Origin of the sequence: Bacillus cereus group sp. N24, from assembly GCF_016483345.1 — a bacterium.
In the GTDB taxonomy this organism is placed as follows: Bacteria; Bacillota; Bacilli; order Bacillales; family Bacillaceae_G; genus Bacillus_A; species Bacillus_A toyonensis.
The window spans coordinates 1-227,849 of the sequence record NZ_JAEHCA010000008.1 but is presented as its reverse complement, the minus strand read 5'-3'; the positions used below and the strand labels follow the sequence as shown (position 1 = coordinate 227,849).

The window sequence follows — 227,849 nt, the reverse complement described above, 5'->3', positions numbered from 1 at the left end:
AGATCCAAAAGGAGAAGTATCAGATCCAATAGGAGAAGTAACAGATCCAAATGGAGATGTTACAGATCCAAAAGGAGAAGTGACAGATCCAAAAGGAGAAGTGACAGATCCAAAAGGAGAAGTGACAGATCCAAAAAGTGAAGTGACAGATCCGAAAAGTGAAGTAACAGATCCAAAAGGAGAAGTGACAGATCCAAAAGGTGAAGGAACAGATCGAGTGAATTCGCAAATTACTAAAAATAACGCATTGAATAAACAAATTGTTAAGAAGGAACAGATATTACCTGCTACAGGACATGATACGAATTGGTTATCCGTTTTTGGTGGGGGATTAATGTTGATAGGAGCTTATTTATATAGAAGGTTAAAGAGAGTTAACTAAAATAAAAATCTTTTTGCTAACTAATGAATTGAAAAATCGAAGTAATCTGTGCGATACAGTTATTTGAAGGGATTAGCCTAAATATAGGATTCTTTCTTTGAGCAAAATTAGATGTGTTATCCTGAATTTTTAATAATGGTAACAAAAATAAGAACAGCCATTCAACGAAGAAGGCTGTTCTTATTTTTATTTAAATAGCTATTTTTACATTATCAATCTGTCTGGATTGTTTTTTTTCTTTTAGTAACTTTATATTTTAATAAGAAGCTTCTTAAATCAATAATAGTAAGTCAGCTTAGGTGAATCCATTTTTATTTTCTATATCTCTTCCTAACTTAATTATATCATGTAATTAACGTTCGAAATAGACTGTTTATTCTTATTTACTACTGCTACAATCAAGAACACATGACTAGTAAGGAGAGATGTTAAATGAGTTCTTTCGTTCTCGATTTTCAGGAAATAGAAAAAACGCAGCTTTTTCTCGTTGGTGGAAAAGGATTGAATTTAGGGGAGTTATCAAACATTCAAGGTATACAAGTGCCAGAAGGATTTTGTGTTACAACAGTAGGGTATGAAAAGGCTATCGAACAAACTGAAGTGTTTCATAATTTGTTGAATCAACTAGCCGTAATAAAAATTGAGGACCGAGATCAAATTAGTGAAATTAGTAAGAAAATTAGAGAAGCCATTATGGCAGTGGAAATTCCAGTTGATGTAGTGGAATCAGTAGCTCATTATCTCTCGCGTTTTGGAAATGAACATGCATATGCAGTGCGTTCTAGTGCTACTGCTGAAGATTTACCGTATGCCTCGTTTGCTGGTCAGCAAGATACGTATTTAAATATCATCGGAAAAGAAGCGGTTTTGCAGCATGTAAGAAAGTGTTGGGCTTCTTTATTTACAGATCGAGCGGTTATATACCGAATGCAAAACGGCTTTGATCATAATCAAGTTTCTATATGTGTTGTCGTTCAAAAAATGGTTTTCCCTGTGGCTTCAGGGATTTTATTTACTGCGGATCCGATTACTTCTAATAGGAAGGTGTTATCAATCGATGCCAGCTTTGGACTTGGCGAGGCGCTAGTATCTGGATTGGTTTCTGCCGATAATTATAAGGTAAAAGAAGACGAAATCGTCGAAAAGGTCATCGCAACGAAAAAATTAGCCATCTATGGACGAAAAGAAGGCGGAACAGAGACAAAGAAAATTGCTCCTAATCAGCAAAAAGTTCAAACACTTATTGAACAACAAATTTTACAACTAGCACGCATCGGAAGACAGGTTGAAGCTTATTTTGATAGTCCGCAAGATATTGAATGGTGTTTAGTTGATGATACATTTTATATTGTTCAAAGTAGGCCGATAACGACTTTGTATCCAATTCCAGAAGCGAATGATCAGGGAAATCATGTGTATGTATCGGTCGGTCACCAGCAAATGATGACGGATCCTTTGAAGCCATTAGGAATGTCTTTATTCCAGTTAACATCCTTTGGACCGAGGTTTCAAGCTGGGGGAAGGCTGTTTGTTGATGTTGCACAAAGATTAGCCTCACCTGCTAGTAGAGAATTTTTATTAAATACAATAGGAGAATCAGAGCCGCTTATTAAAGATGCATTAATGACTGTAATAGAGCGAGATAATTTTATTAAATTGTTACCGGATGAAGAAGAAAAAAGTCTTGGTAAAAGTATGCCACCTGCAAGCTCGCAACCACAAATCGAAAACGACCCAGCAATCGTTACGGATTTAATCAAGAACAGTCAAGCGTCGATAGAAGAGTTAAAACAAAGCATTCAAACGAAATCAGGATCAGATGTACTCGATTTTATTTTAGAAGATATTCAGCAATTAAAGAAAATATTATTTCACCCGCAAAGTATGGCTGTCATTATGGCAGGTATGAATGCTTTATCATGGATCAATGAAAAGATGGAGCAATGGCTAGGAGAAAAAAATGCAGCAGACACACTTTCTCAATCTGTACAAAATAATATTACTTCAGAAATGGGTTTAGCATTATTGGATGTCGCAGATGTGATTCGTCCGTATCCAGAAGTCATTGCGTATTTACAGCATATAGAAGATGACAGCTTTTTAGATGAACTAGTTCAGTTTAAAGACGGGGAAAAAGTTCGAGATGCAATCGGGGCGTTTCTAAATAAATACGGAATGAGATGCAGCGGCGAAATCGATATTACGAAAACGCGCTGGAGTGAAAAACCAACTACAATTATCCCGATGATTTTAAATAATATAAGAGATTTTGAAGCTGGTGCTAGTAAGCGGAAGTTTGAAGAAGGGCTGCAGGAGGCTTTAAAAAGAGAAGAAGAGTTATTAGACAAATTGCAGTATTTAGCAGATGGCAAACAAAAAGTAGAAGAGACGAAGCGAATGATCAGTATAATTCGGAATTTCGCTGGCTATCGTGAATACCCAAAATACGGAATGATTAATCGCTATTTCATATATAAGCAGGCATTACTAAAAGAAGCCGAGCAACTCGTGCGAAATAACGTTATTACTGAAATAGAAGATATATACTATCTTACTTTTGAAGAACTTCACGAAGTCGTCCGCACGAATAAACTGGATTACAAAGTTATTCATAAACGAAAAAATGAGTACAAATTATATGAAAAACTAACGCCTCCACGTGTTATTACTTCTGATGGTGAAATTATTATCGGTAAATATAAACGAGAAAATCTCCCTACCGAAGCAATAGTAGGTTTGCCTGTTTCTTCTGGAGTGATAGAAGGGAGAGCTCGTGTTATTTTAAATATGGAAGATGCAAGTTTAGAAGATGGAGATATATTAGTTACGGCATTTACTGATCCTGGCTGGACGCCATTGTTTGTGTCTATAAAAGGGTTAGTTACGGAAGTTGGCGGACTCATGACACACGGGGCAGTGATTGCGCGTGAATATGGATTACCAGCAGTCGTCGGGGTAGAGAATGCTACGAAACGAATAAAAGACGGGCAACGAATTCGGGTACATGGAACAGAAGGATATATTGAGATAATGTAGTTATATTTTAAATAAAAAGATCGTCCACTAAATATAGCGGACGATCTTTTTATGATTGTAAGCTTGCTGCTATCACCCACCTGAAACTGAAAATTAAAATAAAAATAAGCATATGAATTGGATTTCTTTGAATGCCCCTGTCGTAGAAGGAGACATACATGCCACGATACTCATTCACATGCAAGAAGCAACCATGAACATTGATGAATTAGTATGTACATCAATCTAAAACAAAGAATATTTTCAAAAATATTACAAATTCAGACAACATATTGTAAATTATCTGAATTTTCATTATTATATAAGCGTTATAACGTATTTAATATTGGGGAGGAATAGGGATGAAGAAAAAGCCTTTTAAAGTGCTGTCTACGCTTGCGGCGGCAGCAGTGCTTAGTTGCACATTTGGGGTAGGTAGTCAATCTGTTTATGCGGCAACGCCGTCTAATGTAGGATCTTTAAGTCCGATTGATGAAAATTTAATTCAAGAGGACCGTCTAGCAGATGCGCTCAAAAAACGCGGTGTAATTAATAATTCTGCGTCGAAAGAAGACACATTAAAAGCTGTTGAAAAATACGTAGAGAAGAAAAAAGGCGAAAATGCTGGGAAAGAACCAGCAACAGGGGATAGTGTCTCGAGAGAAGCGTTTGACTTTTTGAAAAAAGTGAAAGATGCAAAAGCAGATGCGAAAGAAAAAGCTGATCAACCTGCTAGTGGCCCGGTAGTTGGACAAGAGCCGGTTAAAGGGGGATTAAACGGCAAAGTACCAACTACTTCAGCGAAGCAAAAACAATATAATGGTGATGTCCGTAAAGATAAAGTGCTTGTATTGTTGGTGGAGTTTGCTGACTTTAAGCATAACAATATTGATCAAGTACCAGGTTATATGTATTCAAATGATTTTAATCCAGAACATTATCAAAAAATGTTATTTGGTAATGAGCCATTTACACTCTTTGATGGTTCAAAAGTACCAACATTTAAACAATATTATGAAGAGCAATCTGGTGGTAGTTATACAGTAGATGGCACAGTAACAAAGTGGTTGACAGTTCCTGGTAATGCGGCAGATTATGGGGCAGATGCAGGAGATGGTGGTCATGATAATAAAGGACCAAAAGGACCGCGTGATTTTGTAAAAGAGGCATTAAATGCAGCTGTCGAAAGTGGTATTGATTTATCTGAATTTGACCAATACGATCAATATGACAATAATGGTGATGGCAATAAAAACGAACCAGATGGTCTGATTGATCATTTAATGGTCATTCACGCTGGAGTTGGACAGGATGGAGGCGGTGGTAGACTAGGTGATGATGCAATTTGGTCTCATCGTTGGAACCTTGGAACACCATATCCAATTGAAGGAACAAAAGCAAAAGTTGATAACTGGGGCGGTAAAATGGCAGCGTACGATTACACAATTGAGCCAGAAGACGGAGCAGTTGGTGTATTCGCACATGAATTTGGTCATGATTTAGGCCTTCCGGATGAGTATGATACGAAGTATTCAGGAGCTGGGGAGCCAATTAACTCTTGGTCTGTTATGAGCGGCGGCAGCTGGGCTGGTAAAATTGCAGGTACAACGCCACCGAGTTTCTCTCCACAAAACAAAGAGTTCTTTCAAAAGAACATGGGTGGAAACTGGGCGAATATTGTAGAGGTAGACTATGATAAATTAAATCGTGGTATCGGTTTTGCAACGTACTTAGACCAAAGTGTAACGAAATCAGCTCGTCCTGGTCTAATTCGTGTTAACTTACCAGATAAAGAAGTGAAAGGTATTCAGCCTGCATTCGGTAAGAAATATTACTATAGTACAAAAGGCGATAATCTTCATACAACATTAGAAACACCAGTGTTTGATTTAACAAATGCAGCATTGGCGAAGTTTGATTACAAGTCATTGTATGAAATTGAAACAGATTATGACTTCCTTGAAGTATATGCAGTGACAGAGGATAATAAGAAAACGCTAGTCGATCGAATTGGCGAAAAGAATGTGAAAAATGGTCTAGATACAACGGATGGTAAATGGGTAGATAAGTCATATGACTTAAGCAAATTTAAAGGCCAAAAAGTAAAACTAGTATTTGAATACATTACAGATGGTGGCTTAGCACCGAACGGTTTTACTTTTGATAACGCTACATTAACTGTAGATGGAAATGTTGTCTTCTCTGATGATGCAGAAGGCGAATCGAAATTAAAATTAAATGGTTTCGTTGTAGCAAACGGTTTTGATAAGAAGAAACATAACTACTATTTAGAGTGGAGAAACTACGCTGGTGCTGACCAAGCATTAAAATATAGCAGCGGTGTACCGTATAATACAGGTCTTGTTGTATGGTATGCAGACTCTAGCTTTACAGATAATTGGGTTGGTATTCATCCAGGCGAAGGTTTCTTAGGGGTTGTTGACTCTCACCCAGAGGCAATTGTTGGAACGCTAAACGGCAAACCAACTGTTCAAGGTAGTACACGATATCAAATCGCAGATGCTGCATTCTCCTTTAACCAGACGCCAGCATGGAAAGTTGTATCTCCAACACGCGGAACATATGATTACAAAGGATTACCAGGTGTAACGAAGTTTGATGATTCTAAATTGTATATAAATGATTTAATCCCAGATGCAGGACGTAAATTACCGAAGTTTGGATTGAAATTTGAAGTAGTTGGACAAGCTGATGATAATTCTGCAGGTGCAGTTCGTTTATATCGTTAATAATGGAGAAGCTGTTGAAGGGGATTCCTTTCAACAGCTTTTTTCATAGAAACATAAATTTCATTAAGCAATTAGTTAATGTCCAGATTGATTAAAATATATTTCTATGCAGGTTGGCTCACTTCTTTAAACCAGCCGCATAAAAAGGGCCGTGAACTGCGATAGTTGATAAAATACGAGCAATTTCCTCAGGTGTTTCTTTTTGGCCATTATTTAACCATTGCTGAATGACACCTATATGAGCAGATGCCATATAAGAAGTTAGGTATTCGCTTGGAACAAGCAAATTCTCTTTATCAATAAGAGCCCCATTTGTATCTTCAAATAGTGTTTTCCACATAAAGTCTTTCAGTTTTGTTTGGAAAGATAAATCTCCTTTTGGACTTAGCGCAGCTTTCATAAAATCACTATTTTCATTTAGAAATTCAAGAATAGAAGCGATAAGTACAAATGGCGTCGTTGGGGAAGGGTTTGAGCCAAGATCGGCAATCACTTCAGGGAATTTTTGTTTGGCAATGCTAGAAAACTCGTGCATAATTTCTTCTTGGCATTTCGTCATTAAATCAAATTTATCTTGATAGTGCGCATAAAATGTACCGCGATTTATGTTCGCTTTCGTTGTAATATCTTTTACTGTAATGGCGTCAAAACCTTTTTCTTCAATAAGCTCCACTAGTGCATTTCGTATGGCCGTTTTCGTACGAATAACACGTAAATCTAAATTACTATCACGCAAAGCATGTCCCTCCTTAATTTTACTCAACACATTTAGAAAAAGTGTCTTATAACCGACACATTCACGATTTTTGATTATTGAATAAGATTTAGCTCAAACATATAATTCAAAATATAAATAAACAACACGTTGTTCGTTTATTGTAACGAAAATTAAAGGAGGAGAAAAGAAAATGTTTAAAAACAAACTTTTATTGTTAGCACCAGTTATTGCACTACTTGTTGTTTTTATTTTTTCATTAACATTATTCCCAACTGTTCAACCAAAGCCAAAAAACTTGCCAATTGCAATTGTAAATGAGGATCAAGGTGTAGAAGTTCCAAATCAACCGAAAATGAATATGGGGCAAACAATTGTTGATAATATCAAAAAAACAGCGAAATCAGATGAAGAACCTGCGGTGAAGTGGGTAGAAGTGAAAAATAAGGAAGCAGTTCAAAAAGGTTTAAATAATCAAGAGTATTATGCGGCATTCGTCATTCCGAAAGAATTTAGTATGAAACAGGCTTCATTACGAACACCGCAGCCATCTTCACCAGAAGTAGAAATATTAATTAATCAAGGAATGAATATGGCTGCATCAACTATGGCAGGGCAAATGTTAAATGGTGTAGTGGATAATATGAGCAACAATGTTCGCACACAAATATTAGATGGATTGAAAGCAAGGGGAGCTACTTTAACAACAGATCAAGCTTCGAAATTAGTAACACCTATTGTAAAGCACGTGAAAAATGTGAATGAGGTCGGAAAAAACAGTGCGAACGGTAACTCACCAATGTCATTATTCCAGCCGTTATGGATTGCAAGTTTAGCTAGCGCAGCAATTATTTTTATTGCGATTAGTAAAATGCCGGTACGTACAAGAAAAGAAAACTTTGGATTAAAACTAAAACAAATAGTAGCTGGAGCAGTTGCGACACTTGTAATTGGTTTTGGCCTTACGTGGATTGCAGATGGGATGGTAGGGTTAAATATTTCGAATTTCACGGATACTGCGTTGTTCTTATCCATCACGTCTTTTAGCTTCTTCTTAATGATATCGGCGGTACTTTCATTAGTTGGGCTAAAAGGTATCGGTTTATTCGCACTCTTACTATTCTTCGGGGCACCGTTATTATCATTAGCGCCTGAAATGTTGTCGCCATTTTATCAAGATTGGGTTTATTCTTGGTTACCAATGAAATTTATGATCGAAGGACTAAGGGAGATCTTCTTCTTCGGAAAAGGGGTAAGCTGGAATACACCTGTTACTGTGCTCGTTTGGATTGGTGTGGTAAGTATAGTTATTATTTTAGTGACTGCTTTCAAACGTAGTGCAATAAAGGAACATAAAACAGAATTAAACGCTTAGAAAAAAGAACGTTTCACTCGTAGTGAAGCGTTTTTTTTGTGGTGAAATGATTATTAGTCTATAGGGAAATGAAAAGTTCGTATTTGTGGTTCTTTTTGTATACATGCTCCTACTATTTCAAAGTGCATAAAATGTTATGCGAAATTATGGAGGGGATACGATGTATAATTCGAATTATCATGATTGGTATAGGCAAAATGATAAGTTGATAAGTGATATTGAAAAAGCTATAAACGGAGAGTATAGCGCTATAAGCTGCTACGCAAAATTAGCCAACATGGCTCCAAATGCGGCGGAACGAAATCAAATTCTTGAAATTCGTAGCGATGAAATAAAGCATTTTCATCAGTTTGTACAGATCTATACAAATTTAACTGGTCAACAGCCGAAACCACAGATTACAGAAGAATGCCCGAATACGTACTTACAAGGATTAGAATTCGCTATACAAGATGAACAGAAGACAGTAGATTTTTACTTAGAAATTTCAGATGAAACATCGGATGCATCTGTGAAAGATTTGTTACGGAGAATAGCTGCAGATGAACAAAATCATGCGGTTTGGTTTTTATATTATTTTGTGAAGTCGAAGTGAGTATAAAGAATGAGTGGCTGATGTGATGAATATATTAGAAATTATTTTAAAGCGCAGTGCAACAATTGAATGAAAAACTTAAATATAAGCAGAAAGAAACCGTTTCATAAGTAGTGGGACGGTTTTTCGCGGTGAAATACAAGTTACATAGGTATCGACAAAATATAGTAGTTGAATTTGGTATATAATGTATGAAATGAAAACGAAAATAAATAAGCTAGGAGCAAATAAATGAAAAGAGGAATTACAGTAGATATTCCAAATGAATATGATAATTTACTTTGGAAAGTGTTAAAGTCAATTGATATTTCTTCATTTGATTGGTGGGTGGGGAGTGAGGAGTCATACTTAGTAGCACGTGGTGGATTGGATGAGGCATTATTTCCAGAAGAACCAAGTATAGTAGTGGAAGGATCAGATTTGAAAAGATTAGTTAAAGACAATATATATTATGTTATTTTTGCAGATTTAAAAGCGTATCCAAAAGGAGAGGAAGTAGTAGATATTGAAACATATGAAGAATTTAAAGAGAGTAAGTGTGAATTAGTTTTACTAGTTGCGGATTGTACATACGTCACAGTTTACGCTAAAGATCAAAAAGCGATTGAATTGATGTATGAAAACGCACTGAATCAAGGTTTTTATGTTGAATACGTTACAGACGAAAATGACGGTAGAACGCGTTTGTCAGTATAGTAGTAATTTGAAAGGGGAACGGCAATATGGAGAGAAATACAGTTAAAGAATATACAATTCGAACTGCTACTGAAGAGGAAAGCGATAGCATTATTACTCTATTAAGAGAAGTAGCAGAGTGGTTACAACATAAAGAAGTAAATCAATGGCAGTATCTGTTAGGAGGAGAGGCTACAGCTGAAATATTAGAATGTATAAGAAATAAATATACGTATATTGTTATGAAAGAAGATGAAATTGTTGGTACGATTACAGCATCTCCTAAACAAAATGAATGGGATGAACATATTTTTGGTAAAGAGGAAGTTTCGGATTCAGTATATATTCATAGATTTGCGGTGAGACGGAAGTATAAGGGGAATGGAATAGGAGAATCGATTTTGCAGTGGGTAGAAGAAAATGTACAGTGTGATAAAGAGTACTTGAAGTTAGATTGTGTGGGACATAATCGTACGTTGAATGATTTTTATAAGAAAAATGATTTTGAGTATGTGGGCAGTACGGATGGGCTTAGTAAGTTTCAAAAGAAAAGGAGAAAATAAATGAATCCAATTAACGTAAGTTTAGTTAAGAAGTTAATACACAAACAGTTTCCTGAATGGGCACATTTAGAAGTGAAACCTGTAAAGTTTAGTGGGCATGATAATAGAACGTTTCACTTAGGAGATCAGATGAGTGTTAGATTACCAAGTGATGCAGCATATGCACCGCAAGTAGAGAAAGAAAACAAGTGGCTTCCTATATTAAATAAGGAACTTTCTTTACCAATTTCTGCACCAATTGCAAAAGGGCATCCGTCTGAAGAGTATCCGTGGCCATGGTCTATTAATAAGTGGATAAAGGGAGAGACAGTTACGAAAGAAAATGTTCGTGACTTACATGAATTCGCAGCGGACTTAGGATCATTTCTACTAGAATTGCAATCCATTGATTCTAGTAACGGACCAATAGCTGGAGCGCATAACTTTTACCGAGGCGGGTTTATATCTGTATACGATGAAGAAGCGAGAGTAGCTATTGAAAACAATAAGGACGTTTTTGATGAGGCATTGTTAAAGCACCTTTGGGATTTAGCGCTCCGATCAAAATGGGAACGCACACCAGTTTGGATTCATGGAGATGTTGCGCCAGGGAATTTACTCGTTAAAGATGGAAAGCTTTGTGCCGTAATTGATTTTGGTATACTAGGAGTAGGTGATCCTTCGTGTGACGCGGCGATGGCATGGACATTTTTTGATGAAAATAGTAGAAACGTATTTAAAGAAGTGTTGAGGATGGATGAGGAAACGTGGGATAGAGCGAGAGGATGGACGCTTTGGAAGGCGTTAATTACATATGATGCGAATAGAGATAGTAATGAAAAAGTAGCTGAGGAAGCATATCGTGTAATCCAAGTGATTGTGGATGATTATAAAATGAGATGAAAATAGTAATGTGTAGCACAAGTTTTGATTGAAGTTATTTGACGTTTACTATGCAATAAAAAGGAGGGAACATAATTGAAAGTCAGGCAAGGGAAATATGAAGAGATAAAATTGCGTGATAGAATTCCAGGTATGGTTGAATATATAGATAGCACAAGACTTCGGGCTGATTTTCACTACTATATCCCTCCACACTGGCATAGAAGTATTGAAATTAGTTTAGTAATATATGGAGACGTTTTTTTGTATGTAAATGGGCAAAAAAAGAAAGTATCAGCTGGCGAGTTTATTTTTGTAAACAGTGGAGATGTGCACGAATTTGAAAAAGTTGAGAATGCAAGTTGTGCAGTAATGATGTTAATAGTTTCGTATGAATTTCTTAAAGAGCTAAATGCTGATTTTGATAAATATAGATTTACTCTACAAGCATCATTTGTGCAGAAAGAAAAGCTCCAACAAATATTTTATGAATTAAAGGAGTTAGTCACAAATTTTGATGAGTTAAGTTATATAAAAATGAATAGTTTAATTTATGAGATTGTTTATATTCTATTGCGCCACTGTAAAGATAGAAAAAAAGAAGATAATGATTTTCAATTTGGAAATAAACAAAAAGAGATAATTACATATATGTATGAACATTATGATGAAAAGCTTAAAATGAAAGATGTAGCGAAACACTTTTTTGTAAGTGAGGAACATTTTTCTCGGATGTTCAAAAAATCTTTCGGATCAAATTTCACCTCTTTTTTAACGAGATACAGGCTTCATAAAGCGTATGAAGATATTATTAGCAGTACGAATTCTATACAAGATATAGCAGTGAAACATGGATTTCCCAATGTGAAGTCATTCATTTCGCGGTTTAAAGAGAAATATGGGGATACACCATTACAGTATAGAAAAAATATCATATCAAAAAATGACAATAACTGAATCAAATATGAACAACAATAAAAATACGTTCCATGTTACATTTTGTACATGGAACGTATTTTTATTTAGTAAATGGAAATGTATACGGTTATATAATTTTTCGGAAAATGAAAGCGTTAAAAAAGAGATGGGGGAATAGTGAATGTCTAGAAAATATAGCTTAGATTTATTAGAAAAGATTCAAGAAAAACAAGAAACCATCAATGTACAAGGCGCAGAAGTAATGGTGAAAAACATACCAGATTGCGATGAAAAGGGAGCAATGGATCCACGTCTTTATAAAGATATGAAGGTTCAAATGAATATAATGAGGTTTATGCCTAAAAATATGATGAAAATGGACGCTTCTGAAAAATCGGTAAAGAATATGAGAAAGCAGTTTAATGGTATTAAAAGCGTTCCAATCGTAACGAAAGATATAAATATTACGAATGAAACAGTTAAAGTGGAAGATGGATATGACATTCCGATAAGGATTTATAATAGTATTTCAAAACGAGAAAACGCGCCAATTTTATATTTTATTCATGGTGGCGGATTCATGGCAGGATCACCAGATGTGGTAGAAGAACTTGTGAAATTAATAGTAGAAAAAACAGATATACTAGCCTTTTCTGTAGATTATCGATTAGCTCCAGAACATCCTTTTCCAACTGGACATACAGATTGTTACACTACTTTAAAATGGATTTATGAGAATGCTGAAGCATTCGGCGGTGATAAGAATAATATTTTTGTTGCGGGTGATAGTGCTGGAGGGAACTTAACACAGTATTGTACAACGAGAGATATGGAAGATGGTAGAAACTTCGTTAAAGGGCAATTACTTCTGTATCCTACACTTAACATGTGTGACTATGAAGACGAGTTTTATTCTTGGAGTATAGATAAATATGAGATTGCTCCGAAATATAAAAAAGGATTAGAAAAAATGCTTAATATGATGCATGCAATGGTCGGAGGGATGGCAGAAATACTTGGTACGGAAGACATTCATTCGAAGTATTTAAGTCCATACGTTGATGTATCTTCAGATTATCCAAGTACATTTATTACGGTAGGAGAACATGATTTTTTAATGATTGAATGTTTAGCGTATGCAGCTAAATTGACGAAACAAGGAGTGGATACTGAAACGATTCTCTATCGTGGTTTAGGGCACGCGTATGGAGATAATGTAGGTGTCTATCCTCAAAGTGAAGATTTAGCGATTGAAATGGGGAGTTTTATATTGAAGAATAGTAAGAAAGACTCCTACTTCGAGCAATGATTTTAAACTCTACTTTGTGCTTTAAGTGAGAATATCTAAAAAGTATATAAAAAGCCTAATTTGATCTAAATGTTTCAAATTAGGCTTTTTTATATGATTAAATATTCAAGATCAAAAGAAGGAATAAAACTATATTATACAGAATATTTAGATAATGGGAGGTGTCGAATTTTGAGTGAAATTGAATTAAAAAGTAATGTAATTAAGACAGGACGAGAGAGGAGTATTATTCTTCGGTTTATACTTGCTAGTCTCGTAGGGATGTTTATGTTTTTCGTACCTGTTACGATAAATGGAGCTTCTTCTATTATGATTGATCATATCGTATCGTGGATCCGTACTTCAGTTCCTGGCGTAGTACCTTATTATGCATTGTTTGTTATGGTGATTGGTGCGATTTATCCATTTTATACGAAGAAATGGAATGCATCTATCGTAGACATTTGCTTTTCTATTTTAAAAGTAGTTGGTGTTGTTTTTGGCGTATTATATTGTTTTAAAGTGGGACCAGCTTGGTTTTTTGCACCAGATGTTGGGCCGTTTTTGTATGAGAAACTAGTTATATCGGTAAGTTTACTCGTTCCAATTGGTTCGGCGTTTTTAGCGTTATTAGTCGGATATGGGCTGCTTGAATTTATCGGTACATTTTGCCGTCCGATTATGAGACCTTTATGGAATACGCCGGGACGATCGGCAATTGATGCGGTTGCCTCCTTCGTTGGAAGTTATTCACTAGCCTTATTAATTACGAACCGTGTATATAAAGAAGGAAAGTATACGACAAAAGAAGCAGCCATTATCGCTACAGGATTTTCTACAGTATCCGCAACATTTATGATCATCATCGCAAAAACATTAGACATTATGCATTTATGGAATGTTTATTTTTGGACTACACTTGTAGTAACATTCATCGTGACTGCTATCACCGTAAGAATCCCACCTCTTAGTAGAAAACCCGATACATATATTACGAAAGAAGGGTTCCCAGAGCCCGTTTATAAGGAAAAAATGTTAGAACGTGCTTGGGAAGATGCATTAGAAGTATCAAAATCTGCACCGAGCATTATGAAAAATATTGCAGTGAACTTAAAAGACGGTTTTATTATGACGATGGGAATTTTACCATCTATTATGTCAGTAGGGTTAATTGGTATCGTCTTAGCGAAGTTCACGCCAATATTTGATTGGATCAGTTATATTTTTTATCCATTTACATGGGTTTTACAATTACCAGAAGCAGACTTAGCTGCTAAAGCGGTATCAGTTGGTATTGCAGAAATGTTTTTACCATCATTATTAGTTGTAAGTGCGCCGCTCGTGACAAAGTTTGTCATTGCGGTTGTTTCGGTATCATCTATTTTGTTTTTCTCCGCTTCAATCCCTTGTATATTATCGACAGATATTCCGTTAAAAGTATCTGAACTTATTATTTTGTACGTGCAGAGAACGATATTAACGTTGCTTATTATTACGCCGATTGCTTATTTGGTGCTTTAATAGGAAACCCTCGCTTTCTATGTGAGCGAGGATTTTTGTTGTTAAAATCATTATATATATTAATTTTGCGATTTTAATTCGTATGTTATAGTAACAAAAGAAGGGGGCTTACAAATGGAAATCATTCACGAAAGAGCAAAATTACGGTTAATGGATAGTGGTGATGTCGAAACTTTGTTTTCGATTGTAGAAGGAAATAGGCAAATTTGGGCGTATTTAATCTCTAAAATGGAAACTGTTCAAGATATGCAGCAATATGTTCAAAAAGCGATAAAGAGTTATGGAAAGGGTACACAAATCCCTTTCGCTGTAGTGGATCAACAGACGAACAAGATTGTAGGGAGTACACGTTTATATAATATTTCAGTAGAAGATAAAACAGTGGAGTTAGGGCAGACGTGGTACCATCCAAGTGTGCAACGTACGAGTATAAATACAGAATGTAAGTATATGCTTCTCCAGTATGCTTTTGAAAAACTGCATATGCTACGAGTGCAAATTAAGACGGATGTAAGAAATGAAAAAGCACAACGAGCAATTGAAAGGTTAGGCGCGGTAAAAGAAGGTGTGCTAAGAAATGAAAGAAGATTGCCGAGCGGTCATGTGAGAGATGCAGTTGTGTACAGTATTATTGCGAGTGAATGGTCAGGCGTGAAAGGAGAATTGTTAGAAAAATTAGAGTTATACAAAGAAAAGCTATAATTCGTATTTTGTAAGGTATATGATCGTAATTTGCGAATAATATACCTTTTTTTCTTACAAAACACTAACTTATTTAATTTACTTTTGTTTCATCATTCCCTTCTGAGAAAAAATTCGTTACAATGTAGTTGTATGGTAATAAACTAATGAATTAAAATTGTAATGAAAACCGCAAATGAAAAATGAATTGATAATCCTCAATTTTAAATGAAAACCCTTTTATATATAATAAGTAAAATACCTTCTTTTAAACAAACTCAAACAAAACGATTTGATATAAATGTTTTTTTATAGAAGTATGGATGATGTACGGAGGCAATTACAAATGAAAGAAAATAAGAAGAGTAAAAAAAGACGAATCTTTCAAGTGTTTTTATTAATGATTTGTTCTGCTATTTTGTATGTGAGCTATGCAGCTTACGATATTTGGAGTTATCGCTTTAAAACGGATGATGATGTGAAGACAGATGCTGGTATCGTGCTAGGAGCAGCTTCATGGAACGGAAAACCATCTCCTGTATTTAAGGAAAGAATTAATCACGCGATTTCTCTATATAAAAACGGAAACATTAAGAAAATTATTTTTACAGGTGGTACAAAGTTTGAAGCGGAGCTTGAGGAAGCTCGCACTGCTAGAGTATATGCATTGAAACAAGGTGTAAAAGAGGAGGATATTTTAATTGAAACAAAATCCCTTTTCACTGAAGAAAATTTAAAGAATGCGAAAGAAGTTGGAATAGAGAACGGAATACACTCATACACGATTGTAAGTGATCCACTTCATATGAAACGCGCAATGAGAATCGCAAAACATATTAACATTGAGGCATATGCTTCACCGACTCCAACATCAGCATATAAAACGTTAGATACAGAAATTCCATTCTTTTTTAAAGAATTATTCTCGTATATCGGATATGTAACCTCTTTGCCGCTAAAGGCATTGAAGGGGGATTAATATAAGAAAAGGACCTGTTTTTCTATAGGGATTTTTCTTATAATCCAAAAACATTGTATTTTTATCGGAATAGTGAAACAATAGAGAGGTAGCTTCATATAATCATAATGACAAAATGAACGGTTTATGAATCGAGCATTTACGGGCAGCCCGACTCCCACTGAACTTCTTTGCTCCACCTGAATTTTGAGGTGGGAGTTTTACTGCCCGCAAATAGCGGGATAAAGGAGATTATAGTATGGCACTCTCATTTGTTGAAACAGAAGAACAATCTTTCATTATTGAACAAATAAATAAATTGATTCCGAAGTTCATGGAAAGGGAGCATCAATTAAGTGAATTAGGATCATTTCCGTATGAAAATATTAATAATTTAAAAGATATCGGATATACGAAATTAACGTTACCGAAGGAATTTGGTGGTAGTGCGATTTCTTTATATGACTTCGTTTTATTTCAAGAGAAAATTGCAGAAGGCTGTGGAGCTACTGCATTATCGATTGGATGGCATATCGGTATTGTAAAAGAGCTAGCTGAAAATCGCTCTTGGAATGATGGAATGTTCAAATGGTTTTGCGAAGAAGTGCGTAATGGTGCACTCTTTAATCGGGCAGCAACAGAACCGAAAACAGGAAGTCCGACGCGTGGTGGTAAACCAGAAACAATCGCGGTGCAACAAGGCGAGAAGTGGATTATAAATGGAAGGAAAACTTTTACAACGATGGCACCAGTACTTGATTATTTTATTATTTCAGCAAGTATGGAAGGCCGAGAAGAAGTTGGTGAGTTTGTCATTCCAAGAAATACGCTCGGTGTATCAATTGAAGAAACATGGGATAGCGTTGCGATGCGAGGAACTGCTAGCCACGACCTTGTCTTAAAAAATGTGGAAATAGAAAACCGCTTCTTTACGAATGTATTGGGCGGGAAAGTGAAACAAAAGGGTATTGGCTGGTTGCTACATATACCAGCATGTTATTTAGGAATCGCACAATCAGCAAGAAATTATGCAGTTCAGTTTGCGGAATCATACAAGCCAAATAGTTTAAACCATTCTATTAGTTTATTACCGAGTGTTAGAAGATTAGTTGGAGAAATAGAGCTTGAGCTTATGCAAGCTCGCGTCTTTTTATATCAAATTGCGAAAAAGTACGATGAGGCAGAAGATAAACTATCACTACAAGCAGAACTAGCGGCAGTGAAATACGCAGTAACAAATGCGGCGATATCTATAGTAGATAAAGCAATGCGTATCGTAGGAGCGAAAAGTTTATCAGAAAAAAATCCACTTCATCGTTATTACTTAAATGTCAGAGCGGGTTTACACAATCCGCCGATGGATGATGCAACATTGTCTATACTGGCGGATGCAGCACTTCGGTCGTGATGTTTTAGGAATAGAGCTTATGAATTTAAATGTTATTGTTTATGGACAATATAGTTGTTTTGAAAGCACGTATTTGATTAGTAATCGAACACGTGCTTTTTATTTGTTTGCCATCCTAGTTTGAAATGTAGTGTTTTCATATAAATGATTATCATGATTTGATGAATGTTCCTGGATGAAAAATATTTATTGTAATGCCAGTTTGGAAATCTTGTAAATACTTACTAGATTTAATCCCAAATTAAGGGTCTTTCCAAATTTATTATTCGCAAATATTGTAAAAATTGACCTGCATGGACTGCATCATGATAGGCAATTCGTAAAAGCATATCTCCTAAATATCGTTGATAGCCAACATCGCTTCTATCAATAAGTGTTGAATTTAACTCTGTTACGTTTATTGATTGAACATATTCTATGAAGTCAGTGAAGTATGATTGTGCTAGTGCAATCTCTTTTTTAACACAAATAATTGGTTCGTTATCATACGGAATTTGTATGTCGTTTATCGATCCGTTGTTTTTTAAAATCATATGATAGTAAAAAGTCGAGCTCCATACATGACGAATCATCTCACCAAAGGACATAGCCTCATTATCAGGTTTCCAAGTAAGAAAGTTATTGGGAAGAGAACTCCATAATTTTTCTGAGCGTCTTCTCGTTTCTTTTAAATTTAAAATACTAAGATCAATTGCATTCATTTTAAAATCCCCTTTACAATTAAATTTAAAATAATTGTATCAATTTAACAGTTAGGGTATCATCGAAATATGAATGTATATCCGAATATCTCATATGTAGCTAAATTAATTGCTGAACCTACAAGAACAATCATCTTAGATTGTCTAATGAATAATCAGGCGCTGCCTGCTAGTGAATTAGCTTATATGGCAAAAGTGTCGCATCCAACAATTAGTTCTCATCTTTCTAAATTAGTAGAGGGGAATCTACTTACAGTTGAACAACATGGTAGACATCGTTACTATCGACTTGCTAATCAAGAGGTAGCGGAAGTTCTTGAAAAGTTAGGAACAATCGCACCAACAGTTCAAGTTCGCTCCTTAAAACAATCGGGTCAATTAAAACAAGTTCGTTATGCTCGAACTTGTTACGATCATCTTGCAGGCAAACTTGGTGTAGAGATAGCTGAAAAATTACTGGTTAGGGAATTTATAACTTTAAAAGATGGAGAATATATTGTAACGGAACAAGGGAAAGGATGGTTTCTGAATTTTGGAATAAATATTGAAAAGGCAGAGACAAAAAGGAGAGTATTTGCAAAACCTTGTCTTGATTGGAGTGAAAGACGCTATCATATTTCTGGTTGGTTAGGGTCTGAAATAGCAAAACTGTTTTTTGAACAGGGATGGATTACAAAAACGGATAAGAGTCGAGCGGTTCATCTTACAAAGAAGGGCGTAAAATTATTGGAAAATCAATTAGATATTGATATGAAAACTGAAGAAAGAAATGTTTGAAATTATATTGGTACTGCTATTGCACCTATCATTTCGATTATAATTTTTACAGTTCTTCATACGAACCAGCTTTCGGATCTTGCTATTTATTTACCTGGCGTGGTGATACTTACTATTGCTTATCTTATTTCTAAAAGATCCATTGCATATGTCATGGCGATACATATATTAAACAATTGCCTTGGTTTCATTCTGTAAGAAACTAAACATAGTTCTGTTGCAACGTTAAAAAAACAGGAACAGAAATGATAAACGAGGATTACAAATTAGACAGTGACTAATAATGTAGGTAATCCCTTGTACGTCGAAAAACGGCAGTTTGGATGTAAACGGTGATAAGGTGTTTTTTGTTGGGAAGGAATTTGTAACTTTTAATAGAATAATTTATGAAGATGATTAGATAGTAAATGTTTACACATAAGGAGATAAAACTATGGAAAAGAACAAATTACTAAGAATGGACAATGTCAGTATCGTTGTAGAATCTCTTGATGACGCAATCTCTTTCTTCGAGGAGATTGGCTTGAAACTCGAAGGTCGAGCTACTGTCGAAGGTGAATGGGCTGGTCGCGTAACCGGACTGGGCTCCCAGTGCGTAGAGATTGCTATGATGGTTACGCCAGATGGCCACAGCCGAATTGAACTTTCGCGATTTCTCACCCCACCTACTATATCAGATCACCGGACTGCTCCTGTAAACGCCCTCGGTTATTTACGCGTCATGTTCACTGTTGAAGACATTGACGAAATGGTATACAGACTCACGACTAAGTGTGGTGCTCAGCTCGTTGGCGAAGTGGTTCAGTACGAGGACTCGTATCGACTCTGTTACATTCGTGGAACCGAAGGGCTTCTAATCGGTTTGGCGGAACAACTCGGTAACAAATAAGAAAGTGAAGTTTTATAAAAAAACTTTACTGAAATATATTACTGAAGTGAAAATTGAAACAGAATAGTAGTGTGAAAGTAACTTTAAGAAGTATGGTACGTCATGACAGGACTCTCCGAACCACTTGGTCGCCGGGGAAGAAGCAGGGAAGAGATTCAGGCAACATGTCTGTGAAAACGTTATATGCTAATTCTTCTCAATTTGAAGAAATTTATTATTCAATAAAAGGGCTCTTCTCCAGAGCGACAAAAAAGCTAATTTCCTTAATTTTAATATTGAGTAATTTGGCTTTTAATTTTGGGATTTTTTAACATTGTAAATTCGTATTTTCCTGAGCTACCCTATGCTCATCAAACTAAGAAGAGCAACTACTCCAAAGCGAGAAAATTGACATCTCCAGATGAGGATGTACAATTTTTTGTTTTGAGGATGCTCCAAAATATTAGCTTGATAGCAATGGGCAGCATCCCTTGAATAGCTTTGAAGAACTCAATTCTAAAAAATACATCTGAACGAGAGATAATGGAATGTTCTTTTGTAAGATGTATATCTTTTTCTCTTTTTAGTAGTATTGTTCATGAAAAATAGCACATTACAAATAAGTGTTATCAATTGAAAAAATCTTTCTTTTCATTCTTCTTTTTATAGTTTTATAGGAGAAAGCTAGGCTTCTTATTTTTACTAATGTATAATAAGAAAAAAGCACGAAAAGAGGTTATCTCATGCTAGAGGTTATTGCAACATGTTTAGAAGATGTGAAACGAATTGAAAGCGCGGGTGGGAAGCGGATTGAATTAATTTCATCTTATACAGAAGGTGGATTAACACCGAGTTATGCATTTATTAAAAAAGCGGTAGAAGCAGTAAATATACCGATTCACGTTATGATTCGTCCGCATGCGAAGTCTTTTACATATACGGAAGAAGAAATTGAAATGATGAAAGAAGACATTATCGTTGCGCAAAAGTTAGGTGCAGCAGGCGTTGTATTAGGCGTATTAAACGAACAAAAAGAAGTTGATAAAGAGAAGCTAGCAGATTTGTTATCTGTTGTAGATGGAATAAATATAACGTATCACCGTGCGATAGATGATATAGAAAATCCAGTAGAAGCGATAAGAATTTTAAAGGAATTCCATAAAGTGACTCACGTGTTAACTTCAGGTGGACAAGGAAATATAGTAGATAATATTCCAGTGCTTAAAGATATGCAAAAGGTAAGCGATGGTCAAATTCAACTTGTAGCTGGAAGTGGTGTAACGAAAGAAAATATAAAGCAGTTATTAGATGAAACTGGAATTTCGCAAGCTCATGTCGGTACAGCGGTAAGAGAAGGTAAATCATGTTTTTCTGAAATTGATCGAAATTTAGTGCGAGAATTAGTGGAAATAATAAAATAAGTGCATAAGAAAGAGGAGAAACGATGAAGGAAAATACGAAGAAAGAATTATTCTCTTGGGTTAAAACAATCGGATTTACTCTTGTACTAATTGTAATTATTCGCGGTGTTTTATTTACACCTTCTTTAGTGCAAGGTGAATCAATGATGCCTACTTTAGAAAATAATGAGCGCGTTCTCGTGAATAAGATTGGTTATAGTATAAGTGGATTAGATCGCTTCGATGTTATTGTCTTCCACGGAAAAGAAGGATACGACTTAGTAAAACGAGTAATTGGTTTACCAGGTGATACAGTTGAGTATAAAAACGATGTTTTATACGTAAACGGAAAAGCGATGGAAGAACCATATTTAAAAGAGTTTAAAGACAAAGCAGCTGGCCGTGTATTAACTCCAGACTTTACATTAGAACAAATCACAGGGAAAACGAAAGTGCCAGAAGGCCAAGTGTTTGTTTTAGGAGATAACCGTGAAGTTTCTAAAGACGGTCGTATGTTCGGGTTTATTTCAGAAGATGAAATTGTCGGAAAAGGACAAGCTGTTTTTTGGCCGTTGAAACAAGTAAGAGCATTATAAAGCAAGTATGGGAGAAATATTCTTCCTGTGGATTTAAATCACATTTTTTGTAAAACTGAATGTTCATTTAAGAAAGACAGAGGTCATTTTGATTATTATTTTTCAAAATGGCCTCTGTTTATTTTAAGATAGTATTGCAAGGAGGGAATTTAAATGATGACGAAAGAAGCAGAAGTTATCTTGAACAGGAAAGGAGCCAGAAAAGTAAACGAAATTCCTAAAGAGGTCTTACAATTACTACAGCAAGGGAAAATAGAAAGTGTTAATTTAACAGAATGGCTAGCTATAAATCATATTGAACTACTCAAAAACGTCTTGCCTTCAATAGGTCTCAAGAATAGTTTGGAATGTATAGTAGTTGAATTAGAAAAACAGAACGTGGAAACAGGAATGAAAGTCATACGAATAACAGGAACTTTATTGGATGAAATTATACTCAAAGAGAATGAAGGAAACAAGGAAGACGTACTGTTAAAATTATCTAGTCATATTTCAGATAGTGTACGATGTTGGGCAGCGTTTATGAATAAAAAATCAAATAACACATTAAAAGATACATTAACGTACATTCGACCTTTTGCAGCGGATCATCATTTTGGTGTTCGAGAAATTGCTTGGATGTCTATTAGAGAAGATCTTTCACAGAATATAGAAAAAAGTGTGGAGTTGTTAGTAGAATGGGCAAAAAGTGAAGATGAGAATATTCGCAGGTTCTCTGTAGAATCTATTCGTCCTCGAGGTGTATGGAGTAAACATATTGAAACATTAAAACAAGAACCTGAAAAAGCACTGCCCATTCTTAATTTACTTAAATCAGATCCATCAAAATATGTCCAAGACTCGGTTGGAAACTGGTTAAATGATGCAAGTAAAACGAAACCAGATTGGGTAATGAACCTGTGTGAAGAATGGGAAAAGGATACTGACATAAAATCAACTAGTAGAATTATTAAAAAAGCTAAAAGAACGATTTTGAAAAATAAGTAATATGTAACTAATAGACTTGTTAGTTGAACGAAGGAACAATCAATCATGTTAAAAAAAAGAATACTTTGAATAACTATGAGAAGAGCATGTTTTGATCAAAAATTGATTCAAACATGCTCTTTATATTTTCTTTTATAGCAGTGTTATTAATGAAAAGTGATCAAATTTTATTTTAAATCTAAACTTCCGTACTTTTTATTGTAACTTTTATTCTAATAGTTCGTTCTTCACGTGTTAAAGTTTTGTCAATCATTCAAGAGCCTTTCATTTTATATAAATCACTTATTATTTGTTTTTTTTTTATAGCGGATTATGTACGTGAAAAAAATATTGATAGAATTGAAAGAATATTTTATAATTTTAAATTATATCTTTGTTTCGAAAAATGGAATTAAAGTTCCGAAATTCGGAATAAAAAGGAGATAGGATGAGTATAAATAAAACGGCAGTGAAGACAATGGATATTTTAGAGTTATTTTATGAGCATGAAGAGTTAAGTTTAACAGAGATGGTTCAGCTTACAAATATGCCGAAAACATCTGTTTATCGTTTAATCGGTTCGCTAGAAGAAATGGAGCTTTTACAAAAAAATGAGAAGGGGAAATATCGCCTTGGAGTCGTTTTTTTACGGTTTGGGCAACTTGTTTCACAAAGATTATCAGTAAGAAATATTGCGATTCCATATATGAAAGAGCTTAGAGATAGTTTAGGGCAGGCAGTTAATTTAATTATTCAAGATGGTAATGATGCAATTTACGTTGAAAAGATGGAAGGAGTTCAGCCGGTACGTGTTTATACAGCGGTTGGAAGAAGAGCACCTCTTTATGCGGGGGCATGTCCGAGAATTTTACTATCTTATTTTTCTGAGGAAGAGAAAAGGAAGTACGTAGAGAAAACCGATTTAAAACAGTTTGCGGATGGAACAATCGTGAATAAGGAACATTTGCTAGAAGTATTACAACTAGCGAAAAAGGAAGGTTACACAATTAGTTATTCTGAATTAGAAAATCATACAGCGGCTATAGCAGCTCCGATTTTTGCGAATGATGGAACGGTTGTAGCAGGTATTAGTATTTCAGGTTTAGCAATTGAGTATAGCGAAAGTAAAATTTCATATTTTACTGCGAAGGTGAAAGAAACAGCATACCGCATTTCGAAAGAACTCGGCTTTTTGGCATAGAAAGAGGGAATGGGATGAAATTTTCTGCGTTAGGGGATCAAGCAATTATTGTTACGTTTGGTGAAGAAATTAGGATGGATATATACGGAAAAGTGCAGCGATTATTTCAAGCGTTGAAACAACATCCATTTACAGGAATGGTTGAATGTGTGCCATCGTTTACTTCATTAGCAATTTACTATAATTTGTACGAAGTATGGATGCAAAATGAGAGAAGTGAAAGGTCATATGATTACGTTTGCCAATATATACAGGAGCTGTGTGATTCATATAAAGAAGAAGTGAACCAGAATGTGAAACATATTTCTATACCAGTTTGCTACGGAGGCGAATATGGGCCGGATTTAGAAGAGGTCGCACATTATCAAGGTTTGCAAGTAGAGGATGTTATTCGTATACATAGCGAAACAACATATTTTGTGTATATGTTAGGTTTCACACCAGGATTCCCATATTTAGGGGGATTATCAAAACAATTAGAAACACCTAGAAAAGAAACACCACGGTTACAAATTGCTCCTGGTTCGGTAGGGATTGGTGGAAAGCAAACAGGTATTTATCCGCTTGAAACACCGGGTGGATGGAATATTATCGGCCGAACACCGATTTCATTATTTAATCCAAGAGAAGAATCACCTACCTATATTCAAAGTGGTATGTATTTACGTTTTATCCCGGTAACAAAGGAAGAATACGTATCGCTAGAGGGGGCCAAAGAATGGATGTAGAGGTTTTACATGCGGGGATGCTTACAACAGTCCAAGATTTAGGACGATTTCATTATCAACAGTATGGTGTACCAGTTGGCGGTGCGATGGATAAAAATGCACTTAGGCTAATCAATATGTTAGTCGGTAATGAAGAAAATGAAGCAGGTTTAGAAATGACGATAATGGGACCTAAATTGTTACTAAAGAAAACGACTTTGCTCGCGATTGGCGGAGCGGATTTGGAACCGTTATTGAATGGAGAACGAATTCCGTTATGGCGTCCTATTTTAGCAGAAGAAGGCAGCATGCTTTGTTTTGGAAAAGCGAAACGTGGGTGCAGAGCATATGTAACATTTGCTGGTGGTATTCATATTGATCATACAATGGGAAGTAAAAGTACATATATGCGAGCTGCTATTGGCGGGATTGAAGGAAGGATGCTCAAAAAGGGTGACTATTTTCAAATTGGTACGCACGCAGAAATGGCGAGTGGTTTCATTCAAAACTTACAAAAGGAAGAGCGAATAAAAACAAAATGGGCAATTCGTAATAACGTCTTACCAAAATATAAGAAGCATCCTACGCTTCGCGTCATAACAGATTTTGAATATAATCAGTTTACAGAAAAAAGTAAAGAGTCATTTTTTATGAAAGAGTATAAAGTGTCCAATTATGCTGATCGCATGGGATATAGGTTTGATGGGGAAGTTTTAAATAGAGAAATAGAACAAGAAATTCTATCAAGTCCTGTTACATTTGGAACCATTCAAGTTCCAAATGGTGGGCAGCCTATTATATTAATGGCAGATAGGCAAACGACAGGTGGCTATCCGAGAATCGGAAATGTCATTTCAGTAGATTTACCTTTGCTTGCCCAGCTGAAACCAGGGGACTATGTAACTTTTGAAAAAGTTTCTATAGAAGAAGCGGAGCAATTGTACATAGAGCAGGAAGAAAATATGAAACTATTAAAGAAGTTCATCGCTTTACGAAGCTGAGAGTAGGAGGGAAATATCGTGACGACAATCGATTTGAATTGTGATTTAGGAGAAAGTTTTGGAGCTTATAAAATGGGGAATGATGATGAGATTCTTCCGTTCGTTACCTCTATAAATGTTGCTTGTGGTTTTCATGCGGGTGATCCGATCGTTATGCGTCAAACAGTTGAAAAAGCTTTGAAACATAACGTAGCAATAGGGGCGCATCCTGGATTTCCTGATTTAATTGGATTTGGAAGAAGAAACATGAATGTTTCAGCAAGTGAAGTATATGATTACGTTTTATATCAAATTGGTGCATTAGACGGGTTTGTGAAAGCGGCAGGCGCGAAGATGCATCATGTGAAACCGCACGGTGCCCTATATAATATGGCGGCAACTGACCCAGCAATCGCAGATGCAATCGTAAAGGCAATTTCTCATATGAACCCGGATTTATTACTTTACGGATTAGCAAATAGCGAGGCGTTTATACGGGCTGCAGAAAAATATAACATAACACTCATGCAAGAAGTTTTTGCTGATCGTACGTATAAGCAAGATGGGACATTAACAAGTCGTACAGAAAAAAATGCACTTATAACAGATGAAGACGAAGCGATAAAACAAGTGCTTCAAATGGTAAAAGAAGGATATGTAGAAGCGGTGAATGGAGAGAAAGTAACAGTTCAGGCGCAAACAATTTGTTTGCATGGAGATGGAGAGAAAGCGGTACAATTTGCGGAGAGAATATACAGAACATTCGAACTTAATGGTGTTTCTATATGTGCACCGAAATAAAAAATGAGGGGAAGTGCTGGAAATGATTAAATTAATTGGGATACTACTTGTTGCAGTTGGCTTTCTATTTAGGTTAAATACACTATTAGTAGTAATGGTTGCAGGAATTGTTACTGGTATGGTTTCAGGATTAAGTTTTTATGACGTCATCAGCATGTTCGGTAAATTTTTTATAGAAAATAGATATATGTCTATGCCTATTATACTAACTTTACCTGTAATCGGAATTTTAGAGCGTTATGGTTTAAAAGAAAGAGCAGAAGCACTTATAACGAAATCAAAAGGGGCAACAACTGGAAGAGTATTAATGTCATATTTTACAATAAGAGAATCATCAGCGGCACTAGGGCTGAATATTGGTGGTCATGCGCAAACAGTAAGACCGCTCGTTGCACCAATGGCAGAAGGAGCAGCACAAGGTAAATACGGTAAACTTCCGGAAAAATTAAGAGAAAAGATTAAAGCGAACGCAGCTGCTGCGGAAAATACAGCTTGGTTTTTCGGGGAAGATATTTTTATCGCAACTGGTGCGATTTTATTAATGAAAGGATTCTTCGATTCAGTAGGTATGCATGTCGGAGTATGGGATATGGCGCTTTGGGGTATTCCAACAGCAATATCCGCACTAATCGTAAGCTGGATTAGATTCAGAAGGTTTGATAAATATATAGCGAAAACAATGAAGGCAGAAGGAAAACAAGAGAAGGAGGCTATATAAGATGAACATCATAACTATGGATACAATTTATTATGTATTAGGTATAATCGTTGCCTTTATCGCTGTGCGTATCGCATTCGATCGTGAACATCCAAACCGATTCGGTTCTAGCTTATTTTGGGCATTATTCGCAGTTACGTTTTTATTCGGAAATGTAATACCTTCGTTTTACGTTGGGTGTATCGTGCTCGCTATGGTCGTGTTAGCTTCATTGAATAAAGTAACAAAATCCGAGGAGAAAGAAGTACCTGTACAAGAACGTGTGAAACATGCTGAGAAATTAAAAAATAAAATTTTCATGCCTGCACTTTTAATTCCTATTTTTACAATTATCGGTACGTTAACGTTAGGGAAAATCAAATGGGGAAATGTATCCCTTGTAGATCCAGATAAAGTAACGTTAGTTGCATTAGCGTTAGGAGCATTACTCGCATTCGTTGCGGCGATGCGTATTACAAAATCGAAAATAACGACGCCTGTTCAAGAAGGAAGTAGATTATTACAAGCTGTTGGTTGGGCAGTTATTTTACCACAAATGTTAGCAGCACTTGGCGGTATTTTTGCGAAGTCTGGTGTTGGACAAGTCGTTTCTGATTTAGTTGGAAAAGTGTTACCGACAGAGTATCCATTCGTTGCTGTTATGGCGTACTGTTTAGGAATGATGCTTTTCACAGTTGTAATGGGGAATGCATTCGCAGCGTTTGCAGTAATCACTGGCGGAATCGGATTACCTTTAATTGTTCAAATGCACGGCGGGAATCCAGCGATTATGGCCGCACTCGGCATGTTTGCTGGATATTGCGGAACACTGCTTACGCCAATGGCAGCAAACTTTAATATCGTTCCAGCAATGCTTTTAGAGTTAAAAGATAAAAATGCTGTTATTAAAGCGCAAGTACCCATCGCTCTTTCAATCTTTATCATAAATATGTTTATTATGTACGGCTTAGTATATCGTTTCTAATTAGGAGGGAAAACGATGAAAACAGTATTATTAACAGGGTTCGATCCGTTCGGCGGAGAAAGTATCAATCCAGCCTGGGAAGTCGCAAAAAGTTTGCATGAAAAAACAATTGGAGAATACAAGATTATAAGTAAACAAGTTCCAACTGTATTTCATAAATCAATAAAAGTTTTAAAAGAATATATAGAAGAACTGTCGCCGGAAATGATTATATGTATCGGACAAGCTGGGGGTAGACCAGATATTACGATAGAGCGTGTCGCAATTAATATTGATGATGCAAGAATTGCTGACAATGAAGGGAATCAGCCGGTAGATGTACCAGTTGTAGAAGAAGGACCAGCAGCCTATTGGTCCACGCTCCCAATGAAAGCAATCGTAAAAAAACTTCGCGAAGAAGGCATACCGTCATCTGTTTCACAAACGGCAGGTACATTCGTTTGTAATCACTTATTCTATGGACTTATGTATGAACTAGAAAAACATGATATGAAAATAAAAGGCGGATTCATTCACATTCCGTTCTTACCAGAACAAGCGAGTAGCTACCCAGGGCAACCGAGTATGTCACTTTCTACTATTAGTAAAGGGATAGAGTTGGCAATCGAAGTAACGACGGAAGTAGAGGTAGATATTGTAGAAATTGGGGGCGCGACGCATTAAGTAAAGTGAAATGTACAACACCTCCTGTAAACAACTGGTATAATAAGTATAGGAATATACATAGAGGTGATTTTTGTGCAATTTGAAGAAGTTCATTCAATTTTAGAAAAAGCGAAGAAAATTACTGTATTAACAGGCGCAGGAGCCAGTACAGAAAGTGGCATCCCAGATTTCCGTTCAGCAAATGGGTTGTATGCTGATGCGAATGTGGAGATGTACTTATCGAGAGGGTACTATAACAGAAGTCCGAAAGAGTTTTGGAAGCATTATAAAGAAATATTTCAAATTAATACGTTTCATCAATATAAAGCTAATCGTGGACATCGCTTTTTAGCTGAGCTAGAAGAACAAGGAAAAGATATAACAATTTTAACGCAAAATATCGACGGTTTACATCAATTAGGTGGTAGTAAACATGTCATTGATTTACACGGAACACTTCAAACAGCACATTGTCCGAAGTGTAAAACGGGTTATGATTTACAATATATGATTGATCATGAAGTACCGCGCTGCGAGAAGTGTAATTTCATTTTAAATCCAGATGTTGTTTTATACGGAGATACACTGCCGCAATATCAAAATGCGATTACACGTTTATATGAAACAGATGTGTTTCTCGTTATGGGAACGTCATTAAAAGTACAGCCTGTCGCATCTTTCCCGGAAATTGCAAAGAGGGAAATTGGAGCAACAACCATTTTAGTAAATGAAGAGTTAACAGGGCAGGAATATAACTTTGATTTTGTTTTTCGACAAAAGATTGGTGAATTTGTTGAAGGGTTATCTTCAAATAAATAAGTTATCGTAAAAAAACTGAGGTGCAATGTATCTACCTCAGTTTTTTGTATTCATGATATTGTATTGTAAGGGGAATGGTAATAAATAGGATGTAAAATCCGAAAACTGAAAATTAAATCTTTTCTTTCTTTTGTAACTAATATAAAATTCTATATATATCATATAAATAAATTTGATACATAATGAGTTATCCCGTTATTTGCGAGCAGTAAGACTCCCATCTGAAAAATTCGGCACAGGCGAAGAAGTTAGGTGGAAGGGAAGATTACCTGCTTGTAAAAGCCCGATTGCTGTGGGCTAATAAACAGAGAACCACTCTGTTTAAAGTTTCAATTTATGCGTAGAAGTTAATAGAATGAAGCGAGGGAGCGAAATGAGACAGAACAAGGAAAAAAAGAAACAGCCGAAAAAGAAAAAGACTCATATTCCATTTCGGTTAAATGTACTATTTTTTATCGTCTTTCTTTTATTTTCAGCTATTATTATTCAACTAGGTAAAGTGCAAATCATTGATGGAGAAACGTATCGAAATGAAGTGAATAAAAAGGAAGATGTGACGGTGAGCACGTCTGTTCCTAGAGGGAAAATGTTTGATCGAGAAGGCAAAGTGATTGTAAATAACAAACCGCTACGAACCGTTACATATACGAAAATGAAAGGAGTAGACTCGAAAGAAGTTTTAAAAGTAGCGAGAGAGTTAGCAGGGCTAATTGAAATGTCGCAAGAGGATATGGATAAGTTAACAGAGACAGATAAAAAAGATTTTTGGATGCAGTTAAATGAAAAAAGGGCTGCAGAAAAAGTAACGAAAGCAGATGAGAGTAAATTTAGGAAGCAGGAAATAGAAGGGAAAGAATTAGATAAAAAAGTAGAAGAGTTGCGTCGGGAGAGAATTACACAAGAAGAATTAAAGGAGCTTTCAAAAGATGATTTAGAAGTATTAGCAATTAAAAGTAAAATGAATACGGGATATAAAATGACGCCGCAAATCGTTAAAAAAGATGTAAGTCAAAATGAATATGCAATCGTTAGTGAAAGATTAGCAAGCTTGCCGGGGGTAGATACGACAGTAGATTGGGAACGTGAATATCCAAATGATAAAATCCTTCGTTCTATACTTGGTAGCGTTTCTAATGAAAATGAGGGATTGCCAAGAGAACAATTAGAGTATTATTTAGTTCGTGATTACAACCGAAATGATCGTATTGGTAAGAGTTACATCGAAAAGCAATACGAAGATGCATTACATGGAACGAAAGAACAATCTAGAAATATTACAGATAAAGCAGGGAATATTATTCGGACTGAAAAAGTGACTGAAGGAAAAAGTGGAAATAACTTAATGTTAACGGTTGATATGGATTTGCAAAAAAAGGTAGAGGAAAGTCTTGAAAAAAATTTACGAGCGTTTCATTCTTCAGAACCGATGATGGATCGTGCTTTCGTTGTAATGATGAATCCGAAAAACGGTCAAATTTTATCAATGGCAGGAAAGAAAATTGTAAATAAAGATGGCGTGATGCAAATAGAAGACTACGCATTAGGGACGATGACAAGTTCCTATGAGTTAGGATCAACTGTGAAAGGGGCTACTTTATTATCTGGATACCAAGCAGAAGCGATTAAACCGTTTACGCATTTCTTTGATGCGCCAATGTACTTTAAAGGAAGTACTAAGCCGAAAAAATCATGGAAAGATTTTGGTGATATTGATGATTTAAGAGCTTTACAAGTTTCGTCGAACGTTTATATGTTTAATACAGCATTAAAAATGGCGGGGATTAATTATGTGCCAAACAATCCGTTAGATATTAAACAAGAGACATTTAATAAAATGCGTTACTATTTTAGACAATTTGGTTTAGGTGTATCGACTGGTATTGACTTGCCAAATGAATCAATTGGTCAAATGGGTAGAACTGATAATATACCAGGCTTTTTACTTGATTATGCAATTGGACAATATGATACATATACACCGCTACAGCTTGCTCAATATATTTCAACAATTGCAAATGGCGGTTACCGAATGAAACCACAAATTGTGCAAGAAATTAGAGAGCAGCCAAACCGCCCAGAGGATGTCGGAAAAGTTATTCGATCAATTGAACCGGTTGTTTTAAATCGAGTGGATATGGACACGTCATACATTAATCATGTAAAAGAAGGGTTTAGAAGAGTTTTTCAAGAAGCTGACGGAACAGGTACAGGAACGTTTAAAGGCTTACCGTATAAACCAGCTGGAAAAACAGGAACAGCTGAGACGGTATATGGTGGAGAAAGTGATATTGGAAGAGATGAGAACTATAACCGAAAAAAATGTTATAATTTAACTCTTGCCGGCTATGCGCCATATGATGCTGATCCGGAAGTAGCTTTTTCAGTTGTTGTACCATGGGTGAATAATGATAAATCAGGGGTTAATTCCGCGATTGGTAAAGAAATTTTGGATGCGTATTTTGACTTGGAAGCGAAAAGATCAAATGCAAATTCAGTCCCGGTAGAACAGCCGAACAAGGTCCAGTAAAAATAATATCACTGCACAGGAATATATTGTGCAGTGATATATTTTTTGAGTTATTTTATAAGGTGGGAATGGATATGAAAGAGGAGATTAAGAGAGGTTGGGGGAAATACATACTATTTATACTTGTTATGGTAATAGCCTATCATTCTTTTGCGTTATGTAAGGTAGAAGGGAAATCCATGCAGCCGACTTTAAATGAAGAAGACCACGTATTTGTAAATAAGGCAGCAGTACATTTTTCTAACATACAGCACGGGGAAATTGTCATTATTAAAGAAGAGGACGAATCGAAATATTATGTGAAAAGGGTAATAGGGCTACCTGGTGACGTAATTAACATAACGAATGGAACTGTATATGTAAATGATAAAAAACAAGTAGAGCCGTATACAAATAAAGATTTATTCAACAATACACAAGTATTTTACAATTTCCAAAAGACAAAGATTCCACCAAATAAGCTATTTGTCATGGGAGATAACCGTGAACTTAGTAGGGATAGTCGCAATGGCTTAGGATATATTGAAGAAGATAACGTGATAGGAAAAGTAGAATTTGTGTATTATCCTTTTTCAAAAATGAAAATTATAGAATAAGTGGGGAATTCATAAAGCCCCACTTATTAAAGTTTCACTTTATTTTCTTTAAAAAACCTTTTGGATTAAAAGATATGAAAAATTTATGTTTAGATTCATCGATTATGAAATTGTTATTTTTAGCTAAAAACTCTTCCACGGCTTCCATCGGGCCAGGGCCCCAATCTGGAAGGAGAGGATTTCCGTTAATACATGTATCCTCTACAATAATGTAACTACCAGTGGTTACAATAGATTTATAAAGTAAGAGTTCTTTTGATACATGTTCTTTACTATGATCAGAATCTAAAATAACTAAAATCACATCATCAGGTTTGCGCATACTTACTATTGTTTGGACGGCCTGCACAGAAACAGAAGATGCTGTTAAATACGTAATCCGATTATGTGATGGCCGATTTGGCTGCGGAGTTATATCGATAGTAAGTACGTGACCTTTTCCGATTAAATCTAACATAGAAGCTAAATACAGTGCACTACCACCATGAAAAGTCCCGCATTCAATAATTAAATCGGGCTTTAATTCATAAATGATTTCTTGATACAAAAAGAGATCAGAGGGAAGTTTGCAGATGGGAACACCGAACCAGTAGGTATCTTTTAACCAAACGTGGCTGTCGTAATACTGTTTTAAAAATTCACTGCTTGTAGTATCGATTTTAAATGCTCCTTTCTAAAAAGGATTCTTTCGTTTGACGTAAAGTATTTACGTATGAAAGTTGTACTATATATTATGTGATAAGGAATTGTAAGGCGAGTGTTTTCACTTGAAAATAAGCCAAATAACTCATGTGGAAAATCAATTGCTTACAAAAGAAGGTGTAATTGAAAGGAAATGATAGTATGTATACATACACAATTTGCTTCATTAGAAAAGGAAATAAAATACTCTTACTAAATAGAAATAAAAAGCCGAATATGGGAATGTGGAATGGTGTTGGGGGAAAAATTGAAGATAATGAAACGCCATATGAAGGAATAATTAGAGAAACGTTTGAGGAAACAGGCATAGGTCTTCCAAGTGTAACGTATAAAGGGAATGTGATTTTTAAAAGTAAGGACGAGCCTCGAGGTAGTGAAGGGATGTACGTATTCCTTGCTGATTTGCCAGAGGGAGTACAAATGGATACACCGTTAAGTACTGATGAAGGTATATTAGAGTGGAAGGAAATTGGATGGATATTAGATGAGAATAATAGAGGTGTAGTTAGTAATTTACCAAAATACTTACCGCTAATATTAACAGAAGAAAATATGTTAGAGCATATATTCACGTACGATAACCGGAATATTATTAATTACACAACTGCATTTTTGACAGAAGATGATGCGAACAAACGATATGAAAAACAACTCGTTTCTCAATAGAAGATAGGATGAAAAACTACACTTATACTTTAGTTGAAAAAATATATATGTTAGGTGATTACATGCTGAAAAAATATACTTTATTAGCCAAAGTTGTAACACAAACTTTCGTTACTTAAATTAAAACAAAAAAGAGATGGCATATCCATCTCTTTTTTGTTTTCGTATGCTCCATGATTAGTTGCGAATCGCTTTAATGATAAAGCGATGTTGCTTCACATCAAAATAGCCTTTTTGCAACATAATCTCATGAATGCGATATAATTCCTCATAATACCTTTCGACAGTAAAATCAGGAATTTGCCACGGAATCGCTTTTAAATAATAGACGATAGCGCCAATATCATAAAAGCGTTGAAGAGGGAATTCTTCCTTTGCATCTAAAATAGTAAATCCATTTTCCTTTAGCTCATTACAGGCAGTTTCGAGTGACCAACTTGCAAATTCGCTATTTAGTGGTGTGCCAAACTGCTTATTAAGTTCTGCGCAATCAAGACCACCAGCTTGTTGTGTAAGAAATATTCCATTAGGAGAAAGGATTCGGTTTACCTCAGAAGCAGCATAGGATTCATGTTGGTTCACAATTAAATCAAATTGAGCATCTTGAAGCGGTAGGGCATCATCATCCTTTACTTCTACAACAATAACCCCTAAAGGCTCTAATTTCTTTCGGGAAATTGGCACGTTTGGAGCGTAGCCCTCAGTAGCATAAATAGTTGGCGGGAACGGTTGTAACATAGATAAAAGCTCTCCACCGCCAGTGCCCATATCTAGCATTGATTTTGCGTGTTGTATAAGCTGGAAAGCAGTGCTACCGTACGACCACGATAAAGGCTCACTTTTCATTCGACCCGTTTCTGAAATGAAAGAAAAATCCCAGCCGCTAAAATTTGTATTTGCACTGTTTAATAAAGTTAAAAATAATGGATCACGTTTCATAATTGTACCCTCCTATTTTGTAAATGAATGATATGATGAGAAAAGTAAAAAGGAGGACCTCTTATAAAAGTGAAACGGATTTACGTTTCGTGTTCGAATAGATGCATATAAATTCGCTCCTTGCGAGAATGATTATTTATATATTCGGGATTTTTGAGTGGAATTCCTTTGAAATATAAAGAGAAGGTAGATATTTAATGAAAAATTAGATTGAGTTTACAGATAAAGAGTACGATCGAATTTGGGATAAAGTATATAGTGACTATGAATTTTCACCAAGTGTTTCAATATTTCCATCGTTTAAAGTACCAGGACCGTTTATCACATATGACATCTCTCATTATTTTGGAGAATCGGTAGATTTAAATGTATATGATGAACTTGAAGAAAAAGCATTAAAAGTTTTCAAAGAGAATACAGCATTGAATGAATATATGATGGCACTAGATTGGCAACATGAGTGTTATTGGGTAAATCCACACTTAGAGTTTGAAAGAAATGAATTTTATGAGTGGCGTATACCAATATTTCCGAATGGTGATTACTATTTCTTTATTCAGAAAGACTTTAAGTGGGGGTATTTAGGCCACCCTTGGGAGAAGAGTATAACGATATTTGGAAAAGAAATAATAGAGAGTTTTAAACAAAATAAACCGGAAATGTTTCAAAATATTTTAAGGCAGGGATAATGTTTTAAAGAGAAAAAACGCTTATACTTCATTCTTGAAGCATAAGCGTTTTTGTTTTGGCCGTTTTCATTTAAAAATACTTAAAAATAAAAATCTTTTGGTAAAGTACCATTTTTTATCACCGTTCTTAACCCATGTTTTATAATCCAAGGGTTAACAGGATGCTGTTTATCACGTAATTGCTGCAACCATTGAAAAACGAGTTCTTTATCTTCCTTCGTAATATCGTTAATATGATTGGCTACAGATTTTTGAACATACTTAGAAGGGTCATTCATTAATGGTTCAAGAAGCTGTAAATTGTTCTTAAAGTTACCTTTTAGAGCTCCTGTTTTTTTTGCCCAAGGAAGTCTTGGTCTTGTACCTTCAGAAATTAGTCTCCTAATGTGGCTGTTTTCGTCATGAATCCACTGTTGTAAAATATTTAGTGTGTCTTCATGGTACGTTTCAAGAAAAGGCCGAATGGCATATTCAGCAGTATTCCTTTTTGTTATTTCATACATTGCGTGGAATGAGGAGTCAAAATCGTTAAGCCCATATTTTTCAACGTATTTTGCGATAGGCATGTACATATAGCCGTTTGTAAATGTACCTACTTCTGTTGTATTTTCTGGTCCCAATGTTTTCAGTAATATATGTATTGCTTCATTAAAATCTTTTTGTAAAGCATTGTGTAATTCATCTGCTATTACTTCAATCCGTTGCTTTAACTCTAAACCTTCAACTTTACATGTTACGGAGGCTATAAAGTTTTTTTTAGAGAAAGTAGAATCGTGTTTACAAATAGAATCAGCCATTTTTTCTGCTAATTCATCATTAAATAAAAATTTTAATGGAACGTATTTACCCATTTTTCCACCTCATTGGTCAGCTAAAAACAATTTTTATTTTTTAATCGACAATCCATAAACTAACGTCTCACTAGGAGTCGTAATACTAAAACCAGTCGTCTTATAATCAAGTTTCACTGTATTGCCAGTGTAATCTTTCGTGAATGAATCCATTTGTACAATAAGCATTTCATCCTCATATACAACATCATCTGCATTGTATGTATCCCAAACTAAATCAACATCAACGAAAATGCTACAAGAGTTTGTCATTGTTCCTCTAATACGAATGATTTTTTTGTCTTCACGTTCTAATCTATGTATAGCTGCTTTTGCTTCATCAGTAATACGAATGTTCATTGTATCCCAACCTTTATTTATATTTCCTTTATTATTGCAAAAACAAGAGTAATAGGGAAGCAAAGAGGTTTGCAACAAAAAACGAGCAAACAAATTTGTTTGCTCGCTCTACTTTATTTTAGTTCACATTTATCAAGTGGAATCACTTTTGTTTTCTTTGTAAATTTATATCCTAACCATAGTACTAAGAAGAGCGGTAAACCGATGTAAGAAACGAGTACGCCGTTCCAATCGATTGATTCACCCATAAATGCGCCGTAGTTTTGTCCTAAAATTACGATGACGCAAAGTGTAAATGCGAAGATTGGACCGAATGGGAACCATTTTGCTCTATATGGTAAGTCTTTTAAATCTTTTCCTTGTGCGATATATGCTTTACGGAAGCGGTAATGACTAATTGCAATACCAACCCATGCGATAAAGCCAGACATACCAGAAGCGTTTAATAACCAAATATATACAACACCGTCACCGAATAAAGAAGCGATGAAAGCGACGCTACCAACTACTGATGTTGCGATTAGAGCGTTAACAGGTACACCACGGCTATCTAATTTACCTAAAAACTTCGGTGCTTTTCCTTGACGAGCTAAATCCCAAAGCATACGAGTTGATGCGTACATGCCAGAGTTACCAGCAGATAAAACTGCCGTTAAAATAACAGCGTTCATAACAGAAGCAGCAAAGGCAACGCCCGCTTTTTCAAATACAAGTGTAAATGGACTTACTGTAACATCACTTGCTGCAAGACTTTCAGTTGTATAAGGAATTAATAAACCGATAACGAGAATTGCAAGGATATAGAATAAAAGAATGCGCCAAAAGATCGAACGAATTGCTTTTGGGATATTGCGTTCTGGATCAGACGTTTCACCAGCAGCTACACCTAATAATTCAGTTCCTTGGAAGGAGAAACCAGCAGCCATAAATACACCGATAATTGCCATGATACCGCCGTTAAATGGAGCATCTGCAACAGTGAAGTTTTTAAAGCCGACAGATTCGCCGCCCATAATTCCAAAAATCATCATGAAGCCGACAACTAAGAAGATAATAATAGTAACTACTTTAATAAGTGCGAACCAATATTCAGATTCACCAAAACCTTTAACAGATAAATAATTTAAGAGAAAAATAATAGCTAAGCATAATCCACTCCAAATGAGGGAAGGGGTATCAGGGAACCAAAATTTCATAATTAATGTTACGGCCGCTAGTTCTGCCGCAATTGTAATCGCCCAGTTATACCAATAGTTCCATCCAAGTGCAAAGCCAAGTGATGGATCAACAAATTTTGTTGCATACGTGCTAAAAGATCCAGTAACAGGCATGTAAGCTGCAAGTTCAGCTAAGCTTGTCATTAAGAAATACACCATAATTCCAATTGCGGCGTATGCGATTAGTGCACCGCCAGGACCAGCTGAATGGATTACACCACCGCTGGCAAGAAATAGTCCGGTACCGATTGTACCACCGAGAGAAATCATCGTAAGGTGACGAGATTTTAATCCGCGTTTTAATTCACCTTGTCCTTGTGTAGTTTGCGTTTTAGAGGTAGATTGATTTGTTGCGCTATTCATGTTCAACACTCCTTTTCTTGTAGGTTAGGAAGGAGCGGGGGAGAAAAATACAAAAAACCGCCAAAGGAATTAGGCGGAACGTTTCACAAATAACCACCCCATCATACCCTTCCGTTAAGATAGCACCCCACGTTTACACGGTAATTTTGTAAACGTGACAGTTCTGTTCCTTTCGGAGACAGCCCCAGCTCATACTTCCAGAGAAGAAATACAAACTTCGGCAACTTTTCCTTTCAAACGGAGTCAGTGACATTCTCTGTGTCTCGTCCGTTTTACTTTTAAAAGTCGCAACCTCTACCTCATCGGATTGATGAGGATTTATATATTGCTAAGATATTTAATATATGGCAATTGTAATGAGTTTCTGAATATATTGCAAGGAATTTTGTTAGGAAAAGTCAAAAAATATCGGTTATTGTATAGGAAACGCTTGCATAACTCCACCCGAACCTACTATTATGTAGCAATAAACAAAGAAAAAATTGTTATACAAATGTTTCGCAAAAAATAATGAAAAACCCTTTAAAATTAAAAGAAAATTCAGAAAATATAATTCGACATAACGATTGAAGGGTATCACTTCTTTTATTTTGTTCTAAAGAAAAAACATATGTGCAAATAAAAAGAGTGAATATTCTTTCTTTTTGTAGTAAAATTGAAGTACTGTTTAATTAAAAAGGGGACATCGTTATGAAATTAGAAACAGAAAGATTACATATTATCCCGTGTACGGAAGAATGGGTTCAGATTGCGAAGAATCAAGGATACAATAGCGGCCCGCATATTGCAGGGCATGTAGAAAATATAAAACAAGATAAGGATTTATTACCGTGGGGTGCGTGGTATGTCATTCGAAAAGAAGATAACATCGTACTAGGGGATATAGGATTTAAAGGGAAACCGAACGAGAAACGTACAGTAGAAATTGGTTACGGTTTTATTGAGAAATATTGGAATAAAGGGTATGCTACAGAATCTGTAGATGAATTAATAAAGTGGGCTTTCCAGACAGGAAAGGTAGATACAATTATTGCGGAGACACTCTTTGAAAATGGTAGTTCGATTCGTGTATTAGAGAAATTACATATGAAGAGAGTAGATACAACAGATACGATGATTAATTGGAAAATAGAAAAATAAAAAATACCGCTCGATATAGTTCGAGCGGTATTTTTTATCATTATGGTAGCATTTGTTTTTGATCTTTCGGATAGCCGCCTGTTGATGCGTTAGAACGATTGGAATGATTACGGATAGCAATGAAAATAGAAATAATAACGACAAGACCAACTGCCACGTAAGAAAGTGAAATAATAGTTGGATTCACTTTAAATGTTGTAAGTAGTGTACGAATATTCGTAAAGATAATAAGGCCACCAACTAATACCCCAAGTAAATGAGGTGGAACGATACGTACTAACCATGCGGCAATTGGAGCTGCGACAATACCGCCAAGCATTAAGGCGAATACCCAAACCCAGCTTACTTGTTCCCAGCCAAGTGAGATGAAGAAACCAATTGTTGCAGCGAGTGAAACAGGAAACTCACTCGTATCTACAGATCCAATAACTTTTCTAGCTTCATTTCCTCTTGCTAGCAGTACAGGTGTCGTAATTGGACCCCAGCCACCGCCACCAGTTGAATCGACGAATCCAGCGAATAAGCCGAGTGGCACAAGTTGTTTGGCAGACATGCGCTTTTTGGAAGTAACAATTTGTTTTTGAATAATGAATCGTAATAAAATATAAACGCCTAAAGTGAATAAAAATATTGAAATGTACGGTTTAATCACATCGCCAGGTAAATTACTTAAAAAACATGCCCCAACAAATGCCCCAATTGCTCCGGGTAATGTTAATCTGGAAACTGTATATTTATCAACGTTTCCAAATTTGATGTGCGATGCACCAGAAGCTGCGGTTGTAACGACTTCAGCTAAGTGAACAGATGCGGATGCTACAGCTGGTGCAATACCAAACATTAATAATAGTGAGGTAGATGTTACCCCATACGCCATTCCAAGTGCCCCATCAATCAATTGAGCGAAAAATCCAATAATAGCAAAGACAATTAATTTCTGCATAAATAATCCCCCTGTAATAATAAATGAAAAAAGCACTTTTCCCGTATGAGAAAAGTGCCTTTGGTTTTTCCAATCAGCAATAATTAAATTTGTTTCATTATAATACACATTAATCATATAAATCAACTAGGTTTTGAAGTTTTTTGAATTGAATGAAAGAAAAATAAAATATACAATAAAAGGATGGAGAGAAAGGGGAGAAAGACTATGTTAATGTTTGATCATCTCGTTCACGCAGTGCCTTGTACACCGGAGGAAGCAGCAAAACAAATGCAAGAGCGTGGATTTCATACTGTATTAGGCGGAGAGCATACTACTTGGGGAACTTGGAATAGTTTATGTTATTTTGATTTATCATACATAGAATTTTTAGCTGTGCAGCATGAAGAAAAAGCGAAAGAAGCAGAAAATCCATTAGTACAAGAAACGGTGGTGAAATTACAAAATGGAGAAGGAATGCTACAAATTGCAATTCGAACAGATGCAATTGAAGAACTAGCAGTTAAGTTTAGTAAGCATGGCTTACATACGATAGGGCCATTTGAAGGGAAACGTATGAGAAAAGATGGCCGGCTTTTAGAATGGAAAATGTTATTTGTAAAGCAAGAAGAAAGCGGGCCGAGATTACCTTTTTTTATACAGTGGAATGAAACCGATGAAGAAAGAAGAAACGACTTACGCAACATAGGGACGATCACGGAACATAAAAACAAAGTGCAACACATTGAAGTGATCCATTATGCAGTGAAAAATGTTCGAGACACAGTGCGAAAGTGGAAAGAAGTAATGGGGCTAACTGCAAGTTCAGTCACAAAAAATGAAAAATGGAATGCTGAGTGCCAAAGTGTAGCGTTTGGTGACATTCATGTACAGTTTTGTGAACCGATTGGGGAAGGGCTAGTGAAAGAACACTTGATTAGGAATGGTGAATATCCTTTTGCAGTGGAGTTTAAAGGGGAGAATAAACGAGAGTATGAAGTGTTAGGTAGTTTGTACATATATGAATAGAGGGGATGTTTTGGAAGAAATAGTAAGAGAGATAGAAAGAAAACTAGAGTGGCCCTGTATTGTAAAATGTATAGCCATTACAAAAGGTTTTTCGCATGAGGAGAAATATAAAATTGAACTAGAGAATCGTGAAACGTATTTTGTAAAAGTGTGTGATTCTGCTAATTATGAACGAAAACTAGAAGAATATACGTATATGAAACAAATAGAGTTATTACATATTCCAACGCCCAAGTTAATTCATTTTATAAAACTTGAAGAATTAAATAAATGTGTTCAAGTATTTGAATGGATTGACGGAGTAAATGGTGAAGAGAGCTTACGGAAGTTATCGGTGGAAGAACAGTATGATGTAGGAAGAAAAGCAGGAGAAGTATTAAGGAGAATTCACTCAATTGAAAGAGAAAGTGCAAGTAATAAATGGGAAACATTTAGATGGAATAAATACGAAAGATACATAGAGGCACTAGCAGACTACGAGGTGAATTTTCTGGATTTGAAGCCAGTATTAACCTTTGTAGAAAACCATAAAGACTTATTAAAAAATCGTCCAATCACACTTTTACACGATGATTTCCATCCAGCAAATAGTATGATTCATAACAAGGAGTTTATCGTTATCGATTTTGGTGGATATGATTTTGGCGATCCAATACACGATTTTTATAATGTAGCGATTTTTACTACAAGAATAAGCAAACCATTTGCGGTTGGACAAGTTCACGGTTATTGCGGAGGCGAACCGTCACTTCATTTTTGGCAACTGTATTCCTTATATGCAGCAATGACATTCCCAGCTGATATCGTTTGGACAAACCGAAGCACACCGCACCTAGTAGATGATATGAAGGAAAGACTAAATGGAATTTTAGAAGAACATAATCATTTTTCGTCCTATGTTCCAAGATGGTATCAATCCTATCATATGGATATAATGAAAAATAAATAACGGAGGGATTCATTTGGATAAAATAGCGGTAATTTCAGATATTCATGGTAATATTCCGGCATTAGAATCTGTGCTGAAAGATATTAAATTAAGAGGAATCGAGCGCATTATTTGTCTTGGAGATTTAGTAGGAAAAGGCCCTCATTCAAGTGAAGTAATTCAAATCATTCGTAAAGAATGCGAAGGCGTTGTAATGGGGAATTGGGATGATTTCATTACAAAACCGACTGAATTTGAAGCATTAAAATGGCATCAAAAACAATTATCAGAAGAACAAAATGACTATTTAAGAAGCTTACCATTTTCGATCGAATTTTTTATGAGCGGAAAACTCATTCGTATGTTTCACGCTTCACCGAGAAGTTTATATGAAAGAATTCAACCACACGCTTCAAGAGAAGAACGTATTAGTATGTTCGAAAATAGTGATCTGACGGAAAATATAGAAGGGGAAAGAAAACCAGATGTCGTTTGCTATGGTGACGTTCACCAAGCGTTCGTTCAAAATTTCAGAGGGAAAACGTTATGTAACGCTGGTAGTGTAGGAAATCCTCTTGAAATTACACAAGCATCCTATTTAATCTTTGAAGGAACTTACAACGAAAAAGAAGCAGCGAGTTTTTCCATTCAGCTTGTAAGAGTACCATATGATATTGAATTAGCCATCAGGCTAGCGGAAGAGCTTGATATGCCAGAAATTGAGGAATATAAGCAAGAGTTACGGACTGCTTTGTATCGAGGGTTTAAGGGGAAGTAAGGAATATGTAAAGCAATAAAACTATATCAACGTTTTGACAAATAGTAATCAAACGTGTTTATTGTAATTGTATTATGTAAACTGAATTAGGGAGGGAAGATAATGAGTCGCCAAAAACGAATGAAAGAAATCGCAAATCATATTTTAAAGTTAAACTTAACGCATCCAATCAGAGTGGGAGTAAGTGGCATTACAGCATCAGGAAAAACAACATTTGCAAACGAACTAGCAGAGGAAATGAAAAAACGGGGAGTACCAGTAACACGCGCAAGCATTGATGATTTTCATAACCTAAGAGCGATTCGTTATGCACAAGGTAAAGAATCGGCAAGAGGATATTATGAAGATGCACACAATTATTCGGCTTTTAAAGAAAGGTTATTAGTGCCTTTAGGGCCTAATGGGAATTTACAGTATGAAACGATTTCTCATAATTTAAAAACGGACCTACCTGTACAAAATGCGCCGTTAGTGGCTCCGCCAAATATGGTGTTAATAGTAGACGGAACGTTTTTATTGAAAAAAGACGTGGAGCATTTATTTGATTACAAAATTTTTGTAGATACAGATTTTGAGATTGCGAGAAAACGTGGTGCGAAGCGAGAAACAGAAGCTTTTGGAAGTTATGAAGAAGCAGAGAAGATGTTTTTGAATAGGTATCATGCGGCCTGTAAGATGTATATAGATGAGCATAATCCGAAAGAGTGTGCGGATGTTGTATTTCGGAATAGTGATTTAGAAAATCCAGAAGTTATATTTCATGAAAGAACGTAATACATAACAACAAATATATGTATAGCCTTATATTTGTTGTTATAATTCTTGTATAATTAAATTAATTTTATGAAGTGAACAATAGGGGATAAGGCAATTAAAAAACGTAAAAAGGGGACAGGAAATATAATGAATGAAATACTAGAATTAAAAGAAGAACTACAACAAATTAAAAATAATAATTATGCTGTACCAGAGGATGTGGACGCATATCCATATGCACAGTGGATGCTAGATTATATCGGATCACCAGATGCTGAATTACGCGATGATTTGATTTATAGTACGCTTCACACATGGATTACAAATGATGTATTTAGACAAAAAGAGTTACGAGGATTAATGCTACAAGCAATTAGTCCTGATTATTTATTTTATAAAATTGGAGAAAAAGGAACAGACTCTGTGTTTAAACGCGCGTTCTCCGTTTTAATTCCACCACTTATTTTATCTGTTCATGAAAGAGAACCGCTGTTATCTGAAGAACAACTGTACAGTGTGGCAGAACAAGTACTGGAATATGTATATTTAGAAGAAGATGTAAGAGGCTACATAGAAGGAAAAGGCTGGGCACATTCTACAGCGCATGCGGCTGATGCGCTAGATGCTTTAGCACGTACAATACGAAATCGTGAGTTTTCATATGCAATACTAGCTGCCGTTCGTCAGAAGGTACGATTGAATGATTACGTATATGTACACTTTGAGGATGAGAGATTAGTAAAGCCAATTATGTCTTTACGTAGCCAAAATCTATTAACTGAAGAAGAGTGGAGCAATTGGCTACATAGTATAGCAACTGTTGAAGACATCCGACATCCTCAGCATGCTATTTTAGTACAAAATATTAGATCTTTCCTAAGAAGTTTATATTTCATAGCTTTAGAGAAAGAGGGAAGCACTGCCTTTACAGATGATATATTGGAGACTTTGAAGGAAGCACGTAGGTATTAAAAAGGTCCATACTTAGAAAAAATAAGTAGATATTAATATTGAAAAATTTATTAGAACTTTATTTTTACATTGTACCCTTTCAGTATAGGCTGAAAGGGGTGTCAAATGAAAAAAATATTGAAGATAGGAAAGATAATATTTTTTGTTTGTATTAGTATGATTTTTCTTGGAACTGGCGCTGTATTCATATATCATAACTATCAATTAAAAATGGAATCGAAATTAATGAACAATAAAGGTGAACTTATTAATTTCAATAATAAAAAAGTGAATGTTTATAATGAGGGGAGCGGGGAGGAGACGTTTGTATTTATGGCCGGATCTGGAATTGCCGCTCCTGTGTATGAATTGAAAGGCTTATATAGTGAATTTTCAAAAGAAAACAAGATTTCTGTAATTGAGAGAGCTGGTTATGGATACAGTGATGTTTTTCAAGATGATAGAGATATTGATATGATACTAGAACAAACGAGAGAAGCGCTTATTCGAAGTGGAAATAAACCACCATACATTTTAGTACCACACTCTCTATCGGGAATAGAGGCTATTTATTGGGCACAAAAATATCCAAATGAAGTAAAAGGGATTATTGCGTTAGATATTGGTTTACCTAAACAGTACGTAACTCATAAAATAGGCATGGTTGATTCATTAAAAATAAAAGGAATAAATATTTTAACGAAAATTGGTTTTCAGAGATTAGTTCCTTCTATCACTTATAATCCTGAAGTCATTAGGCAATCCTTTTTAAACGAACAGGAAAAAGATATTTATAAAGCGCTTACATACAAGAGGGCTTTTAATGATGATATGAAGCAAGAGCTTTTACAAAGCTACAATAACGGTAAAAAATCAAATTCCTTATCAATCCCAAAAGAAACACCTATTTTATTTATAGATGCGATTGCTAGGCAATATAAAGATTCGAAGTATACAAAGCAAAAAAACGAAGATTATAAGGAGTTTGCTAGCAAGTTATTAATAGCTGATGTAAAAATAATTGAAGGTACGCATAGTATTTATTTATACGCTCCTGATGAAATATACAAATTTGCTATGGATTTTATTAATAATAAAGTAGTGAAGAACTAAGCTATTGTTATTTTAGCGACGAAAGGTCTATACATAATGAAAGTATATAACATATTAATTGTTGAAGACGATTTGATTATAGGAGATTTATTACAAAAAATTTTGCAACGCGAGAAGTATAATGTGTATTGGGAGAAAGAGGGAAGGAAAGTTCTTGATGTAATTCATGACATAGATTTAGTCATAATGGATGTTATGTTACCAGGCGAAGATGGTTATCAAATTACAAAGAAAATAAAAAATCTAGGACTAAATATTCCAATTATATTTCTATCAGCTAGGAATGATATGGATAGTAAACTAAAAGGTTTGACTATTGGAGAAGAATACATGATAAAACCTTTTGATCCTAGAGAGTTGCTGTTAAGGATTCAGAAAATGTTAGATAATAAATATGGTACTTTCGCGCAAATTAACCATTTATTTATAGATGCAGAATATAAAAGAGTTTTCATAAATGGTTTGCGTGATGAAGTTGCTTTTACTGCAATTGAGCGTAAAATATTCTTCTATTTATATGAAAATAGAGATAGAATTCTAACAAAAGAACATTTCTTTGATTACTTATGGCAACTTGAAGATAGAAATCAAAATATCATGAACGTACATATAAAAAAAATTAGGGCCAAAATAGATGATAAAACAGGTGATATTATTCAAAATATTTATGGAGAAGGGTATAGACTAAATACCTATATGAAGAAATGAACTTAAAGAAAAAATATCAGTTACTACTATTCTCCGCTATTGTTAGCGTACCTCTGTTATTGTTGTCGATTAGTATTTTTGTATCAGTTATTTATAATGTTGCCTTTAAAACTAAAAATAAGAACATTCCTTTTCACGAATCCTTTGCATATCCTACTATGTTAATCATATTTTTATTATCACTATTAGTATTAGCTTTTGTATTTTCAAAATCGATAAACTCATTATTAAATAAAATTAATGTATTAAATCAAACGATTCGAGATTTAGCTAGTGATAAAAAAATCCCTAATATAATAGATGTCAAAAGTGATGATGAGATGGGAGAACTGATTAGGTCAGTAAACCTGCTTATAGAAAGAACAACTTATCGAGAATTAGAACTACAACAACAGGAACAAATAAAAAAAGAGCTATTAAATAAATTACGGCATGATATTAATACACCCTTAACTGCAGTTAGATTACAATTATATTATTTAGAAGGCGAATACGAAGCACAAGCGCCAGTACTTGAATCACTGTATGAGCAGATACAATATATAAGTGATTTAACTAACGAATTTAATATTCAATCTACAGAGACCGTAGAGAATACTTATATTGTGAATGATGAAGTTAATATACATAATTTAATAGAAAATATGATTAAAAAATGGAGCTATTTGTATAGCATTCATAAAATTGAATTAGTATATAATCCACAAGATAAAGAGTTGATATGGAATAGTAATGAGTTATGGATTCAAAGGTTATTTGATAACATTTTTCAAAATGTCCTTAAACATTCAAAAGCTAAAAAACTCAAAATTATTATAGATGAAGATATTGTTTCCTTTAGAGATGATGGGATTGGGTTTGATATAAATAGTAAAGGTACAGGACTTGGTTTGAAAAATATTGAAGATATATCAAAGATGTTCGATATAAAATACACTTTACAATCAAATAGTGAGGGTACTATGTTTTCATTTGAAAATACAAAAGTTTAGAGCAAATTACATAAAACCAACACCTCCCAACCATACTAAAAAATGTGTTGGAGGTGAATGTTATGGACAATAAAGACTTTGAAAAAGTTTATAATGATTACTTACATCAAGGAGAAGAGCAAGCTCAATTTGAAGTAGACAATGAAGTCAATTCAGGAGCAGAACAAATTGTTGCTGTTCGTAAAAATGATGATGGTGATTTAATAGCGTTTAAAACAAGTAGCGGGAGAGAGTTAGATTATATGACTGCTCTTAGTGAAGCAAAATCAGGGAAGTTAGCTCATGTGGATGTATTTCATAAGTATGGCAGAGATATTATACGTAGTGAACCTGATGGAATAAAAGAAAATAATTTAGATAATTTACCTTCATTTTAAACGGGTAAACCTCAAGAAGAGAATGTTCATTTGGAGATTCTCTTCTTTGTTTTGCGAAGTTTTCCTTGCAAATAGACGATTCATTTTTAAAGTGCGATCATACTTTTAAAGAGCGCTCTAAATTTCTCTTTATCTTCTGCTGTAAATGGTTTCGGTCCCTTTGTACGTTTACCACTTTTTCGAACCATTGCACTTAAATATCGTGTTTGTAACAATTGTTCAATGTTATCATTCGTATACTTATAGCCTTTATGGTGTAGTACGATACAGCCTTTTGCTAAAGCGAGTGAAGCAAGACCATAATCTTGTGTTACGATTAAATCTTCTTTTTTTGCTAATTGCATAATTCGGTAATCTGCAGCATCTGCTCCGGAATCAACATATATTGTTTCCACACCTGCTGGCTGCTTAGCATTAGAATAATGAGAAAAGCTAGTAACGAGGGTTACAGGGATTTCTGCATTCGTAGCTTCAAAAATAATTACATCTTTTACAGGACAAGCATCTGCATCAACGTAAATTTTCATTTTTATCACTCCTATAACTAGGTTCGTGTTGATAATAATGGTAGAATTAGGTTTTGTCAAACGAGTAATATCTTCCGCAATTTAATACGTATGTATTTTTATAAGATAAACGAATATTTCGAACTAAATAACGAATGTACTATAGATTTTAATAAGTGGTTATATGTAGTGATGTGAAAATTTCTTAATACGAAAATATTAGGAAGTTTTATTTGAATTTCATTCTGCGGATTGATTTTTAATAGCGTTTATTTGGATAAAATAGCGATTGAATATATATAAATAAAATGTATTTTAAATTAGAGGATCATTTCATGTTACTGCTCTATGCAATGGTTTCAAAAGATAAGTAAGTCTGAAATTAATCAGGAGGGCCGAATGAGGAGTTTAGATTTATCACAAACAACTATTAATATATCAAAAAATGATCTTATTTATAAAACGAATGATGATAAGTATTGGGTGTATGAAGTGATTTTTCAATTGCAAGAAGGAATACCACCTCATAGCCATCCGTTTGGAGAAGATTGTGCCGTTGTGTTGTCAGGTCATTTGGATTATTATATTTCAAATAAAAAAATAATTCGTGCATCAAAAGGAGAGGTAGTGTTTGGATGGAAGAACCATATACATGGCTATAAAAATAATGAAATGGAACCATTGCATCTATTAATTTTCGTTGCGCCGAATAAAATCGGACTAGAATATTTACCCGATGATGATCCGAAAATTGTGCATGTACCGGAAGGAAAGCGAATGATGAAGCTTTCCGAATATCAAGTAGTACATTCTTCTTTTTCTTCTTTTGAAAGAATAAAAATAGATGGTGAATATTCAGAAGCATATAATGAGAATGGACTTATGGCATTTATTGATATTGAAAATAAACAAATATATATATTTGAGGGTGAGAATGCGGAGATAAAAACTTCAAATCCCATAGTATTTATTAAGTATACAGCTAGATTGTGAGAATGGAGAGTTGATTTTCTCTATTTATAATAAATGTGTAGTTAGGAATATGAAAGAGGACTATTAAGGATGGACGGAAAGGTGAATTAATCATAATGAGTTACAATTTATAAGAATCATTCTTAGAAGTAGGGAAGAAATATAGAGAAAAACGAAAAATCTGGAAAAGAAAGCCCCCTGTATCAATCATCAGGAGCTTTCTTATAATTTAATTTTGGAATGAAGCTTCTTTTCATTATTTTTTGCTAACTTATTATCTGGAGTTAATGAATAAAGAAGTTTTAAATGTATTAAAAAGTTATTTTATTTCCCGCAAACCAAAATAGCCTCACGTAAACGAGAAATCCCTTCCTCAATTTGATTGATATTTACCTTCCCATAGGATAAACGTATATAACCATCTTTCGCACCGAAAATACTACCAGGCATAAAGGCGATTTCTTGTTTTAAACTTTGCATAATGAGTTGTTTTTCGTTTATCGGTTCGTTTAATTTTCCCCATATGTATATACCGCCGGTCGGGTTTGAAAAAGTGATTTTATCGTGAAGCTGTTCATTTAAAGCACGGACGATAATGTCTCTTTTTTCTGCCAGTTGTTTTCGTAACGGTACGATATGCGACTGAAATGGTACGGTTTCAAAAAATTGCTGCATCAGCCACTGCGGGAATATGCTCATACCTAATTCCATTTGGTGCCGTGCATCTGATAATCGCTCTACTACTGACTGCGGAGCGACAAGCCAGCCGACTCGTAACCCTGGTGCGATCATTTTTGATAAGGAATGTACATATATGACAGTTCCATTTTCATCAATAGATTTCAAAGTAGGGCAAGGTTGTTTATTTTCAAATGTAAGTAAGCTAGATGGATCATCTTCAACGATCGCAATGCGTAAGTCTGCGCAAAGTGATAATAGTTTTTTTCTACGGTTTGGATGCAGCATCGTTCCCGTAGGGTTTTGGAAATTTGGATTTAAAAAGATCATTTTAATGCGGTGCTTTCTATATAACTCTTGCACATCGTCTGGATTAATACCGTGTTCATCGACAGGTAATGGAAAAATACGAATACCTGCTGATTGGAATAGTGGTAGTGAATAGCAGTGCGATGGACTTTCGAAAGCGACTGCGTCACCTGGATTTAATAAACATTGCACGATAAGATGAAGTGCTTGCTGTGCGCCAGATGTAATCATAATGGATTGTTCGGTCGCTTCAACTTTTAAATATTCCTTCATATATTTTACAACCGCTTGTCTTAGCGGGAGGTACCCTTGCGGATGATCGTAACTTAATGACTGCGTTAACGGTTGTTCTCGCAAAATCGCTTGTAGTTGATCATGAGGATAGAGATTACAACCGAGTTCTCCGTTTGCAAAATCTATAATATTTTCATTTTGTTGTACTTCTGCCCGAATATGGCGAAGTAACGGTAAGTTTGGTAAAAACGTACCACCTTCTACGAAGTTTCTCCAGTTTGGTGTTAATGTTGGAGAAACACCCCACATATGTGTACTTACACGTGTACCTTTACCAGTTGTACTTTCTACAATTCCCATAGCACGTAGTTCATTATAAGCAGTCGTTACTGTACTTCGGTTTACATTTAACTGTGTAGCTAATTTCCGTTCGGAAGGGAGGAAGCTACCTGGAGGAAGTTCTCCATATGTAATACGTTTTTCAATAAAGTCAACAACTTGCTGATAAATAGGGATTTTACTGTCGTTATCTAGCTTCCATTCCATAAAAAACGCCTCCGTATCTTTTCAATACATTAAGTATAGCAAATTGGCTGGGTAAAAAAACAGCCAATTGGACGGTGTTATATCCAGCCAATTTTACTATGCTAAATAGGGAAGGGGAGATTCGGATGAAACGATGGCAAATGGAATGGCTCCTAGTATCAGTAGCATTAGTATGGGGAGCAAATTATACAATTGGAAAGTATGGCGTGGCATTTATGTCATCCATTCAATTTAATAGTTTACGATTTTTAGTAGCATCACCGGTATTATTACTTATTACATTTTTTATGGAACGCTCATTACGTATTGAAAGAAAAGATTGGTTACGATTAGTAGCAGTCGGCATCGTTGGAACGACAATGTATCAAACGATGTTTATGTTATCTGTGAAATATACTTCAGCAACGAACGCCTCATTACTAATTGCAATGTCACCTATTTTTACAGGGATATTAGCAGTATTACACAAACAAGAACGTTTTTCGATGAAAGTACAAATCGGTTCAATAATAGCGTTTATTGGTGCAGCATTCGTTTTATTAACAGGGCATACAGGAGGAGCTACTTACGAGTATGCGTGGCTTGGAAATATAATTGGATTAGTAGCAGCAATAGCGTGGGGATGGTATCCAATTTTAGCACAACCTCTTATTACAAAATACTCTGCAATGAGAGTTACATCATGGTCTACATTAATTGGAATTGTACCTCTTGTTATATATTGTTTATTCAACGTAAACACATTAACGTGGCCAGTAGACATGCCAAGCTGGGGTTCACTAGCATATTCAATCATCTTTGCGACAATATTTGGACTAGCAATGTGGTATGTCGGTATTAGTCAAATCGGTTCAACGAAAGTAATGGTTTATATGTATCTCGTACCATTATTCGCAGTGATCTTTGCAGCTGTAACAATTGGAGAGCAAATCAATATGATGCAACTCGTTGGCGGACTTATAATCTTTGTGGGTTTATATGTTGTAAAAAAAGGCGGAATCAAAAAGCCAGCTCTCAATTTAAAAAAGGTAAGCTAACAATAAAAAATGATCTCTTTCATATAGAAGGAGATCATTTTTTGTTTCGTACTAAAAGCGCTTGTTCAACAGCCCAATTTTGATGATCATGAAGTAAATATTCTATAGCAAGTAGTGGAGGTAACCACTTTAAAACATGATCTTTTTCAGAGGTTTCAGTTTGTTTATGTACTATGTTCGCAATGTAAAAGAACCCATCGTTTAAATAATATGTCCCTTCTTTTTCTGCATAAAAATATCGCGCTGCATTACCGATATATAGATCAATTTCAATTTCCCATCCTAATTCCTCTAGTAGTTCGCGATGTAAACATTCATCTTTTGTTTCGTTACCTTCCATACCGCCGCCAGGTAAAAAATAACGGTCTCCTTTTTCGATGATAGCTATTTTTGAGCAAGTATTGTTAAAAATAACCGCATAGCAACTCGGCCGTAATACATAATGAACGGTGGGATTTTTAGAACCAAATGTGAGTTTTGAAATCATAAAACACGATCTTTCTCTATAAAATACATAAAAGGGATAATAAGGTAAATGTCGAATTATATTAAGATAATCCTTGGTGATTGGAGTGATATCAAAATGATAAATCGAAAATGTTCAAGGTGTAAAGAAATAACGGGTACAATACATGGTGGTAAAAAAATTAAGGAAGAATTTTTGTGTGAAGATTGTCTTCAAAAAGGAATTGCGAGTGGGGAAATCGAATTATCACAAGTGGAGAAAGAACAAACTTCGTATCTTTCTATAAAAATATTAAAAATAATGAGTGTTATTTATTTAATCGTATCTATTATAACAGCTTTTTCTGCTGGATCACTTATACAAGATCCAGGGTTTGGTGGCGTATCATTTTCAATATCAGGTGCGATTGGTATTATGATACTTGGATCGATATTCCAGTCGGTGCTTGTATTTTCTGGTATTTGGGTATTCATTCTATTAGTAGAAACGGTTATTAAAATATATGAAAAAATGAAGTGAGTGAGAGGGAGAAATACATGCGAGTAAGAAACATTCAAGGGGAAGATTATGTAAAGATTCATTCTGTATTAAATGATTGGTGGGGCGGGAGAGATATGGCTCATATGTTGCCAAAATTGTTCTTCATTCACTTTCAAGAAACGAGTTTTATCATTGAAGAAGAGGGAGAAACGTTAGGTTTCTTATGCGGATTCTTCTCACAAACGCATAAAGAGGAAGCGTACGTTCATTTTATCGGTGTCAATCCGAAGTATAGAAGAAGAGGAATTGCATCGACATTGTATTCTTATTTCTTTGATATTGCTCGTGCAAATAACCGTAAAGTTGTAAAAGCAATCACATCACCAGTTAATAAAAAATCGATACAATTTCATCAAGAAATTGGCTTTCGAATTGAGGCTGGGGATGATGAAATAGAAGGTGTATCCGTACATACAAATTATGACGGGAATGGCGGGAGTAGAGTTTTATTTTTAAAAAATGTATAAAGTAGGCTAACATGAAGTTAGCCTTTTTGTTGTGAGGAGGCAAGGATATGGAGAGTTCTCAAAGTAGAAATGAATACATAAGACGCATATATAAAGTGCAAGATTATATAGAATCAAACATAAATGATTCACTTTCAATTGAAGAGTTAGCCAATGTAGCAGGATCTTCAAAGTTTCATTTTCATAGAATTTTTAAAGGGATAGTAGATGAGCCTTTATCTCGGTATGTAAACCGATTGAAACTAGAAAGGGCAACTCACCTTATTACATATCGTCCGGATATGACGATTACAGACATTGCGTATCACTTCGGGTTCACAGATTCAGCTGTTTTCTCCCGTACATTTAAAAATTATTACGGAGTAAGTCCGTCTCAATATCGAAACTACAATAGCAAGAATTGCAAAGACGTAAGTGAACCTTCTCAATACAATAAATGTAAGAAGGTTCGGGGAAATGTTGAAATTGTAACAGCGGACGATAGAAATGTCGCATACATAAGACATATCGGTACATATGAAGAGTTAGCTATAGCTTTTCCGAAAATGATAGAGAAATTATTTCGTTATGCAACGGAGCAAAACTATCATATATTTGGGGATACGAAAGTATTAACCATTTACCACGATCATCATGAATTTACTGAGGACTATCATTTAAGAACAAGTTTATGTATAACAATTCCCGATGAATCCGCAGTAGGAACGAGTGATATTGGAATAATGGTAATACCTTCAGGAAAATATGCGGTAGGCCATTTTGAAATACGTCAAAATGAATATAAAGGTGCATGGGATTTTTTATACGGCGAATGGCTCCCAAATAGCGGATATAAGCCGAGAGATTCGTATCCTTTTGAAGTGTATAGAAATGATCCAAGAAAGCATCCAGAACATAAACATATAGTGGATATATATGTACCGATCGAACCTTTTTAATCATAGATTAAGGGGGAAGAATAATGAAAACTTTTGAAGAGTTGGATTACAAGATAAAAGAAGACTATAAAAATATAAACGGTATGTTAGTAGTGCAGAAGGATAACATTATTTTTGAAAAATATTATAACGGCCACGGTCCAGATGATGCATTTCATGTAGCATCTGTCACAAAAACGATAATCTCTGCGCTAATTGGGATATGTATAGGTAAGGGCTATATAAAAAGCGTTAATCAAAAAGTAATAGAGTTTTTTCCTGAATATAAACTTAAGGCATCTGAAGTAACAGTGCGACACCTACTTACAATGACAGCACCATACCCTTTTACAGATTGGCAGGAACCGTTAGAAGAACTATGTACACAACAGAATTGGGTACAGTATACACTTAATAGAATGGGGCACGGCGGAGAAATTGGATCTTTTAAATATTCATCTGCAGGAGCACATGTACTATCAGCAATTATTTCGAGTGCAACAGGGAAAAGTGCGCGTGAATTTGCGAATGAACAGCTATTTCAGCTACTCGGTATGAGAGAAATTCCAAACTACAATATGAAAGCATTTGGATTCGATGACTTATTCGGAAAAGATGTAAAAGGATGGGTTCACGATCCAAATGGTATTTCGACGGGCGGCTGGGGACTTACGCTAACAGTTAAAGATATGGCTAAGTTTGGACAATTGTATTTGAACGAAGGTATTCATAATGAAAAGCGAATCATTTCAAAATCATGGGTAAAAGAATCAACGGTGATGAATCCAAATCAATATGGGTACTTATGGTGGTTACGAGAAGAAAATGGAAGCTTTTCATACTGCGCAATGGGCGATGGTGGGAATATGGTTTGTTGTATTCCAGAGAGAGAATTGGTAGTGGTGATTGCTTCTGAGGTTATACCAAATGCGGTGGATAAATGGGAGTTAATTAAAGAGTGCATACTTCCTTATTTAAAAGATTAATGTGGTTAATTTTGGAAATGAGAATTAAAGGGTTTAGTTAAATTTGCTTTGTTTTTCATGATAGAAAAAAGTGTTGTGATAACAAAGTTGTACAACTAAGGTTATAAAACTTCAACACCTATACGATTTTTAAATAATTGCAAGGTGTTGAAGTACTTCATAATCTATTAAAGGTACTTTCAAATAAAAGCGGAAACACCTTTTTTCTTTGCTTTTTAACTATTTTCTAACTTTGTGATGTATAAGATACATCATGCCGAGTATGATTGCTAGTATTATAAATTTAATTAATTCTATTAGGCTGGCATCCCATTTGTTTTGCGCTACATCTGCTAAATAAAATACATTAAACATACCATGTAAAATTGCGGGTGATATTGCAGAACCACCATATTCTCTCGTGTACGTCAAAATTAAAGACAATATAAATAATAAAGAGAGATAACTTAATATTCCTACAAACTGAAACTCATAATTTTTATAAAAGATAGCTACTGGTAAATGCCATGAAGACCAAAGCGAAGCTATAATAATAGCTGTTTGCATGAATGAATATTTTTTTCGTAAATAGTAATGAAAATTCCCTCGCCATATAATTTCTTCTAATAATGCAGATAAAGATCCAATTGTAAGACCAACGAGCAAGAGAAATCCTAATTCATTCCAATCATGATATAAGAACTTTATATCATAAATATGAAAATAAAAATGGAGACATAGTCCTAGAAGTAGTGGAAATAATATGGAGAAAATTAGTGTTTTTATTTTTGGACGTGAAATTCCAAATGTATGAACTATTTTTTGTTTCTTAAATAATTTTTGATATAAAATAACTGCTAAAAGCGGAAGAACCATTGTAAACCCCAAATAATTACGACCATTTTCTATGTTCAGCAAGATGATATATACAAGTGATGTGAGAAAATAAATACATAATGTTGAATGATAAACTATGTGTTTATTAATATTTTTCACCTGCCTAAGTATGTATAAGTGGTTAATCGAATATCCGATATTTTAATTATATATGAAATGGAAATCGACAGAATTAATATTTTCATATTATTGCTTTTAAAAATAGGAAAAGTGTCGAAGTTACATATATTGAACTTGTAGAAAACAATTAAACTATCCCCCGTAACTTTTCACAACAAAAAATCGTTAAACAAAAGAATAGATTTTTAATCATGAATGGGGGAGAACCATGAAAATTCTAATACTAGGCGGTACACGATTTTTAGGAAGAGCATTTGTAGAAGAGGCGTTGAAAAGAGGGCATGAAGTTACATTATTTAATCGCGGATCAAATAAAGAACTATTTCCTGAAGTGAAAAAGTTAATCGGTGACAGAAATAACGATGTATCAAGTTTAGAAAATCGAAAATGGGACGTTGTCATAGATACATGTGGATTTTCTCCGCACCATATTCGGAATGTTAGCGAAGTATTACAAGATAATGTAAAGCAATATATATTCATCTCAAGCCTTTCCGTATATAAAGATTGGATTCCCCATCATATAAAAGAAGACTATATATTACAACCTGAACCAACAAGTGATCGGATAAAAGCTGTAGAGAATGGTGAAATATCGCCTTATGAGCATTATGGTGCGCTAAAGGTATTATGTGAAAAAGAAGCAGAGAAGTATTGGCCGGGGCGTGTTTTACATGTAAGAGCAGGACTTCTTTCGGGAACGTTTGATTATACAGATCGCCTTCCATACTGGATTCAGCGTGTAGCAAAGGGCGGGAAAGTGTTAGTACCAGGAAGAAAAGATCGTCCAGTGCAATTAGTTGATATAAAAGACGTCGCAAGCTTTGGACTAAACATGGCAGAAAATAATAAAGCCGGTACATTCAATATAACAGGTCCAAATGATGAATTGACGATGGAAGAGCTATTAAATACGTGTAAAAGGGTTACGAATAGTGATGCTGAATTCGTTTGGGTCGATGAATCATTTATGAAGGAACATAAAGCACAGCCTTGGACAGAGATGCCTTTATGGCTTCCGGAAACTTTTCCATTAGAAGGGGAAACGAAGCCGTGGAAAGGTGGATTTTCTATTAGTATTGAGAATGCTGTTAAAGCAGGGCTTACTTTTAGAAGATTAGAAGATACTGTTACAGATGTGTATGACTGGGTGAATGAAATGAAAGAGAGGGGATTAAAGGCAGGTATTTCAGTTGAAAGGGAGAAAGAATTATTAGAAAAGTGGAATGGATAGTTTTTATAGATAATAGGAATGGAGAGAAATATGATACGTCAATTAAAAAAGGTTAGAAAAAGGACAACAATTTCAACAGTTATAATGCTCTTGCTAACGGTCATTCTCGTAAGAAATAGTACGTGGTATATCTCTCATTCCTTTTCTTCTGAATTTTTTCAATTGCCGATGCCTTTGGATAGTAAGCTAATTAAAGATTATGAAGCAGATGAGAAGAATTGGATTGAATTAGCAAATGGCGGATATTGGGAAGTAGTAGCGAATCGTGTTATAGAAACGAAGCAATCGAAGGCAGAAGTAATCTCATTCTATCAAAAAAAAGGGAAGTTAAAGTATCCAAATTCTAACGAGGCTGGTGTAGAAATTCAGCTCTATTTTTTAGATGATAGTACAGTAGTAGAAACCGAAAAGGGGAATTATTACCGAGATAAGATAGGAGATACTCGTTATGTAAATGAATATGATATTAGAGATAAAAAGAAGGAAAAACAACCTAGTGATCCAGAGATAATAACATATATAATCCAAGTACATACCCAATTTGATTATTGGTATAAACTTGATTGAACATGAAGGACTATAGGAAGGATAAAAGGTTATGTGGAAAAATATCATTCGAAGTATTTCTTTAAACTTAAGTATGAAAAACCCAGCAACGAAGGATGAACTTGCTGATATACAAAAATGGTTACACGTGGAGTTACCTAATGAGTTATATCAATTATTACAGGAAACAAACGGTATAGAAGGTGAGTACGGGGACTTTATATGGTCTGCTTCAAAAATTAAAACTGAAAATATGAATATGAGAAATATAGTGGATTTTAAAGATTTATATATGCCTTTTGACTGTTTATTATTTTTTGCTGATGGCGGAAATGGTGATTTGTTTGGCTATTCTATTTTGAATGGAATGGTACAAAGAGATGATATATATGTGTGGAATCATGAAAATGATAGTAGAACGTGGATTGCTCCTTCTTTAAAGCCTTTTATGGAGTGGTGGGAGAGTGGGAAGATAACAATTTAAACATAGTATCAATAAAAAACGCCTTGTTACTAAAAAAACAAGGCGTTTTTCGTATGTAAATCTACCACTCAATCGGTTCTTCTCCGTACAGTTCCCACAGCTTAGGAAACATCTTTTTCAGACTTTCTTCGTCATCTTGATCCCAGTCGAATTCAATGTCGTCATTATGAGCTCTTTCATCAGTTAGTACATGGTAAAGTGTAAAGTAAGTATCTTCTTCATCTCCAGTTTTTTCTGCATATACAGTGAAACCGAAATATAGAGAAAGTTCTTCAATGTTTGGTACGTCATACTCACTCAAATTTTCTAATACATGTATTAACCGTTCTGGATCTTCAATACACGCTTCGTAAGTTTCTTTTCCTTGATATAATAACCACCCGCGGAAATAATCAAAACAATCATCCGAACAACCGCCTAAAATAATATAGGCTGCTGCCCATAAGCGAGATGTATAGGAAGCTTTTAATATATGATGCATATGTGTATCAAAAGCAACAATTTCATGTACTGTACGCTTAGAGAGATGAGAAGTAAGCCATTCTATTTGTTCTTCCTGGTCTTCACCTTTCGTTTTAGCGCGAGCGAGTAGCCCCCAAAATTCTTCTTCTGTTATCGTTTTTTCTTTTATATAATCTTCCCCAGGGCACGGGTCTGTATATCCTTTTTTACGTTTGGAAGCAACTAGTTTGTTAGCTTCTTTTATGCACTCTTCTTCTGTTTCAAACTCTTTCGCTTTCACGCTACCAGCTGTGCCAATTTTCCCGTAAAACACAACGTAGTCGCTTTCTTTCACAACGATTTTCCAAAACTTATTTGATTTCTCAGTTTGCTGGATTAATAACGTTTCCATTCGTACCCCCATCATATTTTTCTAGTATGCAATGTGATTGTAACATATGTATATACACTTGTAATGATGAAAAATAAGCGTTTGGAAAATTCGAAAATGATTGAATGAAGTGGATAAATTTAGTAACCTTATCTTTACAGTAATTACATAATTGTTTTGCAATAATTCGATATTTAATAAATAGGGGGAATTCGGGATGGACCTTACGTTTATAGTAGAGGAAACATGTTTTAATTACCGAGTTGGAGCAATTTGTAAACATGATAATAAAATACTCATTCTGCAAGGTGACGGTGAAGATTTTTGGTACGTACCGGGTGGACGCGTGAAAATGCTAGAAAATAGTGAAGATGCGTTAAAACGAGAGCTTGCTGAAGAACTAGCTGTTCCAATTGAAGTAAAGAGATTAATATGGTCAGTAGAAAATTTCTTTACACTTTCTGAGCGAAAGCTCCATGAAATTAGTTTTTACTATGAAGTAGAGCTGAAAGAATTACCTGCAAATGGGGCAGATCAATATATTCTGAATGAAGAGGATAGAACATATATGTTTAAGTGGGTGCCGATAGAAGAGTTAGATGCATACAACTTACAGCCAGCGTTTATAAAAGAGAAAGTGAAGGATTTACCAGTTCATACAGAACATATCATTTTACAAAAGTAAACGTATCTGGAGGGGAAAACGGTGAAGGGGACTAAAAAAGAGATAAATATAGATGATAAAGTCATTCGTTACACACATATCGAAAAGGGTTCCAGTGCGGTATGCTTTATGTTCTCAGGTTCAGGCTATAATTATGACAAGCCTTTATTTTATTATGCAACGATGTTAATGCTTGAACATAAAATAGATGTAGTACATATTCATTATTCCTACGATGGACAATTAATGGAAAAACCAATGGAAGTAGTAACGAAAGTAATGATGGATGATATTAACCCTATCATTAATGCAGTGCTAAAAAGTGGACAATACAACGATTCGATGTTTTTAGGAAAATCACTTGGAACAATTCCAATTGCGAATGATTTAATGAAGAGAGAAGAATTTTCACAGTCAAAAATGATATTACTTACACCATTGTTAACTTTTAATTCGATTTTTGATTCTATCTTACATAGTCGACACGAAGGGCTGTTGGTAATTGGGGATAAAGATCACCAATACAATGTAGATCAAATTAATCAATTATATAAAACGAATTTAAGAATTGATGTTGTTAAGAACGCTAACCATTCTTTAAATATTGGGGAATTTGAAACAGAGAATTCAATTACAGTTATAGCAAAAATGATAAGGAAACTTGAAGAAATAATTACAGTTTGAATGAGTAATATACATGTAAAAGAGGTGCTTATTGCACCTCTTTTTTTTATGTTCAAGCTTTAATTCCTATGAAGCAACACCCGCATTAAAGAGGAATATTACTTTTCTATTTCCTATAAAAAACGGATAACAATTTTTAGTTGTAGTTATTACAATTTAAATACAGAAAATTCAGAAGAATTTTTAGGAACTCGAGAGGAGGTTATTGAAAGCGTTTACTGTTGTTGGGGTACAAGAAAGGAACATTCTCATATAAGGAGGCTATTAAGATGAAATCGATTAACCCGATGAATGTGATAGACGAGAGTCGTATTCATTCCATGCATATTTGGTTAATATTTTGGTTGTTTATCGTAATTGCATTTGATGGATATGATGCTGTTATTTATGGAGCAACAGTACCTTCGCTCATTAAGGAGTGGGGAATATCGGATGTTACAGCAGGGGCAATTGGTAGTTATACAGCTATAGGAACAGCAATTGGAGCTGCTTTTTTTGGTTTATTAGCTGATAAAATAGGTCGTAAAAATATCATAATAGTAACTACAATCTTATTTAGTCTATTTACCTGTTTAGCTGGTTTTGCGAACGGTCCTGTAATGTTTGCGATTTTCCGTGTTATCGCAGGTATAGGGCTTGGTGGAGTTATGCCGAATGTAATTGCTATAGCAACAGAATTCTCACCGAAACGAGTTCGAACTGCTATCGTATCTTTTGTTTTTTGCGGATATTCAATTGGAGCAATGGCAGCGGCGCTTACAAGTCGTTCCCTTCTTACAACAGCAGGATGGGAGCCTGTTTTTTGGTTAGCGGGAATTCCATTGTTATTTATCCCGTTTTTAATGAAAAGTATTCCTGAGTCTGTTAGTTTCCTATTAATGAAAGGAAAAATAGAAGAAGCTAAAAAAGTAATAGCGAAGATAAATCCACAATTAAGTAAAGATGTGACAATTGAATTTACAAAACCACCAACTAAAGAAGCTGGATCTCCTGTAGTTAAATTATTTGAGGAGAAGCGCGCCGTGAGTACAATTATGTTTTGGATTTCATGTTTCAGTGCTTTCGTACTCATTTATTCTATGAGTACATGGTTACCAAGGCTTATGATGCAGTCAGGATACGATCTCAAATCAAGTCTCACATTTACAGCTGTCATGCAAATTGGAGCTATTATTGGAACACTCATATTCGGTCCAATAGTAGATAAAATCGGATTTAAAAAAGTACTTGTCCCATTATTTTTCTGTGGAGCAATTGCGTTATCACTCATCGGATTTGTAAATAATATGTTTATTGGATTTTTGTTAATCTCAGTCATTGGTGCTTCTTCTGTCGGACTACAAAATATGTCAAATGCATTTGTTTCTCAATATTATCCTAGTAATATGCGCTCAACAGCGGTAGGAAGTACAATGGCTTTTGGGCGTCTTGGAGGTGTGGTAGCTCCAACTTTGGTAGGTATTCTTCTTTCCATGCATTTATTGCCTCAATATAATTTTGCAGCAATTGCGACTGCTGCTGTAATTGGTGGCATAGCATTGTTATTTGTTAAAGAAGAACATGGAATTTATTATAAAGAGAAAAAAGAAATTGCTAGTGGAAATAACAATGTAACTACAGCCAAATAGTGAATAATCAATCCCGGGGATACATTTCTTCGGGATTTGCATTTGTTTGGTGAATAATTAGAATATTTACTTTTGTTTTATGTAATGTTTCTTATACAATAGAGAGAAAAGGTGAAATGGGGGATGGGGCGTGTCTAGTAATAAGAGAGAGAGATTAATGAAAAAAATAGAATATCATTTGCGAAATACATCACGCCAGCTTATTAAAATCGATACGGAAGAAGAGGCGCTTCAGTATTTAACTCATTCCTTTTGTGCAGAATTACATTGTGATTTCGTAGCTGTCATTTTTAATGAAGGTGGACAGTTTTTGCCAAAAGCTTGGAGTGGTAATTTAACTTCTTTAGCTTCAGCGTTTCCACTTCATTCTGATGAATGTTCCTCCAAACTACAATATCAAAGCATGACAGATCAAACGGCAGATTTACCAGAAGTGTGTCTTCTATCTGAAACATTGAAAAGTGCTGGGGTAGAGACTTGGTTCACTGTCCCATTGAAAGATGATATCCAGCATTTTGGTTTTTGTATTGTTGCCTATTTAAGTCATATCCCGCTTTTAGATATGGAAATTTCATTTGAGGAGTTTGGAAAAGATATAGCAGTGGCAATCGCTGTAGCGAGACAAAAAGAATCACAGTTGAAAAAAATTGAAGGATTTGGATGGATTAGTAAAAATCTGTCGCTAGATGTTCCGTTAGAAAATCACGTGAATGAGGTAACTACTAAAGCAGTAATAGAAACAAATGCTGATTTCTCATGTGTTTACCTGTATAACGAGACTGAAAACTGTTTTGTCTTACAACCCCCATTATATGGAGAAATGAAAAGGCCATACAAAATTATGGTTGAGGATAAATATGTATTAAAAGAGCACTTTCCATTTTTTGAAACGATTGGTGGTAAACAGTTTACTGCTCCAATCATTATTGATATGAAACCAATTGGGGTGTTACATGTTGAAAAGAATTGCGAAGGGGTTTTCACGGAAGCAGATGCAAAATCACTTGAAATGATTGCAAATCATTTAGCAACTATACTAGATAACGCAAGATTATATAATGGTGAGAAAGAGCATAAGCAACGTCTTCATTTTCTATTAGATTATCAGCAAGCTTTATTAAAAGAAACGGTCGATGATAATAATTTTCAAGGTATTACAACAATGCTTGGTAGTTTGTTTCAAGATACAGTATTTATTTTTGATAGATTTATGCAACCAATAGCATTTCATGATGAAAATGGTGGTCGTATAGCGGAACATTTAGCTGAGCTGGCGAGAGAAGAACGAAAACAACAACAACGAAAAACAGATACTTTCCATATTAATGATCCAAATAATAGTGAATATTGTTTTTCGTTTTGGATTATTAATGGAGGCGGTAATTTTTTGGGATATTTAGCAGTACGAAGAAATAGCGGGGGGATGGATGAATTTGATCAATTAACGGTTGATTTAGCCCGAAATATATGCTCCATCCAGTTTATTAAACAAAAGCTCGTTCTAGATACGAAAGAACAGATGAAAGACAGCTTTATTAGTAAATTATTAACTGAAAAAATTGAGGATCGAGATAACATTTTGCAATATGCTAACTTATATCAATGGAATCTTTTCAAAAAACATCGAGTCGGGGTATTATCAATTTCACTCGATGAGAACGAATTAAAGAAAGGAAACCTACTCGAACAACAAGCGAAAAAGTCACTTATATGGGACTTGATTAAGACGCGTCTTCCAGAACTAGGGACAGGCATTTTAGCAGTATCCCATAATGATGAACAACTGTTAATTGTTCCAATTGAAAATCAGAAAAAGGGCGCGGATACATTTTGGGAATCGATGTTTTATAGCATAAAGAAATGGATTGGCTCATCACCTATAGGGTGTCGTGTTTTATTAGGGATTGGCGGTGTTACAAAACAGTTGGAAGATTATTATACTAGTTATCAGCAAGCTATACAGACTTTAAATATTTTAGATAGTCGCTTTCGTAAACAAGGATTTGCATTATTTGAAGGGCTTGGATCGTATGCTATTTTACATCATTTAAACCATTCAACCGCTGTAGATCTTTTTGTTAAGAAACAAATTGGTCCACTAATTGAATATTCAGAAGGGAAGAATATTGATTTATATAACACATTACATGTATTCTTACAAAACAATGGAAATGTAAAAAGTGCTGCAGAAGAACTTTTTATTCATAGAAGTTCTCTTTTGTACAGGTTAGAAAAAATTGAATCGCTCATTTCAGTCGATTTAAATTATGCAGAAGTGAGATTTAATTTAATGATGGCGCTAAAGCTTTATGATATGCATGGTGAAGTAGTAGGGTAATAGAAGTTTCTATTTTGATAAAAGGAGATTTTGCTTTTGTACGAAATCTCTTTTTATTTTTATACAATTGTTTTTCAAAACTTGTTACACTATATCAGTATGTAAAGGAATTATAGATTTGAAGGTGATAGGTATGAAGAAATATAAAATAGGAGAAGTAGGAAAGGAATTTGGAGTTTCAATAGATGCTTTACGATTTTATGAAAAGAAAGGATTCCTAAAACCACAAAAAGACAAAGATAACGGTTTTAGATTTTATACATATGAGGATTTTGGAGTATTTTTAGCAATTAGAAGCTTTAGACAAATGGGATTTCATGTTAAGGAAATTGGATCGGTGTTTAACGGTTTAGAATATGATGACATAATGAAAAAATGTAATGATAAAATAGCTGAAAAAAATGAAGCGATAAAACAGTTAGAGTTAGAAACAAAGCAAATAAATGAATTTATGAACTTATTACAAGAATATAAGCGGGAAGATAGGAGATGGGTTATAAAACAAGCTGAGACTTATTATTTTCTCAAACATGTTCATTTAAATGAAGGAACGTTATGTGTAAATCCTCTGTTAAAAATATGGTTGAATTATTTGCCAACAGTTTCCACGGCATTATGTATTCCACTTGAAGAATATAAAATGAAAAATATAGAGAATAGTTACTGGGTAATGGCGATCTCTGAATCAAAGGTGAAAGAATGTCAATTACCTATGGATGATTCGGTTATTCAAATACCTATGGGAGAGTGCTTGCATTATTTATATGAAAAAAATGTGGATGAACCGTTATCATCTTTGATATTAGATGAACCATTCCATATTATGCAGGAACAGGGATACGCTCTTAACGGAGATGTTTTATGTCGATATGTTTGTGAAACAAAGAGTCAAGACAAAACAGTTGAACATTATATTATTATGATTCCTATTATTAAATCAAACGGTACAAAGTGACTTGAAGTAGAGAAGGACATGAAAAAAAAGAGTTTTCACACGGTGTTTAGCTAGGTTTATCCAGCTATTTGTGGGCAGTAAACGCCCGATTGGTAGGGGCTGATAATCAGTGGGGAATGAACAAAATCCCGTTGATTGAAGTTGCGATTTATACAAATTATACATAATAAATGGATTAATTAAATTAAGCTATTGACCCTAGTCTTAGACCATAGTTTATATTGAACCTATAAAGAAAGCGCTTGCAGAAATAGAGAGTATGCAAAGCACTTAAAATAAATATTGGAGGTTTTTATTATGAGAAACATTGTACTTTTATGTAATGCAGGTATGTCTACAAGTATGTTAATGAACAAAATGAGAGGATATGCAGAATCAGCGAATTATAACTGTGAAATTAATGCTTATGCATTAACTGAAGCGAAAAACGTTGGGCAAGCAGCAGACATCATTTTATTAGGACCACAAGTTCGATATGCATTAAATAATGTGAAAAGTCAATTGCCAGAAAAGCATATTGAAGTGATTGATATGGCAGCTTATGGCATGTTAGATGGGAAAAAAGTAATTGAACAAGTGAAAAAGGTTTTAGGTGATTAATAGTTTATACATGGGGAACGATTTACGAGCCTTACACGATTTATGTCAGTTTTGAAAAGTACATATTCTGAGGGAGGTCATCGTCTGAAAAAGATAGGGGAATTTCCAATTTTATGTATGGTAGTAGGGAGCCTGGTACTGTCAGGATGTACATCAGAAAGCAAAGATAAGGCTTTAAAAGATTCAGATATAACACTTATTACGAATGTTCTTCCGTATGGAGAAGTAGGGGCTACCGTCGTTTGTGATTTTGGAGATACGATAGATAGCTCAAAATTAACAAAAGATAGTTTTGAAGTTGAGGTGGAAGTGAATGGGAAACCTCAAAATAGAAAAATAACTAAAGTGTATACAAATAATAAAGCTGAAGTATCAGAGACTTCAAAAGACGGACAATACGTCGTGATCGAATTAGATAAAAGCGATAAACATGCATCTACCTCAACGTTTAATGAAGAGAAATTTTTAAGTACAAGAGATAACTTAGATTATAAGTTATCTCTTACGAAAGAAATTAAAACAAAAGAAGGTACAACTTTTAAAGCATCCGAACAGAAAAATAAAATTGCAAAAGTAGTTACTCCTGTTGTAGATGATTTTAAAAAAAGTGTATATCAAGATGCATCTGGAAGCAAAATGCAATACAGACTTTTTGAGCCTAAAAAAGAATCTAACAAAAAATATCCATTAGTCTTATTTTTACATGGATCAGGTGAACGAGGAAATGACAACTATATGCAAGTCGTAGGAAATGAGGGCGCTGTAGCGTGGGCGAATCCAGAACAGCAAAAGAAAAATCCTGCCTATGTGTTAGCTCCTCAGGTTGAAGCAACTGAAACTCTTACAGCGTATTGGACCGAGGAACCTAACTATACTACTATGTTGAATTTACTCAAAGAAACTATCGATAAATATGATATTGATAAAAATCGCATATATGTTGTTGGTATGTCCAATGGTGGAATTGGGACTTGGAATGTTATTAAGAAGAACCCGAATCTTTTCGCAGCTGCTGTTCCGATTTGTGGAATAGGAGATTTGCCAGGAAATACGCTTGTTGGTGAATATGAACCGATGCAAGATAATTCCGTATTCAAGGATATTAAAGATATGCCGATTTGGGTTTTCCATGCAGAAGATGATCCGCTAGTTGATGTGAGATATAGCAGAGATGCTGTACAAGCTATTAAAGAACTAGGTGGTTCTTTTGTTAAATATACAGAATATCCAACTGGAATCGTTAAACCAATGGGACACTTTTCTTGGGTACCAGCTTTGCAAGATAAAGAGATGATAAATTGGTTGTTTAATCAGTCAAAATAATTTTTAAATATCTTTATTATAAAAATGTCATGTTACTCATGTGGTGTATGCATATTTTTATAAGCCCATAAGCCCTTAAGGAGAGTTCATAATGAATAAAAAAATGTTGTCGTTCTGCCTGATAGCTTCTTTGACCGTTTCTCTATTTGGTTGTTCACCTAATAAAACAGAACAAGGTAAGGAGAAAAAAGAAGAAAAACCAGTTGAGTTTTATTTAGTAAGACATGGAAAAACGATGTTAAATACGACGGATAGAGTACAAGGTTGGGCGGATGCACCACTTACGAAAGATGGTGTTGCAGTAGCAGAATACCTTGGAAAAGGTTTGAAAGGGACTAAGTTTGATAAAGCATATAGTAGCGATAGTGGACGTGCAATAGAAACAGCGAAAATTGTGTTAGATCAAAGTGGAAATAAAGATATGAATATTAATCAAAGTCAAAAGTTACGTGAAGTGTGTTTCGGTGAGTTTGAAGGGGAGTTAAATCATACGTTCAGGGAAAAACTTGCACAAACAAATAATATGACCTATGAAGAATTTATGAATAATTTCGACATTGATATTATGCAAAAAACTACAGCGAAGATTGATACGAGTAAACAGGCTGAAGATACTGAAACAGTTACAAAGAGAATGAAAAAAGAAGTTGATCAAATTGCAGAAGAAGTAGCAGAAGATGGCGGCGGTAAAGTTCTTGTTGTATCACATGGTATATCTTTAATGGATCTATTATATTCAATATCTCCTGAATCTTTAAATGAGGTTGAAGAAGGATTAGGAAATGCAAGTGTTTCAAAAGTTGTATATAAAGATGGGAAATATAAAATTCAATCTGTAAATGATATGAGCTATGTAGAAAAAGGTAAAAAATAGACTTAATAAAATATGTAAATGTTGGAGGTAATTATGAAACTGTTAGAAGGGACTAAAAACGGACTAGAACGAATCATTACACCACTAACTAATTATCTCGGAAATAGCAAAGTAGTCAATGCGATTACATCAGGGATGATGATGACAATTCCTGTTACGATCGGTGTTACATTGTTTGCTATTTTAGGTAATCTACCATTTGAAGGGTGGAAAGAATTTTTAATCCAAATTGGTATATATACGCATATGCAAGACATGATTAGTGCGACATTAAGCTTGTTAGCAGTATATATGGTTGTCATTATCGCTTATTCCTATGCAAAAGAGGAAGGCATGAATGGAATGACAGCTGCTGTTATAGCGCTAGGTAGTTTCTTATGCTTAATGCCAATGTCTATTAAGGTAGGAGAAGAACAAATTCCTGCTATATTAAATCAGTACTTAGGTAGTGATGGCATATTCGTTGCTATGTTTGTCGGTGTTTTCACTAGTAAACTGTATTGTTCATTGAAAAGAAAAAATATTGGAGTGAAATTGCCAGAATCAGTACCCCCTATGGTAGCTGATGCGATTAATCCAGTGTTTATTTCAATCATCATTTTCACGCTTATCTTCTTTATAAGAGTAATATTTGGCTATACGCCATATGAAAATATTTTTAACTTTGTAAGTCAAGTTATAGCGTTACCTGTAAAATTCATTGGATCGTCTGTATGGTCAGTAATTGCTATCTTTACATTCATGAATATATGTTGGTTCTTCGGTTTACACCCAGCACCAATCATAAATGTATGGTATAGTGCGACAGCTCCATTATTTACGACAGCTATTACAGCTTTTGCTTCAGGAACACCTTTTTCAGAAATTCCTTACTTAGATTTACTTTAATGCATTTTGCAGTCGTTATTGGTGGAACAGGAAATACGTTAGGTTTAGCAATAAATCTATTATTTGCGAAATCAGAGCAATATAAATCACTTGGAAAAATTGGTATCGTCCCAAATATCTTTAATATAAATGAGCCAATTGTCTTTGGATTACCGCTTGTTCTAAATCCAATCTACTTTATTCCATTAATAACATCTTCAATAGTAGGCGGATTAATTGGTATCGTATTCCTTAACATTACAGGGATTTTATCTAACTTTAATCCACTTATTGAATTACCATGGGTAACACCAGCACCATTTGCAGCTTATATTTCTGGTGGTTGGTTACTATTCATCATGACAGTATTAATTATTGTCTCTCAAATTCTATTATATTATCCGTTCTTTAAAATGGGAGATAAGAAAGCTTACGAGGCAGAACAACAAGCAGCATCACAACAATAATAATTTATTCCACACAAATTTGATTGGGCGGGATAGTAATCAGTGGGGATGGACTTCACTGATTGCGTTCTCGATTTATAAGACTATAAAAATAAAAAAATGTTAGGAGAATCGTTATGGAACAAAATGAATTAGTAGTATTTCAAATTATATCAGCTGTAGGTAGCGCACGATCTTCGTATATTGAAGCAATTCAAGAAGCAAAAATGGGTAACTTTGAACAAGCAAGACAATTGATGAATGAAGGCAGTGAAACTTTTATTGAAGGCCATAGAGCACATGCTGGATTGATTAGTAAAGAAGCAGCTGGTGAAAAAGTAGAAGTAAGCTTATTATTGGCGCATGCAGAAGATCAATTAATGAGTGCAGAAGGATTTAAAATCATTGCAGAAGAGCTTATAAGTGTTTATGAAACATTTTTAGTGAAACAAAACTAGTAGAAATAAACGATAACAATACTATTTTTGAAAAGGAAAGGTAAATATGCTCAATACTACATTTAAAAAAGACTTTTTATGGGGCGCTTCGACAAGCGCCTATCAAGTAGAAGGTGCCTATAATGAAGATGGAAAAGGCCTTTCTGTTCAAGATGTGAAAGTTATTCCTGAAGGTACATCAGATTTTAAAGTTTGTAGTGATCATTATCATCATTTTAAAGAAGATGTAAAGCTTTTTGCAGAATTAGGATTAAACGTTTATCGTTTTTCTATAGCCTGGACTCGTATTCTTCCAAATGGTACTGGAGAAGTGAATGAAAAGGGTATTACATTCTATAGCAATCTTATTGATGAATTGCTGAAGCATGATATCGTACCGTTAATAACCATGTATCATTTTGATTTACCGTATGAATTAGAGAAAAAGGGTGGCTGGAGTAATCGTGATACCATCGATGCTTTTGTTATATATTGTGAAATTCTATTTGAACGATTTGGAGATAGGGTTAAGAATTGGTTAACAATTAATGAGCAAAATATGATGATTTTACATGGTGGTGCTATTGGTACATCTGTATTATCTCAAAAAGAGTTATATCAGCAAAATCATCACATGCTTTTAGCAGAGGCTAAGGTTACAAACTTATGTCACAAAATGATACAAGACGCTAAAATTGGTCCAGCACCAAATATTAGTTATGTGTATCCGAAAACATGTAAGCCGAATGATATAATTGCAGCTCAAAATTGTAATGCAATTCGTAATTGGCTATATCTAGATATGGCTGTACATGGACGATATAACAATATAGCGTGGAATTTCATGAAAAGCAAAAACATCGAACCAGTCATTCTAGAGGGAGATATGGAGATTCTAGCTAGTTCAAAACCAGATTATATCGCTTTTAACTATTATTCTTCTATTACTGTTAGTGAGTATGATGAAAACTTTGTAATTGATGATGCTGGTGATCAACAAATTGAAGTGGGTGAAGAAGGATTCTTTATGGGTGATGATAATGAATTTCTAGAATTAACCGATTTTGGTTGGGAGATTGATCCAATCGGCTTTCGAGCTACATTAAGAGAAGTGAATGATCGTTATCACTTACCAATTATCATTACAGAGAATGGAATAGGTGCTTACGACAAAGTAGATGAAGATGGATCTGTACAAGATCATTACCGAATTGATTATTTGAAAAAACATATTGAACAGATGGAATTGGCAATTGCGGATGGAGTAGATGTAATGGGTTACTGCCCTTGGGCCGCAATCGATTTAATTTCTACGCATCAAGGGTTTAGAAAAAGATATGGTTTTATTTATATAAATCGTGATGAAGACGATTTAAAAGATTTAAAAAGAATAAAGAAACAGAGCTTCTATTGGTATAAAGAAGTTATTTCATCAAATGGTAAAGAACGATAACATATAGTTTCGAAATTCACATCATAGAGTGCGTACCTCAAGAAAACATTATTTCTTTTGAGGTGCGCACTTTTTATATGAAAAATAACTGTACTTCTCACTAAATGGAAAATAAAGCGGTTTGCACCGAAGTGAATACCATCAAAATGCACGAAAGAAATATATGTATTTCCTACACTATGTATATACAAAAAATTTTTGGATATAGATATAATTTATTTACGGAACATTCAAAAAGTTATTCAAGGAGGTAGCAAAATGGCAATTCAAACAATTGGTATTGTCGGTGCAGGATCTATGGGTTCTGGCATTGCAAATTTAGCTGCATTACATGGATTTACAGTTATTTTACATGATATTGAAGAGCGTTATTTAGATAGTGCAATGCAACGTATGAATGGTTTTATGACGAAAAGTGTTACGAGAGGAAAGATGACGGAAGAAGATAAAGAAAAGGCACTTGACCGAATTCGACTCACTACAACTTTAGAAGATATGAAGAATGCGGATGTAGTTATTGAGGCCGTGTTAGAGAAGTTAGATTTGAAGAGGGAAGTGTTTGCAGCTCTTGATCGAATCGTTCCTGAAGGGGTTATATTGGCGACAAATACATCCTCTATGTCAATAACAGAGATTGCGTCAGCAACGAATCGTCCAGAACGTGTGGCAGGTATGCACTTCTTTAACCCTGCACAACTTATGAAACTTGTAGAAGTTGTTCGCGGCTATAAAACGAGTGATGAAACAGTTGAAGAATTGAAAGCGTTATCTAAAAAACTTTCGAAAGAACCAGTTGAAGTAAAGAAAGATTCACCTGGATTTATTGTAAATCGAATTATGATTCCGCAATTTATTGAAGCAATTAAATTGCTTGAAGATGGGGTTGCCTCTGCAGAAGATATTGATAAGGCTGTTACACTTGGCCTCAATTATCCGATGGGTCCATTTGCACTACAAGATTTTGCAGGTGTAGATATTGGGTATCATGTGATGGAGTACTTCAAAGAAGAATTAAATAATGATCAATACGCGCCGCCGCTTCTTTTAAAACAACTAGTTAGAGCAGGTAGACACGGTAAAAAATCAGGTGCAGGTTTTTATGATTATGAATAAAGAATGGGGGATTAAGTTATGAATTATGAGTTTTTAATTTTTGAAATTGAAAATAAAGTTGCGATCGTTACGATTAATCGACCACCTGTAAATCCACTAAATACACAAGTGTTTCATGAACTTTCCAGTCTATTTGGCGAATTAGAGGCGAATGAAGAGGTACGAGTAATTGTTCTTACAGGGAGCGGAAGGAAAGCTTTTGTCGCTGGCGCTGATATTAATGAAATGGCAGCACTTGACCTTGTCGGTGTAAACAAAATGAATAAAACTTCACGAACAGTATTTAGCAAAATTGAAAATATGTCAAAACCAGTTATTGCTGCGATAAATGGATTAGCTCTTGGTGGTGGTTTTGAACTTGCACTCGCATGTGACTTACGCATTTGTTCGGATCAAGCAAAATTTGCCTTTCCAGAAGTAGGGCTCGGAATTATTCCTGGAGGCGGAGGTACACAGCGTCTTCAAAAAATTGTCGGCCAAGGTATAGCGAAAGAATTACTTTACTTCGGAGATATGTTTGATGCAGAGCGTGCTTTCGATTTACATATTGTTAACAAAGTAGTACCTGCGGAAGAGTTGTTTGAGTTTGCAAAGGAATGGGCATATAAATTGGCAAAAAAACCACCAGTAGCACTTCAAATGTTAAAAACGGCAGTAAATGTAGGAAGTAATGCTGATCTTGAAACAGGCTTAATCATTGAAAGTACCTGTTTTGGAAATGCTTTCGCAACAGAGGATCGTAAAGAAGGATTACAAGCATTCGTTGAAAAAAGAAAACCAGTTTATTTAGGGAAATAATGAGGTGAAAAGGATATGAAAGAAATTGTTTTATTAGAGGGAGCGAGGACTCCGTTCGCTGAAATTTCGGGATCATTCCGAGGCGTAAATGCAACAGAATTAGGGGCAATTGCCGCTAAGGAAGCCATACGAAAAGCTTCAATATCTGCTGAAGATATTGATCAAGTTGTATTTGGTAACGTTCAGCAATCTAGTAAAGACGCACATTTATTGGCGAGGCATGTTGGTCTAAAAGCCGGAGCACCTATTCATGTCCCTGCTTTGACGATCAATCGACTTTGCGGAACGGGTGTTGAATCTATTTTAACGACTGCTCGTTATATATTAAGCGGAGAAGCAGAAGTTGCACTTGCCGGTGGAACGGAGAATATGAGCCAAGTGCCACACGTAATACCCGGAATGAGATGGGGAAGCCCACTCGGTGGTCCAGCTATAGAAGATTGGTTATGGGATGGACTTTATGATACGTACGGCAAATGTGCGATGGGAGAAACAGCAGAAAACTTGGCTGCAAAATATAACTTAACGAGAGAAGAAGTAGATCAGCATGCACTTTCTAGTCATGAGCGCGCTCTTTTGGCAAGAGAGAAAGGGTATTTAAAAGAAGAAATTGTTCCTGTAACGGTGAAAGGAAGAAAAGGAGAACAGGTAATTGAAGAAGATGAGCATATCCGTCATACGAGTTTAGAAAAATTAGCAAAGTTAAAGCCACGCTTTGTGGAGAATGGTGTAGTGACTCCCGGAAGTGCAAGCGGCATGGTGGACGGTGCAGCAGCAGTTGTTTTAGCATCTAGTGACTTTGCAAAGGATAGAGGATTACAACCGATTGCTAAGCTCGTTTCTTGGGCTGTTGTTGGAGTGGAACCGAAGTATATGGGAATCGGACCGGTTCCTGCAATTCAAAGTGCATTAGAAAAAGCGAATTTAACTTTAGAAGACTTAGATTTGATTGAAATTAATGAAGCATTCTCTGCGCAGTACTTAGCTTGTCAAAAAGAATTAGGATTCGACCTTGATAAGGCAAATGTAAATGGTGGGGCAATTGCGATAGGCCATCCACTTGCTGCGAGTGGAACGAGAATTTCTCTATCCTTAATTTATGAATTAAGAAGAAGAAATAAAAAATATGGAGTATCGGCTGTTTGTATTGGCGGAGGTCAAGGAATTGCAGCGATTTGGGAAGCGTTGTACTAGAGAAAAAGCCAGGAAGAGTCCTTCCTGGTTTTAGCTACATCGTTTCTCATGTTATCAGTATGTGATGAGAGATTCGGACTAGTTGGTAAGAAGATAGAAAGTGAGTGAGACAATGAAAAAGGATAAAAACTTATTATCGGTGTATGAGCTGTTAGAAACGGTTACTGCAACTTACGGTGAAAAAGAAGCAATATATGATGTAACGAGGCGAATTACATACAAACAATTGAAACAGGAAGTAGATTGTTTAGCTACGGCATTTAAGAGACTAGGAGTAGGTAAAGCAGACCGTATCGCCGTATCGCTACCAAACTGGTCCGAAACAGTAGTTATCTATTTTGCAGCAGCGAAATTAGGAGCGATAATCGTTCCATTTAACCCTAAATATAAATCATATGAAATTGAATATATATTGGAAAGTTCAGCTCCAACGCTATTAATAGCTTCAGGGGAATTTGAAAAGAATTTTGGATTTGAAAAAGTTTTTAATAAGGTACGAAAGGTTATTACAGTACGGTTTTCGCAAGAAAATTACTGTTCATATGAGCAGTTAATGCGTACGGAAACAATGAATATTGAACCAGTAAATATAAATGTGAATGAAGACTTGTTTTGTATATTATATACGTCAGGGACGACGGGAACTCCAAAAGGTGTAATGGTTACACACCGTGCTGTTGTACAATCTGCGCAAACGATAGGAATAGAGCTGCATTGTACACAAGAGGATGTATTTATTATTTCAGCACCACTGTTTCATATTTTCGGTATGGCGATTAATATGCTTTGTGCAGTAGCGATGGGTGGACGAATGATATTACAAGAAAAATTCCATCCGCGCGAAACTTTACAATTAATTGAACAAGAAAAGGTAACAATCCAAAAAGGCGTACCAACCATGTTTATAAAAGAACTAGAGTTAGAGGACTTTGATAAATATGATTTATCTTCCTTGCGTGCTGGATTAGTTGGCGCCGCACCTATTCCGGCAAAAACAGTGACGGATATACGTGAACGGATGGGAATTAATCTTTGTCAGTCATTCGGGATAACTGAGACGGTCTCTATTACGATGACCTCGTATGATGATACAAAGCAGAATATAACAGAAACGCTTGGAAAGGCAATTCCAGGAGTAACATTGAAAATTGTAGATGAAAATAGAGTGGATCTTCCTCATGGAGAAGTAGGAGAAATCGCAGTTAAAGGGTTCGGTGTAATGAAAGGGTACTACAATATGCCCGAACAAACAAAACAAGCTTTAGATAATGAAGGTTGGTACTATTCAGGAGATTTAGGTACCCTCGATCCTCAAGGATATTTAAGGTTCGTAGGACGAAAGAAAGAGATGATTATAAGAGGAGGCTTAAATGTTTATCCTCAAGAAATTGAAGCAGTCATTATGAAACATCCAAAAGTAATAGAAGCAGCAGTTGTAGGTCTTCCAGATAAAGTACTGGGAGAAGTCGCATGTGCGGTCATACGGTTAAAAAATGGAGAAGTAAGTTCCGAAGAAGAAATAAAACTTTATCTTAAAGAGAAAATGGCAATTTATAAACTACCGGAGAAAGTAATCTTTACAGAGGAATTTCCTGTCACAGCAAGTGGGAAAATTCAAAAGTTGAAATTGAGAGAACAAGTATCTTCAAATAGTAGTCCTACAGTTTAATAGATAGGAGTCGAAGGCGTAATGGAAGAGTATACTTTTCAAGTAAGGTGGGGAGATACTGATGCTGCGGGCATTGTGTATTATCCTAACTTTTATAAATGGATGGACGAAGCGACCCATGAATATTTTAAAAAAATTGGTTTTCCTTCAGTCGAACTTTACGAAGAACAACAAATTGGATTGCCTTTACTAGAAGCAAAATGCCAATTTAAGTCACCTCTTCGTTTTGAAGACCAAGTAGTTGTGAAAAGTACTGTCAACGAATTGCGTAATAAAGTTTTTACAATTCAACATGTTTTTGTAAAAGGGGAACAGATTGTGGCAGAAGGTTATGAAACTCGTGCCTGGACTTCTTTCAAAGAAAAAGCAAAAGCGTATCCAATACCTGAGGATATTCGGAAGAAGATGATGCCAGAGATAAAAACTGTAGGAAGTTAAAGAAGAACAAGTAAGGATATCATAATGGGAAATTGTTAGTGAAGGGGAGATAGTGATGGGAAAAGAAAAAAAATATGATGCCATTGTTGTTGGTGCGGGCCCAGTAGGACTTGTAGCAGGACTTTCATTACAAAAGAAGGGCATATCAACATTAGTAATAGAGGGAGATTCATTCGGAAGACCACGTCCAGGAAGTAGAGCAATTTATTTGCACAGTGCTTCGTTAAAGCTACTGGAGGAGACTGCAGAAGGTCTTGGTTTTACACTTGCTCAAAACGGAATTATTTGGCCAGTAAAACGAACGTTTTATAAAGGAAAAGAAGTATATGTACGAGATTATGGTAAGGATGAAAACCTTAAGTCAAACCGCTTGCCTCATTTCACAGCTCTTCATCAAGATGAGATCGAAAGGCATATGTATGAGGCATGTATAAAAGCCGGCGTGGAATTCCTTTGGGATGCCCCAGTTAAGAAGTTGCACATTACAGACTTTGAAGTAGAAGTAACAATCACAAATGACGAAATCATAAAGGCGCAGTATGTAATTGGATGTGATGGAGCACGTTCAATTGTAAGAGAGCAAGCGGGATTAACGTTTGAAGGTCCACGTACAGCAGATACTTTTATCGTCGTAGATGCAAAAGAAGATGAAACAAATCCACTTCCTTTAGAAAGAATATTCCATTATCAACATCCAGCTATGGAGGGAAGAAATGTAATGTTTGTTCCGTTTAAAGGTGGATGGCGTGTAGATTTACAATTGCTTGAGTCAGATAACCCAGATGATTATACAAATATTGAAAGTGTTAAGAAATGGTTGCCGAAAGTAATGGATGCGAAATATGCGGAGAGGATTACATGGGTGTCTTCTTATCGTTTCCATCAAGTAGTGGCAAATTCATTTACTGATGCAAAACGTCGTATCCTTCTTGCTGGAGAAGCTGCGCATTTGTTTGCCCCATTTGGTGCACGTGGATTAAATTCTGGAATTCCAGATGCTGTTCTTGCTGCGCGAGGTATTGAGAAGGCGCTACAATCTAACTCTGAAGAAGAGCGGATAAACGCGATTGAAGCAGCTGCAAACGAACGCCGAATTGCAGCTAAATGGAACCGAGATGCTTCAACTACTGCACTTCATCACCTTCAGGGGAACTCTCCTGAAATGAACATGAAACGTGATATTGCAGCATCAATGGTATCAATTGTTCCAAGGCTTGGAAGGTGGCTCGATGAGGGACCGTACGGACCGAAATTTGGACCTCCTGAACTGACAACGAAATATTAAAAGTTAGATCGGTAATATGAACAATATGAAAGGAGCGATAAGAAATGGCCTTGTCTCAATTCATGAATGAAGAAAAGTATGGTTCACATGCACGTTCTACAAATGGAATGATTGAACGGTTAATGACGATGAACTGGTATTGCAACATTGGACAGCAAAATGTAGAGGCTGAGAAGAAAATTGATCAATTTATGAGTTTTCTAAACATTAGTGAATATGAAATCAAATGGATTTCAAGAAAACAATTAAATGAAAAAATTGAGCGGATTTCATTTGAAGATAACGATTTATGGGAGGCACTAGCAGCAGTGCCTGATCAATTGAAAGAAAAAATTGAGCGCGCTGGTAACGAAAAACTTCTTGTAGATGTAGTAGATAAAGTACCAGAAGCAATCTTTCATGGCGTTTATAAAGAAGCGTTCGAAATTTTTGGAGAGGAAAAACCAGTGAAATTTCTCGTTGGGCATGCGATGTACGTAAGTGTTCTTGCATGTGCTGCTGAATTAGCTGAAGAAAAGAATGTGTGTCTTCCAATTATAGAGTTAATAGAAATGGGACATGTGCCACTTGGACCAGAAGGAAATACTTTTTATCTTTTATAACAAAGAGTAGGGCCGGAAAGTCATACATTATTATCATTTTCGGTTATTTGAGAAGGTAGAATTTCACTTGTTTTAAAGGAAAGGATGAGTAATATGAAACTTGTTACTTTTACACATAATGGAGATACAAGAATTGCTGCTTTAGAAAATGGGAAATTGATTGATTTGCATGCTGCTTTTAAAGCGAAATTAATAAGTGAAGGAAATCTTCGGGCTGCTCAAATTGCAGAGGCGTATATACCAAAGGATATGAATGGATTTTTACAAGGCGGAACAGAAAGTATGAATCTAGCAAAAGATGCGATCGCTTATGCACTTATGAAAAAACATGAAGATAAGTTGGTATTTGAGGAAGTCGAAGTAAAAATAGAAGCTCCAGTACCTGCGCCAGGAAAAATTATATGTGTAGGTCACAATTATCGTGAACATATTTTGGAAATGAAACGCGAATTACCTGCATTTCCGGTCATCTTTGCGAAGTTTGCGAATACGGTAGTCGGTCCAGAAGATGATATTCCGTATTATCCCATTTCAGAACAACTAGATTACGAAGCTGAATTTGCTTTCGTAATCGGAAAGCGTGCCCGGAATATTTCAGAAGAAGACGCCCTTCATTATGTAGCAGGTTACACAATTGTGAATGATATTACTTACCGTGATATTCAGCGTCGTACAATTCAATGGCTTCAAGGAAAAACAGTTGAAGGTAGCGCTCCAATGGGTCCTTGGTTACTTACTTCAGATGAATTAACGAATCCATCTGGACTGAACATTGTCTTAACAGTGAATGGAGAAAAACGTCAACAGTCTAATACTGCTAATCTAGTATTCTCGGTACAATATCTCGTTTCATTCTTATCCGGTTTAATGACATTAGAGCCAGGGGATGTCATATTAACTGGGACACCGGGTGGGGTAGGTGTTGCCCGTAATCCACAAGTATTTCTTAAAGATGGAGACATCGTTCGAATTGAAATTGATCGAGTAGGCGTACTTGAAAATAGAGTAAGACAAACAGTAGAGGTGCCAGTACTATGACGAAAAACGTGCAAATCTATGCGGTCGAATCTATTTACGACTCAATCAATAAGATAAAAACGATTGTTAAGTCGTTACCAGAGGAAATAATTCGTTGGAAACCTTCAAAAGATGAATGGTCAGTAATGCAAATTATTACACATGTAGCAGAAGCAATTCCGTATTGGGCAAAGGAAATAAGCAATATTAAATTAAGTAATGAAAACTTATGGGGCCGCGGCTTAACAGATGAAGTGCGCCTGCAAGCAGTTTCAGAAGAGAATATAAATAGGAAAACAGTAGAAGAAGTCATAGAGCAGCTTTCTTCTATACCAATCACGATAGAAAATGTACTTCATACATTAACTGACGAAGAGTTACATATACAAGCTCCAAGTCGCAATCCTCGTTTCGAAAACAAACCGATTAACTTTATTGTGAATCACCTCATCGTAGAACATACAGAAAAGCATTATAAACAAATCGAGCGGAATGTATCGAAGTATAACCAGGATAAAGGAGGAAAATAAAATGGCAGAAAAAAATACTTTTTATGAAAGTGATTTGGTACAAGATTTCAATCGTGATATCGAACAATACCATCTAGGCCCGCTATGGAACGCTATTCCAGATTTAATGAAGCATACACCAGAACCTCATGCACAAGCATACCTTTGGAAAGCGGAATTACTCCATAAAAAGTTAACAGAAGCGACGCAAATATTTACACCAGATCGTGGTGGAGAACGCCGGGCCATCTATTTACAAAATCCAGGACTTAATTATAGAAAACCTTGGGGATGGGCATCGACTACCCAAACGTTATATGCTGCGGTTCAATTAATACAACCTGGAGAAACCGCTCCGTCACATCGGCATGTTCAAAATGCGTTACGTTTCGTCATGGAAGGAGAAGGGGCTTACTCAATTGTGCAAGGAGAGCGTATTTTCATGGAACGAGGAGATTTCTTAACAACTCCAAATGGACTGTGGCATGGACATGGCCACACAGGTGACAAACCGATGATTTGGATGGATTGCCTTGATATACCGACTATTTATTATCTCGGTGGTACGTTCTTTGAGCCGTATCCAGAGAAAATTGAACAGCCAAATGTGCCGGATAATTATACTGCTCAGCGTTATGAAGGTGGAATGGTTCGACCGGTTTCGGACCGATATACAAAGAAAGCCCCTCTTAGTTCCTACAAATGGGCAGGAACGGAAGCAGCGCTTAACGGATTAAGCCGTTTTGAGCCAGATGCATACGATGGTTATGCGGTTGAATATATAAATCCATCAAACGGTGAGACAGCATGTCCAACGATTGCAGCTTGGATGCAAAAATTGCCGAAGGGATTCAGAGGAAAAGCACATCGCCATACACATGCATCAATCTACCATGTGCATGAAGGGGCAGGATATACAATTATTAATGGTGTTCGCTTCGATTGGTCTAAAGGAGACTTCTTTGTTGTACCAAACTGGGCATGGCACGAACACGTTGCGTTTGAAACTAGTTATGTATTTTCCACAAATGACCTTCCGATTTTAGAAAAATTCGGGTTAGAGCGGAAACAGGAATATGAGAGCAATAATGGATTTCAAACAATTATAGGAGAGTTTGAACCAGCTTTACCTTAAGATTGTATATAAAAAGGCGCCCTCTAGTAAGGAAAAGTATCATACTAGAGGGCGCTTATTACTAGTTGTTTGGATTAATAAGCCTTCAACACATGAAGCAAATAATCCTTTCGATTCAGCGGATTAAAGTCAACGCGTTTTCGAGTAGGGAAGGGAGCCATAAGCTTTGTGAAGCCAGCTGGCTTCGTTGTAAAGATTCCTTCTCCTTCTGTAAATGAATGGAGCATTCGTTTGAAATTTTCTGTTTTCGCAATAGGTAACGATCCAGTTAAGTGATAAGAGTCATTATGCAATATAGGCTCTGTGAAAGTTGCTGGAATGGCTGCGAGCTTATACATTGCGGTACTAATTGCGTGCTCTGGTACAGTTAATTCAAATTCGTTTAATGGCTCAAATACACATGTTTCAGCTTGCTGTAAAGCATCCATTAAAACGAGCGGTGTTAAGTTTCTAAAGTCACTCGCTGTTGTAACAGGGCTTGCATAACCAGTATGTGTTAACGTGACGATAATGTCCGTAACTTCCCATCCGTATAAACCTTGTTTTAACGTTTGAAATACCGTATCTTCAATCGCTTTATGAAATGCTAAAGGTAGTGATCCAAGTTCAACACCTAAGTTGTACGTTATGCCAGAGTTATGTTTCCCGCGTTCAACTTTGAAACCGATTGTTGCGTAAAATGGATTCGCTTTTTCACCCATTACTTCAACACTATTTCCTATGCCAATTGGTTTTTCAATACATACAACTCGCGTATTTGAAAAAGTAACCTGTAAATTATATTTCTCATGAAGTGTCGTTTCAATCACTTCTTTTTGCACCTCACCGAAAAGGCGAATGTATAGTTCATTATGAACATCGTCTTTCCACACTTTAATGAGTGGATCTTCTTCACATAGTTCCATAAGTGCAGCGTATAAATCATGAATTCTCTCTTTAGGTACAGCATCAATGGAAGCTTCCATTTGTGGTTCGGCAAAGTGAATATCTTTTATATAATCCGTACGTTCACCAATAATATCACCAATTTTAATATCATTCAGTCCCCACACTTTACAAAATTCACCGCTAGGAACGGTAGAAGTTTGAACGGCATCTCCATTATGAAATAGGCACATTTTTTTTATCTTTTCTTTATGGGATAGAGACTGACTGCGCTGTATATTAACATATTTTCTAACGTGTAAGCTATCTGAAAAAACTCTTACATAAGCAACCTTTTCTCCAGAAGGTTCACGTTCAATTTTAAAAACAACACCGGATAATAGTTCCTCTTGTGCCGATGTATGAGCTGGCATTAGGGCAGGAAGTTTTTCAAGTAGTTCAGTTATTCCTATACCTGTCATTGCTGAGCCGAAAAAGATTGGATACACATTTGCTTGCTGTATTTGCTGTTCTAGTTTTTCTCTTAATAGTGCGTCCCGTATTATTTCGTTATTTACATATGACTCAAGTAATGATTCATTATATGATGCTAACAGTTCCATACAATCGTCATATGATTTGTATTCAATGATTCGGGCTTCTTTCGTTCCTTCGTTTAGAACAGAGTAGAAGGGGAATGCTTCATTTGAAAGAACCTCTTTTATTTGCTTTATAACTTTTTCAGTATTTGCGCCACTACGGTCTATTTTATTAACGAATAATATAGTCGGTATGTTTAGTTTCTGTAATGTTCGCATTAAAATCTTTGTTTGTGCTTGCACACCTTCAACGGCAGAGATGACTAAAATTGCACCGTCTAAAACACGGAATGATCGCTCTACTTCAGCGATAAAATCAGCGTGTCCAGGTGTATCAATGACATTTACTTTTACATCATTAATACAGAAAGAAACGACGGATGCTTTAATCGTAATTCCGCGTTGTCTTTCTAATTCCATTGAATCAGTTTGCGTACTTCCGCTATCAACTCGGCCAACTTCTTTAATTACATTCGTTTCAAAAAGAATTCGCTCAGTCAAACTCGTCTTGCCAGCGTCTACGTGCGCGACAATCCCTATATTTATTGTTGTCATATGTGAATATCCTCATTTCATTTTCCATTTTCATTTCCTCATTTCTATTTGTGTATTGCCGCATTACAATCACTCTCCAGTCATTTAAATTATTACTATTATAATGTAATTTACATTTTTTGTAACGCTACAAAGCGCCTTAATTTGGAAAAAATAGAATGAAAACAAAATGCTTGCATTCTAAATCGATATAGATTATATTAATTGACGTATCAACTATTGATACGTCAAACGTTTTTGGTTTGGATGTAAAGGAGGGGTAATTTGACAAGTTCATGCTCAAAAGAAGCGATTATTTTATATAAACTACACTTTCTAAATAAAGAAGTAAGTTCGAAGTTTGAAGGGTGTACGGGTATGAGCCAGTCTCGATTAGAGCTTATACTTCAGTTATATGAAGTAGGTGAAATTAGTCAAAAAGCGCTTCAACAAGAAGTGAATATTGATAATGCTGCGATTACGAGGCATTTAAAGCAGCTTGAAGCAAATGAAATGATTGTAAGACGTAAAAATCCAGATGATAACAGAATTACGTTAGTTTCTCTTACTGAAGAGGGGCGAAATAAAATTCAGGCGTTTCAAGAGGAAAAAGAACGTTTTGCAGCATCTGCCTTTAAAGGATTAAGTGAGGAAGAACGCGATAATCTTTTAAATATGTTAAATCACATTCAAGAAAATATAAAAGAATTATAAAAAAGGGAGAATACAACTATGACTAACTCAGTAAAAACAAATGATTTTAACGAAATTTTAACAGGACGCCGTTCTATTCGTAAGTACGATCCTTCAGTGAAAATTAGTAAAGAAGAAATGACTGAAATTCTTACAGAAGCAACACTTGCACCATCTTCAGTAAACATGCAACCATGGAGATTCTTAGTTATTGAAAGTGACGAAGCAAAAGCAACACTTGCGCCACTTGCGAAATTCAATCAATCTCAAGTAGAAACATCTTCAGCAATGATCGCTGTGTTTGGTGACTTAAACAACTTTGATAACGCAGAAGAAATCTACGGTACAGCAGTAGAGCGCGGTTTAATGCCAGCAGAAGTAAAAGAAGATCAAATGAAAAAACTTTCAGGTTACTTCTCAATGGTTACACCAGAAGTAATGAAAGATACTGTATTAATTGACGGTGGTCTTGTAGCAATGCAATTTATGCTAGCAGCTCGTGCTCACGGCTATGACACTTGCCCAATTGGTGGATTTGAAAAAGACCAAATCGCAGAAGCATTCGGATTAGATAAAGAGCGTCACGTACCAGTAATGTTAATTTCAATCGGAAAAGCTGCCGACAGTGGTTACCAATCAGTACGTCTTCCGGTTGAAAAAGTTGCTGAGTGGAAGTAAATTTAAAGAAATAAGTGGAATATGAGAGGGGAAGCACCATGATTATTATTCACGCAATATTTCAAGTAGATCCAGCAAAACAACAATCATTTTTAGAAGAAATTCAGCCACTCATTCATGGTTCAAGAGAAGAAAGTGGAAATGTATCTTATGACTTATATAAAGATACAGAAAAAGAAAATGTTTATACGATGGTAGAAGTATGGAAAGATGAAGAAGCAGTTGCGAGTCATAATACGAGTGAACACTTCACATCTTTCGTTAGTAAAGCAGCACAATTTTTAACTGCTCCGCTTGATATAAAAGCTTATAATGGAGAGTTAGTGAAATAATAAGTTAGAAAAAGATGACTTTAGCGAATGGCTGAGGTCATCTTTTTTTGTATAAGTGGAAGCGACTTTCGAAACAGTTATGTTGAAAGATAAGTGTTGCTTTTCTCCTTACTAACATCGATGAATTGAATGTCAAGTTCGAACATTCAGTTTATTAGAATATTTTTCCATGGTATAATTTTCTTGTGAATAAAAGGTAGAGGGGAGTAAGTGATGGGAGAATTTCAAAGTAATTTGCATAGAGCAACGCAACTTGCAACGAAAATGAGAACTGCTTCAAATAGAATGCAAAGTGCTACTAGTCGCTCTATAAATAAGGCAACGCGTACTACACTATCTGTGAACTTCAAAGCACAAGAAGCAAATCAACAAAATTTGCAGATCACGAAACAATTTTGTGCTGCTTTTCAACAAACAATTGATAATATCCATTCCGTAGCAAATGAATTTGAGAAAATGGATACAGGACTTCAAAAGACTTTTCAATAATGTAACAGCCTACGTAAAGGGGAAAAGGTAGGGAGAAAAGATGAGTCAAGAAATTGAAAAGAGAATCAGTCAATGTAATCAAAAATTACGAATTATATTTGAAGAACAAAATGAAAACCGAATTGCGCTGCAAAATCAAGAACGAGCTGAGGCTAGTTTTCATGAATGGAAAAATAGAAGCAATCGTTTATTTAACCGAATACTAGAAACTTGGCACGGCGACAAAGAAGTGTTTCATCTTTTTACGAATATGCGGCAAGAAATCGGACAGTATGAAAGAAAACTTACATTCGAATTAGAAAATGAAAAAGAGACGTTGCTTAAAGAAAAACGGCATCTCAGTGAGAAAGAAAACGACCTTTCCTATGAACAGCAGCAACTACAAAGGGAGGCAAATACATGAGTTTAAACATGTATTTGGGAGAAGTACAAAGTCAAACTCAAAGTATGAACGCTATATGTAATGCTACGATTGAAAGTATGGAACAAGCCATTCAATCTATTGATGCATTTGCGGTAGATACAGTACTACAAGGACAAACATACAGTAGTGCAAAATCCTACCTTGTCCAAACATTTCGGCCATTAGCGCAAGGAATTATATGCTTATGTGAAGAATTAATTCGCCAAAACGAAGCATTTCCAAACGAGTTCCAAGCGAAAGTTGCTTCGACAGATGTGATTGAACAAGAAATAAGAGAACAAATACGGGGAATTAATCAATCGATTACAAGTATAGAAGCAATAGAAGTACTTACACCAATGCTTGGAGTAGGTGCAATTGTAACGGTATTAGGTGCAATGAGAAAAAAACTGGAAGAAAAAATAGAGCATTTATATGAATTCAATCATTCATCCAGCAACAACTACAGCACCGCTCTCCAATTAGCAGCTAGCATCACAGCCGGACTCGCTGAAGTGCAAAGCGGGAAAGGATTTAGTCCTGTGAGTGGGACGTTTAGTACACAAGGGTTGAATATGGATTGGGTGAGTTCTATTCAGGGGATTATAGAAGAAACAGCCCGAAAAAATGATCAGTCAATTAAAGATATAGAAACAAATAACATAATTGAGGAGAAATCTCCGGTTAGAAATGCTTGGGACGATGCGGCAGACAGTATAGTTGGCACGTTTGAAACAGCGAAAAAGATGTGGGAAGCTATTCAAAGAGGATCGGGGAAAGCTATTGGTGATGAGATCGAGTCCGCAATAGCTTTAAGTAATATGGACATAGGAACTTTTATTAATGTAACCTATGCACTTCTCCATTTGGATGAAACTGCAAAAAATATGTGGCATGCATTTTCAAATAAAATAAAACGAGATATGATAGAGGGAGATGCAGAGAGTCGTACAGAATCGACTACCTATGGATTAACACAAATAGCTACCACAATATTAGGCGATAGGGCACTAAATAAAGTAGGCTATATCACAAAAGGAGCAAAAGCATCAAGTGGAGTAAGTACATTTGCTAATGCAGTAAAACTAGCAAAAGAATTGAAGCCTACGCTTGAAATGTTACAATCATTTAAGAGAAATGCTTCCTATGCATTCTCTAGTGTTGGTGGAACTATTGTAACCAAAATACCTCAAGGCGAATTAATAGAAGCTTATTATAAGTTTGCGAAGTCTAAAGATGGTGGTAAGGGTACGGGTAAAACTGTAAGCAATTATCTTGATGATATAGTCGAGGCTGGTGGTACCAGAAGAGAAATAAATTCTAAACTTCGAAATCCATTAGATAATCCTAAGATAGCAAAGGAGATTGAGGGAAATACTGAAGCTGTATATGGATATTCACCTAAGAAGGAATCTGCCTTAAATAAGTTTGGGGTAGACTGGACAAATGGTGATGAAGTAGCTTATGCAAGAAGCGAAAGAATAAAGTATCATGAAAAAATACAACAAAAAAGAATACAACTAGAACAAGATATTAAAAATCTTCAAAATGATGGGCTATCTATGGAGGAAATTGCTAGATTGAAAGTTGAAGAGCGAAATCAAGGAAGAATGGAAACGTATATAAAATCTAATAATTTAGATGGATTGAATGCAATGAAAGAAAGAAATATTCTTGAATATGGCAGGGCAGAAGGACCTACACCTGAACAACTTTATAAAAAGTATGGTTCATGGGAAGATGTGATATATGGCAGTTTAAAAACAAATCCAGCAATGGATGTCTTGACAGGATTATTTCATAGTATGGGAGGAAAATAATTATGAAAGAAGAAAAAATACAAGGTAATATAAAGTGGATTGCATACAATAATTTAAGATTTAGAATAGAGAAGGTTAATGATGATTCATCCGTAATTTGGGTTTCTGATAATTTTGTAAATTTATGTTTTACCTTAGTAATGAATGACTTTTTAAGTAAATGTGAGGATGAGTTGAATATAAATATCGAAATTGATTTGACTTGGAATAATCATAGAGGTTTGATTATAAAAAATCATGATATAAATCTAATTTTAGGAGAAATAATTAATTTTATTAGCGAATGGGAGTTAGAAGGAAATTCAAATGCTGATAATTTTTCTACGGAAGAGTGGTATTCAGCATAAGCTTGCAGGGTATGCTAGCTTTCCATCATTTTTAGGAATTTAAAAATATGGAGGGAAATTTAAATTTAATGTATGTTTAGGGGATATTGAATGTGAATTGAAACTAAAGAGTTAGATAAATATTTTAAGCAACTAGTGAGGAATGAATTCTGTATAGTAAAGAATTCATTCCTTTTAAGTTTGTTTTAATTTACTTGTAATTATAGTAGTTAATATTTGAAGAGGCAATCACCCTAAGTCATAAAGACACGAAAGCCTATACTCAAAGTAAGATTTCAAAGCTTTAGGAAGAAATTGGTTGAGTTAAAGGGGCTAAGGATGATACTTAGGATACGGCTAACGGTAAACCTAGCAGTAACAAAAACACAACTGTAGATAATTTTGATGCAAAAACAGCTACAAATAAGCAAAAAGGGAATTATGGTGAAATAAAATCTAGTGGCAATTTATTGAATAATCAAAGTTTAAAAGAAGCTGGATTTGATTTAAAGCCAGTTGGAAAAAGTGCATCATCAGGCATAAATGATAAAATAGTAAAAGGAATTGATGGATTATACGAAAATGCAAATCCAAATTCAAATATTAAATATGTTATTGATGAAGCTAAGTTTGGTAGTTCACAATTAGGAAAAACTAAAGATGGACGGCAAATGTCAAATGATTGGTTGAAAGGTTCTGAAACTGGAAAAAGTAGAATATTAAAAGCTGTTGAGGGAGATAAAGTATTAGCTGAACAGATTACGAAAGCCTTGCAAAGAGGTAAAGTTAAAAGAGTATTATCAAAAGTTGATAGTAGTGGAAAGGTTAAAACATTTAAGATAGATTCTAAGGGTAACATTGTTGGAGAATGGCCGTAATTTAGAAGCTAGGAGGAATTAAAAAGAATGAGAGATCATTTATGTATAGAAGAAAAATGTAAAAGGGGAATAGAATATCATAAAGAGTTTATTGAAGAAAATAGAGAAGAGATTAAAAGTTTAGAAGAAGATGAAAAAAATGGTATTCAAAGATATCCTAATGATAACAAAAGTATTATATTAGAAAATTATTTGTCGAATTTTATACATGAGATGAACGATATTAGGGCAATGTATTCTTTAGGTGAAGACATTAGTAAAATGGAAGTATATTTTTATAATGCGATAGATGATTTAGAGCATACAGGGACTAGCAAAGTGGGTTATATATATATGCTTTGGGTAATCTCTTTAGGAATATTGTTAGAAACGAATAAAAAGAATATAGAAAGATTAAAAAAGATAGTTGATACAAAAAATATGAACGACGCAGTAATTGATTTCCTCTTATGCGCTAGTGATATCGGATACACAAAAATGACGAACAGATATTATAAAGAAAATCCATATGCAAAAACGAGAGAGATTATAGAACTTGCACAAACAGATAAAAAAGAAGCGTCTAAAAGATTACAAACGTATATGGAGAAAGAATGGTTTAAAGGCCATTATGATTATGAATGGAAAAATGCACATAAAGAACCTGGATATGTGGGGTATTGGAGCTTTGAAACGGCAGCGCTTACGAAAATTTTAGAACTTGATGATACAAGTTTAAAAGATAATAACCATTATCCATATGATTTGGCACATTATAAAAATGAAATGAAATTTAAGCATATAGACCTAAGTGAATATCACTATGAAGATGAGACAGAAGAAATCGAGGAGATAGTAGAAGGAATTGAACATAATCCTGCATTGGAAAATATTATTCCGCCAAAATGGCATTCATTGGTCAATGAATTAATACATGATTATGAGAATATGGATGATAGTAGTTTTTATGAAAAATACAAAAAAACGATAGGAATAGGTCAAGTGTGGTTCTTACCAAAAGAGTATAAAGAAGAAAATGAGCAAAAAAATCTATTAGGAAGTTTAATTGTGTTTGCCCTGACGGTAAGAGATTATATATTACAATTGGACTATAAAGAAGATTTAGAAGACTACATTGATAATCTTAAAAATTTCTGGAACGGATCAGAAACAAAGTTAATTCAATTTATGTTAGAAAATGATCAAAATTATTATGCATGGGTACCAAAAGAAGCAAGCATCCCAAATATGTATGAAGTGAAGATTGAGAGTGTCGATGTAGAGGAAGTTCTATAACGAACAAATCGAAATATTACGCATTATGAGTAACGTCGAAAATTAAATTATACGGAATTTAATGAATTAATAAGTTAAAAATAATTGAAGCTTTAATTGTTGTAAAACGATGTTTTTTATTTGATAAAATTGAGATGACACAAGGAACTGCTGGTCAAATCGTTAGGCCTAGATAAAGAGGGGGTATTGGTGTATTTTAAAAATATATAAATTTGTTCTGCGCTAAAAATTTGTATTATTACAAAGGTTAATAGATGCAAAAGAAGTATAGGAAGAAGAGTTTTAATATTAGGGATTTTATTGGCGTCAATAATGAAAGTCATACTGCTAGGTCTATTTAAGGCGTGTGGAGGAATAGAGATTGAGTGAGCAAATTTAATAGGAGTGGAGAACATTTATTTGAAAACAATAATCAAAAATATAGGTAATAAAAATATAAAAGCTAAAGTAGAAGAACCTTTAAGCTTTTATGTAGAAACACTTTTTAATTTATTATCTAAAGTAGAAGATAAATTAATAGATGGATTTTCAATACAAATTGGATGGTCTTTTTTTAGTTTATATAAGTATGAAGAGTATTATCAAATTATTACCCGGGATTATACTAAAAACCCTTTTAAAGATTCGACGGAAGATTTAACGATTGCATTATGGGTACAACTTGAGCAATCACATTGCTTACGCCGATTAAATATAGAGGGACAATTAATAAAATTTAACGATAAGATTGTGATAGCGAAAAATGTGTTGCAACAAGAAGGGCTTTATTTACAAAGATCTAGTGGTTGTGATAAAGGTGATTCGGGTTGGTATATAGGTCCTATTAATGAAGAAGTATCAGGAGAATTAGAGACCATATACGCCTACGAATTATTAAAAATGAAACCTGCAATTATTCAAGTACTAGCTTTACCGTATAATTATTTAGTAGTTTTTGAGAAAGACGAAATTAAATCGATTTTAAATGAAAGTGATATTGATATTTGGAGTGAAATAGAAAAATAGTGAATGTATATAACGTGTTAAATACCCAATATGAAAATTACGTGAGTTAAGCACCTCATTGTCAATATACGACAATAGGTGCTTTTTTGCGTGCAATGAAGAAAAAATAAAAGATTCATTTTCACTCTATTTCATCTTTGAAATGCATGTTATAATTTGGAAAAATATATTCTTAATTTTTAGATAATTAAAAGGTGGTAGATTACTATATGAGTACATTAAAGAAAATTACTAACAATATTTCCAAAGTTATTATAGGAAAAGACGAATCGATAGAACTAGCAGCCATTGCTCTAATAGCAAGAGGACACATTTTATTAGAAGATGTACCTGGGACAGGAAAAACAACGTTAGCGAAAAGTTTGGCTAAAAGTGTGAACGTTAAATTTCAAAGAATACAATTTACAGCGGATACTTTGCCTGGAGATGTTATTGGCCTTGAATATTTTGATGTGAAGGAATCGGATTTTAAAACGAGGTTAGGACCCATTTTTGCAAATATCGTATTAGTGGATGAAATTAATCGAGCCGTACCGAGAACACAATCTTCGTTACTTGAGGTTATGGAAGAGCGTACTGTTACAATTGCGAAACAGACACATTCATTACCAGAACCTTTTTTAGTTATTGCAACGCAAAATCCACTCGAATCAGCGGGCACATTTCCGTTACCAGATGCTCAGTTAGACCGGTTTTTACTCACAATCCGCCAAGGTTATCCTACGAGAGAAGCTGAAAAGGAAATGATGAATCGGTTTCAAATGAATGATCCATTAGAAACGTTACATTCTATTATTTCAAGTGAAGAAATTATTACGATGCAAAAGCGTGCAAGAGAAGTGTTAGTAGGGAATGATGTGCAAGATTATCTCCTTGAAATTATTGAAGCAACTCGTAACCATGAGTTAATTGAAATTGGTGTAAGCCCTCGGGGAACGTTGGCATTTATGAGAGCAATTCAAGCACGGGCAATATTAAATGAAAGAGATTACTGTACGCCAGATGATATTAAGACGCTCGCTGCATCAGTTTGTGCTCATCGTTTAACGTTAACGATTGAGGGAGAGATGAAAACGACGAAAGAACAAATTATGAAAGAAATTCTTCATACGATTAGTGTGCCAGTGGAGAATGTACGATGAATCAACAGCTTGTGTATACACCTTTAGCGGAGCCTTTCGTAATGGGGGTTATGTCAGTTGTAGCCGTTATTTTAAGTGTATTTTCAAGTAATCTACTGTTTTTATCTCTCGTATTTTTATATGTAATTTTAATAGGTGCTATGCATGTATATATACGTAAAGTATCTCGTGTTGAATGGGAATACAGTCAAGGGAATTCGAACGTTTTTATAGGTGAAACGAATATGTGCAAAATGAAAATTTCAAACAAGTCGATATTTCCTATTCTTAATATCGTATTTCGATTTAAATGTGAAAATAAGCTAACTTGGAATCATGATGAAATAAACAAAAATCATAGTACAGGTTCAAATTATTATATGAATTTTAATTTAAAAGGAAAGGAGTCAGTTTCATTTGATTTGCAAGCTGTAGCGTTAAAAAGAGGCATCGCGAAATGGGAAGAAGTTGAAATTGTTATTACCGATCTCTTTGGATTTATAACGAACCATATAACATATAAACAAGTTGATACGCCCTCTTATTTAGTCTTACCAGCTGTTCCGAAAATACAAGTTCCGGAATTACAAGAATGGTCACGAGGATTTCGAAAAGCGATGTCATCACCGCTATATGATGAAACGAAAGTAATGGGAGTAAAGTCTTATGAAAACGAAGATTTTCGTTCCATCCACTGGAGTGCAACGGCGAAAACAGGGACAATAACTGCGAAAAAGTATGAGCGAACACAATGTGATAAATACGCGATTTATCTCAACTTGCAAAATAAAGGTGGTGTTTCTTTGCGAAATGATACAGAGGAACTAATCGAATTAACGGCGGGTATATGTAAACAATTGCTCATGCAAAACTGTTCATTTGAAGTATGGATCAATAGTGTAAAAGATAACGGTTTGCTACATATAAAAAATGGGGATAATCGGAAACATTTGCAAAATGTATTAAGGGTACTTGCCTCGATATCAGACCAAGATACGCCTATATCTTCTTCTTATTTTTACACAGCTGGTTTTCGTCGAAAGGAACTGGATGCGGTTCCTTTAATTATTGGTACTTCACCAAAGAAATACAGTAGAACGAATAAATGGATTGTAATGAAAGAATAAGAAGGGGCTTATGTCATGGTAAATAAAAAGCGGCATATGAAAGTGAAGTTATGGAGTGTAAGAACCTTAATCATACTTTTCTTTGCAATTAGTGCGATAACGTTATCACAAGGTGTTGTGTATGTACAAGACATAGTAAAAGAGCTTTTTTTCAGTAAGACTAAGACAATATCGGAAAGAAATTATGACTTTACTAGTATAGGTGAAAATTTTGATGATTCCGAAATAGATGAATATGAAGAAGTAGAAGATACAGGTATAAGAACGAAAACGGGTAGAAAATTTCAACCTTTCGAAAGAGAAAGTCTATGGAGTGACGTGCTTTCTGTTCTTTCAAATGTATGGATTACTATAGTTTTTTATGTGATAATCGCAATATCAATTATATATGCCATCTACAAGTATATTAGGAAAAAATTGACGAAAACAGAAATAGTACAGGAGAAAGAATCGATCACAAAGCAAACTGCGGTAAGAAGCATAAAGAATGAAAAAGTCATTCATCAGTTAGAACAGCCGTTACCGACAGATAAGATAAGAAAAACGTTAGTTGAATGGGAAAGAACATTACCATTTCATGAACAGAGAAGGTCCTATGAAACGATGCAACAATGGTTAAAAAGAATTTGTAGAACAAGGGATATTATCTCGTTATATGAGTCTGTTCGTTATGGTGAAAAGATGTATACGGATTTAGATGTGGAAGAAATAATGAAGTGGGTAGAGGGAGATGGGAAGGTGGATACATAAATCTCCACCTTTTCTTTTTTATATGGAAATTTGATTAACATGAATTATTTACTTATACTTCATTACATGTTAACCTATACTTAATTTTTATAAATTATAATTAATTTTTGGTTTTTTAAGGATGTGAAAATATAATGAAACTGGTATTAAAAAGCATACTTATTTCCTTTATTTTTTCTGCAGTAGGTATGTGTTGGTTGATGTTCTTGTTATTTAGAGGTGGCGGGGACTGGTTATTGTCTTGGGTAGGTGTATTAATGGCATATTTATCTTTATATACTTTAATAGATTTATATTGTAAAAATACATACGATAAAAAAATAAATAAATGGCTTATAAAAACATCGGTGACTAGTTTTAGTTTTGCTGTATTAGGAATCTCATTTTGTATCATACATGAGCTATTAACACCATGGAGTCTCAGTTTAATGGTGTGGTATTGGTTGCTAATGTTAGTATTATTTTTAACGACTATAATATCATTAATCAGTTTAGTATTTGTTAATCGTAAAAATCACAATTTCACCGTTGGATATAAAATGCTCATACTTCTAAATGTATTTCTTACATTGGGACCAGTATTATGGCCGCTATTACTTTCTATTATTGGAAATGGTATGAATGCTAGTGCGGGCTGGTAAAAAGGAATTTAGATTAGTTGTGTAAAGAATAGGATGACAAGTTGATATAGAATTTTAAATGTTTATGAGAACATGTTTACATAAAAAATGAAAACATGTTCTCTTTTTATTTGCATGCATAACTCTTCCTCAGTTTACCGTATTTAAATTTAAACGTAAGTATTTCGTAAGGAATGGATAAGAAAAAAGAGAGGTTTATCATATAGCATATAGGATGAAAGTATAGCTTGAATCAATCCGATATTAATGGAGGAGAGAAAGCCTTATGAAAAAATGTAATTCAATTAAGGTAGCAAGTTTTGCAGTTTTATTAGCGGGTACTACTCTATTCACGCCAGGTTTTACTGTGAAGGCAGAGTCAGCCCAAAATATTTCTAATGCGTCACAAGTACATGATCAAAAGAATCGGAATACATGGAAACAAGTAATGCAGGAAACAGTACAGCTTGGCGCTGTAGGAATATTAGCTAAGGCGTCTAACGACGGAAAAACTAGTAGTTATACTGCTGGTGTGGCGGATTTAAGTACAAAGAAACCGGTGAAATCAGATTATCGATTTCGAATTGGTAGTGTGACGAAAACTTTTACTGCCACGACTGTTCTTCAATTAGTAGGAGAAAATCGCGTAAAACTTGATGATTCAATTGAGAAGTGGCTACCGGGTCTCATTCAAGGAAATGGGTATGATGGCAATCAAATTACGATACGTCAACTTTTGAATCATACGAGTGGTATAGCAGAATACTTAAAGTCAAAAGACGCTGACATAATGAATGCGAAAAAAACGTATACAGCAGAAGAAATAGTGAAAATAGGCCTTTCTCTGCCTCCAGATTTTTCACCAGGTAAAGACTGGTTGTATTCAAACACAGGATACGTCATATTGGGAATGCTTATTGAAAAAATAACTGGTAATAGTTATGCGGAAGAAATCGAAAAGCGAATTATTGAACCTTTGGACCTGTCAAATACATTTTTACCAGGAAATTCACCCGTCATCCCAGGAAAGAATCATGCTCGTGGCTATGTGAAAATGGAAGGAACAAGTGAGTGGAAAGACATTACGTATTATAATCCGAGTTTAGCCAATGCAGCTGGAGATATGATTTCTAATGCGGACGATTTAAATACGTTCTTTTCGTCTTTACTCGGTGGTAAGTTACTGAAGGAACGCGAGCTAAAAGAAATGCTTACTACAGTTCCTGTAAAAGGAAAAGAGGTTGGGGATGGATATGGTCTTGGAATATATGAGACTAAACTCCCAAACGGTGTTTCAGTTTGGGGGCATGGAGGAGGAATTCCTGGATTTACAACTTTTGCCGGGGGAGTAATTGGAGGCAAACATACAATGGCCATCAGTATTAACTCTATAGGTGGGATTGATATTGTTCCGCAGTTTAATAAAATGATGAAAATTGAATTTAATAAATAGATGAAAAGAAAATGAACGGGATTTTGTTATAGTTGTATATAAAAGAGGTGCTTTTTAAAATTCGCAACTATGGACAGTAGTAGCATTTATGATAGGGCATCAAGTGTATTTCAAAGTGAAAATCAATCGTATAGCTTACGATAAAAATAAAAAGAATGTCAGTTACATGACATTCTTTTTATTTTAGATAAAAGAGGTATGTATATGATTCTGAAAATTGTTATTTTTGAAATCGTTCCATATAATGAAGGGTATAGGGGCATCAATAGGGGAGTTATGCATAGAAAATACTTTAGTTAGTTAAATATTTCTCGTTTTAATCAAAATAATTATGAGTTGATTTGGAGTTGAATACAATGGAACAAAATCATTTTAAATGGACTAACAAGCAATTACGAGAACATGTTGAAGTATTAGATGGTAAAAGAAGTCCACACATTTTATTAAGGAATGCAACATACTTAAATTCGTATATGCGTGAGTGGATGAAAGCAAATATTTGGATCTATGATGACCGCATTGTATATGTAGGAGAAAAATTGCCAGAGCAACTAAGTGAATGTGAAGTGATTGATTGCGATGGAAAGCATGTAGTGCCTAGTTACATCGAACCGCATGCACATCCATATCAATTGTATAATCCAGAGACGTTAGCGAATCATGCGATGCAATTTGGGACGACAACTTTTATTAATGATAATTTAACTTTATTTTTCACATTACAACGTGAAGAAGCATTTCGTTTATTAGATGAATTTAAAAAGGTTCCGGCAAGTATGTATTGGTGGTGTCGTTTTGATGGGCAAACTGAGCTGCAAAAAGGGGAATCTTTATTTAATAGTGAAGAAATAATAGAGTGGCTAAAGCATGACGCAGTTCTTCAAGGCGGCGAGTTAACAGCATGGCCGAAACTATTACATGGCGATGATGAAATGTTAAATTGGGTGCAGGAAACGAAGCGGTTACAGAAAAAAGTAGAAGGACATTTTCCAGGGGCATCTGAAACGACTTTAGCAAAGTTAAAGTTGTTAGGTACGGATTGCGATCATGAAGCGATGACAGGACAGGAAGCTTTCACGCGCCTTATGCAAGGTTATACTGTTTCCCTTAGAAATTCTTCGATCCGTCCAGATTTAGAAGTTTTATTGAAAGAATTACTAGAATTAGGTGTTAAGCAATTTGATAGATTCATTTTTACAACAGATGGTTCACATCCGTCATTTTATGAAAACGGAATGACGAATAGATTGATAGAAATAGCGATTGAGCAAGGAATTCCGGCAATAGATGCTTACCATATGGCAAGCTATAACATTGCTCGTTATTATAATATGGAGCATTTACATGGCTCCATTGCGACAGGGAGAATCGCCAATATTAATATTTTGGAAAGTAAAGAAAATCCGGTGCCAATTAGTGTAATTGCAAAGGGAAAATGGGTGAAGCGTGACGGAGTAAACAAAAATAAATCATTACATATAAACTGGAGTGAATTTAAAGTAACCCCATTATCATTAGACTGGTCTATAGAAAAAGAACATATGATTTTTTCTAATAAAACGGGTATACACTTGTTAAACAATGTTATAACAAAACCATATGTTAGCGAAATCGACTTAGACTGTGATGAACTTTCCATGGAACATGATGAATGTTTCCTAATGATGATTGCCCGCGATGGTACTTGGCGAGTGAATACAGTTGTGAAAGGTTTTGTAAATGAATTAGGAGGTCTTGCAAGTTCTTATTCTGGTACAGGCGACATCATTCTTATCGGAAAAAGGAAAGAAGATATGTTTACAGCTTTTCGTAGAGTAAAAGAGCTCGGTGGTGGAATGGTCATAGCAGAAAACAATGAAGTGTTACACGAAATTGCATTACCTTTACTCGGGATTATGTCCGATTTAAAAATGAGCGAATTAATACAAGAAGAGAAAAAGATGGTGAAATTACTACAAGAGCGAGGCTATGTTTATAACGATCCGGCATTTACCATTTTATTTTTTTCTGCGACGCACTTACCTTTTATACGAGTAACACCTATAGGATTATATGATGTGAAAAGTAGTAAGGTAGTTGCCCCGCCCGTGAATTTGATAAAGCAATATTAAAAGGAAAGATCCTATAAAAATTTTATTTTATAGGATCTTTCTTATTATTAGCATAAGAATATTGTAAGCCTCAAATGATATAGTATCTAAATCATTTGAGGTGATATGTAAATATGAAAAAAATATTTTACATTTTAAGCATATTTATTCTGTGTGTATCGATACAACACGTTGTACATTCCCAATCAGATGCACCAAGGTTATCTTCGGATTGTCTTGAAGAAAGGAAAATTCGAGATGAAAAGTATGTGAAGAATATAATACAGGACATTAAATCCACATTTAATTTAAATATTGATGAACATAGTTTTTGGGAAGTAAGTAAAAGAGATTTGGAGGCTGCCCATTTGATGTATGGTGGAAAGGAAAATGATTCTTATTATAATTCGCTAACTAAAATTTATGATAGTGGTGGATTTAGCGAGCAGCCGAGCTTATTTGTAAGGGCGCAAGAGGCATTTTTACTTTATAAAGAAAACGATAATATCAATGTAATGAAACGCCTAAAACTAGACGTTGAAAAAGGAGAATGGCTCGTTATAAAAACGAAAAAGAAGAAAGGGAAAAAAGTGAAATTCAAACCGTTACAATGTGAAAAGGATTATCTGAAAAAGAGAAATGAATAACAAAATACGTATTAATGCTGTTTTTATTCAACGATATCTTGCTGTTGAATTGAAATCGGAAAAGGTAAACAAACATATTAGCTTTATGGAATATGTTTGTTTACCTTTTTTTGAGAGATTTAAAAATTTGGGATGTTGTTAGTTGAAAATTATGTACTTGCTAATGAACTTATAACATTCAATGAATTTGTTCTTCATAAAAATTAGATTTTGTGTCAAATGATTTATACATTGTCGAACCACCTATGTATATTTTATTCTACAGTATTTATAAAAGAATGTTGGCTATTCATAAGAAATATGATTGGCACAGTTTTTGCTTGTATTACATGTAAGGAAGGGAGATTGTATGTAAGGAATCTGTACTCGTAATAGTATAAAACAAGCTACTATTGCATTATTGATCATAGTTGTATTTATAGCGGAACTGTAAATACATACAAATAAGTGTTTTTTTGATTTTAAAATTCAGAATTTTCTTTTAAATTATTAGGGGGCAATGGTATGGTTAAATATTCGAAAATTTCTAAGTGGATTCTTGGTGTTGGACTAGTGACAATAACATGTAATGGTTTGCAAATTCAAGCAGAGACAAAAGAGAAAAATGTGAAGAAAGTATTACAAATGGAGCCGGTAGGAATACAGAAATCTGTTGATGAATTGGCGCATCCTTCAAAAGTACAAGAAAATGCATCTTTTACAAAACGGTTAAAATTAGCGGATTTATCACAGCGTCCACTAGCACCAACCGATAATATTAAACCGTTAGCTGAAGAAAAAAAGTATTCGATGGCTGAGTTAAATCAATTAAATAACAAACAATTAACTGATCTTCTTGTGACAATTAAATGGTATCAAATTCCAGAATTATTTCAGTTTAATAGTGATAGTCTTAAATTCTATCAAGATGATAGTCGAATGCAAGCGATTATTAATAAACTAGCAGAACAAGGACAAGCTTATACGAAAGATGATTCAAAAGGGATTGAAACATTAGTAGAAGCTCTACGTGCAGCATTTTATTTAGGTTTTTACCATGATGAATTAAGCAAACTAAATGAGCGTAGCTACCATGATAAATGTTTACCGGCTTTAAAAACAATTGCAAAAAATCCAAATTTCAAACTTGGTACATCGGAACAAAATAAAGTTATTTCATCATATGGAAAATTAATTGGAAATGCATCGGCTGATGTTGAAACGGTTTTATATGCAGGTGAAATTTTTAAACAATATAACGATAATCTTGCAACTTTCATTGAAGACCGAACAAAAGGAGACGCAATATATGAGTTGATGAAGGGAATTGACTTTGATATTCAGACGGATATGTACACGACTGGAAAAGAGCCGAAAGATACGATGTGGTATCGAAATATCGATAACTTTATTAATGAAGTAAGTCGTTTCGCACTAATTGGTACTGTAACAGATAAAAATGGATGGTTAATTAATAACGGAATTTACTATGCTGGCCGATTGGGCAAGCTTCATAGTACGCCGACAAAAGGACAGCAAGTTGTTACAGACGCAATGCGAATTTATCCATATTTAGGAGAGCAATACTTTGTTGCGGCAGAACAAATTACTACAAATTACGGAGGAGTAGATGCGAACGGAAAAACAATAAATTTAGATCAAATTCGAGACGATGGTAAAAAGAAATATTTACCGAAAACATATACGTTTGATGATGGAGCAATTGTCTTTAAAGCCGGGGATAAGGTTAGTGAAGAGAAAATTAAGCGACTATACTGGGCAGCGAAAGAAGTACGTTCTCAATTTTATCGTACAGTTGGTAGCGATAAACCACTTGAAAATGGACATGCGGATGATGTGCTAACGATGGTTATTTATAATAGTCCAGATGAGTATCAATTTAATCGTCAACTGTACGGATATGAAACGAATAATGGTGGAATTTATATTGAAGGAACGGGAACTTTCTTTACATATGAACGTACACCAGAGCAAAGTATTTATAGTTTGGAAGAATTGTTCCGCCATGAATTTACACACTACTTACAAGGAAGGTACGAGGTTCAGGGATTATGGGGCCAAGGGGAAATGTATCAAAATGAACGTTTAACATGGTTTGAAGAAGGAAATGCAGAGTTCTTTGCAGGTTCAACGCGATTAAATAGTGTAGTACCGCGAAAAAGTATAATTGGTGGGTTATCTAATGATCCTGCAAAACGTTATACAGCATCACAAACATTAAATGCGAAATATGGAACGTGGGATTTTTATAACTATTCGTTTGCATTGCAATCATATATGTATAATAAACGTCCTGAAATGTTCGATAAAGTGCATGATTTAATTCGTGCAAATGATGTTTCAAGTTACGACGCATACCGTTCTGCATTAAGCAAAGATAATAACTTAAATGAAGAATATCAATCTTATATGCAAATGCTTATAGATAATCGCGATAAGTATACAATCCCACAAGTATCAGATGAGTACTTAGCGCAGCATGATCCAAAATCGCTTTCGGACATTACTTCAGATATTACGAATGAAGCGAAATTAAAAGATGTGAAAGTAACAAAGAATAAATCACAATTCTTTAATACATTTACACTACAGGGGACATATACTGGAAGTTCAGCAAAAGGAGAGATTGAGGATTGGAAAGTAATGAATGAAGCAACAAATGATATGTTGAAACGTATTTCAGGAAAAGAGTGGACTGGATATAAAACATTGACTGCTTATTTTATAAATTACCGTGTTAATCATGCTGGACAATTTGAATATGATGTTGTGTTTAGCGGAGTAAATACGGAAGAAGGTACGGCTGTAGAAAAAGAGCCGAATAATTCATTTGAAACAGCCAATCCACTATTTTTAAATACGTTATTAAGAGGAAACTTAAGTGATCAAGATCAGGGAGATAAATTTGTTATCGATGTAAAGGATCAAAAAGATTTACAGATTTCTGTTACGAACGAACAAAATCTTGGACTAAACTGGGTATTATATTCTGAATCAGATCTAAACAATTACGTAACTTACGCAACAAAACGTGATGGAAACAAATTGCTTGGAAATTATAATGCGAAGCCAGGAAAATATTATTTAAGTGTATATAAATATGGCGGGGGAACAGGGAATTATACAGTGGAAGTAAAATAGTTTACTATAGCTAGTTTAAGAGACTGCTAGTTGTATTTTTTAGCGAAGTAAAGCATGTAATGTTAAATATTAAACTACTTTACATATACCCCGTTTTAATTTGAGAACGGGGGTATATGTATTTTACATTTTTTTAATTTTCATAACTTCACTTGGTTTTGAAAAGAAAACAATGCATATAAATTTGAATTTCTGCCCGTAAACCATGTATGAATTCATCTTCTTAATGCTCTTTCATTTTAGCCTCAATGCTTGCTTTCAAATTAGTTGATACCTTATCGAAATACCCCATAACCAACTTTTTAATATCATCAGATATACCTTTCAAATCATTAGCTAAATTTTCAGCAAGATATTCTTTTTCTATTGGCTTTAACTGCGTATAAAATTCACCAGCCTGCGTAAAGTCATCCTGTTTCGTTATAGGAGCTCTTTCAAGTTTACCTTCAACATACCTTCCATCACCGCTTGTTATTTGATTAGCAGGTGTCCAATTTTGCTGTTGGTTAATCGCTAATTTTCGAAATTCGGGTCCAATTCTTCTTCTTTGAGAATCGCTATAAATGTTAGCACGCCCTTGCAACATTTTATCATCAGATAGTTCTGCACCATCTAGTAAATTAGAAGGGGAGAAGGCGACTTTTTCTACTTGTTCCATATAATTTTCAGGGTTTTTATTTAATACCATTTTACCTACTGGTATAAGAGGGTACATCTTTTCATCCCATACTTTTGTATCATCTAGCGGATCATAAGAAAGATGTACTTCATCTTTTGGATCCATGAGCTGGACATATAAACCATACTCCACTGATTTACCAGCCTCAATTGCATCATATAAATCTTTCCCACTATAATCTGGATTTTCAGCAGCTAGTTTAGTAGCTTCCTTACTAGTAATGAATTGTACACCTTCAAAAGGATACCAATGATACTTTACGTACTTTCGATTGCCTTCAGCATTTCTCCAAACGTATGTATTTACACTATGTCCTGGGATGTGACGAAGACTTTTTACCGTACCGACATTAGAGTATAAACGGACAACAAAATGAATGGATTCGGGTGCTTTAGCGACAAAATTCCAAAATCTATCCGGATCTATTAAGTTATTTTTAGGTGAAGGCAACAACGCTTTAATCGTTTCAGGGAAACGTATCGGATCACGAACGGAAAAGACAGGAATGTGATTACATAAAAGATCGAAAACGCCTTCTTTTGTATAAAATTTTGTGGAAAAGCCGCGTACATTTCTAGAAGTATCTGGTGTTCCTTTCGTACTAACAGCTAACGAAAACCGTACCATAACAGGAACTTTCTCATTAGAATGTTGTAAAAAACTTAGCTTTGTATGTTCAGACATCGGATAGATCGTTTGAAAATAACCGAATGCCCCAAAACCTTTTACATGAACAGGTCTTTCTACAATTTTTTCATGTATAAATTCTTGTAACGTTTCATGCAGTACACTATCTTGCTCTAGTACGGGTCCACGTGAACCAACTGTTTGAGAGTGAAGTTTAGCTGGTTCAGTAAGTTCTCGATGTTTATTAAAGTCTTCTTCTAATAATTCTTTCCTATGTTTATCATATTTTTCATTCATCGATATAGCCTCCAAATTTTTCGTCGATTGTTACTAAATATGATTCTATAGTCCTAATTATGTATGACATGCAAAGTAACATACCGCTAGATGAAAAAAACACATATGTAGTGGACCTGTTGAAATAGAAGAAATTATGGAAAAATGAATATCGGAAAGAGAAAGCATACGTTTTACTAAAAAGGTGGAAGAAAATCACTATTAAAATTTCAATCTTAAAACTTAATTTATAAACGATTATATAGAGAATGAACGTTAAAAAAGGAAAAATAACTAGGAGGAATTTAACATGTCGGATTGGTTTCAATTAGATAAAGAATATATGATGTCTACATATTGTCGTACAGAGGTTGCAATGGAAAGAGGAGAAGGATGTAATCTATATGATGTAGATGGTAAAGAGTATTTAGATTTATTTTCTGGCGTAGGAGTAAATGTATTAGGATACAATCATCCTAAAATTGTGCAAACGACAATGGAGCAAGTTACGAAATCGTTGCATCTTCCATTTCACTTTTTAAACCCAGTTGCGATTGAGTATGCAAAGAAATTAGTTGAGTACTCTTTAAAAAACGGCAAAGTATTTTTTACAAACTCTGGTACGGAAGCGACAGAAACAACGTTGAAATTAATTGATAAATATAGATCTATTACGAATGAAGAGCGAGAAGGTGTCGTTGTGCTCAAAGGTAGTTTCCACGGGCGAACGTTAGGGGCACTTCATTTTACGAGACAAGAAAATGTATATCAAAGTTTCCCTAAAACATCTATTCCTGTATACGAAGTAGAGCGTGAGAATATAGAGCAATTAGAAGAAACAATTTTAAATGAAAAGCCTATTGCAATTATGTTAGAGCCTGTATTAGGAAGTGGCGGGATATATCCTTTATCAAGTGAATATTTATATGGTGTTCAACATCTTTGTGATAAGTATAATGTGCTGCTTATCGTTGATGAAGTACAAAGTGGTATGGGTAGAACGGGGAAATTGTTCGCTTATCAAAATTCTAATATTACACCGGATATTATTCAAATTGGTAAAGGCGCAGGAGGAGGGATACCGCTAGGGGGAATTATTGTGGGTGAAAAGCTATGCGATGTATTTTCACCAGGAGATCATGGCACAACATTTGCTCATTCATCAATGGGAACAGCTTTAGGTTTAACGGTATTAAATACATTACTTGATGATGGGTTAATGCAAGAAGCTTATGAAACGTCACTATATTTGAATGATAAACTGCAAGACATTCAAAAAGAAAATTCTTATTATATTCAGGAAGTGCGTCATGCGGGGATGATGTTTGGGATAAGTGTGAATGACACGAATGAAAATGTGAAGAAATTACAGATTGAGCTAATGAATAAAGGAATGTTAGTCGATGTAACACAAGGGAATATTATTCGATTACTTCCGCCGTATATTATTACGAAAGAGGAAATTGACGCATTCACTTATGAGTTTATTTCCTGTGTTCATAGCATAGCAGCTACAGCAAGTATTTAAAAAAATATAAAAAAATATAAAAAGCTGAAGAAGGCGCTATTTTAGCGCCTTCTTCAGCTTTTTAAAATAGTAAATTACTTAACATAGAGAGCATCTCATTGGACAAATAATTAATTATGTGAAACAATAATAACAGATAAGGAGACATTAATTTTCCTTAAGTGCTTCGAATTAATTTTATTCAATAAGAGAAGGTGTGCTTAAAGAAGTTAAATTAAACAAGGAGCTGTTTTATTATATGCAACAAAATAATGATTTAAATTTTGAACCTCAAGACGTTAATATTGTCAATCCTAAACAAGCCAGGAAAGCAGTGGTTGCTACTGGTATAGGGAATGCAATGGAGTGGTTTGACTTCGGATTATACGCGTATTTAGCGGTAATTTTAAGTCAATTATTCTTCTCAGGTGTTAATAATAGTGGTTTGCAGCTTGTACTTACATTTGGTACATTTGCAGCGGCCTTTCTCGTTCGACCAATCGGAGGTGTATTCTTTGGTAGAATAGGAGATAAGTATGGCCGAAAAATCGTATTAAGTACTACTATTATTTTAATGGCACTTTCTACATTATTCATCGCATTACTACCAACTTATGAACAAATTGGTGTATGGGCACCAATACTACTTTTAGTTGCCCGAATGATTCAAGGCTTCTCTACAGGCGGCGAATATTCAGGAGCAATGGTTTATATCGCAGAATCTTCTCCAGATAAAAAGCGTGGTATACTCGGTAGTGGTCTTGAAATTGGAACACTCTCAGGTTACATTGCTGCTTCGGTAATTGTTACTATTTTAACGTTATTGTTAACAGATGAGCAAATGCTTAGCTGGGGCTGGCGTATTCCTTTCTTAATAGCTGCACCAATAGGCTTGGTCGGTTTATATTTACGCCGTCATTTAGATGAATCTCCCATCTTTGAAGAGATGGAAAAAGCACAAGAGGAATCTGAAGACAATGAACAATTTTCATTTATGGATATTATTAAATATCACAAAAAAGACTTCTTATTAAGCACAGTAATTGTCGCCTTCTTTAATATTACGAATTATATGATTCTTTCGTATATTCCTTCTTATTTAACTCAAGTACTTAAAGTCAAAGAAACAACTGGCTTATTAATTATTTCGATTACGATGGCACTTATGATTCCATTGGCACTTTATTTCGGTAAATTAAGTGATAAAATTGGTAATAAACGCGTCGTGCAAATTGGTTTACTTGGTTTAAGCGTATTTGCAATTCCAGCATTTTTACTAATAGGTAACGGACATATTGCAGCTATATTTGCAGGTATTTTCGTATTAGGTTTCTTCCTAAGTGTGTATGAAGGAACACTACCTTCGTTATTACCATCACTCTTTTTCACCGATGTACGTTATCGAGCACTCTCGATCTCCTTTAATATTTCTGTATCTATATTCGGTGGAACAACACCGCTCGTATGTTCATACTTAGTTCATGCAACCGGTAATCCGCTCGCACCAGCATTTTATTTAGCAGGTGTAAGTATAATTGGATTAGTCGTATTTAGTGTACTATTCGTTACAACATCAGGACGTGCGCTAAAAGGTTCATATCCTACAGTAGAATCGAAAAAAGAAGCACGCCAAATCGCTAAAGAGGATCCGGAAGAAACACTTTGGTGGCATGAAGAATCTTTAGAAATTGAAGCAGGAAAAAAAGCATAATTTATGAAAAGCAACGTGGACTTTTACAAAAAGACTCCTAGTTTAATAGGAGTCTTTTTGTATACATCATTTTCTCTTTTTCTTCAAACTCTTCTCATACGCATAAAGCTTATGAACCTCTTCTTTAAATTCATTCAGAAGTACAATGTTTTCACCATTTGAATAACGTACTGCATTATACGCATCTATAATAATATGCCTCTGAATATGTATACCTTCATCATCATGAATTCTTTCTAACCATACTTCAACTGTTTCTCCTCGTTCCCGGTTTAAAGGAGGGGATAATTTACTTTCCAGCTTGAAAATTTCTTTTCGAATTTCATTATGTGGTGGTTTGTATCGCTTTATTCGTTTTTGGCCTATTCCTTCTTTATCAGTAATAATTGTAGATTCAAAGACAGGTATATTTGGTAAACTTAAATGTTTTCGATGTTTTATTATTTTCCAAACGATGTAAATGACGATGGCGGTACAGACTATTATGGTAATGCTATTTATAAGAGTTGGATCAAAAGGAAGGGGCTCCAAGTCATCTTTAATAGTAGGATCTTTTAGATTCCCTTTATTCGACCAAAAATCATCTGTTTCTTTTAATGCAGCTGCCGAAAATAACGGATTGATAGCGTATCCGAATCCTAACGCAACAACTTGAACAATATAAGAAAAAACAAGACGAATATAAGGGAATACCGGAATAAGTAAAGCACTAATTGTTCCAATAGCAATAATAGAAGTAAAACGTAATAGCTGTTGATTACGATTTGAACCTGTTTGCCAAAATGTAATCATAATGTGTAAAACTAATAATAATAATTTCCATAACGGTGGAAAAGGGGCATGAAATATAGCTGTAAAGACAAACCATAAAATACCGCCTAACGACTTTTGCACCGGATACCCAGGTCCGATTGCATGTACGATAAAGAAGAAAAGTGGTAACATAATTGTGCCAAAAAGAGAAAAAGGTAGAGTGAAAGAGCAACCGATGATTTGAATAATTAATAGTATTACAAACCCTGTCGTTCGTTTCTTCATGAATTTATGAATAAGAAGTACTCCAATATAGCCTGTTGCTAAAAATAGAGCAATAGCAACAAATTCATCTCTTTCTGTTAATAACGAAAGGAGGAGAAGCAGAATAAAGTCATTAACGTGATAGAGCCAAGTTTTCAACTGTTTCCACCATCCCTTCATTATTTATGAGAAATGTAGGTTGCGTTAGAAGAGGGAGCTCATTCTTCTGTATACCGATGTAAATCATCGTAGACGAGCGTTCTCTTTTTCTCGTTACATAGTGAAGAAATCCTTGTTTCGGAAGAAGTGTACTATCATCTGAAATACGTGCCAATTCCTCTAATGCCTTCCCATAATGCATTTGTCCTTCGTTTAATGGTAAGTGCAGAGGGCCACCTTCTGCTAATACACTAATAAACAATTCAAACGGAATTTGCTGCTTCGTTGCGTACTGGCAAATGTATGTTGTATATGAAATAAGTTCTTCTACATCATCTCTCCAACCAAACCCGCGATTAGCAGCTAAAGAAAGACAAATCGTCCAGCTATAATTTTTTACTGGTTCATATTGTTTTGCTTGTAATTCCTGCATTTTAGCAGATGCTTTCCAATGAATAGAGCGGAATGATTCACGTTCATATCGTTTCACACCGATAATAGATGTTTCATCATTGTAAAAAGAAAAATTTGTTCGATATGAACCATTTAATAGTTGCTGAAGTTCTTGCAAGCCTGGTACTTCTTTAGGAGAAGGATACACAATAATTTCGGTCTTTAATTTATCAAAAACAGGTAAATGTACATTCAATTGATGAAATGGATCTTTTAATACACATTCGAACTGTTCAATTTGAAACACACCACGCTTCGTCGCAGTTAATGTTAAATCCCATTTTTGCGCTGAATGTGCAGGTTGTGAAAATGGAAAGGAGAATAATGTCTTTGAAATTTGTTCAATTCCTTGATCTTTATGCGGTATAAGAGATGAATGTAAATGAAAATAACAAACCCCATTCACGAGTGGTATGCTTGCTCCATTTTTTAAATGAATAAAAAATTGTCCAGTTTCATCAGGAAATAGCCGAGTCGTCTGTTTCTCATTTATAACTTGAAACTTTTTCTCTATGAAAGCGACGTATTTATAAATGAAAATCGCAAATAAATAATAGAAGAAAAAGAGAAACATAAACATTCGTTGCGGGAAAAAGAATGTGAAAAGTAACGCGACTGGCACAGTTAATTGAATAATATGAAGCTGGAAAAATAAAGGTACAGTTACAACGCGTTGACCATTCATGCTTGTTCAATCTCCACAGGTACATCAACTTCTTTTAAAATCCTTTGCATAATTTCATTTTTTGTCGTGCGTAATGCACCTTCCATTGATAAGACGATACGGTGATTCCAAACAGAAGGAACTAAAAATTGAATATCTTCAGGCGTACAATATTCTCTGCCACGTAAAAAGGCTAATGCTTGAACTGCGCGCACTAAAGCTAAAGTGGCACGTGGGCTTACACCGTTAGCAATGTAATCGTGATTTCGAGTAGCTTGCGCAAGTTTAATTATGTAATGTTCTAACGGTTCTGATACGAAAATTTCTTTTACTTGTTTCTGCGCTTCTAAAATGTCTTCTAAAGAGATAACAGATGTAACACTTTCTAATGGTGTATCGTTACGAAAACGTCGCATCATTTGTAACTCATCTTCTGGGGCCGGATAACCAATTGCAATTGTCATTAAAAAGCGATCGAGCTGTGCATCAGGAAGAGGGAAAGTTCCTTGTGATTCAATTGGATTTTGCGTCGCAATAACAAAGAACGGTTTCGGAAGAGGAGTAGACTGTTTTTCAAGCGTTACTTGTCGTTCTTCCATTGATTCTAACAAACTAGACTGTGTTCTCGGCATTGCACGGTTAATTTCATCTGCTAGTAAAATGTTCGTCATAACTGGTCCGAGTCTTAATTCGAATTCGCTTGTTTTTGGATTGAAATATTCAATACCTGTTACATCACTCGGAAGTACATCAGGGGTAAATTGAACACGAGAGAAATTACCACCAATACTTTTTGAAATTGTTTTCGCCAGCAACGTTTTCCCGGTACCAGGCACGTCTTCAAGCAGTACATGTCCATCAGCAAGTAGAGAAACGAGTAGTAGATCAATAACATTTTCTTTACCAACAAACACAGACCCTATATTTTCTTTTAATGTATGAATCATATGTATCATTCCTTTCAGTATAAAAGAGTTAATATTTCTATATTTTAACAAATTATTCTGAAAATTGGTATGATTTTTCAATTTAAAGAAATGGATATTTAATTATTAAATTATATTATATATTTTGGAATATGATTATGATATATCGTATAACGATATATCATAAGACGATGTATTGGAGGTAGGTATAATGAATGCAAAAGCACAAAAATATATTCCATTAACAGAGGTGACGTATTACATACTTTTGTCATTAGTGAAACCAATGCATGGATATGGAATTATGCAAATGGTGGAAGAGATGAAAAAAGGGGAAGTAAAGCTTGGTCCTGGTACTTTATATGGGAATACGATGAAGTTAATTGTTGAAGTGGCCTCTACAGATAGAAAGAAGTGTTATGAGTTAACACCGTTTGGAAGAGAAGTTTTAGAGTTAGAGTATAACAGGTTGCAGAGATCTGTAAGAAATGGAAACAGTGTATTAGGGGAGTGAATGGAAGATGGGGACAAAGAAGATATTCAAACCTTTCGCGGTATGGAGTTTAGAAAAAGAAGAAGCTTTTTTACGGAAAATGCATCAAAAAGGCTGGGTGTTACAAAGGTATAATTTGATGTATACGTTTAAGAAAACAGAACCAAAAGATGTAATATATAAAGCGGATTTTAGATTGGTTTACAGGGATTCAAAAGAAAAACAACAAGAGTACTTTGAAATATATGAAATGTCTGGTTGGAAACGTGTCACAAGTTTTACAAGATGGAATTATTTTTGTAAGGAAGTAGAGGAGGGAATAGAGTTACCTGACATATATTCAGAAAATGACACGAAGGTGCAAAAAATGAAGGAGTTATTACAATTTTTCGCATTGATTTCAATAACTATATTACCCTCAATGTATAGCGTATTTTTAAGTTCAACAGAATCGAAAGTGCCAATTTGGGCGAAAGTTATGACAGGGTTTGTAAGTTGTATGTATGCTTATTTCTTTATGAGGATTTTTTGGAAAATCAAGAAATTGAAAAGCGAAATATTATAATAGTGATATGCGGAATCACCTTCTTTAATTTTTATGTAATTCCATTTTGTCCACTCTTTTTTACATAATAAAAAACTATATATTTAAGGCTTAGAACTAACAAGTTTAAGATATAAAATAAAGTAGCAATACCTAAAAAATCATAAATAAGGAACTACTGATTAACAATATTTTATTAGAGTTTTAATGTTTAAAGTGGTATTAAAGTAAAAAGCTGCAAACAGTAGAAACCATATATCTAGACCGTAAGAGCCGCTATCTTCTTCCAATTGAAAATCTAAAAGTAAAAAATAGCTATGTGACAAGTTAATAGTAGAAATGTAGATGGAATCATTCACTTTTTATTTAAAATCATTTGTTTTAATTCTCTTCTATAAATACTACTAAAAGGGTATGAGGTTTAACATATAATAAGGAAGGAATGCGTTTTTTGTTACCGCTTTAAACGGAAACATCCCTTATAGAGAAAAATCTATTTCTATAAGGGATAGTAACGATTTTATCCCGCATTAACGGGCAGTAACGCCCCCACTTCAAAATTCAGCGAAAGCAAAGAAGCTAGGTGGGGGATCAACTACCCGTAAAATCCCGATTGGTGAAGGCTAATAATCAGTGGGGGATGAACAAAACCTCCACTGATTAAAGTTTCACTTTATGAGAAAGACTGATTTTGAGCAGGTTTAATAAATTGTTCAGGGTTTTCAACAAGTCCGCATACAGCGCATTGGACTCGGTATGTAGGTCCTTGATAAGCCATATGAAAAGCATTCATCGTTTCATTAGTGTACTCTTCTTCTACTTGACCAGTTTGAGGATTTAACTTTACTGGTTTTACTTGTTGCTCAAGAATGTTAAAGCGAGTACGATTTGTTTTACAGCTTGGACAAAGCATTGGTTCCATATGTATACACCTCCATTTGTAGCATTTCTTAAACAGTATAATTTTATGCAAGTAAAAAAACTTTCTCAATATAAATAGGTGTTTAAAGTATTTAAAATTCAGAAAAAATAAAATATAATAAAAGTACGAACTGGTTATGTCCAAACCAAATCTCCTGTTTTATGCCAATAAGCTGGGAGGCCGAGAAATCGGCCTCATTTTTTTATGTTCATTTGTAGGAAGAACAAGGTTTTTTTGTAGTTTTTGTCGAATTTTTAGGGATGAATACAAAAGGGGGATGTAACATGAATTTAAAAATGAAATACATCATTTTATATGTAGAAAAGTTTGAAGAATGTTTAAGATTCTATAAAGATACTTTACAGTTACCTATAAAAGCTGAGCATGGTACATATATTGAATTTAATACTGGATCTACAATATTAGCGATGAATACACGAGAAGACGTGAAAGAATTAACAGGACTACCGCTTACAGAAGGTGAATTACAATCTTCTCACTTCGAATTGGGATTCGTAGTTGAGAATGTACAAGAAACAATTGAGCAATTCAGAGAGCAAGGTATTAAAGTTTTAGTAGAACCAATTGTGAAACCGTGGGGACAAACAATTGCCTACATTGCTGATCCAGATGGAAATTATATTGAAATTTGCAGTTCATTAGAATAGAGGGAGAAAAAGAGATGGGATTTCCGAAACTAGAAACAGAACGTTTACTTTTAAGAGAACTTACACTATTAGATGCAGAAATGATGTTCCAATATTTTTCGAAAGAATCTGTTATACGTTATTTCGGAATGGATTCTTTCGAAAATATTGAGCAAGCGAAAACAACGATTCAAACGTTTAAAAATCGTTATGAAGAAGGCAATGTGTTTCGCTGGGGAATAGAGAAAAAGGGGACGGACCAATTAATCGGAACGTGCGGATTTCATTTAATTAACAATCATCATAAACGAGCTGAAATTGGTTATGAATTAGATGATATATATTGGGGAAAGGGATATGCATCCGAAGCATTACAAGCCATCTTAACTTACGGATTTGAAAAGCTGCAACTTATAAGAATCGCAGCTGTCGTATATGTAGAAAATAAGGCATCTCAAAAATTGCTAAAAAAAGCAGGGTTTCAAGAAGAGGGATTACTTCGAAAACAAATGATTCAAAATGGAGTTGCTCATGATACCATTTTATTTTCTTTATTAAAAGAAGAGTGGAAGAAGCAATGAGTACGAGTGAAATTATAAGTATAATGAAGCAACATAAAGAAAACCGATTCATTATCGGAATAGATGGTTTAAGTCGTTCGGGCAAAACAACATTCGTAACAAAATTAAAAGAAAATATGAAACAAGAAGGCATTCCGTTTCATATTTTCCATATTGATGATCATATAGTGGAGCGTAATAAACGATATCAAACAGGATATGAAGAATGGTATGAGTACTATCATTTACAGTGGGATATTGCATACTTGCGGCAGAAATTATTTCAAAAGTTACAACATGAAACGAAATTGAAATTGCCTTTCTATTATGATGATACAGATTCATGTGAAATGAAAAAAGTCCAGATCCCTATTGTAGGTGTAATTGTAATTGAAGGGGTTTTTCTACAGCGAAAAGAATGGAGAGATTTCTTTCATTATATGGTGTATTTGGACTGTCCAAGGGAAACAAGGTTTCAGCGTGAAAGCGAAGAGACACAAAAGAAACTTTCAAAGTTTCAAAACAGGTATTGGAAAGCAGAGGAGTATTATTTAGAAATGGAATTGCCGAAGGATAGGGCGGATTTAGTCATACAATGATTCGAAAATAGAAGGGTGAATACAATGAATATTTTGTGGGATTTTGATGGGACGTTATTTGATACGTATCCTGCATATACGAAGATGCTTTCTGAAATATTAGGTGATACAGTAGATGAACAAGAAATATACAAAAACTTGAAAATATCATATTCTCACGCAATTCATTATTATAATATTTCATGTGAGCAGGAAGAAAAGATTAAAATTTTGAAGAAGAAATTTACTCCAAAAGATATGAAGCCTTTTGCTGGTGTCGAAAAGGTTTTGAAATTTGCAGATAAAAATGTAATCATGACCCATAAACATAAAGCAGGGGTTATGGAAATTTTAAAATATTACGGATGGGATAAATACTTCGTCGATATGGTTACAATTGACGATGGTTTCCCTCGAAAACCGAATTCTTTAGCGTATGATCATTTACATAGGAAGTACAATATTGATTTAGCTATTGGAGATAGAGAGTTAGATTTATTACCTGCAAAGGAATTAGGTATTTCAACATGCATGTATCAAGGGATTTGTGATGTAGCGGATTATTCTTTGGCACATTACTCGGAATTTTTTAAGGTAGTGGTTGATAGAGAGGTTTCTTTATAAATGGTTTGAAAATAACCTTTACTTTTCATACAAAAAGTAGAGGTTATTTTATATGTAGTAGGTTAATTATTTTAGGAAGCTTTTTCAAGAGCTTTATTAGTTTCTTTAAAAGGATTGGCTTTACAGGTTATACATGGTACACCTGCATATATATTAATAGAAGAAAATTTACTTTCGTTAGTTTCAAATTAAAATAAGATTTTTAATAATGGAGAGGAGTTAAGATATGGACTTTCAAAAAATGTTTAAAAAATATCGAGACGACCATCAACATCCAATGAATAAATTTTTTCACTTTATTGGTATTCCTACAATTATCATTTCTATATTCATTTTATTCGTGAATTGGAAATTAGGGCTATCATTATTTATATTAGGATGGATTTTTCAATTTGTAGGTCATGCAATTGAAGGTAAGAAGCCGACTTTCTTATCAAACCCAGCATATTTGGTAGTAGGTCCAATATACTTTTTAAAAAAAGTATTAAAAAGAAATTAACTCAATAAAAGTGCTATAGGCGGTAAAATAAAACCAAATTATAGTTATTCGTGCTAGTATGAAATCATAGCTATACAGAAGGGGTGGGTTATGATGAAAACCGAAATAGTCCTCAAAAAGAAGTACAGTATAATAAGCTATATATCTTTACTTATCGGAATTTTATGTCTTTTATTCGTTTTTATAACTCCAACGAGGATAGCGAATGTGGGTAATATAGTGGGAGATTATATTACCATTGCTCTTACAGGCGTAGGTATCATACTTTCAATAATTATAATGACGAAAAAAACAGAGAAGAAGGGGATAGGTATTCTTTCATTCATACTGTCCTCATCATTTTTTATATTTTGGATTATCACGATTATCTTATTGTTTACTGGTCAAATTAATTTCGCACCGTAATGTGCAATAAAAAGAGTCCTTCATGTGAGAAGGACTCTTTTTATTCGGTATCTTCAGGTTGATATTCTAAAATATCTCCTGGTTGGCATTCTAATGCTTTACAAATTGCTTCTAAAGTTGAAAATCGAATCGCTTTTGCTTTTCCGTTTTTCAAAATAGAAAGGTTAGCCATTGTAATTCCAACCTTCTCCGAAAGCTCTGTTACACTCATTTTTCTTTTCGCTAACATTACATCAATATTAATTATTATTGCCATATTATTCACCTCAGACCGTTAAATCATTTTCTGATTTTATATTAATAGCATCTTTTAATAGTCTTTGGAGAACGGCAGCAAAGACAGCGATAACCAATGAAGCAAAAATCATAATCATTCCAATAATAATAATGCCCGGGGCGTCATCTCTCTCTGCCACGAGATAGAAAAGCGGCATGCCTAATACATATAATACACTAATTGTTAATGCACTGTTCTTAATATTTTTCAACGCTTTTACAGACAATTTTGAGAATGCGTTGTTTTTGTCAATATAGTTTAACAGCTTAAACGTTTGGTACAGTGCGAAATAGTAAGGTATTGCTGTTGCGTATAAGTTGATAAATACAAGATATTTAATATATGCAATATCAGGATATAATTCTGCAGCGAAATTCCCTATTTTAGGAACTAAAAAAATGCACATAGCAAGAACAGGAATTCCCATAAGAATAACAGCCGTCTTTAAAAAGAGTGTTGATCCTTGTTTCATAAAAAGCACCTCATTTAATTATTATCTATATAATTTAACATGTAATTTATTGTTTAACAATAAACTTTTATTTAATTTAATCGTGTTTTTATTGATAAACAAATTTTTATATGATGAAGAGAATAATGACACTTTAATAGTAGAGAATATAGGGCTGTGACATATAACATTATTTAATTAATGAACGAAAGTGACGGTAATTGTTGTTAGCTTTATGACAATAGGGAACTAATAAAAAAGAACATATATAAGTTTGTATAAACGTAATGGGAAATTGGATCTTGTATATAAATGAATGTAAAGTTTATGGAGGAACAAAAATGATGAAATTGAGTAAAAAAGTGAAGGGGATATTATTAGTATCAACTGTAACATTAAGTGTATTAAGTACTGAAAGCATGATGAATTATCAGGCGGCCGAAGCTAAGGTGAAACAAGTAGAACATCAACCAAAAAATATAATTATGATGGTTATGGATGGAACGAGCTCTTCAGCAACAACGTTAGCTCGCTTGTATAAAGGGGCACCGCTTGCATTAGATGAAATCATAACGGGAGGTGTTCGCACATATTCAGCAGAATCCGCTATTACAGACTCAGCCCCAGCAGCTACAGCTTTAGCAACAGGGAATAAATCAAATTCAGGATATGTAGGTGTATTGCCATCTATTGTGAATTCACCTAGCTTAAAACCAATTAAAGAAGAGGAGAAGCTGCGGCCAGTTGCGAACGTTCTAGAAGGTGCAAAGCGCTCTGGTCGCGCAACTGGAATTGTTGCTACATCTGAAATTCAACATGCTACTCCTGCTGGGTTCTCTGCCCATCATGCTAACCGCAAGCATTTTGACATAATTGCGAAGCAGCAAGTGTATCAAAATATAGATGTCGTATTAGGCGGGGGAAAAGCAGCACTACAGCCTGTGAAAAGAAATGGAATCCGGAAAGATGGTGAAGATTTAGTTAAAGTGATTCAAGATAAAGGATACGACTTAGTTGAAACAAAAGATGCATTATTGAACTCTAAATCTGATAAAATTTGGGGCTCTTTCTCACATAATGCCCTTGCGTTCGATATGGATCGTGAAGTAACAAATCCAGAGCAACCAACACTTTCTCAAATGACGGAAAAAGCAATTCAAACATTGTCAAAAGATAAAGATGGCTTCTTTTTATTTGTAGAAGGAAGTAAGCCAGATTGGGCAGCCCATGCGAATGATCCGATTGGGATTATTAGTGATGTATTGGCATTTGATAATGCGGTTGCAGAAGCATTAAAATTTGCGAAGAAAGACGGTAATACGATGCTCATTGCTGTAGCTGACCATGGCAACAGTGGTATCTCTATTGGCAATATGAATACGACAAAGGGATATAATACTACACCTGTATCTGCATACATTGCCCCATTGAAAAAGGCGAAAATGACACTTGAAGGGACTACAAATAAACTGAAATCTGATTTATCAAATGTAGAAGGTGTAGCTAAACTATACGGTTTGGACAATCTAACTCATGATGAAAAAGAAAAGTTAAAAGCGGCAAAAAAGAAAATGGATGTAGGTCGAATCCTTACTACGTTATTGGCTAATCGTGCAAATATTGGCTTTACGACAGGAGGACATACAGGTGAGGATGTATTCTTATACTCTTATGGACCACAAAAACCAGAAGGCTTAATCCAAAATATAGACATTGCGAAGACGATGGCGAAAGCAATGGGCTTTAATTTAGAAGAAGTAACAAATAAAATATTTTTAGAGAGTGAACAAGCCTTTAAGAGAATTGGTGCCACTGTATCAATCGACAAAACCGATGTAGCAAACCCAGTGCTCGTAGTAAATCATAATAAAGTGGAAGCTCAATTAAGTGTTAATAAAAATATAATTCGTATTAATGATAAAGAGTATGAATTAGAAAGTATTATTGTAGAGAGTAATGGGAAGTTCTATGTACCGGAAGAAGCAATTCAATTATTTGTAAAGCATTCTCGTTAAAAAATTGCCAACTAGTTAACCTTGCTTGCTAAGCTAACTGGTTGGCAATTTTATTATGTTTTGTCCTGTAAATAGTGATGTTTGGATGCTGCCGCAAAATTTTCCGGATGAGACTTATATAAATGCAAAAGGGAAATTTTATTTTTTTCTTAAAATAAAGAATTTCGTTTGTAGAACAGTCTTTCTGCAACTTTATCAATATGAAGTTTATGAAAAAGAACACGCCATTCAGCCTGCATACTGGGGTGGTTATATACGACATAATGTGATTCAACGCAGAGTATATAATCAACAGAAGCAGTTTATAGAAGATCAATATGTAACGGAGAATCACGCTATAATGATGTACGAACCACTTTTAGCTTGTAATAATGAAAATAGTGAGTAATATGGTAAACCCATAGATTATATAGTATAGAATGTATGTAATTGTTATTTTTATCAAAAAAGTATAAATCCTAAATTTACTTGGTTTTCATTGGAATGAAAATAAGAAACACAGATGTGAAAAAGCACTGTGTTTTTTTTATGTATTTATTGGAAAAAAAAACTCGAATTATCGGCACAAATGCTCCTTCTTTCTTATTATAGAAGCTATTTTGGACGTAAGAAATTTGTAAGAAATGAGTAAGAAAAAAGAGATTTTCATTGTATAAAATATTTATTATATCTACACATAACACCTGATACTAATAGTATGCTATAATATGAATTAGCAACATACAGGAAAGGAATTAGAAAAATGACCTTACAAAATACTAAAAATTTAAAAAAACAAGTTGCTCCTTTTGAAAAATCAACGATTAAAAAAAGTGTTTGGCAACTTATCAACACAATAGTTCCATTTATTATTTTATGGTACCTTGCTTATAAAAGTTTGTCAGTTTCTTATTGGTTAACATTAGTTCCATCTCTGTTAGCCGCTGGATTTATGACACGAATTTTCATTATTTTTCATGATTGCACCCATTATTCCTTTTTTAAAAGTCGACGTGCAAATAGAATAGTTGGAACATGTATGGGTGTTTTAACTTTATTCCCATTTGATCAATGGGGGCATGAGCATTCTATTCACCACGCTACGAGTGGTAATTTGGATAAGAGGGGTACAGGGGATATTTGGACGCTTACAGTTGATGAATATGTAGCTGCACCATTTAGACTTCGTTTAGCATATCGTTTATATCGCAATCCATTCGTTATGTTTGGATTAGGTCCGATTTATGTTTTCTTGCTTAAAAATAGATTTAACCGAAAAGGTGCAAGACAGAAAGAACGTATGAATACTTATTTGACGAATATATTAATCGTTGCTTTAATAGGGGTACTTTGCTGGGCAATCGGATGGCAATCGTTCCTTTTCGTACATGGTACTATATTCTTAATAGCAGGCTCAATAGGTATTTGGCTGTTTTACGTACAGCACACATTTGAGGATTCTTATTTTGAAGAGGATAAAGATTGGGAATATGTGAAAGCGGCAGTGGAAGGAAGTTCTTTTTATAAGCTTCCAAAAATTTTGCAATTCTTAACTGGTAATATTGGATTCCATCATGTTCACCATTTAAGCCCAAGAGTACCTAACTATAAACTAGAAGAGGCACATAATAATACGCTTCCGTTAAAAAATGTACCAACGATTACGCTTGCTACAAGCTTACAATCACTACGTTTCCGTCTTTGGGATGAGAAAAGTAACAATTTTGTTAGCTTTAAAGATGTCAAAAATATAATTAAAAATAATGTTTCTGTTCGAGTGAAATCTGAACTATAACTTCATCGCATATGAAAAACTCCCCTTAATCATTTTTGATTTAAGGGGAGTTTTTGTTTAAATAGTAGATGATTGATGAGGAGGGGATTTCAAATTGTAATTACGAAGGATTAGGAAATGCTGTTAAGGATAATTGATTCGCGTTTAAATGAAGATGATGAAGTGAAAATAGAGCCTGCTGCAAATTTGCAACAGGAATCTATCATGGATAGCGGAAGACATCGGCTGAACGAAAATAACCGTTATCTTAATAACGATGATTACAACCTACTATTTCTCCCAAAGCTCAATCAGTCGTCCCTCAGGATCTTTAATCCAAATAAACTTTCCAAATTCACTAATCTCTTCTTTCTTTTCAAGAGGTACACCAATTTGTTCAAGATGCTGAATAGTCTCATGTAGATTATGTACTTGGAAATTTAACATCACTTGTTGTTCTGTTGGAAAATAATTGTCATCTTCATTGAAGAAAGAAAAGATAGTCTCAGTTCCTGATTCGGGTTTAATCACAGTCCCATTCCAATTTTCTATTTCAATCTTCAATACTTCGCTGTACCATTTTTTTATAACATCAATATTTTTAGTTCTCCAAAATATTCCTCCGAATCCTTTGATCATCTTATATAACTCCTGTCTATTTTTAAATTTTTAATGTGACGTAGTATAAATTTAATATATCAAAACAAAGTGGTAATAGTAAGGAAAAGCATCAACTTATGAACAATAAAAAAATAATAATTGCTAACAGCATTTCCTACATTAATTATACCGACATCATCTTTGAAACCAAAGTAAAGGAATGTAGCAATACTGACCCGTTTGAGGATAACACTTGAACGCAAAAACCTCCTGAACAATTCAAAACACGAAGTGCTATAAATAATCATTTCAATAGTATAGAAGAAATAGGGGAATTGTTCCTGAGAAAATGAATGAAGGAATGATAAAAGACCGCACATGAAGTGAAATCCATGCGCGGTCTTCTCTGTATCGTACAGTACTACAAAGGTTCGCTAATTTTAGCTTCTTTATGAGTGCTACTGGTGATTTTTTTCTTAATCTTAAAGTGATAGTAAGTGTAGCAAAAGATGATAAATGGTACAGTACAGTAGATTCCTAGTCTTTGATCGGGGATAAAGATAAGACTTACTAATATAATGCCATACAATCCAAAACCAAGAATGGGTACAAGTGGATAAAGTGGAGTTTTGAATTTTAAGTCTTTTAATTTTCCACCTTGAGCTAAATAGCGTTTACAGAAAAAGAATTGAGAAACACAAATTGACATCCAAACAATGATTGTAATGACTCCAGAAATTGAAATAAGCCATAAATAAACCGTTTCAGCAGCTACCACGCTTGTCAAAAGAGAAAAAGCAGAGATAGCTATCGTCAAGATTAAAGCGTTTAGTGGTATTCCTCGTGATGATAATTTCTTTAAAAAGGCTGGCGCCATTTCATTTTTTGATAATGACCAAAGCATGCGAGTTGCGGCGTACAGTCCTGAGTTTGCGACAGAAAGAACAGCGGTAAGAATAACAAAGTTCATAATATCAGCTGCATACGGAATACCGATATTATCAAAAACAGCAACGAATGGGCTCTTTGTTAATCCTGCTTCTTCCCAAGGAATTAAAGCTACGAGAACAAAAATTGCTAAAACGAAGAAAAACATCGTGCGCCATATAATATTTCTAATAGAACGAGGCAAAGTCTTTGCGGGATCTTCACTTTCACCAGCTGCGATTCCGACAAGTTCTGTACCTTGGAAGGAATAATTGACCGTAACCATTGTTAATAAAATAGCGGCAAGTCCATTCGGGAATAAACCACCGTGATTTACGAAATTTGAAAGAAGCGGAGCTGGTTCGTCTCCTTTTAAGTCAATAAAACCGAACATAGCGGCGCCACCAAGAATAATGAAAGCGATAATGGCAGATACTTTAATGCTTGAAAACCAAAATTCTGTTTCTGCATAACTACGAGCAGATAATGCGTTTATAGTGAATATGGTAACGCCAAATATTAAACACCAAACCCAGACGGGAATATCAGGAAACCAGCGCTGCATCGTAATACCGGCAGTTGTAAATTCAAGACCGGTCGTATTCGCCCAGCTTAACCAATACAACCAGCCGATTGTAAACCCAGTTGCGGGGTTAATAAACTTGGTTGCATATTCCTGGAAAGAACCTGAGACAGGCATGGCTACAGCAAGCTCACCAAGACATAGCATAACGAGATACATTAATAATCCACCGGCCATAAAGGCAAGTACGGATCCGCCAGGTCCAGCTTTACTTATAATAAAACCAGATCCGTTAAATAACCCCGTTCCAATCACACCACCGAGTGCAATCATGAATAAATGTCTACTTTTCATTGTTCGCTTTAATTCATTGTTTGTATTGTTTACTTGCGTCATTGTTTTCCTCACTTTCAAAATTGGTAGTATGAAAATTGATGTTTTTCCGTATTATGGAATGTATTCCGTGATGTGAAATCTTGTTCTAATTTTCAGATAATTAAAAAGAAAAGTCAATATTTTTTTGTTTGCGTTTTCAAAATGTTGATAGCGTATCTTTTGTTTATTTTGAAAATTAAATAAATTTATTGATTTCAGTTTGAATTTTTGATAAATTGATAGTTAATTAGGCTAAACATACTACAAGTAAAGTTGAGGCGAATTATGGTACAGTCCATTGATCGAGCGATAAGTATTATTAAGCTATTAAATTCTATAAATGAAAAAGAGTATTGGGCTATTTCTGATATAGCTGATGGAACACATCTTCCGGTTAGTACAGTACATAGATTACTTAATTCTCTAATGGAGCATGGGTTAGTTACACAAATTTCAGAAACAAAGCAGTACAAGATTGGGCCAATGTGGATGGAAATAGGATTACGTCAATTGGAGAAGGTAGACTATAGATCTGTTGCAAGGGAAGTGATGAAGCGATTGGCCGCTGAAGTGGAAGAAAGTGTCTATTTGAACATTCCAAATGGAACTCATTCTATTATTATTGAAAGAATTGATAGCCCTTTAAAAATTCGGGTTATCGATAACTTAGGGGAACAGATTCCACTTTCGATTGGCGCCGCAAATAAAACGATGCTTGCCAATATGAAAACGAATGAAATGGAATACATTGTAGAACAATTACTTTCTTCTTTACCAGAACAAAAGCAAATTCTTCTTAATCAAATAAAACAAATAGAAAATGAAGGATATGCTGTAAGTTATGGTGAAAAAACAGAAGGGACAGCTTCAGTAGCTGCACCTATTATCGGATTCAATCATAAAGTAGTAGGAGCATTAAGTGTTGGGTTAATTAGTCATCGTATTAATGATGATCGACTATCTTTTCTTATTAGTAAGGTAAAAGAAGCAGCTCATGAAATTTCAATAAAAATCGGCAGTACATCAGAATTATAATTTTGATAACTGTCGTCATTTTTTATTCATATATTGGAATTGATTTTCATAATGCGGAAAAATAGGGGGATTACTATGTCGAAGTGGCAATCAAAAGAACAATTGATTCAGTTATTAAGCAATCTTGTTGAAATTCCTAGTATTACAGGTTCAGAGGCTGAAGTTATATTACCAGACTTTGTTGTAGAACAATTATCTGACTTACAGTATTTCAAACAAAATCCGCATCATTTGCAAAAAAATCCGACGGGGGATGGACGATATTTTGTTACCGCCCTAGTAAAGAAAAGTGATAGTACGAAAAATACTGTAATTCTTGTTAGTCATTTTGATGTTGTAGATGTACAAGATTATGGAGTGTGGAAAGAAGATGCATTTCATCCTAAAAAGTTAACATCTATGTTTTACTCTCATAAAGATGAACTACCAGATCATGTACGTGAAGATATAGAACAGGGAGATTGGCTATTTGGTAGAGGGACAATGGATATGAAATGTGGTCTAGCTTTACAAATGGCAATGGTTGAGCAAGCTTGTGAAGGAAGATTTGATGGAAATGTTCTTTTATTAGCTGTTCCAGATGAAGAAGTGAACTCCGTAGGGATGAGAGCAGCTGTTCCGAGATTATTAGATTTAGCAAGAGAACATGATTTAGAATTTAAAACGGTTCTAAATTCAGAGCCTATGTTTTCAAGGCATCCTGGGGACCAAAATAAGTATATTTATACTGGTTCTATCGGTAAGGTGTTACCTGGTTTTCTTTGCTATGGAAAAGAGACACATGTAGGCGAACCTTTTGCAGGCTTAAATGGGAGTTATATGGCTGCATTATTAACAGCAGAATTAGAGTTGAATACGGACCTTTGTGATATTGTAGATGGTGAAGCGAGTCCTCCACCAACTAACTTGCTTCAAAGAGACTTAAAAGAGGACTATTCTGTACAAATTCCGCATCGTGCAGTCACACTATTTAATTTGTTTTTACTAGAAAAATCGATGACAGATGTCGTTTCGTTGCTGCGTCAAAAAGTAACGAAAGTAGCAGAGAAAATCGAAGCGTCTTACGAGAAGCAGGCATATCGTTTTTCTAAATATAATCCGTTCATACCTCCTAATCTTAAAGTAAATGTATTAACGTATGAAGAGCTTATCGCATATGCAATTGAACAACATGGACAAGAAACAATAAATGATATTCAATCTAATATTATAAAAAATAGAGAAGATAAAGATGATCGCGCAGTAACAATCGATTTAGTTGATAAATTAGCTATATTATGTAAAGAAAAAGCGCCGATGATTGTACTTTTCTTCGCTCCGCCGTACTATCCAGCTGTGAGTTCACGCAACAATCCTTTCATTAAAGAGGTAGTTGTAGAAATGGAAAAGTATGCCCAATACAATCATAGCATTACATTTGAAAATCAAAATTATTTTGGCGGAATTTCAGATTTAAGCTATGTGGGCTTACAGAATCCATTGGATTCAATGAGTTCTCTTGTAGACAATATGCCATTATGGGATAAAGGCTATTCAATTCCACTTCAGGAATTAGAAGAGTTTGACGTGCCAGTATTAAATATGGGGCCGGTAGGAAAAGATGCACATCAATGGACAGAACGTCTAGACGTAAATTACGCATTTGAAACACTATTCGATATGTTACCGATATGTATTGAAAAATTACTTGTATCTAATAAAATTACACAGTCATAGTTAGGTGTGTATAAAAGTGAATGAATGGAAAACATAACATTCTTAGAGAAGGTATAGAACTAGAAGCCAAAAAGAGGATTTGAATAGAATTATTTTAATATAATAAAAACAAAACGGGCAAACTCAATCATTTATGAATTTGTCCGTTTATCTTTTATTGAAAATAGGGGTATGTAAACTACATGTGTATATAGTCAAAAACAGTTTGTAATTAGTGTTTACTTTTTAGTTTGATTAGATAATTCAATAGACTTTTGCGTGCAACGTTGCATAGCTGAAATGATGGCTGTTCGTAAGCCTTTTTCTTCTAATGTTGCTACAGCCTCTATTGTCGTTCCGCCTGGGGAACAAACCATATCTTTCAATGCTCCTGGATGTATTCCTGTTTCCAATACCATTTTTGCAGAACCTAACACAGCTTGGGCTGCGAATTTATATGCTTGATTTCTTGGCATACCATCTAGTACAGCAGCATCTGCCATTGCTTCTATAATCATATATACGTATGCTGGCGAAGAACCACTTACAGATGTTACAACATCCATTAATTTTTCGCTTACGATCTCTGTTTGACCAAAACTATTGAAAATGTTTAGTACATCATCTAAATCTTTTTCTGTAACCATTTCGTTAGGGCATAAAGCAGACATTCCTTCTCCAACAAGAGCAGGAGTATTAGGCATTACTCTCACAACCTTTAATTTTTTATCAAAGGCATCTTCAGTACTATTAATGCTTTTCCCTGCAGCGATTGTTACGACGATAACGTCGTTTTTGATCACTTCTTTTATTTCATTAATGACGGAGGAGTATAAGTCTGGTTTGATTGATAAAATTAAAATATCAGCATTTTTAGCTACTTCATTGTTGTCAGTAGTTGTAGTTATCCCGTATTTTTCACTAGCATTTTTTAAATTCATAGTGTTCAAATCTGAACACATGATTTTATTTGAAGATACTATATTATTGTTTATCATACCGCCAATTATAGCCATCCCCATATTTCCGCATCCGATGAATCCAATTTGTTTGTTCATAATAACTCGATCTTGCTCCTTTTATAATAAATTATATCGGTTTGATATTGTTTTTGTAGAATAACAATAACATCTCCATGCAATATAAAGAAACATTTTAAGAGAATATATTCCTTTTTGCAATACAAAAATATAAAAGTCAATTATATTAGACAGTATATAAGTATGTGCACTATAATTTAGGATTTTGTGTTATATATCTTAGTATGGAGAAAAAAAACATATGTTATCAATTATATAAATGACAGGTGAGATCCTTTAAAGATTTATGTTAATAAATATGCGTATAGTTATAGCAAGTTTTTTTAGAAATGGTGATCATAATTTCTAAAAAAAACTTATTATCCTATACAATTTTCAAAATAGCTCTTGACACAAAATCGAAGTATATCGCATAATATAAAAAAATCAGATCGAAAATCGTTGAAGGGAATTAGTACATATGTCTTCTTACGAAAGAGAGTGGAATTCACCGGCTGAAAGATTCCTCGTATAGAATGTATCGAACCTATCCCTGAGTCTTAAATGAAAGTTTAGGCGTTCGCCTGCGTTATAGGCGTCAAGTGGATATCTATGTATATCAATCAAGGTGGTACCGCGGAACAATGACCGTTTCGTCCTTATTATTTTATTAAGGGCGAAGCGGTCATTTTTATTTTGCTCTTTCATACTACGGGGCAGCATTGATGAGAATAAATATAGCTGCAAACTGAATGAATAGAAGTGTAATGTATAAAAACTTTGATTTTAGACTTGGGGGTTACAAAAGTGAAAAAACAACGAATTGTTGTAAAGATAGGGAGTAGTTCCTTGGCAGATAGTCATGGAGGCATTTCTAAAGAACAACTTTCAGATCACGTTGCCGCATTGGCACGACTGAAACAGGAAGGGCATGAAGTTTTGTTAATTACATCTGGAGCCGTCGCAGCAGGTTTTTCTGCTCTTGGGTATCCTAGCAGACCAGTGACAACTAAAGGGAAACAGGCTGCAGCAGCTGTCGGACAAAGTTTATTAATGCAGGCGTACACAGAGGAGTTCCGTAAATATGATATTGTTACTGCACAACTTTTATTAACGAGAAGTGATTTTTCTAGAAAAGAACAATACAGTAACGCTTACGCTACTTTAGGAGAGCTACTAAACCGTTCCGCTCTTCCTATCATCAATGAAAATGATTCCATTTCTTTAGAGGAGCTGACGTTCGGTGATAATGATATGCTGTCAGCTTTAGTAAGCGGACTTGTGTCGGCAGATATGCTTATGATTTTTACGGATGTGAACGGTTTATATGACAAAAATCCTCAAAAAAATACGGATGCGAAAAAATATTATTTTCTTCCTGAAGTTACGGAAGAAATCGCTTCTCTTGCTGGAGATGCTGGTTCAAAACTTGGGACTGGCGGTATGAAATCAAAAATCGATGCTGCAAAGACGGCACTATCTCTTGGAGTGAGTGTATTTATCGGAACAGGACGTGGACAGGAAAAGTTTTTAGATGTTTTGAAGGGCAAAGGTGATGGAACGTATATCGGTAATGCTCCTCAAAAAGTAATTAAAATGAACAAGCAATGGATCGCTTTGCATTCGCTTGTTAGCGGTCAAATTGAAGTAGATGCCGGGGCAGCTACTGCTATCATTCAACATGGAAAGAGCCTTCTTCCTGCTGGTGTTACAAATGTGTCAGGATTTTTCCAAGTGGGCGAAGTCGTGGAAGTAATTACGCAACAAGGGCGCGTAATAGGAAAAGGACAATGCACATATAGCGCGGAGGAACTAAGGAATTTAAAAGGTATGCAAAGCCAAGATATTCAAGCAAGAGGGGAAAGGCATAATTATGAAGTCATCCATAGAGATCATTGGGTTTCATTTTAAGAAAAGAGAGCACGCAAATTTGAATGGGCAGGTAAGTTTTAGATACTCGTGTGAAATGATTCTCAAATAATATACTGATTAACCTTTAAAAAGGAGGAAATAAAAATGAATGAAGTGTTGGCAAAGGGGAAAAAAGCGAAAGAGGTTGCTAGAGAACTTGTGCTTACATCTACAAATCAAAAAAATGAAGCACTTACCGCAATTGCTGATCAGTTGATAGTAGAAACAGCTTATATTGTAGAGGAAAACAAACGGGATATTGAAGAAGGTAAGGCAAAAGGATTTTCTGAGTCACTCCTTGATCGTCTTATGCTGAATGAACAACGTATCACTGATATGACTGAGGGAATTAAGCAGCTAATTGATTTACGTGATCCTGTTGGGGAATGTGTAAGTGCATGGGAAAGACCAAATGGACTATCTATTCAGGAGATGCGAGTACCACTTGGTGTTGTCGGGATGATTTACGAGGCAAGGCCGAATGTGACAGTAGATGCTGCTACAATTTGTTTGAAAACAGGAAATGCAGTCATATTGCGTGGTAGTTCTTCCGCTATCCATTCTAATAAAGCGATCGTTGCTGTAATTCACCGAGCGCTCAAACAAACGAGCTTGCCTCAAGAAAGTGTACAGCTCATAGAAGATACGACGCGAGATAGCGCGAAGCAGTTATTTACATTAAATGACTACTTGGATGTTCTTATCCCAAGAGGTGGCAAGCAGTTAATCGATACTGTAGTAAGAGAAGCGTCTGTTCCAGTACTTGAAACAGGTGCGGGAAATTGTCATATTTTCATTGATGAAACAGCGGATAAACAAATGGCATTTAATATTATTATAAATGCAAAAACGCAGCGTCCATCTGTATGTAATGCAATTGAAACGATTATACTTCATGAAAAGTGGGCGCAGCAATTTGGTAGCGAACTGTTTTCTTTATTGAAGGAAAGAGGCGTGGAGCTACGTGGTGATAAGAAAGCATTGGCAATTGATTCTTCTATTGCATTCGCTTCAGAAGAGGATTGGGAAACTGAGTTTTTATCTCTCACGCTAGCAGTTAAAGTAGTTTCTTCTATAGAAGAAGCGATTCATCACATAAATACGTATGGATCTATGCATTCTGAAGCGATTATTTCAGAAAACGAGGAAAACGTCAGCAAATTTTTCGTATCTGTTGATGCGGCGGCACTTTATCATAATGCATCAACTCGTTTTACTGACGGATCTGAATTCGGATTCGGAGCAGAAATTGGCATCAGTACACAAAAGCTACACGTAAGAGGACCAATGGGGCTTCCAGCATTAACTTCTACAAAATATGTGATTCGTGGGAATGGACAAATTCGAAAATAAAAATAAAAGACACTCAATTTTCGTTTGGGTGTCTTTTATTTATAAAATTATTTACCACACAAAAAGCCCCACGAGCATAGCGCTTAACAAGGAAACAGCCATTCCGCTAACAAGAAGCTTCCAAACATTTTTACCGATTATCGATGATTTTTCTCCGCCAAATAATGAATTGTAAGTTCCGTATATCATACCTACTGTACTAAAGTTAGCAAAAGAGGCTAGAAATGTAGTTGCAACAGCAATCGTATGCGGTTGTAAAGACTTTAAGTTTGATTTTAAATCCATCATGGCAACAAATTCATTCGTTGTGATTTTGATTCCCATTAATTCAGCTACATACATAGCATCTTTACCTGTTAAACCGAGTAAAAAAGCAAAGGGACTAAAGATAATGGAGAAGATTTTTTGAATTGTTAAACCTGCTACAAAAAAGCTTAAAATACCATTTAGACATGCTGTTAAAGCTACATATCCAATTACCATAGCTAAAATAACGATTACCATATTCATTCCGACTAACATACTGTTTGAAATAGTAGAAAAGAAATCTTTTTTTTCATTTTTTGAAGGTTTATAAACAACATCTTCTTCTTTCGTAACTTCAATAGGATTTAAAACATTGGCTAAAATTAATGCGTTAATACAGTTTAAAGGAATAGCGCTGAAAATATATGTTGCTGGAACCATTGATAGATAAGCACCAAGAATGGATCCGCTGACACTACTCATACTCATAATTCCAAAAGTCAACAAACGATTTTCTTTTAAAACAGATAATTGATCACGAACAACCGCAAGTGCTTCCGTATTTCCTAAAAACATCATTTGAATGGAAAAGAAACTTTCTAACTTTGGTAAACGAGAAATCTTAGAAATAAGTGCACCAACTTTATCAATAATCCAAGTTAAGACTCCAAAGTAGGAAAGGATATCAAAAAAAGTGATAACAAAAATGATAGGAAGTAAGGCGCTAAAGAAGAAATCAACTGTTTGATTTTCCATAGCTGAAGGAAATCCAAAACGAATACCTTCATTCGCGCACGATAGTAGCCAACTGAAAAATGACGCAATTTTATTAATGATAATACTGCCCAATTTGGTGCCTAACATAAACCACGTAATAAAAAGCTCCAATATGATTAGAATAACGATTGGTCTCCATTTTATTTTTCTTTTATTAGGCGAACAAAGGAAGACGATTAATATTACAACAAAAATCCCTAACATATTTAATATGAAATGCATGTCAACAACTCCTTGAGGCTTATTATTTGTATATAAAAAAGCCTCTATTCTTCCAAATTTGGATTATGATCAGGAGTTATGAAGAATGTGAATTATGTTTAGGATTCATCTATTTCAATTAATGCACTAACAATCAATGTTTTCGCTTTATAAAGTATATGTATTAGGAATGTAAAGCAACAAAATAAATCTATTGGCGGAACGAAGGACAACTAATAACTGCATCCATTTTTAAATTGTTTAGGCGAAATACCAGTATGTTTTTTAAATACCTTTGTAAAATGACTTTGGTCGTGAAAATTTAGTAATGTAGAAATTTCAGATATAGAATGTCTCGTATATGTCATTAACTTTTTTGACTCATCGACTTTCGCACGCTGAATATATTCATTTAAAGAAATTCCAACTTCTTTTTTGAAAAGGGAAGATAAATAACTAGGGTTTAATGTGACTATTTCTGCAAGGGTATTTAGTGTAATATCACCATAAAGATGAGTGAATATATAATTTTGACATACGTTTATATGTTTTGAATGTTGCTGCATTGTACTATTTTTGACACGTTCTGCAAACTCAAGTAAAGCATTCTCTAAAAAAGGGGGAATTGCTTCATTTTTATGTATTTCTTCGAGTTTTTGTATAAATAAATCACTAATAGTATATGCAATTTCAGGGAAAACTCCGCCTTCAATAGCAGATCTAGTTGCAAGTGTAATAGCTGCAATGGCAGAATTCTTTTGGCTTCGCAGGTGACTTGTCTTTGATAACACCCCAAGTTCTCCTGATTCAGGTAATCTCCTTAGATTTTTAATTAACTCCTCCTTTTTCCCTTGCTTAATACATTCAAATATTTTCCTCTCGGCTAGTGGATCGATATGAGTTAATGTGCTTTGTCGTTGCTCTGATATATGTACATCAGGCTGTTCAATTTCGAATTCCACCTTTTTTACTAGCATGTTTTTTTGCAGTATATCAGCTATGTCCAACTGTTTCTGATATAGCATGTAATAAAGTACTAAACTTACATTTAAAAAACTCATATTATTTAATACGGGTAGAGAACGATAATATCGAATTATTTCTTCTTTGTTTATTTTTAGTTGAAGATCATTAACAATGCCGTTAATTGATGTTTCTGACAGCCTGGAATAAAGGACTGGTCCAACAATTATATTCCCACTAATTTGGTCGTTCAAACGCAGATGAATTGCGAAAAAGTTTTCGAGAAAGGCAGTCTCTACTAGTGACGGAAAAGTATAGGGCGGCTGTTCCTTATATAGTTCATTCAGTATTGCCTCTTTGGAAGAATACATAGGGTTATGCAGAATGTTAGACGAGATTTCAAATACTAAATCTCCTTTGTTAGTAAGAAAATAGATAGGTGTTTTATGTAGATCAAAGACTAGCTTACAAATATAATATAGATCTTCTCGTTTGGAGCAATTCATTATTTTAACCTCTATTCTTTAAAAAACAGCTAAAATTTTTACAAGTATTCTAAAAAATATACCATAATATCTAAAAGATAATAACTATAATATCATTAAGAAAGCGTTTACTTATATGTTTTTTAGGAGGGTTATCATGAAAAGAGATATTAAGAAAATCATTTCTGAAATGACGCTAGAAGAAAAGGCAAGTCTATGTTCTGGATTAGACTTTTGGAATACAAAAGGGATTGAACGATTAGGGATTCCATCAATTATGGTAACTGATGGACCACATGGTCTAAGAAAACAGGCAGAGGGAGCAGATCACTTAGGGATTTATAACAGTATTCCATCGACTTGTTTCCCTTCAGCAGTAGGGTTAGCAAGTACATGGAATAAAGACTTAATACATGAAGTAGGAGTTGCATTAGGAGAAGAATGTCAGGCTGAACATGTAGGTGTTCTCCTTGGACCAGGTGCAAATATTAAACGTTCACCGCTATGCGGAAGAAATTTTGAATATTTTTCAGAGGACCCGTATTTATCATCGCAAATGGCTATAAATCATGTTAAAGGCGTCCAAAGTCAAGGCATTGGAACGTCATTAAAGCATTTCGCAGCTAATAATCAAGAGCATCGCAGAATGTCTGTAGATGCAATTGTTGATGAAAGAACTTTACGTGAAATTTACCTTGCAAGCTTTGAAGATGTTATTAAGGAAGCACAGCCTTGGACAGTAATGAGTGCTTATAATAAAGTAAATGGTGAATACGCTTCGGAAAATAACTATTTGTTACATGATATTTTAAAAGATGAATGGGGATTTGAAGGCTTTGTCGTATCTGATTGGGGCGCAGTAAATGAACGTGTTGCAAGTTTAGCGAACGGTTTAGAGTTAGAAATGCCTTCAAGCTTTGGAATTGGTGAGAAGAAAATTATTGATGCAATTAATTGTGGTGAGCTAAGTGTAGAAAAGCTTGATCAAGCAGTTGAGCGTCTTCTTTACATTATTTTTAAAGCTTATGATAATCAATTAGAAAACGCTACGTATAGTAAGGACACGCATCATCAGCTTGCAAGGGAAGTTGCAAGTGAAAGTATGGTTATGTTACAAAATGAAGATTCCATTCTTCCGCTAAAAAAAGAGGGGACGGTAGCGGTAATTGGAGAATTTGCAAAGCAACCACGTTATCAAGGCGGCGGAAGCTCTCATATTAATCCAACAAAGCTTGAAAGTATTTTTGAAGAACTTGAAATGGTATCAGGTGAAAAAACGAACATATTATTTGCACAAGGCTATGATCTTGCAAGCGATGACGTAGATGAAAACTTGATTAATGAAGCAAAAAAAATAGCTGAGAGTGCAGATACAGCTGTCCTTTTCGTTGGACTTCCAGATCGTTATGAATCAGAAGGCTTTGATCGAAACCATTTACAAATGCCAGAAAATCACGTGCTATTAATTGAAGCTATTGCTGAAGTTCAAAGTAATATCGTTGTAGTTTTAAGTAATGGTGCGCCAATTGAAATGCCATGGATAGGTAAAGTAAAAGGAATACTTGAAGGCTATTTAGGTGGCCAAGCATTAGGCGGAGCAATTGCTGATTTATTATTTGGTGATGCGAATCCAAGTGGGAAGCTAGCAGAAACATTCCCGGAAGTTTTAAGCGATAATCCTTCTTACTTAAACTTCCCTGGTGAAGGTGATAAAGTAGAATATAAAGAAGGCGTGTTCGTTGGGTACCGTTATTATGATGCAAAAAATATTGAACCATTGTTCCCATTTGGCTTTGGGTTAAGTTATTCAAACTTTGAGTATAGTAAACTTTCAATAAGTAAAAACGAGATAAAGGATACGGATACTGTTTCTGTTCTTGTAAACGTGAAAAATACTGGTAGTATAGCTGGGAAAGAAATTGTTCAGCTGTATATAAAAGATGTTGAAAGTAGTATGATTCGTCCTGAAAAAGAATTAAAAGGATTTGAAAAAGTAGAGTTGCAACCGGGAGAAGAAAAAACGGTTAGTTTTACTTTAAATAACAGGTCATTTGCTTATTATAATGTTGAATTGAAGGACTGGCATGTTGAAACAGGTGAATTCGAAATTTTAGTAGGAAAGTCTTCAAGAGAGATTGTTTTACAAGATAACATATTCGTTCAATCAACGACTATAATTAAAAAAACAGTGCATCGGAATACGTTACTAGGGGACATATTTGCGGACCGAATGTTAGCACCAATTGCAAAAGGGCTTATGGAAAAAGCATTAAAAGACAGCCCGTTTTCTAGTATGGCTGAAGGGGATAGTGATGCCTCCGAAATGATGGATGCTATGCTAAATTACATGCCGTTACGAGCGTTAGTAAACTTTAGTGCAGGCGCATTTACAGAAGAAATGTTAAGTGAAATAATTGAGCTATTGAACGATGCGCAAATGAATCAATAAGCGGCGAATGTGAAGAGGTTAGATGGGAGATAACGGTCTGGAAATACCCAATTGGTTTGGGCTAATAATGTATACTTAATATGAATAAACATAGATTTTCAAAAAGCAAATGAGAGTTAGCATCTCATTTGCTTTTTTTGAATTTATTCAGCTAATGTAAAATCAAATAATTGTTCATCATCTACAGCAGACCCATTTAGTTCTTTGTAATGTGGGACATTGATATAAAAAGGTCCTTCGATAGATTTCCCATTATTATCTGTAGCAATAAAAGTAATTTTATAAAGCCTAACGTTTTCACTTCTTTCGGTTCGTATCTAGACTATGTCTGTTACGATGCTATTTTTCTTATTACTTTATCTTGGGTAATAGTAGTAATTACGGGAGAGAAATTGAAGTAACAGTTAACTGCGTTCAATTGTTTTGTGGCATGTTAAACTTAAGCAATTTTAATCATTATTTATAAATAAGAACGATGAGTTGGCCATGAACCTTGGAGTTTCCGAAGTTGTATAATTTGTCCTGTATGATAAGCATCGTGCAAAAGGATATTCATATATTGTTGCCAAACAGGTAGAGAAGGAATCGGTTGATCCAGTTCTGCTTCTTGAAGAGATGTTAATGAAGATTGTAAGGCATCATGTACTTGAAGCGTTCGCTTTACTGTTTGTTGCCAAGTATACTTTTTTAATTCTTTTTTAATAAACATCTTTTGTACTCTTAACGTTAGTAATTGCAAAAATAAACATATGCTTTCTACATTATTTTTCTCCATGTAATACATTCTCCTTTCTCTTCAATATGCCTGCCCTATAGTAGAACAAGAATATGAACTGCAACGTATAAAAGAGCTAAAAAAGGAACCTCCATTATTAATAAGGTATTTAACAATCGGCGTTTTAATGGAGTAAGGATTAAAAAGATTATCATAGTCTTTAGTTTTCGGTAATTGTAATATAATTCTAAAAATATAGAAGGTATTATTCGATAATTATAGAATTAAATATATAGCAAATAAGGAGGGGATCAAATGGAAGTCTTTCATGTAACGAGTAGAAAGAGGGAAACGTACCATATTCAAATGAAGTATTCGATACTTTTCGAATGTGCACTTGGCATTGCGGCAATTACTCATAAAAGGTTAATAGACACACTTGAAAAATCCCAAAGCGAATGGGAAGAAATTAGACAATCATTAACAGAAGAAATGAGGGAGCACTTACAGTTTGTAGAAGAGCATAATACGTGGAAAGCGCTGCTTCAGTTGTTGTATGAAGGAGATTTTCAAAATCTATCACAGTTTATTGCGAATATCGATTCGCTTTCAGAAGAAGATTTAAAGTATATATGTTTACCCTTTGTAGGAGAGAAATATGAAGAAAAAAGACGTTTAGCAGGAAATGGAGACGTAACTGCAGTACAAAAATTAAAGGAACTGACACAGGATCATCAGTTTTTCTCTACGTATATTAGCTTTATATGTAATAGTGATATACAAGAACTAAAGGACCATTTAATCGCCGTTATGACAGGATGGTATGAGAGTGTTATTAAAAAAGAGGAAGAGCAATTAATTTCTATATTAGAGCGAGACTATGAAGCAAAGAATGAAATGAATAAAAAGATGAAACCGGAAGAGTTTGTCGAGTGGGCGACTGGTGGCGTTAACTATATGCCAGAGCCAAGTGTTCATTACGTACTTCTTATCCCGCAACTGACGTACAGACCGTGGAATATAGAAGCTGATATTGAAGATACGAAAGTGTTTCATTATCCTGTCGCAAATGAAAGTATACATCCAGAAGATCCGTATGAGCCGAATTATTTTTTAGTTCAAAAACATAAAGCACTTGGGGATGAAGCGAGATTACGAATTATAAAAATGTTGTTTGAAAAAGAACGTACATTGCAGGAAATTACGGAAAGACTGCAACTTGGTAAATCGACAGTGCATCATCATTTAAAATTATTACGTTCAGCTAAGTTAGTTGATATACATGACGGAAAATATGTATTGAGAAAAAAAGCAGTGCAGTCGTTAGCGAAAGAATTAGATGTATTTTTAAATAGATAATATACAACGAGAATGTACATAAAGGGAGGAATTAAATAGAAAAGTTGGTGAACTATAGTGAAGAGTGTATTGAAAAATCGTTCATTCTTTTTTATGTGGATTGGTAGCGCAATTTCGGAATTAGGCGGAGCTTTCGGGACGTTGTGTAATTCAATTCTTGTTTATGAGTTAACGGGATCAAAAACAGCATTAAGTAGTATGTGGTTATTATATTTTATCCCATCTCTCATACTGCAACTAATAAGCGGACCATTTATTGATAAATGGAGCCGAAAGTGGATTATGATTTTTTCGCAATGGATGCGGGCATCTGTTTTCTTACTACCTTTGGTGATGCTAGTTTCAGGTAGTATAGAAGTTTGGCATATTTATGTTGTTCAAATTGTAGTGGGACTTATTACACCCCTTTATACACCTGCGAGTCAGGCAATTACACCGAGCATTGTAAGTAAAGAACAACTTCAAGACGCAAATGCGTATATTGATGGAATGACTCGTCTCATGATGTTTCTTGCACCAGTATTAGGTGGAGTAGTAATTCATTTCATCGGAACAGAAATTACATTAACTTTCGTATGTATTTGTCTATTTGTTAGTGGTGCTTTCTTACTTTATATAAAAGAAAAGAGAATTACAACAGATATACGAAAAACGTGGCTAGAACAATTTCTTCAAGGTTTTACATATTTTTTTACAAAACCAATCATCGTTTGGCTCGGTATATTTCTTATTTTCGTGCAGTTTGGAGTAGGGGTAACGATGGTTACAAATCTTCCTTATATAAAAGACGAGTTGTCCGCAGGATATGCGGAGTTTGGTTACTTTATGGCTGGTTTCCCGCTTGGCTATGTAGTTGGATCTATACTAGTCGGAAAAGTAACATATAAAAGCCGGCGTATACTTATGCTTGGTGGATTGTTTATAGGAGGGCTCACATACATTTCTCTAGGGTTTAATCATAGTATTATCATTGCAATAATAATTGAAGTAATAGCGGGGATTTGTATTGCATTTTTCAATGTTCATAACACGACAATATGCCAACAAACTGTCCCGAACAATATGATAGGAAAAGTATTTTCAGTTCGACTATTTTTCATACGATCCGCTATGCCGCTAGGTGTGTTAGTAGGAGGCATACTAAGTGAAATGTGGGGAGTTAGAGCGCTATACTTTATCATCGGTGCGATTATATGTGTCACTTCTTTAATAGGAATATTACTTCCATATTTTAAATTTTTAGATGAGGCAGTTGAAGAGAAAACAGCATAATTCAAAAGATTTAAAACTTTATAATTGAAAATAATTATCATAATCAACTATAATAGAAGAATACTAGTATTCGAATTACAAAGAGGGAGTGGGATATATGTTTATCGAAACGAAAACATTTACTGTAAAAGAAGGTACATCAAATATAGTTGTAGAACGTTTCACTGGAGAAGGTATAATTGAAAAATTTAAAGGCTTCATTGACTTAAGCGTTCTTGTAAAAAAAGTAAGACGCGGCGATGAAGAAGTTGTCGTTATGATTCGCTGGGAATCTGAAGAGGCATGGAAAAACTGGGAAACGAGTGAAGAACATTTAGCTGGACATAGAGCGGGCCGTGGTAAACCAAAACCAGATCATATCATTAACGTTGATCATGCAGTTTATTATGTGAAATCATCGAAAGCAGCTTATCAACAGTCGTAAAATATAAGTAGAGGATACATGTTGTAGAAATTAACATGTATCCTCTTTTTTAGTACTGGAGGGATGTAAGTGGTAGAAAACCTTTCATTTATTACATATGGAAAACATAAAAAAATAGTGGAAATAATTTTAAACGAATGTTTATCTATAGAAAAAGTAATCGGATTTATGCTCATCAGTTCTGTCGCAAGAGGTGATGCATATCCTGATTCGGATTTAGACTTATATATTCTTTTAGAAGACGGACAAAAGAAGCGATTTTATTCTGAAATGAGAGAAGATATTTTAATTGAATATAAGTATGCTGATTTTAATCAAATACAAGTAAACTTTAAAAATAATCAGATGGAACTATATTCATTTTTAGAAGGGAAAATTTTGTTTGATAAAAGCGGTGAATTGAAAGAATTAAAGGCAATAGCAAAACAAAAATTTGAAAACTATCGAGTTGCTAGTGATAAAGTAAAGGGCATTTCTCATTGGTTACATAGTTCGCTAATTAAAATTAAGACTGCTCTGAAAGCAAAAGATGAGTTAAAAGCATCATACATAGTTCAAACATCAATTTGGACATTGTTAGAGGGAATATGGGCTATTAATAACAAGCCAGTACCTCCAGCTGGATCTGTTTTGAAGTATATTGAAACATTATCCAAAGCACCAACTCATTTTGAAGATTTTATAAATACACTGTTTTTAGGTGACACGACAGAGCGAATCTCTTCAGCAGTTTTCTTGATTGAGTGGATTTTAATTCATTTGGAGAATAAACAATAGAATACGATTGTCAAATTTTATTGGCAAATAGATATTCCGTTTCGAATCGTTCGTATAATTTCATTCACTGTATTTTAAAAGTTGCGTTGAAAAAACGTTCTAGACGATAGAAAAAAGTATTAAACTATTAAAAAATGAACACTAAAATACCCCGCTTAAACATTCGGGTGTTATTAATATGGGGCAATACGCTTCTATATAGCCCCTGTTTAAAAGGAGATGAGTGAATGAAGTTGAATCATTTGAATTTATGTGTTGATGATTTATTAGAAGCGAGACATTTCTTTGAAACTTTTTTTGATTTTCAATTTTTGGAGCAAAAAGGAAAGGCACTTGTAGTGATGCGCGATGAGAGTGGATTTATACTTGTATTAAGTGATCCAAAAGCATTTAAGGGGAATAAGGACGTTACGTATCCGGAAGCTTTTCATATTGGTTTTTTAGTGGAAACTACAAATGAAGTTGATAAATCATATAATCGTTTAGTAGCTGGTGGCATTGAAATAGACAAGGCACCTTATGCGATGAGAGGTAGTAGTTATGGTTTTTATTTTACAATGTTTAATGGATTGTTAATTGAAGTGTCGTGCCTTGACTATAAAGATGGTAAGAAAGTTCGATAGCAATAAGAGAAATTGTTTTGAAGATGTGAATATAGCCCCTTATCCAGTTTGGAAAGGGGCTTGAGCATTTTATTTGTATGATAAGTGAACATCAAAATAGAGGGTATTCCTCTTAAACTAAATATTATAGATTTAAAATAAAGTTTCATAACAAGGTCTATTTTGCAAAGGAATTGCTTATGCATAAAATACCAATAATGTATACTGATACAAGAAAATTTAGAGAATTAAGCAGGTTTCCCATATGGTGCAGTACGAAACTATTATAAGTAGTACAGTGAAATAAATAGGAGGTTTTCATTATGACAGCTTCATATAAAGCCATGGCGTTCCAGCTGAAAACGGAACGACTCGACCTGAATATGTGGGAGGAATCCGATGCGGTCTGGCTGAGAAAATTAATTGGTGAACGTGGTGTAGATATGCCATCTCTGGACTCGGTTCGCAGCGATCTTATTGAGATGCGCAAGAAAGCAACCGAAAATGGCATATCCCTTCTCACGATTCGTAGACGAGACGAAGGCGATTTCATCGGATACTGTGGCTTAATTATCGGTCGTTCCACGCTTGAAGAGCCGGAGATTGCATATGAGTTGTTCCGCAGTGCTCATTGCATGGGTTATGCGACAGAGGCGGCATCAGCAGTACTGGAGGCTGCGATTGCTACGGGTCGCAAAAGACTTTGGTCAACTGTAGGTGCTTGGAATACGGCGTCCTTCCGGGTATTAGAAAAGATGGGATTTAAGCGGCATCACAGTACGTTTGGTGAACGAGGTGAGATTGTTTGGAACGTACGCGATCTGTAGAAATCGGATTAGATTCGGAACAATTAAAAATATAAAAGAAAGCCCATATGTTAGATATGGGCTTTCTTTATAGTAAATATTGATTTTGTATATATTTCAGTGTAATAGTCTATCTTTTACCTTAGTTTTTTACATCATGATATAATTCCAGCGCCTCTTTCACATTCAATCCGTTCTTTACAATACCATGAATCGCTTGAATCATCGCAGCAGGGTGTTCGGATTGCCATATGTTTCGGCCCATGTCTACTCCAATTGCACCTTCTTGCAGTGCATTGTACGTAATGTTTAATGCGTCTTCGATTGAATCTAGTTTTGGTCCACCGGCGATGACGACTGGGGCAGGGCATGTGCTCGTTATTTTTTCGAATCCTTCGCAGTAGTACGTTTTAATAATGTCAGCACCCATTTCAACACATACGCGGGAAGCGAGTGCGAGGAAGCGTGCCTCTCGTTTTTGTAGTTCTTTGGCGACCGCAGTAATGCCGAGAACTGGTAATCCGTAATCATGAGCTTCTGAAACCACGTTTGCAAGATTTGAAACAGTTTGTGTTTCATAGTCTGATCCAACAAAGACAGAAACGCCGACGCCAATTGCGTTTTGTTTTACTGCTTCTTTCACAGGGGTAACAATTGTTTCGTTCGCTAAATCTTTGCCGACGACAGTAGCTCCGCCAGATACACGCATAACCATCGGTGTGCTGCAGTTTTCAGGAATACAAGAGCTAAGTACACCTCGCGTTAAAAAGAGGGAATCTGTATAAGGAAGTAAGTTTTTAACTGTTTCTAATGGTTGTTCTAGTCCGTGAATTGGTCCTAAAAAATAGCCATGGTCGATCGCTAGCATAACCGCTCTTCCATCAGGTAAAATTGTATTTAATCGATTTTTAAATCCCCAAGTCATTCGAAATCACTCCTTCGTTAATGTTGGATTTTCCGTTTGTACAGTATCTTTATTTGGTAAATGTGGTGACTTTATAAAAACAGCTTTAAAAGGTTTGTCAGAATGGTTAATAAGATAGTGAGATTCATGAGGACGAACTTGTAAGACATCACCTTGTTTAATTGAAACTCTTTCATTATTTACATAGAAGTCTATTTCTCCTTCTAATGCATAAAAGACTTCCTCGCATGTTGTATGGTAATGATTTTGAAACTCTTGCCCAGGCTGAATGACAACAAGGCCAAGATCAATATTTGGACCTTGTATTAAATATTTCGGCCCGTTATCACCGAAGCGATAGGAGAAATCATTTTCATTCGCTTTTCGCATACATTTCACTCCTTTATGTAATGTGTTACAGTGCACCTGGTGCGATCCACATATGTGATGTAAGTCCTATATCAGCTAAAGCGAGCTGACTGTTATACACAGTTTTCCAAGTTTCATAGAACGTCTTATATAGTTCGTGATTTTCAGTAACTGGTTCGAATGTGTTTTCCCACTGTACAAACTGTTCGGCAGTCTCTCCTATAGATGAATATATGCCAGCACCAACACCAGCAGCAATCGCAGTTCCTAAAGCAGCTGCTTCTTTCACAACAGGTACTTTAACAGGAATTCCGAGTACGTCTGAAAGAATTTGTGGCCAAAGTTTTCCTTTAGAGGCGCCGCCAGCAAAAATAACTTCAGAAGGGAACGTACCAGTTAGATTTTCTATTAATTTTAAGTTACCAAGTGTAACGAAGGCGGCATTTTCTTCGATAGCGCGGAACATTTCTTTTTTTCCACATTTGTCAGCATCTAAGCTTAAATTTAAAAAAGAAGGTGCGGCATGACGCCAAGAAATATAGTTCATGACGTTTGAAAAAGTAGGGATAATGCCATGTGAACCGACCGGTACGTCTTTCGCTTGTTCTTCTAACAATTCATAAGCATCTACACCGAGTTTTTCTGCAAGTTTCTTTTCTTCTTGGCAAAAGGCATCTCGAAACCAGCGCATAACGAGACCTGGGAAAAAGGCGATCGTTTCATATTGCCATAGGTTTGGAACGACGTGGCAATTTACGCGAATCGCAGCATACGGATCTGTTATTGGTTTAGTAATATTCACTTCTTGTTGCCAAAAGCTGCCCCCGCATATTAATGTTTGATTAGGCTTCACGACTCCAGTTCCGAGTGATGCCATTTGAGCATCTCCGCCCCCGGCGACTACAGGAATTCCTTCGCGTAAACCAGTTAATGCTGCACACTCTTTTGTAACATTACCAATCACGGTGCCAGCTTCATTTACTTTTGGTGAAAACGGTAAAGTTATCCCGCACTCTTTAGCGACATCGTTATCCCAAGTTCTATTGTGTAAATCAAAAATTCCGGACGTACAACCGTTGGAAGGGTCGATTTGCAGTACGCCGCTTAATTTATATAAAATCCAATCATTTAACATCGTAAAAGAATGAATATTGCTATAGACTTCGGATTCATGTTTTTTAATCCAAAGTAGGCGAGGTAAAGCACCTAATGAAAAAGTTTGACCAGACTTTGTATATAAATCTTTTTCAAGATGTGACCGAATTTCTTTTAGTTCACTAACTTCAGCGGATGCGCGCCCATCAACATTTGCACAAGCCCATATTTCTTGCCCATCTTTATCATATAAAACAAAACCTTCTCGCATACTAGTAGCGCTAATAGCTTGAATAGAAGAAGGAGAGACATTACTTTTTTGTAGAACTTCTTTCGTACACTGTTGTACTAGCTCCCAGTTTTCAATTACATCAAAATTCATAGAGCCTGGGTAAAGAGGGTCGGTTTTATGAACCCATTCTTTTTGACTGACCGCAATTTGATTACCGAGTAAATCAAAAAGTACAGCTCGAATACTTCCAGTACCAGCATCAAAAGCTAATAAAGTAGACATTAACAATCACCATCCTTTCGTAATAAGGAGAGGGCTGTTTCCTCATCTGTAATTAATGTATGAATGAACTTTCCTTTTAAGGCACCATAAATTGCATCTATCTTTTCTGTACCTCCAGCAACACCAATGACATGTTTCATATTGCGAAGAATAGAGAGCGGCGTGCCAATAAGATGATTGTGATGCGGAAGCTCCAATAAATCGCCATTCGTATTATAAAACTGTCCTAAAATATCGCCAGTACCGTTTTGGCTACGAATATATGTCATTTCACGTAGTGTTAATTTTTCTTCTCTCACAATGGTAGCATCTTGAGATAACCCTCCAATACCGACAACTGCCGTTTGTGCAAGTGAAGCGACATGAAGCATATCTTTCACACTCGGTTCTGATAAAATACTTTTTGCCATTTCAGTAGTAGATGCAAGAAAAGGAGTGGGGATAATATGAAGATCACCTTGCATGTAATGTAAATAATTTTGTTTTCTTGGGAGGTAGTGGTTGACTCCGCCTGTTAGCGTTACGATTGAAAGATTAATAGAACTTTCAAAATGAATGTTTTCTAGCATTTTGCTAATCGTTTCTCCCCAGCCAATACCGAGTAAATCGCCTTGCTGGAGCTGAGTCTCTAAATATTGTGCAGCAGCTTTTCCGAGAGAAGTGGGATAATTGTCTATTGGAGTAGGGATAATGAAAGCATCTTTTAGGTTGAATTTTTTCATTAGGTCACGCTCAATGCTCAAACAGTGTAAACCAGTCCCTTTTACGTGAAAAGTAACGATTCCTTCACTGCGCGCCTTATCTAATAACCGAACCACTTTATTTCTTGAAATGTGAAGAAGTGAAGCGATTTCTTGTTGTGTTAATTGATCTTTATAATAGTACCAAGCGACTTTTGTTAACAAATTTTCTTCAAAGTTCAGTTGTGGCATACTCTTCATCCCTTTCAACAATTGACCAATGCTTAAACATATGTGCCACATATTTTGTTTATTCCAGTTGAAACGATGAAACGTCTGGTGAAAAAAGTGTTCTAGATATGAAAAAAGGAATATACAATGCTACAAAACAAGTAGAACAAATAATCATTTTCTCAAAAAATGTTCTGCATAAAGTGAAACTGTAATCAGTGGGGGTTTTATTTCATCCCACTGATTTTCAGCCCGCACCAATCGGGCATGAACGGGTAGTAAATAGCGGGATAAAGGCAGGTGACATCATGTGGAGAACATACCCTTATTACAAGTAAAGAAAATGAGTAAGGCGTTTTCAAATCAACTTGTGCTAAAAGAAGTGAACTTACAAGTAGAGCGTGGAGATATATACGCTTTAGTTGGGGGAAATGGTGCTGGAAAATCAACATTAATGAAAATATTAACGGGGTTATATTCGTATGATAGTGGAGAAATGTATGTAAAAGGAAAGAGGCAACAATTTTTAAATCCGTCAGAAGCACATCGAGAACGTATGTATTTAATACCACAAGAACCACTCATTTTTCCGCATATGACTATTGAAGAAAATATATGTATTGGGCTAAACAGAAAGAAAAAGGAACTGAAAGTAAAGATTCAGCAAATAATGGACAGTTTAGGTTGGGATATTGCCCTTTATGAGCTAGGAGCATCGTTATCCATTGCGCAGCAACAATTAGTAGAAATCGTTAGGGGATTAATACGAGAAGCCGAGATTCTTATTTTAGATGAGCCAACATCGACATTAACAACTCACGAAATGAAGAGTCTTTTTGTGTTGATGAAAAGTTTACAAGAAAAAGGAATTGGGATGATATACATTACGCATCGTTTTCCAGAAATCTTTGAAATTGCTAATAAAGTAGCGATATTACGTGATGGAATGATTATAAGCCAAGGGGATGTATGTGACTATACTTATGACATGCTGATGGAGGGACTATTGCCACAAGGATATAAACAGGAAGAAAAAAGAGAAGTAGTTCAAGAGATAGAAAGGACGAAAAAAATATTAGAAGTAACGAATGTAACTGGCCACGCATTTTCAAATATATCATTCGCTGTACACGCTGGAGAAATTGTAGGTATTGCTGGCATCGTTGGATCAGGTAGAACTGAATTAGCAGAAGCGATATTTGGATTGAAATCTATAAAAACAGGGTCTATTTTATTAGAAGGAAAATCTATTGATACATTTTCTTTGCATAAAAGGCTAGGCGAAGGACTCGTTTATGTGCCAGAGGATAGGGCGAGGAATGGGATTTTCTCAATCGCATCTGTTACAGAAAATATTACAGCAGCATGTTTACAGCAAAATAATCGTTTTTTTATTAGCCGAGAAAAAGAAAGCGCTTTAGCGAAGTCGTATATAGACCAGTTTCGAATTGTTGTGCCAAACATGAATGAAGAACTGGCATCTTTATCAGGAGGTAATCAGCAAAAAGTCGTGCTTGCGAAATATTTAGCATGTAACCCGAAAATTATTATTCTCGATGAACCGACGCGCGGAATTGATGCAAAAGCAAGACTTGAAGTGTATGAGGCGATAGAAAAAATGAAAGGGGAAGGACTCGCCATATTAATTATCTCTTCAGATATTGAGGAAATTGTCCAATTTTCTAACCGTGTATATGTAATGCGAAATGGTCAATTTATTTCTCATTTAGAGAAAGAACAAATGAGTGTAGGTGAAGTTACACGTCTTGCATACGGGGGTGTAACGGAATGAAACGCATGTATAATATGCACGAAACGTCTATCATACTGTTACTACTTATGTATATAGCCATTGTCGGAATGATAAATCCTAGTTTTGTTCAGTTTAACTCGTTATCTTTAATGATGAAATCAAGCGTTATTTTAGTCGTTCTAGCAATTGGCCAATCTTTCGTCTTATTTACGAAAAATATAGATGTATCAGTTGGCTCGATTATGGGATTAAGCGCAGCGGTTTGCGGAATGTTGTTAACGAACGGGTATAGTGCATTCTTTTCAATTGTTGCTACTATTATACTTGGCACTATTATTGGTTTCTTAAACGGGATTGGCGTTGCGAAGTTTCGGGTACCAGCCATTATTATGACATTAGGCATGCTAGGAATTATTAGAGGTGCAATGTTAATCTTCACAGGCGGGAAGTGGATTGAAGATATTCCAAACGATTTTAAGCAGCTGTCATCTATCGTCATACTTGGTCTACCGATAACTGTATGGATTGTTTTTATTATTTTACTACTACTCTATTTCTTTTTAATGAAAGTGCCGTACGGAAGATACTTTTATGCGGTAGGTGATAATGAAAATGGTGCAAGACTCATTGGGATACCTGTTAATAAAGTGAAGATAAATGCGTTTATTATATCGAGCATAAGTGCGGCACTTGCTGGTTGCATTTTTGTTATGAATATCGGGTTCGTTCCAAATCAAACAGGTACAGGAATAGAACTACAGGTTATCGCAGCTGCTGTGCTAGGAGGAATTCATTTAAAAGGGGGAACAGGTTCTATATTTGGGGCCGCATTAGGTGCATTATTTTTAGAAGCAATAAGCAGTTCACTCGTCTTTTTAAAAATACCAGCATTTTGGAATAATGCTATTTCAGGATTTTTACTATTACTTATTATTATATTAGATAGTGTAATGAAAAAGTGGAGAGCAGAAAGGAGGATGAATATATGAAGCATGTTTACAGATGGGAAGGTGTTCTAATCGTATTCCTTCTTATAGAATTCATTCTCTTTAGTTTTCTAAATAGTGATTTCTTCAACGTTAGTAATCTCCTTTTTAGTACAAATGATTTCCTATTTATCGCAATCGCGGCGATACCAATGACTTTCGTTATTGTAACAGGAGGAATTGATGTATCGGTCGGCTCAATAATGGGGCTCACTTCGATTTTGATTGGTGTACTTTGGATGAGCGGAATACCTATTTTGTTTGCTGTCATAATCGCCCTAATAATAAGTTGCTTAGCAGGCGCTTTAAACGGAATCATTATAAAAATGACAGGTGTAGAACCACTTGTCGTTACACTCGGAACGATGTTTTTATACGGAGGAATTGCACTCGTCATTTCAGGAGGTGCGGGCGCTTCTGGATACGAAGGAATAAGTGGTTTACCTGATGCTTATGTGCAACTGGCAAATGGTAGTTCAGTAGGAATACCTAATCTATTATGGATCCTAATCGTATTAACTGTATTATGCACTGTATTGTTTCATCGTACCATATATGGGCGCCACGTAAAATTAACAGGCGCAAACGAAAATGCAGCGAAATACACCGGAATTAAAACGGAGAAAGTAGTCATCATCGCTTATATAATTTCTGGGTTAGGAGGTGGATTAGGGGGAGCTTTCTTAACTGCATATTTTGGTTCCGCACGTGCTGATATGGGAAGTGAAACGATTTTACCGATCATTACAGCAGTCGTATTAGGCGGGACACTTATTACAGGGGGAAAAGGAAGTATTATCGGTACTGTACTAGCGAGTGTATTTATAGGACTAATGCAGTATGGCTTGCAAATGACAGGCTTAACTAATGAACAATCCAATGTAGTGATTGGTATTATCCTTATTCTTTCAGTTATTATGAGACATTTCAAAGTACATCCATTCTTAGCGGGAAAAAGAAGGAATTTGCATAAGGGGGAAATGTCATGAAGAGAAAACTGGGGATTGTTATTATTGTATGTATGTGTTTAATCGGTTTAATTGCTTGCTCTAGTCAAACAGCAGATAAGAAAAAGGCTGATGATGTAAAATTTGCATTCATCCCGAAATTAACTGGAGTTGGTTTCTTCACATCAGGTGGTGAAGGCGCGAAAGAGATGGGGGATAAGCTAGGTGTACAAGTAAAATATGATGGACCGTCTGAAGCGAGTGTATCAGGACAAGTGAAATATATAAATAATTTTATTAACCAAAACTATGATGCATTAATGGTTTCTTCTACATCAGTGGATGGCCTATCACAATCACTGCAACGTGCTAAGAAAAAAGGGATGACAGTGTTAACGTGGGATTCTGATGTGAATCCGAAAGATCGTTCTTTTTATATAAGTCAAGGAACACCAGATCAACTTGCTAATGTATTGATTGAAATGACTTCAAAGCAAATTGGAGATAAAGGAAAAGTAGCATTCTTTTATTCAAGTCCAACTGTAACGGATCAAAACCAATGGGTAACGAAGGCGAAAGAAATAATTAAAAAGAAATATCCGAACTGGGAAATTGTAACGACTCAGTATGGTGAAAATAATGCGCAAAAGTCTTTGTCAGTAGGGGAGAACATATTAAAAACGTATCCTGATATAAACGCAGTCATTTGTCCAGATGCAACAGCACTTCCAGCAATGGCACAAGCAGCAGAAAATTTAAAAATGGATAAAAAAGTAGTTGTAACTGGATTTTCTACGCCGAACGTTATGCGTGATTATGTAAAACGAGGAACAGTACAACAATTTGGATTATGGGATGTAAAACAGCAAGGGGCTCTCGCAACATATGTAGCAAATGAAATTGTTGTGAAAGGGAAGAAGTTAAAAGTAGGGGATAGCTTCGAAGTAAAAGGTATCGGAAAAGTGAAAGTAGAGCCTAACTCCATACAAGGATATGAATATGAGGCAGAAGGAAACGGAATTATCGTATTACCAGAACGAGTTGTCTTTACGAAAGATAATATTGATAAGTATAATTTTTAAAGAAGAAAAAACGTCCGAATATATCGGACGTTTTTATTATGTCATTTTGTGAATGTATTCTTTAATTATGAACAGTTTCTTTTTCGTTTAATCCAAGTGTACGTCCAGTTGAAGTGTGTAAATCTTGGAATAGTCTTGGATTTTCAGTAAGCGAAATGCCATAAGAAGGAATCATTTCTTTTATTTTTTCTTCCCATCCTAATATTCGATCAGGGAAACATTTTTCTAATACTTCAAGCATGACGTGAACAGCAGTAGAAGCACCTGGTGAAGCACCTAGTAATGCAGCGATTGATCCGTCAGCTGCACTTACAACTTCTGTGCCGAATTGAAGTGTACCTTTACCGCCAGCATCAGTATCTTTAATTACTTGTACACGTTGCCCAGCAACTACAATATCCCAATCTTCACTTTTCGCGTTCGGAATGAATTCGCGTAATTCTTCCATACGTTTTTCATGTGATAACATAACTTGCTGAATTAAGTATTTTGTAAGTCCCATTTCTTTTACACCAGCAGCTAACATCGTTAAGACGTTATTCGGTTTAACAGAACCGATTAAGTCAAGATTTGAACCAGTTTTTAAGAATTTAGGTGAGAACCCTGCGAACGGTCCGAACAGTAAAGCTTTTTTATTATCTATATATCTCGTATCTAGATGAGGTACAGACATTGGTGGAGCACCAACTTTAGCTTTACCGTAAACTTTAGCATGGTGTTGCTCAATTACTTTTTGATTTTTACATACCATAAATAGTCCACTTACTGGGAATCCACCAATATGTTTTGATTCAGGAATACCTGTCTTTTGTAGTAGAGGTAGGCTACCGCCACCGCCACCGATAAAGACAAATTTTGCAGTATGATGTTCGATTTTACCACTATTCATATCGTGTACTTTTACTTCCCACAAACCATTCTTCGTGCGTTTAATATTTTCGACACTATGTTTGTAGTTTAGCTCGACATTTTTCGTTTGTAAGTAATCAAACAACATACGTGTTAATGCACCGAAGTTAACATCTGTTCCAGAGTCAATCTTCGTTGCAGCCATCGGTTCATTAGATGTACGACCTTCCATAATGAGAGGAAGCCATTTTTTTAATGTTTCAGGAGCATCAGAAAACTCCATTCCTTGAAACAGTGGATTTTTTGAAAGCGCTTCAAAACGGTTTTTTAGAAACTCTACATTTTTTTCCCCTTCTACTAAACTCATATGAGGAAGTGGCATAATAAAATCTTGTGGATTACGAATTAATTTGCTTTTTACAAGATATGCCCAAAATTGTCTTGAAAGCTGGAATTGCTCATTCACTTTTACAGCCTTACTAATATCTATAGATCCGTCAGATTTTTCGGAAGTATAGTTCAGTTCGCATAGCGCAGAATGCCCTGTACCTGCATTATTCCATTCGTTAGAGCTTTCTTCCCCGGCACTTGCGAGTTTTTCAAAAACTTTAATTTCCCATTCAGGTGCTAATTCTTTTAGTAATGAGCCTAACGTTGCACTCATAATTCCTGCACCAATTAAGATAACGTCTGTTTTTTGCTGCATGTTGCTCATGATAATCTCTCCATCCCCTATATTGGCAAAAAAGAGTAGGTGTTTTCTATGTCTAAGCCGTAAAAGAGAAACACCGCCTAGGCCCCACCTAGGTGTATACCTTTTTTGTCTCAATTATATAACCATCTCATACTCTATTATAATAATTAATAGACTAAAATATCTAGTGTTATCTGATAATTTTAAACTATTTAACGTTTTATTCGCTAAAAATCTTATTTAACAAGCTCTTTTAAGGTGATAAATAGAAAAAAATTACAGTTTGAAATTATCTCGAAAAAGCTTACGTATCCTTAAGTGACTAAATCGAATACCTTTTTATGGGATTTTTCTTTCGGTAATGGTAAGATTATTCCGAAAAATGAAAAGGAGGGCTTTTAATGCGTACAAAAGAGCAAATTTCAAACTTATTTCGAAACTTTTCAATAAAGGAATGTAAAGGGTCAAGTGATTTATATGAATATTTATCAATGAAAATTGCTGAAGATGAGGAAGTACTTACACTATCGTCCTATGCTCAGGTAGGTCAACCAGTCCCAAACTTATTATTAGGTGCAGTACATTATTTATTGCTTGCAGGAAAAGAACATCATTTAAAAACGTATTATAGTAGTTTAGTTGAAAATGCCGAAACAAATTTAGATAAAGCTTTTGATCATTTTAAAGGTTTCTGTAAAGAATACCGAGAAGAAATCATTACTTTGTTACAAACAAAACTCGTTCAAACGAATGAAGTAAGAAGGTGCGCATACTTATACCCAAGTTTCTGTTACATATTTAACAAAGTGAACAAACCATTAGCATTAATTGAAATTGGGACAAGCTCTGGATTACAACTGTTCTGGGACCAATACCGTTATTCGTACGGAACGGATGAAATGTACGGAAATGTAAATTCAAATGTGCATGTAACTTCTGAAATAAGAGGGGAGAATGTGCCGCGTTTTCTAAAACAAAATCCACCTGTCGTAGAAAGAATCGGGCTTGATTTACATGTGAATGATTTACATAATGAGGAAGATTATTTATGGCTACGTGCACTCATTTGGCCAGAACATAAAGAAAGGCTTGAAATGTTTGACCAAGCAGCGACGCTTGTAAAAGAAAAATCAGTGCAATTAATTGAAGGGGACGGTGTAGCGCTTCTTCCGGCCATTGTAAATCAAATAAGGGAAGATGCTGTTATTTGTATTTTCCATACACATGTGGCAAACCAAATACCTGAAAATGTAAAACATACGCTAGAAAAACAAATGAAAGAAATTGGTGCAAAACGTGATGTATTCCACCTATATAACAACATGTGGGATCGTGATCTTCATATTGATTATTATATTAACGGAAACGAATATTGTGAAACTGTTGGGGAAACGGAAGGGCATGGGAGATGGTTTAGTTGGAAGCTTGAGGATGAGTCGCTTTGTTAATGTAATTCTATAGGAAGGGGACCTTTTGTTTTAGAATTTAAATTCTCTGATTAATATGATAATACTTTATGATAAGTTGTATATAAAGATAAGATAAAAAGGATGATAAGCATGCAAAAGAGACCAGACGCAAATGAATATAATCCGTATTATTCAACGTACATAAATTTAATACCAAATGGAGATATCATACGTATTCTAGAGCAACAAATGAAGGAAACAAATCTTTTATTGAAAGATATTTCTGATAGTGAGGGACATTTTCGATATGCTCCTAATAAATGGAGTATAAAAGAAGTAATCGGTCATATTGTGGATACTGAACGTATTATGGCATATCGATTGCTTTCCATAGCAAGAGGCGAGACAGCAGAACTTCCTGGATATAACGATGATATGTATGTTCTTAGAGCAGCTTTTGATAAGCAATCTATGCAAGATCTTCTTGAGAATTTAACAGTTGTTCGCCAATCTACTGTGCATTTGCTTAAAAGTTTAGATAAAGAAGCCTGGTTACAAAGGGGAATCGCGAACAATTCTGAAGTCACGGTTCTTGCATTAGCAAACATTATCGCTGGTCATGAGCTTCATCATCGTCAAATTATAAAAGAACGTTATTTGGGTTCTAATGCATATCCAGCAAGTTAAAATAAAAAAATAGTAGTACCTGCAAAAGAAGGAAGAAATGCATACCAAGTGTATATAAACGGATAGTATGTTGTCTAAAAAAGAGTTTGAGAAAGTTTTACTTTCGGTGGTGGAATAGTGAGTGGTATGTAGAGACTAAATGAAAAACGGTGAAAGTAATAACGGATTCGTTTTTTATACTCATAATATTATTATGTAAACAAATTTAACGGATGTACATTTGTTAAATGATTCAATATTTTGATTTTTCTACGGCTGTATCAGTATGATGTTCTTAGGGGGGATCATATGAGTAAACACAAAAGGGTCATAGCGATTTCAGGAAGTATTAGGGAAGGGTCATCCAACACAAACGTATTAAAAACTTTAGCAGCATTTATTCCAGAAGGTATAGATTACACTATTTATAATGGGATAGGGGAACTACCTCATTTTAATCCGGATGTAGATCGAGTTGGAGCACCGATTGTTGTTGAAAAATTTCGAAAGACATTAAGTGAGGCACATGCACTTATTATTTGTACACCAGAGTACGCAAAAAGTATTCCAGGAGTTTTGAAGAATGCATTAGAATGGCTTGTTTCATCAGCGGAACTTTATAAAAAGCCAGTTGCTATTATAACAGCTTCACCGTCGATTGCTGGAGGGGATAAAGCTCATGAATCATTATTACTTACGCTAGGTATGCTAGATACAATTGTCATTCAAAATGGTTCGCTATTAATCCCATCAGTGCGCACTAAATTTAGTGATGATGCAAAGGTAACAGATGAGGATACAAAGGAAGCTCTTATCTCTTTAGTTCAAAGTGTAGTAGACGAGATAAAGAAATAATGATTTAGTTCGTATTAAAGTGAAAATGGACTTTTATAATAATAAAAGATAAAAGCAATGCTACGGTTAGTTCAAATGTAGCACTGCTTTTTTATATAGTTAAATGTATGTACTCAAAATCTCCCCAGGCAATCCATCAATCTCGCAAACTTTTTCAGATGTAAAACCGAAGTTTAATAATATTTTACGAGAGGGGATATTATTCGGATCAATAATTGCTTTTAATACGTTTACTTCTGTTTGCTTCGCTATATGCATTAATTCCTTTGCAATCGCACTACCATATCTCTTTCCCCAGTATCCTGGCAAAATCATATAACCAATTTCAGCCTCTTTTTCATTTTCCTCACTGAGTGTAACGTGTCCAAGGCCGATATATTCATTTGTAATAGAGTCATACACTTTATAGGAGCCAAATAGCCGATGCTTTTCGTTGCGCTTTAACAATTTTTCAAAGTCATTTTGTGCCTCATCTAACGGAATGGCACGCTCGGTAATTTGCGCCATCACTTCTTCATTTGATACGAGTTGGAAATATTGATTGAAATCTGTTGCTCCATATTTAGTAAAATATAGCTTTTGCATAATATTCCTCCAAACCAATTTTTATTTGTTCTTCAGAAAAGAAAAAGTAAGCTAAATCGTAATTTCAATTTGATTACCTTCCGGATCGCCTATCACACTTTCGTAATATCCATCTCCAGTGAAACGAGGTCCACTTAATAAAGGGTAACCATCATCTTGTAATGTTGTAGTAAATTTATTTACACGTTCTTCACTACCGACAGAAAAAGCCATATGTGCATAGCCAGTTATATGAAGGTTAGGCTGGTTTTCTATACCTTTTTTACGCATTAGTTCGATCCTTGCTCCAGATTCGAACGTAATAAAATAAGATTCAAATTGTTTCGCTTCATTATGATATAAAGAGTTTGATTTACCGTTAAAGTATTTTATATAAAAATCACGCATTAATTCTAAATCATTTACCCAAATTGCGATATGTTCAATTTTCATAGGTTCCACCAATCCTATCTGTACTAATTAGGCTTTCACTGTATAAAAATTGTACTTATATTACAAGGAATTTGATTTGGCAAAAAAGATAATTTTTAGTTGTGTCCGTACATACAATGTGTAATTAAGTGAATGACTTACATAGGAATTACTGAAAAGGGTGAATGAGGCTTATGAGTCAATTTGAGCAAATGATGTACGTTGGTGTCATTATGTCTATTGTACTTTCCCTAATGGTATTGGGGTCTTTATATTATAATCCTCGTCTATCATTAAATGATTATCCGAAAGATATTCAAAAGGTAGTTCTTCCAAAATCAATTCATGAAAAAAAGCAAACGATTTACTTTAATATTGCATACAATATAATTCTTTTCGGAACTCCTTTTGTTTCTACATATATACTACATCAACAAGAAAAATTATTGTATATTGAAGCTTATTTACATACTTTAGGCATTTTAATGATCTTCAATTTAGTAGATTTAATTATAATTGATTGGCTTATTTTTTGCTGGATTACTCCGAGGTTTGTTGTTATTCCTTGTACGGATGGGATGAAGGGATATAAAGATTACATGTTCCATTTAAGAGGGGCTATAGTCGGTACTTCATTTTTAGCAATTGTAAGTTTATTTCTGGCAGGAATTGCAACGACTATTTAGTAAAAAGAAAAAGGATTAGAAACGTTTATATAAGATAAAGAGATTGATAATTTATAGAATTAAAAATGAGAATTTGATACTATTGGAGTAAAGGGTTTTAATAACGGTATATTAGGCAGTATAAATATATCATTGTAAATGTTTTGATATTCCGTGAAATTACCTAATTTTATGGGAGCATTTCATAAAACCCAAAAAAAGCAATGGAGGCTAATATGAAAAAAATAATTGGCGCAGCAACAGCAACAGTTTTTGGATTGGGGGCTTTTACTACATCTGCTATCGCAGAAACGATCGTAACAGCGGATGTACTCAACGTACGTGAAAAGCCAACTACGGAATCAAAAGTTATCGAAAAAGTAAAAGAAGGACAAAAGTTAAAAGTAATAAATACCGAAGAAGGATGGTCAAAAATTGATTTAAATGGTAAAGAATTGTTTGTAAGTTCGGAGTTTACAAAAGATATTTATCATGTAACAGCAAACTTGTTAAATGTACGCTCTGAAGCAAACACAGAATCAGAAATTCTTGGTAGACTGAAAAAAGATGATGTAATTGAATCAACGCATCAAGCAAAAGACGGATGGCTACAATTTGAGTATAAAGGAAAAACAGCTTATGCAAATGTTTCTTTCCTATCAAGTACAGCACCAAGTGAAAAGAAAGCTGGAGAGAAAACGAAGCAAGTAGCGAAAGTACAAAAAGCGGTAAAAGCTAAGGAAGAAGCCAAAACGCAGAAAGTAGCAAAAATACAGGAAATAGCAAAAACGAAAGAAACAACAAAAGTACTGGAAGAAGTAAAAGTACAAGAAGTAGCAAAAAGTAAGGAAGAAAAGAAAGTGCAAGAAATAGCGAAGCCTAAAGAAGAAACAAAAGTACAAGAAATAGCGAAGCCTAAGGAAGAAGCAAAAGTAAAAGAGGTAGAAAAAGTTAAAGAAGAGGCGAAAGCGCAAGAAATAGCGAAGCCTAAAGAAGAAACAAAAGTACAAGAAATAGCGAAGGCTAAGGAAGAAGCAAAAGCACAAGAAATAGCAAAGTCTAAGGAAGAAGCAAAAGCACAAGAAATAGTAAAGGCTAAAGAAGAAGCGAAAGCACAAGAAATAGCAAAGTCTAAGGAAGAAGCGAAAGCACAAGAAATAGTAAAGGCTAAAGAAGAAGCGAAAGCACAAGAAATAGCAAGGGCTAAGGAAGAAGCGAAAGCTCGAGAAATAGAAAAGGCTAAAGAAGAAGCGAAAGCAAAAGAAGAATCTAAAAATAACACACAGTCTGCTAAACGTGAATTAACGGTAGTAGCGACAGCATATACTGCTGATCCAAGTGAAAATGGTACATATGGTGGACGCGTTTTAACTGCGATGGGGCATGATTTAACGGCTAATCCGAATATGAGAATTATCGCAGTTGATCCGAAAGTAATTCCTTTAGGATCTAAAGTATGGGTAGAAGGTTATGGAGAAGCCATCGCTGGAGATACCGGAAGTGCAATTAAAGGTAATCGCATTGATGTTTTAATGGGGTCAAAAAGTAAAGCTATGAATTGGGGAAGACAAACCGTTAAAGTGAAAATTCTATAATATATATAGTTATCTAGATAGAAGTCAGTTCTCTTTATTGAGGCTGGCTTTTATTTTTTGAGTTAGTGAAATTCATTGCTAAATTTGAATTGAAAATTAAATTCAATATGGAACTTGTTCGTGTTTATTAATTGAAAATACATCAAAAGCGAGGGGAGTTGAATGTCTATTTAAATGAGTTTGAGGTGTGAAAATGTAATTCGTTTAGCAGGGAATGGAGAAAAAAAACGGATCCATTTGCGGTGATAGTAACATTTTTCACTCTCTTTTGGTCACTGATATTGGCATTCGTTATTTACAATCTTTTTTGCAGAACGAAAGAATAAATAAAGCTTGGATTTCTCCTAGCGCTAAATAGAGCGTATTGGATATTGATGAGTTCGCAAATTCGCTTACAAAAAAGAGCAACGTATACAAGTGCTCTTTGTAAGAAATGCCCTATGAGTGATATATATTATGTTAATATATTCTAGTTTTATTAGGGTCTCTTTATTTAAGAGATATGAATCAAGAAAAAATTTATCCTGCTATTTGTGGGCAGTAAAACTCCCACCTCAAAATTTGATTGGAGCAAAAAAGTTAGGTGGAAGCCATGCTGTCTGTAAACACCTGATGAGTGATAGCTAATAATAAGTGGGGGCTGAATCCCCCACTTATTAAAGTTTCACTTTATTTAAACCGAAAAATGTGTACCATAACGGCGCTTAGTTTTAAAGAATACTGTTATTAGTTTAATTTGAAAATGGTTAATTCTATGGCGTTTATACCATCATCACAGGTTATAATATTGTTGCTTCCAATATTTGTTAGACTGATTGTTGAATTGGCTGGAACTGACAAAATCAATTGACCAGTAAGTTGATTACAAGTTATACTCACTGGAGCTAAAATTAAAATACCAAAACTTCCCTGAGCATTTGGTATTGGATTATTATTTAAGAGTATAGAAATGCCAGCCGCGTAAGGAAATGAAGTAATCAAACTCGAATCAATTGAAGCAATGAAAGACACTTGATAAATACCAGCTTGTGTGATGCTAATTGTAGTAGGGTTTAATAAAGAAACTCCCCCTGCAATTGGTCCACTCTGGTTAAAAGAAAAAAGTCCTCCAATAGGAATGTTAATAAAGTCTGATTGCCAAAAATTACCGAAAGCGAATGAAATTGTCCCAGTGGGACCAGTAGAGCCAGTGGGACCAGTAGAGCCAGTGGGACCAGTAGAGCCAGTGGGACCAGTAGAGCCAGTGGGACCAGTGGGACCAGTGGGACCAGTAGGACCAGTAGGACCAGTGGAACCAGTAGGTCCAGTTGCTCCGGTAGAACCAGTAGATTGAGTAGATCCAGCAGGTCCAGTAGGTCCAGTTGTTCCGGTAGGACCAGTAGGGAGTTGAAAGGGTTGTATAGGTGGGAGGGTAGGTCCAATTAAATCCGGATTAAATGCAGCAGAAGATAGAAACTCATCCATTTTGTTATCACCTCTGAATAATTTGTATACTAATATTAAATGCAAGAGAGAGAGAAATGAAATGGACAAGTGATTGTATGTTATTCATTTAACAAAACCTTTATTTAATAGAGTTTAGATAATATATCTAGGAACCTTGAACATGCGAAAAGGAATATTAGTTTTTAGATACAACCATTGCTTACAGTGATTTTTTGTATCACAACATCATTAAGAATAGCATCAAATATATCTTTTTGCGTGAAGTTATCTGTAAAAATAGTTTCTCTAGAAACTTCAATTGTATCGTGAGGATTGTACCATTTTCGTAATGAATCCTCTCCAAACTCAATTCGTTTTTCTCTTGTATTATGGCGTCTAATCGTTTCCTCTAATGATAAATCGAAGTAGTATATATACGCGTTTCCATCAAAGTGGTGTATTAATTCTTTCAGCATATCACCGTATCTACGACTGTTTAAAATACCTTCTAAAATAACAAATTCACATTTTCCTTTTCCGTATTTTGTAATTTCGAATAGTAAATCATGAGATAAGTTACCCATTGTGTCGTGTACTTTTAGCATATCTCTACGCACGACATCTTGTGAGACTAATAGTGTACCTTGCCCGAAATGTTCTTGCAGTTCCTTTGCGATTGTTGTTTTGCCACTTGCGGAGTTTCCCCGAAGGATAATTAAAGTTGATTTTTGTATAGGATTAGACATCATATATTTCCCCCAACATCTTTGAATGTATAGAAAATTTTAACAAATAAAGTGAGGAAAGTGTATAATCAATATGATAGAAATAAAAAAGGTGAGAGCTAGATGGAAGATACATTAAATAAAGTGCAGCCGATTTGGAATTGAATTTGGTTTCGGTATTTAGGGGCATTTTTAATTGTACAATTCATTTTTATTATTTGTGATGTTACTGAATGGAAACCAAACTTTAGACTAGGCGGAGAGTTTTTTAATAGAATTTTACATTCTCAATTTTTCACGGAATGGTTCACACCATTTAAAATCTCGCAATTGAATGTATTTACAATATTTTTTGCGATAACATTACTACCATATGCACTAGTAGGTGCAAGTAAAGATGTAATAGTAAAGAAAAATATACAGGAACAATAGAGGTGTCACATGCTTTTTCAAAAAGGAGATTTATTGGTTAGGTACGTAATAGAAGATGACGCACCTATCATGTCTAAATGGTTAACAGACCCAGAAGTTTTGCAGTATTACGAAGGACGCGATAATCCGCAATCTGTAGAAATGGTGCTTACTCATTTTATACATAATCCAAACAGCCATGAAAAAAGATGTTTAATAGAATTTGATGAAGTGCCGATCGGATACATTCAAATGTACCAAGTTGATTCTGAATGGAAAGTGTTATATGGATATGAAGAATCGCAAAATATATGGGGGATGGATCAATTTATCGGAGAACCGACCTTTTGGGGAAAGGGAATCGGAACAAAACTCGTTCAAGCAGCGATTACATATATTGTAGAGAACGTGGGGGCGGAAGCAATCGCAATGGATCCAAAAGTAAATAATGAACGTGCGATAAAGTGTTATGAAAAATGCGGATTTAAAAAAGTGAAGATTTTAAAGGAACATGAACTGCATGAGGGGAAATTAGAAGATTGTTGGATGATGGAATATAAACAACTATAGTGAATATCCAATGGCTTATACAAACAAAGGGGATGAGCGAAATGAAAAAAGCATTAATAGTAATTGATGTACAAGCAGGTATGTATACAGCAGGAATACCAGTACATAATGGGGAAAAGTTTTTAGAAACATTGCAAGAACTCATTGGGGAATGTCGCTCAAATGATATTCCGGTTATGTATGTCCAACATAACGGGCCAAAAGATCACCCGTTAGAAAAAGGGACAGATGGCTGGGAGGTGCATGCGGCAATTGCACCAAAAGAGGGTGATAGTATCGTTGAAAAGACGACGCCAGATTCATTCCATAAAACAAACTTAAACGAAGTGTTACAAGAAAAAGGAATTGAACATGTTATTATTTCAGGCATGCAAACAGAGTACTGTGTGGATACGACAACGCGCAGAGCATGTAGTGAAGGGTATAAAGTAACGTTAGTAAGTGATGCACATAGTACATTTGATACAGATGTGTTACGTGCTGAAGATATTGTGAAGCATCATAACGTAGTGTTTGGAGTGTTTGCTGATGTTGTGACGTTAAAAGATTTGAAAGTGGCTGCCTCTAAATAAGAGGCAGTTTTTTATTTGAAGATAACATATCAAATATTGTTGGTAAGTCTATATAATTTCATGTACCGAAATGATAGTACAGAAAAAGGAGCCCACATGATTAAAAAGGGAGCTCCTTCATCAAGATGTTACTTCTTCTTATCTTTATCCAATACATTCTGTTCTTCAGCAAACTCCGTACCATATGCAAATCGGCGATTAATATGAATATTATCGTTGTGATGTCTTGTGTGTGAGTTAGAGAAGCGATGTACAATTACTTCTGATAATGTGAAGACAATCGCTGAAAGGATACTTCCCCATGCAATTTGCATGTAGTTGTCTAATAAAATATTACCGAAAATCCAAACGCTTAAATACGCTAATAAGAAATCTGTCATAATGGCACCAGTATTGCCAATGCGATTTAAAATAATTTTATCAACGAACATATAAGATACGATTGTCACAAAAAGACTGAATGAAATAATTTGGACGAACGTTGCAGGGAAAAATAAAGCTAGTCCGATACTAAATGCGATAATGCACGATATGAATTTGATAAGTACTACAGTAAAACCATTCAATAGTTACACCTCCGATTTATACATAGTTTTGCAATAAACTCAGGAGTTCATACATTGTAACTAATATATTTAAATAAAACTTTTTCATGTTCGAATTTATGTCTAAATATTAAAAAAAATAACAAAAAAATGTTATAGTAAAATGAGAGTATATGACATTTTTAGGTAAGGGGTGAATCCAAATGTGGATTACTTCAGAAGTAGAAATTCCAGATGAGCTAATCGATCATCTTGAACAAGGAAAGTTAGTATTGTTTGTTGGAGCGGGAGTTTCTATGAAAGGGAAATCAAACTTACCGAATTTTGATGATTTAGTTGATGAAATTGCAAAAACTTTATATGTCGAAAAGCGTGAAATAACAGAACCTCATGATTATTATCTTGGTAAAATTGCGAAAACAAAAGATGTACATCAAGTTGCAAAAGACCTAGTTCATATAGAAACGTCAAAACCAAATCCGCTTCATTTTGCAATTCCGAGGTTGTTTCCTTTAGATACAGAAGTTCGCATTGTAACGACGAATTTTGATCGACATTTTACAACTGCGATGAACGAAATGAATAGAGAATTAAATGTTTATTATGCACCTGCTTTACCTACAGGTAGAGCGTTTAAAGGGCTTGCTTACATACATGGAAATATAGAACAAGAAAAGGAAGCTTTAATTTTAACAGATGGTGATTTTGGAAGGGCTTACTTAACGGAAGGATGGGCGAGAAGATTTTTAGTTGATTTATTCTCCAATTACACCGTTTTATTCGTTGGGTATAGCCATAATGACCCAGTAATGAAATATTTAGCAACTGGTTTACCACCAAGTACAAGGCGCTATGCATTTGTCGCACAAGGAGAAAATACGTATCACTGGGAACATTTAGGGATAAGGCCGATTGTGTATCCGAATAAATCAAATAATCACCAGTCCCTCGTCAAAGCGGTAAAACGCTGGGCGGAATTAATGGGGGATAATTATATTACAAAAAGAATGCGTATTCGTGACATTGTAACAGTGCCACCATCAGTAGAGCAGGAACAATTATCCTACATAAAACAGTCCATTAAAAAAATTGAAACTGTTCGATATTTTGTTGAATTTGCCCGAGATTATGAATGGGTGGAATGGCTTGAAGCAGAGGGGAAATTACGAAATTTATTTTTGCTTACGTCAACCTATGATGAAGTAGATGAATTGCTTGCAGAATGGTTGGTGGAACAATTTCTTTTTAGTCATCAGAAAGAATTATTTCAATTGATTTTTAAAAATCATTCTAAAATATCCCCGTTATTATGGAGAACAATTTGTAGCTATTTAAACGAAACGAAGATCAAGATGGACCCGTTGTTGTTTGCAAGATGGACACTCCTTTTATTAGAAACAGCTGAAAAAGATAGTAAAACTATAGAAAAAATCTCTTACTTACTACAAAAATGTTCTTTTCCTGAGCATAAAGAAATTGCTTTATTGTTACTAACGTTTATTTTGGACGGAAAACTTAAGTTGAAGCGTGAAAGAAAGTTAGGAAATGATACGCAAGAATCCATTGAACTCGAGGAATCGAGTCGGTTACCGGTGTCTACATTTTCTCATGTGGAGCAAATTTGGAATGCGAAGATGAGACCGCATATTTCTTATTACGCAGTTCCCATTTTGATGATGGGATTAGAGAAGATGCGAATGTTGTCATTAAGACAAACGGCACTGAAAAAAAGAAATAAGGAAAATGTAGAAAAAGAGTTTCATCAAAATGACCTTGCATTTTTAATTCAAATTGTAAAAGAGTGTCTAATCTATTTATGTGAAAACAATGAGAAAAAAGCGAATTATTATATTACAGAAATGATAGAAGCAAATAGTTTGCTTCAAAAGCGAATTGCAATTGATGCGATGAATAAAAATTTATTTGTTAGCGTAGATGATAAAATGAAATGGTTGTTACAGGAAGGGCTTCTTTTAGATGTCACATATAAACATGAGGTGTTTCAACTTTTAAAAAATCATTACGCACATTCTTTAGAAAAAACAAAGGAAGAAGTCATTCAAACTGCAATGAAGCACCTTGCAGAGGAGAGGGCATTTGATGTTTGTTTAGTCTTAGATTTATTATTCACTTGTGATTCAAATAGTCCATCAACAGCACAAGGATACGAGCTAATGAAACAGAAACATCCGCATTTTCATTCTGATCTATACAGTGTACCTAAAAAAAAGGCTATCGAACAAAGTATTACTTGTAATGTAACTGCCGATGGATTACTGCAGCTGAAAGACAATGAAATCATGAACCAAATTCGGCAATTTTCGAAGGACGGTGTTTTTGAACAACGGCATTTTTTAGAGATGTTATCAAAGGCATGTAAATTGAATACAGAGTGGAGTATTTCATTTGCATACCAATTAGTAGGCATGCATGAAATAAGTAACGAAGTGTGGTTTGTTTGTATTAGAGAGTGGCGAAATAACCGGAGACTGACAAATGAGCAAATCCAAAAAATTATTCCGCTGTTACAGAAATTTGTTAGAAACACTGCGTTTCATTGGTTAATTAGTAGTTTTCTATATGAGATTAGTAATCGATTAGAAGAGTTAGAGGAGAATAGTATACGGTTTGTAAAACGTTTTGCTTTTTCGGTATTTCCTCAAGTTATGAAAAGCGATACAGATTTTAAGATTGGAAAACAAGACTTTTATAATGAATCGATTCAGCATCCTGTTGGAAAAATGACAGCTGTATTATTAAAACTGTTATCATATGATCATTTATACGATCGCAATGTGTATGAATATTTATTTTTATTTGAAGAACAAGTAAGAGTAAGTTCTGAACGGACAAACTTTATGTTTGCGCGTTTAATAGCAGATATTACATTTTTATATCATATTGAGAAACAATGGTGCCGAAAATATTTGTTACCTTACTTAGAATTAAAGAAAGAAAATGAGATTACGAAATATGCTTGGGCAGGTCTATGTTATACGCAAATAAATTTACCTTTATTTACTGAAATGAAGAGGTTTATTAAGTATGCAGTAGAGCATTTAGAAGTTTTACACCCGCATACGAGGGAAGCTTTCTTGAAGTGGCTTAGTTTTGTATTTATAAAATGTGTGCTGTATTGGGAACAAAAAACAGATTGGCTATATCCGTTGCTTATACGAGAAAATGAAGAGAATAAAATTAAATTTATGCAACATTTATGCTATTACGTTAAAACATTAAGTGTAAAAGAACAACAAAAATTTTGGACAGCTTGGCTCAGTATATTTTTACGAGAACGACCAAAAATGGGTGAGATAACAACGAGAGAATATGTAATGATTTTACGTATTATTTTATACATGGATGAGATTTTAGAAAAAGGATTACGTATTATGTCGCGTACATTTATAGATGTAAATGGAGAATGTGCAGGGGAGGAAATGAAACAGTTATTTATTGAAATGTTTGAAAAGAAAGAGAGTATGAAAGCGTATAAAGAAATGTATGCAAATGTGTTTTTCACTTTACTGCAAACACGTCAGGAAGCTGATTTTCTTGAAAATGAAATCATACAAATAAAAAAACGATTAGCCCAGTTTGGAATAGAAAAACACGTATTAAACTTAATAGAAAATGAGATGATTCGCATCGGAATTGTAATGGGGAATTTACAAGAAGAAATATAGGACGAAAGTGGAATTTTAAAAAATATATAAAAAACATATTGACAGTGTTTTGAAAAGCGTTCTATAATACGAATCATACTTATTCAATTTCAAAAACATTTGAATAAACAAAGTGCAATGAAGAGATCACAGTAGTGGTTAGTCTTACTGTAACAGAGAGCTGGTGGTTGGTGTGAACCAGTACAGGGATAATCATGAATTACAGTCTTGGAGCATCTTTTTCGTAGTAAAGATAGGATTGTCTTTATGAAGAAAGAGCGGTCAATTGATCGTTAACAGTGAAGAGAGGTAGACGGAAAGTTAGTCTACAACTAGGGTGGTACCGCGATAAATATCGTCCCTACTGATTTATTCAGTAGGGACTTTTTGTATTTTAGTGGTCCAACTTGAAAATAAAATAGTCATGCATTGAAAGGAAAAGCAGTAGTTGTTGTTTCCCTGTAACAGAGAGCTGGTGGTTGGTGCGAACCAGTACAAAAACAAGAGCGAATTACAGTCCTGGAGCATCTTTTTCGTAGTAAAGATAGTATTGTCTTTATGAAGGGAAAGACGGTCACATTGACCGTTAACAAGGAAGAGAGGTAGACGAAAGAAGTCTACAACTAGGGTGGTACCGCGATAAATATCGTCCCTACTGATTGGATCAGTAGGGCTTTTTTGTACAAAAAAAGTGGTTTTCAGCTAGTAGATAGTGTCTTTGTGGTAATTATTAGTTTAAGATAAGAAGAGGTATCGATTCCACTTTAAATTTGTATAATTAACCAGTTCAGAAAATAGAGAATTTTTCATTCTCTTACTATACTTTTAAAACATTAGAGGAGGATTTCCAAATGGCAAATCATGAATTAGATCAATTACGTAAACAGGTAGATGAAATTAACTTACAACTATTACACCTTTTAAACAAACGTGGTGAAATCGTTCAAAAAATCGGGGAGCAAAAGCAAGTACAAGGTACGAAACGCTTTGATCCAGTACGTGAGCGTGAAGTACTTGATATGATCGCAGAGCATAACGAAGGACCATTCGAAACGTCAACAGTTCAACATATTTTCAAAACAATCTTCAAAGCTAGCTTGGAATTACAAGAAGATGATAACCGTAAGGCGTTATTAGTATCACGTAAAAAGAAACAAGAAAATACAATCGTTAATGTAAAAGGTGAATTGATTGGGGACGGAACACAAACGTTCATCATGGGGCCTTGTGCAGTAGAAAGCTTAGAGCAAGTTCGCCAAGTAGGGCAAGCTATGAAAGACCAAGGCTTAAAATTAATGCGCGGTGGTGCTTTCAAACCGAGAACATCTCCATATGATTTCCAAGGTTTAGGAGTAGAAGGGTTACAAATTTTACGCCAAGTAGCAGATGAGTTCGACTTAGCGATTATTAGTGAAATTTTAAATCCGAACGATGTTGAAATGGCATTAGAATACGTTGATGTAATTCAAGTTGGCGCACGTAACATGCAAAACTTCGATTTACTACGAGCTGTAGGTAAAGTTAATAAGCCAGTATTACTAAAACGTGGATTAGCAGCAACAATTGATGAGTTCATTAATGCAGCAGAATACATTATTGCGCAAGGTAATGACCAAATTATTCTTTGTGAGCGCGGTATCCGCACATACGAAAGAGCAACACGTAACACATTAGACATTTCTGCAGTACCGATTTTAAAGAAAGAAACACATTTACCAGTTATCGTTGACGTAACACATTCAACTGGACGTAGAGATTTATTATTACCAACAGCGAAAGCGGCACTTGCTATTGGAGCGGATGCAGTAATGGCTGAAGTTCATCCAGATCCAGCAGTTGCATTATCAGATTCTGCACAACAAATGGACATTCCAGAATTCCATAGATTCATGGATGAGTTAAAAGGTTTCAAAAATAAATTATCTTAATTCCATATCATATATGCGCTGAAGAGGAAACAGTAGTGCTTATCTCACTGTTAAAGAGAGCTGATGGTCGGTGTGAATCAGTACAAAGATAAGCATGAATTACAGCCTTGGAGCATCTTTCCCGATAACTTTTGGAGGGTAAGACGGTCAAACGATCGTTAAAGAAGAAGAGAGGTAGACGATAGTTGTCTACAACTAGGGTGGTACCGCGATAAATATCGTCCCTACTGAGCGCTCAGTAGGGACTTTTTTGTACAAAAAAATAGTAAAGGGGCAAGAGAAATGAGATACATTACAGCTGGAGAATCACATGGTCCGCAGTTAACAGTTATTTTAGAAGGTGTACCGGCAGGTTTAACATTAACAGCGGAACATATTAATAAGGAATTATTAAGAAGACAAAAAGGACATGGGCGCGGAAGACGCATGCAAATTGAAACAGATACAGTTGAAATTGTAAGTGGTGTTCGTCACGGGATGACACTTGGCTCACCGATTACGTTAATCGTAAAAAATGATGATTTCAAACATTGGACGAAAGTAATGGGTGCAGACCCAATTTCAGAGCAAGAAAGTAAAGAAATGAAACGCACAATTACAAAACCACGTCCAGGACATGCAGATTTAAACGGAGCTATTAAATACGGTCATCGTGATATAAGAAACGTATTAGAGCGCTCATCTGCAAGAGAAACGACAGTTCGTGTAGCTGCTGGAGCAGTTGCGAAACAAATTTTGAAAGAGTTAGGTGTGGAAATTGCAGGGCATGTGCTTGAAATTGGTGGGGTGCAAGCGAAGCATATTTCCAACTTATCAATTGAAGAGATTCAAACGATAACTGAAAATTCACCTGTTCGATGTTTAGATAAAGAAGTAGAACAAGAGATGATGGATGCGATCGATAATGCAAAAAGTAGTGGAGATTCAATCGGTGGTATTGTCGAAGTCATTGCAGAAGGTATGCCAATTGGTGTTGGTAGTTACGTTCATTACGATCGTAAATTAGATGCAAAACTCGCTGGTGCTATTATGAGTATTAATGCATTTAAAGGTGCTGAAATTGGTGTTGGTTTTGAAGCGGCAAGACAGCCAGGAAGTAAAGTGCACGATGAAATCCTTTGGGATGAAGGAAAAGGGTACACGAGAAAAACGAATAATGCCGGCGGTTTAGAAGGTGGTATGACAACGGGAATGCCGATTGTTGTAAGAGGTGTTATGAAGCCGATTCCTACATTATACAAACCGTTAGCAAGCGTCGATATTGATACGAAAGAAGCATTCCAAGCGAGTATTGAAAGATCTGATAGTTGCGCAGTACCAGCAGCAGGTGTAGTAGCTGAATCTGTTGTGGCATGGGAACTTGCAGATGCACTAGTCGAACAATTCGGAAAAGATCGTATGGATTTAATTCAGCAAAACATTACGCAACATAACAAATACGCAAAAGAATTTTAATAAAAAGGTGGTTTTAACATGCAAGTAAAAGATCAGCTATCATCATTACAACCATATAAACCAGGTAAATCACCTGAACAAATGAAAGAAGTATACGGAGATCATTCATTTGTGAAATTAGCATCAAATGAAAATCCATTCGGCTGCTCACCACGTGTTTTAGATGAGTTGCAAAAATCGTGGTTGGAACATGCCTTATATCCTGACGGAGGTGCTATAGCGCTTCGTCAAATAATTGCAGATAAGTTACATGTTCAAATGGAACAAATACTTTGCGGTAGTGGTTTAGATGAGGTCATTCAAATAATAAGTCGCGCCGTACTTCGAGCAGGAGATAACATCGTAACGGCTGGTGCAACATTCCCACAGTACCGTCATCATGCAATTATTGAAGGTTGTGAAGTGAAAGAAGTTGCTTTAAATAACGGTGTATACGACTTAGATGAAATTTCGTCAGTAGTTGATAACAATACGAAAATCGTTTGGCTTTGTAATCCGAACAATCCGACAGGCACATATGTGAATGAGCAAAAATTGACTCAGTTCATTGAAAGCATTAGTGAAAATACGTTAATTGTCATTGATGAAGCGTACTATGAATACGTAACAGCAAAAGATTTCCCTGAGACATTACCGCTTTTAGAAAAACATAACAACATTCTTGTACTTAGAACGTTTTCTAAAGCTTATGGATTAGCCTCTTTCCGCGTTGGTTATGCGATTGGACAGGAAGAGTTAATCGAGAAATTAAATGTCGTACGTTTGCCATTTAACGTATCTTCATTAGCGCAAAAAGCAGCAACGATTGCTTTTAACGATGAAGCGTTTATTGAAGAAATTGTACGTGTTAATACAGAGGGAATACAACAATACGAAAGTTTTTGTAAGGAAAACGAAATTCCATTTTATCCGTCACAAACAAACTTCATCTTCTTACCGGTAGAGAATGGTGGAGAGATTTATGAAGCTTGTGCACACGCAGGGTTTATTATTCGTCCGTTCCCGAATGGTGTCCGTATTACAGTCGGCACAAGGGAGCAAAATGAAGGAGTGATTTCAGTGTTAAAACAACACTTTGAAAATAAGAAAAATAAGTCTCGAGATGAGGCAAATGTGTAAAAAGGTAGTATTAATTGGAACAGGCTTAATAGGAGGTTCTCTTGCATTAGCAATTAAGAAAGAGCACGATGTAACGATAACAGGTTATGACATATTTCAAGAGCAAGTAGAGCGTGCGAAAGAATTACACGTAGTAGATGAAGTAGCAGTAGATTTACAGCGTGCATGTGAAGAGGCACATTTAATTGTTTTTGCTTCTCCAGTTGAAGAAACGAAGAAGTTATTACACAAATTAGCGTCATTTCGTTTACGAGAAGATGTGATAGTGACCGATGTTGGTAGTACAAAAGGAACAATTATGAACGAAGCGGAAGCTTTATTTTCAAAGGAAATTTCTTTCATTGGTGGACATCCGATGGCAGGTTCTCATAAAACTGGGGTTGAAAGTGCAAAAGCACATTTATTTGAAAATGCATTTTACATTTTAACACCGATGAACCATGTGCCAAATGAACAAGTGGAAGAACTAAAAGGTTGGTTAAAGGGAACGGGGTCTCATTTTCTCGTTTTAAATACAGAAGAGCATGATTATGTAACAGGGATCGTTAGTCATTTTCCGCATCTTATCGCAGCAGGGTTAGTCAAGCAAGTGGAGAAACATGCAGGAGATAATCCGCTCATTCATCAGCTAGCTGCTGGCGGATTTAAAGACATTACACGCATTGCATCTAGTAGCCCGAAAATGTGGAGTGATATTGTAAAGCAAAATCGTGAGCATTTAATGGTATTATTAAAAGAGTGGATCTCTGAAATGGAAGAATTATATGATACTGTTTCTACTGGAGATGCAGGCGAGATTCAAAACTATTTTGCAGATGCGAAAGAATACCGTGATTCTTTACCAGTACGAAAAAGAGGGGCAATTCCTGCCTATCACGACTTATACGTCGATGTTTTAGATAAAGTAGGGGCATTGGCTCATATTACGAGTATTTTGGCGCGTGAAGAAATTAGTATTACGAACTTGCAAATATTAGAAGCGCGAGAAGGATTGCTTGGCGTATTACGCATTAGCTTCCAAAGAGAAGAAGATCGTATGAAAGCGAAACTAGCGCTTGGAGAAGAAGAATACCAAACTTATGAAACAATTTAAATGAGAAGGTGAAAACGTGAAAGAAAGAACGATACAACCTATAAATAGCGGATTGAACGGCAACATTACAATTCCAGGTGATAAGTCCATTTCACATCGTGCTGTTATGTTCGGCGCAATTGCAGAAGGAAAAACGACAATTAAAGGTTTCTTGCCCGGTGCAGACTGTTTAAGTACGATTTCGTGCTTTAAGGAAATGGGAGTAGAAATCACGCAAAATGGTGATGAAGTAACTGTAGTCGGAAAAGGAATTGAAGGCTTACAAGAACCGAAAGCTGTATTAGATGTTGGTAATTCTGGTACAACGATACGATTAATGTCAGGAATATTAGCAAATACACCATTTTTCTCTTGCGTACAAGGTGATGCGTCTATCGCAAAAAGACCGATGAAACGTGTTACAAATCCATTAAAACAAATGGGCGCAAAAATTGATGGCCGAGAAGAAGGAACGTTTACGCCGCTCACAATACGTGGCGGAGGTTTAAAAGCAATTGAGTATATTTCTCCTGTTGCAAGTGCACAAGTAAAGTCAGCTATTTTACTTGCAGGTCTTCGGGCAGAAGGTGTAACAGCTGTTACAGAACCACATATTTCGCGTGATCACACGGAAAGAATGCTTGAAGCATTCGGTGTTAACGTAACTCGTGAGGGAAAAACAGTGAAACTTGCAGGTGGACAGAAGTTAACAGCGACAGACGTTCAAGTACCAGGTGACGTATCATCAGCAGCATTTTTCTTAGTAGCGGGAGCAATTATTCCAAATAGTAAACTAGTATTACAAAATGTAGGAATGAACCCAACTCGTACAGGTATTATTGATGTTTTAGAGAAAATGGGTGCTACATTTACTGTAGAGCCGATTAACGAAGGCGCATCAGAACCAGCTGCAAACATTACGATTGAAACATCTTCATTAAAAGGAATTGAAATTGGTGGGGATATTATTCCAAGACTAATCGATGAAATTCCAGTTATCGCTTTAGCGGCAACACAAGCAGAAGGTATTACAGTTATTAAAGATGCACACGAGTTAAAAGTAAAAGAAACGAACCGTATTGATACAGTCGTTGCGGAGTTAACGAAACTAGGAGCTCGCATAGAAGCAACTGATGATGGCATGATTATATACGGAAAATCAGCTCTAAAAGGCAGTACAGTAAATAGTTACGGTGATCACCGCATCGGAATGATGCTTGCGATTGCTGGCTGTCTAGCAGAGGGAAAAACAACAATTGAAGATGCAGAAGCAGTAGGCGTATCATACCCTACATTCTTTGAAGAACTTCAAAAGTTAGCAAAATAAGGTGATGAGAAGCAGATACATTATGTATCTGCTTTTTTATGTTAGGTTGTTGTAAAATCGATATTTTTTGTTGAAACGTCTGTGTAATTTCACATACCGAACTACAATAGTAAGAATTATGATACAATTCAATCAGGGAATGGAGGAGAATTATATGAATGTCATACAATTACAAGAAGATAAATTTAGAGAAGCATTACGTTTATCAGAATACGCTTTTCAATATAAAGTAAATGAGGAACGATTGCAGCAGCAAATCACTCGAATGAAAGAAAGTCATGAAATATACGGCATTATGGAAGGGGAAGACTTAGCAGCAAAACTACATCTTATTCCATTTCATATATACATAGGAAAAGAAACATTTAAAATGGGCGGCGTTGCAGGGGTAGCGACGTATCCTGAGTATAGAAGAAGTGGGAATGTAAAAGAATTACTTCAGCATTCTCTTCAAACGATGAAAAAAGATGGATATACAGTATCGATGTTACATCCATTTTCTGTTTCATTTTACCGTAAATACGGCTGGGAACTTTGTGCGAATCTTCTCGTATGTAATATGACTAAGAGCGATTTAGTTATGAAAAAACAAGTAAATGGCACTGTGAAACGTTTCAATAAAGAAAATCATCCAGAAGAAGTCGAGAAGCTATATGAAACTTTTGCAGAACGTTTTTCAGGTATGTTAGTTCGAGAGAAGAACTGGTGGTTACAAGTGGTTTATGATGATTTAGCATTAGCGATTTACTATGATGAAAATAAAACGGCAGCTGGTTACATGTTATATAAAATAGAAAACTATAAAATGACAGTAGAAGAATTTGTACCACTGCATAATGAAGCACGAAATGGTCTGTGGAACTTTATTTGCCAGCATGATTCTATGATTAAAGAACTTGAAATGACAGTAAGTGAAAACGAACCGTTGTTATATACATTGCAAGAGCCACGCGTGAAGACAGAAATAAAACCATATTTTATGGGAAGAATTGTAGATGTGGAGAAGTTCTTAAAACAATACGAGTTGAACTGGAACAATGTACAGCAAGAAGTGATCTTACATATTACAGATTCATTTGCTCAGTGGAATAACATAACAGTGAGACTTGCAAATCATGAAATAACAATTATGAAAGAAGAAACAATAGATAAAGGAATAAAGCTGGACATTAATGCGCTATCTACAATAATGCTTGGCTACAAACGTCCGTTAGAGCTAAGTAAGCTTGAATTAATTAGTGGAAGCGAAGAGGAGATACGAACATTTGAAAATGTAGTCCCGGTGCGTGAAGCGTTTATTTATGATTTCTTTTAATTGTATATTTGAAAGTGAACTGTACCAAATAAAGTTTTGATACAGTTCACTCTTATTTTGTTGTTTTTTGTCGTTAAGTCGATATATCTTGAAAATCGCTGATCAAATTTGAGTTGCGTAGATACGGGATTAAAAACACAACGGAACTGTGTAGCGCGCTTGACTTTTCATCCATCTAATTTATAATTAAAAGCGGAATGAATTTTCATTCCTGAAAATTGAGGTGAAAAAATGGCTAAAAACAAACAAGAAGACATTTTTGATGCTGCAATACAACTTTTTGCAGAGCGAGGTTATGATGGTACAACAATTCCGATGATTGCTGAAAAAGCAAAAGTAGGTGCAGGTACCATTTATCGTTATTTTGAAAATAAAGAGTCGTTAGTTAATTCTTTATTTACGAAAAGCGTTTTACAACTATCAGAATTAATAAAAACCGATTTTCCAGTCAATGCAAATATTCGTGAACAGTTTAGCCATACGTACAACCGTTTATTTGAATTTGCGAGACAAAATGCAGATGCTTTTCTTTTTACAAATTCTCACTGTGATAGTTATTTTCTCGATGAGCATAGTAATGAAATATTCGAGGACTTTATGGGTTTCTTTATGAAATTGATTGAAGATGGAATCGAAAAAGGTTTTCTTCGTCCATTACCACCAATTGCTTTAATTATCATTGTATATCAACCAATTGAAAAATTAATTAAAGTAATGGAAACAGGGCAATTAGAATATACAGAAGAATTGGTAAAAGAACTGGAAGAAAGTTGTTGGAATGCTATTAGAATCATTTGATTCTATAGCTTTATAAGGACAGGAATGAACATTCATTCCGCTAAAGGTAGTTTAATAGGGTGATAGGAATGAACGTTCATTCCAGTATGATAGTTTTAAAAGGATAGGAATGAATGTTCATTCCGAATTTAACATGAAACGCTAAAAACGGGAGATGATTGAAATGAGCAACCTAAAAAGTTGGAGAAGTTTATCTTTTCTATTATGGATCGTTATTACTATTACAATGGTCGTAACGATGCCTAATATGGATAAACTAGTGAAGGAAAAAGGGAAAATTACAATTCCTAATACAGAACAAAGCAGTATTGCTGACAAAATGATCAAAGAAATGGATAAAGAAGGGGTTGAAAAATACGAAGTTATCGCCGTATTTAATAGTGGCAATAAAGCGGCTTTAACTACTGAGCAAAAAAAGGAAATAACAAAAACAATCAACGCTTTGCAAAATGAAAAAGAGCAATTAGGAATTAAGGAAGTTGTTTCACATTTAGATAATAAAGAATTGGAGAAACAATTAGTTTCTAAAGATAATACGACTATTTTAACGCAAATATCAATAGATAAAAAGCATGGTGAAATATCAAAAGTTGCAAATAATCTTCATAAAAAAGTGCAAACGAAAGGAGTAAAAACGTACTTAACAGGAAGTGACTTAATAGCGGGTGATTTTCTTACATCCTCTCAAGAGGGAGTGAAAAAGACTGAAGTTATTTCAATCATTTTCATTCTTATAGTATTAATCATTGTATTCCGTTCACCAATTGTTCCAATTGTTTCTCTTCTTACAGTTGGTATATCGTATTTAGTTTCAATGGGTATTATTGCTCATCTTGTAGATCAATTTAATTTTCCGTTTTCTAACTTTACGCAAGTGTTTGTAGTTGTCGTACTGTTTGGAGTAGGAACAGATTACAACATTTTATTATATACGAGGTTTAAAGAAGAATTAAGTAAACAAGAAAATGCATTTTTGGCCACGAAAGAAACATTTAAATCGGCAGGTAAAACCGTTTTATATAGCGGGATAGCGGTGCTAATTGGTTTTGCATCACTTGCTTTAGCGAGTTTTAAATTATATCAATCTACTTCAGCGGTAGCAATTGGTGTTTTAGTATTACTACTCGTAATAACCACTTTAAATCCATTTTTTATGGTGCTTTTAGGAAAAGGAATGTTTTATCCAGTTAAAACATTTAAAGGTCATGAGGATAACCGTTTATGGGGATTCTTTGCTAAAAATTCAGTAGCAAGACCATTTGTTGCTTTAATCATCGTATTCGTGATATCGATTCCTTTCGTATTAAAATACTCTAATACACTGAATTACAATGATTTGTTTGAAGTGGATAATAAGTATGAATCAAAAATGGGTATTAATGTGATAGAAGAACATTTTCCACCAGGATTTTCTTCACCAAGTACGTTAGTGATTCAATCTAACAAAAAATTAGATGAAGGAACGTCTCTGCAAACTTTAGATGAATTAACTGATAAAATTTCGAAAGTTAAAGGTGTTTCAGAAGTATATGCACCGACGCGTCCAACTGGTGATAAGATAAAAGAATTATATTTAAATAAACAAGCGGGAGAACTAAATACTGGTTTAGGCGATGCCAATGGTGGCATAAAGGAAATTAATGATGGCTTAACGGATGCGAAAGATAAAATGGGTAGTAATGACTCAAATAGTCTTGCAAATATTCAAAAGTTAATTGATGGAACGAACGAAGCGAAAAATGGAGTATCAGCATTAGGAACAGCTTTAAATCAATTATCCACTGGCATAAACGAAGGTGCACAAGGAGCGCAGCAAATTGAGAGTGGGTTAACTTCAGTAAATGAAAATATAAATGTCCTATCGGGTGCAACGTCACAACTTCATGCTGGTTATGCACAGTTAGAAAAGGGTTTAAGTTCTTACGATCAATACTTCGGAAGTATTTCTCAAGCGATTGACGGTGCGAAAAAAGGATATGAACAAATTGAAGTGTTAATGACTAATTTCATTCAAACGAAACCAGAAGTAGCAAATGATCCTAATGTACAGCAAACGATAGGAATTGCGAAGGAAGCTCAAAAGCAATTAAGTGGACTTTCAAAAGAATTAAATCAATTAGCAGTGCAACATAAAGCTGCGGTGAATTCATTTAAAGAAGCGAATCAATCATTACTGAAAGTAGATAACGGCTTAAAGGAAATGAATAATGGCGTTACCAAGTTACAAAAAGGAGCTGCCGGACTAAAAACTGGATTAAACGAAGGAGCTACAGGTTCAAAACAAATTGCAAACAAATCATCTGAGCTACAATCCGGCTTAACAAAAATAAATGATGGGCAAGGGCAGCTTTTAACTGGATTGAAAGACCTGCAAGAAAAGATGTGGCAATTACAATCCGGCTTATCTAAAAGTACAGAAGGGCTTGGAAAAGTAAGTAACGGCCTAGGGGATGCTCAGAAATATTTAGGCGAGCTTAATGAGTCAAAAAGCTCTGAGAAATTTTATATTCCTAAAGAAGTGTTAGCGGGAGAAGATTTCCAAAAAGCATTGAATACGTACATGTCACATGATAGAAAGACTGCTAAAATGACAATCATTTTAGACGTAAATCCGTATTCAAAAGAAGCGATGCCAATCATTCAAGAAATTAATAAAACGATAGATGGTACGCTAAATGGTACTGAATTAAAAACGGCGAAAAAAGCGATCGGCGGGACAACAGCTAGAAATGTTGATTTAAAGGAAGTAACCGGGCAAGATTTCTTACGTACAGCTACGATTATGTTGATTGGAATTGCGATTGTATTAATCGTAATTACACGCTCATTACTAAACACAATATTTATTATTGGCTCATTACTATTAGCGTACTTTGCATCACTTGGTATAAGCGAACAAATTAGTGCACATGTATTACATGTAGATTCATTAAGCTGGAATGTTCCATTCTTTAGCTTCATTATGATTGTCGCTTTAGGAGTGGATTATAGTATTTTCGTAATGATGCGCTATAACGAGATAGAAGGGGATTCGGTAACGAAAATTGTAACTGCATCTCGTCATATAGGAGGAGTTGTATTATCAGCGGCGCTAATTTTAGGCGGGACATTTGCCGCATTAATTCCATCAGGTGTATTGACACTTATACAAGTAGCATCAGTTGTTGGCGTTGCACTATTACTATTAGCTTTAATCGTGATGCCGATATTGTTACCTGCTTTAATAGGGTTAACGAGTAAATTGAAGAGTTATAAAGAGAAAATAATAAATACGAAATAAGAAAAAACTGTAGGGAATGTTTTCTCTACAGTTTTTTCTGTATATAAAAATTAAAAATAGGAAATTAATCCAATGTATTACAGAGTGAGAATCGATAAAAACTATCCGATTTCATTGTAGAAAGGTAATCAACCGTTGCTATTCATCCAGCTTCTACTATATAATAGCTATAGTCTACAATAATTGAGTCGTAATATGCGATTTTTTAAGACAATCGGTGAGAAAACGCTGAAATAAGCGGTATTAGTAGGAGGACACAAATGATTACAGTAAGTAACGTTAGTTTGCGTTTCGCGGATCGCAAATTGTTTGAAGATGTTAACATAAAATTCACGCCAGGTAATTGCTACGGTTTAATTGGAGCAAACGGTGCTGGTAAATCAACATTTCTAAAGATTTTATCTGGAGAAATCGAACCATCAACAGGTGACATACATATTACGCCAGGTGAGCGTCTAGCAGTATTAAAACAGAATCACTTCGAATATGAAGAGTTCCCAGTATTAGAAACAGTAATTATGGGTCACACGCAACTTTATAAAGTAATGCAAGAGAAAAATGCTATTTACATGAAAGAAGACTTTAGTGATGAAGATGGTATGCGTGCTGCTGAACTTGAAGGTGAGTTCGCTGAGCTTAACGGTTGGGAAGCTGAGTCAGAAGCTGCAATCTTACTAAAAGGACTTGGTATTGGTGAAGATCTTCATGATAAGAAATTGTCAGAATTAACTGGGGCAGAGAAAGTAAAAGTATTACTTGCTCAAGCTTTATTCGGTAAACCTGACATTCTATTACTAGATGAGCCTACCAACCACTTGGACTTAAAAGCGATTCAATGGTTAGAGAACTTCTTAATGAACTTTGAAAATACAGTAATCGTTGTATCCCATGACCGTCACTTCTTAAATAAAGTTTGTACGCACATGGCTGATCTTGATTTCGGTAAAATTCAACTTTATGTTGGTAACTATGACTTCTGGTATGAGTCAAGCCAATTAGCTTTAAAATTAACACAAGATGCTAATAAGAAAAAAGAAGAGAAAGTAAAAGAGTTACAAAACTTCATTGCACGCTTTAGCTCAAACGCATCTAAAGCGAAACAAGCAACTTCTCGTAAAAAATTATTAGATAAAATTACATTAGATGATATTAGACCATCATCACGTCGTTATCCATTCGTTGGTTTCACACCTGAGCGTGAAATAGGAAATGACTTATTAACTGTTGAAGGACTTTCTAAAACAATTGATGGCGAAAAAGTGTTAGATAATGTGTACTTCACTTTAAATAAAGGTGATAAAGTTGCATTTATCGGTCGTAACGATATTGCGATGACAACATTATTTAAAATCCTTATGGGTGAAATGGAGCCAGATAGCGGTTCATTCAAATGGGGTGTTACAACATCTCAATCGTATTTCCCAAGAGATAACTCTAAATACTTTGAGAACAGTGACTTCAACTTAGTTGATTGGTTACGCCAATTCTCTCCACAAGATGAGTCAGAGAGCTTCTTACGTGGTTTCTTAGGCCGTATGTTATTCTCAGGTGAAGAAGTTAAGAAGAACGTTTCTGTATTATCTGGAGGCGAAAAAGTTCGTTGTATGCTATCTAAAATGATGTTAAGTGGTGCGAACGTAATCACACTTGACGATCCGACGAACCATTTAGACCTTGAGTCTATCACTGCATTAAACAACGGTTTAATTGCATTCAAAGGTACAATGTTATTCACATCACATGACCATCAGTTCGTACAAACAATTGCAAACCGCATTATCGAAGTAACACCAAACGGTGTAATCGATAAAGAGGCAACTTACGATGAGTACTTAGAAAATGAAGAACTTCAAAAACAAGTAGATGCAATGTATAAAGGTCAATAATATATGATGAAAACCCCCGCTCTTTGTTAGAGCGGGGGTTTTGTTAAAAAGAGATGAAGACCAAGGTACGAAATGAATAATTATTCAAATATAACATTTATGGTGGTAAGAAGTTGTAATGTTATGATTGCATAGATTTTTGACATATAGATGACATGTAATGTGTATAGAATTGAAGGAGTTAATTGTAACAGGAGAAGTGTATTTTGAGTAATAAGATTAAAATACACTATTTTTTTATGTGAAAAATGTACCAAAAATGGAGATAGATTAGTTTGCGAAGTAGTGAATAAAGGTTTATAGTATGTGGTGTCATAATTAGTGGATGAAACTTGGGAGAAAACAGGAAATGTTACAAATGTATTTTGTTAAATAGAAACCAAGGTCAAAATGTCTAGAAAGAAATAGTTGAATAAATACTAGCTTCAAATTATAATTACTAATATTCTTCATATAGTTAAATAAAAATAATCTATTTGAAGAAGAAAAAATGAATAGAGAGACAGACTTATAAAAAATAAGCCTTGGATGATCAAAAGAGGTGGAGAAATGAAACAATTCTTATTAAAGAGCAAAAGTGTGTTAAGTAATCATTTTGGATTCTTTCTGTTTGCCGTTATTTTATTATGGCTCAAAACATATGCAGCCTATGTAACGGAATTTAATTTAGGAATTTCAAACACAATCCAAAAATTCTTGCTGTTTTTTAACCCGCTTAGTTCAGCAGTTCTATTTTTAGGACTTGCATTATTTGCAAAAGGGAAACGATCTTATATTTGGGTAATTATTATTAATTTGTTATTGTCGATACTTTTATACGCAAACGTAGTATATTATCGCTTTTTCAGTGATTTTATTACGTTCCCGACATTAACACAAACGAATAACTTTGGAGATTTAGGTGGTAGTATTTTCGCTTTACTACACTTATATGATCCACTATATTTCTTAGATACAATCATTTTAATTGTTTTAGTCGCAACAAAATTTGCAAACCCAAAACCTATTCGTGTTGCGAAACATAAACTATCACTAGTATTTGTAGCGGGTATTTTATTATTCAGTGTGAACCTAGGGCTTGCAGAATCTGACCGTCCTGAATTGTTAACAAGAACGTTTGACCGTAATTATATCGTGAAATATTTAGGGGCATACAATTATACGATTTATGATGGTATTCAAAGTGCGAAAGCATCAACAGAACGAGCATTAGCTGATGGAGATAATATGACAGAAGTTAGAAATTATCTTGCATCAACATATGCAAGTCCAAATCCTGAGTACTTCGGTAAAGGAAAAGGAATGAACGTAATTTATATTCATTTAGAGTCATTCCAAAACTTTTTAATCGATTATCAATTAAATGGTCAAGAAGTTACACCTTTTCTAAATTCATTTACAAAAGATGCGAATACGTTATATTTTGATAACTTCTTCCATCAAACAGGACAAGGTAAAACATCTGATGCGGAGTTCATGTTAGAAAACTCAATGTACGGATTACCACAAGGATCTGTTTTTACAAATAAAGCTCATAACACGTATCAATCGGCACCAGCTATTTTAGGGCAACAAGGATACACTTCAGCAGTGTTCCACGGTAACTATAAAACGTTCTGGAACCGTGATGATATTTATAAATCATTTGGTTTTAATAAATTCTTTGATGCGTCATACTATGATATGAACGAAAAAGACGTTGTAAACTATGGCTTAAAAGATAAACCGTTCTTTAATGAATCAATTCCATTATTACAAACGTTAAAACAACCGTTCTATACGAAGTTCATTACGTTATCAAACCATTTCCCTTATCCTATTGATAAAGCGGAAGCAACGATTGAACCGGCGAAAACAGGTGATTCATCAGTAGATACGTATTTCCAAACAGCACGATATTTAGATGAGTCTGTAAAAGGGTTCATCGATTACTTGAAACAATCTGGTTTATACGATAACTCAATTATCGTTATGTATGGTGACCATTACGGTATTTCAGATAACCATAATGCAGCAATGTCACAAGTAATGGGTAAAGAAATGAACTCATTTGAAAATGCACAGTTACAACGTGTACCATTAATCGTTCGTGTACCAGGAGTGAAAGGTGGCGTACAACATCAATATGGCGGTGAAATTGACGTTCTTCCAACGTTATTACACTTACTAGGTACAGATACGAAAAATTATGTTCAATTCGGTTCAGATTTATTATCACCAGATCATAAACAAGTCGTTCCATTCCGTAACGGTAATTATGTAAGCCCAACAGTTACGGCATTGAACGGAAAATATTATGATACAAAAACTGGAAAACCTGTAGAATTAACAGATGAAATAAAACAAAATGAACAAATGGTTCAAAACTCATTAAAATACTCTGACCAAGTCGTAAATGGTGACTTATTACGATTCTACACACCAGAAGGCTTCACTCCAGTAGATCGTTCAAAGTATAACTATAACCATCGTGATAAAAATAAAGCGAAGGTAAAAACGACTGAAGACGGGGAAGCTAAATAAATATGAAAAAGCGCTACTCATATGAGTAGCGCTTTTGTTTGTAACTATAATTACATTGACATTATATAGTATCATCTTTAGTTTTTTGTTTCATCTTTCCGAAGAATACCACACCGATAATGATAATAATGATGAATGCCCATTTCATGAAAGGGTTACTTTCGAAAAATCCAGCGAACCATTTCTCATCTACAATCATTTTTGCGGCAGTATAAGCTAAAACAGCTGCTCCAATCGTAATGATGACAGGGAAACGGTCAACCCATTTTAAAATTAATGTACTGCCCCATACGACTACTGGAATAGACACTAATAATCCGATGATTACTAAAGAAAAGTTACCATGCGCAGCTCCCGCAACAGCGAGGACATTATCAATGCCCATTAACGCATCAGCAATGATAATGGTTTTAATAGCAGACCAAAACCCTTCTTCAGCTTTAATATCATGATTTTTGCCCTCAGCAATTAATTTGTAAGCAATCCATATGAGGAGTACACCACCAATTAGAAGTAATCCTGGTATTTTTAATAACCAAACGACAATTAAGGTAGCGAGGGCTCTAATAGCGATAGCCCCGACAGTTCCCCATATAATAACTTTCTTTTGTTGATCTTTCGGTAATCGCCTTGCTGCTAATCCAATTACGATGGCATTATCTCCAGCTAACACTAAATCAATTACAATAATGGCAAGCAAGGCAGACAAATATTCAGATGAAAGAAAATCCATATACATATCACTCCTTATGATTAATATGTACTTATAAGCTATTCAGTATTAAGAATTCTAAGGATTATTTAAAAGCATAATTTTAAAATACAATCTCTTCAAATAGTAATCGAGGATTATAATTATGGTCGTAAGCACTCAAAAAGATGGCTCCGGTACAATTCCGGAACCATCTTTTAAGTGCTTAATTTTTAACAATCATTTTTTGTTTGAAGATTTACTTTCGTATCTTTAATTATTACTTTTTTAGGCGTGAAACATGCAATAATCAAAGCTACAAAAGATAAGACTAACATAAACATGTATGCATCACTTGAGCTGAAGATAGAAGATAATTTTGATACTTGCATAGCTGTTATATTTCCATTCCCACTAGATAACTGTGAAATATGTGAAATAGATTGAATTGTATACACCGTGATGATAACTGCTGTCCCAATCGCACCTGCTAATTGGCGAATTGTATTATTTACTGCTGAACCATGTGAACCAAGTTTTATTGGCAAAGCGTTTAAGCCGGCTGTATTTAAAGGCATTGAAATGAAACTTAACCCAATTCGTAAAATAATGGTACGAACCATTAAATACATATAAGTTGTGGAGTCGGTCAAATCAATTACACTCCACATCGAAATAATGACACAGATTAAACCGGTAATAAAGAGTGGTTTCGCTCCATATTTATCAAACATTTTGCCTGTGATAGGTGATAAGAAGGCATTAATGACAGCTCCAGGTAATAGAAGTAAACCTGATTCAAATGCAGTAAAACCTCGTCCGTTTTGTAAGTAAATTGGTAATAGAATTAAATCTGCATACATAATCATCGTAATGAGTACGTTAATGACGGAAGTAAGAGTGAAAACTTTATATTTAAATACTGATAAATTCAATAATGGATCATTAGACTTTATTTGACGTAAACAGAATAAAGCAGTAACGATGATACCGATAGTAATTGTTGTAATAACAACGGGATGATTCCATCCTTTACTTCCTGCGCTACTGAATCCGTATATAACACAACCAAAGCCAATCGTTGATAAAATGACACTTATGATATCTAATTTTGCTTTTGTTGTATTTACAACATTCATTAAATATTTAAGCGCGAGAATAATTACGATGAATATAAATGGAGCTAATCCAATAAATAGCCATCTCCATGATACGTATTCAATAATAAAGCCAGATAAAGTTGGAGCGATAGCTGGCGCAAAAATTATAGCGAATCCGATGGTCCCCATAATACTTCCGCGTTTTTCACTAGGGTACAAATATAAAATAATAGTCATCATGAGTGGCATAATAATTCCTGCTCCAACTGCTTGAATCATTCTTCCTGTTAACAAAATGCTAAAATTCATGGCGCATGCACAGAGAACGGTCCCAATAAACAAAGAGAGCATTGAGCTAATAAATAGCTGCCTTGTTGTAAATCGTTTCATTAAAAATGCAGTAATTGGAACTAGAACACCATTTATGAGCATAAAGCCTGTTGATAGCCATTGCACTGTTGCAGCTGTTACATCAAATACCTCCATTAAATTACTCATCGCCACATTTAATAGCGTCTGATTTAACGTTGATAGAAAACAGCCGGAAATGAGGACAACTAATATAATTTTTTTATTTCTTTCTGATATTTCCTTTTGCATTGGTAATCTCCTTCATCGATACCTTGATTTATCGACATTGTGTCGATAAAATTAATGGTAACAAAATACGTTTTCTCTGACCATGAACAGTTTTATTGAAAATGTCCATTACTCGACAGAGAAGATATGTACTGTCGAGAAAGTAAAGAGAAAATCTATAAAGGAGTTTCAAAATGTCTACACTTAAAAAAGAAGACCCTCGTACAGTTCGTTCAAGAGAAATGTTTAAAAATGCTGTTTTTTCTCTTTTATGTGAGAATCCTACTATTTCAAGCTTAACGGTTCAGAAAATCGCAACAAAAGCAGGATTAAATCGAACAACATTTTACTTACATTATCAAGATATTCAAGATTTACTGGACCAAATCACTAGCGAGATTTTAAATGAGCTTTCTAATAAAATTGTTGATTTAATACATGCAAAAGATTTATCAGAAAAACAAAAGCTAACACAATTGCTAGATTATTTATATATCCACCGGAATTTTTTATTTATATTATTTAAAATGAATCAATTTGAGGAGCAATTATTTTTATTTTTAAAGCAATTAATAGAAACGAGAAGAGAGAATACGAAAAATAAATTACCTGATGATTACGTTGCAGTTGATGTTAAAACAGCCTCTTTGGTAGGTATTATCATGTGGTGGATAAGGAATGGACTTCACTTTAGTTCAGATTATATAGCAAATCAAATATATTTAATGTATAAAGAATGATATGTTAGAATCAGTCATGTGTATTAATAAACGAAAATCATTATATTTAAGAATTGAAATTAACAGGAGATAGAAAAATAATTGTCTTGCAAGTAAAGGCTTATATATTTCAAATTTATAAAGTAAAAGTTTTATAGCAAGAAGGGGAGCAATTTATGGATTTTCAAAATGAAAAAGTAGCATTACATTTAGAGGTGGTGAGATACCAATTTAAAGATGCAAAAGAGGAGTGTGATAGAAATTGGCTTATAGTAAAAGCGAAACTGTCAGAAGGAAATAAAGTTTTTGAAACGATGGATCCTTTTCTACAAACTTTCGACTTACAGCATATGAAAAAATGGTTTCAATCATTACCGAATCCTACATATACCGAACTAGATTTCATAGAGCCTAATATAGCGTTTGAATTAATGGGGAAAAATGAAGGTGAGTTTCAAATTGTAGTCCGATTATCTCAGGAACTTACCCCTTCATGGTGTAAGGAAGAGGAGTACGAATTTTCTATAAGTATTACGCATGAGGACAGAGAAAAGATTATTCGTTTTATTGAAGAGCAACAAAGAAACTTTCCAAAACGTTAAAAAAAGACTTGATATCCTACTAGAGGGAATCAAGTCTTTTCATTACATACGATTATCATGCCAGAAGTTTAATGGGAAGTGTTCGTTCTCATTATAGGCTTCTAATTCATATCCTTTTTCTTTCAGTCCTTTTATAATTCCAGGTACTGCTTTAACTGATTGTGGGTGAATATCGTGCATAAGGATAACTTCTGTTGGATTTGTAGCACCATGTAGAACGTTTTCTACAATTTTAGCTGATGCAGCATCAACTTGCATTTTGTTGTATCTCCAGTCTAAAGAATCAATTGTCCAATCCCAAACTTTCAACCCGTTTTCCACCACTTTGTTGCGAAGTGCTTCGTTTAATCCTGGCATTGAGCCGTATGATGGACGAGTTAATACGGGTGATTTGCCTAGAACGCCAGCGATTAAGCCTTGATCTTCTTTCATTTCATCTACGTAATGTCCTTCTGTGTAAAGTTTCTTATAGTTATGAGTCATACTGTGCATCCCAACATAGTGGCCTTCAGCATCTTCACGTTTCACAAGATCAGGAAAAGCTTTCACGTTTGAACCAATTAGGAAGAATGTTGCTTTTGCATTTTCTTTCTTTAACATATCTAAAAGCTCAGCTGTGTATTTTCCAGGACCGTCATCAAATGTTAAGTAAGCGACTTTTCTAACTTGCCCATTATAGTGTTTTGGAGCTTCTTTCGGTGCAAGAGATGTTTGAATTTCACTTACAAATTGAACAGACTTTGCTTCATCTTCTGTACTTGCTAGGGCAGTATGTACTGATCCTAAAGCGGCCTCATATGTAAATAATACCCCAGCGCATATCAACATAGCCCTTTTTACTAAAGTTGTCATTCGAATTCCATTGTGCATAATTTTCCTTCTCTCTATAAAAGTTCTACTCTACTATATTAGCAATTATAGGTAGGGAAATGCAAAAAAACTTTTTTACAACTGTAAAAAAGTTTGGTCAAAAATATGCAAGATTTTGTATCAACTGCATGCTTGAAAAATTGGATGGTTTTAAACTTTATTATGAAAATCTTCAAGCATCAAATTTAATTCTTCTAATAATGATGCGGATGCTTTTTTTGGTGAACCTGTATCAAAAGGAGGCTGTGGGTCGTATTCTAACATTAGCTGAACTGCTTTACTCTTTTCATCTCCGAATTCCCAAGCCATCAACTGGAGAGCCATATCAATACCTGCAGATACACCAGCTGCTGTTATGATTTTTTCATGGCGAACGACTCTCTCTTCAGTTGGAATAGCCCCGAGAGAACGAAGTAAGTCAAAAGAGCTCCAATGACTAGTGGCTTTAACACCATTTAGTAGGCCAGTAGCACCTAAGATTAAAGAACCTGTACATACAGTTGTAGTCCATTTAGTAGTTTCATGTATTTGGAGAATCCAATTGAGAGTTTCTTCGTCCTCCATAAGTTGTTTAAAGTTAGGCGGGCGACATCCAGGAATAATAAGGATATCAGCTGAATTAACTTCAGTAAAATTATAATCGGCATGTAAATAGCCCATTTTTGAATCTAATTTAATTAAGCCCGTAGTTTTAGCAACAAACTTTATGTTGTTATTGCTTTCTGCGGCAAATACTTCGTACGGACCAATAGCATCTAATGCAGTAATTCCTTCATAGAGCATAATAACGATTTCCATTATAATCTCCCCTTAAGTTATTACAAATGTAATCTAGTAACGATTAAAAAATAATTTATTCAATATTCTTTTTTATCGTTACTTTAAATATACTATACCCCAGATGTGTATTAGTTTATACTACTGTGTCAAACTTGTGACAAAAACTATGAATAGGTTCATTTATTTCGTATAGAGTTACTCTTTCATGTAATGATTGAAAAATTTAACTTCCCAGAAAGAAGAAATATAAAATATAGTACTTAGACTAAATTCTTAAATAGAAGGGGAATAATCGTACTTTCGTATGACTTCATTTTAGTCACAATTATTGATTTAATTATTTTCGTTTTTTATTAAAATATTGGTAAAGAATCAATTACATTTAAAAAGGGAGTGGGAATATGGTTCATTATATTTGCACGACATGTGGAGTTCAGTATCCCGAAAATAAAGAGGCACCTTCTCGTTGTAAAATTTGTAATGAGGAAAGGCAATATATGAATCCATTGGGGCAGTCATGGACAACATTAGAAACAATGCAACATAGCAATTTATACAAAAATGAAATAATAAAAGAAGAAACTGGTTTGTATAGCATTACTACTAAACCTAAGTTTGCAATTGGACAAACAGCATTTTTAATACAAAGTAAAACTCTAAATGTTTTGTGGGATTGTATTAGTTATTTAGATGATAAAACGATACAAGGTATATATGATTTAGGTGGTATTCAAGCAATAGCACTTTCTCATCCACATTATTACTCTACACAAGTAAAATGGGCGGAAACATTTCATATACCTATCTATATTCATGAAGATGATAAAGAATGGGTGGTCCGCCCGAGTAAGCAAATTAAATTTTGGTCTGGGGAACATTTGATATTATCGGAAGAACTTACATTGCATCGGTTAGGTGGCCATTTTAAAGGTGGAACTGTTATGCACTGGAAAGACGGTAATGAAGGGAAAGGTATTTTGTTATCAGGTGATATTATACAAGTAGTTTCGGATCGAAAATGGGTAAGTTTTATGTATAGTTATCCCAATCTTATCCCATTACCAGCGAATAAAGTTAGAAAAATGGCAGAGAAAGTAAAAGGAATCCAATTTAGTCGACTGTATAATGCGTTTCATGGTGTTGTGATGGAAGATGCGAATAGGACTGTACAAAGATCTGCTGATCGATATATAAAAGCCCTACAAGGAGAATTATTTCATACGTAATAATATATATGGAAGAAATCGTTATTTCATCTCTATATTTGTATAACTAAGTTTATATGAATTTTATACTAAAGTCCTACTATGTATGAACGAATAGGTCTTTCAACTTAAGCAGTTCTCACACTAATGAGGGATATTAAACTAAATATATGTAACTTATAATGGCTACTATAAAGCTTTGGAAAATGAAAAGGAGGAGATTTGCATGAAGAATTGGGTTCAATTTAGAATTGCAAGACCAACAGATAAATTTGAAGAAGTTATAAGTTTTTACGAAACAGGATTAGGGTTAAAACGTATAGGGGAATTTCACAATCATGAAGGATATGACGGGGTTATGTTTGGATTACCGGGTGAAGAGTACCATTTGGAGTTTACTACGCATGTAAATGGAAGCCCATGCCCAGCACCGACAAAAGATAATTTACTAGTTTTTTATATGCCGAATAAAGATGAAATTGAAATAATCGCGAATCGGTTAAGTGAAATGGGCTACCATGAGGTGGAACCGGAAAATCCGTATTGGATAGAGAAAGGTACTACAATAGAGGATCCAGATGGCTGGAGAATTGTACTTATGAATGCATTTGAATAAAGAAGTTCTTTTCGTATGTAATAGAGTGCAACAAAATGATTTAGACAAAAATCCCTACAACGTTTGTAGGGATTTTTTATAGGAAAATATAGTTAATAGCGTAATTGAAATATAGAAAGTATTTTGACTAAGAACAAATGTTATAAATATGATGTATGACGGAGGTATAAAAGTATGATAGTAAACCATTTTGAAGAGTTTTCTAAAAATGTTGGAAATACCCCTCTCATTAAATTAGAATGCGAAGAAACGAAGAATCTTTCAATCTATGCTAAATGTGAATGGCACAACCCTACAGGATCGATTAAGGATAGAGCAGCACTTGGAATGATCAATAAATATTTACAAGAAGCGAACAAAAAACAACATATTTTAGAGTATAGTGGTGGAAGCTTAGCGAGGTCAATTGGCTATCTTTGTTATTATTTAGGGATTGAATGCACGTTAGTGTTAAGTTCTGCAACTGGTCAATCTCTATTAAATGAACTCGAATATTATGGTGCTAACGTAATCTTAGTTGATAAATGTAAGGGGTTTTACGCTGTAATTGAGAAGACAATAGAGATTAGCAAACAAAAACAAGAGTTATACTTTTTGTTCCAACATTATAATAATGCAAATTTATTAAGTCATATAGAAGGAACAGGCCGAGAAATTATTGCACAAATGAACGGAAAATCAATACACGCATGGGTAGCATCCGCTGGTACTGGTGGAACTCTAATCGGGGTCTATAAAGCAGTAAAGAAGTATACAAAAAATGTTGAGCTACATTTAGTAATGCCTGCCGAATTACCATATGGATCTGAACAACCGCCAAATGCTTTAAAGAAATATGCAGGATCAGGTGGATTCGGCCTAGGACGGAAACAACATTTCATAGAAAAGGAAGACAATTTGATAGAAAAGCAATGGACTTATTCATATGAAGAAACCTTGTATGAAATGGCCCGTTTTTATAAGGATACTGGTATGAAAATAGGAACGTCTGCGGCAGCGAATTTATTAGCTGCAAAACAACTAGGGAAAGAAAAAGGCGCGAATTTTAATGTAGTTACCGTTTTTCCGGATGCAGGCTCTATAGAAGAGTGGTCAGATGTAAAGAGTTTAGCCAAAATATAGCGGGGAAAAATTATTGAGAGAACGAACAAAGGTGGTTCCTTCGTTTATTTCTTATTTTATGGAAATTTGATACCATGAAAAACCTGTCTGTTTACAATGTGCAGGTTTTTCATGGTGTGATTGCGTAGTATACAAAAATTTCACATACCGTATTAAAAAAATAAATATAGGAAAATCAAAAAATAATGTAGAATATATCGTACATACCTATATGAAGTCAACAGAAAACATAAAAAGAGGTGGACATATGCTACTAGAAGAAGTCATGCAGCAACTAGAGGAATATGGAACGGAGCAAAATCGAAAAACGTATAAAAATCATGGGGCGAAAGAGCCGCTATTCGGAGTCAGTTTTGCGAATTTAAAATTATTAAAAAAGAAGATAAAAAAAGATCATAATTTAGCAATTTCATTATGGGAAACAAAAAATATGGATGCAATGACTTTAGCAACGTATATTTTAGAACCGAAGAATGTAACATCAGATCAGCTGAATAGTTGGATTAGGGATGTTGATTATTATTGTTTAATGGACGTTCTTATGACAGCTATATGTACGTCGCCAATCGCGATAGAAAGAATGGAAGAATGGACGAAATCTGATGATGAATGGATTGGGAGAGCAGGTTGGTCATTATTAGCGAATATCGCAATAAAAAATAAAAAGTTAGACGATAACTTCTTCATGCCGTATTTAGAAGAGATTAAAGTTCATATACATAATGAAAAAAATAGAAAAAGAGAAGCAATGAATAGCGCTTTAATTGCAATAGGGATTCGAAATGAAGCTCTAGAGCAACAAGCAATTGAAATTGCTCGTGAAATTGGAAAAGTAAAAATTGATCACGGTGCAACGTCATGTAAAACACCAGATGCAGAACCGTATATAAAAAAGGCTCGAGAAAGAGCAGAAAAAAGAAAGTAAAATAAGCGAAGGAGAAAAGAAAATGAAACCAATTGAAGCGGCACAAAGCATAATTACATCACAATTTCCGAATTGTGATGTAGCTTTACTGGGAGGAAGCGTTGTACGAGGAGAAGCGACAAAAACATCTGACCTTGATATTGTTATAGTCGATCAAAGTTTGTCATCTTGTTATAGAGAATCCTTCTATAGTAATGGATGGCCCGTTGAAGTATTTGTACATAATTTTGTAACATATAAAACCTTTTTTAAAATGGATTGTGATCGCGGGCGACCTTCTCTACCTCAATTAGTTTCAGAAGGAATTGTATTAAAAGGGGAAAGTGAAATTGTTGAGAAATTAAAAAAAGAAGCGAACGATTTACTAATTAAAGGACCAGATAAATGGACCGAAGAAACGATGAAACAGAAGCGCTATTTTATTTCGGATACTTTGGATGACTTCATTGGTGCATCAAAAAGAGAAGAAGAACTATTCATTGCTAATTTATTAGCGGAATTAATACATGAATATGTATTAAGAGTAAATGGCCAATGGCTTGGAAATTCAAAATGGTTTATTAGAGTTTTAAGAAGATATGATGACCATTATGCAGAACAATTTGTAGCGGCTTTTGATCATTTTTATAAAAACGGTGATAAAAATGTATTAATTAATTTTACAGAAAAGACGTTAGAACTATACGGAGGAAGAGTGTTCGAAGGATTTTCTATTGGCAAATAAAAAGGGGATAGTAAAATGAAAATACCATTCGTTCAATTAAGGGAATTGACACTAGAGGATGTAGAAGATCGATATCAATGGTCATTAGATACAGAAGTGACAAAACACTTAGTCGTACCAGATCAATATCCTCCGTTCACTCGTGAAGATACGAGAAAATGGATTGAAGCATGCATAAGTCGAAAGAATGGTTATGAACAAAGGGCTATCGTTACAGAAAACGATATACACATTGGCTGGGTAGACCTTAAAAATTTTGACAAAACAAATAAAAATGCGGAACTAGGAATTACGATTGGGGATAAAGAGTATTGGGGAAAAGGGTATGGAATAGCATCTCTATATAGTATATTACAGCTGGGATTCTTTGATTTCGAATTGGAGAAAGTTTGGCTACGTGTAGATGAGGATAATTTACAAGCTAGAAAGAGTTATGAAAAGGCTGGCTTTGTTTGTGAAGGACTAATGAGAAATGATCGATTACGTCAAAAGAAGTTCATTCATCGCTATCGTTATAGTATGTTAAAAGAAGAATATCAATCTATAATTAGTGGTTTATAAAAATATTATGTAAATTAAAAAGGGGTAGAGATACATGATTCGATTACTTACGAAAGAAGATGCAAAAAAATATTGGGATTTACGTTTACAAGCATTACAAGTAAACCCAGAGGCGTTTATAACAACTTATGAAGAGGCGATTCGTCAGGAAAATCCTATTGAGCGAGTTGAAGGGAATTTAACATCTACTATTAGTTGTACACTTGGCGCGTTTAATGAAGAAAAATTAATTGGTGTAGTCACTTTACTAACGGAAGAGAAAGTAGCATATAAGCATAAAGGCCATATCGTTGCGATGTATGTAGACGCACAAAACAGACGAAACGGGTTGGCACGTGAGCTAATTGCAAATGCAATTCAAAGAGCGCGGGATATACAACTAGAGCAATTGACATTAGGTGTTGTATCTACAAACGAACCAGCAAAAAATTTGTACGAATCAATGGGCTTTAAAACATATGGAATTGAAAAAAGGGCTATAAAGATTAATGGTGCGTACAGTGATGATGAACATATGGTGCTGTTCCTTTAAAGGACGGAATTTATCATGAAAGATCTTTATTTAGAAAAAAACATGAATCCGCAAGTAGCAATTTTGTATGCAACGGTTCGAGATACATATAAACGATTGCGAAATTTAGTAGAAGGTACTGAAGAGAAGGAATTATCTTTTAAAGGGTCTGAAAATAATGAAAATAGTATCGGACAGCTACTTCAACATTTAGCAGTTGTCGATTTACATTGGGTGTATCGCTTAAAGGGAGAAGAAGTTCCACTGGCACTAAAAAATAAATATGGGCCTATGTTGAATGAAGTGGGAGAACTGCCAGTTTTAAGAAAACACACGTTACAAGAGTTAATGCAAGATTATGAAGCAGTGCGACAATTGTTTTATGAAGAATGTATGAAACTAACAGAAAATGATTTAACACGGGAAGTTTTTTATGAAAAGGGTGAAAATGCGACAATAAGATGGGGCATATGGCATATAGCTGATCATAATCGGTATCATCAAGCGCATATTGGTCAGTTAAGAAAATTATATAGAGCTAGATTACATGTAAGTTAAAGTGCGTGAATTTTAATTATATTCATTTTGTTGTATAGTATTAAGAAGAAACTAAACAAGGGGTTTTATAATGAAAGCAATTGCAATAGGGATATTGGCATCATTTTTCTTTGCCTTTACCTTTGTTTTAAACCGGGCGATGGACTTAGAAGGTGGAAGTTGGATTTGGAGTGCATCATTACGGTATTACTTTATGGTACCAATGCTATTACTTATTGTTATGTATAGAGGCAACTTAAAGCAACTCTATCAATATATGAAAAACAATCCGAAAGAATGGTTGGTATGGAGTATTGTAGGTTTTGGTCTCTTTTATGCACCACTTAGTTTTGCTGGTGCATTTGGACCAGGGTGGCTTGTTGCATCAACATGGCAAATTACGATAGTCGCAGGGATTTTGTTAACACCATTTTTTGCGGTAGACCCATTACATAAAAAACTTCCGATGAAAGAATTAGTAATGTCGGGTATTATTTTATTCGGTGTTGTACTCATGCAAGTAGAACATGCTTCTTCTTTAGGAATTCGTGAAACCATTTTATGTGTAGTTCCTGTTCTCATTGCGGCGTTTGCGTACCCTCTTGGAAATCGAAAAATGATGCAAGTATGTAAAGGGGAATTAGATGTATTCCAGCGAGTTCTCGGGATGACATTAGCAAGTTTACCATTTTGGTTTTTACTATCTGGTTACGAAGTATCAACAGGTGGATTACCGTCAAGTAGTCAAGTTTTTCAATGTTTTATTGTAGCAGTTAGTTCAGGTTTAATCGCGACAGTATTATTTTTCTTTGCGACAGATCTTGTGAAAGATGATTCGCAAAAACTAGCAACGGTTGAAGCGACACAATCCGGTGAAGTTTTATTTGCTTTAGTAGGAGAGCTTATTTGGCTTTCTGCTCCAATTCCATCATCTTTATCTTGGGTTGGAATGAGCCTCGTTATTGTCGGAATGATACTGCATAGTTATGTGGCGGTCGTTGTGAAAAAAGAAGAAAAGATAACAGCGTAATGAGATTAGCTCCTTTTTATAAAGAGCTAATCTTTTTTCATAGAAAGGGATGAAGATATGAATTTGCAACGTGTTGAACAAATTGGAAGGGATTCAATTTTAAATGTACTACAGTATGCAGTCGGTCCAAGTGAAACAAGCTTAAAGAAAGCAGTACTATTTTATCAAAGTAATAAAGGTAGATTATATAAATATGAAGAAAAGGCTTGTATAGGTATTGAAGTAATTGGCGTAACGAAAGCACGAATATGCCATATAGCAGTCGCTCCGCAATATCGCCATAAGGGAATTGCATTGCAAATGATAAAGAAAGTAGTAACGATGCATCAGTTAACTTATGTAGAGGCAGAAACAGACAATGAGGCAGTTGAATTTTATAAGAGAATAGGTTTTCAGGTTAAAAGTCTAGGAGAAAAATATCCGGGGATAGAAAGATTTCATTTGTATTTTAAAAATAAAACATATTGAAATAATCTTAGAATATAATATCCGGAATAGGGTGTGAAGAGATAGTTTGTTTTGTATTTATCCGTTCTAATTGTAATAGCAAATATGTAAGAAAGCTTGGGATGTTTATCCCGCATTAACGGGCAGTAAGACCCCCACCTCAAAATTCAGCGGAAGCAAAGAAGTTAGGTGGGGGATCAACTGCCCGTAAACGCCCGATTGGTTCAACTAATAATCAGTGGGGGATGAACAAAACCTCCACTGATTAAAGTTTCACTTTATTTGATAATAAGGAAGTGAAATATGAGCAGTTCAATATGTGATGGAACACTTGAAAAGAAGCGTGCAGTCTCATTAGATTTAGCAAGGGGTACTATGTTGCTGTTAATCGTACTTGCTCATGCACCGCTGTATTTGTACGCTGCAGATCCTGGAATTATGCACAGAGTGGAAAGCAGTAGTTTCTTTGATCAAATTGTAAATCTATTTGGTATATTCATAATTGATAACCGTGCAAGAGCAATGTTTGCCGTATTATTAGGCTACGGTTTAGTTCTAGCATTTGAAGGGCAAAAATCAAAAGGGAAAAATGAAATTCGGGCTGTAAAAATAGTAAGAAAACGCTCCTTATATTTAATACTGTTTGGGATTGTGTTAGCGGTCTTAATTGGAGGGCAAGATATTCTTATGGCCTATGGTTTAGCGGGTATTTTTGTTAGTCCACTATTAAAGTGTAAAATGAAAACATTAATTCGAACGTTTATAATTATCGTTATATTGTATACCATTTTTATTCCAATAATATGGGGATTTAATATGCAATCAATAGGTGATTATGGTTTTTCACCAGATGTTTCGGCAAAAGACACGTATCTTAGTACTACAATGATACGATTACTTTTCTTTCCTATTATACCTGTACTCATCCATTTTATGTTCCCAATTCTTCCTTCTGTAATTCTTGGTTTGTGGATTGCTAGATATAAGTTATTAATAAAACCAGAGCAACAGTTAAAAAAATTATATTTTATAACAACTATAGGATTAGCAATTTCTTTAATAGGTGCTTTGCCTTTATCTTTTATAGGGACTATATGGTATCCAACTGTATTTACAGCTGGAATGATAAATGGAATCCATATTTTAACTGGAATTGCTGGAGGATTAGCATATGCAACAGGTTTCGGGATAATAGGGAGTAGATTGAAAAATCCAGGGTACTTTAGCCTTGCATTAATCGCTCTAGGAAAACGTTCATTAACATTTTTTGTTTTAAATGAAGCACTGCTTGTTATATGTTTATCACCAGTAGCATTTGATTTAGGAGGGCATGTAAGTAACGCTTTTGCTGCATTGATAGCAATATGTATTTGGATATTGTCTGTCATAGTAGCTTTAATAATGGAAAAAAATAATCTTAATGGACCATTAGAAATTTTATTGAGACGGTTAGTATATAAAAAATAAATAAAGTGAAAGACGACATAATACAAAATCGTCTTTCACTTTATTTTGGTGTACAGATAGACAATTCAGCTATTATAATATTTCATTTTCATTTAGGAAATAAATGGCATGAAAATATGTAAATATGCATATTGAGTATAGTTTGTAAAAAGTGATATTTGCATTATATAATATAGTTAAATGGAAAAATATAGATAAAAGAAATTAGGTGTATAGCACATGAGAATGGAAAAAAATAAATTTTTGCAAGTCGCTGCTTCAATTGGCGTGTCATCTTTTTTATTAACAGGTTGTGGTGACTATGAAGAAGAAAATGTACAACAAGAAAATACCGCTGTTAAAACGGATGGTGGGAAGCAAGGGAACGAACAAGAACCATTAAATTGTGATGATAAAGCCCCAACTACTGAAAATGTAGAAAAAGATGAGTTATGCAAGGAAAATAATCCATCATTTTCATCGTATCAAGAAAACTCTCACTTACCGATATTACCGTTCGTAGCAGGATATTTATTAGCAAGTAAAACTTCAAATATGAATTATACAGCCAAACCAAATGTAATGAAGAAACCATATACAAACAATGTTCTTTCTTATCGTGAAAAAGATGAGCGGAGAACTGGTGGCAGCGGTGGCGGAGGTTATTACGGCGGAACTAGTAGTAACAACGATTCTTCAAAGAAAGTGGATTTAAATAAACAACAGCCCAATCCATCAAATAAAGTGACGCCAGATACAAATACATCTAAATCATCTACGACACAAACGCCGAAAGTAAATTCTGGTTCAAGTGGAATCGGGAACACAAAAGCGCCAGCCGGATCATAAAGAGAAAGGATAATAGAGTCATGTATACAGAACAAGAACAGAAAGAGTATATGAAAATATGGTTTTCACTTGCGGAAGAGGCTGGTAGGAATGGTTTTACGTGGCCGAGTCTATTAGAGAATGAAGAGTGGAATCAGTATATGGCAACAGGGATGTTTCGTATGTCGGTAAACACATATACCGCTATTTCGAAAGCGACAGAAGAAATAATGTATGTGTTATATAGAACGTATCAATATATTGTACATACGACAGAAGATTTTCAAAAACTCGGATTCCCGCCTGAAACGTGGGAGATTGCGAGAATGAAACATACTGGTTTGTTTTCTTATTTTACAAGGCTCGACTTTATCGTAAATGGTGATGTTATTAAATTAATAGAAGTGAATTGTGATACACCAACAGGATATTTAGAACCTTCTGTTGCAAATGAAGTGTTGTGCCGTTATCACGATGTGAATCACCCGAATCATATTGAGGAGCATATTGTACAGGCATGGGAACAAATTAAACATGACTATAATATTGATCCTGAAGAAACGATATATTTTAGTAGCTATGATTGGCACGATGAAGACCATCAAACAGTCCAGTTTTTAAGAAGTTATTGCCTAAATCAGCCCACGGAATATATAGGAATTCAAGATATTGTAGTTACAGGTGATGGAATATATACGCCAAATGGCAAGCGAATTCATTATTTATATCGACTGTATCCAATTGAATATTTAGTTACAGATGTTGATAAAAATGGAAAAAGAATTGGTCTGCAGTTTTTAAATCATATAGCGCGAGGAAGAGTGCGAATTATTAATCCACCAGCCGCATTTGTAATGCAAAATAAAAGTGTACTTGCATTAATTTGGAAGCTTTATGAAAAAGCGGTTTTCTTCGAAGAAGAAGAGCGTGGTATTATTAATAAATACTTCCTACCAACATATTTTACAAATAAGCCATTTACAGAAAGAAATGAATCATTTGTTTCTAAACCTTTATATGGACGTGAAGGTGGGGGCGTATCTATATACGAAAATGATGAACTATTAGCTGAAGATAAAACGGAATATTACTTTGAACAACGGAAAATATATCAGCAATACATAGAAATGCCTGACTATACCATTGATACATGGGATGGTCCGTATACTGGTAAATTATTAATTGGCTCACATTGTATTAGTGGGAGAGCGGCAGGGTTATTTTTACGAGTTGGTGAGAAAATAACGGGAAACTTATCGATGTTTACTGGGGTTACGATTGAAGGATAAAATGAAAAGAAAAGCCCATCATTTTTGATGGGCTTTTTCGTCTATCTATAAAGTGTAAATTGAAATGGTAACTTTTTATTGCTGTGATGTAACACTTTCATCTTTCTTCATTTCAAAGATTTTCTTTCCATCTTCATCTACAATTTTAATAGTGTTTCTAAGTTTTGGTACACCAATATATAAAACGGGATTTTCATCTTGCCCTTTATCTTTTTCAATATGTAATACGATAACAGATGTGTCTTTTTCGTCTTGTACTTCTTTTACTGTAATTTTATCGTTTTTATACTTTTTTCCAAATGCTACATACACCATTCTTTTTCCTTCACTAATACTACCATTTGAGTAATGAATCATAGTTGGATCTTTTTGTGCTTTTTCATATAAATTTAATGGGCCATATCCGCCTTCATTATATCTGGATTTTTCTAACACCCAATACCCCTCATAGTCATTGTTAATAGAAACACATGCATGTAAAGAAATGAGCCCAAATAGTAGAAAAGGAAATAGAATTTTTTTCATTTGTTCACCTTCTTTTATTAATTCAAATGAATATACCATAGTTTAACTATTTTTTACGTAATAATACTACCATTTTTTTGTAGTATTGAATACGATCAAGTTAAAAATTAAGAAAAATATGATAATATATTTATATAAAAGTTTAAATTTTAATATACGTGGTTAGTGGGGGAACCGTTATGAAAATGAATGAAATAGTTGAGAGTACACAATTTCCGAATACAATTCAAACAATGACAAACGATTTAAAAGCACTAGGAGTCAAAAAAGGGATGACAATTATTGTTCATTCATCATTAAGTTCTATCGGCTGGATATCTGGCGGAGTGGTTGCAGTAGTAGAAGCTTTAATGAAAGTCGTTACAGAAGAAGGAACAATTATAATGCCAACACAATCTTCGGATTTATCTGATCCGAAACATTGGTCAAGGCCGCCTGTACCTGAAGATTGGTGGCAAATTATACGTGATAGCGTCCCAGCATTTGATCCACGTATAACACCAACAAGAGGAATGGGGAAAATAGTTGAATATTTTCGTACATACCCGAATGTAGTACGAAGTAATCATCCATTAGGAAGTTTTGCTGCATGGGGGAAACATGCAGAGGAAATAACAATGAATCATTCGCTATCGATGAGTTTGGGAGAGGAATCACCATTAAAAAAAATATACGATTTTGATGGGTACATATTATTAATTGGTGTTGGCTATGACTCGAATACGTCTGTTCATTTATCTGAAGTACGTTCTGGTGCATGTGAATTAATAAAAGTAGGAGCACCAATTATAGAAAACGGTGAAAGAGTGTGGAAAGAATTTGTTGAAATGGATTACGAATCAGATACGTTTGTAGAAATTGGTATAGAGTTTGAGCGAAAAGGAACTGTAACAATGGGGAAAATAGGTAATGCAACGAGCCGTCTTATGAAGCAACGTGATATAGTTGACTTTGGAACAGAATGGTTTCTTAAGAAAAATCAGTAAGGGATGGTTACAATGAAGGGGAAAAAAGTATTAATTACGAGCGGTGGTTGTTTAGAAAAATGGGATCAAGTACGGGGACATACGAATATGGCTAAAGGTACGATTGGAAGAATAATCGCAGAAGAACTTATAGCTAAAGGGGCACACGTTATATATTTACACGGCTATTTTGCTGAGAAACCGAACGATGTAAATAGAGGATTAGAATTACATCCATTTGAGGGAATTGTTGATTTGCAAGATAAAATGAAAAGTATCATTACGCATGAAAAAGTCGATGCGGTTATTATGGCAGCGGCTGGATCAGATTGGGTTGTGGAAAAGATTTGTGATCAAGATGGCAATGTTCTTAATATGGATGGGAAAATTTCAAGTGATATAGCACCAATTATACATTTTCAAAAAGCTCCAAAAGTATTGAAGCAAATAAAACAATGGGATCCGGAAACAGTACTCGTTGGTTTTAAGCTTGAAAGTGATTTAAGTGAAGAAGAACTGTTTGAGAGAGCGAAAAATAGAATGAAAGAAGCAAAGGCGAATGTAATGATAGCAAATTCAACACATTCTTTATATTCGCGAGGGGCTGTACACTATGTAATTGGACAAGATGGTAAAGGAAAGTTATGTAAAGGGAAAGATGAAACAGCGAAAGAAATTGTCAAAAGCTTAGAGATATTATGTAATCGTATTACTGCTTTGTAAAATTAAGTTTTTAGATAAGAATGAATCTGCATAGTATATAGGTAAGCGAAACTTTAATTAGTGGGAATTTTACTTTTACACGAATGTGAAGCATAAACCAATCAAGAGCTATACGCAGAATAATTGGTGAGGAGTGGATTCTATGGAACATTTATTAAAGCAAGCTATTAAACTTAGAAATGAAAAGAAATATGCGCAGTCTAGAGAAATACTTATAGGATTAACAAACTTTACAAAAGATGCAGAAGTACTGTACCAATGTGCATGGACACACGATGTCATGGGATTAGAAACAGGAGCAGTTCCGTATTATGAGCAGGCGATCGCAAATGGACTTGATGGTGAATCCCTTTGCGGTGCCTATATCGGTTTAGGGAGTACATATCGTTGCATTGGAGAGTATGAAAAGGCAATTGTGGTACTAGAAGCTGGAGTAAAGAAATTCCCTGAGAACGATCCGATGAGAGTATTTTTATCATTAGCAAAGTATAATGTAAACGAACATGAATCCGCAATGAAATTATTACTTGAAACAGTCGTGAAAGTAGATGAAGTAAAAGAATTTGAACGTGCCATTTCATTTTATAAAGACCACTTAAACGAGGTGTTTAAATAGAGGAGTGAACGTATGAGTGTCACACTATCGCGAAGGCGAAAAGGTATCTGGATTGGACTCGTATCTTGCATTATGTTATCCAACTATTTATTGTATGCCCTTCCCATTGTACCAGCTGCTCCAAAAGAAGTAGTGCTTGGGTCATTATTAGATTGTATGTTTGTAATTCCAGTCATCACGTATTTCTTTATTATTCGAAAAAGATACTCGTTAGCGTATATCTTTCCTGTCGTCATAGCTGGATATATATTTGCGAGATTTATAATTCCAAGCGACTATTTACAAGCTTTTTCATTCGTTTCTTATATAGTAGTGACGGGGGAAATTGCATTTGTAGCTTTACAATTGTTCCTTCTATATAAAATCGTGACAATGCTTCCTAAAATAATTAATAAATATAAAGCATATAAAAAAGAGTATTCTTCATTCTCTTATTCAATTGATGCAGCATTTGATGACACTATGAAAAGAAGTAAAGTTATAAATATCATGCTTACTGAGTGTAAGCTAATCTATTATGCGGTATTATCTTGGCGTGCAAAAGTACCAGATGACGAATTTACCTATTCCTACCATAAAAACACCGGTGCTATAGGTGTTTATATCATGATAATTCACGCAACAGCAATTGAAAGTATCGGTTTTCATTATTTACTTCATCAATGGAATCCAGTAATAGCTTGGATTTTATTTATTTTAAACGTATATGCGATGATTTATTTTATAGCTGAAATACAAGCGATACGTAAAAATCCAATTATCATAACAGAAAAACAAGTAATGATTCAAATCGGATTAGGAAAGAAAATCGTTTTGCCATTTACACAAATTGATAATATTACGTTCTACAAGGGGGAATCACTAACGGCAAAAGAAGAGAAAGAGGTATTGGATGCAACTGTTATGGAGTTCATAAAAGAACCTGCTACTTTTGAAATAACGTTAAAAGAGCCAGTAAAAGCGCAGGTGTTATATGGTTTTTCTAAAACAGTAAATCGTGTGCACTTAAATGTTGATGAGGAACGGAAATTTTATAATGCGATTTCTGAAAGATTAAAACTTATAAGTCATGAATAGTGAAAAACTCCTTCTAAAATAAGAGGGAGTTTTATTGTGTAATTGTAGACAACAATATAAACAACTACATACTTCTTAATTACTATATAAATGGATATAATTAAGGATAGAAATAGCATAAGGGGAACAAAATAATGAATCAATTACGTACATCAAAAATTGAAATTACAGAAAGAAAAATTCGGTATGATTCGACAATAGTGGATTACGATTGCTTATTGCTGAAAAAACAATCGGAAAGTATCGTGTTATTTCACGAGGTCCAGCATCCATTTACAATGACGGCACACGATACAAAGTTAACTATTCAAAAAGGAAGTTACACAATTGCATACTACTGGGAAGATCGTCCTTACAATTTATACGTATGGAGAGATAAGGAAGGGAATTATGTAGGCGCCTATTTTAATATCGTAAAAAATACACAAATAACAGAAGAAGTAGTTTCCTTCGAAGATTTAATTATCGATATTATGGTACTTCCAAATGGAGAATATTTCATATTAGATGAGGATGAATTACCGGAGCCGATAGAAAAATTTGAAGATGGATTTGTAAAAGAAGCTCTTCATACATTGACGGATACAATTCAAGAGTTGCTTCCTAAAATTATAATAGAAACTGCTACTGTCTTTAAAAATAAATAATGTTCATTAAAACCTAGTTGACTTATCGGAAATATTTGTATAATATGTAGTTAATTCTATAACAAGTGGCTGATTGGAGAAACCAAAGGCATTTTATCTATTGATAAAATGCCTTTGGTTTTTTTATTAGTTACATAACAGCTTAATCAATTAATCCGAATGATTCATATTAGGGAGGGTGAACGTGTGACCGTTTCAATTAAAGGGGTATCTAAGAAATTTGCGAAAGCGGTAGGTAGTGTTCAAGTATTAGAGAATATTAATTTTCAATTAGAGAAAGGGGATTTTGTTACAGTAATTGGTCCGAGTGGGTGCGGAAAAAGTACATTACTAAAAATTGTTGCAGGTCTAGATAATAATTTTGAAGGTGAAGTTGTTATTGACGGGGAGCCTATCTTAAAACCGAGTAAGAAACAAGGTTTTATTTTTCAAGAACATAGGCTTTTTCCATGGTTAACAGTTGAAGAAAATATCGCAGCAGATTTATCACTAAAAGATAAGTATGTAAAAGATAAGGTGAAGGAATGGGTTGAGATTGTTCGTTTGGATGGCTTTGAAAAGGCATATCCGAAAGAAGTTTCAGGTGGGATGTCACAACGTATTGCGATAGCAAGAGCTTTGTTAAGAGATCCGAATGTGTTATTACTTGATGAGCCGTTTGGGGCGCTTGATGCGTTTACTCGAAGTCATTTGCAAGAAGTACTGTTGAATATTTGGGAACAGAAGAAAACGACTATGATATTCGTTACACACGATATAGATGAAGCGATATACCTATCAAATCGAATTATCATTATGAGTGCAAATCCAGGGGAAATACATAAAGTGATTGAAAATAATTTACCTTATCCACGTAGTAAAACATCGGAATCATTCCAACAACTTCGAACGAAGGTGTTACAGCAGTTTGAACATGGTGGATTGATTCAAACAAGTATATAGGAAAAGGGTGAATATGTATGTATAAAAAAGTTAAGGCACTTTCTTTTGCTTTAGCTATTTCTTTATTTTTATTCGGATGCGAGAAAGGCACAGCAAGTAGTAAGAAGGAAGATGTAACAATCCAAATTGGTATACAACAAGGATTAAGTCCATTATTATTAGCGCAAAAAAAGGGGTGGTTTGAAGAGACGTTTAAAAATGAAGGAGTTAAAGTGAAATGGACAGAGTTCCAAAGCGGCCCTCCTTATTTTGAGGCTATCGCATCGAATCGATTAGATTTTGGTGAAGTTGGGAACTCCCCAGTCATTTCAGCGCAAGCAGCAGGTATTGGATTTACCGAAATTGCTAATACAAGTTATGCGAGAAAAGGAACAGGTATTCTCGTCCAAAAAGATAGCAAGATTACGAGTGTAAAAGATTTGAAAGGTAAAAAAATTGCAGTGGCAAAAGGAAGTAGCGCATTTAATTTATTGTATCGAGCACTAGATAAAGAAGGTATCGATGCAAAAGATGTAAATGTGATTCAGTTACAACCAGATGAAGCACAGCCAGCTTTTGAATCAGGATCAGTCGATGCATGGGCAATTTGGGATCCATTCATATCATTACATACGGTGAATAAAGGAGCGAAGGTTATTGCAGATGGTGAAACATTAAATGTCTCTTCACCAGAGTTTTTAATTGCAAGAACAAAATTTGCGAAAGAACACCCAGAATTAGTTGAGAAATTCCTCCAGGTTTATGAAAAAGCACGTGTATGGCAAGAGGCAAACTTAGATGAAGCAATAAAAATATACACGTCTGCTAAGAAGATAGATGCAGAGATTGTAAAAGAAGTGTTTCATCACGACAAACCAATTTTAGTTCCAGTAACGAAAGAAATAAAAGCGGAGCAACAAAAGACAGCGGATTTTCAATATAAGCTCGGTTCTATAAAGAAAGAAATAAAGACTGATAAAGTTGTAGATAATTCTTTCGTAGAAAAAGCATTAAAGGCGAAGTGAAAAGAGGTTTTGTAAATTGGGGAATACGAAAGCTGTTATTAAACGGGCGAGTATAACGATAGAGAAAACCAACGTGAAAAAAGTACGGAAGACGAATGTAAAAGGTTTAATACGGGCAATTATTATACCGATTATCGTATTAGTTATTTGGCAGTTAGCTGGTGTACTCGATCTTGTTTCTAAAACTGTTTTACCAACGCCATTCGATATTTTTCTTGCTTTTCAAGAACTAATAAAAACAGGAGAATTATTTGGCCATTTAAGTATAAGTGTATTCAGGGCGGCGGCTGGTTTCTTTATCGGCGGGAGCTTAGGAATTATTTTAGGAACGATTGTTGGGTTTTCTAAAAGAAGTGAGCAATATTTAGATCCGTCAGTACAAATGTTAAGAACTGTACCTCATTTAGCTGTTGCGCCACTTTTCGTATTATGGTTTGGTTTTGGCGAAACATCGAAAGTATTATTAATTGCGGACGGTGCATTTTTTCCTTTATACGTAAATGCGTTTTTAGGGATACGAGGTGTAGACTCAAAGTTATTTGATGTTGCGAGAGTATTAGAGTTTAATAAACGAAAATTAATTACGAAATTAATTTTACCTGCAGCATTGCCTAACCTTTTACTTGGAGCAAGGTTATCGTTAGGTGTTGCATGGGTGAGTTTAGTTGTAGCAGAACTTATGGGATCTACTGAAGGTATTGGCTATATGATTATGGATGCAAGGCAATTTTCAAATACAGATATTGTATTTGTCGGTATTATAATCTTTGCATTTGTCGGGAAGTTTTCTGATTCATTCGTCCGTTTACTAGAAGTGAAGTTTTTAAGATGGCGAGATAATTTTAAAGGTGAGACAGGGAATTAACATATAAAGTGAAACTTTAATCAGTAGGGGGTGTTCATTCCCTACTGATTATCAGCCCTCACCAATCGGGCTTTTACGGGCAGTTGTTCCCAACCTAACTTCTTTGCTTTCGCTGAATTTTGAGGTGGGGAACTTACTGCCCGTTAATGCGGGATAAATTATTAGGGGTAATTTAAATAGAGTGTGTTAGTATACGTTTCAGAATAAATAAGGGGTGTGTAAAGGTATGGAATTATTATGGTTTATCCCGGCTTATGGAGATGGTCGATATTTAGGAACGACAAAACGAGGAAGAGCAGCTGAGTATGGTTATTATAAACAAGTTGCTGAGGCGGCTGATTATTTAGGATATACGGGTGTTTTACTTCCAACGGGTCAAGGATGTGAAGACCCTTGGGTGTTAGCTTCAGCTCTTGCTGCTGAAACAGAAAAACTAAAATTTTTAGTAGCAGTGAGACCAGGATTAATGTCACCTACAGTTGCAGCGAGGATGGCAGCTACATTTGATAGAATTTCAGATGGTCGATTACTTATTAATGTAGTAGCTGGAGGAGATCCCGTTGAACTGCAAGGAGATGGATTGTATCTTGAACATGACGAAAGGTATGAAGCAGCGGCTGAATTTTTAAAAGTTTGGAAATCGACCTTGCAAGGTGAAACGATCTCATTAGAAGGAAAACATATTAAAGTTACAGAAAGTAAAGTCGTGTTCCCGCCAGTCCAAACACCGTATCCTCCTATATATTTCGGAGGGTCATCAGCTGCTGGAAAAGAAGTTGCAGCTGAACATAGTGATGTATATTTAACGTGGGGAGAGCCACCTCAGCAAGTAAAAGAGAAAATAGAGGAAGTAAGAAAACTTGCAGAAGAGAAGGGACGTACGGTACGATTCGGTATCAGGTTGCACGTAATTGTAAGAGAAACAGAAGAAGAAGCATGGGAAGAGGCAGAACGTTTAATTCAATATGTAGATAATCAAACGATTGAGCTTGCTCAAAAGACATTTGCAAGATATGATTCAGTTGGCCAAAAACGGATGACATATTTAAATAAAGGAACATGGGAGTCGTTAGAGATAAGCCCAAACTTATGGGCTGGAATCGGACTTGTAAGAGGTGGTGCAGGCACTGCACTTGTAGGAGATCCGCAAACGGTAGCGGAAAGAATAAAAGAATATGAAGCGTTAGGAATTGATACATTTGTTTTATCGGGATATCCTCATTTAGAAGAGGCATATGAAGTGGCAGAACTGTTATTCCCTTTATTGAAAGATGAGAAGAAACAAGAAAATAAAATTGTTGGTGAAATGATAGCTGATGCATTTGCATTAAAAAAATAATGAGAAAAAACCCGCAAGCGATTCGCATGCGGGTTTTCATCGTAAACTATCAGGAAATATGGTAAAATTAAATAGTAACTTAAGGTACGGTTGGTTGTTCAATTATCACTTCTCCGAATAGGAGGGGGGTGATAATACATGAGTGAAATAGCGTTGCTACTGCAGGGTGGACTGTTTCTCGTTGCATTGTTAACGTTCGTCGTCGTTTTAATAGACAAGCTCAAAAAATAACAACCCACCTAAGCCAATAGAATGTGGGTTGTTTTGTTTGTAAGAAACAAATAGGATAAGTGAACAATCCAATCTGCTAAGTTACGTGGACTAGTGTGTAGCCGCACACTAGTCTTTTTTATTTATATACAATTTATAATTAGTTTATGTGATTGTATTGTTCTTTTCATACTCATTATAACACAGTGTCTTTTCATGAAGAAAGGAGACCGTATGTTCTGATTTTGATTAAATAGTAGATGGTGTTTCTTTAAATAACCCATCCATATACTGTTTTAAAGTTTGGACATAAAATTCTTGCTTATTCACATTATTTACGCCGACAATTGGCGATGCAAGTTCATATCGCTTTTCTGATAAATGAACGACAACATCAAAGATGTCAAACAAACGAATGAAGCAGAAGAGGCCGTCTTTATCGCTAAGTAAAATAAAGTAATGGTTTTCACTATTTGTATTTAATGTATTCCATAATGAACTTTTGCTTAAGTCACGAACAATACTCTTTTCTTTTAATTCCATGAAATCGGCATTTGATAGAATATTAGAAATATCAATTGCATCTGGATCTTCAAAGTAGCCATCAATTGTTTGTACAGCGAAAGCGTAAGCCATTTTTAATACGCTCATTTTGTATTTACGGTTATCTAAAAGTAATTCACGTTGAATAGAGCTAGCTACTTTCGTTACACGTTCTTCTTTCCAAATTTCATTATGTAGAGAAATATCGTGCTTTTTACATAGTTTCATAATTAATGCATTGGAATAAAGTATTTCATCACTTACTTCAACAACATCTGTCTCAGCCGCCGCAAGTTCCTCACCATGCTCATTTGTATAGAGAGGGGAGTCGATTTGTTTTTTCATTTGCTCAATCTTAAATTGACTTAATTTATGCCTAATTAAAGGGCGATCAATATTTGTTGTCATTTGTTCATGACAAGTATCACAAATTGAGTTTGTGAAATAATAGCCACATAATATTTCTGGGATGACATATTGTTCACTCAGTTCTTTCGTATCTTTTCTGCAAATGATGCATTGTGTCATTTTTATCACCTTTACCTGCAAATTTGTATGTATTCTCATTGTAGTGTATTTATTGGTATTTTGGAATATTGTAAAGGAAAATATTATGTGAAATTAAAGTTTAATTTGGTACAATAAAGAGAAGTGCTAGTTTAAAGGAGGACGTTTGTTTGAAATCGAAAGTGCACTTTTGGACATTAGAAGTGCTAATGGTTGTAGGAATCATATTTATTTGCACAAAAATATCGTTTCTCTTTCAACCGATTGGTATCTTCATATCAACATTGTTTTTCCCAATCTTAATCGCGCTTTTTTTATACTTCATATTTAATCCTGTATTAGTCTTTTTGGAGAATAAAAAAGTACCTAGAAATTTAGCGATTCTACTGTTATATCTTTTTATCATCACATTAACTGCGGTTGGCGTTGGAGTAGTTGTTCCGACGATTTCACAACAGTTAATGGATTTAGTGAAAAATATGCCAGGGTATATAAAAGAGGGAAAAGTATACATACAAGATTTATCACATCACAGATTGTTTGAATGGTTATCTACACAAAATTACGTTTCCATTGAAACAATTGAAAAAAATGCAATTGAATACTTAAAGGATATACCAAATACAATTACGTCGAGTGCAACGGCTTTATTTGGTATCATCACGAACGTTGCGTTAGTTATCTTTACAGTACCGTTCATTTTATTTTACATGTTTAAAGATGGGCATGCCTTTCCAGGAAAAGCGGTTAGCTTATTACCAGAGTCTTACCGTGAAGAAGGACTTCGTATCATAAAGGAAACGAATGAAACGTTATCTGCATATATTCAAGGGCAAGCGCTCGTTTGTATATTTGTTGGTGCTTTTACTTTCATCGGTTATTTAATTATCGATTTACCGTACGCTTTTGTTTTAGGAATTATTGCAGCATTTACAAATATCATTCCTAACTTAGGTCCATTTATCGGTGCGGCACCAGCTGTTATTGTAGGTTTGTTCGTATCTCCGATGCAAGCATTGTACGTAATTATTATTGTTACAATTGTACAACAGTTTGAAAGTAATATTATTTCACCACGTATTATGAGTTCGAAATTAAATATTCACCCGTTAACAATTATTATCTTAATTTTAGGGGTAGGTAATTTCGCGGGAATTATCGGAATGATTTTAGCAGTACCGGTTTATGCAGTAACAAAAACAGTTGTTTCAAACTTAGTAAGATTGTTTAAAACGAAACGAAATAATCGAAAATAGTATATGTTGAGGAAGATACACCGCTTTTTAAGTGGTGTATCTTTCGTTTGTTAATCAATATAAAAAAGTGTATTAATGCGATTTTATTATATGTTTTTTATATATCAAATTTAACGGTAAATTTGTGGGATTTAAGGTCTATAAAACTATGTGGAATCCCTCTGAACTATCCAAATCATTTCTTTACACCGTACTATCAACATCATAATCGACTCCTTTCAAGTTAATTCATATAAATTATAGGTGAGTGTAATATTTACTTTTACAATCACGAATTTCATCAATAATTTGTTTATACTGTTGCTCTTGTTTTAATTCATTTTGAGAAATCGTTTCTTTTTGAATCGTAATAGTTAAAAAGAAAAGGTGAAACTTCATATGTGAATTCCTCCTTTCAAATGGGAATTACAAATGACTACAGTAATGACTCTGTCTTTCTTTTACATAATCCATAGCTTGATTAATTTGACGTTCGTGAAGCATTTCAGTTTCAGAAAAATTATGTTTTTGAATGGTAATGGTTAAAAAGAATACTTTAAATTTCATTAGATTTTTACCCCTTTATAAGTTATTTAGAACAGACGATTGTAAAAAGAAGATTGAAGCTCTTTTACTTCGTCCATAGTAGTTTGAACGTGTTGATCGTGTAAAACCTCATTTTGTGAAAGCTTACGTTTTTGAATGGTAATGGTTAAAAAGAATGCTTTAAATTTCATGAAGATATTGCTCCTTTAAAATATATTTTTAATACATTTGTGTATAGTATGAAATTTTAATGTCAGTTATTTTATCAGTTGTTTGTTTTACTTGTTGTTTACGAATGATTTCATCTTCAGATAAAGTGTTTTTCTGAAGTGCAGTCGTAAAAAAGAAAATATGAAAAGTCATAAATGAATTCCTCCTTTCGAAAAGGAATTACAGGTGATCACAATAAAGCACTTGGCGCTCCTTAACATCATCCATAGCTTTTTCAATTCGTTCATTATGAAGCAGTTCCGTATTGGAACGTCTATTTCTTTGAATCGTAATACTTAAAAACAATACGCTAATATTCATTGAATGTTGCTCCTTTCTTTAAAAAATAATATAAGAGACTAAAAAACCGCACAAAAAAACCACAGGAAGATACAGTTCTCCTACGGCTGGGCGTGAAAAAGCCACAGGAAAGTATACGACCTCCTGTGGCGAATTTATGAATTAAAAGAAATAATGTACGTTCTTCAATTCTCCATTAGGGTGGTCGAATTCATATTCAATTGTCCGAAAAACAAAGGTGCAGCTAACGCAAAAGTTAATGCATGTAATTGTAATTTCATCATTTTCTTCGACCTCCTTTTAGAATTTTTTTCTTACGTTAGTAAGTATATACAATTAATGGATAATTGTAAACATAAAAATTGAAAATTTTTAATTTTGATTAAAATGCTTATATTTAAAAGGGATTTGAAAAGCAGTATAGTAAGTAACGAAATATCGATAAAAATGGGGGATGCTAAATGAAATATATGCATCGTAATGTGCTCGTTATGCTAACAATTTTTTTATTTATGACGGCTTGTTCTAACGGAGAAAGAATACAAGATATATCTGATGTTAGGTCAGATGATTTTAAGAAATATACTGGAACGTACGTTGGTAATAATTCAGATGTGGTTGCAATTGTTAAAAATTTACCCGGTGGTGGAACAGTTCAAAGTATAAGTTTAGAAAATGAAAGTATAAAAGTGAACTATGGTGCAAAAGAGAATGAAAATCTGACAGAGGATATGATTGAGACATATTGGTTTGATGGGAAAGATACGATGAAAAAGAACTTTCTCTTTAACGTGATTTATCTTGCAGTTTTAGTACCAAATGCAAAAGGTTACGAGTTTCAAGTAGAAAATAAAATGTTTACGATAAAGAGGGAAGCTATACTATCAATCCTGTATGGGAAATTTGATGATTTCCTAAAAGAAAAAGATATATGGGATAAAAATAAAGTAGTAAAGTTCCTTAGGGATAATAACGAAAACATTAAAATGCTTGTGAATGATAAAGATTTTCGTAAATCTTATTTCACTAAATATCCAGTGAAGCAGTTGAAATAATTGTTGAAACTACGGTTTATTTAAGAGAGTCATTCTTAAACGAATGATTCTCTTTTTATATATAAGAAATTTATGGAAAAAATAATTGAAATGCGATATGGTTAATTACATAAGTAATGAACCTATGAACCTAAGGGGGTGAAATTGTGAAACCTACTCTGGAGCAAAATAAATTAATATACTTACAAATTGCGGAAACAATTGAATCTGATATTTTAAAAGACATATTGCTTGAAGAAGAACAAGTGCCATCGACAAATCAATTTGCAAAGATGTTACAAATAAATCCAGCTACTGCAGCTAAAGGGGTAAATGTATTAGTGGATGAGGGGATTTTGTATAAAAAGAGAGGGATCGGGATGTTTGTTGCAAAGGGAGCGAAAGAATTCGTATTAAAGAAGCGTCAAAATACTTTTATGACCGAATATTTACCTAAAGTGTGGGAAGAAGCAAAAGTACTAGAAATATCAAAAGACGAATTGATGAATATGATTCAAAAGATTACAAAGGAGGGGAAAGAGGGATGATTGCACTTGAAACGAAAGATTTAACGAAAAAATATAAAAAGAAAATAGCTGTAAATGAAGTAACTATTTCATTGGAAGAGCATAAAATATATGGTTTGCTTGGAAGGAACGGAGCAGGGAAAACGACACTATTAAATTTACTCGCAGGGCAAATTATTTCAAGTAGTGGAAGTGTATCAATATTAGGTGAAAATGTATTTGAAAATAGTAAAGCGATGCAAAATATTTGTTTCGTTAGAGTGAAAGAAGGAGCTCATTTAAGTTATAAAGTAAAAGAAATTTTTAAGATGTGTAGCATGTTTTATAAAAATTGGGATGGAGAGTATGCTGAAAAACTTGCTGATAAATTTCAGCTTAATATGACAGAGAAATACCATAAACTATCACATGGTATGCAAACAGTCGTTGGAATAATACAAGGACTAGCAAGTAGAGCACCAATTACTATTTTTGATGAACCAACTACAGGTTTAGACGCAGCGCATCGTGAGTTGTTTTATAGTTTACTATTAGAAGATTATGGCGAGCATCCTCGAACAATTATATTATCAACACATTTAGTAGAAGAAGTAACTCATGTAATTGAAGAGGTAATCATCATAAAAGAAGGAAGATTAGTTGTTCAATCATCAGTGGAAGATTTATTACAACAAGGACATATTATTTCGGGGAAAAAAGATAAAGTGGATGAGTTCTTAATTAATAAAAAAGTTTTAAATCGAGAAGTTTATGGAAATAAGGGGATTACTATTATATGGGAAAAACTTTCTAATGAAGATTATTACTCTCTTGAAATAGAAGGGTTAGTAGTTGATAGAATTACATTACAAAAATTATTTATTCACATAACTGGTGGTGAAGTGGAATGACAATGTTAATGAAGCAGTTGAAGTTACATATAAATTTTCATTATAAAGCAATTTTAATATTTTGGATTACAGCTTTACTTATAAAAGGAATCGCAAGTGTAATGGATTTTAAAGAAATAAGAGAAGGATTTTTACAACATATATTAAATAACCCTTCGATTGTAATTACATTGTTTATAGTAGTAAGTACTTTTATTATACAGGATGATGTGTTTCGTTTAGCAGTTTCATTTGGAGTAACGAGATTACAGTTTTTCATTGGATCAGTTTGCTATATCATATTACAAGTTGCGGTTTTCTCATTCCTTCAAGTGATTATTTTACAAAATACATTGTATAGAACAGTAAATATTAGTTTAGGAGAACACTCAGTTAAACAGTTTATTGTACAACTATTATTGTATGTTACAATTGCAACTTTTTTTCAAGTAGCAGTAGTGATTAAGAAACGTTTTAAGTGGATTGGTCTTATGATAGGCGGAACATTTTTTATATCATTGAATAGTGTACTTTATGCAGAAGTAGGAATACAGGATTTAAATTCTACATCTAATCTATCTTTAATAGATATCCCATACTTTATTGTCATTTCAATTGTTTTAACTATCGTCTATATCGTGACTAGCGGTATATTTATTCGAAAAGTATCATTTGAGCAAACCATTTAAAGTATAATTAAGTATATATTTTGGGAGAGTAGGAAAAACAAATGGGAGACACTTCTTCACTAATAACCGTCTTTGTATGCATTGCACTACTAATATTTTGGCGTCGTTACCGTTCATGTACAAACCGATAAAAGGAACAGGAAAACGAATTTTGTGGCCATTACTATTTTTAACGCCAGGGATAATATGTTTTTTTGGTCCCGTACATCCAGCTATTTTACAAGTAGTTTTAGCAGCATGCATTGGGATTCTTTTCGCCGTACCACTTATAATTTTAACAAATTACGAAAGAAGAGATGATGGGAATATTTATACGAAAAAAAGCGCAGCTTTTCTAATTACTTTTATTGCACTTGTTGTTTTAAGATACGGTTCAAGGCAATATATTGTTGATTTGGATCCACAAACGATTGGTTTATTATTTTATGTCGTTGCCGTTTCGTATATTATTCCATGGAGAATTGCTTGTTATATAAAATTTAGGAAAGTTTGGCGGGAAAATAATAATCCTGCTATATGAAAACTTCTCATTTGAGAAGTTTTTTATTTTTAGATGTAAGCAAAACAATTTGTTGAAGTACAGGCTGCCATACAATATGATAAATATAAAAAATTAAGGGGAAGTAGGGGATATAAAAATGCGTACCATTTTACTTTTTCTAAATAACATGTCCATCCATGAAATAGAGGACATTAGACTAGAGCATGATCCTTTATTCGGATTAATCCCACCGCATGTTACAATTGTATTTCCGTTTGAAAGTCCTATTTCAAATGATGAGTTGAAATTACATATTTTGAATGTATCAAAAAAGATATATAATATAGAAATTGAATTTGCGAATCAAATAACGAGTGAAGGAGCATATTTGTTTTTACGAGTTGAAAAAGGGAAAGAACAAATAGAAGATCTACGTAATATCCTGTATACAGGACCTTTATTACAGTTTTTGAAAGAAGACATTCCGTACATCCCGCATGTAACAGTCGGGAGAAAAGAAAGTACTAAGCTAGCTGCTGAAGTAGTTAAAAGTATTCCTAGTTTTCATGAGAAATTAAATTGTGTGATTAATAGAATTAGTGTGGAGCGAATTGGAGAGAACGAAGAGTCAATTATTGAATTTGAAGTACCATTGCAAAAAAGCTGACAAAAGTCAGCCTCTTTATTTTGTAGCATGAAGTAAAGCGCCAATCGCACCACTATAACCATTATCTTGTAAAAAGATTGGTGTTTTATTTTGATATTTTGTGTAGCTACTAATAATATTTTGAAGGTGTACATTATTACATAGAGTCGAACCAATATAAATAATATGGTCAATGTTTTTTGCCTCGGCGAATTGAAGGCTTAATGCAGTAACGACTTCACCGACAAGTCCTTGTACAGTAGCAATTATATCTGAGCTACTATAATTTGAGTCTGTAATAGCGGCTTTACCAAAATTGCTTGCAGTTAAACTATTATTAATAGGAGAGAGAATACCACCATAAATATCTCCCACCGTAATATCTAGTTCTTTTCTAGAACCTATTTTTGTAAGAGGGATTACATCTTCAAAATAATCAATATTTGTTAATAATTTTGAAAGTCCCATAATAGTACCTCCGCCAACTCCAGTTCCTCCAGCTCGAATATAATGGTCATTATAAACGTAATGGATAGAAGTACCTGTACCGATATTTGTTAAAATAAAGTTGTTTATAGAATGATTTTCTTCTTTTAATATGTATCGTACACCTGCAAGAGTAGCTTCAAATTCATTTAGCTCTACTATTGTATATGCATCCGAAAGTAGTTGTTGTAATAGTTTCGCTTTACCACCTGTAATACATATTTGTTTCATTCTATTATTGCTCTGAAGCCAATCTATAATTTTATCTTGTTCATGTGAATAAAACTTTTCAAAAGCTAATTCCTTTTTTTCATTAAAATAAGCAAGTTTCGTTAATGTTCCTCCAGCATCGATACCGATAGTTCTTTCCATTTTCCTACTCCTAACTACGTAATATATTTATCTTATAAGCCCAATTGGCGTGGGATAGATATCCCGGGCGGATCAAATAGTGATTAATCTGCTTGATATATTAATAGTTTTTTTATAGTTACAATAGGGTGGCTGTTAACTGTTGCCGTACCTGTACCGAGAACAAACCCTCGACGGTTACGTGTTAGCTCATAATGTAAATCAAGTTTATCACCAGGGTATGCTTTCTCATGGAACTCAACTCCGTCTAATGAGGAGAGAAAGCCTAATCCTTCAGAGTCACTTGTATTTACAAATGCACTAAGCTGAGCAAGTGCCTCTACAATTAACATATGATGCATATGTTTTTGCGTAGCATTTATAAACCATTCGTTATTTGTAATGAGTTTGTATCCTGTCACGGATTCACCTTGTTTTAAACTTGTTACTTTATCAATCATTAAAAATGGATAACGATGGGGTAGTGTATCTTTAATGTGCATATGAAAGTACCTCCAATAAATAATACCCCTGCTAAAGTTAAGCAGGGGAGTAGTAACTAATTTTTAACTAATTCCTCTATTATTTCAAGAGAAAAAATGCCGCTATTTCTAATGTTTTCAACGACTTGTTCTAATACCGCTTTATCTTGAACAAGAGCAATACGTACAAAGCCTTCTCCGTGAGGTCCGAATGCATGACCTGGTGTTACCACGACATTTGCACGATCCATTAATGCATAAGCGAATTCTAGAGAAGTCCATCCTTTCGGTATTTCAGCCCATACGAACATACTGCCAGCTGGCTTATCGACATTCCAGCCAAACGTTCGGAACCCATCGACTAAAGTATCTCTACGTTCTTGATAAATGGTGCGGTTTTTCTCGCAAAACTCCGCACCATTTCTTAGTGCTGTAGATGCTGCTTTTTGAATAGGCAAAAATACTCCATAATCTGTATTAGACTTAAATTGCGTAAGCGCTCCGACAATTTCCTCATTTCCAATCATATAACCAATGCGGCTACCTGCTAAACTATAACTTTTTGATAAAGAGTTTATTTCTACGCCAACTTCTTTTGCACCAGGTACAGAGAGGAAGCTAATTGGTTTGTTGCCATCGAAATAAAATTCAGCATAAGCAAAATCATGGACAACAATAATATTATGTTTTTTCGCGAATGCGATTACTTCTTTAAAGAAATCTTCATGTGCCATTGCTGGAACTGGATTCCCTGGGAAGTTCAAAATCATCATCTTTGCTTTATCGGCGATTTCTTCAGGGATAACTTGTAAGTTAGGTAAGAAATCATTCTCTTTCTTTAATGGCATGTAGTACGATGTTGCACCAGCCATTTGAATACCTGTTTCATAAGCTGTATATCCTGGATCAGGAACTAATATAATATCTCCTGGATTTGCATAAACCATCGGTAAATGAACGAGTCCATCCTGTGAACCCATTAATAATAAAATCTCTTTTTCAGCATTTAATATAACGTTATGAGTGTTATTGTAATATTCAGTTACAGCTTCGTGAAATTCTTGAATACCTGTTAATGTGTATCCATAGCTTTCTTTTTCACTTGCTGTATGTACCATTGCTTCTCTTACGAAATCAGCAGGAGGCATATCAGGATTTCCGATACTTAAATCAATCATTTTATGACCTGCTGCAATTTTCTCTTTTTTATAGGCCCCTAATTCACTAAATATAGAAGATTGGAATGCTTTCATTCTAGTTGCTAACGTGTAAGTCATCAAAACCCCTCCTAAAAACAGTGCTTTCTTTCTACGTATTTAATTATTCTGAAAACACATGTTTACATTTTATCACTTTTTTATGAAAATTAAAACGATTGACAAATTTAGAGGAAGGGATAGTCTATTTTGAAAGAGGGAAATGTTTTTGAGAAAGCTTTCTAAAGTGAAATAACGCAGAAAATATTTCCTGCGTCTCATCTGAAATGTAATCATTTCTTTTTATATGTACATAATTTTTCAGCTGTCAAAAAATATACATTTAATGTATCATCGACAACCTTTAAAGTTTGATCTGATGTAAATGAGTTGCCATAATCAATGTGATATACATTAGAATTTTTGACAAATGAACCTTTATATAAATCTTCTTTTTTATTTGTAGTTTGCATTTCTACTAAATTTTGAACAATTTCCTCTTTATTTTCTTTTTTGACAACTGTTTCAAATTTATAATATACAGGACATTCACCGTTTTTATTGTCAACGACTTCCCAAGAACCGTATATATCATTCTTGTTGCAGCCACTAAGTAAAACGATCAGTATAGGAAATATAAGTAGATATTTTTTCATTTTGTGCTCCTTTCTTATTATGGCTAATAAACGTGCGAATACGATAGAAATATTGTAATAAATAAAGTTTAAATTTTTTTAAAGAATTACTTAATTTCACATAAAAATTGGGAAAAGTATAGCAAAAATAAAAGACATGAATTTAGCGTAATACTAGTTTTTCATGCCTATCAGTATAATTTTTGCTATGCCTTTTTGAGGATAAATGAGGAAGAAAGTAGGATGACTATTCCATTTAAAATATATACACTTGCAATAATAAAGGCTAACGTACCTACGCTAAATCCACTTTTATCGAATATAGAAGCGAATGCTGTAGTAGTCAAAAAGACAATGGGAGTTAACAATAAGAAAACGAAACCTGCCACAATTCGCCTTTTAAAGCTATGTTGAGAAAGGGAAATGGTTAAAAAGTTTAGGGTGCTAAATATAACTATTACAAAAATAAAGATAATAAATAACTGCATGCCATCATACATTTTCGCAACTCCTTTATTTATTATTTATATACTATATTCGAAAGCGAAAGGGGGACTCCTTTAAATCGTTTCACTTAACATATTAAATGGTTTTTTATAAAACAAAAAGGCATGGCCCAGTATAAAACTGAATCCATGCCCAATAATGTTTAAGTTATAAATTCGCAGATTGCGAAGGTTGTTTTTCATAATGTTTCTGTTTAGAAAGGGAAATAGAAATAATCAACAACGAAACGACTCCGAAGATGAGAACCATATATTGCAACCCAATCGTATCTAAGAAGAAGCCAGTTCCAAGTAAGACAATTTGGAACATAACTCTCTCAAACATATTACGGAATGAGAAGAGGCGGCCGTGATAGCTTTTTTCTACTTTCGTTTGGAAAATTGTCGACATAATAGGGAAGAAACAGCCGACACTAAAACCAAACAAACCAAATGATGTAAGAGCCATCCATTTTATATCGCTAAAGAACAATGAAAGATGTGCAAAAGCGGTACAAACTGCGAAGAAATATAGTAATTTTTCAGGTTTAAAATGATCAGATAAACGTTTAATAACGAAGGCACCTAACATAAATGCAACACCTTCAATTGTATATATGAATCCTTTAATCGTTGGATCATGTTGCATTTCACTAATGTTAATAACCATTAAATTAAAACCAGCAATAAATAATAGTGGGATGATACTTAATATAAGTGCTGTGAAAGCAATAGGAATTCCTTTTAAAATACGAAATACTTCCATAAAACTATTATCTTTTGCAGCCTGTTTACTTGGCACTGTTGATTTTTTATCTTCAAATTGTAGAAAGAAAGTTGAAAGGAACAATAGAGCATATGCAGCCATTGAGAAGGCATACATATATTGTAAACTCATTACAACTAAAAGAATTCCACCTAGTGAAGTACCTGCAATACGAGCGATTGTACCAACATTCATATGTACACCGTTCATTTGTAATAACTCATGTTCACGTACGATGAGTGGAATTACAGATTGTAATGCAGGGAAATAAAATGCGGCTGAAATTTGAAGTGCAACCATAAAGGCGATCATAAAGGCTATACTTTCAAATTGAATAGCGAAAAACATGAAAATAACACTTAAAACCCGACCAAACCCAGCATAAAGAAGAACTTTTTTCTTATCATACTGATCGATGACCCGACCAGCCATTGGACCAACGATAACACCTGCTAATAGTCCGATAAATAATATAACTGATTTCATAAAATCAGAAGGGACATATTTTTGCATAAATTCTAAGTTGCCAAGAATACCAAGCCATAAACCTAGACCAGCAATAAACTCCCCAATTAAAACGATCCAAACATTTTTATTACGCCACATAATGTAAAACCTCTCCGTCCTTTAAAGTGAAAAACTCGTATATAAAACCTCCTTATATATGTAGTGTTTTTTACGAAGTTTTTTAGAGTCAGAGTCTATATTACGTGTTTCATTAGTGGATTTCAATCTTTTTGATTTGGCGAAAATTGGATTTATGAGTTGATGAAATAAGCATTAAAAATAAAATGAACTTTGAATTAATTACATATAAAAAATAAAAAAAGCAAGAGCGTAATAGTACGTCTCACTTTTCTAAAATACACTTTGTAAATAGAGTTGCTTAATAACTATTATGACCTTGTCCAATTGCTAATGCACTAAAGGTGAGGGGGCCAATAACATCTGCACTTGCAGCACTTGTTAAATTTTCCACAGTTAAAGTGTATTCGTGAATCCCACAGCTTATATTTTTATTAATTGTTTGAAATGTTTCAACGTAATATTGTTCAGAATCTGTAGATCTAATACTTACTTGTGTGTTGAAAATTTCAATGTTGTTACGGAAAACCCTAAACAATATTTGTGATATATCAGTTATACCTTTAACTCCAACTGTAGCAATTAATTCTACTCGATTATCACGTGAATCTCTTATTGGAATTTTTAATTCAATATTTGCTAGAATTGCTTTGTTTGGGGAATCGGGAATTGTAAAAGTAGTTGCGTCAGTTTTATTTATTGGCTGAATAGCTTGGTAATCAATGATATGAGTTATGGTTGTCACCTCCTCATATATTAAAATATGAAGGTAATGACGGATTAGATTGGACGTATATTAGAAGATAGTAATAGAATAGGGTTGAATATAGGGGAATAATATAAAAGCATCAAGAAGAGAACCACGAGTATGTGGTTTATTTCTTGATGCCCTTCCTACATTAAGCAGAATATTCTTCTTTACGAACTTCGAAAAATTCATTACGTCGTAAGTAATTATAAATCTTTTCTGAAACCTCTTCTTCTTCAGACACTAAGTAACGATGATCAAACGCATAGAATGATTTTCCTTTAATTAATTTTACGTAATAGATTTTGCACGCCTCCTCTATCGAATGTATTACTTGCTTTATATTATGGTGGCCTATATACCTGTTAATCATACTTTGGGTTTCAAAAGGTAAAAGTAAAAATGTTAGCATGTTGAAATAGCTTACAAATCTGTAATGTTTTTGTCACCTTTTCCGATAGTTAAAAATAACCAATCTCTTCTATACTACAAATAAGTTACATAAAATAAGGAGGGAAAAAGATGGATGAAGTAATTGGAGAAGTTGTAGCAGGTATTTGTGAATTTGTGGTAGAAGTAACGGCAGATGCTATAGGAAATTTAGTTTCTGGAAATGATGAGGAAAAGGAAACATTGTAATAGGTTGTAAAAGTATAAAGGTAACTAAAATATAAAGGCTGATTCCTAAAGGGAAGTCAGCTTTTTTATTTTTTACATTTTATTAACTTTATTTAAATATTCATTTGTTATGATATAAGTGAAGCTAATTAAGGGGGTGAAAAAATGAATATGCCGAATTTTGGGAGTGATATATCTGATTTTCGTTTGATTGTGGCGAATGTAGATGAAAGGGAATATTATTTTATTGTTCGGGAACATCCGATTTTAGGGGAAATTATATCGCTATTTGAAAATGGAAAAGAATATGGCTTAATAGACAAACAAATCGCTATTAAAGATAAATTTATTAAATCGGAGCTTACTAAGTTAGATGGTTTTAATATCGATATACTTCATCATACACCTGGATGGATATGGATTGGCATGAATCAATTTGGTTTACATGCTCGAGAGGCTACTTATAATGAAGTAGAAGTTATTATGAAGTTGAAAGAGGATTTATATTACATAGATATATATGAGGAAATAAAAATGTAATAGATATTTAGTTGGGTTAGGGGATTAGTTCCCATAACCTTTTTTGTTTTAAAGTAATATTCATATCATTTTGACGATGGTCTGTCTGTATTACAAGAGGTGAGCTGAAAAGAGGATTTGAAAATACATAAAGAGAACTTTAATTATTATATGAATCATATATGTTAATAACAATAGAAGGAAGATGATAAAATGAGTAAGGAAGAGCTTATGAAACAACAGTTTGGTAATAATGCAGAAAAGTATGTAAAAAGTAAAATTCATGCTAAAGGACTGGATTTACAATATGTAGTTCAACAAGTTGAACCTCGTCATAATAATCGTCTTCTTGATATTGCTACTGGTGGTGGACATGTTGCAAATTTATTAGCACCATTGTTTAAAGAAGTAGTTGCATTAGATTTAACTGAAAAAATGTTAGAGAATGCGAAAAAATTCATTTTAGGTAATGGGCATGACAATGTATCTTTTATCGTTGGACATGCTGAAAAATTGCCATTTGCTGATAAAGCATTTGATACAATTACATGCAGGATTGCAGCACATCATTTTACAAATCCGACGCGATTTATTTATGAAGTAAATCGAACGTTAGAAGATGATGGATTATTTATTTTAATAGATAATGTTTCGCCAGAAAATAATGAATATGATACATTTTATAATTTTATAGAAAAAAAGCGTGATCCGAGTCATGAAAGAGCTTTGAAAAAGACAGAATGGATTACTTTATTAGAAAAAAATGGTCTGCAAATGCAGTCATGCTTCACTTTTGATAAAAAGTTTGATTTCGACTGGTGGTGTGACATGCTGGAAGTACCTATGCAAAAGCGTGAAAAATTAACAGAGTGTATGATGAAAACACCAAACGAAATGAAGGAATACTTTCATATTCTATTTGAAAATAATAAAGTAAAGTCGTTCTATACTGAAATGGCTATGTTTATTTGTAAAAAAAGTACAACATTAAAAAGATAAATTTCTTGAAGTCTTTTCAAAGTGCGTTATACTTAGTACTGAGAAAATGAGAATTGAGGAATTGCAATAATGATTCGCGTACGTATTGAAGGAACTGAAGAAGAAATGCTTGAATTTATGGAGAAAATGCCGGACATTCCTGGATTTGAAAAAACGCATATGAGAGAACCGAGAAAAGGAAACAATCCAAAATACGATTCAAGTAAGAATGTATTAGCATATTTGTCTTATAAAAAGATTGAAGTCGCCAATAAATAGGCGGCTTTTTTAGTTTGCATCGTTTCACCGCCTTGTCTTTTTCACATAATAATAATAGTAGATTATGCTGAAGAGAGGTGAGGATTGTTAATAAAAAAATTATCTTTTTTGGAGACTTTGGTATTGACGATGCAGTTGCGTTAATTTATGCAAATAAAACTTGTAAATTAGATATTATAGGAATTGTCGCAGAGTATGGGAATGTATCGCGAGAAATCGTTACAGAGAATGTATATTTTTTAGAAAAATATTATGCTACAGTAGTGAAAATCATCGAAGGTGCAGCTAGACCAATGACAGCTGAAGAGCCTTTATTCTTCCCGGAAATTCATGGGGATCACGGTTTAGGGCCAATTATTCCACCTGAAATGAGAATTTGTAAACGGGAAAATTTTTGTGAATTAATTAAATTAATTGAGCCTTGTCCAGAAGATATAGTTATTGTGGCGACAGGAAGATTAACAACACTTGCAACGTTATTTTTATTATATCCAAATGTAATGAATCGTATTTGTTCTTATTATATTATGGGAGGCGCTTTCTTATTTCCAGGTAATGTTACACCCGTGTCTGAAGCGAATTTTTATGGCGATCCAATTGCAGCGAATATTGTTATGAAGTATGCGCAGAACGCTACTATATATCCGTTAAATGTAACACAGGCAGCGCTTATTACTCCTGAAATGCTTGATATTATTAATAAAGAAGGAACGGGACAGGCGAAACTCATTAAACCAATGATCGATTTTTATTATGAGAACTTTTATAAAAAGGAATACCCGGGTATTACTGGGAGTCCTATTCATGATTTACTGCCGTTTATTTCGTTTATAAATGATGATATTTTTGAATATAAAAAATCAGCAGTTTGGATTAGTACGACGAATGATGTAACGAGAGGACAAAGTGTTGCGGATTTTAGAAAAATAGCTGAGCCAACCACGTTTGATAATAGGCCTGTACAAAAAATTGCGGTTGGTTTTAATTATCCAGCTTTTAAAGAAGAATTTATGAGGACGATATTAAAGCCTGATTGTCCTTAATATGTAAAATATGAAGTTGTAAAATCATTTGTCCAGTGAGCTTCGTTCTCAAATAATCTAATAGTTGAGCTGTATGAATAACTTATGAAAAATGAAACATAACTAATGGTAAGCAATTGTTTCTGATTATATTTTGATTGGTGAATTATAAAGGAGGTTATCATATGATTTGGTCTTTAATTGTCGGTGGTATATTAGGTTGGTTTGCAAGCTTAATTACTGGAAGGGATGTACCTGGCGGTGTAATTGGTAATATTATTGCTGGTATTGTCGGTTCTTGGCTTGGTACAGCGTTGCTTGGTAAATTTGGACCTATTATAGGTGGATATGCGATTGTTCCAGCCTTAATAGGTGCGATTATTTTGATTTTCATCGTAAGCTTTATATTCCGGGCAATACGAAAATGAATACAGGGGGCTGTTTACATTTGTAAGCAGTCCCTTTGAATTATATGGCCTAATCTGTTATGCTACTGTTATACAATCAGGAGGTGTCAGCATTGAAATCATATACAGTAAATTTCCATCAAGAAGATAATGCAAAAGCGACAACAGTACATAAATTAAGTGAAGAGGACTTCAATAAAGCAACAGAAAAAGGTACTCGTCATCTATTTGATTTAGATACAAACGTTGGTTTCTTCGTATTCTTTGACGCAGAAGATGCAGAAGGAAATGATCAATACTTAATGTTACAATATGAAGGAGATCACGAAGAGCCAAGTGCTTGCTACGGATTTGATTTGAAATTATACTATCAATTTTTAGCATTATACTTAAATGATCTTGAATTCCAAGGTGAAACAAATGAAGAAGAGGAAGAATATGGTCCAATTCATCATTTAGCGCACTTACTTTATCATATTGTAGAAGATGGTAAGTCAATCGAAGTGTAATATACATATTTGAAGCTGTCCAATATTGGACAGCTTTTTAATTATATAATAAAGGTACATGTATGTTGTATGCTAAAAAGTTGAGGGAAAATGGAATTTTCCGAAGGGTTGTTTATTTCTTCCATGTTTCAATCGGAATACATCTGTTATAATGGGCATAATTAAATTCATGGGGGGCTAATTCAATGCTTGTAGATGTAAAACATTTTATTAAAGCGGCAAGTTTAACATGTATAACGGCACTGAGTGGAGATAATACATTTGCTCATAATTTTGAAACTGTAAAAAGTACGATTTCTACATACGTAAAGAAAGTAAGACTTACCTCTTAGTTTTGCTTTTAAAGCTTATCTACATATGTTATTTTGGAAAGAATCTGTATTATTTCAGGTTCTTTTTAATTTATACTAAAGTATAGATAAGTTCATCTGCTATTTGAAAATCTTTTTATATAAATGTATTATTATAAAGGTCATAAATTTTAGAAAAGAGGTGAATTTCGTGAAAAGTTTTGGCATGCTAGCAAGCTCTGCTTTGTTTTCTCTGTTTCTGTTATTATTTAATGTTCAATCGTTTTATAATAAATACACAGAAGAAAATACATATTATTGGATAAATGGTGTATTAGCAGTGATATTCCTTATATCGTTTATCATACATATAAAAGATATTATAAAGAAAAATTATACAACTTCATTAAAACAAGAGTAGAGAGAATCATATGTTTACTAATAAGAAATGATGTAATTAAATTTCAAACCTTAAAAATATGAGACCAGCAGGGAAATGTTACGTAGTTTCTGTTGGTTTTTTGCGTTTTTGTGACGTACTTTATTCAAGGTGACAGAAGAAGGATAAAGCATGTAAGAAGAGAAGGTGTATAGTAAGGAAAAACAACACATTTCAACCTGTTTGAAATCAATGTAAGATAAAAATCATGTTATAGAGTGTTTACGAATGGGAGGTAGTAAAATATGAAAGCGCATTTGAGAATATTGTTCACTTTAACATGTGTATTAACATTGATGGCTTGTACGAATAATGAGGAAAAGAAACAGACGAACCCAACATCTGAAAAAAATACGGAACAAAAGAATGAAGGAACTGTACCTCAAAAAGAGAACGAGTCAGCGAATAACCCCAAAAATCAAGATTCAACAAAACCTTCAACAGGGCCAGATTCAAAAAGTCCAACTCTTAACCAAAAATCAATTAACTATGTTAAAGAATTATTTGAACTAGCGAAAGAAGGGAAAGTACCTAATGTTCCATTTGCTGCTCATACAGGAGATGTCGAAGAAATAGAAAAAGCATGGGGGAAAGCAGATAAAACAGAACAAGCAGGGAGCGGAATGTACGCAACCTTTACAAATAAAAATGTTGTCTTCGGTTTTAATAAAGGATCACAAGTTTTTGATGTACGTTCGTATCAAACAGAACTAAAGTCAATTACATTAAAAGAAATTGAAAAGGCGTTAGGAAAACCAACTTCAGTTAAAGTAAATGGTGAAGATCAAATATATGTATATAAAGTAAACAATCAGTTCGAGTTAAAATTCATCATTCCAAAATCGATTGGTAAGGTAGATCATATTTCGGTATTTTCGCCAGAGGATAGTATTAATAAAATGGCAGGATAAAAAATCAAATAATCTCCAGAACACCTCACTTATTTTAAAAGTGAGGTGTATTCAATTGTAAACAAGGTATGTTTCCGACCTTATGATACATACTTTCATATGGCGAAATAATTCAATTATATTTTTGAAAAAAATACAAAGCAAGTAAAAAAACGCTATCTGCCTATAGATTTATAGGTGGTCTGGCCCCATTTAGTGAGACAAAGAAAAAACACCTAGATAACATGTTTCCTATAAGCTATAGGTGACATATTATCTAATTTTCTCTGAATCCGTTCATTATTATAGTAGTGGATGTATTCATCCACAGTTTGTATTATACTAACATTATTCGATTGTTTTATATTTTGCGCATAGAATCCTTCGGATTTCAAATGAGAATGAAAGGATTCTATGAGGGCATTATCATGGCAGTTTCCTGTACGAGACATGCTTGTGATAATGCCTTTTTCTTTGGCATATGTTTGAAATTGTTTTGATGTATACACCTTTCCTTGATCCGAATGTAAAATCGTATCAATCACATTTCGCTTTTTTAAAGCCTCTTTTAGAGTATCTAATACAAGAGAAACATCCTGTGTCTCAGCTATTTTATAACTTACAATTTCATTGTTAAACCCATCTATAATAGATGAAAAATAAAGAGTCTTATTGCCGAACATCAAATATGTGATATCAGTGAACCATTTTTCATTAGGCTTGGTAGCTTTAAATCTCCGTTGTATTCTATTTTTAGCTACCACTGGTTCATGACCGAGTACAAATATCTTTTTCTTTTTTCTAACCCGAGATAATACGT

231 protein-coding genes, 4 pseudogenes, 1 riboswitch and 4 other annotated features are annotated in these 227,849 nt (G+C 34.6%); of the genes and pseudogenes, 178 read left to right on the top strand and 57 right to left on the bottom strand.

Annotated features, from left to right (window positions below; genetic code table 11):
• The 3 genes from JDS95_RS14945 to JDS95_RS14935 all read left to right on the top strand — a co-directional run.
• The coding region (locus JDS95_RS14945; RefSeq protein ID WP_199690599.1) for an LPXTG cell wall anchor domain-containing protein at positions 1-382 on the top strand (382 nt) is incomplete at its 5' end.
• A 432-nt stretch (positions 383-814) separates the two neighbouring features.
• Entirely contained in the window at positions 815-3,418 is a 2,604-nt protein-coding gene (gene ppsA / locus JDS95_RS14940) for a phosphoenolpyruvate synthase (RefSeq protein ID WP_199690597.1), read from the top strand.
• A gap of 341 nt (positions 3,419-3,759) precedes the next feature.
• Positions 3,760-6,147, top strand: coding sequence for an immune inhibitor A domain-containing protein (locus tag JDS95_RS14935; RefSeq protein ID WP_000728986.1), 2,388 nt, complete (start codon positions 3,760-3,762; stop codon positions 6,145-6,147).
• A gap of 118 nt (positions 6,148-6,265) precedes the next feature.
• On the opposite strand, the gene JDS95_RS14930 is transcribed toward JDS95_RS14935, so the two are convergent.
• Complete coding sequence (locus JDS95_RS14930) at positions 6,266-6,883, bottom strand: TetR/AcrR family transcriptional regulator (protein ID WP_206773862.1); 618 nt, start codon at positions 6,881-6,883, stop codon at positions 6,266-6,268.
• Between the two features lie 172 nt (positions 6,884-7,055).
• Between JDS95_RS14930 and JDS95_RS14925 the strand changes: the two genes are divergently transcribed.
• The 11 genes from JDS95_RS14925 to JDS95_RS14875 all read left to right on the top strand — a co-directional run bounded on the left by JDS95_RS14925 (position 7,056) and on the right by JDS95_RS14875 (position 17,705).
• A complete protein-coding gene (locus tag JDS95_RS14925; protein WP_199690594.1) occupies positions 7,056-8,237 on the top strand; it encodes a YhgE/Pip domain-containing protein in 1,182 nt (393 codons plus the stop codon).
• Between the two features lie 160 nt (positions 8,238-8,397).
• Entirely contained in the window at positions 8,398-8,832 is a 435-nt protein-coding gene (locus tag JDS95_RS14920) for a ferritin-like domain-containing protein (RefSeq protein ID WP_000282812.1), read from the top strand.
• 231 nt (positions 8,833-9,063) lie between these two features.
• Positions 9,064-9,528, top strand: a complete 465-nt coding sequence (locus tag JDS95_RS14915; protein WP_199690593.1) for a DUF2691 family protein — start codon at positions 9,064-9,066, stop codon at positions 9,526-9,528.
• Between the two features lie 26 nt (positions 9,529-9,554).
• Entirely contained in the window at positions 9,555-10,070 is a 516-nt protein-coding gene (locus tag JDS95_RS14910) for a GNAT family N-acetyltransferase (protein WP_000440854.1), read from the top strand.
• Complete coding sequence (locus tag JDS95_RS14905; protein WP_001068236.1) at positions 10,071-10,952, top strand: aminoglycoside phosphotransferase family protein; 882 nt, start codon at positions 10,071-10,073, stop codon at positions 10,950-10,952. It abuts the gene before it with no gap.
• A 75-nt stretch (positions 10,953-11,027) separates the two neighbouring features.
• Positions 11,028-11,888, top strand: a complete 861-nt coding sequence (locus JDS95_RS14900; protein WP_199690592.1) for an AraC family transcriptional regulator — start codon at positions 11,028-11,030, stop codon at positions 11,886-11,888.
• A gap of 142 nt (positions 11,889-12,030) precedes the next feature.
• Positions 12,031-13,158 (top strand): alpha/beta hydrolase, encoded by a 1,128-nt coding sequence (locus JDS95_RS14895; RefSeq protein WP_199690591.1) that lies wholly within the window; start codon positions 12,031-12,033, stop codon positions 13,156-13,158.
• 171 nt (positions 13,159-13,329) lie between these two features.
• Positions 13,330-14,658 carry a YjiH family protein gene (locus JDS95_RS14890; protein WP_001289427.1) on the top strand — a complete coding sequence of 443 codons (1,329 nt, stop codon included), beginning with the start codon at positions 13,330-13,332 and terminating at the stop codon, positions 14,656-14,658.
• A gap of 114 nt (positions 14,659-14,772) precedes the next feature.
• On the top strand, positions 14,773-15,360 hold the full coding sequence (locus JDS95_RS14885) for a GNAT family N-acetyltransferase (RefSeq protein ID WP_000402594.1): 588 nt from the start codon (positions 14,773-14,775) through the stop codon (positions 15,358-15,360).
• Positions 15,361-15,685: 325 nt separating this feature from the next.
• Positions 15,686-16,318, top strand: coding sequence for a YdcF family protein (locus tag JDS95_RS14880; protein WP_000662220.1), 633 nt, complete (start codon positions 15,686-15,688; stop codon positions 16,316-16,318).
• Between the two features lie 238 nt (positions 16,319-16,556).
• Positions 16,557-17,705, top strand: coding sequence for an acyl-CoA dehydrogenase family protein (locus JDS95_RS14875; RefSeq protein ID WP_001218352.1), 1,149 nt, complete (start codon positions 16,557-16,559; stop codon positions 17,703-17,705).
• A gap of 230 nt (positions 17,706-17,935) precedes the next feature.
• Here JDS95_RS14875 and JDS95_RS14870 read toward each other — a convergent pair whose 3' ends face one another.
• Entirely contained in the window at positions 17,936-18,406 is a 471-nt protein-coding gene (locus tag JDS95_RS14870) for a DinB family protein (RefSeq protein ID WP_199690590.1), read from the bottom strand.
• 69 nt (positions 18,407-18,475) lie between these two features.
• Between JDS95_RS14870 and JDS95_RS14865 the strand changes: the two genes are divergently transcribed.
• The 16 genes and pseudogenes from JDS95_RS14865 to lepB (JDS95_RS14790) all read left to right on the top strand — a co-directional run bounded on the left by JDS95_RS14865 (position 18,476) and on the right by lepB (JDS95_RS14790) (position 32,971).
• Complete coding sequence (locus JDS95_RS14865) at positions 18,476-19,183, top strand: ArsR/SmtB family transcription factor (RefSeq protein WP_001103834.1); 708 nt, start codon at positions 18,476-18,478, stop codon at positions 19,181-19,183.
• Positions 19,184-19,381, top strand: a pseudogene (locus JDS95_RS14860) (CPBP family glutamic-type intramembrane protease); the annotation flags it as partial.
• Positions 19,382-19,616: 235 nt separating this feature from the next.
• Positions 19,617-20,072 (top strand): VOC family protein, encoded by a 456-nt coding sequence (locus JDS95_RS14855; RefSeq protein WP_000414361.1) that lies wholly within the window; start codon positions 19,617-19,619, stop codon positions 20,070-20,072.
• A 722-nt stretch (positions 20,073-20,794) separates the two neighbouring features.
• Entirely contained in the window at positions 20,795-21,472 is a 678-nt protein-coding gene (locus JDS95_RS14850; RefSeq protein ID WP_199690589.1) for a copper homeostasis protein CutC, read from the top strand.
• A gap of 23 nt (positions 21,473-21,495) precedes the next feature.
• Complete coding sequence (lepB, locus tag JDS95_RS14845) at positions 21,496-22,047, top strand: signal peptidase I (protein WP_000662505.1); 552 nt, start codon at positions 21,496-21,498, stop codon at positions 22,045-22,047.
• 153 nt (positions 22,048-22,200) lie between these two features.
• Positions 22,201-23,034, top strand: coding sequence for a DNA alkylation repair protein (locus tag JDS95_RS14840; protein WP_199690588.1), 834 nt, complete (start codon positions 22,201-22,203; stop codon positions 23,032-23,034).
• Between the two features lie 427 nt (positions 23,035-23,461).
• On the top strand, positions 23,462-24,214 hold the full coding sequence (locus tag JDS95_RS14835; protein ID WP_199690586.1) for an IclR family transcriptional regulator: 753 nt from the start codon (positions 23,462-23,464) through the stop codon (positions 24,212-24,214).
• Positions 24,215-24,228: 14 nt separating this feature from the next.
• Entirely contained in the window at positions 24,229-24,942 is a 714-nt protein-coding gene (gene pxpB / locus JDS95_RS14830) for a 5-oxoprolinase subunit PxpB (RefSeq protein WP_000672292.1), read from the top strand.
• Positions 24,933-25,922, top strand: a complete 990-nt coding sequence (locus JDS95_RS14825; RefSeq protein ID WP_199690584.1) for a 5-oxoprolinase subunit C family protein — start codon at positions 24,933-24,935, stop codon at positions 25,920-25,922. The genes pxpB and JDS95_RS14825 overlap by 10 nt, the downstream gene beginning before the upstream one ends.
• A gap of 18 nt (positions 25,923-25,940) precedes the next feature.
• Positions 25,941-26,702, top strand: a complete 762-nt coding sequence (pxpA, locus tag JDS95_RS14820) for a 5-oxoprolinase subunit PxpA (RefSeq protein WP_199690582.1) — start codon at positions 25,941-25,943, stop codon at positions 26,700-26,702.
• Between the two features lie 22 nt (positions 26,703-26,724).
• Positions 26,725-27,420 (top strand): DUF969 domain-containing protein, encoded by a 696-nt coding sequence (locus JDS95_RS14815; protein WP_000593386.1) that lies wholly within the window; start codon positions 26,725-26,727, stop codon positions 27,418-27,420.
• Position 27,421: 1 nt separating this feature from the next.
• Positions 27,422-28,384 carry a DUF979 domain-containing protein gene (locus tag JDS95_RS14810; protein WP_001021657.1) on the top strand — a complete coding sequence of 321 codons (963 nt, stop codon included), beginning with the start codon at positions 27,422-27,424 and terminating at the stop codon, positions 28,382-28,384.
• 15 nt (positions 28,385-28,399) lie between these two features.
• Positions 28,400-29,047 (top strand): pyroglutamyl-peptidase I, encoded by a 648-nt coding sequence (gene pcp, locus JDS95_RS14805; RefSeq protein ID WP_000859720.1) that lies wholly within the window; start codon positions 28,400-28,402, stop codon positions 29,045-29,047.
• A 75-nt stretch (positions 29,048-29,122) separates the two neighbouring features.
• Positions 29,123-29,848 carry an NAD-dependent protein deacylase gene (locus tag JDS95_RS14800; protein WP_199690580.1) on the top strand — a complete coding sequence of 242 codons (726 nt, stop codon included), beginning with the start codon at positions 29,123-29,125 and terminating at the stop codon, positions 29,846-29,848.
• A 373-nt stretch (positions 29,849-30,221) separates the two neighbouring features.
• Positions 30,222-32,375, top strand: a complete 2,154-nt coding sequence (locus JDS95_RS14795; protein ID WP_199690579.1) for a peptidoglycan D,D-transpeptidase FtsI family protein — start codon at positions 30,222-30,224, stop codon at positions 32,373-32,375.
• A gap of 74 nt (positions 32,376-32,449) precedes the next feature.
• The gene (gene lepB, locus JDS95_RS14790; RefSeq protein WP_199690578.1) at positions 32,450-32,971 is read left to right on the top strand and encodes a signal peptidase I; all 522 of its coding nucleotides are present in this window, start codon (positions 32,450-32,452) and stop codon (positions 32,969-32,971) included.
• A 34-nt stretch (positions 32,972-33,005) separates the two neighbouring features.
• Here lepB (JDS95_RS14790) and JDS95_RS14785 read toward each other — a convergent pair whose 3' ends face one another.
• A complete protein-coding gene (locus JDS95_RS14785) occupies positions 33,006-33,629 on the bottom strand; it encodes a cephalosporin hydroxylase family protein (RefSeq protein ID WP_073990597.1) in 624 nt (207 codons plus the stop codon).
• A 185-nt stretch (positions 33,630-33,814) separates the two neighbouring features.
• On the opposite strand from JDS95_RS14785, the gene JDS95_RS14780 reads away from it, so the two are divergent.
• Positions 33,815-34,339, top strand: a complete 525-nt coding sequence (locus JDS95_RS14780) for an NUDIX hydrolase (RefSeq protein ID WP_199690577.1) — start codon at positions 33,815-33,817, stop codon at positions 34,337-34,339.
• A gap of 177 nt (positions 34,340-34,516) precedes the next feature.
• Here the strand turns inward: JDS95_RS14780 and JDS95_RS14775 are convergent, their stop codons facing one another.
• Positions 34,517-35,278, bottom strand: coding sequence for a class I SAM-dependent methyltransferase (locus tag JDS95_RS14775; RefSeq protein WP_199690576.1), 762 nt, complete (start codon positions 35,276-35,278; stop codon positions 34,517-34,519).
• Positions 35,279-35,487: 209 nt separating this feature from the next.
• Between JDS95_RS14775 and JDS95_RS14770 the strand changes: the two genes are divergently transcribed.
• Positions 35,488-35,967, top strand: a complete 480-nt coding sequence (locus JDS95_RS14770) for a DUF2716 domain-containing protein (protein ID WP_307837985.1) — start codon at positions 35,488-35,490, stop codon at positions 35,965-35,967.
• A gap of 80 nt (positions 35,968-36,047) precedes the next feature.
• Here the strand turns inward: JDS95_RS14770 and JDS95_RS14765 are convergent, their stop codons facing one another.
• The 3 genes from JDS95_RS14765 to JDS95_RS14755 form a co-directional block, all read right to left on the bottom strand.
• Positions 36,048-36,818 (bottom strand): DNA alkylation repair protein, encoded by a 771-nt coding sequence (locus tag JDS95_RS14765; RefSeq protein ID WP_000521685.1) that lies wholly within the window; start codon positions 36,816-36,818, stop codon positions 36,048-36,050.
• Positions 36,819-36,851: 33 nt separating this feature from the next.
• Positions 36,852-37,157: an iron-sulfur cluster biosynthesis family protein gene (locus JDS95_RS14760; RefSeq protein ID WP_001026187.1), complete on the bottom strand. Its 306-nt coding sequence runs from the start codon at positions 37,155-37,157 to the stop codon at positions 36,852-36,854.
• Positions 37,158-37,270: 113 nt separating this feature from the next.
• The gene (locus tag JDS95_RS14755) at positions 37,271-38,737 is read right to left on the bottom strand and encodes an amino acid permease (RefSeq protein ID WP_001083390.1); all 1,467 of its coding nucleotides are present in this window, start codon (positions 38,735-38,737) and stop codon (positions 37,271-37,273) included.
• Between the two features lie 112 nt (positions 38,738-38,849).
• Positions 38,850-39,042, bottom strand: a riboswitch (Lysine riboswitch).
• Positions 39,043-39,427: 385 nt separating this feature from the next.
• Here JDS95_RS14755 and JDS95_RS14750 point away from each other — a divergent pair.
• On the top strand, positions 39,428-39,877 hold the full coding sequence (locus tag JDS95_RS14750) for a GNAT family N-acetyltransferase (RefSeq protein WP_000764584.1): 450 nt from the start codon (positions 39,428-39,430) through the stop codon (positions 39,875-39,877).
• Between the two features lie 40 nt (positions 39,878-39,917).
• On the opposite strand, the gene JDS95_RS14745 is transcribed toward JDS95_RS14750, so the two are convergent.
• Positions 39,918-40,820: a sulfite exporter TauE/SafE family protein gene (locus JDS95_RS14745; protein WP_001170739.1), complete on the bottom strand. Its 903-nt coding sequence runs from the start codon at positions 40,818-40,820 to the stop codon at positions 39,918-39,920.
• Between the two features lie 207 nt (positions 40,821-41,027).
• On the opposite strand from JDS95_RS14745, the gene JDS95_RS14740 reads away from it, so the two are divergent.
• The 9 genes from JDS95_RS14740 (at position 41,028) to JDS95_RS14700 (ending at position 48,431) form a co-directional block, all read left to right on the top strand.
• On the top strand, positions 41,028-41,828 hold the full coding sequence (locus tag JDS95_RS14740) for a VOC family protein (RefSeq protein ID WP_000928475.1): 801 nt from the start codon (positions 41,028-41,030) through the stop codon (positions 41,826-41,828).
• Positions 41,829-41,838: 10 nt separating this feature from the next.
• Positions 41,839-42,777: an aminoglycoside phosphotransferase family protein gene (locus JDS95_RS14735; protein ID WP_002043928.1), complete on the top strand. Its 939-nt coding sequence runs from the start codon at positions 41,839-41,841 to the stop codon at positions 42,775-42,777.
• A gap of 13 nt (positions 42,778-42,790) precedes the next feature.
• Positions 42,791-43,534 carry a metallophosphoesterase family protein gene (locus tag JDS95_RS14730; protein WP_000357629.1) on the top strand — a complete coding sequence of 248 codons (744 nt, stop codon included), beginning with the start codon at positions 42,791-42,793 and terminating at the stop codon, positions 43,532-43,534.
• Between the two features lie 102 nt (positions 43,535-43,636).
• Positions 43,637-44,308, top strand: a complete 672-nt coding sequence (locus JDS95_RS14725) for a nucleoside/nucleotide kinase family protein (RefSeq protein WP_000089896.1) — start codon at positions 43,637-43,639, stop codon at positions 44,306-44,308.
• 129 nt (positions 44,309-44,437) lie between these two features.
• Positions 44,438-45,262, top strand: coding sequence for a DUF2785 domain-containing protein (locus JDS95_RS14720; RefSeq protein ID WP_001002765.1), 825 nt, complete (start codon positions 44,438-44,440; stop codon positions 45,260-45,262).
• 105 nt (positions 45,263-45,367) lie between these two features.
• On the top strand, positions 45,368-46,354 hold the full coding sequence (locus JDS95_RS14715; protein ID WP_000722103.1) for an alpha/beta fold hydrolase: 987 nt from the start codon (positions 45,368-45,370) through the stop codon (positions 46,352-46,354).
• 36 nt (positions 46,355-46,390) lie between these two features.
• A complete protein-coding gene (locus JDS95_RS14710) occupies positions 46,391-47,062 on the top strand; it encodes a response regulator transcription factor (RefSeq protein WP_000870365.1) in 672 nt (223 codons plus the stop codon).
• The gene (locus JDS95_RS14705) at positions 47,059-48,054 is read left to right on the top strand and encodes a sensor histidine kinase (RefSeq protein ID WP_001049598.1); all 996 of its coding nucleotides are present in this window, start codon (positions 47,059-47,061) and stop codon (positions 48,052-48,054) included. Before JDS95_RS14710 ends, JDS95_RS14705 begins: the two co-directional genes overlap by 4 nt.
• A 62-nt stretch (positions 48,055-48,116) precedes the next feature.
• A complete protein-coding gene (locus JDS95_RS14700) occupies positions 48,117-48,431 on the top strand; it encodes a DUF3892 domain-containing protein (RefSeq protein ID WP_000368864.1) in 315 nt (104 codons plus the stop codon).
• An 86-nt stretch (positions 48,432-48,517) separates the two neighbouring features.
• On the opposite strand, the gene JDS95_RS14695 is transcribed toward JDS95_RS14700, so the two are convergent.
• Positions 48,518-48,958 (bottom strand): YaiI/YqxD family protein, encoded by a 441-nt coding sequence (locus JDS95_RS14695; protein ID WP_000708766.1) that lies wholly within the window; start codon positions 48,956-48,958, stop codon positions 48,518-48,520.
• A gap of 378 nt (positions 48,959-49,336) precedes the next feature.
• Here JDS95_RS14695 and JDS95_RS14690 point away from each other — a divergent pair, with 378 nt between their 5' ends.
• A complete protein-coding gene (locus JDS95_RS14690) occupies positions 49,337-49,930 on the top strand; it encodes a cupin domain-containing protein (RefSeq protein WP_097980563.1) in 594 nt (197 codons plus the stop codon).
• 303 nt (positions 49,931-50,233) lie between these two features.
• Here the strand turns inward: JDS95_RS14690 and pdxR are convergent, their stop codons facing one another.
• Entirely contained in the window at positions 50,234-51,676 is a 1,443-nt protein-coding gene (pdxR, locus tag JDS95_RS14685; RefSeq protein ID WP_144467065.1) for a MocR-like pyridoxine biosynthesis transcription factor PdxR, read from the bottom strand.
• Positions 51,677-51,801: 125 nt separating this feature from the next.
• Between pdxR and JDS95_RS14680 the strand changes: the two genes are divergently transcribed.
• Positions 51,802-52,713 carry a DMT family transporter gene (locus JDS95_RS14680; protein ID WP_085450340.1) on the top strand — a complete coding sequence of 304 codons (912 nt, stop codon included), beginning with the start codon at positions 51,802-51,804 and terminating at the stop codon, positions 52,711-52,713.
• A 34-nt stretch (positions 52,714-52,747) separates the two neighbouring features.
• Here JDS95_RS14680 and JDS95_RS14675 read toward each other — a convergent pair whose 3' ends face one another.
• Entirely contained in the window at positions 52,748-53,200 is a 453-nt protein-coding gene (locus JDS95_RS14675; protein ID WP_002043942.1) for an NUDIX hydrolase, read from the bottom strand.
• Positions 53,201-53,296: 96 nt separating this feature from the next.
• On the opposite strand from JDS95_RS14675, the gene JDS95_RS14670 reads away from it, so the two are divergent.
• From JDS95_RS14670 to JDS95_RS14655, 4 genes are read left to right on the top strand one after another with little or no spacing between them, the layout of a single operon-like run.
• Entirely contained in the window at positions 53,297-53,698 is a 402-nt protein-coding gene (locus JDS95_RS14670) for a DUF3980 domain-containing protein (RefSeq protein WP_085450492.1), read from the top strand.
• Between the two features lie 17 nt (positions 53,699-53,715).
• Positions 53,716-54,186, top strand: coding sequence for a GNAT family N-acetyltransferase (locus JDS95_RS14665; RefSeq protein ID WP_001266061.1), 471 nt, complete (start codon positions 53,716-53,718; stop codon positions 54,184-54,186).
• 47 nt (positions 54,187-54,233) lie between these two features.
• A complete protein-coding gene (locus JDS95_RS14660; RefSeq protein ID WP_000446060.1) occupies positions 54,234-55,124 on the top strand; it encodes an AraC family transcriptional regulator in 891 nt (296 codons plus the stop codon).
• A gap of 23 nt (positions 55,125-55,147) precedes the next feature.
• Positions 55,148-56,089 carry a serine hydrolase domain-containing protein gene (locus JDS95_RS14655; protein WP_000846448.1) on the top strand — a complete coding sequence of 314 codons (942 nt, stop codon included), beginning with the start codon at positions 55,148-55,150 and terminating at the stop codon, positions 56,087-56,089.
• 219 nt (positions 56,090-56,308) lie between these two features.
• Here the strand turns inward: JDS95_RS14655 and JDS95_RS14650 are convergent, their stop codons facing one another.
• Entirely contained in the window at positions 56,309-57,064 is a 756-nt protein-coding gene (locus tag JDS95_RS14650; RefSeq protein ID WP_085450339.1) for a CPBP family intramembrane glutamic endopeptidase, read from the bottom strand.
• 229 nt (positions 57,065-57,293) lie between these two features.
• Between JDS95_RS14650 and JDS95_RS14645 the strand changes: the two genes are divergently transcribed.
• The 3 genes from JDS95_RS14645 to JDS95_RS14635 are packed head-to-tail and all read left to right on the top strand — an operon-like array spanning position 57,294 to position 59,349.
• A complete protein-coding gene (locus tag JDS95_RS14645; RefSeq protein WP_199690575.1) occupies positions 57,294-58,319 on the top strand; it encodes an SDR family oxidoreductase in 1,026 nt (341 codons plus the stop codon).
• 30 nt (positions 58,320-58,349) lie between these two features.
• Entirely contained in the window at positions 58,350-58,886 is a 537-nt protein-coding gene (locus JDS95_RS14640; protein ID WP_000621042.1) for a hypothetical protein, read from the top strand.
• Positions 58,887-58,917: 31 nt separating this feature from the next.
• The gene (locus tag JDS95_RS14635; protein ID WP_000265757.1) at positions 58,918-59,349 is read left to right on the top strand and encodes an SMI1/KNR4 family protein; all 432 of its coding nucleotides are present in this window, start codon (positions 58,918-58,920) and stop codon (positions 59,347-59,349) included.
• Positions 59,350-59,410: 61 nt separating this feature from the next.
• On the opposite strand, the gene JDS95_RS14630 is transcribed toward JDS95_RS14635, so the two are convergent.
• Positions 59,411-60,202 (bottom strand): DUF4240 domain-containing protein, encoded by a 792-nt coding sequence (locus JDS95_RS14630; protein WP_000449135.1) that lies wholly within the window; start codon positions 60,200-60,202, stop codon positions 59,411-59,413.
• Between the two features lie 196 nt (positions 60,203-60,398).
• On the opposite strand from JDS95_RS14630, the gene JDS95_RS14625 reads away from it, so the two are divergent.
• The 21 genes and pseudogenes from JDS95_RS14625 to JDS95_RS14525 all read left to right on the top strand — a co-directional run bounded on the left by JDS95_RS14625 (position 60,399) and on the right by JDS95_RS14525 (position 82,210).
• Entirely contained in the window at positions 60,399-60,866 is a 468-nt protein-coding gene (locus tag JDS95_RS14625) for an NUDIX hydrolase (RefSeq protein ID WP_000366221.1), read from the top strand.
• Between the two features lie 21 nt (positions 60,867-60,887).
• Positions 60,888-61,529, top strand: coding sequence for a hypothetical protein (locus JDS95_RS14620; protein ID WP_000679142.1), 642 nt, complete (start codon positions 60,888-60,890; stop codon positions 61,527-61,529).
• 269 nt (positions 61,530-61,798) lie between these two features.
• Positions 61,799-63,157, top strand: a complete 1,359-nt coding sequence (locus JDS95_RS14615; protein WP_000836227.1) for an MFS transporter — start codon at positions 61,799-61,801, stop codon at positions 63,155-63,157.
• Between the two features lie 130 nt (positions 63,158-63,287).
• On the top strand, positions 63,288-65,495 hold the full coding sequence (locus JDS95_RS14610) for a helix-turn-helix domain-containing protein (protein ID WP_144467066.1): 2,208 nt from the start codon (positions 63,288-63,290) through the stop codon (positions 65,493-65,495).
• Between the two features lie 133 nt (positions 65,496-65,628).
• Complete coding sequence (locus JDS95_RS14605) at positions 65,629-66,450, top strand: MerR family transcriptional regulator (RefSeq protein ID WP_016091168.1); 822 nt, start codon at positions 65,629-65,631, stop codon at positions 66,448-66,450.
• Positions 66,451-66,747: 297 nt separating this feature from the next.
• Positions 66,748-67,050, top strand: coding sequence for a PTS sugar transporter subunit IIB (locus JDS95_RS14600; RefSeq protein ID WP_001244593.1), 303 nt, complete (start codon positions 66,748-66,750; stop codon positions 67,048-67,050).
• 42 nt (positions 67,051-67,092) lie between these two features.
• A complete protein-coding gene (locus JDS95_RS14595) occupies positions 67,093-68,373 on the top strand; it encodes a prolyl oligopeptidase family serine peptidase (protein WP_085450335.1) in 1,281 nt (426 codons plus the stop codon).
• Between the two features lie 91 nt (positions 68,374-68,464).
• On the top strand, positions 68,465-69,247 hold the full coding sequence (locus JDS95_RS14590) for a histidine phosphatase family protein (protein ID WP_001035785.1): 783 nt from the start codon (positions 68,465-68,467) through the stop codon (positions 69,245-69,247).
• Between the two features lie 33 nt (positions 69,248-69,280).
• Positions 69,281-70,581 (top strand): annotated as a pseudogene (locus JDS95_RS31545) (PTS sugar transporter subunit IIC).
• A gap of 116 nt (positions 70,582-70,697) precedes the next feature.
• Complete coding sequence (locus JDS95_RS14580) at positions 70,698-71,018, top strand: PTS sugar transporter subunit IIA (protein WP_000437092.1); 321 nt, start codon at positions 70,698-70,700, stop codon at positions 71,016-71,018.
• Positions 71,019-71,064: 46 nt separating this feature from the next.
• Entirely contained in the window at positions 71,065-72,450 is a 1,386-nt protein-coding gene (locus JDS95_RS14575; protein WP_144467068.1) for a glycoside hydrolase family 1 protein, read from the top strand.
• A gap of 258 nt (positions 72,451-72,708) precedes the next feature.
• A complete protein-coding gene (locus JDS95_RS14570; RefSeq protein WP_016091164.1) occupies positions 72,709-73,563 on the top strand; it encodes a 3-hydroxyacyl-CoA dehydrogenase family protein in 855 nt (284 codons plus the stop codon).
• Between the two features lie 18 nt (positions 73,564-73,581).
• Entirely contained in the window at positions 73,582-74,361 is a 780-nt protein-coding gene (locus tag JDS95_RS14565) for an enoyl-CoA hydratase/isomerase family protein (protein ID WP_085450333.1), read from the top strand.
• A gap of 15 nt (positions 74,362-74,376) precedes the next feature.
• The gene (locus tag JDS95_RS14560; protein WP_085450332.1) at positions 74,377-75,555 is read left to right on the top strand and encodes an acetyl-CoA C-acetyltransferase; all 1,179 of its coding nucleotides are present in this window, start codon (positions 74,377-74,379) and stop codon (positions 75,553-75,555) included.
• Between the two features lie 112 nt (positions 75,556-75,667).
• A complete protein-coding gene (locus JDS95_RS14555; protein WP_185778049.1) occupies positions 75,668-77,224 on the top strand; it encodes a class I adenylate-forming enzyme family protein in 1,557 nt (518 codons plus the stop codon).
• Between the two features lie 21 nt (positions 77,225-77,245).
• A complete protein-coding gene (locus JDS95_RS14550; RefSeq protein WP_000393464.1) occupies positions 77,246-77,662 on the top strand; it encodes an acyl-CoA thioesterase in 417 nt (138 codons plus the stop codon).
• A 55-nt stretch (positions 77,663-77,717) separates the two neighbouring features.
• Positions 77,718-78,947: an FAD-dependent oxidoreductase gene (locus JDS95_RS14545; protein ID WP_085450331.1), complete on the top strand. Its 1,230-nt coding sequence runs from the start codon at positions 77,718-77,720 to the stop codon at positions 78,945-78,947.
• Between the two features lie 44 nt (positions 78,948-78,991).
• Complete coding sequence (locus JDS95_RS14540; RefSeq protein ID WP_085450330.1) at positions 78,992-79,549, top strand: hypothetical protein; 558 nt, start codon at positions 78,992-78,994, stop codon at positions 79,547-79,549.
• Positions 79,550-79,642: 93 nt separating this feature from the next.
• On the top strand, positions 79,643-80,587 hold the full coding sequence (locus JDS95_RS14535; RefSeq protein WP_000780329.1) for a fumarylacetoacetate hydrolase family protein: 945 nt from the start codon (positions 79,643-79,645) through the stop codon (positions 80,585-80,587).
• Positions 80,584-81,096, top strand: coding sequence for a DinB family protein (locus JDS95_RS14530; RefSeq protein ID WP_000165329.1), 513 nt, complete (start codon positions 80,584-80,586; stop codon positions 81,094-81,096). The genes JDS95_RS14535 and JDS95_RS14530 overlap by 4 nt, the downstream gene beginning before the upstream one ends.
• Before the next feature lies 1 nt (position 81,097).
• Positions 81,098-82,210: a cupin domain-containing protein gene (locus tag JDS95_RS14525; protein WP_085450329.1), complete on the top strand. Its 1,113-nt coding sequence runs from the start codon at positions 81,098-81,100 to the stop codon at positions 82,208-82,210.
• Positions 82,211-82,284: 74 nt separating this feature from the next.
• Here JDS95_RS14525 and tet read toward each other — a convergent pair whose 3' ends face one another.
• Entirely contained in the window at positions 82,285-84,228 is a 1,944-nt protein-coding gene (gene tet, locus JDS95_RS14520; protein WP_000207772.1) for a tetracycline resistance ribosomal protection protein, read from the bottom strand.
• A 264-nt stretch (positions 84,229-84,492) separates the two neighbouring features.
• On the opposite strand from tet, the gene JDS95_RS14515 reads away from it, so the two are divergent.
• The 18 genes and pseudogenes from JDS95_RS14515 to colA all read left to right on the top strand — a co-directional run bounded on the left by JDS95_RS14515 (position 84,493) and on the right by colA (position 103,055).
• Complete coding sequence (locus JDS95_RS14515) at positions 84,493-84,921, top strand: MarR family winged helix-turn-helix transcriptional regulator (protein WP_000204172.1); 429 nt, start codon at positions 84,493-84,495, stop codon at positions 84,919-84,921.
• An 18-nt stretch (positions 84,922-84,939) separates the two neighbouring features.
• Complete coding sequence (locus tag JDS95_RS14510; RefSeq protein WP_000185378.1) at positions 84,940-85,578, top strand: nitroreductase family protein; 639 nt, start codon at positions 84,940-84,942, stop codon at positions 85,576-85,578.
• A 38-nt stretch (positions 85,579-85,616) separates the two neighbouring features.
• Entirely contained in the window at positions 85,617-85,910 is a 294-nt protein-coding gene (locus JDS95_RS14505; protein ID WP_000583813.1) for a putative quinol monooxygenase, read from the top strand.
• Between the two features lie 213 nt (positions 85,911-86,123).
• Positions 86,124-86,399, top strand: a complete 276-nt coding sequence (locus JDS95_RS14500; protein ID WP_000503631.1) for a TIGR04197 family type VII secretion effector — start codon at positions 86,124-86,126, stop codon at positions 86,397-86,399.
• Between the two features lie 40 nt (positions 86,400-86,439).
• Positions 86,440-86,802 carry a DUF3958 family protein gene (locus JDS95_RS14495; RefSeq protein WP_000076580.1) on the top strand — a complete coding sequence of 121 codons (363 nt, stop codon included), beginning with the start codon at positions 86,440-86,442 and terminating at the stop codon, positions 86,800-86,802.
• Positions 86,799-88,622, top strand: coding sequence for a T7SS effector LXG polymorphic toxin (locus JDS95_RS14490; protein ID WP_085450328.1), 1,824 nt, complete (start codon positions 86,799-86,801; stop codon positions 88,620-88,622). The genes JDS95_RS14495 and JDS95_RS14490 overlap by 4 nt, the downstream gene beginning before the upstream one ends.
• Before the next feature lie 2 nt (positions 88,623-88,624).
• Positions 88,625-88,969, top strand: coding sequence for a hypothetical protein (locus JDS95_RS14485; protein ID WP_000656836.1), 345 nt, complete (start codon positions 88,625-88,627; stop codon positions 88,967-88,969).
• Between the two features lie 329 nt (positions 88,970-89,298).
• Positions 89,299-89,826: pseudogene (locus tag JDS95_RS14480) on the top strand (hypothetical protein); the annotation flags it as partial.
• A 27-nt stretch (positions 89,827-89,853) separates the two neighbouring features.
• Complete coding sequence (locus tag JDS95_RS14475; RefSeq protein WP_199690574.1) at positions 89,854-91,101, top strand: PoNi-like cognate immunity protein; 1,248 nt, start codon at positions 89,854-89,856, stop codon at positions 91,099-91,101.
• Between the two features lie 399 nt (positions 91,102-91,500).
• On the top strand, positions 91,501-92,106 hold the full coding sequence (locus JDS95_RS14470) for an immunity protein Imm33 domain-containing protein (protein WP_000848825.1): 606 nt from the start codon (positions 91,501-91,503) through the stop codon (positions 92,104-92,106).
• Between the two features lie 209 nt (positions 92,107-92,315).
• Entirely contained in the window at positions 92,316-93,248 is a 933-nt protein-coding gene (locus JDS95_RS14465; protein WP_000105672.1) for an AAA family ATPase, read from the top strand.
• The gene (locus JDS95_RS14460) at positions 93,245-94,354 is read left to right on the top strand and encodes a DUF58 domain-containing protein (protein WP_085450327.1); all 1,110 of its coding nucleotides are present in this window, start codon (positions 93,245-93,247) and stop codon (positions 94,352-94,354) included. The genes JDS95_RS14465 and JDS95_RS14460 overlap by 4 nt, the downstream gene beginning before the upstream one ends.
• A gap of 15 nt (positions 94,355-94,369) precedes the next feature.
• Entirely contained in the window at positions 94,370-95,104 is a 735-nt protein-coding gene (locus JDS95_RS14455; protein ID WP_085450326.1) for a hypothetical protein, read from the top strand.
• 134 nt (positions 95,105-95,238) lie between these two features.
• A complete protein-coding gene (locus tag JDS95_RS14450) occupies positions 95,239-95,745 on the top strand; it encodes a DUF3902 family protein (protein WP_000780147.1) in 507 nt (168 codons plus the stop codon).
• Positions 95,746-96,010: 265 nt separating this feature from the next.
• Entirely contained in the window at positions 96,011-97,177 is a 1,167-nt protein-coding gene (locus JDS95_RS14445) for a serine hydrolase domain-containing protein (protein WP_000710643.1), read from the top strand.
• A gap of 356 nt (positions 97,178-97,533) precedes the next feature.
• Positions 97,534-99,288, top strand: a complete 1,755-nt coding sequence (locus JDS95_RS14440; protein ID WP_000437104.1) for an adenine deaminase C-terminal domain-containing protein — start codon at positions 97,534-97,536, stop codon at positions 99,286-99,288.
• Between the two features lie 113 nt (positions 99,289-99,401).
• The gene (locus JDS95_RS14435) at positions 99,402-99,914 is read left to right on the top strand and encodes a hypothetical protein (protein WP_000719363.1); all 513 of its coding nucleotides are present in this window, start codon (positions 99,402-99,404) and stop codon (positions 99,912-99,914) included.
• 504 nt (positions 99,915-100,418) lie between these two features.
• The gene (gene colA / locus JDS95_RS14430; RefSeq protein WP_085450325.1) at positions 100,419-103,055 is read left to right on the top strand and encodes a collagenase ColA; all 2,637 of its coding nucleotides are present in this window, start codon (positions 100,419-100,421) and stop codon (positions 103,053-103,055) included.
• Positions 103,056-103,278: 223 nt separating this feature from the next.
• Here colA and JDS95_RS14425 read toward each other — a convergent pair whose 3' ends face one another.
• Complete coding sequence (locus tag JDS95_RS14425; protein WP_085450324.1) at positions 103,279-104,658, bottom strand: catalase; 1,380 nt, start codon at positions 104,656-104,658, stop codon at positions 103,279-103,281.
• Positions 104,659-104,947: 289 nt separating this feature from the next.
• Here JDS95_RS14425 and JDS95_RS14420 point away from each other — a divergent pair, with 289 nt between their 5' ends.
• Both JDS95_RS14420 and JDS95_RS14415 read left to right on the top strand, forming a co-directional pair.
• On the top strand, positions 104,948-106,165 hold the full coding sequence (locus tag JDS95_RS14420) for an aspartate aminotransferase family protein (protein WP_085450323.1): 1,218 nt from the start codon (positions 104,948-104,950) through the stop codon (positions 106,163-106,165).
• Between the two features lie 238 nt (positions 106,166-106,403).
• Complete coding sequence (locus JDS95_RS14415; protein ID WP_001186948.1) at positions 106,404-107,855, top strand: MFS transporter; 1,452 nt, start codon at positions 106,404-106,406, stop codon at positions 107,853-107,855.
• Positions 107,856-107,921: 66 nt separating this feature from the next.
• Here JDS95_RS14415 and JDS95_RS14410 read toward each other — a convergent pair whose 3' ends face one another.
• The 3 genes from JDS95_RS14410 to JDS95_RS14400 are packed head-to-tail and all read right to left on the bottom strand — an operon-like array spanning position 107,922 to position 111,095.
• Complete coding sequence (locus JDS95_RS14410) at positions 107,922-109,031, bottom strand: DUF4018 domain-containing protein (protein ID WP_085450322.1); 1,110 nt, start codon at positions 109,029-109,031, stop codon at positions 107,922-107,924.
• A complete protein-coding gene (locus tag JDS95_RS14405; protein WP_085450321.1) occupies positions 109,006-110,169 on the bottom strand; it encodes a DUF58 domain-containing protein in 1,164 nt (387 codons plus the stop codon). Before JDS95_RS14405 ends, JDS95_RS14410 begins: the two co-directional genes overlap by 26 nt.
• Positions 110,166-111,095 carry an AAA family ATPase gene (locus tag JDS95_RS14400; protein ID WP_000582002.1) on the bottom strand — a complete coding sequence of 310 codons (930 nt, stop codon included), beginning with the start codon at positions 111,093-111,095 and terminating at the stop codon, positions 110,166-110,168. The genes JDS95_RS14405 and JDS95_RS14400 overlap by 4 nt, the downstream gene beginning before the upstream one ends.
• Before the next feature lie 190 nt (positions 111,096-111,285).
• Here JDS95_RS14400 and JDS95_RS14395 point away from each other — a divergent pair, with 190 nt between their 5' ends.
• Complete coding sequence (locus tag JDS95_RS14395; protein WP_085450320.1) at positions 111,286-111,588, top strand: PadR family transcriptional regulator; 303 nt, start codon at positions 111,286-111,288, stop codon at positions 111,586-111,588.
• 7 nt (positions 111,589-111,595) lie between these two features.
• Positions 111,596-112,132, top strand: coding sequence for a DUF2812 domain-containing protein (locus tag JDS95_RS14390; protein WP_085450319.1), 537 nt, complete (start codon positions 111,596-111,598; stop codon positions 112,130-112,132).
• Between the two features lie 652 nt (positions 112,133-112,784).
• Here JDS95_RS14390 and JDS95_RS14385 read toward each other — a convergent pair.
• Positions 112,785-113,033, bottom strand: coding sequence for a hypothetical protein (locus JDS95_RS14385; protein ID WP_000433610.1), 249 nt, complete (start codon positions 113,031-113,033; stop codon positions 112,785-112,787).
• Positions 113,034-113,317: 284 nt separating this feature from the next.
• On the opposite strand from JDS95_RS14385, the gene JDS95_RS14380 reads away from it, so the two are divergent.
• The 6 genes from JDS95_RS14380 to JDS95_RS14355 all read left to right on the top strand — a co-directional run bounded on the left by JDS95_RS14380 (position 113,318) and on the right by JDS95_RS14355 (position 116,346).
• Complete coding sequence (locus JDS95_RS14380) at positions 113,318-113,701, top strand: VOC family protein (protein WP_001049858.1); 384 nt, start codon at positions 113,318-113,320, stop codon at positions 113,699-113,701.
• A gap of 14 nt (positions 113,702-113,715) precedes the next feature.
• A complete protein-coding gene (locus JDS95_RS14375; protein WP_000506651.1) occupies positions 113,716-114,261 on the top strand; it encodes a GNAT family N-acetyltransferase in 546 nt (181 codons plus the stop codon).
• Positions 114,258-114,839, top strand: a complete 582-nt coding sequence (locus JDS95_RS14370) for a kinase (protein WP_085450318.1) — start codon at positions 114,258-114,260, stop codon at positions 114,837-114,839. The genes JDS95_RS14375 and JDS95_RS14370 overlap by 4 nt, the downstream gene beginning before the upstream one ends.
• A 24-nt stretch (positions 114,840-114,863) precedes the next feature.
• On the top strand, positions 114,864-115,442 hold the full coding sequence (locus JDS95_RS14365; RefSeq protein WP_001024226.1) for an HAD-IA family hydrolase: 579 nt from the start codon (positions 114,864-114,866) through the stop codon (positions 115,440-115,442).
• 226 nt (positions 115,443-115,668) lie between these two features.
• Positions 115,669-115,941, top strand: a complete 273-nt coding sequence (locus JDS95_RS14360; protein WP_000347330.1) for an Mpo1-like protein — start codon at positions 115,669-115,671, stop codon at positions 115,939-115,941.
• Between the two features lie 93 nt (positions 115,942-116,034).
• Entirely contained in the window at positions 116,035-116,346 is a 312-nt protein-coding gene (locus tag JDS95_RS14355) for a hypothetical protein (protein WP_085450491.1), read from the top strand.
• Between the two features lie 40 nt (positions 116,347-116,386).
• On the opposite strand, the gene JDS95_RS14350 is transcribed toward JDS95_RS14355, so the two are convergent.
• Complete coding sequence (locus JDS95_RS14350) at positions 116,387-116,602, bottom strand: helix-turn-helix domain-containing protein (RefSeq protein ID WP_000974611.1); 216 nt, start codon at positions 116,600-116,602, stop codon at positions 116,387-116,389.
• A 10-nt stretch (positions 116,603-116,612) separates the two neighbouring features.
• On the bottom strand, positions 116,613-117,095 hold the full coding sequence (locus JDS95_RS14345; RefSeq protein ID WP_000809100.1) for a DUF2975 domain-containing protein: 483 nt from the start codon (positions 117,093-117,095) through the stop codon (positions 116,613-116,615).
• 320 nt (positions 117,096-117,415) lie between these two features.
• On the opposite strand from JDS95_RS14345, the gene JDS95_RS14340 reads away from it, so the two are divergent.
• The 3 genes and pseudogenes from JDS95_RS14340 to desA all read left to right on the top strand — a co-directional run bounded on the left by JDS95_RS14340 (position 117,416) and on the right by desA (position 120,863).
• On the top strand, positions 117,416-119,089 hold the full coding sequence (locus JDS95_RS14340; protein ID WP_000977075.1) for an alkaline phosphatase: 1,674 nt from the start codon (positions 117,416-117,418) through the stop codon (positions 119,087-119,089).
• A gap of 172 nt (positions 119,090-119,261) precedes the next feature.
• Positions 119,262-119,477, top strand: a pseudogene (locus tag JDS95_RS14335) (VanW family protein); the annotation flags it as partial.
• Positions 119,478-119,831: 354 nt separating this feature from the next.
• Positions 119,832-120,863, top strand: coding sequence for a Delta(5) desaturase DesA (gene desA, locus JDS95_RS14330; RefSeq protein ID WP_000174972.1), 1,032 nt, complete (start codon positions 119,832-119,834; stop codon positions 120,861-120,863).
• Between the two features lie 270 nt (positions 120,864-121,133).
• Here desA and JDS95_RS14325 read toward each other — a convergent pair whose 3' ends face one another.
• Both JDS95_RS14325 and JDS95_RS14320 read right to left on the bottom strand, forming a co-directional pair.
• The gene (locus JDS95_RS14325; protein WP_000589584.1) at positions 121,134-121,481 is read right to left on the bottom strand and encodes a VOC family protein; all 348 of its coding nucleotides are present in this window, start codon (positions 121,479-121,481) and stop codon (positions 121,134-121,136) included.
• A gap of 382 nt (positions 121,482-121,863) precedes the next feature.
• Positions 121,864-123,288 (bottom strand): amino acid permease, encoded by a 1,425-nt coding sequence (locus JDS95_RS14320; RefSeq protein ID WP_199690573.1) that lies wholly within the window; start codon positions 123,286-123,288, stop codon positions 121,864-121,866.
• Between the two features lie 264 nt (positions 123,289-123,552).
• Here JDS95_RS14320 and JDS95_RS14315 point away from each other — a divergent pair, with 264 nt between their 5' ends.
• Together JDS95_RS14315 and JDS95_RS14310 are read left to right on the top strand one after the other, a co-directional pair.
• Positions 123,553-124,302, top strand: coding sequence for an IclR family transcriptional regulator (locus tag JDS95_RS14315; protein WP_085450317.1), 750 nt, complete (start codon positions 123,553-123,555; stop codon positions 124,300-124,302).
• A gap of 75 nt (positions 124,303-124,377) precedes the next feature.
• Positions 124,378-126,018, top strand: a complete 1,641-nt coding sequence (locus JDS95_RS14310) for a M20/M25/M40 family metallo-hydrolase (protein ID WP_085450316.1) — start codon at positions 124,378-124,380, stop codon at positions 126,016-126,018.
• Between the two features lie 218 nt (positions 126,019-126,236).
• Here the strand turns inward: JDS95_RS14310 and proC are convergent, their stop codons facing one another.
• Positions 126,237-127,055, bottom strand: a complete 819-nt coding sequence (proC, locus tag JDS95_RS14305) for a pyrroline-5-carboxylate reductase (RefSeq protein WP_085450315.1) — start codon at positions 127,053-127,055, stop codon at positions 126,237-126,239.
• A gap of 414 nt (positions 127,056-127,469) precedes the next feature.
• Positions 127,470-127,680: a binding site (T-box leader), on the top strand.
• Between the two features lie 143 nt (positions 127,681-127,823).
• Here proC and proB point away from each other — a divergent pair.
• Together proB and JDS95_RS14295 are read left to right on the top strand one after the other, a co-directional pair.
• Complete coding sequence (proB, locus tag JDS95_RS14300; RefSeq protein ID WP_000744733.1) at positions 127,824-128,927, top strand: glutamate 5-kinase; 1,104 nt, start codon at positions 127,824-127,826, stop codon at positions 128,925-128,927.
• A 105-nt stretch (positions 128,928-129,032) separates the two neighbouring features.
• Positions 129,033-130,280 carry a glutamate-5-semialdehyde dehydrogenase gene (locus JDS95_RS14295; protein ID WP_001006650.1) on the top strand — a complete coding sequence of 416 codons (1,248 nt, stop codon included), beginning with the start codon at positions 129,033-129,035 and terminating at the stop codon, positions 130,278-130,280.
• A gap of 51 nt (positions 130,281-130,331) precedes the next feature.
• Here the strand turns inward: JDS95_RS14295 and JDS95_RS14290 are convergent, their stop codons facing one another.
• Together JDS95_RS14290 and JDS95_RS14285 are read right to left on the bottom strand one after the other, a co-directional pair.
• Positions 130,332-131,525, bottom strand: a complete 1,194-nt coding sequence (locus tag JDS95_RS14290) for a nucleoside transporter C-terminal domain-containing protein (protein ID WP_199690572.1) — start codon at positions 131,523-131,525, stop codon at positions 130,332-130,334.
• Positions 131,526-131,737: 212 nt separating this feature from the next.
• Entirely contained in the window at positions 131,738-132,973 is a 1,236-nt protein-coding gene (locus tag JDS95_RS14285; RefSeq protein ID WP_085450313.1) for a helix-turn-helix domain-containing protein, read from the bottom strand.
• A 136-nt stretch (positions 132,974-133,109) separates the two neighbouring features.
• On the opposite strand from JDS95_RS14285, the gene JDS95_RS14280 reads away from it, so the two are divergent.
• Positions 133,110-135,401 (top strand): glycoside hydrolase family 3 C-terminal domain-containing protein, encoded by a 2,292-nt coding sequence (locus JDS95_RS14280; RefSeq protein WP_199690570.1) that lies wholly within the window; start codon positions 133,110-133,112, stop codon positions 135,399-135,401.
• A gap of 460 nt (positions 135,402-135,861) precedes the next feature.
• Here JDS95_RS14280 and JDS95_RS14275 read toward each other — a convergent pair whose 3' ends face one another.
• A complete protein-coding gene (locus tag JDS95_RS14275) occupies positions 135,862-136,176 on the bottom strand; it encodes a serine/threonine protein phosphatase (RefSeq protein ID WP_199690568.1) in 315 nt (104 codons plus the stop codon).
• A gap of 255 nt (positions 136,177-136,431) precedes the next feature.
• Between JDS95_RS14275 and JDS95_RS14270 the strand changes: the two genes are divergently transcribed.
• The 6 genes from JDS95_RS14270 to JDS95_RS14245 all read left to right on the top strand — a co-directional run bounded on the left by JDS95_RS14270 (position 136,432) and on the right by JDS95_RS14245 (position 141,377).
• Entirely contained in the window at positions 136,432-137,475 is a 1,044-nt protein-coding gene (locus JDS95_RS14270) for an ArsR/SmtB family transcription factor (RefSeq protein ID WP_000451630.1), read from the top strand.
• 57 nt (positions 137,476-137,532) lie between these two features.
• Positions 137,533-138,747: an MFS transporter gene (locus JDS95_RS14265; protein WP_000843815.1), complete on the top strand. Its 1,215-nt coding sequence runs from the start codon at positions 137,533-137,535 to the stop codon at positions 138,745-138,747.
• 97 nt (positions 138,748-138,844) lie between these two features.
• Positions 138,845-139,171: a heme-degrading monooxygenase HmoA gene (gene hmoA / locus JDS95_RS14260; protein ID WP_000469506.1), complete on the top strand. Its 327-nt coding sequence runs from the start codon at positions 138,845-138,847 to the stop codon at positions 139,169-139,171.
• 69 nt (positions 139,172-139,240) lie between these two features.
• Entirely contained in the window at positions 139,241-139,948 is a 708-nt protein-coding gene (locus JDS95_RS14255) for a nucleotidyltransferase domain-containing protein (RefSeq protein WP_000230060.1), read from the top strand.
• A gap of 227 nt (positions 139,949-140,175) precedes the next feature.
• On the top strand, positions 140,176-140,571 hold the full coding sequence (locus JDS95_RS14250) for a VOC family protein (protein WP_000773070.1): 396 nt from the start codon (positions 140,176-140,178) through the stop codon (positions 140,569-140,571).
• Positions 140,572-140,873: 302 nt separating this feature from the next.
• Complete coding sequence (locus JDS95_RS14245) at positions 140,874-141,377, top strand: GNAT family N-acetyltransferase (protein ID WP_000127330.1); 504 nt, start codon at positions 140,874-140,876, stop codon at positions 141,375-141,377.
• A 121-nt stretch (positions 141,378-141,498) separates the two neighbouring features.
• Here JDS95_RS14245 and lsrF read toward each other — a convergent pair whose 3' ends face one another.
• From lsrF to JDS95_RS14225, 4 genes are read right to left on the bottom strand one after another with little or no spacing between them, the layout of a single operon-like run.
• Positions 141,499-142,281, bottom strand: coding sequence for a 3-hydroxy-5-phosphonooxypentane-2,4-dione thiolase (lsrF, locus tag JDS95_RS14240; protein WP_000219773.1), 783 nt, complete (start codon positions 142,279-142,281; stop codon positions 141,499-141,501).
• Positions 142,282-142,287: 6 nt separating this feature from the next.
• Positions 142,288-142,650, bottom strand: coding sequence for a cupin domain-containing protein (locus JDS95_RS14235; protein WP_001224019.1), 363 nt, complete (start codon positions 142,648-142,650; stop codon positions 142,288-142,290).
• Between the two features lie 25 nt (positions 142,651-142,675).
• On the bottom strand, positions 142,676-144,238 hold the full coding sequence (gene lsrK, locus JDS95_RS14230; protein WP_000105710.1) for an autoinducer-2 kinase: 1,563 nt from the start codon (positions 144,236-144,238) through the stop codon (positions 142,676-142,678).
• On the bottom strand, positions 144,238-145,188 hold the full coding sequence (locus JDS95_RS14225; protein WP_199690601.1) for a sugar-binding transcriptional regulator: 951 nt from the start codon (positions 145,186-145,188) through the stop codon (positions 144,238-144,240). The genes lsrK and JDS95_RS14225 overlap by 1 nt, the downstream gene beginning before the upstream one ends.
• Positions 145,189-145,459: 271 nt before the next feature.
• On the opposite strand from JDS95_RS14225, the gene JDS95_RS14220 reads away from it, so the two are divergent.
• Genes JDS95_RS14220 through lsrB form a run of 4 tightly spaced genes read left to right on the top strand, consistent with a single transcriptional unit; the run spans position 145,460 to position 149,917 of the window.
• Positions 145,460-146,941 (top strand): sugar ABC transporter ATP-binding protein, encoded by a 1,482-nt coding sequence (locus JDS95_RS14220; RefSeq protein WP_139823497.1) that lies wholly within the window; start codon positions 145,460-145,462, stop codon positions 146,939-146,941.
• A complete protein-coding gene (locus JDS95_RS14215; protein WP_000827688.1) occupies positions 146,938-147,891 on the top strand; it encodes an ABC transporter permease subunit in 954 nt (317 codons plus the stop codon). Before JDS95_RS14220 ends, JDS95_RS14215 begins: the two co-directional genes overlap by 4 nt.
• A complete protein-coding gene (locus JDS95_RS14210; protein WP_000683487.1) occupies positions 147,888-148,877 on the top strand; it encodes an ABC transporter permease in 990 nt (329 codons plus the stop codon). Before JDS95_RS14215 ends, JDS95_RS14210 begins: the two co-directional genes overlap by 4 nt.
• The gene (gene lsrB, locus JDS95_RS14205; protein ID WP_000823647.1) at positions 148,874-149,917 is read left to right on the top strand and encodes an autoinducer 2 ABC transporter substrate-binding protein LsrB; all 1,044 of its coding nucleotides are present in this window, start codon (positions 148,874-148,876) and stop codon (positions 149,915-149,917) included. The genes JDS95_RS14210 and lsrB overlap by 4 nt, the downstream gene beginning before the upstream one ends.
• A gap of 61 nt (positions 149,918-149,978) precedes the next feature.
• Here the strand turns inward: lsrB and JDS95_RS14200 are convergent, their stop codons facing one another.
• On the bottom strand, positions 149,979-151,481 hold the full coding sequence (locus JDS95_RS14200; RefSeq protein WP_000069153.1) for a malate:quinone oxidoreductase: 1,503 nt from the start codon (positions 151,479-151,481) through the stop codon (positions 149,979-149,981).
• A gap of 380 nt (positions 151,482-151,861) precedes the next feature.
• On the opposite strand from JDS95_RS14200, the gene JDS95_RS14195 reads away from it, so the two are divergent.
• From JDS95_RS14195 to JDS95_RS14185, 3 genes are all read left to right on the top strand, one after another.
• Complete coding sequence (locus JDS95_RS14195) at positions 151,862-152,908, top strand: DUF2332 domain-containing protein (protein WP_001259292.1); 1,047 nt, start codon at positions 151,862-151,864, stop codon at positions 152,906-152,908.
• Positions 152,909-153,019: 111 nt separating this feature from the next.
• Complete coding sequence (locus tag JDS95_RS14190) at positions 153,020-153,556, top strand: DinB family protein (protein WP_085450307.1); 537 nt, start codon at positions 153,020-153,022, stop codon at positions 153,554-153,556.
• Between the two features lie 288 nt (positions 153,557-153,844).
• Complete coding sequence (locus tag JDS95_RS14185) at positions 153,845-154,390, top strand: NADPH-dependent FMN reductase (RefSeq protein WP_000033751.1); 546 nt, start codon at positions 153,845-153,847, stop codon at positions 154,388-154,390.
• A 99-nt stretch (positions 154,391-154,489) separates the two neighbouring features.
• On the opposite strand, the gene JDS95_RS14180 is transcribed toward JDS95_RS14185, so the two are convergent.
• Entirely contained in the window at positions 154,490-154,975 is a 486-nt protein-coding gene (locus tag JDS95_RS14180; RefSeq protein WP_001171007.1) for a GNAT family N-acetyltransferase, read from the bottom strand.
• A gap of 51 nt (positions 154,976-155,026) precedes the next feature.
• On the bottom strand, positions 155,027-155,407 hold the full coding sequence (locus tag JDS95_RS14175) for a VOC family protein (RefSeq protein WP_000687537.1): 381 nt from the start codon (positions 155,405-155,407) through the stop codon (positions 155,027-155,029).
• Between the two features lie 173 nt (positions 155,408-155,580).
• Here JDS95_RS14175 and JDS95_RS14170 point away from each other — a divergent pair, with 173 nt between their 5' ends.
• Positions 155,581-156,072, top strand: a complete 492-nt coding sequence (locus JDS95_RS14170) for a nitroreductase (protein WP_199690566.1) — start codon at positions 155,581-155,583, stop codon at positions 156,070-156,072.
• Positions 156,073-156,287: 215 nt separating this feature from the next.
• Complete coding sequence (entB, locus tag JDS95_RS14165; RefSeq protein ID WP_144467083.1) at positions 156,288-157,646, top strand: cell wall-binding protein EntB; 1,359 nt, start codon at positions 156,288-156,290, stop codon at positions 157,644-157,646.
• A gap of 726 nt (positions 157,647-158,372) precedes the next feature.
• Here the strand turns inward: entB and JDS95_RS14160 are convergent.
• Both JDS95_RS14160 and JDS95_RS14155 read right to left on the bottom strand, forming a co-directional pair.
• Positions 158,373-159,110: an exosporium leader peptide-containing protein gene (locus tag JDS95_RS14160; RefSeq protein WP_199690564.1), complete on the bottom strand. Its 738-nt coding sequence runs from the start codon at positions 159,108-159,110 to the stop codon at positions 158,373-158,375.
• 164 nt (positions 159,111-159,274) lie between these two features.
• The gene (locus JDS95_RS14155) at positions 159,275-159,817 is read right to left on the bottom strand and encodes a kinase (RefSeq protein WP_033660578.1); all 543 of its coding nucleotides are present in this window, start codon (positions 159,815-159,817) and stop codon (positions 159,275-159,277) included.
• Positions 159,818-159,961: 144 nt separating this feature from the next.
• On the opposite strand from JDS95_RS14155, the gene JDS95_RS14150 reads away from it, so the two are divergent.
• Genes JDS95_RS14150 through JDS95_RS14140 form a run of 3 tightly spaced genes read left to right on the top strand, consistent with a single transcriptional unit; the run spans position 159,962 to position 161,349 of the window.
• Positions 159,962-160,228: a YfzA family protein gene (locus JDS95_RS14150; RefSeq protein ID WP_097838270.1), complete on the top strand. Its 267-nt coding sequence runs from the start codon at positions 159,962-159,964 to the stop codon at positions 160,226-160,228.
• A gap of 9 nt (positions 160,229-160,237) precedes the next feature.
• A complete protein-coding gene (locus JDS95_RS14145) occupies positions 160,238-160,777 on the top strand; it encodes a GNAT family N-acetyltransferase (protein WP_000898792.1) in 540 nt (179 codons plus the stop codon).
• A 41-nt stretch (positions 160,778-160,818) separates the two neighbouring features.
• A complete protein-coding gene (locus tag JDS95_RS14140) occupies positions 160,819-161,349 on the top strand; it encodes a cysteine hydrolase family protein (RefSeq protein ID WP_000709521.1) in 531 nt (176 codons plus the stop codon).
• Positions 161,350-161,477: 128 nt separating this feature from the next.
• Here JDS95_RS14140 and JDS95_RS14135 read toward each other — a convergent pair whose 3' ends face one another.
• Positions 161,478-161,915 (bottom strand): YndM family protein, encoded by a 438-nt coding sequence (locus tag JDS95_RS14135; protein WP_001013100.1) that lies wholly within the window; start codon positions 161,913-161,915, stop codon positions 161,478-161,480.
• Between the two features lie 182 nt (positions 161,916-162,097).
• On the opposite strand from JDS95_RS14135, the gene JDS95_RS14130 reads away from it, so the two are divergent.
• The 11 genes from JDS95_RS14130 to ltaS all read left to right on the top strand — a co-directional run bounded on the left by JDS95_RS14130 (position 162,098) and on the right by ltaS (position 182,262).
• On the top strand, positions 162,098-165,580 hold the full coding sequence (locus tag JDS95_RS14130; protein WP_199690562.1) for a DUF4020 domain-containing protein: 3,483 nt from the start codon (positions 162,098-162,100) through the stop codon (positions 165,578-165,580).
• Between the two features lie 108 nt (positions 165,581-165,688).
• Positions 165,689-165,925, top strand: a binding site (T-box leader).
• 54 nt (positions 165,926-165,979) lie between these two features.
• Positions 165,980-166,216 (top strand) — a binding site (T-box leader).
• A 194-nt stretch (positions 166,217-166,410) separates the two neighbouring features.
• Positions 166,411-167,487 carry a bifunctional 3-deoxy-7-phosphoheptulonate synthase/chorismate mutase gene (locus JDS95_RS14125; protein ID WP_001273577.1) on the top strand — a complete coding sequence of 359 codons (1,077 nt, stop codon included), beginning with the start codon at positions 166,411-166,413 and terminating at the stop codon, positions 167,485-167,487.
• A gap of 9 nt (positions 167,488-167,496) precedes the next feature.
• Positions 167,497-167,716: a binding site (T-box leader), on the top strand.
• 53 nt (positions 167,717-167,769) lie between these two features.
• Positions 167,770-168,942 carry a chorismate synthase gene (aroC, locus tag JDS95_RS14120; RefSeq protein WP_199690560.1) on the top strand — a complete coding sequence of 391 codons (1,173 nt, stop codon included), beginning with the start codon at positions 167,770-167,772 and terminating at the stop codon, positions 168,940-168,942.
• 18 nt (positions 168,943-168,960) lie between these two features.
• Positions 168,961-170,061 carry a histidinol-phosphate transaminase gene (hisC, locus tag JDS95_RS14115; RefSeq protein ID WP_001197250.1) on the top strand — a complete coding sequence of 367 codons (1,101 nt, stop codon included), beginning with the start codon at positions 168,961-168,963 and terminating at the stop codon, positions 170,059-170,061.
• Positions 170,054-171,154 (top strand): prephenate dehydrogenase, encoded by a 1,101-nt coding sequence (gene tyrA, locus JDS95_RS14110; RefSeq protein ID WP_000335164.1) that lies wholly within the window; start codon positions 170,054-170,056, stop codon positions 171,152-171,154. Before hisC ends, tyrA begins: the two co-directional genes overlap by 8 nt.
• A 16-nt stretch (positions 171,155-171,170) precedes the next feature.
• On the top strand, positions 171,171-172,460 hold the full coding sequence (aroA, locus tag JDS95_RS14105; RefSeq protein WP_000664601.1) for a 3-phosphoshikimate 1-carboxyvinyltransferase: 1,290 nt from the start codon (positions 171,171-171,173) through the stop codon (positions 172,458-172,460).
• 154 nt (positions 172,461-172,614) lie between these two features.
• Positions 172,615-173,775, top strand: coding sequence for a GNAT family N-acetyltransferase (locus tag JDS95_RS14100; RefSeq protein ID WP_001100937.1), 1,161 nt, complete (start codon positions 172,615-172,617; stop codon positions 173,773-173,775).
• Between the two features lie 231 nt (positions 173,776-174,006).
• On the top strand, positions 174,007-174,573 hold the full coding sequence (locus JDS95_RS14095) for a TetR/AcrR family transcriptional regulator (RefSeq protein WP_001107295.1): 567 nt from the start codon (positions 174,007-174,009) through the stop codon (positions 174,571-174,573).
• 163 nt (positions 174,574-174,736) lie between these two features.
• A complete protein-coding gene (locus JDS95_RS14090) occupies positions 174,737-177,853 on the top strand; it encodes an MMPL family transporter (RefSeq protein ID WP_242474174.1) in 3,117 nt (1,038 codons plus the stop codon).
• Between the two features lie 260 nt (positions 177,854-178,113).
• Positions 178,114-179,739 (top strand): ABC-F family ATP-binding cassette domain-containing protein, encoded by a 1,626-nt coding sequence (locus JDS95_RS14085; RefSeq protein ID WP_000633859.1) that lies wholly within the window; start codon positions 178,114-178,116, stop codon positions 179,737-179,739.
• Between the two features lie 549 nt (positions 179,740-180,288).
• On the top strand, positions 180,289-182,262 hold the full coding sequence (ltaS, locus tag JDS95_RS14080; RefSeq protein WP_085450299.1) for a lipoteichoic acid synthase: 1,974 nt from the start codon (positions 180,289-180,291) through the stop codon (positions 182,260-182,262).
• A 61-nt stretch (positions 182,263-182,323) separates the two neighbouring features.
• On the opposite strand, the gene JDS95_RS14075 is transcribed toward ltaS, so the two are convergent.
• Positions 182,324-182,995, bottom strand: a complete 672-nt coding sequence (locus JDS95_RS14075) for a TerC family protein (RefSeq protein WP_000346961.1) — start codon at positions 182,993-182,995, stop codon at positions 182,324-182,326.
• Positions 182,996-183,186: 191 nt separating this feature from the next.
• Complete coding sequence (locus JDS95_RS14070; protein WP_144467088.1) at positions 183,187-184,653, bottom strand: DHA2 family efflux MFS transporter permease subunit; 1,467 nt, start codon at positions 184,651-184,653, stop codon at positions 183,187-183,189.
• 173 nt (positions 184,654-184,826) lie between these two features.
• Between JDS95_RS14070 and JDS95_RS14065 the strand changes: the two genes are divergently transcribed.
• Both JDS95_RS14065 and JDS95_RS14060 read left to right on the top strand, forming a co-directional pair.
• Entirely contained in the window at positions 184,827-185,372 is a 546-nt protein-coding gene (locus tag JDS95_RS14065) for a TetR/AcrR family transcriptional regulator (RefSeq protein ID WP_144467089.1), read from the top strand.
• A 155-nt stretch (positions 185,373-185,527) separates the two neighbouring features.
• A complete protein-coding gene (locus tag JDS95_RS14060) occupies positions 185,528-185,953 on the top strand; it encodes a WapI family immunity protein (protein ID WP_000347502.1) in 426 nt (141 codons plus the stop codon).
• A gap of 42 nt (positions 185,954-185,995) precedes the next feature.
• On the opposite strand, the gene JDS95_RS14055 is transcribed toward JDS95_RS14060, so the two are convergent.
• Positions 185,996-186,823, bottom strand: coding sequence for a peptidoglycan-N-acetylglucosamine deacetylase (locus JDS95_RS14055; RefSeq protein WP_000551438.1), 828 nt, complete (start codon positions 186,821-186,823; stop codon positions 185,996-185,998).
• Between the two features lie 150 nt (positions 186,824-186,973).
• Positions 186,974-187,621 (bottom strand): DJ-1/PfpI family protein, encoded by a 648-nt coding sequence (locus tag JDS95_RS14050; RefSeq protein WP_000407027.1) that lies wholly within the window; start codon positions 187,619-187,621, stop codon positions 186,974-186,976.
• Between the two features lie 383 nt (positions 187,622-188,004).
• Between JDS95_RS14050 and JDS95_RS14045 the strand changes: the two genes are divergently transcribed.
• From JDS95_RS14045 to JDS95_RS13985, 13 genes are all read left to right on the top strand, one after another.
• A complete protein-coding gene (locus tag JDS95_RS14045) occupies positions 188,005-188,829 on the top strand; it encodes an MBL fold metallo-hydrolase (protein ID WP_199690556.1) in 825 nt (274 codons plus the stop codon).
• A 205-nt stretch (positions 188,830-189,034) separates the two neighbouring features.
• Positions 189,035-189,424 (top strand): VOC family protein, encoded by a 390-nt coding sequence (locus JDS95_RS14040; RefSeq protein WP_000800673.1) that lies wholly within the window; start codon positions 189,035-189,037, stop codon positions 189,422-189,424.
• Positions 189,425-189,598: 174 nt separating this feature from the next.
• Positions 189,599-190,546 carry a PLP-dependent cysteine synthase family protein gene (locus JDS95_RS14035; protein WP_000636773.1) on the top strand — a complete coding sequence of 316 codons (948 nt, stop codon included), beginning with the start codon at positions 189,599-189,601 and terminating at the stop codon, positions 190,544-190,546.
• A 247-nt stretch (positions 190,547-190,793) separates the two neighbouring features.
• A complete protein-coding gene (locus JDS95_RS14030) occupies positions 190,794-191,471 on the top strand; it encodes a DNA alkylation repair protein (protein WP_000923458.1) in 678 nt (225 codons plus the stop codon).
• A 22-nt stretch (positions 191,472-191,493) separates the two neighbouring features.
• Positions 191,494-192,195: a nucleotidyltransferase domain-containing protein gene (locus tag JDS95_RS14025; protein WP_000802436.1), complete on the top strand. Its 702-nt coding sequence runs from the start codon at positions 191,494-191,496 to the stop codon at positions 192,193-192,195.
• A 15-nt stretch (positions 192,196-192,210) separates the two neighbouring features.
• A complete protein-coding gene (locus tag JDS95_RS14020) occupies positions 192,211-192,756 on the top strand; it encodes a GNAT family N-acetyltransferase (RefSeq protein ID WP_085450293.1) in 546 nt (181 codons plus the stop codon).
• 34 nt (positions 192,757-192,790) lie between these two features.
• The gene (locus tag JDS95_RS14015) at positions 192,791-193,288 is read left to right on the top strand and encodes a GNAT family N-acetyltransferase (RefSeq protein ID WP_000620331.1); all 498 of its coding nucleotides are present in this window, start codon (positions 192,791-192,793) and stop codon (positions 193,286-193,288) included.
• A 15-nt stretch (positions 193,289-193,303) separates the two neighbouring features.
• Positions 193,304-193,825, top strand: coding sequence for a DinB family protein (locus JDS95_RS14010; protein WP_000654217.1), 522 nt, complete (start codon positions 193,304-193,306; stop codon positions 193,823-193,825).
• Positions 193,826-193,895: 70 nt separating this feature from the next.
• The gene (locus tag JDS95_RS14005; RefSeq protein ID WP_000643651.1) at positions 193,896-194,834 is read left to right on the top strand and encodes a DMT family transporter; all 939 of its coding nucleotides are present in this window, start codon (positions 193,896-193,898) and stop codon (positions 194,832-194,834) included.
• A gap of 57 nt (positions 194,835-194,891) precedes the next feature.
• The gene (locus JDS95_RS14000; protein WP_001053325.1) at positions 194,892-195,302 is read left to right on the top strand and encodes a GNAT family N-acetyltransferase; all 411 of its coding nucleotides are present in this window, start codon (positions 194,892-194,894) and stop codon (positions 195,300-195,302) included.
• Positions 195,303-195,584: 282 nt separating this feature from the next.
• Positions 195,585-196,748, top strand: a complete 1,164-nt coding sequence (locus JDS95_RS13995; RefSeq protein WP_000098989.1) for a DUF418 domain-containing protein — start codon at positions 195,585-195,587, stop codon at positions 196,746-196,748.
• 219 nt (positions 196,749-196,967) lie between these two features.
• A complete protein-coding gene (locus tag JDS95_RS13990) occupies positions 196,968-197,576 on the top strand; it encodes a hypothetical protein (RefSeq protein WP_001242219.1) in 609 nt (202 codons plus the stop codon).
• A 20-nt stretch (positions 197,577-197,596) separates the two neighbouring features.
• Positions 197,597-198,844 carry a glutathionylspermidine synthase family protein gene (locus tag JDS95_RS13985; RefSeq protein WP_000287860.1) on the top strand — a complete coding sequence of 416 codons (1,248 nt, stop codon included), beginning with the start codon at positions 197,597-197,599 and terminating at the stop codon, positions 198,842-198,844.
• A 75-nt stretch (positions 198,845-198,919) separates the two neighbouring features.
• Here JDS95_RS13985 and JDS95_RS13980 read toward each other — a convergent pair whose 3' ends face one another.
• Complete coding sequence (locus JDS95_RS13980; protein ID WP_016108610.1) at positions 198,920-199,369, bottom strand: hypothetical protein; 450 nt, start codon at positions 199,367-199,369, stop codon at positions 198,920-198,922.
• A 185-nt stretch (positions 199,370-199,554) separates the two neighbouring features.
• On the opposite strand from JDS95_RS13980, the gene JDS95_RS13975 reads away from it, so the two are divergent.
• The 10 genes from JDS95_RS13975 to JDS95_RS31145 all read left to right on the top strand — a co-directional run bounded on the left by JDS95_RS13975 (position 199,555) and on the right by JDS95_RS31145 (position 207,778).
• Positions 199,555-200,355 carry an AAC(3) family N-acetyltransferase gene (locus tag JDS95_RS13975; protein ID WP_134853403.1) on the top strand — a complete coding sequence of 267 codons (801 nt, stop codon included), beginning with the start codon at positions 199,555-199,557 and terminating at the stop codon, positions 200,353-200,355.
• A gap of 12 nt (positions 200,356-200,367) precedes the next feature.
• Positions 200,368-201,057 (top strand): phosphopantothenoylcysteine decarboxylase domain-containing protein, encoded by a 690-nt coding sequence (locus JDS95_RS13970; protein ID WP_000676696.1) that lies wholly within the window; start codon positions 200,368-200,370, stop codon positions 201,055-201,057.
• Between the two features lie 142 nt (positions 201,058-201,199).
• Positions 201,200-201,673: a tetratricopeptide repeat protein gene (locus tag JDS95_RS13965; protein ID WP_000400642.1), complete on the top strand. Its 474-nt coding sequence runs from the start codon at positions 201,200-201,202 to the stop codon at positions 201,671-201,673.
• Positions 201,674-201,685: 12 nt separating this feature from the next.
• On the top strand, positions 201,686-202,750 hold the full coding sequence (locus JDS95_RS13960) for a hypothetical protein (protein ID WP_199690555.1): 1,065 nt from the start codon (positions 201,686-201,688) through the stop codon (positions 202,748-202,750).
• Between the two features lie 134 nt (positions 202,751-202,884).
• Positions 202,885-203,397, top strand: coding sequence for a ribonuclease FAU-1 family protein (locus tag JDS95_RS13955; RefSeq protein ID WP_001072799.1), 513 nt, complete (start codon positions 202,885-202,887; stop codon positions 203,395-203,397).
• 186 nt (positions 203,398-203,583) lie between these two features.
• Positions 203,584-204,339, top strand: coding sequence for an ABC transporter ATP-binding protein (locus tag JDS95_RS13950; protein WP_033660586.1), 756 nt, complete (start codon positions 203,584-203,586; stop codon positions 204,337-204,339).
• A 17-nt stretch (positions 204,340-204,356) separates the two neighbouring features.
• Positions 204,357-205,343, top strand: coding sequence for an aliphatic sulfonate ABC transporter substrate-binding protein (locus tag JDS95_RS13945; RefSeq protein WP_000277218.1), 987 nt, complete (start codon positions 204,357-204,359; stop codon positions 205,341-205,343).
• A 16-nt stretch (positions 205,344-205,359) separates the two neighbouring features.
• Positions 205,360-206,208 (top strand): ABC transporter permease, encoded by an 849-nt coding sequence (locus JDS95_RS13940; RefSeq protein WP_000528519.1) that lies wholly within the window; start codon positions 205,360-205,362, stop codon positions 206,206-206,208.
• Positions 206,209-206,434: 226 nt separating this feature from the next.
• Positions 206,435-207,547: an FMNH2-dependent alkanesulfonate monooxygenase gene (gene ssuD, locus JDS95_RS13935; RefSeq protein WP_000422264.1), complete on the top strand. Its 1,113-nt coding sequence runs from the start codon at positions 206,435-206,437 to the stop codon at positions 207,545-207,547.
• A gap of 138 nt (positions 207,548-207,685) precedes the next feature.
• Complete coding sequence (locus JDS95_RS31145) at positions 207,686-207,778, top strand: putative holin-like toxin (RefSeq protein WP_001289320.1); 93 nt, start codon at positions 207,686-207,688, stop codon at positions 207,776-207,778.
• Positions 207,779-208,006: 228 nt separating this feature from the next.
• On the opposite strand, the gene JDS95_RS13930 is transcribed toward JDS95_RS31145, so the two are convergent.
• Positions 208,007-208,828 carry an HNH endonuclease gene (locus JDS95_RS13930; RefSeq protein ID WP_000189689.1) on the bottom strand — a complete coding sequence of 274 codons (822 nt, stop codon included), beginning with the start codon at positions 208,826-208,828 and terminating at the stop codon, positions 208,007-208,009.
• A 149-nt stretch (positions 208,829-208,977) separates the two neighbouring features.
• Between JDS95_RS13930 and JDS95_RS13925 the strand changes: the two genes are divergently transcribed.
• On the top strand, positions 208,978-210,063 hold the full coding sequence (locus JDS95_RS13925; protein WP_000837897.1) for an AI-2E family transporter: 1,086 nt from the start codon (positions 208,978-208,980) through the stop codon (positions 210,061-210,063).
• Positions 210,064-210,300: 237 nt separating this feature from the next.
• Here JDS95_RS13925 and JDS95_RS13920 read toward each other — a convergent pair whose 3' ends face one another.
• The 5 genes from JDS95_RS13920 to JDS95_RS13900 are packed head-to-tail and all read right to left on the bottom strand — an operon-like array spanning position 210,301 to position 211,119.
• Positions 210,301-210,441 (bottom strand): YrzI family small protein, encoded by a 141-nt coding sequence (locus JDS95_RS13920; protein WP_000668494.1) that lies wholly within the window; start codon positions 210,439-210,441, stop codon positions 210,301-210,303.
• 27 nt (positions 210,442-210,468) lie between these two features.
• Complete coding sequence (locus tag JDS95_RS13915) at positions 210,469-210,609, bottom strand: YrzI family small protein (protein WP_000669801.1); 141 nt, start codon at positions 210,607-210,609, stop codon at positions 210,469-210,471.
• 26 nt (positions 210,610-210,635) lie between these two features.
• A complete protein-coding gene (locus JDS95_RS13910) occupies positions 210,636-210,779 on the bottom strand; it encodes a YrzI family small protein (RefSeq protein WP_000668979.1) in 144 nt (47 codons plus the stop codon).
• Between the two features lie 28 nt (positions 210,780-210,807).
• A complete protein-coding gene (locus JDS95_RS13905) occupies positions 210,808-210,951 on the bottom strand; it encodes a YrzI family small protein (RefSeq protein ID WP_000142707.1) in 144 nt (47 codons plus the stop codon).
• Positions 210,952-210,978: 27 nt separating this feature from the next.
• Entirely contained in the window at positions 210,979-211,119 is a 141-nt protein-coding gene (locus JDS95_RS13900; protein ID WP_001027538.1) for a YrzI family small protein, read from the bottom strand.
• 440 nt (positions 211,120-211,559) lie between these two features.
• Here JDS95_RS13900 and JDS95_RS13895 point away from each other — a divergent pair, with 440 nt between their 5' ends.
• The 6 genes from JDS95_RS13895 to JDS95_RS13870 all read left to right on the top strand — a co-directional run bounded on the left by JDS95_RS13895 (position 211,560) and on the right by JDS95_RS13870 (position 215,365).
• On the top strand, positions 211,560-212,153 hold the full coding sequence (locus JDS95_RS13895) for a DUF4825 domain-containing protein (protein ID WP_000876552.1): 594 nt from the start codon (positions 211,560-211,562) through the stop codon (positions 212,151-212,153).
• A gap of 146 nt (positions 212,154-212,299) precedes the next feature.
• Positions 212,300-212,680: a GntR family transcriptional regulator gene (locus JDS95_RS13890; RefSeq protein WP_000805189.1), complete on the top strand. Its 381-nt coding sequence runs from the start codon at positions 212,300-212,302 to the stop codon at positions 212,678-212,680.
• Complete coding sequence (locus tag JDS95_RS13885) at positions 212,677-213,549, top strand: ATP-binding cassette domain-containing protein (RefSeq protein WP_085450285.1); 873 nt, start codon at positions 212,677-212,679, stop codon at positions 213,547-213,549. The genes JDS95_RS13890 and JDS95_RS13885 overlap by 4 nt, the downstream gene beginning before the upstream one ends.
• Positions 213,546-214,217, top strand: a complete 672-nt coding sequence (locus tag JDS95_RS13880; RefSeq protein WP_000178192.1) for a DUF4052 family protein — start codon at positions 213,546-213,548, stop codon at positions 214,215-214,217. Before JDS95_RS13885 ends, JDS95_RS13880 begins: the two co-directional genes overlap by 4 nt.
• Positions 214,218-214,332: 115 nt before the next feature.
• Positions 214,333-214,737 (top strand): CcdC family protein, encoded by a 405-nt coding sequence (locus tag JDS95_RS13875; protein WP_002043746.1) that lies wholly within the window; start codon positions 214,333-214,335, stop codon positions 214,735-214,737.
• A gap of 118 nt (positions 214,738-214,855) precedes the next feature.
• A complete protein-coding gene (locus tag JDS95_RS13870) occupies positions 214,856-215,365 on the top strand; it encodes a 2'-5' RNA ligase family protein (protein WP_199690554.1) in 510 nt (169 codons plus the stop codon).
• 15 nt (positions 215,366-215,380) lie between these two features.
• Here the strand turns inward: JDS95_RS13870 and coaW are convergent, their stop codons facing one another.
• The 8 genes from coaW to JDS95_RS31140 form a co-directional block, all read right to left on the bottom strand.
• The gene (coaW, locus tag JDS95_RS13865; RefSeq protein WP_000442516.1) at positions 215,381-216,202 is read right to left on the bottom strand and encodes a type II pantothenate kinase; all 822 of its coding nucleotides are present in this window, start codon (positions 216,200-216,202) and stop codon (positions 215,381-215,383) included.
• A gap of 83 nt (positions 216,203-216,285) precedes the next feature.
• On the bottom strand, positions 216,286-216,684 hold the full coding sequence (locus tag JDS95_RS13860; RefSeq protein ID WP_000547670.1) for a 3-hydroxyacyl-ACP dehydratase FabZ family protein: 399 nt from the start codon (positions 216,682-216,684) through the stop codon (positions 216,286-216,288).
• Between the two features lie 56 nt (positions 216,685-216,740).
• Positions 216,741-217,940, bottom strand: a complete 1,200-nt coding sequence (locus JDS95_RS13855) for an LL-diaminopimelate aminotransferase (RefSeq protein ID WP_000222657.1) — start codon at positions 217,938-217,940, stop codon at positions 216,741-216,743.
• A gap of 212 nt (positions 217,941-218,152) precedes the next feature.
• Positions 218,153-218,515, bottom strand: coding sequence for a hypothetical protein (locus tag JDS95_RS13850; RefSeq protein ID WP_000760384.1), 363 nt, complete (start codon positions 218,513-218,515; stop codon positions 218,153-218,155).
• A gap of 185 nt (positions 218,516-218,700) precedes the next feature.
• Entirely contained in the window at positions 218,701-218,994 is a 294-nt protein-coding gene (locus JDS95_RS13845) for a hypothetical protein (RefSeq protein WP_085450281.1), read from the bottom strand.
• 154 nt (positions 218,995-219,148) lie between these two features.
• Positions 219,149-220,351: an MFS transporter gene (locus JDS95_RS13840; RefSeq protein ID WP_000269230.1), complete on the bottom strand. Its 1,203-nt coding sequence runs from the start codon at positions 220,349-220,351 to the stop codon at positions 219,149-219,151.
• A 280-nt stretch (positions 220,352-220,631) separates the two neighbouring features.
• Positions 220,632-221,066: a hypothetical protein gene (locus JDS95_RS13835; RefSeq protein WP_033661307.1), complete on the bottom strand. Its 435-nt coding sequence runs from the start codon at positions 221,064-221,066 to the stop codon at positions 220,632-220,634.
• A gap of 163 nt (positions 221,067-221,229) precedes the next feature.
• Entirely contained in the window at positions 221,230-221,382 is a 153-nt protein-coding gene (locus JDS95_RS31140) for a YqbF domain-containing protein (protein WP_079996667.1), read from the bottom strand.
• 485 nt (positions 221,383-221,867) lie between these two features.
• On the opposite strand from JDS95_RS31140, the gene JDS95_RS13825 reads away from it, so the two are divergent.
• From JDS95_RS13825 to JDS95_RS13785, 9 genes are all read left to right on the top strand, one after another.
• Entirely contained in the window at positions 221,868-222,236 is a 369-nt protein-coding gene (locus JDS95_RS13825; RefSeq protein WP_033661309.1) for a hypothetical protein, read from the top strand.
• Between the two features lie 192 nt (positions 222,237-222,428).
• Positions 222,429-223,214 (top strand): class I SAM-dependent methyltransferase, encoded by a 786-nt coding sequence (locus tag JDS95_RS13820; RefSeq protein WP_000031294.1) that lies wholly within the window; start codon positions 222,429-222,431, stop codon positions 223,212-223,214.
• A 69-nt stretch (positions 223,215-223,283) separates the two neighbouring features.
• Complete coding sequence (locus JDS95_RS13815; RefSeq protein ID WP_000621879.1) at positions 223,284-223,472, top strand: DUF3970 family protein; 189 nt, start codon at positions 223,284-223,286, stop codon at positions 223,470-223,472.
• Positions 223,473-223,549: 77 nt separating this feature from the next.
• Positions 223,550-224,515: a nucleoside hydrolase gene (locus JDS95_RS13810; RefSeq protein ID WP_001223672.1), complete on the top strand. Its 966-nt coding sequence runs from the start codon at positions 223,550-223,552 to the stop codon at positions 224,513-224,515.
• Positions 224,516-224,679: 164 nt separating this feature from the next.
• Positions 224,680-224,922 (top strand): GlsB/YeaQ/YmgE family stress response membrane protein, encoded by a 243-nt coding sequence (locus tag JDS95_RS13805; RefSeq protein ID WP_000638301.1) that lies wholly within the window; start codon positions 224,680-224,682, stop codon positions 224,920-224,922.
• A 92-nt stretch (positions 224,923-225,014) separates the two neighbouring features.
• A complete protein-coding gene (locus tag JDS95_RS13800; protein WP_000844593.1) occupies positions 225,015-225,410 on the top strand; it encodes a hypothetical protein in 396 nt (131 codons plus the stop codon).
• A 185-nt stretch (positions 225,411-225,595) separates the two neighbouring features.
• Positions 225,596-225,742 carry a hypothetical protein gene (locus JDS95_RS13795; RefSeq protein ID WP_000959555.1) on the top strand — a complete coding sequence of 49 codons (147 nt, stop codon included), beginning with the start codon at positions 225,596-225,598 and terminating at the stop codon, positions 225,740-225,742.
• Between the two features lie 169 nt (positions 225,743-225,911).
• Positions 225,912-226,121 carry a hypothetical protein gene (locus JDS95_RS13790; protein ID WP_000834516.1) on the top strand — a complete coding sequence of 70 codons (210 nt, stop codon included), beginning with the start codon at positions 225,912-225,914 and terminating at the stop codon, positions 226,119-226,121.
• Positions 226,122-226,384: 263 nt separating this feature from the next.
• Positions 226,385-227,050 carry a YjgB family protein gene (locus JDS95_RS13785; protein ID WP_000643635.1) on the top strand — a complete coding sequence of 222 codons (666 nt, stop codon included), beginning with the start codon at positions 226,385-226,387 and terminating at the stop codon, positions 227,048-227,050.
• A gap of 215 nt (positions 227,051-227,265) precedes the next feature.
• Here the strand turns inward: JDS95_RS13785 and JDS95_RS13780 are convergent.
• The coding region (locus tag JDS95_RS13780; protein ID WP_199690553.1) for an IS3 family transposase at positions 227,266-227,849 on the bottom strand (584 nt) is incomplete at its 5' end.

What these genes read in the sequence shown, in the direction of transcription:
- JDS95_RS13795 (WP_000959555.1), top strand. Translation starts at nt 225,596, where the DNA reads ATGCTTGTAGATGTAAAACATTTTATTAAAGCGGCAAGTTTAACATGT.
- JDS95_RS14290 (WP_199690572.1), bottom strand. Translation starts at nt 131,525, where the DNA reads ATGCATTTCATATTAAATATGTTAGGGATTTTTGTTGTAATATTAATC.
- JDS95_RS14385 (WP_000433610.1), bottom strand. Translation starts at nt 113,033, where the DNA reads ATGGAACCAATGCTTTGTCCAAGCTGTAAAACAAATCGTACTCGCTTT.
- JDS95_RS14275 (WP_199690568.1), bottom strand. Translation starts at nt 136,176, where the DNA reads ATGGAGAAAAATAATGTAGAAAGCATATGTTTATTTTTGCAATTACTA.
- JDS95_RS14360 (WP_000347330.1), top strand. Translation starts at nt 115,669, where the DNA reads ATGGACTTTCAAAAAATGTTTAAAAAATATCGAGACGACCATCAACAT.
- JDS95_RS14420 (WP_085450323.1), top strand. Translation starts at nt 104,948, where the DNA reads ATGTCGGATTGGTTTCAATTAGATAAAGAATATATGATGTCTACATAT.
- JDS95_RS14145 (WP_000898792.1), top strand. Translation starts at nt 160,238, where the DNA reads ATGCTTTTTCAAAAAGGAGATTTATTGGTTAGGTACGTAATAGAAGAT.
- JDS95_RS14015 (WP_000620331.1), top strand. Translation starts at nt 192,791, where the DNA reads ATGATTCGATTACTTACGAAAGAAGATGCAAAAAAATATTGGGATTTA.
- JDS95_RS14660 (WP_000446060.1), top strand. Translation starts at nt 54,234, where the DNA reads ATGGAGAGTTCTCAAAGTAGAAATGAATACATAAGACGCATATATAAA.
- JDS95_RS14880 (WP_000662220.1), top strand. Translation starts at nt 15,686, where the DNA reads ATGAAAGAAAATAAGAAGAGTAAAAAAAGACGAATCTTTCAAGTGTTT.
- JDS95_RS14310 (WP_085450316.1), top strand. Translation starts at nt 124,378, where the DNA reads ATGTCGAAGTGGCAATCAAAAGAACAATTGATTCAGTTATTAAGCAAT.
- hmoA (WP_000469506.1), top strand. Translation starts at nt 138,845, where the DNA reads ATGTTTATCGAAACGAAAACATTTACTGTAAAAGAAGGTACATCAAAT.
- JDS95_RS14365 (WP_001024226.1), top strand. Translation starts at nt 114,864, where the DNA reads ATGAATATTTTGTGGGATTTTGATGGGACGTTATTTGATACGTATCCT.
- JDS95_RS14760 (WP_001026187.1), bottom strand. Translation starts at nt 37,157, where the DNA reads ATGAACATTCGTATTACTGATGAAGCAAAAGCAGCTATACATAGATTA.
- JDS95_RS14905 (WP_001068236.1), top strand. Translation starts at nt 10,071, where the DNA reads ATGAATCCAATTAACGTAAGTTTAGTTAAGAAGTTAATACACAAACAG.
- JDS95_RS14490 (WP_085450328.1), top strand. Translation starts at nt 86,799, where the DNA reads ATGAGTTTAAACATGTATTTGGGAGAAGTACAAAGTCAAACTCAAAGT.
- JDS95_RS13945 (WP_000277218.1), top strand. Translation starts at nt 204,357, where the DNA reads ATGTATAAAAAAGTTAAGGCACTTTCTTTTGCTTTAGCTATTTCTTTA.
- JDS95_RS13965 (WP_000400642.1), top strand. Translation starts at nt 201,200, where the DNA reads ATGGAACATTTATTAAAGCAAGCTATTAAACTTAGAAATGAAAAGAAA.
- JDS95_RS14535 (WP_000780329.1), top strand. Translation starts at nt 79,643, where the DNA reads ATGAAACTTGTTACTTTTACACATAATGGAGATACAAGAATTGCTGCT.
- JDS95_RS14630 (WP_000449135.1), bottom strand. Translation starts at nt 60,202, where the DNA reads ATGGAAACGTTATTAATCCAGCAAACTGAGAAATCAAATAAGTTTTGG.
- JDS95_RS13875 (WP_002043746.1), top strand. Translation starts at nt 214,333, where the DNA reads ATGTACAAACCGATAAAAGGAACAGGAAAACGAATTTTGTGGCCATTA.
- JDS95_RS14090 (WP_242474174.1), top strand. Translation starts at nt 174,737, where the DNA reads ATGAGCAACCTAAAAAGTTGGAGAAGTTTATCTTTTCTATTATGGATC.
- pcp (WP_000859720.1), top strand. Translation starts at nt 28,400, where the DNA reads ATGAAAACAGTATTATTAACAGGGTTCGATCCGTTCGGCGGAGAAAGT.
- JDS95_RS14925 (WP_199690594.1), top strand. Translation starts at nt 7,056, where the DNA reads ATGTTTAAAAACAAACTTTTATTGTTAGCACCAGTTATTGCACTACTT.
- JDS95_RS14075 (WP_000346961.1), bottom strand. Translation starts at nt 182,995, where the DNA reads ATGGATTTTCTTTCATCTGAATATTTGTCTGCCTTGCTTGCCATTATT.
- JDS95_RS14415 (WP_001186948.1), top strand. Translation starts at nt 106,404, where the DNA reads ATGCAACAAAATAATGATTTAAATTTTGAACCTCAAGACGTTAATATT.
- JDS95_RS14340 (WP_000977075.1), top strand. Translation starts at nt 117,416, where the DNA reads ATGATGAAATTGAGTAAAAAAGTGAAGGGGATATTATTAGTATCAACT.
- JDS95_RS13840 (WP_000269230.1), bottom strand. Translation starts at nt 220,351, where the DNA reads ATGTGGCGTAATAAAAATGTTTGGATCGTTTTAATTGGGGAGTTTATT.
- JDS95_RS14435 (WP_000719363.1), top strand. Translation starts at nt 99,402, where the DNA reads ATGAAAAAAATATTTTACATTTTAAGCATATTTATTCTGTGTGTATCG.
- JDS95_RS14025 (WP_000802436.1), top strand. Translation starts at nt 191,494, where the DNA reads ATGAAACCAATTGAAGCGGCACAAAGCATAATTACATCACAATTTCCG.
- JDS95_RS14500 (WP_000503631.1), top strand. Translation starts at nt 86,124, where the DNA reads ATGGGAGAATTTCAAAGTAATTTGCATAGAGCAACGCAACTTGCAACG.
- JDS95_RS14040 (WP_000800673.1), top strand. Translation starts at nt 189,035, where the DNA reads ATGAAGAATTGGGTTCAATTTAGAATTGCAAGACCAACAGATAAATTT.
- JDS95_RS14245 (WP_000127330.1), top strand. Translation starts at nt 140,874, where the DNA reads ATGACAGCTTCATATAAAGCCATGGCGTTCCAGCTGAAAACGGAACGA.
- JDS95_RS14050 (WP_000407027.1), bottom strand. Translation starts at nt 187,621, where the DNA reads ATGGAAATCGTTATTATGCTCTATGAAGGAATTACTGCATTAGATGCT.
- JDS95_RS14670 (WP_085450492.1), top strand. Translation starts at nt 53,297, where the DNA reads ATGATAAATCGAAAATGTTCAAGGTGTAAAGAAATAACGGGTACAATA.
- lepB (WP_199690578.1), top strand. Translation starts at nt 32,450, where the DNA reads ATGAAAGAGGAGATTAAGAGAGGTTGGGGGAAATACATACTATTTATA.
- JDS95_RS14570 (WP_016091164.1), top strand. Translation starts at nt 72,709, where the DNA reads ATGGCAATTCAAACAATTGGTATTGTCGGTGCAGGATCTATGGGTTCT.
- JDS95_RS14640 (WP_000621042.1), top strand. Translation starts at nt 58,350, where the DNA reads ATGATACGTCAATTAAAAAAGGTTAGAAAAAGGACAACAATTTCAACA.
- JDS95_RS14910 (WP_000440854.1), top strand. Translation starts at nt 9,555, where the DNA reads ATGGAGAGAAATACAGTTAAAGAATATACAATTCGAACTGCTACTGAA.
- JDS95_RS14675 (WP_002043942.1), bottom strand. Translation starts at nt 53,200, where the DNA reads ATGATTTCAAAACTCACATTTGGTTCTAAAAATCCCACCGTTCATTAT.
- JDS95_RS14175 (WP_000687537.1), bottom strand. Translation starts at nt 155,407, where the DNA reads ATGAAAATTGAACATATCGCAATTTGGGTAAATGATTTAGAATTAATG.
- JDS95_RS14595 (WP_085450335.1), top strand. Translation starts at nt 67,093, where the DNA reads ATGTCAGTTTTGAAAAGTACATATTCTGAGGGAGGTCATCGTCTGAAA.
- JDS95_RS14155 (WP_033660578.1), bottom strand. Translation starts at nt 159,817, where the DNA reads ATGTCTAATCCTATACAAAAATCAACTTTAATTATCCTTCGGGGAAAC.
- desA (WP_000174972.1), top strand. Translation starts at nt 119,832, where the DNA reads ATGACCTTACAAAATACTAAAAATTTAAAAAAACAAGTTGCTCCTTTT.
- tyrA (WP_000335164.1), top strand. Translation starts at nt 170,054, where the DNA reads ATGTGTAAAAAGGTAGTATTAATTGGAACAGGCTTAATAGGAGGTTCT.
- JDS95_RS14855 (WP_000414361.1), top strand. Translation starts at nt 19,617, where the DNA reads ATGGAAAAGAACAAATTACTAAGAATGGACAATGTCAGTATCGTTGTA.
- proC (WP_085450315.1), bottom strand. Translation starts at nt 127,055, where the DNA reads ATGAACAAACAAATTGGATTCATCGGATGCGGAAATATGGGGATGGCT.
- JDS95_RS14485 (WP_000656836.1), top strand. Translation starts at nt 88,625, where the DNA reads ATGAAAGAAGAAAAAATACAAGGTAATATAAAGTGGATTGCATACAAT.
- JDS95_RS13805 (WP_000638301.1), top strand. Translation starts at nt 224,680, where the DNA reads ATGATTTGGTCTTTAATTGTCGGTGGTATATTAGGTTGGTTTGCAAGC.
- JDS95_RS14740 (WP_000928475.1), top strand. Translation starts at nt 41,028, where the DNA reads ATGTTAATGTTTGATCATCTCGTTCACGCAGTGCCTTGTACACCGGAG.
- JDS95_RS14755 (WP_001083390.1), bottom strand. Translation starts at nt 38,737, where the DNA reads ATGAATAGCGCAACAAATCAATCTACCTCTAAAACGCAAACTACACAA.
- JDS95_RS14215 (WP_000827688.1), top strand. Translation starts at nt 146,938, where the DNA reads ATGAAACGCATGTATAATATGCACGAAACGTCTATCATACTGTTACTA.
- JDS95_RS14625 (WP_000366221.1), top strand. Translation starts at nt 60,399, where the DNA reads ATGGACCTTACGTTTATAGTAGAGGAAACATGTTTTAATTACCGAGTT.
- aroC (WP_199690560.1), top strand. Translation starts at nt 167,770, where the DNA reads ATGAGATACATTACAGCTGGAGAATCACATGGTCCGCAGTTAACAGTT.
- tet (WP_000207772.1), bottom strand. Translation starts at nt 84,228, where the DNA reads ATGACAACAATAAATATAGGGATTGTCGCGCACGTAGACGCTGGCAAG.
- JDS95_RS14020 (WP_085450293.1), top strand. Translation starts at nt 192,211, where the DNA reads ATGAAAATACCATTCGTTCAATTAAGGGAATTGACACTAGAGGATGTA.
- JDS95_RS13845 (WP_085450281.1), bottom strand. Translation starts at nt 218,994, where the DNA reads ATGTATGATGGCATGCAGTTATTTATTATCTTTATTTTTGTAATAGTT.
- JDS95_RS13920 (WP_000668494.1), bottom strand. Translation starts at nt 210,441, where the DNA reads ATGAAGTTTCACCTTTTCTTTTTAACTATTACGATTCAAAAAGAAACG.
- JDS95_RS13895 (WP_000876552.1), top strand. Translation starts at nt 211,560, where the DNA reads ATGAAATATATGCATCGTAATGTGCTCGTTATGCTAACAATTTTTTTA.
- JDS95_RS14915 (WP_199690593.1), top strand. Translation starts at nt 9,064, where the DNA reads ATGAAAAGAGGAATTACAGTAGATATTCCAAATGAATATGATAATTTA.
- JDS95_RS14850 (WP_199690589.1), top strand. Translation starts at nt 20,795, where the DNA reads ATGCTAGAGGTTATTGCAACATGTTTAGAAGATGTGAAACGAATTGAA.
- JDS95_RS13855 (WP_000222657.1), bottom strand. Translation starts at nt 217,940, where the DNA reads ATGACTTACACGTTAGCAACTAGAATGAAAGCATTCCAATCTTCTATA.
- coaW (WP_000442516.1), bottom strand. Translation starts at nt 216,202, where the DNA reads ATGGAAAGAACTATCGGTATCGATGCTGGAGGAACATTAACGAAACTT.
- JDS95_RS14600 (WP_001244593.1), top strand. Translation starts at nt 66,748, where the DNA reads ATGAGAAACATTGTACTTTTATGTAATGCAGGTATGTCTACAAGTATG.
- JDS95_RS14160 (WP_199690564.1), bottom strand. Translation starts at nt 159,110, where the DNA reads ATGGATGAGTTTCTATCTTCTGCTGCATTTAATCCGGATTTAATTGGA.
- JDS95_RS14100 (WP_001100937.1), top strand. Translation starts at nt 172,615, where the DNA reads ATGAATGTCATACAATTACAAGAAGATAAATTTAGAGAAGCATTACGT.
- JDS95_RS14745 (WP_001170739.1), bottom strand. Translation starts at nt 40,820, where the DNA reads ATGCAGAAATTAATTGTCTTTGCTATTATTGGATTTTTCGCTCAATTG.
- hisC (WP_001197250.1), top strand. Translation starts at nt 168,961, where the DNA reads ATGCAAGTAAAAGATCAGCTATCATCATTACAACCATATAAACCAGGT.
- ppsA (WP_199690597.1), top strand. Translation starts at nt 815, where the DNA reads ATGAGTTCTTTCGTTCTCGATTTTCAGGAAATAGAAAAAACGCAGCTT.
- JDS95_RS14530 (WP_000165329.1), top strand. Translation starts at nt 80,584, where the DNA reads ATGACGAAAAACGTGCAAATCTATGCGGTCGAATCTATTTACGACTCA.
- JDS95_RS14560 (WP_085450332.1), top strand. Translation starts at nt 74,377, where the DNA reads ATGAAAGAAATTGTTTTATTAGAGGGAGCGAGGACTCCGTTCGCTGAA.
- JDS95_RS14690 (WP_097980563.1), top strand. Translation starts at nt 49,337, where the DNA reads ATGAGGAGTTTAGATTTATCACAAACAACTATTAATATATCAAAAAAT.
- JDS95_RS14540 (WP_085450330.1), top strand. Translation starts at nt 78,992, where the DNA reads ATGGCCTTGTCTCAATTCATGAATGAAGAAAAGTATGGTTCACATGCA.
- JDS95_RS14280 (WP_199690570.1), top strand. Translation starts at nt 133,110, where the DNA reads ATGAAAAGAGATATTAAGAAAATCATTTCTGAAATGACGCTAGAAGAA.
- JDS95_RS14045 (WP_199690556.1), top strand. Translation starts at nt 188,005, where the DNA reads ATGGTTCATTATATTTGCACGACATGTGGAGTTCAGTATCCCGAAAAT.
- JDS95_RS13990 (WP_001242219.1), top strand. Translation starts at nt 196,968, where the DNA reads ATGAGAATGGAAAAAAATAAATTTTTGCAAGTCGCTGCTTCAATTGGC.
- JDS95_RS14395 (WP_085450320.1), top strand. Translation starts at nt 111,286, where the DNA reads ATGAATGCAAAAGCACAAAAATATATTCCATTAACAGAGGTGACGTAT.
- JDS95_RS14885 (WP_000402594.1), top strand. Translation starts at nt 14,773, where the DNA reads ATGGAAATCATTCACGAAAGAGCAAAATTACGGTTAATGGATAGTGGT.
- JDS95_RS14615 (WP_000836227.1), top strand. Translation starts at nt 61,799, where the DNA reads ATGAAATCGATTAACCCGATGAATGTGATAGACGAGAGTCGTATTCAT.
- lsrB (WP_000823647.1), top strand. Translation starts at nt 148,874, where the DNA reads ATGAAGAGAAAACTGGGGATTGTTATTATTGTATGTATGTGTTTAATC.
- JDS95_RS14000 (WP_001053325.1), top strand. Translation starts at nt 194,892, where the DNA reads ATGAATTTGCAACGTGTTGAACAAATTGGAAGGGATTCAATTTTAAAT.
- JDS95_RS14095 (WP_001107295.1), top strand. Translation starts at nt 174,007, where the DNA reads ATGGCTAAAAACAAACAAGAAGACATTTTTGATGCTGCAATACAACTT.
- JDS95_RS14795 (WP_199690579.1), top strand. Translation starts at nt 30,222, where the DNA reads ATGAGACAGAACAAGGAAAAAAAGAAACAGCCGAAAAAGAAAAAGACT.
- JDS95_RS14055 (WP_000551438.1), bottom strand. Translation starts at nt 186,823, where the DNA reads ATGCACAATGGAATTCGAATGACAACTTTAGTAAAAAGGGCTATGTTG.
- JDS95_RS14840 (WP_199690588.1), top strand. Translation starts at nt 22,201, where the DNA reads ATGATGACGAAAGAAGCAGAAGTTATCTTGAACAGGAAAGGAGCCAGA.
- ssuD (WP_000422264.1), top strand. Translation starts at nt 206,435, where the DNA reads ATGGAATTATTATGGTTTATCCCGGCTTATGGAGATGGTCGATATTTA.
- JDS95_RS14355 (WP_085450491.1), top strand. Translation starts at nt 116,035, where the DNA reads ATGAAAACCGAAATAGTCCTCAAAAAGAAGTACAGTATAATAAGCTAT.
- JDS95_RS13910 (WP_000668979.1), bottom strand. Translation starts at nt 210,779, where the DNA reads ATGAAATTTAAAGCATTCTTTTTAACCATTACCATTCAAAAACGTAAG.
- JDS95_RS14775 (WP_199690576.1), bottom strand. Translation starts at nt 35,278, where the DNA reads ATGAAACGTGATCCATTATTTTTAACTTTATTAAACAGTGCAAATACA.
- JDS95_RS14765 (WP_000521685.1), bottom strand. Translation starts at nt 36,818, where the DNA reads ATGGGTAAATACGTTCCATTAAAATTTTTATTTAATGATGAATTAGCA.
- JDS95_RS14200 (WP_000069153.1), bottom strand. Translation starts at nt 151,481, where the DNA reads ATGAGCAACATGCAGCAAAAAACAGACGTTATCTTAATTGGTGCAGGA.
- JDS95_RS14345 (WP_000809100.1), bottom strand. Translation starts at nt 117,095, where the DNA reads ATGAAACAAGGATCAACACTCTTTTTAAAGACGGCTGTTATTCTTATG.
- JDS95_RS14505 (WP_000583813.1), top strand. Translation starts at nt 85,617, where the DNA reads ATGATTATTATTCACGCAATATTTCAAGTAGATCCAGCAAAACAACAA.
- JDS95_RS14605 (WP_016091168.1), top strand. Translation starts at nt 65,629, where the DNA reads ATGAAGAAATATAAAATAGGAGAAGTAGGAAAGGAATTTGGAGTTTCA.
- JDS95_RS14680 (WP_085450340.1), top strand. Translation starts at nt 51,802, where the DNA reads ATGAAACGATGGCAAATGGAATGGCTCCTAGTATCAGTAGCATTAGTA.
- JDS95_RS14180 (WP_001171007.1), bottom strand. Translation starts at nt 154,975, where the DNA reads ATGCAAAAGCTATATTTTACTAAATATGGAGCAACAGATTTCAATCAA.
- JDS95_RS14070 (WP_144467088.1), bottom strand. Translation starts at nt 184,653, where the DNA reads ATGCAAAAGGAAATATCAGAAAGAAATAAAAAAATTATATTAGTTGTC.
- JDS95_RS14635 (WP_000265757.1), top strand. Translation starts at nt 58,918, where the DNA reads ATGTGGAAAAATATCATTCGAAGTATTTCTTTAAACTTAAGTATGAAA.
- JDS95_RS14565 (WP_085450333.1), top strand. Translation starts at nt 73,582, where the DNA reads ATGAATTATGAGTTTTTAATTTTTGAAATTGAAAATAAAGTTGCGATC.
- JDS95_RS14750 (WP_000764584.1), top strand. Translation starts at nt 39,428, where the DNA reads ATGAAATTAGAAACAGAAAGATTACATATTATCCCGTGTACGGAAGAA.
- JDS95_RS13850 (WP_000760384.1), bottom strand. Translation starts at nt 218,515, where the DNA reads ATGAAAAAATATCTACTTATATTTCCTATACTGATCGTTTTACTTAGT.
- JDS95_RS13960 (WP_199690555.1), top strand. Translation starts at nt 201,686, where the DNA reads ATGAGTGTCACACTATCGCGAAGGCGAAAAGGTATCTGGATTGGACTC.
- JDS95_RS14545 (WP_085450331.1), top strand. Translation starts at nt 77,718, where the DNA reads ATGGGAAAAGAAAAAAAATATGATGCCATTGTTGTTGGTGCGGGCCCA.
- JDS95_RS14065 (WP_144467089.1), top strand. Translation starts at nt 184,827, where the DNA reads ATGTCTACACTTAAAAAAGAAGACCCTCGTACAGTTCGTTCAAGAGAA.
- colA (WP_085450325.1), top strand. Translation starts at nt 100,419, where the DNA reads ATGGTTAAATATTCGAAAATTTCTAAGTGGATTCTTGGTGTTGGACTA.
- entB (WP_144467083.1), top strand. Translation starts at nt 156,288, where the DNA reads ATGAAAAAAATAATTGGCGCAGCAACAGCAACAGTTTTTGGATTGGGG.
- JDS95_RS14835 (WP_199690586.1), top strand. Translation starts at nt 23,462, where the DNA reads ATGAGTATAAATAAAACGGCAGTGAAGACAATGGATATTTTAGAGTTA.
- JDS95_RS14865 (WP_001103834.1), top strand. Translation starts at nt 18,476, where the DNA reads ATGAATGTATATCCGAATATCTCATATGTAGCTAAATTAATTGCTGAA.
- JDS95_RS13815 (WP_000621879.1), top strand. Translation starts at nt 223,284, where the DNA reads ATGATTCGCGTACGTATTGAAGGAACTGAAGAAGAAATGCTTGAATTT.
- pxpB (WP_000672292.1), top strand. Translation starts at nt 24,229, where the DNA reads ATGAAATTTTCTGCGTTAGGGGATCAAGCAATTATTGTTACGTTTGGT.
- lsrF (WP_000219773.1), bottom strand. Translation starts at nt 142,281, where the DNA reads ATGACTTGGGGATTTAAAAATCGATTAAATACAATTTTACCTGATGGA.
- JDS95_RS13970 (WP_000676696.1), top strand. Translation starts at nt 200,368, where the DNA reads ATGAAGGGGAAAAAAGTATTAATTACGAGCGGTGGTTGTTTAGAAAAA.
- JDS95_RS14425 (WP_085450324.1), bottom strand. Translation starts at nt 104,658, where the DNA reads ATGAATGAAAAATATGATAAACATAGGAAAGAATTATTAGAAGAAGAC.
- JDS95_RS14810 (WP_001021657.1), top strand. Translation starts at nt 27,422, where the DNA reads ATGAACATCATAACTATGGATACAATTTATTATGTATTAGGTATAATC.
- JDS95_RS14580 (WP_000437092.1), top strand. Translation starts at nt 70,698, where the DNA reads ATGGAACAAAATGAATTAGTAGTATTTCAAATTATATCAGCTGTAGGT.
- JDS95_RS14170 (WP_199690566.1), top strand. Translation starts at nt 155,581, where the DNA reads ATGAGTCAATTTGAGCAAATGATGTACGTTGGTGTCATTATGTCTATT.
- JDS95_RS13880 (WP_000178192.1), top strand. Translation starts at nt 213,546, where the DNA reads ATGACAATGTTAATGAAGCAGTTGAAGTTACATATAAATTTTCATTAT.
- JDS95_RS14325 (WP_000589584.1), bottom strand. Translation starts at nt 121,481, where the DNA reads ATGATCAAAGGATTCGGAGGAATATTTTGGAGAACTAAAAATATTGAT.
- JDS95_RS14140 (WP_000709521.1), top strand. Translation starts at nt 160,819, where the DNA reads ATGAAAAAAGCATTAATAGTAATTGATGTACAAGCAGGTATGTATACA.
- JDS95_RS14705 (WP_001049598.1), top strand. Translation starts at nt 47,059, where the DNA reads ATGAACTTAAAGAAAAAATATCAGTTACTACTATTCTCCGCTATTGTT.
- JDS95_RS14235 (WP_001224019.1), bottom strand. Translation starts at nt 142,650, where the DNA reads ATGCGAAAAGCGAATGAAAATGATTTCTCCTATCGCTTCGGTGATAAC.
- JDS95_RS14060 (WP_000347502.1), top strand. Translation starts at nt 185,528, where the DNA reads ATGGATTTTCAAAATGAAAAAGTAGCATTACATTTAGAGGTGGTGAGA.
- JDS95_RS14370 (WP_085450318.1), top strand. Translation starts at nt 114,258, where the DNA reads ATGAGTACGAGTGAAATTATAAGTATAATGAAGCAACATAAAGAAAAC.
- JDS95_RS14195 (WP_001259292.1), top strand. Translation starts at nt 151,862, where the DNA reads ATGCGTACAAAAGAGCAAATTTCAAACTTATTTCGAAACTTTTCAATA.
- JDS95_RS14210 (WP_000683487.1), top strand. Translation starts at nt 147,888, where the DNA reads ATGAAGCATGTTTACAGATGGGAAGGTGTTCTAATCGTATTCCTTCTT.
- JDS95_RS13825 (WP_033661309.1), top strand. Translation starts at nt 221,868, where the DNA reads ATGCCGAATTTTGGGAGTGATATATCTGATTTTCGTTTGATTGTGGCG.
- JDS95_RS14655 (WP_000846448.1), top strand. Translation starts at nt 55,148, where the DNA reads ATGAAAACTTTTGAAGAGTTGGATTACAAGATAAAAGAAGACTATAAA.
- JDS95_RS14405 (WP_085450321.1), bottom strand. Translation starts at nt 110,169, where the DNA reads ATGAATGGTCAACGCGTTGTAACTGTACCTTTATTTTTCCAGCTTCAT.
- JDS95_RS13860 (WP_000547670.1), bottom strand. Translation starts at nt 216,684, where the DNA reads ATGCACATTAAAGATACACTACCCCATCGTTATCCATTTTTAATGATT.
- JDS95_RS14125 (WP_001273577.1), top strand. Translation starts at nt 166,411, where the DNA reads ATGGCAAATCATGAATTAGATCAATTACGTAAACAGGTAGATGAAATT.
- JDS95_RS14700 (WP_000368864.1), top strand. Translation starts at nt 48,117, where the DNA reads ATGGACAATAAAGACTTTGAAAAAGTTTATAATGATTACTTACATCAA.
- JDS95_RS14475 (WP_199690574.1), top strand. Translation starts at nt 89,854, where the DNA reads ATGAGAGATCATTTATGTATAGAAGAAAAATGTAAAAGGGGAATAGAA.
- JDS95_RS13870 (WP_199690554.1), top strand. Translation starts at nt 214,856, where the DNA reads ATGCGTACCATTTTACTTTTTCTAAATAACATGTCCATCCATGAAATA.
- JDS95_RS14270 (WP_000451630.1), top strand. Translation starts at nt 136,432, where the DNA reads ATGGAAGTCTTTCATGTAACGAGTAGAAAGAGGGAAACGTACCATATT.
- JDS95_RS13955 (WP_001072799.1), top strand. Translation starts at nt 202,885, where the DNA reads ATGAATCAATTACGTACATCAAAAATTGAAATTACAGAAAGAAAAATT.
- JDS95_RS13985 (WP_000287860.1), top strand. Translation starts at nt 197,597, where the DNA reads ATGTATACAGAACAAGAACAGAAAGAGTATATGAAAATATGGTTTTCA.
- JDS95_RS14870 (WP_199690590.1), bottom strand. Translation starts at nt 18,406, where the DNA reads ATGAATGCAATTGATCTTAGTATTTTAAATTTAAAAGAAACGAGAAGA.
- JDS95_RS14400 (WP_000582002.1), bottom strand. Translation starts at nt 111,095, where the DNA reads ATGATTCATACATTAAAAGAAAATATAGGGTCTGTGTTTGTTGGTAAA.
- JDS95_RS14550 (WP_000393464.1), top strand. Translation starts at nt 77,246, where the DNA reads ATGGAAGAGTATACTTTTCAAGTAAGGTGGGGAGATACTGATGCTGCG.
- JDS95_RS14190 (WP_085450307.1), top strand. Translation starts at nt 153,020, where the DNA reads ATGCAAAAGAGACCAGACGCAAATGAATATAATCCGTATTATTCAACG.
- JDS95_RS14920 (WP_000282812.1), top strand. Translation starts at nt 8,398, where the DNA reads ATGTATAATTCGAATTATCATGATTGGTATAGGCAAAATGATAAGTTG.
- JDS95_RS14440 (WP_000437104.1), top strand. Translation starts at nt 97,534, where the DNA reads ATGGAACAAAATCATTTTAAATGGACTAACAAGCAATTACGAGAACAT.
- JDS95_RS13995 (WP_000098989.1), top strand. Translation starts at nt 195,585, where the DNA reads ATGAGCAGTTCAATATGTGATGGAACACTTGAAAAGAAGCGTGCAGTC.
- JDS95_RS14645 (WP_199690575.1), top strand. Translation starts at nt 57,294, where the DNA reads ATGAAAATTCTAATACTAGGCGGTACACGATTTTTAGGAAGAGCATTT.
- JDS95_RS14085 (WP_000633859.1), top strand. Translation starts at nt 178,114, where the DNA reads ATGATTACAGTAAGTAACGTTAGTTTGCGTTTCGCGGATCGCAAATTG.
- JDS95_RS14390 (WP_085450319.1), top strand. Translation starts at nt 111,596, where the DNA reads ATGGGGACAAAGAAGATATTCAAACCTTTCGCGGTATGGAGTTTAGAA.
- JDS95_RS14375 (WP_000506651.1), top strand. Translation starts at nt 113,716, where the DNA reads ATGGGATTTCCGAAACTAGAAACAGAACGTTTACTTTTAAGAGAACTT.
- JDS95_RS14315 (WP_085450317.1), top strand. Translation starts at nt 123,553, where the DNA reads ATGGTACAGTCCATTGATCGAGCGATAAGTATTATTAAGCTATTAAAT.
- JDS95_RS14445 (WP_000710643.1), top strand. Translation starts at nt 96,011, where the DNA reads ATGAAAAAATGTAATTCAATTAAGGTAGCAAGTTTTGCAGTTTTATTA.
- JDS95_RS14035 (WP_000636773.1), top strand. Translation starts at nt 189,599, where the DNA reads ATGATAGTAAACCATTTTGAAGAGTTTTCTAAAAATGTTGGAAATACC.
- JDS95_RS14455 (WP_085450326.1), top strand. Translation starts at nt 94,370, where the DNA reads ATGGTAAATAAAAAGCGGCATATGAAAGTGAAGTTATGGAGTGTAAGA.
- JDS95_RS13900 (WP_001027538.1), bottom strand. Translation starts at nt 211,119, where the DNA reads ATGAATATTAGCGTATTGTTTTTAAGTATTACGATTCAAAGAAATAGA.
- JDS95_RS14815 (WP_000593386.1), top strand. Translation starts at nt 26,725, where the DNA reads ATGATTAAATTAATTGGGATACTACTTGTTGCAGTTGGCTTTCTATTT.
- JDS95_RS14130 (WP_199690562.1), top strand. Translation starts at nt 162,098, where the DNA reads ATGTGGATTACTTCAGAAGTAGAAATTCCAGATGAGCTAATCGATCAT.
- JDS95_RS14185 (WP_000033751.1), top strand. Translation starts at nt 153,845, where the DNA reads ATGAGTAAACACAAAAGGGTCATAGCGATTTCAGGAAGTATTAGGGAA.
- JDS95_RS13885 (WP_085450285.1), top strand. Translation starts at nt 212,677, where the DNA reads ATGATTGCACTTGAAACGAAAGATTTAACGAAAAAATATAAAAAGAAA.
- JDS95_RS14720 (WP_001002765.1), top strand. Translation starts at nt 44,438, where the DNA reads ATGAATGAAATACTAGAATTAAAAGAAGAACTACAACAAATTAAAAAT.
- JDS95_RS14010 (WP_000654217.1), top strand. Translation starts at nt 193,304, where the DNA reads ATGAAAGATCTTTATTTAGAAAAAAACATGAATCCGCAAGTAGCAATT.
- JDS95_RS14590 (WP_001035785.1), top strand. Translation starts at nt 68,465, where the DNA reads ATGAATAAAAAAATGTTGTCGTTCTGCCTGATAGCTTCTTTGACCGTT.
- JDS95_RS13905 (WP_000142707.1), bottom strand. Translation starts at nt 210,951, where the DNA reads ATGACTTTTCATATTTTCTTTTTTACGACTGCACTTCAGAAAAACACT.
- JDS95_RS14450 (WP_000780147.1), top strand. Translation starts at nt 95,239, where the DNA reads ATGAAACTGGTATTAAAAAGCATACTTATTTCCTTTATTTTTTCTGCA.
- JDS95_RS14695 (WP_000708766.1), bottom strand. Translation starts at nt 48,958, where the DNA reads ATGAAAATTTACGTTGATGCAGATGCTTGTCCTGTAAAAGATGTAATT.
- JDS95_RS14250 (WP_000773070.1), top strand. Translation starts at nt 140,176, where the DNA reads ATGAAGTTGAATCATTTGAATTTATGTGTTGATGATTTATTAGAAGCG.
- JDS95_RS13785 (WP_000643635.1), top strand. Translation starts at nt 226,385, where the DNA reads ATGAAAGCGCATTTGAGAATATTGTTCACTTTAACATGTGTATTAACA.
- lepB (WP_000662505.1), top strand. Translation starts at nt 21,496, where the DNA reads ATGAAGGAAAATACGAAGAAAGAATTATTCTCTTGGGTTAAAACAATC.
- JDS95_RS14295 (WP_001006650.1), top strand. Translation starts at nt 129,033, where the DNA reads ATGAATGAAGTGTTGGCAAAGGGGAAAAAAGCGAAAGAGGTTGCTAGA.
- ltaS (WP_085450299.1), top strand. Translation starts at nt 180,289, where the DNA reads ATGAAACAATTCTTATTAAAGAGCAAAAGTGTGTTAAGTAATCATTTT.
- lsrK (WP_000105710.1), bottom strand. Translation starts at nt 144,238, where the DNA reads ATGTCTACTTTATTAGCTTTTGATGCTGGTACTGGAAGTATTCGAGCT.
- JDS95_RS14495 (WP_000076580.1), top strand. Translation starts at nt 86,440, where the DNA reads ATGAGTCAAGAAATTGAAAAGAGAATCAGTCAATGTAATCAAAAATTA.
- JDS95_RS14285 (WP_085450313.1), bottom strand. Translation starts at nt 132,973, where the DNA reads ATGAATTGCTCCAAACGAGAAGATCTATATTATATTTGTAAGCTAGTC.
- JDS95_RS14350 (WP_000974611.1), bottom strand. Translation starts at nt 116,602, where the DNA reads ATGGCAATAATAATTAATATTGATGTAATGTTAGCGAAAAGAAAAATG.
- JDS95_RS14030 (WP_000923458.1), top strand. Translation starts at nt 190,794, where the DNA reads ATGCTACTAGAAGAAGTCATGCAGCAACTAGAGGAATATGGAACGGAG.
- JDS95_RS14825 (WP_199690584.1), top strand. Translation starts at nt 24,933, where the DNA reads ATGGATGTAGAGGTTTTACATGCGGGGATGCTTACAACAGTCCAAGAT.
- JDS95_RS14725 (WP_000089896.1), top strand. Translation starts at nt 43,637, where the DNA reads ATGAGTCGCCAAAAACGAATGAAAGAAATCGCAAATCATATTTTAAAG.
- JDS95_RS14525 (WP_085450329.1), top strand. Translation starts at nt 81,098, where the DNA reads ATGGCAGAAAAAAATACTTTTTATGAAAGTGATTTGGTACAAGATTTC.
- JDS95_RS13975 (WP_134853403.1), top strand. Translation starts at nt 199,555, where the DNA reads ATGAATGAAATAGTTGAGAGTACACAATTTCCGAATACAATTCAAACA.
- JDS95_RS14575 (WP_144467068.1), top strand. Translation starts at nt 71,065, where the DNA reads ATGCTCAATACTACATTTAAAAAAGACTTTTTATGGGGCGCTTCGACA.
- JDS95_RS14510 (WP_000185378.1), top strand. Translation starts at nt 84,940, where the DNA reads ATGACTAACTCAGTAAAAACAAATGATTTTAACGAAATTTTAACAGGA.
- JDS95_RS13980 (WP_016108610.1), bottom strand. Translation starts at nt 199,369, where the DNA reads ATGAAAAAAATTCTATTTCCTTTTCTACTATTTGGGCTCATTTCTTTA.
- JDS95_RS14380 (WP_001049858.1), top strand. Translation starts at nt 113,318, where the DNA reads ATGAATTTAAAAATGAAATACATCATTTTATATGTAGAAAAGTTTGAA.
- JDS95_RS14320 (WP_199690573.1), bottom strand. Translation starts at nt 123,288, where the DNA reads ATGACGCAAGTAAACAATACAAACAATGAATTAAAGCGAACAATGAAA.
- JDS95_RS14715 (WP_000722103.1), top strand. Translation starts at nt 45,368, where the DNA reads ATGAAAAAAATATTGAAGATAGGAAAGATAATATTTTTTGTTTGTATT.
- JDS95_RS14460 (WP_085450327.1), top strand. Translation starts at nt 93,245, where the DNA reads ATGAATCAACAGCTTGTGTATACACCTTTAGCGGAGCCTTTCGTAATG.
- JDS95_RS13915 (WP_000669801.1), bottom strand. Translation starts at nt 210,609, where the DNA reads ATGAAATTTAAAGTATTCTTTTTAACCATTACCATTCAAAAACATAAT.
- JDS95_RS13930 (WP_000189689.1), bottom strand. Translation starts at nt 208,828, where the DNA reads ATGACACAATGCATCATTTGCAGAAAAGATACGAAAGAACTGAGTGAA.
- JDS95_RS14780 (WP_199690577.1), top strand. Translation starts at nt 33,815, where the DNA reads ATGTATACATACACAATTTGCTTCATTAGAAAAGGAAATAAAATACTC.
- JDS95_RS14005 (WP_000643651.1), top strand. Translation starts at nt 193,896, where the DNA reads ATGAAAGCAATTGCAATAGGGATATTGGCATCATTTTTCTTTGCCTTT.
- JDS95_RS14895 (WP_199690591.1), top strand. Translation starts at nt 12,031, where the DNA reads ATGTCTAGAAAATATAGCTTAGATTTATTAGAAAAGATTCAAGAAAAA.
- JDS95_RS14665 (WP_001266061.1), top strand. Translation starts at nt 53,716, where the DNA reads ATGCGAGTAAGAAACATTCAAGGGGAAGATTATGTAAAGATTCATTCT.
- JDS95_RS14555 (WP_185778049.1), top strand. Translation starts at nt 75,668, where the DNA reads ATGAAAAAGGATAAAAACTTATTATCGGTGTATGAGCTGTTAGAAACG.
- JDS95_RS13820 (WP_000031294.1), top strand. Translation starts at nt 222,429, where the DNA reads ATGAGTAAGGAAGAGCTTATGAAACAACAGTTTGGTAATAATGCAGAA.
- JDS95_RS14710 (WP_000870365.1), top strand. Translation starts at nt 46,391, where the DNA reads ATGAAAGTATATAACATATTAATTGTTGAAGACGATTTGATTATAGGA.
- JDS95_RS14935 (WP_000728986.1), top strand. Translation starts at nt 3,760, where the DNA reads ATGAAGAAAAAGCCTTTTAAAGTGCTGTCTACGCTTGCGGCGGCAGCA.
- JDS95_RS14875 (WP_001218352.1), top strand. Translation starts at nt 16,557, where the DNA reads ATGGCACTCTCATTTGTTGAAACAGAAGAACAATCTTTCATTATTGAA.
- JDS95_RS31145 (WP_001289320.1), top strand. Translation starts at nt 207,686, where the DNA reads ATGAGTGAAATAGCGTTGCTACTGCAGGGTGGACTGTTTCTCGTTGCA.
- JDS95_RS14465 (WP_000105672.1), top strand. Translation starts at nt 92,316, where the DNA reads ATGAGTACATTAAAGAAAATTACTAACAATATTTCCAAAGTTATTATA.
- pdxR (WP_144467065.1), bottom strand. Translation starts at nt 51,676, where the DNA reads ATGGAATGGAAGCTAGATAACGACAGTAAAATCCCTATTTATCAGCAA.